Genomic DNA, 226,205 nt, shown 5'->3' on the forward strand with positions numbered 1-226,205 from the left:
CACCTATGATCCGCTGGGTCGGCTGTGGCAGGTGGTCAAGGGAACCGCCAACACCCGGTTCCTCGTCGATGGCGATGCGCTGGTTGCCGAGTATGACGCCACCGGCACGCTGACCGCACGCTATGTCCACGGCTCCAATGCCGCAGCTGACGACCCGCTCGTCTGGTACAGTGGCACGAGCACGCGCTGGCTTCACGCCAATCACCAGGGCTCGATCGTCGCGGTTACCGACGGCAGCGGGGCGGGCACCACCCTCAACGCTTACGATGAGTATGGCATCCCGGGCAGCGCCAACCAAAGTCGGTTCCAGTACACCGGGCAGGCCTGGCTCGCCGAGCTCGGCATGTACTATTACAAGGCCCGCATCTACTCGCCTACCCTCGGCCGGTTCCTCCAGACAGATCCCATCGGCTACAAGGACCAGATCAACCTGTATGCTTACGTCGCAAACGATCCGGTGAACGAGGAAGACCCGAGTGGCTTAAGCCCACGTTGGCGAGAGGTGATGCGCCAGCAAGAAGCAGCGGGAAATCTTCCGCGCGGTTCTCTTGAAAAGGCCGAGCGCACTCACACCAACATGGTCAGGAGCATCATCCTTACGGTCACTGGAGCCCCGGCGGTGGTGCGAATGGCTTGGGACGCCCTCCGCGGTAACCCTGCGGCACAAAACACAATGAAAGCCGGGACGGAAGCAGCAGACACAGTGGCTGCTGAGCGTGGACTTAAGCCGCTGGAGCCTAGTGCGACGGGAGGTGAAAGGTGGGGCGACGGGACAGGCGGAAATGCATTGCGTGTCGAGCCTGGCCGCGCAAATGCCGAGTTCCCTTCCCAACGAGGCCCATATGTGAAGGAAACTGTCGGAGGCACAGTCCGTGACGTCAACGGTAATGTGGTTCAGCCTACGAAGGAGTTTCCAAAGCCTAGCGATAACCCCTCATCTCACATACCATTGCCTGAATGGATGAAAAGAAATGGCTTTTGATGTGCAACATCCAATTCCTATGCCGGATAGTTGGAAAGCCATAAGCGCGCCATATCTGCGATACGAGTTGATGTATCGCCTCTACGAAATATACAACTCCGACGAGAGTAAATATATAGAAAGACCATGGCTTGAACAGCATATGTCGTTCTTTCTCGATGATATGATTGTGTACGATGATAATCATATCGTTGGTGCAGTCTTTTTTGACGTCGAAGAATTAGACGACTTCAATAGACTCAAAGGGCAATTGTCTAACATAGAGTATAATAGCATTGGCAGTTTATCTCGCTCGCAACTAATTGAAATCAAAAACGTGGCGGGCAGTCTATTCGCGTTGATGCAGGAACACGGAGTTCCGCAAATCTCTCTGCCCAAACACAGATAGGCCCCAGCGATTCGAGGAACTGGTCGATTTGGGCAATAGCAAGATAAAGGGACTGGCTCCCCCTGCGGGTTAACCTTTTGTCTGCACATCGTTTTTTAGGGAGACAGGTGGCACCGTGGAGGAGACTCCCGGTGCCATTTTGGTGTCGGTTCGGCATCAAGCTGTTGAATCCGCGTCCCTAATCGCGAGACATGCGGGAGACTCCGCTGGTGCATGCGGGAAGTGCCCGGAACCTGTACGCCAGATTAACGAGTCTCAAATTTAAGACAAATCCGCATGGTTATTGGCCCTGCGAAGTTGGCCAGGCCGCGATCGGCGGTGCGGTCCTCGCGCGCTGGCGCTCGCTGCGGTCCGCTCCGCCGCCCGGCCCTGCACCGATGACGGCGGCCCGCCCCATGCATAATCTGCCCGTCAACCCGCCTGCAACGCTCTCCAGCTGATGGTCCCTCGATTCAATGGACACCTTTGCTAAGCCTGTAAGGGCATGGAGGTGTTCAATGCCGAAAATGAGAAGGGAGTTTTCTCCCGAGTTCAAACGGGAGGCGGTTGCCCTGCTGGAAAGCAGCGGTCGGCCGTTGATGCAGATAGCGACCGAGGTGGGTATCTCGCCATCGATGCTCCGGAACTGGCGAACGGTGGTTCGTGGCGGGATCGCAAGATCGAGACTGACGACGCCATCGGGTCTGTCGCCGATACCGTCGCCAGCGGACCAGGCGTCGCAAATTACGCGGTTGAAGCGAGAGCTCGATCGCACGCGCATGGAGCGTGACGTGCTAAAAAAACGATCGGCATCTTCACGGATGTGCCAAGATGAGCTTCAGATTCATCCGCGATCATGCCGACCGTTGGCCTCTCCGGCTGAAGTGTCGGGTCCTCGAAGTCTCGGCGAGCGGCTATTACGCATGGCGCAGTCGTCCGGAAAGCGCTCGGTCGGCTGCGAATCGCATGCTGCTCGCTGACGTGCGTCGCCTCCATGCCGAGCATCGCGGCCGATACGGCAGTCCCAGGATGCATGCTGCGCTTCGCGCGGAAGGCAGGACAGCAAGTCGTGGCCGCATCGCGCGGCTGATGCGGCGTCACGGTATCCGCGCGCTCGCCGGTCGTCGGTTCAGGCCATGCACGACCGACAGCCGCCACTATCTGCCGATCGCCCCGAACCTGTTGAAGCAGGAGTTCGTTGCCGCGACACCCAATTGCGTCTGGCTCGCCGACATCACCTATATCGCCGCCGGCGAAGGGTGGTTGTACATCGCGGCCGTGCTCGACTAGGCGACCCGCAAGATCGTCGGCTGGGCAATGCGCGACCATATGCGTACCGAGCTGCCGCTAGCCGCATTGATGATGGCCGCGCAGCGGCAACGACCGGCCGAAGGCCTCATTTGTCATTCCGATCGCGGCAGCCAGTACGCATCCGAGGCATACGGCAAGCAAATCATCACCATGAGGGCAACGCCGTCGATGAGCCGCACGGCTTGCTGTTACGATAATGCCCCGATGGAAAGCTTCTTCCACACCCTCAAGGTCGAACTCGCGCACCAAACGCGATGGCCGACCCGCGAAGATGCCAAGCGCGATTTGTTCGCGTATATCGAGGGCTACTATAACCTGCGGCGGATCCACTCCGCAGTTGGATATAGGACCCCGGAACAGGCCGAACGACAAATGGCCTAAACCCGTGTCCACGAAATCGGAGCACCATCAACTCTCAGCGACAATCAACAGGCGCAGCGGAAAGCCGCCCCCCAGGGGGTTCGCAAATGACCCCCGCCGAACAGATCCTTGATGGCAAATGCGAACACGTGGGCGATACCAAGAATCATTTACATTGGAGCTGGACTGGCATTCTCAAAGCAAAGGAAGTTGTATCCACTGTGAGGTTCAGCGCCTAGAAAATCATGTTCGTGCCGCTATTGTTGAATAGATCCAAACGTTGGACTGGACTGGCCCCTCTTACCGAGCAATGCTATTTTTGCGGCTGGCGAATTCTCGAGCCGCGGACCCGGCCGGGCTGACTGGCGGGGATGTCGGCGGTGGAAGCGGCGCTGATGCCGGCTTCCGCCGGAGAATATTATCATGCCTAGGATCCCTAAACTCACCAACATGCAATTTGCTTTGTTGGTTGCCGCCAATCAGCGTGACGAAGGAAGCCTCTTTCCACCGACGCAAGATGTCGAAAATCAAACTGCTCGTTTCCACAAATCAATTTCGGGTCTGATCAAGCTCAATTTGGCGACTGAGATTGAGGTGACGGACGCTGCTCAAGCATGGCGCGTAGCGGACGACCGCCATATCGGCGTGATTATTGCGGATGCCGGTCGGACGGTCGTTGCGGGCGCGGACAAGACGGCGGAGTTCCTGCCGGTAAAAAGCGTCGCCGTACTAGGAGACCCAGCTCGGGCAGCGCCTCAATTCGAGCCAGATCGCGTCCAATCGGTGGTCGCGGCTACTCCGAACATTTGCCCAGGAACCAAACAGTTCTTGGTGGTTGATCTGATGCGTTCCAACGCCGGAGCCTCCCTCGATCAGCTTTCCAGCGCAACGGGATGGCTACCGCACACTACCCGGGCGGCACTGACGGGCCTGCGCAAACGAGGCTTCTCCATTGCGACCGAGAAAGCGGAAGGGGTAACTCTGTATCGCATTGCTTCAGCTGACCTGCGATGAGCTTCGAGGAGCAGATCGCAAATCAGGTTCGCGGGCTAGCTAACCTCGACCTCATTCAATTGCGCAGGGAATGGCGCCGCCGCTACGGGACGCCTCCCACCACCCGGTCGGTCGACCTGATCGCCCGGTTGCTGGCGTGGCGGATTCAGGCCGAGGCACTCGGCGGCTTGGACGAGCCGACGATTAAACTGTTGTACAGTGCTCGATCCCCACCTCCGCCTCCGGTCGCGCTTGAATTAGGGACGAGGCTGGCGCGTGATTGGCGCGGGGTGCGCCATGAAGTGGAAGTAAGCGGGGAGGGCTTTCACCATCAAGGGACCCTGTACCGAAGCCTGTCCGAAGTCGCTCGATCGATAACCGGTACGCGGTGGAACGGTCTTCGCTTCTTTGGTCTTCGCGAAGCGAACAGGCGATGAAGCCGCGCAAATCGGCAGAAAGCAGCGCTGCCACGGCACGGCGCTGCGCGATCTATACGCGCAAGTCGAGCGAAGAGGGCCTGGAACAGAATTTCAATAGCCTCCATGCTCAGCGCGAGGCGTGCGAGGCCTACGTCTGTTCCCAAGCGGGGGAGGGGTGGATGCTTCTTCCGCAAGGCTATGATGATGGCGGCTTCTCGGGCGGCAATATGGAACGGCCAGCACTGCGGCAGTTGATGGCCGACCTCGAGGCCGGCAAGATCGACGTCATCGTTGTTTACAAAGTTGACCGGTTGACCCGCTCGCTGATGGATTTCGCACGCATTGTAGAGCGCCTTGATGAGAAGGGCGTCTCGTTCGTCAGCGTGACGCAGGCGTTCAATACAACCAGCAGCATGGGCCGGCTGACGCTCAACGTGCTACTCAGCTTCGCCCAGTTTGAGCGCGAAGTAACTGGTGAACGGATCCGCGACAAGATTGCGCAATCCAAGGCGCGAGGAATGTGGATGGGCGGGAACGTACCGCTCGGCTATGACCTCCACGAGCGCAAGCTCCAAGTGAACGACGCTGAAGCCGGTCAGGTTCGCGATATTTTCGCCCGCTATCTTAGGCTGGCTTCGGTTCCTGCGCTGGCCGGTGAGCTTCACCACGATGGGATCCGCTCCAAATTGCGAACCACCCAAGGCGGACGGCAGATTGGCGGGAGACGGATGGTGTGCGGAGCCCTTTATCACATGCTTCAGAACCGGCTCTACGTCGGCGAGATTGCCCATCGCGGCGAGTTTCACATCGGCGAGCATGAAGCGATTGTTGAGCGTGACCTATTCGATCTGGTCCAAGCGAAGCTCTCGAGCAATCGCCGCAGTCATTCCGCCCGGCCCGTGCGCGCGGCGAGTTGTCCGCTAACCGGGAAAATCCAGGACGCCGAGGGAGTGCCGATGTCCCCTAGTTTCGGCTACGGCCGCGGCAAGAAAATCTACCGCTATTATGTCTCTGCGTCGCTGCTTCCGGGACGAAACCTCTCTCCGGGGCGACGCGGTGTTGTTCGCCGGCTGCCGGCACCCGCGATCGAAGCGATGATTCTCCAACGCATCGCTCAGCTCCTCCAGAGCGGCGCTGCGGTAAGTTGGAATGAGGCAGCGCCAATTCTGAAGCGTGTCGAGATCCGTGAAAGCTCGGTCCATCTATTGCTCGACGTCACAACTTTGCTCGAACCCCACGAGCCCTTGGGCGTCGCGGTCGCCAGGCTGCAAGATCGCACGGAGATTGGCGGCGCGATCGTCATAGAGTCTGCGCACACGCTCCGTCTAATCTGTGACTGGAGTGTGGTCCTCCGCAGCGGGCGATGCTGGACTCGCAAGGCGGAAGGCGGATCAGTCACGGCTACGCCCTGCAGTGATCCGGTGCTGGTGGCCAGTCTGAAGACTGCGCACCTCGTGCTCAAGAAGCATAACGCGTCGCCCTTGCATCTCGAGCAGCATCCGAATGCGCAAGCTGCAGCCGATCAGCGCGGGCGGCGGATAATGAGTTTGGGTTTGCTCGCGCCTGATCTACAGCGCGCTATCCTCGCTAATCGGGGTCCGGTGGACGTCACCGCGAACAAAGTCCTTTCGGTCGATCTTCCCCTAGCGTGGGCAGATCAGCGTCAGGTCCTGGAGTCGCTGGCCAAAAGGTAGCGTCAAATCGCATGTGATCCCGGTCGGATTTGCAGAGCTGCGTAAGCTCATCGATCTGGCCGATCTCGCTGCTAGCGACTGTAGACCGCATCTTTCCAAACCATGTTGCTAAACAAGGGCCCGGAGACCCAGGCCAAATTCGCCGGAAAAAGCGGGGGTTAGTGACCCATACGGGGTCAACACCAACACGGAAATCTCGTGCTTTAGGCGCGGAACTCCGGGATTTTTGGCGTGCTTGTGTCGAGAGACCAATATCTTCAAGACGGTCTGGAGGCCCGACCGGGAATCGAACCCGGGTGCGAGGATTTGCAGTCCTCTACGTCACCACTCCGCCATCGGGCCGCGCATGGTGGCGCCCTCTTAGCGGCTGTTGGGGCGAGCGCAAGCGAGAGGGTGGGTCGCGGCGGTGGGCAGGAGGATGGGAGGCAACAAAAAGTCCGCCCGAACCGGAGTTCGAGCGGACCCTTTGAGAAGCGGATGTACGCGGGGTCTTAGCCGCGCTCGCCCTTCGACGGCTCAGGCGCCGGCGGCGGCGGCGGAGGCGGCGGGAGCGGGCACGATGCAGCCGCGTCAATCACCGATCCGTCGGCGCAGGTCTGCGTGGCAGGCGGCGGCGGCGGCGGCGGGGGAGCTTCGACGACAGGCGGCGGCGGCGGAGCGACCGCCGGGCTGCCTAGCGAAAGGCGGAAGCCGACCGACGCACCATGGCTGGTGTAGCTCTTGCGCAAGCGTCCTTCATAACCGGCAAAGAGTGCCGCCGTCGGGCTGACGTTGAAGTTCAATCCGGCGTCAATGTCGAATTCCGACCTGCTGCTATTCAGCGATGACACTGTGAAGCCCGATGCCGAGTTTCCGTTGAAGGACGCCGAGATCGGGTTGAGGCGACGCTTGAGATCATAACGATAGGCAACACGGCCGTAAGGCGAGACCGTCGCGGTCGGCGAACTCGACAGGTCGAGCCCGACGAGGGCATCGGTCCGGCGAGTGCTGATGCGATTGACCGAAAGGTTGAGCGCGCCAGCACCGGTTTCGGTGAAGCCGTTGATATGCCCGCTGCTGTAGTCAACGCCGACGAACGGACGGAGTTTAATACCGCCCAGATCGGCGTTGTAGCCGACCGTGCCGATAACCTTGACCAGATTGCCCGAGAAGCTGGCATTGGCGACACGATTGATCGACGTGACGTTGATCGTACGCGTGTTGCGATATTTGCCGTGGGCGTAAGCTGCAGTCAGATCGACATCGAGAGCACCGGCCGCATAATCGACATAGCCGCCCGCCTGCCAGCTGTTGCCACGACCATTGCTGGTTCCGCCCTCATAATCGAACTTGTCGTGGCTGTAGCCCCCGGCAAGACCGAAGGTCAGGCCATTGTTGCGGAAGTCGACACCCAGGGCCCCGCCATAGATTTTCTGGTCGGTGCCATATTCGAACCCGCGGTTCTTGCCATTGCCACGCTGGCCATAGGCCCGACCCCAAATGCTTGGTCCGTCGACGTGCGACGGAGTGCCGTGCATTTGCAGGGCAATCTGCCGGGTGAACAGCTCACCCTGATCCAGCATTCCGTTGGCGTACGCGCCATAGGGTTCCGGGCTGGTCTGGGTGAAGAAGGACAGGGCTTGCGCCGCAGTCATATTGTCGACCGCGGTGACAACCGTGGCTGCGTCGCCGGTGGCGCCCGTGACCAGGCCCTGGAAGCCATTGGCGACCGCGATCTGGTTGGGGTTGGCCGACGCGCCGATGCCGACCGAATAAGCGGTCCGCACGACGGTCAGGCGATAGACTTGGTTGGTGCCGGTGAGGGACACGATCCCGGTCGTCGCCAGGTTGATGAACGGCGAGATGGTGTTGCCGGTCACCGTCGTGAAGCCACCCGAGATGCCGCCCGATGCCTTGACGACGTCATAGGTGGTGCCGGCGACATAGAGGCCGGTCGGCTTGGTGATCGCGAGCGTCCCGGCCAGCATCGCCGTGCCGGGGGTCCCGGTGACCAGGACCTGGTCGTAGCCGGTGCCCGCCACCCCGCTGGTGGTCAGGTCAACCGCCAGCGTGCCCGTGCCCGTCTGGACGAAGGCGCCGTTGACGTTGAGGATCCCGATCCCGGCATTGCCCGGCGACACGGTGCCGCTGTTGGTCAGCGTGCCATTGACCGTCCCCGTGCCCGACAGCGCGCCGGCGTTGGCGACGTTGCCGGTGATCGAGCCGTTTACCTTGGTCATCGAGCCCGCCGCCGCAGTGACCGCACTGGTCAGCGCGCCGGTTGTTGCGACGTTTAGCGTTGCAGCGCTGGCGACAGTGGTCGTGGCAGAAGTGAGATCACCTGTCAGCGCCAGTGTGCCGCCGTTAACGCCAAGGTTGCCGGTCAGGGTATTGCCCGTGCCGCTGAGCGTCAGCGTACCCGTGCCGATCTTATTAACATCGGCGCTCGTTTCGGCGAAGAATCCACCCGACCCGATCACTCCCGAGAACGTCGTCGGTGTGTTGTCGGCGCCGATGTTGAGCAATCCACCACCAGTCACGACCAAGCCGGATCCGGCGAGACTGCCGATGGTGTTTGACACCACCCCATTCATGCCGAGTATGCCGTTGACGATGAATGCTGAGTTAGCGCTCAACGCCGTATCCGAGAAGCTGTACAGTTCACTGCCCGCATCGATCGTGGTCGAGCCGGAGTAGGTGTTGGTTCCACTGAACCCGATGATCGAGTTGTTGATCACCTTGACGCTGCCCGTGCCCGACATGTCGTCGATGTAGGTGTCGTAGAGCCCCGTGAAATCGACTTCGGCATTGTTGACGATGTCGCCCTGTAAGCCAAGTCCGGCGTCGCCCTGAAGGACGCCGGCTGAGACCGTCGTGCCGCCCGTATAGCTGTTGATGCCGCCCAGGATGAGGCGCGCAGCCCCGGTCTTGGTGAGGGCGCCAGCACCTGAGATAGTGCCCGAGAGCGTGGTGTCGGCACCGGTGTTGACCGTGCCGCCGCCCGCGCCGAGCGTGACCAGGTTGGCCAACGTCAGTGCGCCGGTGGTCTGGAGCGTGCCGCCGTCAAAGGCGAGTGTACCCGTGCCGATGTTGCCCGCCGCGCCGATGGCAAGTGTGCCACCGTTGAGGTTGGTGGTGCCGCTGAAGCCGCTGTTGGTGCCGCTGAGCGTCAGCGTGCCTGCGCCGGCCTTGGTCATCACGCCGGTGCCAGTAAGGGCGCCTGCATAAGTGCCGGCGGTGGGCTGCGTGAACAGCAACGTGCCCGCGGCATTGATCAGGACGCCGCCCTGGATCGAGGTCGAATTGCCCTCGAGCGTGCCGGCGTTGATGGTGGTACCGCCCGAATAGCTGTTGGCGCCGGTCACGGTGAAGATGCCTGCGCCCTGCTTGACGAGGCTGCCCGCGCCCGAGATTACGCCAGCATAGGCCGTGTTGGTTGCATCACCGGTGGTCAGCGCGACCCCCGCGCCGTTGAGGACGACCGAACCGCCATTGCCGGCGAGACTGCCGATCGTCTCCGAGGTGTCGACCTGGAGCGTGCCCGAGGTGGTCCCGGTGGAGTTGACGGTGACCGCGCCGGTGTCGGCGAGAGCCGCGCCGCCCGAGATGATCAGCGTGCCGTCGGTGACGGTGGTGCCACCGGTGAAGGTGTTGGCGCCCGAGAGAGTCTGGGTGCCGACGCCGATCTTGGCGAGCCCATTGGTCCCCGAGATGACCCCGCTGAAAGTACCACTGGTCGACGCCGTCGCCGTGTTGATCGTCAAATTGCCGCCCGAGAGGGTGACAGTACCGTTGCCATCCAGAGCGCCAATTGTCTCAGCCCCCGCCACGTCAAGCGTCGCACCGTTGGAGACATCGACCAGACCAGTGTCGGCCAACGCCGCTCCGCCGGTCAAGCTGAGCGTCGTTCCTACGCCGTTGAGGTAAGTACCGCCGGTGTACGTGTTGGTGCCGGAGAAGGTCGTAACAGCGGTCCCGCCGTTGTAACCGACATACACAATCCCGTCGCCGGACATGTTGCCCGAATAAGTCCCGGTCGCGTTGTTCTGGAACCAGACATAGCCATTGAACGACGGGTCAGTGTTGTTGACGATCGTGTTTGCGCCAAGGAATGACGCATTGGTCGTCACCAGATAGGAGGCATTGTTGTTGATGCCCGTGCTGAACGAGATCGGCGCGGTGACCTGCAGGGTGCTCTGATTATTGATGTTGAGGGTATCGAAATTGGTGACCGTCGCGCCTAGCGTCGAATATCCGCCGGTGTTGACGTTGAACGTGTTGTTTCCGGCGACGGCTGCGGTCAGCGTGCCGCTCGGAAGGCTACCGGCGTTCAAGTTGAACACGTTGGTGCCGGCGCCCATGTCGATATTGCCGGTGATCGTGCCGGTGTTCGTGATGGTGTCGTTGCCGGCCGCGAGCGTCGTGTCGCCCGTGATCGTGCCGGTGTTGGTGATGGTCGTGTCGCCGGTCGACGAAATGTTGCCGGTCAGCGTGCCGTCATTGTTGACCGCGAGCGCGCCCGCCGAAACGACATTGCCGTAGACACCGCTACCGAGGGTGGGGTTCAAAAGATTGTTGAGCGTGTTGACCTGCGTGCCGGTGGTCGCGCCGAACAGGATGTTGCCGGTGATCGCGCCCGTTGCCGCTGTCGCGTTGACGACGGTGCTTCCGCCGCCCACTGAAATCGCCGTATTGCCGGCGCCGACATTGATGTCGCCCGTGTTGTTGACGACACTGCCAGTGCCCGTCGAGAGCGCGCCGCCCGAAACGGTCGCGCTGTTGAAGACGTTGATGGTCAGACCGTTGATGGCCGAGCCGTTGTATCCGTCGGTATCGCTCAGGGTGCAGTTTACGACCGTGCCGCCGACGTTAGGCAGGCAGTCGGCCATGGCCGCTGTGGGGATGAGGAACATGCCGGCGCCGACCAGAGTTGTTCCAACCAAGAAACGATGACGCGATGAAAGAGCGCTAACCATTTGTAATTACCCCCTGATTTGGGCCCGGAACGATAAAGCCGCTTTTATAATCCACATTGCATATCGCGGCTAAGTTCCGGCGGCAAGGACCATTAATGATGCACCACGCGGTTTACCATTCTCAATGTCGTTTCTTAGCTGACATCAATGTAATCGCATTTTGGAATTTGCAGAAAAGTTAGATACTTGCGAGGCGCGCGCCGCGGGAGCGACCGCCACAATATATCTTGTGTTAGGCAATCACGAGCTAACAGAAAATAAACAGCAAGCTGCGCACGTGGCTGTGCCACGCTCGGCTCGGGCCTTCGGCTAGTCCGGTCGACTTCGACGGCAAGCGGCGCGATGCCGCCTGCCATCGGAAACGGGGTCTAGTAGCGGTAGTGGTCGGGCTTGAAGGGCCCTTGCTGCGACACGCCGATGTAGCTGGCCTGCGCATCGGTCAGCGTGGTCAGCTTCACGCCGAGCTTCGCCAGATGGAGCATCGCAACCTTTTCGTCGAGATGCTTGGGCAGGACGAAGACGTCATTCTTGTAGTGGCCGGGCTTGGTCCACAATTCGATTTGCGCCAGCACCTGGTTGGTGAAGCTTGAAGACATCACGAAGCTGGGGTGACCGGTGGCGCAGCCGAGGTTGACCAGGCGGCCCTTGGCGAGGACGATGATTTTCTTGCCGTCGGCGAATTCGACGAGGTCGACCTGCGGCTTGATTTCGGTCCACTTCATGTTGCCGAGCGCGGCGATCTGGATCTCGCTGTCGAAGTGGCCGATGTTGCAGACGATGCTCATCGGCTTCATCGCGCGCATGTGGTCGACGGTAATGACGTCGGCATTGCCGGTCGCGGTGCAGAAAATGTCGGCGCGGGTGACCGCTTCCTCCATCGTCACGACCTCGAAGCCCTCCATCGCCGCCTGGAGCGCGCAGATCGGGTCGATTTCAGTGACCAGGACGCGCGCGCCGCCGTTGCGTAGCGACTGCGCCGAGCCCTTGCCGACATCGCCGAAGCCGGCGACGACCGCGACCTTGCCGGCGAGCATGACGTCGGTGGCGCGGCGGATCGCGTCGACCAGCGATTCCTTGCAACCGTAGAGATTGTCGAACTTCGACTTGGTGACGCTGTCGTTGACGTTGATCGCGGGGAAGGGGAGCTTGCCCTGCTTTGACAGTTCATAGAGGCGGTGGACGCCGGTGGTGGTCTCTTCGGACACGCCCTTGATGGCGGCGACCGTCTTGGTGAGATAGCCCGGTCGATCCTTGAGGAAACGCGTCAGCGTCGCGGCAAACACTTCCTCTTCCTCGTTGGTCGGGGTGAACAGGGCCTCCCCGGCTTCGACCCGCGCGCCCCACAACGCGAACATCGTCGCGTCGCCGCCGTCGTCAAGGATCATGTTGCAGGTGATGTCCTGCCCCCAGTCGAAGATGCGGACGACATAGTCCCAATATTCCTCGAGGGTTTCGCCCTTGATCGCGAACACGGGCACGCCCGACGCGGCGATCGCGGCGGCGGCATGGTCCTGCGTCGAGTAGATGTTGCACGACGCCCAGCGAACGGTGGCGCCCAAGGCGGTCAGCGTCTCGATCAGCACGGCCGTCTGGATCGTCATGTGGAGCGAGCCGACGATGCGCGCGCCAGTAAGTGGCTTCGTCGTGCCGAATTCTTCGCGCAGCGCCATCAGGCCGGGCATTTCGGTCTCGGCGATGTTCATCTCGGCGCGGCCGAAGTCGGCAAGCGCGATATCGGCGATGACATAGTCACGCTCGAGGGTGGTGGTGGCCATGAGGATTTCCTTTGAGTTTGATTAGGCGGCGATCGCGCTGTTCAGCGCATCAACCAGGTCGGTCTTTTCCCACGGGAAAAAGTCGCCCTCGGGCTTGCGCCCGAAGTGACCGTAGGCCGCAGTCTTCGAATAGATCGGCTTGTTGAGGCCAAGGTGGGTGCGGATGCCGCGCGGGGTCAGTCGGCCGAGCGCATCGATCTTGCCGATCGCTGCCTCGAGCACATCGTCGCCGACGGTGCCCGTGCTGTGGGTGTCGACATACAGCGACAGCGGCTCGCTGACGCCGATGGCGTACGCGAGCTGGATCGTGCAACGCGTGGCATAGCCCGCCGCGACGATATTCTTGGCGAGATAGCGCGCCATGTACGCCGCTGAGCGATCGACCTTGGTCGGATCCTTGCCCGAAAATGCGCCGCCGCCGTGGGGGGCCGCGCCGCCGTAAGTGTCGACGATGATCTTGCGCCCGGTAACCCCGGCGTCACCGTCGGGGCCGCCAATCTCGAAGCTGCCGGTCGGGTTGATGTGATAGACGGTCTCGTCCGACAGCAGGTGTGCGGGGAGGATGTCGGCGATGACTTGGCGAACATAAGCGTGAAGTTCGGCTTCGCCCGCGCCCTCGTCATATCCCTTGCCATGCTGGGTCGAGACGACGATCGCGGTCGCCGCGACGGGCTTGCTCTCTTCGTAGCGGAGCGTGACCTGGCTTTTGGCGTCGGGCTCGAGGAACGGCGCCGCGCCCGAGTGACGGTCGGCGGCCATGCGCTCGAGAATCTTGTGGCTGTAGTAAAGGGTGGCCGGGAGGAGCTCGGGGGTCTCGTCGGAGGCATAGCCGAACATGATCCCCTGGTCGCCCGCGCCCTCATCCTTGTTGCCGCTGGCATCGACGCCCTGTGCGATCTGAGGGGACTGGCCGTGAAGGTTATTTTCAAAGCGGAAGCTTTCCCAATGGAAGCCCTTTTGCTCGTAGCCGATTTTCTTCACCGTCGCGCGAACCGTGGCTTCGATTTCGGCCTTAGCGCCAGGGGCCCAGAATTCATTACTAGCCCATTCGACGCGATCTTCTTCATAGACGCCTTTGCAGCGGATCTCTCCGGCAAGCACGACCAGTTGCGTGGTGCACAGCGTTTCGCACGCGATGCGGGCTTCGGGGTCCTTGGACAGGAACAGGTCGACGATGGCGTCGCTGATCTGGTCGGCGACCTTGTCGGGATGGCCTTCGGAAACCGATTCTGACGTGAAGAGATAGCTGTTGCGCATGGGCACCCAGTGATGTTGGAGCGGGAAATTTCAAATATAACAATGTCGTTATATAGGGGTGGTGGTGAAGTCAAATTTCAGTCGAGGTTCGGCCTGAGCCAGCGCCTCGTTTCGTCGATCGACATGCCTCGCCTCGCCGCATAATCGGCGACCTGGTCCTCGCCGATCCGCGCGACGCCGAAATAAGCGGCTTGCGGATGGCCGAAGTAGAAGCCCGAGACGGCGGCGGTCGGAAGCATGGCGAAGCTTTCAGTCAGGGTTATGCCGGTCCCGTCCACCCCGCCAAGCAGGTCGAACAGGATCGGCTTCAAACTATGGTCAGGGCAGGCGGGGTAACCAGGCGCGGGGCGGATCCCGAAATATTGCTCCTTGATCAGCGCCTCGTTGGTCAACTGCTCACCGGGGGAATAGCCCCACAGGGTGGTGCGGACATGTTGATGGAGACGCTCGGCGAACGCTTCGGCGAGCCGGTCGGCCAGCGCCTTCAGCAGGATGTCGGAATAATCGTCGGTGTCCGCCTTGAACCGCGCGATATGCGGGTTGATGCCGTGGATGCCGACTGCGAAGCCGCCGATCCAGTCGCCGTCATGGCTGACGAAATCGGCCAGGCACATGTTGGCGCGCCCGGCGCGCTTGGCGATCTGCTGGCGCAGAAAGGGGAGGCGAACGTGGCTCTCGTCTTCGAGATGGAGGATGACATCGTCGCCCTCTCGGCGGCACGGCCACAGGCCGACCGTCCCTTGAGCGGTCAGCCATTTTTCGGCGATGATCGTGTCGAGCATGACGTTGGCGTCGGCGAACAGGCTGGTCGCACTTTCGCCCACCACTTCATCGGTCAGGATGGCGGGATAGTTGCCGGCCAATTCCCACGCGCGAAAGAAGGGCGTCCAGTCGATCAGCGAGCGCAGGTCGGCGAGATCCCAATCGGGGAAACGGTGGGTGCCGGGCTGGACCGGCGCTGGGGGGCGCAGGTGCATGTCGGCGGGGAAGGCGTTGGCGCGGGCGTCTTCAATCGTGGCGAGCGCATTCTGGCCCTTGCCCTCGCGAGCCTCGCGGACGTGGAGATAATCGGCCTTGATGTTGCCGACATAGTCGTCGAGCCCGGTGTCGCTGACCAGGCTGGTCGCGACCCCGACCGCGCGGCTGGCGTCGACGACGTGGATCACCGGTCCGTCATAGGCGACGTCAATGCGAAGCGCGGTGTGGACCTTGGAGGTCGTCGCCCCGCCGATGAGCAGGGGGAGCTTCATTCCCGAGCGCTTCATCTCCTCGGCGACGGTCACCATCTCGTCGAGCGAGGGCGTGATCAGCCCGGACAGGCCGATGATGTCGGCGTCCTCGGCGATCGCGGTTTCGAGAATTTTCGTCCACGGGACCATCACCCCCAGATCGACGATCTCGAACCCGTTGCACTGAAGGACGACGCCGACGATGTTCTTGCCGATGTCGTGAACGTCGCCCTTGACCGTTGCCATGATGATCTTGCCCTTGCCGCGCGCGCCGGGGTCTTTCGCGGCCTCGATAAAGGGGAGGAGGTGGGCGACCGCCTTTTTCATCACGCGCGCCGACTTCACCACCTGCGGCAGGAACATCTTGCCCGACCCGAACAGGTCGCCGACGACGTTCATGCCGTCCATCAACGGGCCCTCGATGACTTCGATCGGGCGAGGGGCGAGGAGGCGGGCTTCCTCGGTATCCTCGACGACAAACGCATCGATCCCCTTGACCAGCGCATGCTCGAGCCGCCGCGCGACGGGCCATGAGCGCCACTCCTCGGCCTGCTTTTCGGCAATTACATCGGTCCCGCGAAATCGCTCGGCGAGCGCGATCATCCGGTCGGTGGCATCGTCCCGGCGGTCCCAGATGACATCCTCGCACGCCTCGCGCAGCTCGGGGTCGATCGCGTCGTAAATGTCGAGCTGGCCGGCGTTGACGATGCCCATGTCCATCCCCGCCTGCACGGCGTGGTAGAGGAACACGCTGTGCATCGCGCGCCGTACGGGCTCGTTGCCGCGGAACGAGAAGGACAAGTTGGATACGCCGCCCGAGATATGAACGTGCGGGCAGCGCAGCTTGATCTCGCGGCACGCCTCGATGAAGTCGATCGCATAGCGGCGATGCTCGTCGATCCCCGTCGCAATGGCGAAGATGTTCGGATCGAACACGATGTCCTCGGGCGGGAAGCCGATCCCGGTGAGGAGTTTGTAGGCGCGCTCGCAGATTTCGACCTTGCGCTGGGCGGTGTCGGCCTGGCCGACCTCGTCGAACGCCATCACGACTGCCGCCGCGCCATAGGCCATGACCTTGCGCGCCTGGGCGAGGAATTGCTCTTCGCCTTCCTTCATGCTGATCGAATTGACGATCGGCTTGCCCGAGACGACTTTCAGCCCCGCCTCGATCACCGACCATTTCGACGAATCGATCATGATCGGCACGCGCGCGATGTCGGGCTCGGCGCCGATCAATTTGAGGAAGGTCGTCATGGCGAACTCGGCGTCGAGCAGCCCTTCGTCCATGTTGACGTCGACGATCTGCGCGCCATTCTCGACCTGCTGGCGAGCGACCTCGACCGCGCGTGTATAGTCGCCCGCCATGATCAGCTTCTTGAACGCGGCCGAACCGGTGACATTGGTGCGCTCGCCGATATTGACGAACTGGGCGACTTTCTGGGTCATGAGACTCTAATTCAGGCGGCGATGCGCATCGGGTCGATGCCCGCGAGCAATGTCTCGGAACGCGACGCGGCAAGCGCGCGGGGCGGGCGGCCCGCGACCGCCATCGCCATTTCGCGAATATGTGCCGGGGTCGTCCCGCAGCAGCCGCCGACGATGTTGACCAGCCCCTGGTCGGCCCATTCGCGCATGAAGCCGGCGGTGGTCACCGGCTGTTCGTCATATTCGCCAAGCTCGTTGGGCAGGCCGGCGTTGGGATAGGCCATCAGCAGCGTGTCGGCGACGCCCGAGAGGACTTGCACGTGCGGGCGCAGGTCGGGCGCGCCGAAAGAGCAGTTGACCCCGATGGTCAGTGGCCGGGCATGGCGCACCGAGGCCCAGAAACTCTCGATCGAATGGCCCGACAGGTTGCGTCCGGTGCGGTCGGTCATGGTGAAGCTGATCATCAGCGGAAGTTCGCGGCCAAGCTGCTCCTGCGCCTCGAGCGTCGCGAAAATGCCGGCCTTGGCGTTGAGCGTGTCGAAGATGGTTTCGATCAGGATGAAGTCGACCCCGCCTTCGGCAAGGGCCAGCACTTCTTCCAGGTAAACGTCCTTCAGCTCGTCGAAGGTGATCGCGCGATAGCCCGGATCATTGACGTCGGGCGACAGCGACAGCGTCTTGTTGGTCGGCCCCAATGCGCCTGCGACAAAGCGCGGTACACCGGTTGCCTTGAAAGCCGCATCCGCTGCGTCACGCGCAATCGTCGCCGAGGCGATGTTGAGGTCGCGGACAAAATGTTCCGCGCCATAGTCCGCCTGGCTGATGCGGTTGGCATTGAAGGTGTTGGTGCACACAATGTCCGACCCCGCGCCAAGATAGGCGTCGGTAATCTCGCGGACGATGTCGGGCCGGGTCAGCGAGAGCAGGTCGTTATTGCCCTTCTGGTCGTGCCCGGTGTCAATCGACCCGCGATAGGCGGCCTCGTCGAGGTTGTAGGCCTGGACCATCGTCCCGAAAGCGCCGTCGTTAATGAGAATGCGGTTGGCGGCTTCGGCGCGAAACAGCGCGGCGGCTTGCGACATGATCACGCGGCTTGCTCCTTGCTGTGGTCGGTCGGGCGGACACCCAGAAGGTGGCAGATGGCGTAGGCGAGCTCGGCGCGGTTGAGTGTGTAGAAATGGAAGTTGCGCTCGCCCCCGGCGTAGAGCTGGCGGCATAGCTCGGCCCCGATTGTCGCCGATACCAGCTGGCGCGCGGCGGGAAGTTCGTCGAGCCCTTCGAACAGGCGGTCCATCCAGCCCGGGATTTCGGCGCCGCACAGACCGGCAAACTTGCGCGTCTGCGCGACACTCGTGACTGGCAGGATCCCGGGGACGATCTCCGCCGTGATCCCGGCTGCCGCCGCCGCATCGCGGAAGCGGAAGAAACAATCGGGCGAAAAGAAGAACTGCGAAATCGCGCGGGTCGCCCCGGCGTCGATCTTGCGCCTCAGATTGTCGAGATCGGACTGGGCCGAGCCGGCCTCCGGGTGAACTTCGGGGTAGGCGGCGACGCTGATTTCGAACGGGTGCAATTTCTTGAGCCCGGTGACGAGGTCGGCGGCGCTGGCATAGCCTTGCGGATGAGGCGCGAAACGCTCGCCCATCACCGGCGGGTCCCCGCGCAGCGCGACGATGTGGCGCACGCCAGCCGCCCAATATTCCTCGGCAACGGCCTCGATCTCGGCCTTCGACGCCTCGACACAGGTCAAGTGCGCCGCGGCGGCGAGCGGGGTATCGCGCTCGATCCGCGCAACGGTGGCGTGGGTCCGCTCACGGGTCGATCCGCCCGCGCCATAGGTCACCGACACAAATCGCGGCCCGAGCGGTGCCAGGGTCTGGATCGCATCCCACAGCGCCGTCTCCATCTTCTCGGTCTTGGGCGGGAAAAATTCGAACGACACGCCAATGTCGCCGTGAAGATCGGCGAACTGGGGGTGGGTTGCGGTCATGCTGCTTTCACCTTCGAACGCTTCAGACACGGCTGGGCGAGCCATAATTTGATCGTCAGCTCGCCGCCCTCAAGGGTGCGGGTATCGACGAGGTCGAGCCCGGACGCGCCGAGCCAGCCGCGGATCTGTCCGTCCGAAAAGCCAAGCCGGGCGTGGGCATGCTCGACCCGCAATTCCTCGCGCTCATGCGGGCCGAAATCGACGATCAGCAACTGTCCGCCGTCAGCCAGCAGCCGCGCGCATTCGGCGATCGCGCTGGCTGGGGCGGGGAGGAAGTGGAGCACCTGGTGGAGGGTGATGGTGTCAGCGCTGGCGTCAGGCAATTGCAGCGCGTTGATGTCGCCCTGGCGGAGCTCGACCGGCTGCTCGCCCAGCTTCTGACCATCGAGTTTCGTCCGCGCGAGGCGGAGCATCTCGGGGCTGCGGTCGATGCCGATCGCCTGGTGGGCGGCGGGGGCGAGCAGTTCCAGGATCCGCCCGGTGCCGGTACCGATATCGACTAGCCGCCCGAGATCGCGTCCGAGCAGCTCGGCCATCACTGCCTCGACCTCGGCCTCCGGAACGTGGAGCGAGCGGATCTTGTCCCACTCAGTGGCGTGCGCTGCAAACCAGCGTTCGGCTGCGGCGGAACGGTCGGCGCGGACTGCGGCGAGCCGGGCGCGGTCAGCGCGGGTCCAGTGATCGCCCTCGGCCCCGGCGCTGGCGTCAAGCAGGTTGAACAGGGGCACCGCGAGCAGCGACGGCGCGCAGGTGAGGAAGATCGAGCTGCCTTCGCGACGTTTCAGCGCAAGGCCCGCGTCGACCAGAACCTTGATATGGCGCGACACGCGCGGCTGGCTCTGGCCGAGAACTTGCGCAATCTCGCCAACCGACAACTCCATTTCGCGCAGCAAATGCACGATACGAAGGCGCGACGGGTCGGCAAGCGCGCGGAAGACGTCCAGCAAGGCCATGTGACGATATAAGGATATCTTTATATGTAGGTCAAGAAGCGATGCGTGCGGATGGATGATCGCGCGTTGGTCGATGCGAATATTCGACCGAGGGCGGCCGCCGCGCTTGGCGCTTTCCGCCCAGCGCTTTATGGCGACACTTGAAGATCGACTGTATTACTCTTATAAAACAGCCGTGATTGAGCGAGGACGACCGATGACCAATCCCGCGACCGACTTTGCGCAGGCCCGCCGCGCGATGGTCGACAGCCAGCTCCGCCCGCAAGGCGTGACCGACGTCGCCGTGCTCGGTGCAATGGCCGCCGTGCCACGCGAAGCGTTCGTTCCCGAGGGCGCTGTAAGCTTTGCCTATTCCGACCGCTCGATTTCGATCGGCGAAAAAGGCGCGATGATGCCGCCAACTCCGCTCGCTCGATTGCTCACCGCCGCCGCGCCGATGCCTGGCGATCACGCGCTCGTGGTCGGCGCGGCCCCGGCCTATTCAGCCGAGCTCCTGCGCCACATCGGGCTGACTGTCAGCGATGATGCCGCCGCCGGGCCGTTCGACTTCATCCTGGTCGAAGGCGCGGTCGAAGTCGTGCCCGACGTGCTGATTGCTGCACTGGCCGAGGGTGGCCGCATTGCCACCGCGTTAGTCGAGGGCGGGACCACCCGCCTCGCGGTCGGCCACAAGCTTGCCGGCCTTGTCAGCTGGAACCGATTTGCCGACGCCGAGATTATTCCCCTGCCGGGCTATGGCCGCGCCCCTGTATTCACCTTCTGATCCGAGTTTTATCCCCATGACCCGCTCTATCGCCACCGCCCTTGCGCTGCTCGCGCTCGCCGCCGCGCCCGCTGCCGCCGACACGCTGCGTGAGGCCTTGCTGTCGACCTACAGCGCCAATCCGACCATCACCGCGCAGCGCCAGGCGCTGCGTTCGACCGACGCCAACGTCGCCATCGCCCGCGCCGCCGGGCGGCCGCAGGTCAGCGCTACCGCCGGGGTCAACCAGGACCTGACCCAGACCGGGGGTGGCAATGGTCGCAACCTGTCGGCCGGGATCGACGTGTCCTACCCTTTGTTCAACGGCGGCAGCGTGAGGAATAATGTCCGCGCGGCCGAAACCCGGGTGGATGCGGGGCGATATACGCTGAAGGCAGTCGAGGGGGACACGTTCGTGGACGCCGTCACCGCCTATATGGACGTCATCCGCGACCGGGCGATCGTCGCCTTGAACGCGAACAATGTCGATGTCCTCGGCACCAACCTGCGTGCCACCAGCGACCGCTTCAAGATTGGCGACCTGACCCGCACCGACGTCGCCCAGTCGCAGGCGCGGCTTGACCTTGGCCGGTCGCAGCTCGTGACCGCTCAGGGGCGGCTGACCGGGAGCGAAGAGAATTATCGGCGCGTGATCGGCCATGAGCCGGGCATGCTGTCTCCCCCGCCGCCGCTGCCGCCATTGCCCGCAACCGCCGATGAAGCGGTCCAGATCTCGTTGGTGTCGAACCCGGACTTGGTCGCGATTACCCGCTCGGCGCGTGCCGCCGGATACGATATCCGCATTGCGCGGGCCGGGCGCCTGCCAACGATCAGCGCGGTCGGATCGGGACGCTACACCAATTATCTCGGCACCGCCGACAATCAGTTCGGGCCGTTTGCTCCCAACACCCAGACATCGACCGGGGTCGGGGTCCAGGCGCGCCTCCCGCTTTACCAGGGCGGACTCCCCGCCGCGCGGATTCGCCAGGCGCAGGCGATCGAGGGCCAGATCCTGGAACAGGCAGTCGGCACCGAACGCGCGGTGGTCGCCACCACCCGCTCGTCGTTCGCGACCTATCAGGCCGCACAGCGCGCGATTTCCGCCAACCAGTCGGCAGTCGATGCCAATACACTTGCGCTGCAGGGCGCCCGGGCCGAGCGGACCGTCGGCACGCGCACCGTGCTCGACGTGCTTAATGCCGAGCAGGAGTTGCTCAATTCGCAGGTCCTGCTCGTGACCGCACGGCACGATACTTATGTGGCAGGCTTCCAGCTGCTCAACGCGATGGGGCAGGCGCAGGCCGATACGCTCGGGCTCGACGGTGGACCGCTCTACGATCCGCTCGGCAATTATCGCCGGGTCGCGGGCAACAAGAATGACTGGGCCAATGACCGCGATCCGGTTGCGGTGGCAACGCGAACGGTGCGCGCGAGCGAAATGCCGGTGAGCGGGCCACCCGCTCAAGTGCAACCGGGCGTGACAGGGCCGACGCGTTAGGCAATACAGGCCGTATGCAAGGCGCCCGCGAACCATCGATGGAAGACATCCTCGCCTCGATCAAGAAAGTGATCGCGGAGGAGAAGGAGCTTCGCGCCGCCGCGCCGCCGCCGCTCGCTGTCGGGGTGGATGACGGTGACGACGCCGACGATGTGCTTGAACTCGACGACCCAGTGGTCGCCGCGGCGCCTGAAAAAGTCCGCGTGCCGGTCGACCTTGGCCCGCCGCTGACGTCGGAAGAAGCGGTCGGCAGCAGCCGCCAGGCTCTTGCCGAATTGCAGGAAGTCGCCGCCGCCGCCCCGCCGCCGCCCCAGGTCAACGCGTTCGAAACGATGGTCCGCGAGATGATCCGGCCGATGATGAAGGAATGGCTCGACGCCCATCTGTCGGACATCGTCGACGACCATGTCCGTCGCGAAATCGGGCGGATTACGGGCACTCCGCTAAACTAGAAGCGGACGTCTTGCCGAGCGGTGGACCCCCCGCTAACCTCCCGGCCATGAACAAGATCCTGCTCGGCGCCACTGCGCTCGCCGCCTTCCTTCCCACCGCCGTCGCCGCCCGGCCGATGACCGCCGCCGACATGCACGCGATGCACCGTCTGGGCGACGCCACCGTCTCGCGCGACGGGCGCACCGCGCTCTATTCGCTCAGCACAACCGACATGGTGGCCGGCAAGCGCAGCACCGACCTCTACTCGCTTGACTTGACCCGTCCGGGCGCGATCCCGGTGCGCCTGACCACCACGCCGGGCGAAAACGAGGGCTCACCCGCCTTCGCCCCTGACGGACGGTCAATCTATTATTTGTCGAGCAAATCGGGGACGAGCCAGCTCTACCGCCTGTCGCCCGGCCGCAAGCCCGTGCAGGTGACCCATGCCAAGGTCGACTTGGGCGGCTTCATCGTCTCCCCCAACGGCGCCAAAATATTGACCTATGCCGATGTCGGCGCGGGGTGCGACCTTGCTGGCTGCCCGACGAAGGCCGCTGCCTCGGGCTCGGCACGGGTCTATGAAAATAGCGGCTTCGTCCGCCACTGGGATAGTTGGGCGACACCGGGCGAATATTCGCGCCTGTTCGCGATCGATCTCGCCACCGGCAAGACCATATCGCTGACGGCGACCCTGACCGGCCATTCCCCGGGCAAGCCATTCGGCGGCAATGAGGAATTGAGCTGGGCGGCCGACAGCCAGTCGGTGTTCTTTACGATGCGTCAGGCGGATGCGATGGAGCCACGGTCAACCAACCTCGACATCTGGCAGGTCCGGCTCGACGGATCGGCCCCGGTCAATCTGACGGCGGGCAATCTCGCCACCGATACGCTGCCCGCGGTTTCGCCCGACGGCCGGACGCTCGCCTATGTCGCGATGGACCGGCCGGGCTACGAAGCCGATCGGCAGGAGCTGCGCCTGCGCGACCTTGCCACTGGTCAGACTCGCCAGCTGGCCGACGGATGGGATCGCTCGGCGGGCGAGATCAGCTGGAGCCCCGATGGCCGCAGCCTGATCGTCGGCGCCGACGACACGCTCGAGCACCCCCTGTTCCGCGTCGAAGTCGCCAGCGGCGCGGTCACCCGCCTGACCGGCGAGGGCCACACCGGCAATGCCCGCGCACTGGCCGACGGATCGGTGGTCTACACCTCCAACTCCATCCTCGCGCCCGACGATTTGTTTCGCATCGACGCCGCCGGCCGCACGACCCAGCTGACCAACGTCAATCGCGAGCTGCTGGCCCAGCTCGACCCCGTCACCGTCGATCGCTTCAACTTCACCGGCGCCGCCAACGACCGCGTGTGGGGCATCAAGGTCAAGCCCGTCCGCAACTCCACCCTGCCAATTGCCTTTGTCGTTCATGGCGGGCCGCAGGGCAGCTTTGGCAATGGCTGGTCCTACCGCTGGAACCCACGCGTCATCGCCAGCGCTGGCTATGGCGTGGTCAGCGTCGATTTCCACGGGTCGACGGGGTACGGCCAGGCCTTCACCGATTCGATCCGCGACAATTGGGGCGGCTGGCCACTCGAGGATCTCAAGCGCGGCCTCGCCTTCGCGACCGGCAGCGATCCCCAGCTCCAGGCCGACAACGCCTGCGCGCTCGGTGCCTCTTACGGCGGCTACATGATGAACTGGATCGAGGGGAATTGGCCCGATCGCTTCCGTTGCATCGTCCAGCATGACGGCGTGTTCGACGCCCGCGCCATGGCCTATGAAACCGAGGAATTGTGGTTCGACGAGTGGGAACATGGCGGCCACGCCTATTATGAAGCCCCGCAGGCGTTCGAAAAGTGGAACCCGGTCAACTTCGTCAGCCGGTGGAGCACCCCGCAGTTGGTCATCACCGGCGAAAAGGACTTCCGCATTCCCTATACGCAAGGGATTGCCGCCTACACCGCACTCCAGCGCAAGGGCATCCCGTCGCGGCTGGTGGTCTTCCCCGACGAGAATCACTGGGTGTTGAAGCCCAAGAATTCGCAGCAATGGTATGGCGAAGTGCTCGGCTGGATGAGCCGCTGGACCAAGCCGGCACCACGCTAGGTTGAGAAAGGCGAGCGGGCCCGCTACCCGCTCGCAAATGACCGAGCTCGCCAAGACCTTCGACCCCGCCGAAATCGAATCGCGCTGGTATGCGCATTGGGAAGGGCAGGGGCTGTTTCGGCCCGCACGTGACGAGGCGGTGCCCTTCACCATCGTCATGCCGCCGCCCAACGTCACCGGCTCGCTCCACATCGGCCATGCGCTCGACGTCACGCTGCAGGATATTCTCGTTCGCCATGCGCGGTTGCAGGGCAAGGACGCGCTGTGGGTGGTCGGCACCGACCATGCCGGGATCGCGACCCAGATGGTGGTCGAACGCCGGCTCGACGCCGAGCAGAAGAAGCGCACCGACTTCACTCGGGAAGAATTCATCGAACGGGTGTGGGACTGGAAGCGCGAGAGCGGCGGGCAGATTACGCAGCAACTCCGCCGGCTGGGCGCGTCGTGTGACTGGGCCAATGAGCGCTTCACGATGGACGAAGGTTTCTCGAAAGCCGTCACCCACGTCTTCGTCGAATTGCACAAGCGCGGCCTGCTCTATCGCGACAAGCGGCTGGTCAACTGGGACCCCCATTTCCAGACTGCGATCAGCGACCTGGAGGTCGAAACGCGGGAGGTGCAGGGGAAATTCTGGACGTTGCGCTACCCGCTCGCCGATGGCGCTGCCGAGGACGGCATCACCCATATCGAGGTCGCGACCACCCGCCCCGAAACGATGCTCGCCGACATGGCGGTCGCGGTCCACCCGGACGACGAGCGTTACACCGCGCTGATCGGCCGAATGGTCGCGCTGCCGATCACCGGGCGCCAGGTCCCGATCGTCGCCGACGAACATGCCGACCCCGAACTCGGCTCGGGCGCGGTCAAGATCACGCCGGGACACGACTTCAACGATTATGAAGTCGGCAAGCGCGCCGGGTACAAGGCCGGCGAGATGCTTAACATGCTCGATGGGGCAGGGCGCATCGTCCAGTGTGGCGGCATTCCCGAGGAGTTGCTCGGCCTCGACCGCTTCGAGGCACGCAAGCGGGTGGTCGAATTGATCGAAGCTGAAGGCGCACTGGTCAAAGTCGAAGACCGCACCATCGCCACCCCCTATGGCGACCGCTCGGGCGTGGTCATCGAACCGTGGCTGACCGACCAATGGTATGTCGACGCGGCCACGCTGGCCAAACCTGCGATCGAAGCCGTCAAGTCGGGCGCGATCAGGATCGTGCCCGAGACCTGGGCCAAGACCTGGTTCAACTGGCTGGAGAATATCCAGCCATGGTGTGTGTCGAGGCAGTTATGGTGGGGCCACCGTATTCCGGCGTGGTTCGATACGGCGGGCGAAATCTATGTCGCCGAGACCGAGAAGGAAGCCAAGGCCCTTGCCCCGGGCAAGACGCTGCGCCGTGACGACGACGTCCTCGATACCTGGTTTTCCTCTGCCCTGTGGCCGTTCGCCACGCTTGGCTGGCCCGAGCAGAGCGCTGAACTCACCCGTCATTACCCCAATGACGTGCTCGTTTCGGGGTTCGACATCCTGTTCTTCTGGGACGCCCGGATGGCGATGCAGGGGATCGAGTTCATGGGCGAAGTTCCGTGGAAGACGCTCTATCTCCACGGCCTCGTCCGCGACGCCAACGGGCAGAAAATGTCCAAGTCGAAGGGCAATACGGTCGACCCGCTCGGCCTGATCGACCGCTTCGGTGCTGATGCGCTGCGCTTCACCATGGCGGCGATGGAGAGCCAGGGGCGCGACATCAAGCTCGATGAAAAGCGCGTCGAAGGATATCGCAACTTCGCCACGAAATTGTGGAACGCCGCGCGGTTCCTGCAGGGCAATGGGGTGGGGGCGAGTGGCTCGATCGCCGCTCCGCAGGCAACGCTCCCGGTCAACCGCTGGATCATCGGCGAAGTGGTCGAGACGCTGGCTAAACTCGACCGCGCGCTCGCCGACCTGCGCTTCGACGAGGCCGCCAACACCATCTACCAATTCGCCTGGGCCACCTTCTGCGACTGGTATGTCGAGCTGGTGAAGGGCGCATTCGATGATGAAACCCGCGCCGTCGCCGCCTGGGCATTCGACCAGATCCTCGTCATGCTCCACCCGCTGATGCCGTTCATCACCGAGGAATTGTGGCACGCGATGGGAGAGCGGCCGTATGATTTGATCGCCGCGCAATGGCCTGCGCCCGAAGCAGCGATCGACTCGCTCGCCAGCACCCGCGTGAAAAGCCTGATCGCAGTTGTCGATGGGGTTCGTACCCTTCGCGCGGAAATGAATATTCCTTGGACCGCTGAATTAAGTCCGCGCATTGTTCGCTCGTCGGCACCGTTGGAGCAAGTCGGGGATGTGATCGCGCTGATGGGGCTGTTCAATCCTCAACTTCAGCGGATGGCGAAACTTGGCAATCCGACAGAAGCGTCTGATGTGCCGTTAAACTCGGCGCAAATCGATGTGAATGGGGTGACCATTGCCTTCCCGCTCGGCGATGCAATCGACCTCGACGCCGAACGCTCGCGCCTCGAAAAGGCCATCTCTGCCGTCGAGAAAGACCGCGACTCCCTCGCTGCTCGTCTCGCCAACCCCGCCTTCGCCGAGCGCGCGAAACCGGAAGCCGTCGAGAAGGCCCGCGCCGACCATGACGCCCGCGCCGCCGAGGCCGAACGCCTGTCCGCTGCCCTGGCGCGGCTGGGATGAGCGCTCCTCGTCACCCCGGGCTTGACCCGGGGCCTGCCTCGCTTGTTTCGGTCCGCAGAAAAGGCGGGTCCCGGGTCAAGCCCGGGATGACGAGCTAGCAGATGGCCGACCTCGAACCCGACGGCATAACTGCCCAGACCACCGACGAAGGACTCGTCTCCGCAACCCGCCACGGCGCGCGCGACCTGACGCAGGGGCCGATCACGCGGACGCTGATCGCCTTCATGCTCCCCGCGCTCGGATCGTCGGTGCTCCAGGCGTTAAATGGGTCGATCAACACCATCTGGATCGGCCGCCTCCTCGGCGAGGATGCGCTTGCCGCGACCTCGAACGCAACGACGGTCATGTTCCTCATGCTGTCGTTCGTGTTCGGGTTCGGCATGGCCTCGACCATTCTCATCGGCCAGGCGTTCGGCCGCCGCGACATTGACGGCGCGCGGCGGACGATCGGTACCGCATTTGCCGCGTTCGGGGTGGTCGCGATTATCCTCAGCGCGATCGGCTGGTTGTTCGCGCCACAGATCCTCCACGCGCTCGCCACCCCGGCAAGCATTGTTCCGCTGGCCCTCGCCTACCTCCGCGTCATTTTCATCGGCTTGCCCGCCGCACTGATGCTGACGATGCTGATGATGGCGCTGCGCGGATCGGGGGACAGCCTGACACCGCTTTATTTCATGGCGCTGTCGGTCGTCCTCGACAGCGGACTCAACCCGTTTTTGATCAACGGCATCGGGCCCTTCCCCAGGATGGGCATCGCCGGATCGGCCACCGCCACGATGATTGCCAATTACGCCGCGCTGGCCGCGCTGATCGCGACCGTCTATCTGCGCGATCTTCCGCTGCGCTTGCGCCGGGGCGAACTCGCCTATCTTCGTCCCAGTCCTGCGATCCTGCGCACGATCGTCGGCAAGGGCCTGCCGATGGGGCTGCAGATGATCGCCGTCTCGGCCTCCGCGATGACCATGTTCAGCCTGGTCAACCGGCAGGGCGTGGCGACCACCGCCGCTTTCGGGGTCGCGTTGCAGCTGTGGACCTATGTCCAGATGCCGGCGATGGCGGTCGGCGCGGCGGTGTCGACCATGGTCGCGCAGAATATTGGTGCCAATCAATGGGACCGCGTCGGGCGGGTGACCCGCTCGGGCGTGCTGATCACGCTTTCGATCACCGGGGTGATGGTCGTCCTCCTCGCCCTCGCCGACCAAGCGGTGCTGGCGCTGTTCCTTGGCAGCGACAGTCCGGCGATGCCGATCGCCCGGCATATCCAGCTGCTCGGCACCTGGGGCTATTTGCTGTTCGGGGTAACGATGGTGCTGTTCGGCACGATGAGGGCCAATGGCGCGGTGGTCGTACCGCTGCTGATCCTCGCCTTCGGGCTGCTGCCGGTGCGGCTTGGTTTCGCTTCGATCATGCAGCATTATATCGGCGCCGACGCGTTGTGGCTCAGCCTGCCGGTGGCGTCGCTAAGCAACCTCGCGCTGGCCACGATCTACTACCTGCGCGGCACCTGGAAGCGGCAAAGCATGATCGCCTCCTGACCTATTGCTATTAGGAACCATTCGCATTAGTGGCGGGTCATGCAGATGACCTACCTTCTCGCCGTCGCCGCGCTACTCGTAACTTGGCCATCCTCTGCTCACGCCACTCCCGGACTTGGCGAAGAGGTTTACCCTGCGACGATCGAGCGGGAGGCCGAGTTCGAGGCCCGATACGGTCGCTTGTCGGGTCGCAGCGCGGAGGGCACCGATGCCCTTGTCCTTGAAGCAGCCAATGGCTTCTCGACAAAATTCCGCGCTGCGATCCTGGTGGAGCTTGAGCGCACACCGGACGGCGGTCGCCACGCTTCCGCCTTTGCCGTGGAGGCCATCCACACGCTCGGCCGGATTGGTGGGGTCGACACCGCTTTTTACGGCGAATATGCGGTTGCACGCGACGGCGCCGACAAAATCGAAACGAAGTTGCTCCTGCAAAAGTCAGCCAGCCGGTTCGACACCCGTCTCAACCTTATTGCGGAACGCGAAATGGTTGCGGGGGCCCCAGTTACCTTCGGCTATGCCATGTCGGCCGACACTGCGGTCGGTGGCGCATTCCGGCTGGGTGCGGCTGCATTCGGAGATTTGAGCGGTGACGAGGGCGGGCATCACTTTGCCGGGCCCATCGTCAAAGCCGACTTCGAACATTTCGGACCGGGCGACTTCGAGTTGGAAACCGGCTATTTGTTCGCCCTGGGGTCGGCACGGACCGAAGCGCGCGGTCAGTTCCGTCTCCTCGCCGCCTACGCCTTTCCCTTCTAGCGCTCCCGCGCTATCCAACGTGGCGATGTCCCCCTTCGCCGCCGCCGCACCCGCCTTCCCCGCCATCCGCATGCGCCGCGGCCGTTCCGCGCCGTGGATCCGCGCGATGCTTGCCGAGCATGTGCTGACCCCCGCCGATCTGATCTGGCCGCTATTTATCGCCGAAGGGCAGGGGGCTGAGGAGCCGATTGCGACGCTGCCCGGGGTCAGTCGCTGGACCGTCGCGCAACTCGCCGGCAAGGCGCGTGAGGCCCGCGATCTCGGCATCCCGTGCATCGCCCTGTTCCCCAACACGCCAGCCAATTTGCGCAGCGAACGCGGCGAGGAAGCGCTCAATCCCGACAATTTGATGTGCCGCGCGATCCGCACCATCAAGGACGCCGTGCCAGAGGTCGGCATCTTAACCGACGTGGCTCTCGATCCCTACACCGCGCACGGCCACGACGGGCTAACCGATGCGGTGGGCTATGTTCTCAACGACGAAACCAGCGAGCAACTTGTCGGCCAGGCGCTTGTCCAGGCCGAAGCCGGCGCCGACATCGTCGCCCCGTCGGACATGATGGACGGCCGCGTTGGCGCCATTCGTTCTGCACTCGAACAACATGGCCACTACAATGTCGCGATCATGGCCTACGCCGCGAAGTACGCCAGCGCCTTCTATGGCCCGTTCCGCGACGCGGTCGGCTCGCGCGGACTGCTCAAGGGCGACAAGCGCGGTTATCAGATGGATCCCGCCAATGGCGCCGAGGCCCTGCGCGAAGTGGCGCTCGACCTCGCCGAGGGTGCCGACATGGTCATGGTCAAGCCTGGCCTCGCCTATCTCGACGTGCTGGCCCGGGTGAAGGACCGCTTTGGCGTGCCGACCTTCGCCTATGCCGTGTCGGGCGAATATGCGATGATTGAGGCCGCCGCCGCCGCCGGGGCAGGGGACCGCGACGCGCTGATCCTGGAAACACTGATGGCGTTCAAGCGCGCCGGGGCGACGGGGGTGCTCACCTATCACGCCCGCGACGCTGCCCGGTTGCTCGGCGGGTGAGCATTGGAGCAATTCCGGTTCGCTGACGCCAGCGCATTTCGCCTTTGCGCCCGGTTAACCATATCAACATGATTTCTTCCTAGCTTTCCGGTCATGGCCACTATTCCTATTCAGCGTGCTGCGGACGGGACCTCTCTTCGCGCGCGCTTCATCGTCACCGTGTTCGCGGGGTCGTTCCTGCTGTTCCTGGTCCAGCCGATGGTGGCGCGAATGGCGCTTCCGCGACTTGGCGGAGCGCCCGCCGTGTGGAATTCAGCGATGCTGGTTTACCAGGCGTTGCTGCTGGCGGGCTATGCCTATGCGCATTGGCTTGCCCGCCTCGCGCCGCGGCGACAGTCGATGGTCCATCTCAGCCTGTTCGCGCTGGCCGCGCTGACCCTGCCGATCGCGCTGATATCGGCCGTGCCGGGTCCCGATGCGAACATCTTTACCTGGGTTCCGTGGTTGTTGCTGGTCAGCATCGGGCCGTTGTTCCTGGTCATTTCGGCCCAGGCGCCGCTGATGCAGCGCTGGTTCGCGCTGGCCGGCGGAGGTGATCCTTACCCGCTTTATGCCGCGTCCAATTTCGGCAGTTTTCTCGGCCTGCTCGCTTATCCGTTGCTTGTCGAACCGTTGCTGTCGATCAACGACCAAAGCCGCGGCTGGAGCGTCGCTTATGCCGCGCTCGCCCTGCTGGTGGCGGTGTGCGCGTTGCGGCTGCCCAAGACCGCGTCGGCAGGACTGGCGGCCGCCGAGACCGGGCCGCTTGCAACGATTGCCACCGCACGGCCGGGCCGTGCCACGATTGGGCGGTGGATTCTGCTGTCGGCGATCCCGTCGGGGCTGATGCTGTCGACGTCGCTCCACCTGACGACGAACATCGTGGCGATGCCCTTGCTATGGGTCTTGCCGCTCGGGCTTTACCTGCTGAGCTATTCGGTTGCCTTCGCCACCCGGCGCGGCCCCGCCGCGACCATCACTCGGCTCGCGCCCTATCTCCTGCTCGCCGCCGGTTCGAGTGTGTGTTCCGATGAGACCCCGTTTCCGCTCGTCATTGCCGCGACGGCGCTGCTATGCCTGTTCGCGGTCGCGGTCGCCCTCCACGCCCGGCTGTTCGAGCAGCGCCCCGATCCTGAACATCTCACCATCTTCTATTTGTCGACATCCGTTGGCGGTGTGATTGGCGGCTTGGTGTGCGCACTGATCGCGCCGCTTAGCTTCGACTGGACCTATGAGCATCCGCTGCTCCTTGCCGCCGCTGGAGCGGTGATCGTCGGGGTCAATCCGTTCGCCCGCTGTGCCGCCTTGTGGGACGGCGGCGACCGCGCCCGTCGCCTGACCCTTTGGCTCGCCATCACCGTGCTGCTGCTCAGCCTTGTAGGAAATGGCGCGTTCGGCACGGCCCACAGCAATGTCCTCGCCTTCGCCGCGTCGACGCTGATCATTGCGGTGGCGATCGTCTCGATCGGCAATCGCCTGCTGTTTGCCGTGGCGCTTTGCGCAATGATGCTCAGCATGGGTGGCTGGAGCAAGCTGCAGCTGTCGTGGGCGCACCAGATGACGCGCAGCTTCTTCGGGGTAGACACGGTCAGGGGACTCGACGGCAACGCCATGATGCTGGTTCACGGGAACACCGCGCACGGCGTCCAGAATCTCGGCTCGCCACAGCGTGAGCGGATGGTGACCACCTATTATGCGCCGCTGTCTGGTGTCGGGCTGGCGATGGCCGCCGTGCCGTCCATCTTTCCCGATGCGCGGGTCGCCGTGGTCGGGCTTGGCGCCGGTACGTTGAGCTGCACCAGCGTCCCCGGCCAGCACTGGCGCTTCTACGAGATTGATTCGCGGATCGCCGAGATTGCGCGACGCGATTTCACTTTCCTTGGCCGCTGCCAGCCCGACGCCGGCATCGTCATTGGCGACGCCCGCCTGACTCTGGAACGCGAAGCCGCCGCTTCTGCCGACGTCCTCGTCATCGACGCCTTCTCGTCGGACACGGTGCCGATGCACTTGCTCACGCTCGAGGCATTCGACGTCTACCGCCGTCATCTTCGTCCCGATGGGTTGCTGATGGTCCATATTTCGAACCGCTACATCGACCTGACCCCGGTCATCGCCGCTGCTGCGGCGCACGGTTGGGACGCCCGCATCCGCACCTATTGGCCGTCGCCGAGCGAGAAGCGGGACCACGCCGTCGCATCACGGTGGGTCGCGCTGTCGCCGTCAGCCGCCACCATTGCCGCCGTCGTGCGGGCAAGCGGCAAATACCAGTGGTGGCCGATGAAACCGACCGGCGCGGCGGCGTGGACCGACGACCATTCGAGCATCCTTCCGCTCATCAACTGGCGGGGTTGATCGAAGGCTCGTCGCTTGCCATTCAGGGGCGATGGAACAGATCGCTACCACTGACCGCCTGACCTTGCGCGAATGGGCGGCGGGCGACGCGCAGCACTTCGCCGGGATCATGAACACGCCGGCGGTGATGCGCTGGCTTGGCGGGGTCCAGTCCCCCGACAAATGGAACGCTGCTTATGAACGCATTATCGGCTTCCAGCGCGACTTTGGTCACACTTTCTGGATTGTCGAGCGGACGTCCGACGGCGAGATGCTCGGCTTTTGCGGGCTCAAGCGGGTCAATTCCGATGGCACAGACCTCGTCGGCCAGCACGAAATCGGCTGGCGCTTCCGCGAGAGTTCGTGGGGACAGGGCTATGCCAGCGAAGCCGCGACCGCCAGCCTTGATCTCGCGTTTGGCCGGTTCGACGCGCCGCATGTTGTCGCCTTCACTGTCGCCGGCAATGACGCCAGCTGGCGGTTGATGGAGCGGCTCGGCATGACCCGCCGCGCCGACCTGGACTATGACGACCCGCGCTATTCGGGGGAACTCAACCCGACCATCGTCTATCGCATCACTCGCGACGAATGGCTCAGCGCGCGATCCGCGCGTTAAGGCTGGCGATCGTCGCGCGCTGCTCGGCGTCGATTGCTCCTGCGTCCGTCCCGGCTGCCTGGACCGCCGCCAGGTCGGATGCACCGATTGCGCCCTTGGCGGCAACCGCTTCTCCAGCAATCGCGTCGATTGCGCTTAACGCCGCGGGGGTAGGGGACCTTGCCGCTTCGAGCGCCGAAATCGCGACCTGTGCGCTGATCCAGCTTTCGCTTCGCGCCGGACCCGCTGCGCCCACCGCGCGCTGTGCGGGGCCAAGCGCGGCGCGATAGGCCGCATCGCCACTACGCGCCTGCGCGATCAGGCTCGCCAGCCGCTCGCGCACACCACCGCTCATCGGCCGTTCGGTCAGTGCCCGCTCGACCGGCACGCGGGGATCGATCTTCTCCGCTGCGCGGGGGGCAAGCGACGGCGAGTTGGCCGTGGTATGCGAACAGGCGCCAAGCAGCAGCACGGGCAGGGCGGCGATATGGCGCAAGGTCAGGATCATTCTTTCCGTCTAGGATTGGCGGCCTCGCTTCGCAATCAGTGCATTTGGGGGCTGACCTCCCGCTTTTCCGGGATTTGCGGGTTGCACCCTCAGGAAACCCCCCCTAATAGCCAGCCCACCGCGCGCCCGTAGCTCAGCTGGATAGAGCATCAGACTACGAATCTGAGGGTCGGACGTTCGAATCGTTCCGGGCGCGCCACTTCCACCAGCATTTCCGATATGCCCCGTTCACCGGCAATCGGTTGAGCGACCGGGCAATGTGTCTGAACCCTGTCAGCGCGGATCTCGCGATCGTTCGATCAGCGCGATGGCTTCGGCTTCACCAACGACCTCGGCATATTTGGCCTGGAGATCGAACAAATTGGCGTCATGCGGGCCGGGCTGGCGATCGGCGCACGCCTCACGCACGACGAACGGGCGGAAGCCATGCTGAAGCGCGTCGAGCGCGGTCGCGCGTACGCAGCCTGAGGTCGAAAAGCCGGTAATGACGAGCGTATCGATCGATGCCGCCATCAGGGTCGACGCCAGTGAGGTGCCAAAAAACGCCGACGCATATTGTTTGGTCACAACCGTTTCGTCATCCTGGGGCTGGAGCGACGGCGGAAAGGCCCCCGCCGGGCTGCCACGATCGAACAGCTTGAGCGCGGGCACCTTGCGATAGAATAGGCCGCCATCCGCCCCGCCCGGCTGGTAGACGACGTTGGTGAAAATCACCGGGACCCCGGCGTCACGCGCCACCGCGACCAGCCGCTCATTGCTCGCGAGCGCGCTGACAAACGCCGTTCCGTAAAGCACCGATCCCGGCTCAAGATAGGCCATGACGACATCGACCAGCAGCAACGCCGGCCGGCTGCCGAACGACAGGCGCCCGTCGAACGTGCCGGCAAGATCGTTCTTGGTCATCACATCGCTCCTTCGGCCTCCAGCGCGGCAAGCTCGTCGGCCGACAAGCCGAGCGCACCATAGACTTCGGCGTTATGCTCGCCGACCGTCTGCGGGGCGATGCTGCGGATTGACCCTGGCGTGCCCGACATCTTGGGAAAGCTGTTCTGCATTTTCACTTCGCCAAAACGCGGATGGTCGATCGTCACGATCGCCTCACGCGCGGCGAAATGCGGGTCGGCCAGCATTTCGGGCGCGCGATAGATGCTCCCCGACGGCACGCTATGTTCGATCATCAACCGCTCGACCTCTGCCGTCGAGAGGGTTTTGGTCCAGGCTTCGATGATATCGTCCAGCTCCACCTGATGAGCGCCGCGCGCGACATGATCGACATAACGCGGGTCGGTGGCAAGTTCGGGCCGACCCATCGCCGCGCACAGTCGCGCAAAGACCGCGTCCTGGTTGGCGCCGATCAGAAACTCGCCATCAGCGGTCTGGTAGACATTCGACGGGGCAATCCCGGGCAGCGATGAACCCGACCGCTCGCGGATGTAGCCCGATGCGACATATTCGGGGACCAGGCTTTCGGTGACCTGGAGCACGGCTTCGTACAGTGCGCTGTCGACCACTTGGCCGACCCCGGTCCGCTCGCGCGCATGAAGCGCCGCAAGCGCCCCCATACAGCCATAGGTGGCCGCCAGCGTGTCGCCGATCGACAGTCCCATCCGGCTCGGTGCGCGATCGGCGTCACCGACGATGTACCGCCACCCGCCCATGGCCTCGCCGATCCCACCAAAACCGGCGCGCGATGCATAGGGCCCGGTCTGGCCATAGCCCGACACCCGCACGATGATCAGCCTGGGGTTGATCGCATGAAGGACATCAGGACCGAGGTTCCATTTCTCGAGCGTTCCGGGTTTGAAGTTCTCGATCAATATGTCGGCGTCGGCGGCCAGCTTTCGAACCAGATCCTGCCCGGCAGGGACGCGCAGGTTGGCTGTTACCGAACGCTTGTTGCGGGCGACCACCTCCCACCATAATTTATCGTCGCCGCGGCCCCATGCGCGCATCGGGTCGCCAGTGCCGGGGGCTTCGACCTTGATGACATCGGCCCCCATGTCGCCAAGCAGCTGGCCGCAGAATGGACCGGCGATCAGCTGGCCAAGTTCGATCACCCTGATGCCTTGCAGCGCGCCCCTGTTCTCGATCATTCCGCTTACTCCGCCGCCATCGCGGCATGGGCCCAGACCGGCTGGCGCGGTGCTGGCAGTCCAGTTTCGGCCAGGCACGTGGCGCGAAGCTGCTCGATGTCGCCGCCACGATCGAACAGCGGCAAGGGGCCAGGACGGGCGGCCCGCATGGTGGCACGCAGCGCAGCGGTCGCGGCCTCGTCGCCGACGACCACGCCATAACGGCGCGCACCCTCGGTTGACACCAGCCCTTGCGCGACTTCCTCCTGGACCAGCGTTGCATCACGCTCGAGCGGATCGCCCCAGCCGCCACCGCCCCAGGTGATAAAGTGCAGCTGGTCACCGGCCTCGACGACCAGTTCCTCCAGTTTGTTGGCGACGATCGTCTGGCTGCCGTCGGCTTTTTCCAGGATCTTGCGAGCCCGCGCCCCCGGATCCCCCCCATTAACCCCCCACGGCTTCACGAACCAGCGGTCGTCGTGGATGGCTATTACTCCGGGTTCCAGGAAGCGGTAGGTCATGTGGATCCCATTCCCTCCGCGGTGGAGACCCGGGCCGCCCGAATCCACTGCTGTTTCGTATCGTTCGATGACCAATGGAAAGTATCGTTCGAGGAATTCGTTGGGTACGTTGGTGAAGCCCGGCCACAGCGAATGGCCATCGGGGCCATCGCCCATCGGCCGGCCGGGAATCCCGCCAAAGCCGATCTGGAACAGCTGGAAATAGCGGCCGGCGCGATCGGTTCCCGAGTAGAACAAGTGCGGGCTCGACGAAAAGCCCGCGGCGCACAGGAATTCGGGCGTGCGCTGGCCCAGCAGCCCGCCCAATATGTCGAAGATGCGGCCCAACGCATGGGTCCGCCCCGACAGCGCTGCCGGAAATTCGGGCTTGAGCAGCGATCCCTTGGGGATGCGCACGTCGATCAGGTCATAGAAGCCGTCGTTGAACAGGATCATCGGATCGAAGACCATGATCATGTAAATGCCGAAGAACATCTTGAACATGTTCTCGTTGAGCAGGAAGTTGATCGAGGCGGGGCTTTGCGGATCGGTTCCGGCGAAATCCAGGATGACCCGTCCATCCTCGCGCCACATCGTGCATTTGATCTTGTACGGACCAAAACCCATGCCGTCGTCGCAGATATAATCCTCGAAATCGACCGGCTCCTCGCCGATCGAGGTTTCGATGAGCTGCTTCATCGCGCGATAGTTGCGGGCAAGCAGTTCCTCGGTCGCCGAGACATAGACGTCGTCGCCGAACCGGGTGCAAATCTCGATCACCCGCCGTGCCGCCACCCGGCACGACGCGATCAAGGCGTTGAGGTCGGCCGCGCACCAGTCGGGCTTGCGCGTCTGGTGCATGACCAGCTTGATCAGGTCCTCATTATATTCGCCCTTGCGCCAGATCTTGACCGGCGGGATGCGCACCCCCTCTTCGAAGATCGAATGGGCGTCGATCGGCATCGACCCGGCGACCTTGCCGCCAATGTCGCTCTGGTGGCCGAACATCGCGGTGTAGGCGATGATCCGCCCGCCCTTGAACACGGGCAGCAGGACGAGCCAGTCGTTCGAATGGCTGATCGCGCCCCCGACCGAATAGGGATCGGACAGGAAGATCATGTCGCCATCCTCGAGCGTGCCGTCATAACCGTCGAGGAAGCCGCCGATGAACGACCCGAACTGGCCGACGATCATCCGCCCCTTGTGATCGGCGATCAGCGGGAAGGCGTCGCCCTGTTCGCGGATACCGGGGGACATGGCGGTGCGGACAAGGGTCGCGTCCATTTCGACGCGGGCGTTGCGAAGCGCGTTTTCGATGACCTCGAGCGTGACCGGATCGATCGCCACTTTGGCAAAGGGGGTCGCGTTGGGCTGGATAATCGTTGCGGGCATGATGCGTCCCTTCAGGCGAGGGTGATGAGGATGTTGCCGACGGCATCGACGGTGCCGATGCAGTCCCGTTCGATCAGGGTCGTCGAATCCATCTCGACCACGATCGCGGGGCCGGGAATGACATCGCCCTGCTCGAGCAGCGCGCGGTCGTAGATCACTGCCGCGTGGGTGCCGCCGTCCATCCACAACTGGTGATCGCGAAGCTTGGCCTGCGCCGGGTCGCCATCGCCAACGGGCAAGGTCGCCGCAGGCAGGTCGAGTGCAATACCCAGTGCGACGGCGCGCAAATTCACCAGCTCGTGGGGACTGGTCATGTTGAAGGTGAACAGGCGCTTGTGCTCGATATCGAAGCGGCTGGTGATCCCGGCCAGCCCGTCGCGGCGAATTGTCTCGGCGTCGATCGACAGTGGGACTTCGAACGCCTGGCCTTCATAGCGAACGTCGATTTCGAACAGGCTGGTGATGTCGCCATCCGCAATCCCGTCGGCCTTCAATTCGTCGCGGGTCTGGGTTGCCATCTCGTCGAGGATCGTCATCACCTCGGCCTCATCGGTGTCGGCGAAGCGGCGCGAGAAACTGCGCGCGGTTTCGGTCCGCATCCGCGTCGTCGCATCGCCCAGCGCGCACAACACCCCGGGCGACACCGGCGACACCGCCGGCCAGCTGCCCATCAGCCGCGCGACCGAATTGACATGGAGTGGTCCCGCACCGCCAAATCCCATCAGTGCGAAATCGCGCGGATCATAACCCTGCTGGACAGAAATCATGCGCAGCGCGCCAAACATATTCTCGTTGACGATGTCGATGATTCCGCGCGCCGCCTCCATCAGGCCGATGCCGAGCGCGTCGGCGATTGTCTGGACCGCCGCCTTGGCGCCGTTGCGGTCGAGCTTGAAGGTGCCGCCGAGCAAGGATTCGGGAAGATAGCCGAGCACGACATTGGCGTCGGTCACGGTCGGCTGGGTCCCGCCCTTGCCATAGGCGACCGGGCCCGGCACTGCGCCCGCCGACTGCGGGCCGACGCGAAGTGCCCTGGTCAGTTCGGGGACGTAGGCGATCGACCCGCCCCCGGCGCCCACGGTCTTCACGTCGAGCGATGAGGCGCGGACCGACAGATGGCCGACCTCGGTGGTGCGCGCCCGACGCGGCTCCAGATTTTCGATCAGCGCGACGTCGGTCGAGGTGCCCCCGACGTCGAGCGTCAAGATGTTGCGAAGGCCGCTGTTCTTGCCGACCCACAGCGCGCCGGTCACGCCGCCGGCCGGTCCCGACATCAGCAGCGACACTGGGTGCGCCTCGGCTTTTTCGCTGCTCATCAGCCCGCCGTCGGAGCGCAGCAAGGCAAGCTTTCCGGCCATCCCCGCGCTGCGCAACTTGGTGCGCAGGTTGCGGACATAATTGCCGACGATCGGCCGGACCGCAGCGTTGGCGACGGTCGTCAGCGTGCGTTCGTATTCCTGCATTTCGGGCAGGACTTCGTGGCTGAGCGAGACGGGCAGGTCGGGGCAGACTTCGGCCGCCAGTTCGCCCACCCGCTTCTCGTGCGCGCCGTTGAGATAGGCGTTGATCAGCGAGACGGTGATCGCCTCGACGCCCTGGTCGCGAAGCTGGGCCAGCGCGGCGCGGATGCCGTCATCGTCGATCGGGCGAAGCTCGCGGCCATGGGCATCCATGCGCCCGGCCACTTCGAGCGTGTCGATCAACGCGGCGAGCGGTTCGGGCTTGGGCCAGATGATCCACCCGGCAAGGCCCCCGGGGACGAAGCTGCGCGCGATCTGCATGACTTGGCGATACCCCTGGGTGACGATCAGCCCGACCCGCGCGCCCTTGCCCTCGAGCATGGCGTTGGTCGCAACCGTCGTGCCGTGGAGGAAGACCTCGACATCGGCCGGTGTGACGTTCGCCTTGGCGCACACCGCTGCTACGCCGTCGAGGATGCCGACCGAACTGTCGGCGGGCGTCGACGGAGTCTTGTGCCGCCAGAAACGCCCCGATTCCTCCTCCAGCAGCAACAGATCGGTGAAGGTCCCGCCGACATCGACGCCCAGACGATAGCTCATGCGTATTCACCCTTTTTGACGATAGGCGGCAGGGACGGCGGAAAGCGCCCCGCCTTGGAAACCATGCCCGGCAGCGGACGCCCCATGATCGGGGTCAGCCACTTCGCCGCGTCGATCAGCGCGTCGAGGTCGAGCCCGGTAGCGATGCCCGACCGTTCGAGCAGGTAGACGACATCCTCGGTCGGGATGTTGCCCGCCGCGCCGGGAGCGAACGGGCAGCCGCCAAGCCCGCCGAGCGACGAGTCGATCGTCGCGGCGCCCGCCTCGACCGCGGCCCACATGTTGGCGAGCCCGGTGTTGCGGGTGTTGTGGAGGTGGACGCGGACCGGCAGCGGGGCGATTTCAGCACGGACGCGCGTGACGAGCGCGGTGACCTCGGCCGGGACGGCGACCCCGATGGTGTCGGCCAGCGCGACTTCGACCGCGCCGCTGGCGGCGGCCTGGCGGGCCATGGCGACGACCCGGTCGGGCGACACCACGCCTTCGAACGGACAGCCGAAGGCGGCAGCGATGGTGATCTGGCCGCGGCGACCGGCGGCGCGGGCCAGGCCGACGATGTCGCACGCGATGTCGATCGACTGGGTGCTCGTCTGGCCCTGGTTGCGCATCGCGAAGGTGTCGGTGGTGACGCACACGGCGCCCAGTTCGTGAACCTTGGTGGCGAGCGCGCGAGCGGCGCCGCGATGGTTGAGGACCAACCCAATGTATACAAGTTGCGCATCAGGCAAGCCGGCGACGACCGCCTCGGCATCGGCCATCTGCGGCACCCGGGCGGGATTGACGAAGCTAGCCACCTCGATCCGCCGGGCGCCTGCGGCAATGACCGATTTCACGAGCATGACCTTATGGTCGACCGACAGGATCTCGGTTTCGTTCTGGAGCCCGTCGCGAGGGGAAACTTCGACGATTTCGATGGTTCGCATGGTCACTCTCGAGCCGGGTGGAAGCCGCGCCTTGCCACGCACATTGCCCTACTGTACACATTTTGCAAGGCAGGACATGCCAGGGCGGCGCCATTATCTGATCCAGCTTGCGCGCTATCGGATCATCCGCAATGTCGTGCGGGATCGGTCTTGGTCAATCGAAACCGCGCGCGGGGCCAGCAAGGGAAGTGCATGTCGAGAGCAAGCGACCGCGCCTATGACGAGATCAAGGCCCGAATACTCACCGGCAAGCTGGCGCCGGGCGTCCAGCTAAAGGAGGAAGAGCTTGCCGAGATTTGCGGCGTGTCGCGAACCCCGGTGCGCGACGCGATGCACCGGCTCGAAGCCGAGATGTTCATCCAGCGCAGCGACAGCCAGCGGTCGTTCGTCAGCAACTGGTCAATCGACGATATCGAGGAGCTGTTCACGCTGCGCACGATGCTGGAGGGCCATGCCGCGGCGCAGGCGGCCGAGCGCGTCACCCCCGACATGCTCGCCGCGCTCCATCGCAACGTCGCCACGATCGACGCCGCGATCGACCGGTCGCTGCCCGACGTCGATACGTTCCTGCTCGCCAACCGCCAGTTTCACGGATTGATCATCCAGGCTGCAGCATCGGACCGACTTGGGCAGATGATCAACCGGCTGGTGCTGCAGCCGATCGTCCACCGGACCGCGCTGCGCTACGATGGCGACCAGTTGCGCCGCAGCCTGGCCGAGCATGTCGAAATCGTCGCTGCCTTGGAAGCGCGAGACCGGGAATGGGCGCGGGCCGTGATGACGTCGCACATTCGACGCGCCTTCCACGTGTTCCGCACGGAACAGCCAGGCTGATCAGCGGCGTTTGTAAGCGGCGCGCGGGTGACCAGGGCTTTAGCGCTCAGAAAACTGCGTCCAAAACAATGTATACATCTAGTCCGATTTGGTGGTTCCATCGCTCCCCGGTCGGGACAGTGTGCGCTCCGTGCACTATCGCTCAACGAAAATGTGTAGCGCCGAATATGACCTTGACGCTTCAACTTGTGTACAATAGCGTTTGGAGAACTGGGGCACGACACTTTGTTATTGACCGTAAAAGCGGGGCCAACGTGCTCGTCTGATTGCTAAAACAAGGGGGTTACCACGATGCTTGCCACCAGAATGATCCTGCTGCTTGCCGGCACGTCGATGGGCGCATTGGCGATCACGCCGGCCAAGGCGCAAACCGCCGATCGCGCGCCGGTCGCGGTCGCCCCGGTCGCCGCCGACCCGGCCGCTGACGGCAATGGTGAGATTGTGGTCACGGCGCGGCGGGTCAATGAATCGCTCAGCAAGGTGCCGGCATCGATCACCGCGTTCGACGCCAGGACGATCGCCAATGCCAATATCCAGCGCGCGCAGGATTTCGCCAAGCTGACCCCCGGGGTGACGATCGTCGCCAGCACCGCCGAGGCCGGCGACAACCAGATCAACATTCGCGGGATCAACAGCGCGCGTGATGCCGAGAGTTCGGTCGCGCTGGTGGTCGACGGAATCCTCAAGACCAACAATGCCGTGCTCAACCAATCGCAGGGCACGCTGCGCCAGATCGAAGTGCTCAAAGGGCCGCAGGGCGCGCTTTATGGCCGCAATGCCGCCGCCGGAGCGATTGTCATGCAGACGCTCAAGCCGGGCGATCACTTCGAAGGCGGCGCCACGCTGAGCTATGGCAACGTCAACACCGCGACCGCCAACGCCTATGTCGCCGGGCCGATCGGACCGGGCATCGGCTTTGTGCTGGCGGGGGATTACAGCCGCACCAATGGCTTTTACCGCAACACCTTCCTCAACGCCACAGTGGTCGACAATCGCAAGGAATGGAACATCAACGGCCGCGTCGTGGCCGCATTGGGTGATGCTACCCAGCTTGATGCCAAGCTGCGCTACGGGGAATATCACGGCGCCTCGATCAACTTCAACTCAGTGTTCCACCTGCCGGCTTTCGGCGGGGCGTTCAACGAGGACGTCAACGATCACCCATTCCATTATTATTCCAACATAAAGCCGACCAACGACCAGAGGACAATCGAAGCGTCGCTCAAGCTCGACCATGATTTTGGCGGGGTGAAGCTGACCGCCTGGGGGCTCTACAGCAACGTCAAGAACGACCTGACCGCCGATGGCACCTCGGCCGATTTCGCGCGCTATCTGTTCGCGTCGAACCCGGCGGCGCAGCCTGCGGTCAATGCCTGCTTCGCCTCGACGGCGGCGCTGACGGGATATCCGGTCAATCCGCCCGGCTTCATCGGCGCCATCCCGGTGCCGTTTATTTTCGCGCCCGCCAACGGATCGACCTTCGGCGCCTACTCGCCCACGACCTGCGACGGCACCCAATATCAGCTTCGCAATCAGAAGGATTTCAGCGGCGAAATCCGCTTGGCGTCGACCGCGCCCGGACCCGTCAGCTGGCAGCTCGGCGCCTATGCCTTGCACATTGACCGCCTCACCGGGGTCAGCCTTGGCGCCGACACCGGCAATGGCGTGACCAGGCAGCTGTACAATGCGCCCGGCAGCAGCAATCCGACGTCGCAGCTTTATGCCGACAAGTTCAAGACCGATGTCTACGCCGGGTTCGGGTCGGTCGACTGGAAGCCGAGCAACGCCTTCGATGTCAGCCTCGCGCTGCGCTATGACATAGAGCGTCGGCACGTCGACAACCAGGTGCCGCTGGCGACCGATCCGTTCGCTGGTGGCCCGATCAATCCGGGACAGACGGGCGGCGCGATCCCGTCGAAGAGCCGGACCTACAAGCAGCTCGAGCCCAAGATCAGCGCCCGGCTGGAAATTGCCCCACAGACCAATTTGTTCGCCAACTGGGGGGTCGGTTTCAAGTCGGGCGGGTTCAACAATCAAGGCTCGGCGGCGATCGTCAATCAGAACTTCAACGTGGCGCCGATCAACGCCAACGTCCTCATCAACGACGACTTTCGCAAGGAGCGGTCGAACGCCTATGAAGCCGGGATCAAGGGCCGGGTCGGGCCGGTGCGCTATAGCGTGGCGGGCTATTACACCCAGGTCCGCGACATGCAGTTCTTCGAATTCTTCGTCGGCGGCTTCGGCCTGCTCAGGGTCGTGTCAAACATCGACCGGGTCGACCTGAAGGGGGTTGAGGCCAGTGTCGATGCGCGCGTCGTCAAGGGCTGGACGCTGTCCGGCGCGTTCAACGTTACCGATTCAAAGATCAAGAAGAACAGCTCGCGGCCCGATACCGTTGGCAACAAGTCGCCTTACACGCCTGACTATACGATCAACCTGGGCAGCCAGAACGAGATCCCGGTCGCGAACGGACTGAAATTGTTATTCCGCGCTGATTATCGAATTACCGGGCCGACCTGGTTCCACACCGTGCAGGACCAGACCAAGTCGACGATCTTCAGCCAGCTGCTGCCCATCTCGGCGCTTCAACTGCCGTCGTTCGTGGGCGATGCGAATTACAAGATTGCCAGGCGCAAGGCCTTCGGCGTGGTTGACCTTCGCCTCGGCCTGGAAGGACGGCAGTGGAAGGTCACCGCTTTCGGCACCAACGTGTTCGACAAGAAATACCTCAGCGAAGTCATCCCCGCGATCGAATTTGGCGGGTCGTTCATCTCGCCCGGGGCGCGGCGCCTCTACGGGCTGGAGCTGGGGGTTAAATTCTAGGGAAGGGATTTGGGGCGGCGGCGGCGTTGCGTCGCTGCTTGCCCCAGTTCAGTGCCAACCAGGCAAGGGTCAGGCGCTCATCGCCATCGGTGTGGCGAATGGCATTGGCGTGGCGGCACCGACGGCGCGGGCGCGTTCGGCGAAGTCGCCGGCGAGTTTCAGGTGCCAGTCGCGGGCTTGCTGCGTGATCGATCGAAGCGCGGCCGTCCGTTCCTCGGAAGCACGGCGAAGATAGTAACGCTGGTTCGATTCCACGGGGGTGCTCCCTGCTGTCGGCCGGCTCGCTGTCGGCTGGTCAGGTTGAACTTGCGCCTCTTTGCCTAACGATTCGTTAAATGACGCCACTTTTCACCGCGCACCTGATCCGTTTCGGAACGGGACAGGCCTGTTGCAGCGGGGTGACAGATCGGTTCAATCGGATCATCGCTGAAACCGAACGACTCGTCGCTGGTTATACGTCCAAAGCCTGTGGAGAAACGGCCATGTCGATTGCGACCCTTCGGGAATTCGATCCCGCGAAGCGCGGCTACCACGCCGTCTATCGCGAAAATGAAGTCAATCATTGCCCCGGTTGCGGGCGGACGCACTGGTATGTCGGGCGCTCGCTTGCCGAATGCGGCTTTTGTTCGACCGCGCTGCCACTGGCCGAAAGCCATCGGCAGGGCGCGATGTTCACCTCGACGCACCGCTCGAAGCCGGTCTGGGTGTCGCGCCGCGCTGCCTGAGCGTCATTGATTGCCGGCGTTCCCCACGGAGTGTCGGCGCTCGCCTTGCCCTAAATTGAATTTTATCGCGTGAACCGTTATGCTCGCGGCATGAACCGGCTGCCCCGCTTCCTGATCGTCACCGCGCTACTGGTCGCGCCGGCGCCGCTCGTCGCGGGCAAGGGCGCTGCCGGGCTTAACCTGGTCAACGGCACCGGCCAGATGATTTCTAACCTCTACATTCGCCGCACGGGCACCAACAGTTGGCTGCCGCTGGTTGCGAGCCCGGCCCGGCCGGCCAAGGGAAGCAAGGCGACCTCGGCATTCAGCGATCCCGATTGCGCGTTCGACCTGAAGGTCACGCTTGAAGATACGACCGAAGCGACCTGGCCCGGGGTCAATCTTTGCGAAGTGAAATCGCTGACCTTGAACCGGAATGATAAGGGCGTGACCTGGGTCGATTACGACTGACGCGCCGCGCCGGGGTGAGGGCCGCGCGCCTCACTGGAAGCGGACCCGGAACCGGAACGGGCACTGGCCGCACCGAATCGAGCAGCTTGGCACCGCCCACGAAAACCACCCCGGTGGCTGCCGCCGCCAGGATCCAGCCGTTGGCCCCGTGATAGGTTTCGATGTAGACTCGTCCCCGTTCGACCGCGCCCAGCGCGATGGCGTAAATGACCAGGAACGCCTCGAAGCGAGTCTTGATTGTGAACCAGCGCTTCACGCGCGATTTCGAAGGTAAACGCATCGACATCTATTAAGCAAACGCCGTGCCAATCCCACAGTTCCGCCGTTTTAGCGTTAAGCTTCAAGGTTAAATGTCAATTAACCCGACAATGAGCCGGTGAGGTCGAGCGCATCCAGCAGTGCCGACCGGGCGCGCTCGACATCGCTGATCAGCGCCGCATCCTGCAACGCATCGACGGCAATCTCGGCCGGCCAATGGTGCCCGACCACCGCCGCCAGCCGATCGATCTTCGCCTTGTCGACCAGGAAACGCGGGTCGACCGTTGCCGGATCGCACGCCACGCGCAGGCGCAGGCAGGCCGGGCCGCCGCCATTGGCCATCGATTGGCGCACATCGACCACCTCGACCCGGCGGATCGCGCCGTTCGACGCCAGGTGCCGTTGCAGCCAGTTCCACACGCTCGGCGTCTCCTGCGCCTCGCTCGGCACAATCAGCGTCTGCTCGCCGGTCGGCAGCGTCACCAGCTGGGCGTTGAACAGATAGGAGGAGATCGCCTCGGCCAGGCTGACTTCGCCCACCGCGACCTCAAGCAGCTCAAAGCCGTTTGCCGCGCACAGCGCCGCCACCTCATCGCGCCGCGCAAACGCCTGCTCATGCGCGAACAGCAGCCGTTCGTTGGCGACCGCTACCACGTCGTTGTGAAACGCGCCCGCGGCGATTGCCGCTTCGGACTGTTCGACGAAATGGGTTCGCGCCGGATCGAGCCCGTGCAGCCGCGCCACCGCGCGCGATGCCTCGAGATGCTGGCGGGCCGGGAAGGGGCCACCCGCCACACCATAGACGAACAGTTCGTGCCCGGGCTCGCCGTGCGCGCCCGTCAGCCGCATGTGATTGGCCGCGCCCTCGTCGCCGAATGCCGGGGGGACGGGGCGGTGGACCGCAAATGCCGGGTCCGCGAAGGCGATCTTCAACTGCGCCATCGTCGCGCCCCATTCGTGGCTGCGATGCGGCATCGATCGCAAATTGGCGACGGTCAGGTGGCATTTGCCGTCGCGCGTGTCCGCCCCCGGCGAGACCGTCGCCGCATTGGCCGCCCACATCGACGAGGCCGACATGGCGTTGGCGGCGATGACCGGATCGGCATCCTCGATCGTCGTGCCAAGGCTCGCCAGCCACGCCCGCGCGGGCCGGGGCGGAGGCACGAACAGGCCCTGCACCAGCCCCAGCGCCAAATTCGCGCGCATCTTTTCCAGTCCCTGAAGCGCCGCGCTGCGCGGCTGCGACACTGCCCCGGCATTGCGCGCCGAGGCGAGGTTGCCAAGGCTCAGTCCGGCGTAATTGTGGCTGGGCCCGATGATCCCGTCGAAGTTGATCTCGCGCATCGTGCTCATCGCGCCACTGCCGCAAAGCGGTCGCCGACCCCGATCCCGAGCAGCTTCGCCGCCGCCGGATCGATCGTCGCACTGTCGTCGGCGGCCAGTTTGATATGCGCATAGCAGGCGGCAAACTGCTTCAACCGCCCGGCCGAGGCGATCACTTCATGCGTGCCGCCATCCTCGATTGCGCTGACGGTAAAGTCGCGCGCCGAGCGGATGGTGTGAATCTGATCGGTCGCCGCCGTGACCGTGGGTCCGCCGTCGAAAATGTCGATGTAGCGGTCGAACTTGAACCCTTCTCCCTCCAGCATCCGCAGCGCCGCGCGCCCGGTGGGATGCGGGTGGCCAAGCACGGCACGCGCGGTGTCGGGGAGCATCGCAGTGTAGATCGGTGTCTGCGGCATCAAATCGGCGATGAACTGGGTGCCGTTGACCGCGTTGAAGGCGTCGGCCTCGGGGAAGCTCAGGCCGAAAAAGCGCCCCGCCAGCGCATCCCAGAAAGGCGAATTGCCGCTCTCGTCCATCACCCCGCGAAGCTCGGCCAGCGTGCAGTCCCCGAACCGAGCCCGATGCTCGCGGATGAACAGGTACCGGCTCCGCGCGAGCAGCATGCCCAGCCCGCCGGCGCGCTCATTGGGATGGAGGAACAGCCCGCCGACCTCTGACGAACCCTCAAGGTCGGTCGACAGGTTGAGCGTTTCGTTGCGAAATGTCTTGCCCAATTCCTGGCTATGCTGGGTCAGCGACGAAATGCGATAGCTGTAGAATGGCCGGTCGAGCCCGACCGCGCCGAACACCTGGCAGGTGCCGCGAATAACCTCTTGGTCAGGATCCTCGAGCATGAACAAGTACAGGTCGCCGGCCTGCTCCTCACCCTCGCGCGCGAAACTGTCGTCCGACCGGCCGATCTTCTCCACCAATGTCTTCTTGTCGGCGGGCAGGTTGGTGAAGCCGCCCCCGGTCAACTTGGCCATTTCATAAACCGACGCGAAATCGTCGGGATGCGCGGGGCGGACGCGGAAATTGCGGTTCATCGCGCTTCGCCCGCCAGCCGCAATAAGGTCACCGCCGACAGCGCCGCGCGCTCGGCCAAACTTTCCACGATCAGATATTCCTCCATCGAGTGAATCTTGCCCCCGCGCACGCCCATCGTGTCGATCACCGGCACGCCGCACGCGGCTATATTATTCCCGTCGCACACCCCGCCGGTCGGCTGCCAGCCGATCGACTGGCCAAGGTCGGCGCCAGCCTGCTTGACCAGCCCGAACAATATCTCGGCCTCTGGCGTCATCGGCTTCGGCGGCCGCCCGAACCCGCCATGGGCGTGGATCGACACATCATGCTCGGCCGCGATCTGTTCGACGGCGGCATCGATCAGCGCTTGAGCCCGCGCCTGGTCTTTTAGCGTCGCCGGGCGCAAATTGACCCGCAGCACGGCATTGTCCGGAACGACATTGTTCGGCCCGCCGCCATCGACCCTGGCGACATTGACCGACAGGCTCGGCCCGCGCGCCTCGGCCAGTCGCAGCGCCAGATCGGCCGCAGCGACGACGGCATTGCGCCCATCCTCGGGATTGCGCCCGGCATGCGCCGACTTGCCGCCGATCACGAAACTGAAATTGCCGCTCCCCGGCCGCGCCCCGGCGAGCGTCCCGTCGGGCAGCGCGGCGGGTTCATAGGTCAACGCCGCGCGCTTGCCCCGCGCCGCCATCGCGATCAGCCCGGCCGACCCCGGCGATCCGACTTCCTCATCGGAATTGATGATCACTTCATAGCCCAGCCGTCCCGCACCGGCGCTCGCTTCGAACGCGCTCAGCGCCGCCAGCATGACCGCAATTCCGCCCTTCATGTCGGCCACCCCCGGCCCGCCGAGCACGCCGGGCTCGAGCCATGTCAGCGACTGGAACGGATGATCGAGCCCGAACACCGTATCCATATGCCCGGTCAGCAGAAGCTGCACCGGCGCCTGTGGCCGCACCACCAGATGCAGGTTGCGCCCATGCTGAATGTCGAACCGCTTGCCCGCCGCATCGACCGCATCGACCGGCGCCGGATCGACCATCGTCACCGCGCCGGGCAATCCTGCGAACGCATCGCTCAACAGCGCCGCCACATCCGCCAGCCCGCCAAGATTGCGCGATCCCGAATTAATCCCCGCCCACGCCTCGACCTGGGCCAGCATCGGCGCCGCCATCGCCGCCTCGACTGCAGCCTGCTCTTCACGCGTCAAATTGCCCATTGCCCGGCTCTACCGCGCCCGGCGCGCCAACGCCACACCCGCTACAGATGCATCCCGAAATGCCGCAGCAAATCGCGATACATTTCGCGCTTGAACGGCACGATCAGGTCGGGCAGCTGTGCCGGCTTGACCCATTTCCACGCGTTGAATTCGGGATGTGCGGTCGCGATGTCGACATCGCTGTCGCGCCCCAGGAAGCGGCAGAGATACCAGTCCTGGTCCTGCCCTTTCCATTTGCCCTTCCACAATTTGCCGCGAAGCTCGGGCGGCAAGTCGTACCGCAACCGCTCGGGACATTCGGCGATCCGCTCGACCAGATGGGGTGCGATCCCGGTCTCCTCCTCCAGCTCGCGCAGCGCGGTTGCCCACGGCGCCTCGCCCTTGTCGATCCCGCCCTGCGGCATCTGCCACGCTTCATCGGTATAATCGATCCGTCGACCGACCCACACCTTGCCCTCACCGTTGAGCAGCATGATCCCGACCCCGCGGCGATAGCCGTCGACTCCGCTCATGCCGCCACCATCAGCTTCAGATGTGCCAGCGTCTGCGCGACATCGGCCGCCGACGACGGCAGCAACTTGCGCAGCGTCCAGAAGGCGTGGATCGTGCCCCTGGCCTCCAGATAAACGACCTCGCATCCGACCCTGGCCAGTTCGCCCGCCAGCGACCGGCCCTGGTCGCGCAACGGGTCGAGGCTGGCGGTGATGATCACCGTCGGCGGCAATCCCGCAAGTCCCGCGACCAGCGGATTGCGCCGCGGGTCGTCGTCGGGCGCGCGATAATGGCTGTCGAACCAGTGCATCCCCGCCTGGGTCAGGAAATATCCTTCGGCAAAGTCGTGACCGCTGCCCTCGTTGCGGCAGGTTTCGGTGACCGGATAGACCAGGCATGTCGCCGCCACCGGCACCGCCGCCGGGGCATCGCGAAGCGCCACTGCGGTTACGATCGCCAGATTCGCCCCTGCGCTGTCCCCCATCAGGATCAACCGCTTGGCCTCCCGCCCGGTTGCCGCACCGTTCGCTGCGATCCACCGTGCTGCGGCCAGCGCGTCGTCGGGCGCGGCGGGGAAGGGGGCCTCGGGCGCAAGCCGGTAATCGACGGAAATCACAGGCAAATCCATCTGGCGCGAGATTTCCGCGCACACCGACGCATGACTGTCGAGATCGCCGAAGACGAACCCTCCGCCATGAGTGAACATAATCACGTCGCTCGGGCTTCGCTCAGCGCGAACGTCGAACAGTCTGAGCGCAATCGCCCCCGCCGGCCCCGGGCATGACAGGTCGCGGATCAGCCCCAGTTCTCCCAACGGCGGCTCGGTTTCGACCTTCGACGCCTTGCGCATCGCCCGCGCATCCGTCGGCGACATCGCCTCGATCGGCGGCTGGCCCGATGCTGCCATTAATTGGAGGAGGAGTTTCACATCGGGACGGATATAGGGTTCGGTCACATTCTCTCCTCTGGCGATGGAACACGCATAAATGCTGCAACTCCCGGTCCCAAGGGGCTTAACGCTGGAACACGCCGCCGCACACGCCTAAACGATATCCCAAACGAAAGATCAAAGGACGAGGACCCATGGCGTCGGCGACGCACCTGCTCACTCCCGAGGAAGCCTATGCGCACCCGGTAATGGAATCGATGGTTGTCCGCTTTGCCGGCGACAGTGGCGACGGCATGCAGCTGACCGGGGGGCAATTCACCTTGTCGACCGCGCTCGCCGGCAACGACCTTGCCACCTTCCCCGACTTCCCGGCCGAGATCCGCGCGCCGCAGGGCACGACCTTCGGCGTCTCGGCGTTTCAGATCAACTTCGGCTCGACCGCGATCGACACCGCCGGGGACCAGCCCGACGTGCTCGTCGCGATGAACCCCGCCGCGCTCAAGACCAACGTCAAGGCGCTGCGCGACGGCGGCCTGATCATCGCCGACGAAGGCGAGTTCACAGCCCGGAACCTGACCAAGGCTGGCTACACCAGCAACCCGCTCGAGGACGAAAGCCTGGCCCGGTGGCAGCTGGTCAAGTTCAACATCAGCCAGCTGACCATGGACGCGGTCAAACCCTTCGGCCTCGGCAACAAGGAGGCGCTGCGCTGCAAGAATATGTGGACACTAGGCCTCGCGCTGTGGATGTTCGATCGTGACCGGGCGCCGATCACCAATTGGCTGACGACCAAGTTCGCGAAAGCCCCGACGCTCGCCGAAGCCAATATCGCCGCGCTCAACGCTGGCCACGCCTATGGCGAAACCATCGAGATGGGCGCCAGCGTTCGCCAGCATCACATCGCCGCCGCGCCCGCCGAGCCCGGGCTTTACCGTACCGTCACCGGGGCCGAATCGCTCGCTGTCGGGCTTGTTGCGGGCGCCCAGCTTGCTGGCCTTCCGATGTTCTTCGGCTCCTACCCGATCACCCCTGCCTCGCCGCTGCTGCACCATCTCAGCCGCCTCAAGGAATATGGCATCACCACCTTCCAGGCGGAGGACGAGATTGCCGCCATCTGCTCGGCGATCGGCGCCAGCTACGCTGGCCAGCTCGGCATCACTTCCTCGTCGGGTCCGGGCATCGCGCTCAAGGGCGAAGCGATGGGGCTGGCCTTCATCACCGAACTCCCGCTCGTCATCGTCAATTCGCAGCGCGGCGGCCCCTCGACCGGCCTGCCGACCAAGACCGAGCAGTCCGATCTCTACCAGGCGGTCTATGGCCGCAATGGCGATGCCCCGATCCCGGTCATCGCCTGCCGCTCGCCGTCCGACGCGTTCGACTGCGCGATCGAGGCGTGCCGGATCGCGGTGCGCTACATGACCCCGGTGCTGCTGCTTTCGGATGGCTATATCGCCAATGCCGCCGAGCCGTGGAAGGTCCCCGACATGGCGACCTACGCGCCCTTCCCGGTGTCGTTCCACACCGATCGTCCGGCAGACGGCGAGCAGGTCATGCCCTACGCCCGCAATGACGAACTCGCCCGCCCGTGGATCAGGCCCGGCACCCCCGGCCTCGAACATCGCATCGGCGGAATCGAGAAAGCGCCGGGCTCAGGCAACATCGACTACTCGCCCGAAGCCCATGCCGAAATGACCCGCACCCGCGTGCAGAAGGTCGCCAATATCGCCGACTCGATCCCCGATCAGGACGTCATGCTCGGCACCACCTCGGGCAAGCTTGCGGTCGTCGGCTGGGGCTCGACCTATGGCCCGATCCATCAAGCCGTGCGCCGGCTTCGCGCCACGGGGATGGACGTTTCGCACATCCATATCCGCCATATCGCGCCGATGCCGAAAAATATGTCTGTCCTACTCAAGTCTTATGAGCGCATATTGGTCCCCGAGATGAATACGGGCCAGCTCAAGACGATCCTTCGCGACCTGTTCCTGGTCGACGCGCGCCCGCTCAACAAGGTCAGCGGCCAGCCGTTCACCATCGCCGAGATCGAGGCGGCGATCACCGCGGCGCTGGCATGACGGGCATGACAGCCACGACGGCCATGATACGAAAGACTAAGCCGACGATTTTCGTGTCACACTGTCTAGCTTGTCCAAAACGGGGCTGACGGCATGAAGCAGATCAACCCTGTCCCCTTGATCATGATGCTGATCCTGGTCCTTCTCCTGCTCTATTATATTACCGGAATCGCCCGATGAACGAGATGGTCAAACTCACCGCCAAGGACTGGGCATCGGACCAGGAAGTGCGCTGGTGCCCCGGCTGCGGCGACTATGCCGTGCTGAAAGCCGTGCAGCGGACCATGCCCGACCTTGACGTCGCGCGCGAAAATACCGTGTTCGTCAGCGGCATCGGCTGCTCGAGCCGCTTTCCCTACTACATGGCGAGCTACGGTTTCCACACTATCCACGGTCGCGCCCCCGCCGTCGCCACCGGGGTCAAGCTCGCCAACCCGAACCTCGATGTGTGGATCATCACCGGCGACGGCGACGCGCTTAGCATCGGCGGAAACCACACGATGCACCTGCTGCGGCGCAATCTCGACTGCCAGTTCCTGTTGTTCAACAACGAGATTTACGGGCTGACCAAGGGCCAGTATTCGCCGACCTCGCGGATTGGCACGCGTTCGCCCTCGACCCCGTTCGGATCGGTCGACCGCCCCGCCAACCCGTGCAGTTTTGCCCTTGGTGCTGGCGCGCGGTTCATCGCCCGCGCCATCGACGTCAACAAATATCTCCCCGACGTGCTCAAGGCCGCCCACGCCCACAAGGGCGCCAGCTTCGTCGAAATTTTTCAGAATTGCGTGGTCTACAACGATGACGTCTTTGCCCCCTTCACCGCCAAGGAATTCGCCGCCGACCGCCAGCTCTGGCTCAAAGCGGGCGAGAAGATGATCTTCGCCAATGGCACAAAGGGCATCGGCTTCGACCGCGAGACGATGAAGCTGACCATCGTCGACGCCGCCGACGAAAGCGTCCTCGTCCACGACCTCAAGAACCGCACCATGGCGCAACTGCTGATCGAAATGCCCGCCAGCGCCGGCTTCCCGGTCGCGCTCGGCGTCATCTACGAAGACCCCGCCCCGACCTTCGAAAGCGCCGTCGTCGAACAAAATCGCGCCGTCAGCGAAGGCAAGAAGGTCGACCTCCAGGCCCTCGTCGCCCAGGGCCAAAGCTGGCAGGTCGAAAAGGAACCGAGGGCGGAGTAGGGCGCTAGCCACCCATGACCTCCCTTTTATGGTTCCGCCAGGACCTCCGCCTCGCCGATCACCCCGCCTTGCTTGCCGCCGTCGAGCAGGGGCCGACCGCATGCCTTTATGTCCTCGATGACGATACGCCGGGCCATTGGCGCATCGGTGGCGCGCAGCGCTGGTGGCTTCACCACAGCCTCGCCAGCCTGGCGCATTCGCTCGAGGCGATCGGCGGCAATCTCATCTTGCGCCGTGGCCCGGCCGCCGCGACCGTCGCCGCGGTGGCGGACGAGCTTTGCGCCACCAGCATCCACGCCACCCGCCACGCCGAGCCGTGGTGGCGCGCCGCGGATGCCGACCTCGGCGATCGCGTCACCCTCCACGACGGCGACACGCTGGTTGCGTCGGAACGGGTCGTCACCGGCGGCGGCACCCCGTTCAAGGTCTATGGTCCATTCTACACCGCCCTGACCCACCACCTTCCGCCGCCCGAACCGCGCCCAGCGCCGCATCGGATCGAACCCCCTGCCAAGGTCATCGAGAGCGATCGTCTCGATGATTGGCATCTTTTGCCGACCCGTCCGGACTGGGCGACTGGCTTCACCGACTGGCACCCCGGTGAAAGCGGCGCCGCCGCCAACCTTGCCGATTTTGCCGACCGCGTCGTTGGCTACCAGACTGACCGAGATCGTCCTTCGGTCGAAGGTACAAGCCGCCTCTCGCCTTACCTCCACCACGGCGAGATGAGCCCGCGCCAGGTGTGGCACGCGCTTCACGGGACGGGCGGAGACAAGTTTCTGAAAGAGCTGGCGTGGCGCGACTTTTCACGCTCGGCGATTCTCGCGCAGCCCGGTCTTGGCGACGTCAACGGCCGGCCGGGAATGAATGGCCTGCAGTGGCGAACTGGCCCGCCCGCCGACGCTGATTTCGCCGCTTGGACGAAGGGCCGCACCGGCTATCCGATTGTCGATGCCGGGATGCGTCAGATGTGGACGACCGGCTGGATGCACAATCGCGTCCGCATGATTACCGCCAGCTTTCTGGTGAAACATTTGCTGATCGACTGGCGGCGCGGCGAGCGCTGGTTCTGGGACACGCTGGTCGATGCCGATTATGGCAACAACAGCCTGAACTGGCAGTGGATCGCGGGCACCGGCAGCGCAAGTCAGCCCTTCTTCCGCATCATGGCGCCGCTCGCCCAGTCGGCAAAGTTCGACGCAGCCGATTACATTCGCGAGTGGTTACCGGAACTAGCCACGCTGTCCGATCCAGACATCCACGACCCCGTCTTCCGCCCCGCCGATTATCCGCAGCCGTTGATCGGCCATCGGGAGGCACGGGACCGAGCCCTCTCAACGCTTGCCAACGCCCGCACCGGCTAGCACAGCCCCGCTATGGCTACTCGCGGACAGCATCTTCTCAGCGCCGACAAGCGCTTCGCCACCGGCGGCGGGTTGATCGCGCGGGCCATCGCCCCGCTGTTTGCCCGCCTCGTCAACCAGCTCGACGACCGCATCCGCCTCGGCGGGATCGATGGGAGCATCCCCGACGGCACCCCGCGCCGCGTCGGCTTTCATGCCCCGGGACCGGTCGCGGTGGTCAACCTCCACAACTGGATGGCGCTGGTCCGCGTCGCCACTTCGGGATCGGTCGGCTGGTACAAGGCGTGGGAGCGGGGCGAATGGAGTTCGCCCGACCCGGTCAGGATCGCCGAGCTGTTCATGGCCAATGCCCTGACGCTGGGCGACGCCGCCCGCGCCAAGGGCCCGGCGCGCTGGCTCAACGCGCTCGCCCACCGCCTGCGCGACAATGCGCCGGGCAAGGCGCGCGACAATATCGCCGCGCATTACGATCTCGGCAACGACTTCTACGCCGCCTGGCTCGACCCGAGCATGACCTATTCCGCCGCGCGCTTCGAGCCGGGGGACACGCTCGAGCAGGCGCAGCATCGCAAGATCGCGCTGCTCCTCGATCGGCTCGAGCTGAAGCCCGGCGACCGCTTGCTGGAGATTGGCTGCGGCTGGGGCGCGCTGGCCATCGCGGCGGCGCGGCGCGGGGCAAGCGTCGTCGGCCTGACGCTGAGCCAGGAGCAGAAGGACTATGCCGACGCGCGCATCGCCGAAGCTGGCCTGACCGACAAAATCGACATTCGCCTGACCGACTATCGCGACATCGACGGAAGCTTCGACGCCATCGCCTCGGTCGAGATGGTCGAGGCGGTCGGCGCGCGCTGGTGGCCAGCCTATCTCGACACCATCTCCCGCGCCCTCAAGCCCGGCGGCCGCGCGGCGCTGCAATATATCAGCATCGACCACCGCCTGTTCGACCGCTACGCCGCCAGCGCCGACTTCATCCAGGCCTATATCTTCCCCGGCGGAATGCTGCTCGACGAACCCGCTTTTCAAGCCCTCGCCAAGACACGTGGCCTGTCATGGGACGACCGAGACGGCTTCGGCCTCGACTATGCCGAGACCCTCCGCTTGTGGCGCACCGCCTACGACCGCGCCGTTGACAACCATCGCCTGACAGGCTTCGACGAACGCTTCCACCGCCTGTGGCGCTATTATCTCATGTATTGCGAAGGCGGCTTTCGCGGCCGCGGCATCGACGTCGCGCAGGTGACGATGGTGAACGGCTAGGCCTCGACCCGAAGCCGCCCGCCGGTTTCGACATCGCTCTGCAACCGCTCGATGATCGCCTTGGCCACCGTCTCGGGAGGCTTGACGCTCTGGGGCTCCTCCCCGGGGAAGGCGAGGCTCCGCATCCGCGTCCGCGTCGCACCCGGATCGATGATGTGGACCCGGATCCGCCCGCCATGCGCGGTCTCGTCGGCATAAGCACCGAGCAGCGAATCGAGCGCCGCCTTCGACGCGCCATAGGCACCCCAGAAGGCGCGCGGGCGGGCCCCGACCGAACTCGTCACTGCGACCACGTCGGCGCGTTCGGCGCGGCGCAGCAGCGGATCGAACGCGGCGATCAGCGCCTGGTTGGCGATCAGGTTGAGCTGGATCAGCTTGGCGAACTCGGCCCCGTCGATATGCTCGACCGGGGTCAGCGAGCCGAGCATTGCGGCATTGAGCACGAGGCAGTGCAGCGCATCCCATCGCCCGCCGATCGCCTCGGCCAGCTTGGCGATCGAGTCCGCCTGGGCGAGGTCGACCGGCGCAATCGTTGCGCTTCCGCCGGCGGCATGGATTCGCTCCTCGACCTCCTCAAGGGCTTTCGCAGTCCGCGCCACCAGCACGACATGCGCCCCGGCAGAAGCCAGCGCTTCTGCCGTCGCTGCGCCAATCCCGCGGCTTGCCCCGGTCACAAGCGCAAGCTTCCCCGAAAAAGGTCTTTCTTCAACCATGATCGGCGTCCTAACGGCTGGCGACGAGCGCGAGGCGCGGATGGCCTTCTTCGTTCATGTCGGTGAGGGACGTCGGATAATCCCCCGAAAAGCAGGCATCGCAGCGCTGCGGCGCGCGGGCATCGCGTTCGCTGCCAAGGGCGCGGTAAAGCCCGTCGAGCGAAATGAACGCCAGGCTGTCTGCGCCGATATGGTCACCCATTTGCGACACGTTCATCTTGAACGCGAGCAGCTTGGAGCGCTCGGGCGTATCGACCCCATAAAAGCAGCTGTGGCGAGTTGGCGGCGAGGCAATTCGCATATGCACTTCGCTGGCGCCGGCATCGCGCATCATTTGGACGATCTTGAGGCTGGTCGTCCCGCGCACGATCGAATCGTCGATCAGGACGATGCTCTTGCCGCGGATCAACGCCGAATTGGCGTTGTGCTTGAGCTTGACGCCGAGGTGGCGGACCCCGTCATTGGGCTGGATGAAGGTCCGCCCGACGTAGTGGGAGCGGATGATGCCAAGCTCGAACGGAATGCCCGAGGCCTGGCTAAAGCCGATCGCAGCGGGCACGCCCGAATCTGGTACAGGGACGACATAATCGGCCTCGACCGGGCTTTCGCGCGAAAGTTCGGCGCCGATATTCTTGCGCACTTCATAAACGGATGAGCCTTCGACGACGCTGTCGGGGCGCGAAAAATAGACATGTTCGAAGATGCATGGCCGCGGCCGCGCCGGGGCGAACGGGCGAAAGCTGCGCAGGCCGTTATCGTCGACCAACACCAGTTCCCCTGGCTCGACATCGCGAAGGTAGGTCGCGCCGATGACGTCGAGTCCGACGCTTTCCGAGGCGAACACAATCGCGTCGCCGACCTTGCCGATCACCAGCGGTCGAATGCCGAGCGGATCGCGGCAAGCGACCAGGCCGATTTCGGTCAGCACCAGCAGCGAGTAAGCGCCCTCGACCTGGCGAAGCGCGTCGATCAACCGGTCGAGCGGGGTCGTGTAGGAGGAAGTCGCGGTGAGGTGGATGATGACTTCGGTGTCGCTCGTCGACTGAAAGATCGAGCCGCGCCGGATAAGCGCGCGCTTCATCGTCATCGCATTGGAAATATTGCCATTGTGGGCGACTGCGAAGCCGCCCTCGTTGAGGTCGGCATAGAGCGGCTGAACATTGCGCAGCGCGGTCTCGCCGGTGGTCGAGTAGCGGACATGGCCGATCGCGGTGCGCCCGGCGAGCGGGCGGATGATCTCGTCCTTGTCGAAATTGCCCGCGACATGACCCATCGCGCGGTGGGTATGGAAATGCTTGCCGTCATAGCTAGTGATCCCGGCGGCTTCCTGCCCGCGATGCTGGAGCGCGTGGAGGCCAAGCGCGACGAAACTGGCGGCGCCGTCTGCCCCCCAGATGCCGAACACCCCGCACTCCTCGCGAAGTTTGTCGCCATCGAGCGAATCATCGTCGAACGGGTTGGTCGTGAGCATGGGAGCGGGCCGATCTCTGCTGTCGCGAAGCCGTCATATAGGGACGCCGCGCGGCTTTGTCGCCCCGTGCCTTAACCGGACTTGAAGAAGGGCGAATTTGCGCGGAAAGACAGAGGCATGCGGATCATCATCACCCTCGCGCTGCTGGTTTCGGCTTGCTCGGGCAAGGCGCCTGACAAGGGTCCGGCACTGGCCGTTGGCACTTACGCCGGCGGTGGCCGCGACCGCTTGTGCGTCGTTGGGGAGGCGGGCGCCCAACGCGCCGGGTTTGTCAGCTATGGCTCGGGCGAGACTAATTGTACGATGAGCGGGACGATCGAAGCCAGGGGAGCGGGGTTCGTCCTCACGCCCGCAGGCGATTCGCGTTGCTCGGTGGACGTCAGTGTCGATGACGGCCGCGCCTCGCTCGCCCTGGGCACCCCGGCGTGCAGCTATTATTGCGGCCCCGGCGCGACCTTCGCGAACAAGAGTTTCCGCCGCGACGACAAGGCCACCCAGGCAGTCGACCTCGCCGGTGACAAGCTCTGCCAGGAAAAGTAACCCGGCAAGGCGAACAAGAGAAAACGTGGTGAGCCCTGCTGGGTTCGAACCAGCGACCTACTGATTAAAAGTCAGTTGCTCTACCGACTGAGCTAAGGGCCCACGCGGGGATGCCGTTAGCGGCGCGGGCGCGGTCGGGCAAGGCGCGCGGCGAGATGGTGCGTCGTTAATGTGCCGACCAGCGGCCAGTCGGGTGCGACAAAGCCCATCGGCACCAGTACAAAATCGCGCTCCGCCAGCCGAGCATGGGGAATGGTCAAACCGCGTGAGGCGAAGCTTCCGCCGCTCCACGCCGCAATATCCAGGTCGAGTACGCGCGATCCCCAGCGCCGCCCGCCGCGGCGACCAAAGTTGCGTTCGATGGCTTTCAGCGCGGCCAGCAGGGCAGGGGGTTCGGAGTCGCTCTCGATCAGCGCTACGGCATTGGCGAAGCTCCGCCCCGCGCCTCCGGTCGCGCGGTTGAGCATGATCGGCGAGGCATCGAACAGGCCATAGTCGGCATCGAGCCGCGCAATCGCGGCCGCGACTACCCCGGTCGGTCGGCCATGGCGCCCATGCGGACGGTTCGACCCGATGGCGATCGCATAGAGATGGTTTGCCTGCCCCATGGCGCCTCGCCTACGAGGGGGCGATGCCTTTGCCCAGCCCCGCTGACTTGTCGCCAATTCCCGCCGCCGAAGCCCCGCGCGATTGCCCGCTGTGCCCGCGGCTGGCGGCGTTTCGGGAGGAATTGCGTGGTGCGCATCCCGGATGGTGGAATGCGCCGGTGCCGGCGTTCGGCGATCCCGAGGCATGGCTGGCGATCGTCGGGCTAGCGCCGGGCAAGCATGGCGCCAATCGCACGGGGCGGCCGTTCACCGGGGATTTTGCGGGGGTGTTGCTCTACGCGACCTTGGAAAAATTCGGCCTGTCCGAAGGGGTGTTCGGGGCTGAACGGGACGATGGCCTGCGGCTCACCGGCGCGGTGATCCTCAATGCGGTCAAATGCCTGCCGCCGCAGAACAAGCCCGAACCGGCCGAGATCGCCCAGTGCCGCCCCTTCCTCGAAGCCGGACTAGCCGCGTTGCCCAACGTCCGCGTGATCATCGCGCTCGGCCAGATCGCCCATGTCGCGGCGGCCCGGGCGCTGGGCCTCAAGCCCTCCGCAACCAAGTTCGCCCACGGCGCGGAGCATGTCGCGGGGGACGGGCGAGTGCTGCTGTCGAGCTACCACTGCAGCCGCTACAACCAGAACACGCGGAGGCTGGATGCCGCGATGTTTGAGAGCGTGTTTGGACGAGCTAAATCACGCACATGAAAAGCATTCTGTTCGTATGCAGCCAGAATCGCCTCCGGAGTCCTACGGCCGAACAGATTTATGCAGATAGCCCGCTGTTCGAAGTGGCCTCGGCAGGCACGAATAACGACGCAGAGAATCCGCTCACGGTCGAATTGATAGGCTGGGCCGATTTGATTTTCGTGATGGAAAAGCACCATAGGAATCGCATTCAGAAGCGATTTCGTTCAAGCCTGAATGGGAAGCGCCTGATCGTCTTGGATATTCCCGACGAATATGAGTTCATGGACGAAGGGCTCATTCGCCTGTTGAAAGCCAAGCTCGGCCGCTTTTTGCCGACCGTCGCTTAAATATCCTCAACCAACCGTCCATAAAGCTCCGGCCGCCGGTCTCGGAAGAACCCGAACGCCGCGCGGTGTTTCTTCGCTGCTGCCAGGTCCAACTCCGCCACCAACACGCCCGTCTCGTCCGCCCCGAACTCCGCAACTAAGTCCCCCCGCTCATCGCAAATGAACGAGTGGCCGTAGAAGCGCTGGCCGCCCTCCACGCCGATGCGGTTCGCCGCGACGATGGGCACGACGTTCGACACCGCGTGGCCGATCATTGCCCGGCGCCACAGTCGCGAGGTGTCGAGGTCGGGATCGTGGGGCTCGGTGCCGATCGCGGTCGGGTAGAACAGGATTTCGGCGCCCATCAGCATCATCGATCGCGCGACCTCGGGATACCATTGGTCCCAGCAGATGCCGACGCCGAGCGTGGTGCCAGCACCTTCCCACACCTTGAAGCCGGTGTTGCCTGGGCGGAAATAGAATTTCTCCTCATAGCCGGGGCCGTCAGGGATGTGGCTTTTGCGATAGGTGCCGGTGATCCTGCCGCCCGGGCCGATCATCGCCAGCGTGTTGTAATGGTGCTGGCCGTCAAGCTCGAAGAAGCTCGTCGGGATCCAAATCGAGAGTTCATCCGCGAGCTTCTGCATCGCGAGGACCGAAGGGTGTTCAGCGGTCATCCGCGCGGTTGCAAACTGCTCCTCGTCCTCGACCCGACAGAAATAAGGACCCTCGAACAGTTCGGGCGGAAGCACGACCTGCGCGCCCTTCGCGGCGCCTTCGCGGACCATCTCCGACACATTGGCGATGTTGCGTGCTGTGTCCTCGCCAAAGGCAAGCTGGAGCGCGGCGACCTTGATTTTGCTCATCTCGGCACCTGCTGGCTGATGCAGTGGAAGCTCCCACCCCCGGTGAGCAGATGATCGGCGCGAAGGCCGATCGCCTTCCGATCGGGGAAGATCGCCTGGACTACGTCGACTGCCGCCCGGTCCAATGGCGCGCCATAGATGGGCACGACCACCGCAGCATTGCCGATGGCGAAGTTCATATAGCTTGCCGGCACCGTTTCGCCGTCGCGTTCGACCAGCCCGGGTGAGGGCAGGGTGACGACGTCAAACCCGGCGGAGTCGAGCCGGCCCGCGGCATCCTCATAGACGCCGCGATTGGGGTCGCTCCGCCCAGCAGTCGGGATCGCGACCCGCCCCGCGGCGACGAACCGCGCGAGGTTGTCGACATGGCCGTCGGTATGGTCGTTGGCGAGCCCTTCGCCGAGCCACACGACGCGTGTCGCACCGAGTTGCTCGCCGAGCCGTGTCTCGATTTCCTTGCGCGACAGGCCTGGATTGCGGTTGGGGTTAAGCAGGCATTGCTCGGTAGTGATGAGCGCCCCCGACCCGTCGCCGTCGATCGCCCCGCCTTCAAGGATCCAGTCGGCCTTGGCATAGGCTAGCCCTGCTTCCCCCGCGAGCCGCTCGCCGATGCTGTCGTCGCCCAGCAAATCATATTTGCCGCCCCAGCCGTTGAAAGCGAAACCCTGTGCTCGGCGCTCCTTGCCCGATCCCACGACGATCGCGCCGGTATCGCGCAGCCACACGTCGCCGAACGGTTCGACAATGACCTTGGCGAACGGCGCCAGCGTCCGCGCGATCGACCCTGAATGTTCGTCGGCCGCAACCAGCCACACCGCCTCGCCGGCACCATCGGCATGGATCGCATGCGCAAATGCAGCAACCTCTGCCTGCGCGGGCGTCAAATCGTCAGCCCACAAGGTACGGTCCGACGGAAAGCCGATCCACATCGCATCGTGCGGCGCCCATTCGGGCAAAGTGAAAGTTGGATTTCTCATATTTTCGGGGATTAGCCGAACCTCTTCGCATTCGAAAGCACGGGAGTTGCAAATAGCGTCGAATTGTAACTAACTTGGCGCAACACGAGGGGGAGCGAGTATGCGTAGTCTGAACGTCCTGACACTGGCCTTGCTGGCATCGAGCGCCGATGCGCAGACCACCAACCTTGCGGCGGCCTTCGCTGCCCATCCGCAGGTGATGCAAGCAAGCATGAGCCCTGATGGGCGACAGGTCGCCATGATCATGCCCGGCAAGGGGCGCGCGCATGGCGTGGTAATTGTCGATCTCGCATCGGGCGCGCTGAAACCGATTTACGCGGTGGCGGGGGATGCCGGCCAAATTTCGGAATGCAGCTGGGTTGGCAACACTCGGTTGGCTTGTACCGTGTGGGGCGTGTTTCAGGGCGAGACCCAGCCCGAGGGCTATTCGATGGTCGTCGCGATGGACGACAGCGGCGCCAATACGAAGATGCTGACGCGCCGCCAAAGTATGGATGAGGAATATGCCGTCAACAATGGCGGCAATATCATCGACTTGCTGCCCGATCAGGAAGGGTCGGTCCTGATGACTCGCAACTATGCCCCGCAAACGACGACGGGGACGATCGTCAAGGCCGACCACGAAGGTCTTGGGGTGGATCGAATCGAAACGCGGACCGGCATCGCCCACGCCGTGCAGCCGCCTGATCGTGACGCGATCGAGTTCATCACCGACGGTCATGGCCAAGTGCGCGTTCGCGGCACACTCAATACCAATCAGCAGGGCTATTCCAAGGGCGCGATCATCTATTCCTACCGTCCATCGGATTCGTCGGCATGGCGCCAGCTTTCAGTCCGCGACTATTCCAAGATGACCGGGTTCAATCCCTATGCGGTCGATCCCAAGCTCAACGTCGCATATGGCCTAGAGCCGGTCGGCGGGCGCGACGCACTGGTGTCATACAAGCTTGACGGGACGCTTGCCCGTTCGATCGTGTTCCAGCACCCGTCGGTCGACGTCGGCGGGTTGGTCACCATTGGCCGGGCCAAGCGGGTGATCGGAGTCAGCTACACGACCGAGCGGACCCACACCGACTATTTTGACCCGGACATGAAGTCGCTCCAGACCAAATTGTCGAAGGCGCTTGGCGGCGAGAAGGATGTCGGCATCGTCGATACCAGCGCCGACGAGCGAAAGGCGATTGTCTGGGCTGGCAGCGATACTGACCCCGGCCGTTTCTATGTCCTCGACCGCAACAGCAACAAGCTTGCGCTGCTCAGCGAATCCAATCCCGAACTTGCCGGGGTTGCGCTCAGCCCGATCCGCGCGATTACCTACCCAGCAAAAGACGGGACGATGATCCCGGCTTACCTGACGCTTCCCAAAAACTCGACAGGCAAGAATCTGCCGGCGATTGTCCTGCCGCACGGCGGCCCCGAATCACGCGATTATTGGGGCTTCGATATCCTCTCGCAATATTTCGTGGCGCGTGGCTTTGTGGTGATCCAGCCGCAATATCGCGGATCGGCGGGGTTCGGCAGCGCCTGGTATCAGAAGAACGGGTTTCGCGGCTGGCGCACCTCGATCGGCGACGTCAATGACGCCGGCCACTATCTGATCTCCTCGGGCATCGCCGACCCTGCCAAGCTGGTCATTTTCGGCTGGTCATATGGCGGTTACGCCGCGCTTCAGGCCAATGTTCTGGAACCCGGGTTGTTCAAGGCCGCCGTCGCGGTTGCACCGGTCACCGACCTTGGCGAACTTCGCGCCAGCCGCAGCAACAGCGTCGATTTCCTGGTTGAACAGGAGCGCCTGATCAGCGGCAATAACATCGCCGAAGGCTCACCGGCACGCAACGCCGCCCGGATCAACATCCCGGTCCTGATGTTCCACGGAACCTACGACCTCAACGTGCCGGTTGCCCAGTCGAAGCTGATGAATGCCCGGCTGCACGCCGTTGGGGGGCGCAGCGAACTCGTCATCTTCGACAAGCTCGATCACCAGCTCAACGACCCGGTGGCATTGGAGACAGTCCTTCAACGCTCGGGCGATTTCCTTGCTGCAGTCGGCAAGTAGGGCACATGATAAGGGGCGCGGATCACTCCGCGCCCCTTTCACTTGACGTTGAGCAGCAAGCCTAGCGCGAATAGAATTCGACAACCAGGTTCGGCTCCATCTTCACCGGATAGGGCACTTCGTCGAGCTTGGGCACGCGCGTGAAGGTGATCTTCGACGTGCCGTCGGGAACGACATAATCGGGGATGTCGCGCTCGGCCAAGCTCTGCGCTTCCATCACCAGCGTCATTTCCTTGGCCTTGTTGCCAAGCTCGATGATGTCATTCACGTCGCAGCGACGCGAGGCGATGTTGCACTTGATGCCGTTAACGCGAATGTGGCCGTGGCTGACCATCTGGCGGGCGGACCAGATCGTCGGGGCGAACTTGGCGCGATAGACGATCATGTCGAGGCGGCGCTCGAGCAGGCCGATGAGGTTCTGGCTGGCGTCGCCCTTCATGCGTTCGGCCTGCTGGAAAGTCTGGCGGAACTGCTTCTCGGTGACGTCGCCGTAGTAGCCCTTGAGCTTCTGCTTGGCGCGCAACTGGATACCAAAGTCGGAGACCTTGGACTTGCGGCGCTGGCCGTGCTGGCCGGGGCCATATTCGCGCTTGTTGACGGGCGACTTCGGGCGACCGAAGACATTTTCGCCCATGCGGCGATCGAGTTTATACTTGGCGCTTGAACGCTTCGACATCAATAATCCAATCTGCTTGTTATCGTTCGTGCCTGGGCCGCACCACATGGGAAGACCATGCGCGACCACCGCTTCACCAGGCGTGCGGGGTCAATTGCGAAGTGGCGCGCCTAGGCGATGCGACTACCAGCGTCAAGGTTTGCGGAGAGCGTCCGGCTTTGCCAAGGGGTGGTGCATGACGACCGATCCCCATAACTGCCAGACAATGACCGAGGTGCGCGCCGGAGTCGATGACGTCGACCGCCGCATCGTAGCGCTGATCGCCCGCCGCTTTGGCTACATGGACGCGGCCGCGCGGATCAAGCCCGACCGGGCGGCGGTCCGCGACGAGGAGCGCAAGGCCGAGGTCAAGGCTCGGGTCGATGCCGAGGCAAAGCGGCTGAAGGTCGATCGTGCCCTGATGGCGCGGCTGTATGAGGATCTGGTCGAAACCTCGATCGCCCACGAACTCGCCCGGTTCGACGAGACTCGTTAGCTTAGCGCGGCCGCGGCTTGACCAGGGTCCGCACCATCCCGCGCACCGCCTTTACCTCACGGCTCGACCAGCGCGCTTTCGACATCACCGTCCGAATCATGTGCCGCGTCACAGTGATTCGCTCGGGTGGATGGAAATAGCCCGCCGCGAGCAGGTCGGCATCGAGGTGCGCGATCAGTCCTTCAATCTCTTCCTGCGGTGCCGGGGGTTCGGCGTCCTTGACCGGTGGTTGGGCCAGCGCTTCGCCCTTCGACCATTCATAGGCGAGCAGTATAACTGCCTGGGCCAGGTTGAGCGAGCCGAATTCGGGATTGATCGGTACCGTCACAATCGCCGTCGCCAACGCCACATCGTCGCTCGCCAGCCCCGACCGTTCGGGCCCGAACAGGATCGCCGTCCGCCCCGGGGTCGAGTGAATCGTGGCGGCCATTTCCTCCGGCCCTACTGCCGGCAGAATCAGGTCACGACGCCGCACGGTCGACGCGAACACGGTCGAACAATCGGCGATCGCCTCGGCCACTGTCTCGCATACAGCAGCCTGCGCCAGCACATCATCCGCACCGGCCGCCGCCGGCCCCGCTTCGGGGTTGGGCCAGCCGTCACGCGGGCTCACCAGCCGCATCTCGGTCAGTCCGAAGTTCAACATCGCCCGCGCCGCCTTGCCGATATTCTGGCCAAGTTGGGGACGGACCAGGACAATGACCGGCTTCACAGTAGCCGCCCATCCTTGTTGTCGACCACCGGGGCACTTTCAACGCTTTCGACGATCTCCGCGAAGTGCTGAGGTTCGGTGAAGTCCTTGTAGACGCTGGCGAAACGGATGTAGGCGACATGGTCGAGACCCTTTAGCCCAGCCATCACCGCTTCGCCGATCTTCTCGACTCCGACATCATCCCCTTGCGTCTCCAACTGGCGCTGGATGCCCGAGATCAGCCGGTCGATCCGCTCGGGCGCAATGTCGCGCTTACGGCAGGCAATGGCGATCGATCGTTCCAGCTTTCGCCGGTCGAAGCCTTCGCGCTTGCCGTCTTTCTTGACCACCGTGAGGTCACGCAGCTGGACCCGTTCGAAGGTCGTAAAACGCGCGCCGCAACCTTCGCACTGCCGCCGTCGCCGGATCGCTGCGCCGTCTTCAGACGAGCGGCTGTCCTTTACCTGGCTGTCGTCATGGGCGCAAAATGGGCAGCGCATTCAATAAGCGCCTGCGCGAAAGACCGACAAAGCTATCGGCCTCAGTAGATTGGGAAGCGGGCGCACAGCTCCTGCACCCGGCGCGCCACCGACTGCTCGACCTGGGCATCGCCGGTCTCGCCGTTCTTGCGAAGCCCGTCAACGACCTCGGCGATCAGGCTGCCGATCTGGCGGAATTCGGCCTCGCCGAAACCGCGCGTCGTGCCCGCGGGCGTGCCGAGGCGGATGCCCGACGTCACGAACGGCTTTTCCGGGTCGAATGGAATGCCGTTCTTGTTGCAGGTGATCGACGCGCGATCGAGCGCATGCTCGGCATGCTTGCCCTTAGCCTGCTTGGGACGGAGGTCGACCAGCAGCGAATGATTGTCAGTCCCGCCCGACACGATATCCAGCCCTTCGGCCTGAAGCGAGGCGGCGAGAGCGCGGGCGTTGGCAACGATGTTCTTCGCATAGGTCTTGAATTCGGGACGAAGGGCCTCGCCGAACGCGACCGCCTTGGCGGCGATGACGTGCATCAGCGGACCACCTTGCAGGCCGGGGAACACTGCCATGTTGAACTTTTTCGACAATGCCTCGTCGTTCCACAACATCAATCCGCCACGCGGCCCGCGCAGCGATTTGTGCGTGGTGGTCGTGACGACGTGCGCATGGGGCACCGGATTGTCGTGCGCGCCACCTGCTACCAAGCCTGCGACATGCGCCATGTCGACCATCAGCCAGGCGCCGACCTCGTCGGCGATGGCGCGGAAGGCGGCGAAATCCCAGGGGCGGGAGTAGGCCGTACCCCCGGCAATGATCAGCTTCGGCTTATGCTCGCGGGCGATCCGGGCGACCTCGTCCATGTCGATCCGCTGGTCGTCACGGCGAACGCCATAGGGGATGGGCTTGAACCATTTGCCCGACATGTTGACCGGTGAGCCGTGGGTCAAATGCCCGCCGGCATTGAGGTCGAGCCCCATGAAGCTGTCGCCCGGCTCGAGCAGCGCCAGGAACACCGCCTGGTTCATCTGGCTGCCGCTGTTAGGCTGGACGTTGGCGAAGGTGGCGCCAAACAATTCGCACGCCCGGTCGATCGCCAGCTGCTCGACGACATCGACATACTCGCAGCCGCCGTAATAGCGCTTGCCCGGATAGCCCTCGGCATATTTGTTGGTGAGGATCGAGCCTTGCGCTTCAAGCACTGCTCTAGAGACGATATTTTCCGACGCGATCAGCTCGATCTTATCGCGCTGGCGACCGAGTTCTTGGTCGATCGCGTGGGCGATCGCCGGATCGGCGTCGGCGAGGCCGCGGGTGAAGAAGCCGGCGGGCTGGACGTCGTTCAGATTGGCAGCGGTGGCCATCAGCTGGACTCCTGGGGATTGCTGAGCATGTCGACGCGGCGCTGGTGGCGACCGCCTTCGAATCGGGTGGTGAGGAACGCGGTGACACAGGCCTTGGCCATCTCGATCCCGATTAGCCGGGCCCCCAGCGCAATAGCGTTGGCGTCGTTATGGCTTCGGGCAAAGCCGGCCGAGACCGGCTCGCTGACTTGGGCACAGCGGCATCCGGGGTTGCGGTTGGCGGCGATGGCGATGCCGATCCCCGAACCGCAAATGGCAATGCCGTGGGTAGCTTTCCCGTCGGCGATCGTGGCGGCGAGCCGGGCGCCGTAGGCTGGATAATCGACCGAGGCATCGCTGTCAGGGCCAAGGTCAAGAACGTCATGCCCTGCTTCACTGAGGAAGGAGATGAGATCACCCTTAAGGGCGAATCCGGCATGGTCCGAGGCGATCGCGATGAGCATGCTCGCCCCCTAGGCCAGCCCGGAGACTTTCGCCAGATGCTGGTTCATGCCGCCCGGCGCTTTTCCAGTTCGAGCCGGCTCCAAACTTCGCTGAGCGCGGCGACCAGTTCGTCGATCATCGCCTCACTGTGGCAAGGGCCGGGGGTAAAGCGCAGGCGTTCGGTACCGCGGGGGACCGTCGGGAAATTGATAGGCTGAACGTAAAGGCCGTATTCGGCTAGCAATATGTCACTGATCCGCTTCGCCTCGACCGCCGAGCCGACCATCACCGGCACGATGTGGGTTACGCTGTCCATCACCGGCAGGCCATGCTCGCGAAACTTGGCCTTGAGCAGCGCCGCGCCGGCCTGTTGCGCCGCGCGTTCTTCGCCCGATGCCTTGAGATGGCGGACCGACGCCAGCGCGCCCGCGACCAGCACCGGCGAAAGCGAGGTGGTGAAGATGAACCCAGGCGCGTAGCTTCGGATGCAGTCGATGATCGCGCGCTCGGCGGCGATGTAGCCCCCCATCACGCCGAACGCCTTGCCCAGCGTTCCTTCGATGATCGTCACCCGCGCGGCGACCCCATCGCGCTCCGAAATGCCGCCGCCGTGGTCGCCATACATGCCGACCGCGTGAACTTCGTCGAGGTAGGTCAGCGCACCATATCGATCAGCAAGGTCACAGATCTCGGCAATTGGGGCGACGTCGCCGTCCATCGAATAGACGCTTTCGAAGGCGATCAGCTTGGGCGTTTCGGGGTCCGCATCGCGCAGCAATTGCTCGAGATGTTCGACGTCATTGTGACGGAACACACGCTTTTCGCAGCCCGAGTTGCGGATGCCCGCGATCATCGAGGCGTGATTGAGCTCGTCCGAAAAGATCACGCAGCCGGGGAGCAACTTACCGAGCGTCGCCAGCGTCGCCTCGTTCGACACATAGCCGCTGGTGAACAGCAACGCGCCTTCCTTGCCGTGAAGCTCGGCAAGTTCGCTCTCCAGGTCGACGTGATAATGGGTGTTGCCGCCGATGTTGCGGGTCCCGCCCGAGCCCGCGCCGACGTCGTGGAGAGCTTCCTCCATCGCCGCGATTACGGTCGGGTGCTGGCCCATGCCGAGATAGTCGTTCGAGCACCACACAGTGATCGGCTTGGGGCCGTTATGCCCGGCAAAGCAGCGCGCGTTGGGAAAGGCGCCCTTGTTGCGCAGGACGTCGATGAACACGCGATAGCGGCCTTCGTCGTGCAGGCGGTCGATCGCGGCCTGAAAGATGCTGCTGTAATCCACGGATTTGCCCATTAATGAGGCGCGCGCTCGAATGCCATTGCGAACGACTCGCAACAAGTTAGAGCGCGCCCACTTCCTCGATCCCGAACTGACAAAGCGACGCGATCAGCGACTCCGAAGGCAGACCGCCAGTGAAGATGGCCTTGCCCGGGGGGGCTGCGTCGGGCCACGGCTGGCCGCGAGTGAGGTGCGCGATTCGCCGGGCAATGCCGTGGCTGCCGTCGACGAAATCCATGCCCGGGAAGGCGGCGACCAGTTCGTCGAGCAGCAGCGGGAAATGGGTGCAGGCGAGCACGGTGACATCGACCGCGTCGCCGAACGGTTCGCGGTCGAAGCCGGGCTGGACGGCGGCGCGAACCTCTTGCGGCGACACCGCGCGGCCCGCCATTTTATCCTCGGCCAATTCGACCAGCCGCGACGAGCCATTGCGAATGACGACGCAATCGGCAGCGAAGCGGTGGGAGAGATCGTCGACATAGGGCTGGCGGACAGTGGCATCGGTCCCGAGCACAGCGATGACGCGGTTTTTGGACAAGGCGGCGGCAGTCTTGATCGCCGGAACAGTGCCGACCACCGATATGTCGAGCGCGGCTCGAGCGTGGTCGAGCGCGATTGTCGAGGCGGTGTTGCAGGCGATCACGACGAGGCGCGGCTTGAACCGGTCGACCAGCTGGGCGAGCAAAGCTGGGACGCGAGCGGCTATCTCAGCTTCGGAGCGAGTGCCATACGGGAAGGCAGCGCTGTCGGCGACGTAGACAATCGGGGCGCAGGGCAGCAGCGCGCGGGTCGGGCCGAGAACCGACAGCCCGCCGACACCGGAATCGAAGAACAGGATCGGGGCGTCGGGGCTCATGGCGCTCGTGTGGCGGGGAAGGGGGCGAGGCGCAAGAACTCCGCCGCCATGCTCACACGACGAGGCGAAGGGTGGGTTGCCGATCGTTCTTGCTGTGCTACCAATTGCGCGATGACGGGGGACACGCTTTTCGCTTTGGCAATCGGCTATCTGTTTGGGTCGATCCCGTTCGGGCTGATTGTCACGCGGCTGGCCGGCAAGGGCGATATTCGCGACATCGGGTCGGGCAATATCGGCGCGACCAACGTGCTTCGGACTGGGTCGCGGAAACTGGCGACGCTGACGCTATTGCTCGATGCGGCCAAGGGGACTGCCGCCGTGCTGGTGGCAGCGCGATTTTTTCCGGACGGGATCAACTATGCCGCCGCCGGGGCGCTGATCGGGCATCTTTACCCGGTGTGGCTTCGGTTTCGCGGCGGCAAGGGGGTCGCGACCTTGCTTGGAATTCTGATTGCGCTGACGTGGCAGGGCGCGCTGGTCTATGCATTGATCTGGCTCGGGCTGTTGCTGGTCGTGCGGATTTCGTCGGTCGCGGGAATGGCCGCCGCCGCCAGCGCGCCAGTGAGTGCGTTCGCCTTTCACAATGACCCCCTCTTCGCGCTGCTGCTCGGCTTCGCGTTGCTCGTGATCTGGAAACACCGCGAGAATATCGCGCGGCTGCGATCCGGAAACGAGCCGCGAGTCGGGCGGAGCGAATGAACGACCTACTCGACCGCCTTCGCCTGATTCGCAGCCCGAGCATCGGGCCAGTCAGCTATCGCCACCTGATGGCACGCTTCGGGACCGCTCGCGCGGCGCTCGATGCGTTGCCCGATCTTGCGCGGCGTGGGGGCGGTGCGGCGCCCAAGGTGATGCCTGCGGCGGAAGCCGAGCGCGAAATGATGCGGGTAGAGGCGATCGGCGGCCGCTACCTGCTGCTGGGCCAAGGACTTTACCCGCGCTTGCTGGCCGAACTCGACAATGCACCGCCGATCTTGACGATAAAGGGCAATCTGCAACTGCTCGACAAGCCCGCGGCGGCAATTGTCGGGGCGCGTAATGCCTCGGCGGCGGCGTGCCGCTTTTCGCGCGGGTTGGCGCATGACCTGGGCAATGAGGGTATCGTCACCGTGTCGGGGCTGGCGCGTGGGATCGACACGGCGGCGCATGACGGATCGATCGGGACGGGGACGATCGCGATCATCGCCGGCGGTCTCGACATTGCTTACCCGCCAGAGAATGAGGAGCGCCAGCGCGACATCGCCGAGCGCGGCCTGCTGGTCGCCGAAATGCCCCCGGGGATCGAGCCGCGCGCGCGCCATTTCCCCTATCGCAACCGGGTCATCGCCGGGATGGCGCTGGGCACGGTGGTTGTCGAGGCGGCGCCGCGATCGGGCTCGCTGATCACCGCGCGGCTGGCGACCGAGGCGGGGCGCGAGGTGATGGCGGTGCCGGGATCGCCGCTCGATCCGCGCGCGCAGGGCTGCAACGGGCTGATTCGCGACGGGGCGACGCTGGTCCAGAACGCCGCCGACGTGATCGAGGCGATCCGGCCGTTCGGGATCATCGCCCGGGTGGCGTCGCCCTTGACGTCGTTCGAAGTTCCCGCCCTCGATGCGGGCAGCGACGAGCGCGGGCTGGTCGAGCAGTTGCTCGGTCCCTCGCCGGTCCCAGTCGACGAGATTGTTCGGCTGTCGCAGCTGCCAAGCGGGATCGTCCAGCTTGTCCTGCTTGAGCTCGACCTTGCCGGGCGGCTCGACCGTCATGCCGGGGGCAGGGTCAGCCTGAGCTGAGGCAAGCGCCGCTTGACGAGGCGAAATCGCCCGTTCCACCATCGCGCGTATACGTACGTAAGGAAAACCGCCCTCGTGAAACTCGTCGTCGTCGAATCGCCTGCCAAGGCCAAGACCATCGAATCGTACCTTGGGCCCGGGCACAAGGTGCTGGCCAGCTATGGCCATATTCGCGATCTGCCGGCCAAGGACGGGTCGGTGAACCCCGATGACGGCTTTGCCATGGAATGGGATATTTATCCCGACAAGGTGAAGCAGCTCAAGGCGATCACCGACGCCGCCAAGACGGCGGACACGTTGATACTGGCGACCGATCCCGATCGCGAGGGCGAGGCGATCAGCTGGCATGTGCAGGAAGTGCTGCGCAAGAAGAAGGCGCTTCCGGTCGACGTCCAGCGTGTGACCTTCAATGCGATCACCAAAACGGCGGTGACCGCCGCGATGAAGGCGCCGCGCGCGCTCGACGAGGATCTGATCGACGCCTACCGGGCGCGCCGTGCGCTCGATTATCTGGTCGGATTTACGCTGTCGCCGATCCTGTGGCGCAAGCTGCCCGGCGCGAAATCGGCGGGCCGGGTTCAGTCGGTCGCACTGCGCATCATCGTCGACCGCGAGCGCGAGATCGAGCTGTTCCGGCACCAGGAATATTGGTCGATCAGTGCGATCTTCGAAGCCGACGGGACCCAGTTCACCGCGCGGCTGGTGGGAATGGACGGCAAGAAGATCGACCGGCTGACGATCGGTTCGAAGGGCGATGCCGACGCCGCTAAAGCGGTCGTCGAAAGCGGCCACTTCACCGTTGGGTCGGTCGAGACCAAGCCATTCACACGCAATCCGCCGCCGCCGTTCACGACCTCGACGCTGCAGCAGGAGGCGGCGCGCAAGCTTGGCTTTGCCGCGAGCCACACGATGCGCCTTGCCCAGTCCCTCTACGAGGACGGCTTGATCACCTACATGCGGACCGACGGGGTGCAGATGGACGGCGAGGCGATTTCGGCCGCGCGCCGCGCGATCGCCGACCGCTATGACGCGGGCTATGTTCCCGACAAACCGCGCATGTACACGTCCAAGGCCAAGAATGCGCAGGAAGCACATGAGGCGATCCGCCCGACCGATTTCAAGCGGCCGGCAGGCGGCAGCGGGGATCATGCCAGGCTATACGGGCTGATTTTCAATCGCGCGCTGGCGAGCCAGATGGCGTCGGCGCGGCTTGAACGGACGACGGTCGAGCTGTCCGATGGGGCCGGGCGGGCGTCGTTGCGCGCGACGGGGCAAGTGACGCTATTTCCGGGCTATCTCGCTCTTTACGAAGAAGGTCGCGACGAAAAGGCCGATGACGAAGATGGCGCGAAAATGCCGCTTCTGAAATCGGGCGATGCCCCCGCCAAGCGCTCGGTCGACGCGGTCCAGAGTTTCACCCAGCCGCCGCCGCGCTTCTCCGAGGCGAGCCTGGTCAAGCGGCTCGAGGAGCTCGGCATTGGTCGACCGTCGACCTATGCCGCGACACTGCAGACACTCAAGGACCGCGAATATGTCCGGCTCGACAAGCAGCGCTTCATCCCTGAGGAAAGTGGTCGGCTCGTCACGGCTTTCCTCGAGCGTTTCTTTGAGCGCTATGTGAACTATGATTACACCGCCCAGCTCGAGGAGGGGCTCGACGACGTGTCCGGCGGCCGCACCGGCTGGCAGGCGCTGCTTGAGGAGTTCTGGAAAGATTTCAAGCCCAAGGCGGGCGAAGTCATGGAGCAAAAGCCGTCGGAAGTGACCGCCGCGCTCGACGAATTTCTCGCCCCCTTCCTGTTCCCCGACAAGGGCGACGGATCCGACCCGCGCCTGTGCCCGCTGTGCGGCACCGGTCGGCTCGGTCTACGCGGCGGCAAGTTTGGCGCGTTCGTTGCTTGCTCCAATTACCCCGAGTGCAAATATACCCGCCAGTTTGGGCAGGGCGGCGATGCACCGGCGAGCGAGGGGCCGCAGGATATCGGTAACGGCATCACGCTCAAGAGCGGGCGCTTCGGCCCCTATCTAGAGCGCGGCGAGGGCAAGGAGGCCAAGCGCGCGTCGATCCCCAAAGACGTGCCGTTGGAGGGGCTGACTCTGGAAACCGCTGAACAGCTGATGAGCCTGCCGCGCGAAATCGGCACGCACCCCGAAACCGGCGCGATGATCTCGGCGTCGATCGGGCGCTATGGACCTTACCTCGTCCATGACGGCAAATATGCGCGGCTGTCGTCGACCGCCGAGGTATTCGAAACGGGCATGAATGCCGCCGTCGCCAAGCTGGCCGATGCGGCGGCGGGCGGGGGGCGGAGGACTGGCGGGCGCGAGCCGTTGGCGGTGCTGGGCGTCCATCCGGTAAGCGGCAAGGAGCTCAAGGTGATGGAGGCTCGCTTCGGCGCCTATGTCACCGATGGCGAAACGCATGCGACGTTGCCCAAGTCGGCCGATCCCAAGGCGGTCACACTCGACGAGGGCGTGGTGCTGATCGACGAGAAATTCGCCAAGGGTCCGGCCAAGGGGAAGAAAAAGGTCGCCAAGAAAAAGGCGCCGGCGAAGAAGGCTCCGGCCAAGAAGGTTGCTGCCAAAAAGGCTTAGCCGTTGCAAATCCGGCAGTCGGGGTCGGGGGGCAGGCGCATCGTCCGCCACTCGAGCCCGGCGCCGTCGAACAAGTATAGCTTGCCCGCTGCGTCGGGTTCGATCCCCACGATGGCCCGGATGGCGACCAATGCGGCAAATTGGCCGACCGTGCCGACCATCGCGCCCATCACGCCCTGCTCGGCGCAAGTATCGCAATCATCCGCATCGAATGCATCCCCAACGAAGCAGCGGTAGCAGGGTTTGCCGCGAAATAGTCCGACCTGCCCCTGGAATTGGGCCGCAGCGGCCGAGACCAGCGGGATGCCAAGGGCGACCGCCGTGTCGCTGACGATCAGCCGGGTCGCGAAATTGTCGGTCCCATCGATGATCAGGTCGTGCCCGGCGAGGAAGTCGGCGGCGTTAGCGGCGTCGATCCGGCACGCGATGGGAATGGTCTCGACAAAGGGATTGAGCGCATTGACGAATTGCCCCGCAAGCACTGCCTTGCCCCGGCCAATCTGGTCCGATCGATAGAGCGGCTGGCGCTGCAGGTTCGATAAGTCGACCGTGTCGCCGTCGATGATCGTCAGTCGGCCTACGCCTGCACCCGCCAGCGCTGGAATGAGTGCCGACCCGATCCCGCCGGCGCCGACCACCGCGACCCGCGCCGCCTTTAATCGCTGCTGCCCGGCGCCACCGACCTGGGGCAGGACGATGTGGCGGGCGTAGCGGTCGAGTTCCTCGTCAGTCAGCGTCATCGCCCGGTGCTGCCAAAGCCTCCGACGCCGCGTGTCGTTGAGTCGAGCTCCTCTACCACGTCGAAATCTGCCTTGGTCACCGCCGCTGGCACCAGTTGGGCAATCCGCTCGCCGCGCCGCACTGGAAATGGCTCGTCGCCATGATTGATCATCAAAATCTTGAGCTCGCCGCGATAGTCGCTGTCGATCGTGCCCGGGGTGTTGGGGACGGTGACGCCATATTTAAACGCGAGGCCCGAGCGTGGACGCACCTGGATTTCAAATCCTTCGGGAATGGCGACCTTGAACCCCGTCGCAACCGCGTGGCGTGCCCCCGGGGCGAGGTCGAGATCCTCGGCTGCAACGACGTCCATTCCGGCCGACCCGGGAGTGGCATAGGCGGGCAGGGGCAATCCCTCGCCATGGGGCAGGCGGGCAATCTGGATGCGGATCATGTCAGTGGGGTCTTTGCGTGAATGGTCTGGATAATATGGGCGATGAGGCGGGCGGCGACGGCTTCCTTGGTCGCGACCTCCCATGGATCGTCGCCGTCGGCGGTGATGAGATGGACCTGATTATGGCTGCCGCCCATGACGTCTCCGGACACATCGTTCGCGATGATCCAGTCAGCACCCTTGCGTCTGCGCTTGTCGGTGGCATTGGCGACGACGTCGTTGGTTTCGGCGGCAAAGCCGATCAGCAGGCGCGGGCGATCGGGGCTGGCGGCGAGGGTCGCGAGAATGTCGGGGTTGGGGGAGAAGGCGAGCGCGGGAGGACCGTCGCCTTTCTTAAGCTTGACCGGCGACGGCGTGACTTTCCAGTCGGCGACCGCGGCCACCAGGATGGCAACGTCGGCCGGCAGCGCCGCCTCAACTGCGGCGGCCATCTGATCGGCGGTTTCGACATCTATCCGCGCGACTCCGCCGGGGGTCGGGAGGCTGACCGGGCCCGCAATCAGTGTCACTCGCGCGCCTGCTTGAGCAGCGGCGGCGGCGATCGCGAAACCCTGTTTTCCGGACGAGCGGTTAGCAATGACCCGCACCGGGTCGATCGGCTCATGCGTGGGACCTGCAGTAACGAGGATGTGGTGGCCGATAAGCGCGTCCGCAACGGGATTTACGAGAGCAGGAGAGGGTGACGACGCACCGATCCGTAGCAGCGTCGCGGCCATTACATCAGGCGGATCCGGCAGCCTTCCGGGCCCGAATTCCCCGCACGCCATGGCGCCATCATCGGGGTCGATCACCGTAATTCCATCGGCCTTCAATTGCGCAATGTTTCGCTGCGTCGCGGGGTGCAGCCACATTCGGACGTTCATTGCCGGGGCGACGACGACTGGCTTGTCGGTCGCGAGGAGGAGGGTGGTGGCGAGGTCGTCGGCTACGCCGGCCGCCATCTTGGCAAGCAAGTCGGCGGTTGCCGGACAGACGAGCACCACATCCGCCGTGCGCGACAACTGGATATGCCCCATCTCGCGCTCGTCCTTGAGATCCCACAGGGAGGTGTAGACTGGGCTTTCGGCCAGCGCGGCGAGAGTCATCGGGGTGACGAAATGTGCGCCCCCGGCAGTCAGGACGGGCGTCACCTGATGTCCCGCCTTGCGGAACTGGCGAATAAGTTCGCTCGCCTTGTAGGCGGCAATCCCTCCGCCGATGATGAGCAATATCTTCATGTCGTCGTCACTGGCACGGCGCGGAGGGCGGCGGCAAGGTCACGGACCGCGCGGGGCACGAAGGCGAGCCCGATGAGCGACAGCGGCGCGGCCATCATCCCCCAATAGAAAGTGTCAGCGCGGGCGATCAGAGAGAGCAGCGCGACATAGCCCGCGACCATCAGCGTGGCTCGAACCCCCCAGTCGGCGCGGCTGCTGACCAGGCCGAAGATCGACGTTGTGAACAGCAGCGCCGCGGGAATTGCCGGAAGCGCGATGGCGGCGGTTGCGAGGGTTAGGCTGCGAAACGCAAAGCCGGCGCCAAGCAGTCCGCCCCAGCCGGGGGAATGGAGATCGGTCGGCAAGACAACGCCGCTGACCGCGCGGGCATGAAGGATCACGGCGATTGCGAAGATGGTGAGCGAGGTAGCCCAGCCGAGCGCACGGCAACGGTGACCCTTATCCAAAGCCAGCCCGGCGAAAGCAAGAATCATGGGCGCGCTAAGTTCGCGGACAAGAAGTGCGGCGGTGCCGACGAGGATGGCAAGGCCGGCGGTCCCGCTGCGGTCCAGCGCGATCGCCAGCGCGAGAAGGAGAGCCGCCCAGCTTTCGTGAAAGACGGCGGTGGCAGGTTGGACGAGGCCGATCAGCCCGCAACCGAGCAGGAATAGCGCGGCAGCGAGTTCGGCGGGGGCCAGACCTTCCCGCCAGCGCCATCCCCAAGCGAGCATGACTGCGCTACCGAGAACCAATTGGAGCCAATGGAGACCGGTTGTACCGATCGCCGCGCTGATCCAGGCCAGCGTCGGGAGGCGAAAGGCGACGAAGGGCACGAGCGGGTAATGCCCGTTGCGCAATTCACGCGCGGCGACCGGATAATAGTCGTGCCCGCTTTCGACCCCGGCGATGATCGAGCGGTATAATTTGGGGTCGGTCTGCTCGGCGGGTGGGCTCATTCGCGGCCTGAGGGACCCGGTCACGCTCCACGCCGCTCCGAGCAACGCGGCGACGAGGATAAGGATGACGAGCATCGCCTGGCCACGGCCAATTCCGGCGAAGCGGCTGGTCACTCTATCCGAGCAGCAGGACGGCCGCCGCACCCGCCGCCGCGGCGAGCAGGGCGACTAGCGCATAGCCAAGCAAAGGCGGGCGCCGTATCACCGCGACACTTCCCAGCGGCGGGAGCGGGGGGGCGGCGCCAGCGGGCGGGAAGGCGGTGTCGATCCGCTTGATCAAGTCGGGGATCAGCTTGGCAGTGCGGACGAAGTCGACGAGCGCGTCGGCGGCGATCGCTTCGGGCCCAAGCTCGCCGCGTATCCATTCGCGAAGGAAAGGCTCGGCGGCCTCCCACATATTGATGTCGGGATCGAGCGCGGTGGCGACCCCCTCCTCCATCACCATCGTCTTTTGGAGGAGAAGCAAATGCGGCTGGGTCTGCATGTCGAAATCGCGGGTAATCGAGAACAGGCTTTCGAGCATCCGACCGACTGAAATCGACTTGACCGGCAGCCCGCGGATCGGCTCACCGACCGCTCGGAGCGCGGTCGCGAACTCGGCAACATTATGATGGCTGGGGACATATTGCGCTTCGAAATGAATCTCGGCGACGCGCTGATAATTGCCGGTGATTAAGCCGTAGAGAATCTCGGCGAGCCATAGCCGCGCGCGGCGGTCGATACGGCCCATGATCCCGAAATCGATCGCGGCGAGGCGGCCGTCGGGCAATGCGAACAAATTGCCCTGATGAAGGTCGGCATGAAAGAAGCCGTCGACCACCGCTTGGCGAAGGAAAGCGCGGATGAGGATGGCGGCAAGCGCCTTGGGCTGGTGCCCGGCGGCAATTAGTTCGTCACGGCGCGTAAGCTTGATCCCGTCGATCCACTCGAGCGTCATCACTCGCCGGGCACTTCGGCTCCAATCGATCTCGGGGACGTAGAAGTTGGGCTCGGCGACCATTTTCTCCTTGAGTTCAGAGGCGCTCGCCGCCTCGCGCTGAAGGTCCAGCTCGCGCCGGGTCCATTGCTTGAAATGCGCAACGATCAGCCGCGGGCGCAGCCGCTCGGCCTCACCGCCCAATGTTTCAACGTGCGCTGCGGCCCATTCGTAAGTCTCGAGTGCGCGGGCGAATTCATCTTCGATCCCGGGGCGGAGTACCTTGACCGCGACGACGCGGCCCTCGGTCGTCACGGCGCGGTGAACCTGGGCGATCGAGGCGGCGCCGACGGGTTCTTCGTCGATCGACTGGAACAGCGATTCGATTGGGGCTTCGAGGCCTTTTTCAATCGCCTTGCGAATCTCGGCGAAGGCGACGGGGGGGAGAGAATCCTGCAGCTGGATGAGATTCTTCGCCGCAACTTCGCCGACCAGGTCGGGTCGCGTAGCGAGCGCCTGACCAAGCTTGATTGCGGCGGGGCCGATTGCCTGAAGCGCGGCGGCATAGTCGGGGGCGGCCGGCTGGCGAAGCCCAAAGCGGGCGACGCGGAGCAGGCGGCGTACCGCCGGCGGGGTCATCGGATCGCGCTCGATCCCTTGCAGCGCGCCATACCGGGCGAGGGTGCGGCCCCAGCTCAGCAAGCGAAAGAGATGGGTAACGGAGGTGGTCAAATCTTCCAGCCGCTATGAATCGCAACCAGCCCGCCCAGAATCGGCTCGACGCGGGTTTGCATAAAGCCGGCCGAGCCGATCATCGCTTGGAATTCTGGCATTTTGGGGAATCGGCGGATCGATTCGACCAGATAGCGATAACTGTTCTCGTCCTTGGCGACTATCTTGCCGATCTTGGGGATGAGCCGGTCACCATATTTCTCGTAAACCTCGCCGAACCCCGGCCATTCGGTGGTCGAGAATTCGAGGCAGAAGAAGCGCCCGCCAAAGCGCAGCACGCGGTGCGCTTCACGCAGAGCCTTGGGAATTTCTGTCACGTTGCGGATGCCGAAGGCGATTGTGTAGGCGTCGAAACTGGCGTCGACGAAACTCAGTGTTTCCGCATTTTCCTGCTGCCACACTAGGCCGGAGATGCCGCGTTTCGTAGCGCGGTCCATGCCGACGCTGAGCATGTCGGGATTGATATCGCTGACCGTGACCAGCGCCGCGCGCCGGGCCATGCGGAAGGCGATGTCGCCAGTGCCTCCGGCCATGTCGAGGATATGCTCGCCGGCGCGCGGCTTGACCCTGGCGACGAAGCGATCCTTCCAAAGCCGGTGCATTCCGCCCGACATCAGGTCATTCATCACGTCATAGCTTCGCGCGACCGACGTGAAGACTCCGCCAACCCGACGGGTTTTCTCTTCGGGAGTGACTAAGGTGTCGCCGAAATTGACCGTGTCGCGTGATGGTTCGTTCATGGCCTTGGCCTCTAGCGGCCTCGTCGCGGCTTCGCCATAGCGGGGCATGCCTGAATTGCCCGAAGTCGAGACCACCGTTCGCGGGCTGGCCAAGGTGCTCGAGGGGCGGCGGCTGGTCAGCGTCACGCCACGCCGCGCCGATTTGCGAAGGGCGATCCCCGAGGATTTGGGCCAGCGGCTGACAGGCGCGCGGGTGACCGGACTTTCCCGGCGCGCGAAATATGGGCTGATCGCGACCGATCGCGGTGACACACTGATCTTCCATCTCGGTATGTCGGGGCGGTGGCGGATTGACCCTGTCGACATCGGCAAACACGACCATCTGCTGTTTGAAACCGATGACGGACACCGGCTGTCACTCAACGATCCCCGGCGGTTTGGGTCACTCGACCTCGTGCCGACCGATGAGGTTGCAATGTGGCCGCCATTCGTGGCGATCGGGCTCGAGCCGCTTGGCGGCGAAGTAACGGGCAAATGGCTAAAAGATAAGTTTGCGGGGCGCAGCGCAGCGGTGAAACTGCTGCTCCTCGACCAGCGGATCGTCGCCGGGCTGGGCAATATCTATGTCTGCGAAGCGCTGTTCAGGGGGCGAATCGATCCGCGCAAGGCTGCGGGCAAGGTGTCCCGAGCAAAGCTCGATGCGCTGGCGGCGGCAATTCCTGCGGTGCTCGACGAAGCGATCGCGGCTGGCGGTTCGACCCTGCGCGATTTCGCTGCACCTGACGGGGAGCTTGGCTATTTCTCCAAGACCTTCGACGTATATGGCCGCGAAGGTGAGCCATGTGGCTGCGGGGGGACAGTGCAACGGATCGTACAAGGTGGCCGCTCGACCTTCTTCTGCCCTGCGTGCCAGAGATAGTTTGGCACTGCCGACGGTTGACGAATTGGCCCCGCCTCAGTAGGGGAGCGGCACGTCGGCGCGGCCTCACTCGGTTTTGCGCCGCCTTTTCATTTCAAACCAAGTTCGAGGACTGTCCATGGCGAATACGCCGCAAGCCAAGAAGCGCATCCGTCGCAACGCCGCCCGCGCCGAAGTCAACGGTGCCCGCGTCAGCCGCATTCGTACCTTCATCAAGGCTGTTGAAGGCGCGCTCGCTGCCGGTGACAAGGATCAGGCGTCGGCCGCGCTCAAGCAGGCCCAGCCCGAATTGATGCGCGGTGTGGCACGGGGCGTCATTCACAAGAATACCGCGTCGCGGAAGTTCTCGCGACTGACCAAGCGCGTTTCCGCGCTCGGCTAAATCATCGTTGAGGGACGATATTCGTCCCGGATCGAAACGGGCCGCCGGAGTAATCCGGCGGCCGTTTTTGTTTCTGTTCGGAAATAAGTGAATGATTCCGGCGATTCGTTTTTTGGGTTTGCTGTGAATTATCGCTAAAATATTGATACTAATCGTTTTTTGCGCCTCCTCTAACGATTACCGTGTCAAGCAGATTTATTTCACTTTCGTGAAATAACGCGCTTGAACGGATCGCCTGCTGCCCGCAAAACCATTCGACCGGGCGCGACTCTGCGCCGGGGGGCACAGAAGAATCAATCCGACCAGCGCCACGAATCACTCTCGGCGCGACGGTCGAACTGTGTCTGGACGAAAGGTGAGGGCTCGGCGGTGCAGCGTGGCGAAGACAGGTCGAATCATGTCCAGGAGACGGTGGCAGCCCCACTGGAAGCCGCCTGGGAAGCGATTCGTCAGGGCCTGCGCCGCGATCTTGGTGCGCGGACGTTCGACGGCTGGCTAAAGCCCGCCGAAGTTGGCGCGTTCGATGCCGAGTCGGGCGAACTTGCGATCCTGATGCCAAGCCAGTTCATGGCCGACTGGGTTCGCTCGCACTTTGGCGACCGCCTCAACCTGGCGTGGCGCGCGACCCTGCCGCTGGTGCGCGAAGTGCGCATCGTTGCTGCGGCGGATGCGCCCAAGCCGGCACCGCTGCTGGTGCTCGAGGAAATTCCTGAAGCGCCCGAGCCCGCCCTGACCCGCGATCCCAATGCTCCGCATTTCGATCCGCGCTATCGCTTCGAGACCTTCATCGTCGGCAAGGCCAATGAAGTGGCTGCGACGGCGGCTCGGACCTTGGCCAGTACCGACAAAGTCGCGTTCAATCCGTTGTTCCTTCACGGGGGGACGGGACGCGGCAAGACCCACTTGCTCCACGCCATCGGCCAGGCATTCCAGGCGACTCATCCCGGCGCTCGCGTCGTGTCGATGTCGGCAGAGAAGTTCATGGTCGAGTTCGTCCGCGCGATCCGTGAGAATGACACGATCGGGTTCAAGGGACGGCTCCGCTCGGCCGACCTGCTGCTGATCGACGATGTCCAGTTCATCGCCGGCAAGGATTCGACCCAGGAAGAATTCTTCCACACGATGAACGAGATCATCACTGCGGGCCGCCGCCTGGTGATCACCTCGGACCGACCGCCGCAGGACCTCGACGGGATTGCCCCGCGAATCCTTTCGCGCCTGTCGTGGGGGCTGGTCGCCGACATCAACCCGGCCGATTACGAGCTTCGTCTTAACATCATCGATGCCAAGCTGGCGGACCTTCACGGGGTCGAGATGCCGCGCCCGGTGGTCGAGTTCCTGGCGCGTCGCCTGACCGCCTCGATCCGCGAGCTGGAGGGCGCGCTCAACCGGATTGCGGCCTATGCGGTCATGACCAGCCGGACGATTGACGTTGCGTTCGTCGAGGAGGTGTTGGCCAATGTGCTTCGCGCCAATCAGCGGCGGATTTCGATTGACGAGATCCAGACCCAGGTCGCCGAGCATTACCGTATCCGCAAGGCCGAGATGACCTCGGCGCGGCGCGCGCGTGACGTTGCCCGGCCGCGCCAGGTGGCGATGTATCTGTCGAAGCAGCTGACGCCCAAGTCGCTGCCCGATATCGGTCGGCGCTTTGGCGGACGCGATCACACGACGGTGATCCATGCGGTCAAGCAGATCGAAAAATTGCGCGCCTGCGATCCCGAGATCGATGCCGCGGTCCGGCTTCTGACCCGCCAGCTAGAGGGTTAGGACAGACTTACAAAATAGGCTGAGAAGGAGAGCCCCTCGGAGACGGTGCCGAGGGGCTCTTTTCTTGTTTGTTATCAGCTTAGTAGCGCCGAGCCGCGCGGGCCGCTGAAGGTACTGTAATCATGACAGTTTCACCGTTGCGTCCGGGGAAGCCGGTGAACATCGCTTCGACCAGATTGGGGACGATCCGGTTGAGGTCGTCATTCTCCGACCGGGCCTTGGCATGGCCTTCGAACACCGACTGATTGTCGGCATGACGGCGGATGTCGACATCGAGCTTACTGCGATAGACGCGGTAGCTGGTGATGCCGGTGTCGAACGGCGAATAGAAGGGGTCGTCCCAGCCGTAATAGAAGGCGCTCCGACCGCCGAAGCGCGGGTAATAATAGGGTCGCGCGAACATCCCGCCATAGCCCATGCCGAAACCATAGCCGCCGCGACCGAACGGATCGCTCTGATATTCGGTGGTGCCGCGATCGACATTATAGCCGACGTTGACGATCAGGCTTGCGGCCGCCGGAGTGGTCGCGGGCGCATAGCCCTGCGCCTGCAGCGCCTGGGCGACATAGGCACCGAAGCGCTGGAATTCGAGGCTGCCATTGAGCCGCGTGTCCATTGGCACGACGAAGAAGGTCTGGCCGGCGGGAGCAGGCATCGCCTGGAAACGCGAAACCTGGGCAGGGAAGCCCGTTTCGCAGCCCGACAGGACAATGACGGCGGCGCCGAGCAGGGCAGCGGCAGCGAATTTCTTGATGCGCATAAATAACCCCTCGAATCGGGAAAAAACTCTCAACCTGGCAATGATGACCCTTCCAGCCTGAATAGTCGATGAAGCGAGGCGCAGAAGCGGCGAAGTGTCAGTGACTTAGGCCGACCGCCCGATAGGCCGCGGCCAGCGTCGGGGCGGCCAGCTCGCGCGCTCGCTCGGCACCGCGCGCAAGAAAGGCGTCGATCGCCGCTTCGTCGTGGCGCAATTCGTCGAGTCGCCCGCGGATCGGGGCAACGGTGGCGATCACGACATCGGCGAGCGCCGGCTTGAGCGCACCGAAACCCTGGCCGGCAAAGCGGGCAAGGACTGCCTCGATGCTTTCGCCCGACAAAGCGGCGAGAATCCCGACGAGATTTTTCGCCTCGGGGCGACCTTCGAGCAGCGCAGGGTCGTCGGGCAATGGCTCGGGATCGGTTTTTGCCTTGCGGATCTTCTGCGCGATCGTCTCATCGCTGTCGGTCAGGCCGACTCGGCTTTGCTCGGACGGATCGGATTTCGACATCTTCGCCAATCCGTCGCGAAGGCTCATTACCCGCGCCGCCGTGCCGCCGCCGATGAACGGCTCAGGAGCAACGAACAATTCGGTGTCGAAGTCATTGTTGAATTTGACAGCGATGTCGCGGGCAAGCTCGATATGCTGCTTCTGATCCTCGCCGACGGGGACGTGGGTCGCGCGATAGACAAGTACATCGGCAGCCTGGAGCACAGGATAGGTGAATAGTCCGACGCTGGAGCTTTCGCGGTTCTTGCCCGACTTGTCCTTGAACTGGGTCATGCGATTGAGCCAGCCCATCCGCGCGGTGCACTGGAGGATCCAGGCGAGCTCTGGGTGGGCGGGAACCGCCGATTGCGCAAACAGGGTCGACTTGGCGGGGTCGATCCCGCTGGCAATGAGCGCAGCGGCCATTTCGTGGACATTGGCGCGCAATTGCCTGGGATCGACGTCGACTGTGAGCGCATGGAGATCGGCGAGGAAGAACAGGCACTCGGCCTCGTCCTGCATCCGCACCCAGCGCAGGATTGCGCCGAGCAGATTGCCAAGATGAAGCCCGCCGGTCGGCTGGATTCCCGACACGACGCGCATCGGCGGTGTCACCGGATCAGCCAGCATCATCGGCCACCACGTCGCCTGCCTTGCCCTCGACGACGGTCTTGTCGCGGCGGCGGCGCAGCGATTTCAGTTCTTCCTTATCGATCCCGCCGAGGAACCAGACGAGCGGGAAATAGACCAGCATGCCGCCGCCGACGATGGCCACGACCCCGGCCATCCGGTGCGCGACATTGCCCGCGAACCATGGCTCGATCGCAACCTTGATCCCCCACAGCACGGCGGTCATGGCGGCGCCCGCGACCAGTTGGCGGGCGATGCGCGAGGCGAGCCAGCCTTCGATCCGAAAATGGCCGCGGCGGTGAAGCACGACATAGAGCATGATGCAGTTGAGCCACGAGCAGATCGCGATCGCAGCGGCGAGCCCGGCGATCCCGAACGGCGGGATCAGCACGAAATTGAGCACGACATTGGCGACCAGCACGATGATCGCGGTCTTGACCGGCGTCGCCGTGTCCTGCCGTGAATAAAAGCCGGGGGTGAGCACCTTGACCAGCACATAAGCGGGCAGGCCGAGAACGATGATTCCGAGCGTGGTGGCGGTGATGGCGGCATCGGCGGTCGAAAATTTGCCCCCGGCGAACAGCGCGAGGACGAGCGGGTAGGAGGCAATCGACAATGCCAAAGCCGCGGGCAGGCACAGGAACATGGCGAGCTCGGCGGCCTGGCCCTGAACCCGCGCAGCCTTGTCCGGCTCGCCTGCGCCGACGTGGCGGCTGACCTGGGGCAGGATTGCGGTGCCCAGCGCGGCGCCGATCACGCCGAGCGGAAGCTGGTTGAGCCGGTCGGCATAGTTGAAATAGCTCATCGACCCGGTGCCGATGCGGGTCAGGAAGAAAGTGTCGATGAACGCACTGATCTGGTAGACGCCCGCACCCAGCGTGGCGGGGATGACCACGCGGACGAACTGGCGAACGCCCGGGGTGTAGCGCGGACGGCGCAATTTCAGCGAAATGCCGGCGCGTTTGGCCGATGCCCACAGCAACGCGATCTGGATGAGGCCGCCGATGGTTACGCCGATCGCCAGCGCGGTCGCGGTCACTTCGCCGCCATCGCGAACGAAGATCAGCGCGGCCAGCATCGCCAGGTTGAGCAGGGCAGGGGCGAACGCCGCTGCGGTGAAGCGAGCGAGACTGTTGAGGATCCCCGAGAAGAGCGAGACGAGGCTGATCAGCACGAGATAGGGAAAGGTGATCCGGGTGAGGAAGGTCGCCAACGCCAGTTTCTCGCCAGAATAGCCCGAAATCGCCGCGACGAAGACGGGCATGATGATCTCGAACACCAGGGTGAACAGCACCAGTGTCGGCAGGAAAACGGCGAGCACTTGCTCGGAGAAATCCCTGGCCGCGGCCACGCCCCCCTCGCCGTGAAGGCGCTGGCTGAACAGGGGGACGAAACCGGCCGAGAAGGCACCCTCGCCGAACAGCCGACGAAAAGTATTGGGAAGGCGGAAGGCGACGAAGAAGGCATCGGCGGCGACGCTTGCCCCCATGATTCGCGACATCAGCATCTCGCGGGCGAAGCCGGCGACGCGGCTGACCAGGGTCAGACCGCCAATCGTCCCGGTCGCCTTGAGCAGGCTGCTGCCGCTCTTCTTCGTCGCTTCAACCAAAGGTCAGGCCTGGCCGAGGTCGGTCGGCTGGAAGGCCGGCGGGGCGGCATCCGGCGCGGCGTGGCCGTTGGGCGCACTATCGGCGTTGGCGGCCTCGACCTGGCTCATATAGGCTGAGCCGAAATCGATCGGGTCGAGCAGCAGCGGCGGGAAGCCGGTGTTCTGGACCGCGTCGGCGACGATCTGGCGCGCAAACGGGAACAGCAGGCGAGGCGCCTCGACCAGAAGGAACGGAGCAAGCGTTTCTTCGGCCATGTTACGAAAAGCGAAGATGCCGCCATAGGCCAGGTCGACATGAAAATGGACGCCATTGTCAGATTTCGCGGCGACTTCGATCTTCAGCACGACTTCGTGGACATCGTCGGCAACCTTGTCGACGGCGATGTTGAACTGGACGTCGAGCTGGGGCTGGACGCCCCATTGATAGACCGCCGGCGAGTTGGGGTTTTCGACCGACAAGTCTTTGATATACTGCGCGATCGTCGCCGCCTGGGGCTGGTCGTCGTCGGGCGTCGGCGGGGTCTGAGGGGTGAGGTTCTGCTCGTCGGCCATGATCGTCGCCTGGTCCTTGTGGGAGGCAGCGGGATGATCCCGCCGCGATGCATTCGGGCGACTAGCAGTCACCATAATGGGGTGCAATGAGTGGCGCACGTGGCACCGCCTTTGAAACTGGGCGTTAAGACGCTTATGTTGATCGTGACGGGGACGTCCCGTCGCTGCGCACAGGAAGCTGTTCATTGGCCACTATCGTCATCCTTGCCCTCGTCGCCCTGTTCATCGGCTTGCGGCTCTACGCGGTGCTTGGTGAGCGGACCGGGCATGAACAGCCGATCCTGAAGCCCGCCGATCCCGACGCGCGGCTCGAGCCGATGGCGCCAACCGCGCCACTCCAGCCGACGAGCTCGCTCGATCCGGCGGGCATGGCATATCTGCCGACGGCTGGTCCCGGGGTGCGCGCCCTGCTTGCGGCCGACCCCAGTTTCGACGTCGCCCGCTTTCTGGAGGGTGCCAAGGGCGCCTATCGGCTGATCCTGGAAAGCTTCTGGAAGGGCGAGCTTGATGCAATGAAGCCGCATGTCGACGGACACATATTCGACACGTTCGAAGCGGCCGTGGCCGAGCGCAAGGCGCAGGGTCTGACGCTGGCCAACCGGCTGGTGGCGATCGAGCAGGCGGTGATTGCCGAAGCATTGCTTAGCAAGAATGTTGCCGAAATGACGGTGCGGTTCGAGGCCGATATCGCCGCTGTCACGCGCGACGGCAGCGGCGCGATGGTCGCGGGGTCGATGTCCGACGCGGTCCAGACTCGCGATCTGTGGACCTTCCGTCGCGACCTGACGTCGCGCGATCCCAATTGGCTACTGGTCGAAACCGACGAGGACGAGTGAGGGCGCTCGAGTGAAGGCGCTCGCCAAGGCCGCTGCGCTGGGAGCGCTGCTTATGGCCAGCGCCTGCGTCCAGCGAACCCCGCCGCCCGTGGTGGTGCCGACGCCCGTTCCTGCGCCGGTACCGGTGCCTGTTCCGGCGCCAATCCTCAATAATGCGTTGCTGGTCGGGGTGACGATTGCTGCACCGCAATCCGTCGATCCACTCGCGGCAGATCGCGCGCTGGCGGCGTTCCGAACCAGCTGTCCGGTGCTGGTCAAGCGCACCGATGCGTCAGGATTAACCCAGGCAGGGGACTGGATCGCCCCGTGCGCGGCGGCTGAGGCGGTGGTGCCCGGTGGCGCGTCGGCCTTTTTCGCCAGCCAGTTCGAATGGGCGCGGGTCGGGGACGGCAAGGCCTTTGCGACGGGCTATTACGAGCCCGAAATCGCCGGGTCGCGGCTTCGCGTGCCGGGCTATGACACGCCAATCTATGCGCTTCCGGCCGACCTTGTGCGCTGCACCCGCGCCGATGGCACGCAGGGCCGGGGGCGGATCGATCCGCTGACTCAAGCGTGCCTGCCCTACTTTACGCGCGCTGAGATAGACGATGGCGCGCTCGCCGATCGCGGCCTCGAAATCGCGTGGGCGACAGACCCGGTCGCGCTGTTCTTCGTCGAGGTTCAGGGGTCGGGACGGCTGCGGCTCGCCGACGGATCGGTCATGCGAATCGGCTATGCTGGGCAGAACGGCAATCCCTATGTCGCGATCGGGCGGTTGCTCCGGGCCCGCGGCGAATTGCCCCCGGGCGGCGCCACCATGCAGGGAATTGTCGGGTGGATCGCGGCGCATCCGGTCGAGGGCAAGGCGCTGCTTCGCGAAAATACAAGCTATGTGTTCTTCAAGGAACTGGTCGGGGCGGGACCCTTGGGCGCGCTCAATGTGCCGGTGACCCCGCGCGGGTCGGTCGCCGCCGATCCGGCCTTTATCCCGCTCGGCTCGCCAGTGTTCGTCACGCTCGACCGGCCCGAAGCGAGCGGGCTGTGGGTGGCGCAGGACACCGGCGGGGCGATCAAGGGCGCCAACCGGGTCGATACTTTCTGGGGCGCCGGACCCGATGCCGAGCGGATCGCCGGCGGGATGGCGGCCAATGGCACGGCGCTCCTGCTCTTGCCGCGCGGGACGGTCGAGCGTGCGACGACTCGACCCTGACGAACGCTTGCTGTGGGAGCGGGTGACGGCGACCATCAGGCCGCTGTCGCGTGAGCCCCTCTCGCGCGAGTCCCTCTCCCGTGGACTGACCGCGATTCCTGCACCGACAGTGGTGAAAGCGCCACCTCCGCCAATGGCTCCGCGCGCTAAGGGTCCGCCGCCCCGACCGACAGTGAAGACCCCGCCACCACCGCGACTATCGAATACGCTCGACGGAAGCTGGGACAAGAAATTGTCGAAGGGTTCGCTCGAGCCCGACCGGATCCTCGACTTGCACGGCCATAATCTCGACACCGCATGGGGCGCGATCGACAATGGGCTGGAGGCAGCGATTGCCGGCGGCGACCGGGTGCTGTTGCTGATCACCGGTCATGCCCGGTCGGGCGAACCGCCGATTGCGCGCGGTCGGATCCGCGCGGCGGTCCACGACTGGCTCACCCATTCACGCCATGCACGCCATATCGCGGCCGTCCGCGGCGCCCATCCGCGCCATGGCGGCGGCGGCAGCCTGTATCTTGTCCTCAAGCGCCAGCGCTGACGGTTTCTTAACCCCCTTTACCTATTTGTGGTCGCTGGAAGGACGGGATCCTCAAGGACCCGTGGGCAAGGACGCATGAAAAAAGGCACCGCGCAAACGATCAGCAACGCGCTCCTCTCGGGCGCGGCTGGCGTTGCGTCGTTCGTTTTCTCGCTCGGCGTGTTCCTCTACATCACCGAATTCAACGCCAAGATCATCGCCTCGATCGTCGCCGGCGCCTTCTGCCTGCTGGTCAGCTATGTCGCCTCCGAACGCCCCAACAGCGAGAGCGCGCGGGCGCTTGCCGCTCTTGGCGAACGATTGCTGGCGGTCGAGACCGGGGACCTCGTCAGCCCCGCGCCCGACATCGTCGTGCGCAATATGCCGGCGGTCGCTGCCGCGGTCGACAGCCTGTTTGCCGAAGTGCGCTCGTCGATCGAAAACGCCCATGCGCTGGGCATGTATGACCCGGTCACCTCATTGCCCAATCGCCTCCATTTCCGTGCCGAAGCCGACAAATTATTGGGCGCACGGGCCCGCGGGCCTTCGGGGCAGTTGCCCGCTGCCATGCTGTTCGTCGACCTCGACCGGTTCAAGGCCGTCAACGACAGCCTGGGTCATGCCCGGGGCGACCAGTTGTTGATCATGGTCGCCAATCGCCTGCGCGTCGTCGTGACCGCTGAACTGATCGACGCCGAGGGGAGGCGGCCTTTGGTCGCGCGGCTGGCCGGGGACGAATTCACCCTGTTCTTCCCGTCGATCGCCTCGTCGGACGAAATCGAGCGCGTCGCGCGGCGGATTGCCGTCGCGATCGGCGAGCCGTTCGAGCTTCACGGGCATAGCGTCGACATTGGCGCATCGATCGGCATCGCGATGAGCCCTGACCATGGTACCAGCATCGAATCGCTGATGCGTGCCGCCGACATCGCCATGTATCGCGCCAAGTCGCGCGGCGGCGGGCAGCATTGCCTGTTCTCCGATGAATTGCAGCGCGAACATCAGGTGAAGGTCGAGACCGAGCAGGCGCTGACCGAAGCCGTCCATCGCGGCGAATTCCTCCTGGCGTTGCAGCCTCAGCTGAGCCTGCGCACCGGGGAGGTCACCGGGGCCGAAGCACTCCTCCGCTGGCGCCACCCGCGTGATGGGATGCGCCAGCCCAACAGTTTCATACCAGTCGCCGAACAGACCGGGATCATTTCCGAGATTGGCGAGTGGGTGATTGCCGAAGTCGCCTCGATCCTTGGCGCATGGCATCGCGAGGGCAATGTCCACCGGGTGGCGTTCAACGTGTCCCCACGCCAATTGGACCGCAGTGATTTCTTCAGCCGGATGCGCCAGGCATTCATCGACCAGCAGGTGCCCTTGTCGCTGGTCGAACTGGAATTCACCGAGTCGGCGGCAATGGAAGTCAGCGAGACCGTATTGACCGAAATCGCCGCGCTTCGCGCCGATGGCGCCAAGATCGCGATCGACGATTTCGGGACAGGCTATTCGAACCTGGCACGGCTGCGTGCAATGCCGCTCGACCGGGTCAAGCTCGACCCGTCGCTGATCGCCGATATCGAGACGAGCGAGAAAGCGCGGGTCGTCGTCCAGGCGGTGGTTCAGCTGATCCACGGCGTGGGTTGCGAAATTGTCGCCGAAGCGGTCGAGACCGTGGCGCAGGCCGACATATTGCGCGCGATGGGGGTCCAGACGGTTCAGGGCTTCGTATTCGCTCACCCGATGTTCGAAGAAGAATATCGCGAGTGGGTGCTGAACGCCGAAAATGGCGGGGTAAGGCAGCGGGCGTAGCTGTTGCACTCTTTACGAAAACGCCTTCGAAATTACCCGCCCGTATATCCGTGACAGCGCGCGAATATCCTCCACTGCCGCGCACTCATCCAGCTTGTGCATCGTCGCGTTGGGCAGGCCGAAATCGACCACCGGGCACAGCTTGATCAGGAAGCGTCCGTCCGACGTCCCGCCGCCAGTCGAAAGGGCAGGCTCGATTCCCATCTCCTCGCGGATTGCCGACACCACCAGGTCGTAGAGCAGGCCCGGCGGGGTCAGGAACGCCTCACCCGAGATGAGCGCATGCACGGTCGCGCCCGCGGCTTCGCGCGTCACAACCTCCTCGACCATCGTGACCAGGTCAGGCCCGCGCTGAAGATTGTTGTACCGTATATTCAGCCGCGCGCTGGCGCCCCCGGGGATGACGTTGGGCGCGCCGGGCTCGGTCGCGACATCGGTGAACTCCAGGTTCGACGGCGGGAAGGCGTCATTGCCATCGTCGAGGTGAATCGCGGTTAGTGCGGCGATGATCCGGCCGAGTGCGGGGATCGGATTGGCGGCCTTGTGCGGGTAAGCGACATGCCCCTGCGTGCCGGGCACGTCGATCCACATGTTGACCGATCCGCGCCGCCCGATCTTGATCGTGTCGCCAAGCTGCGTCTCCGACGTCGGCTCGCCAATCAGGATGAAATCGGGGATCCGCCCGTCCGCCTCCAGCCAGTCGATGATCGCGACCGTGCCGTGCTCACCGGGACCCTCCTCGTCGCCGGTGATCAGCAACGACAGCGTGCCCGTGCCTTGCACCGCCGGAATGGCGGCGACGAAGGCAGCGATTGCGCTCTTCATGTCGTTGGCGCCGCGCCCGGTGAGGACACCGTTTTCGATTGTCGGCACGAAAGGGTCCCCGCTCCACCCCTCGCCCGGGGGGACGACGTCGAGGTGCCCGGCAAAGCCGAAATGGGGCGCGCCTTCTCCTCGGATCGCGATCAGATTTTCGACCGGACCGCCAGGTGCCTCGCCGCGCAGAAAGCGGTGGACCTCAAACCCAAGCGGGCCAAGCGCCTCGGCCAGCACGTCGAACACCTTGGCCGTGGCGGGTGTGACGCTGGGCACGGCGATCAACGCCTTTGCAAGCTCGACGGGATCGATCGGTTGGGTCATGATCAGGCCGTAGCAAGGAGGGGGCGATGCCGAAAGTCGATCTTGAACAAATCGAGCAGGTCAGTCGCACCGGCTATCCCGCACCATACGACCAGCCGGTCGCCGGGCGCTGGTATCGGCGACTGGCGCCGGCGGGCGGACTGACCGAGATGACCGCGAGCCAGGTCACGCTGAAACCCGGCGGCTGGTCGAGCCAGCGCCACTGGCACGAAGGCGAGGACGAACTGGTGGTCATGCTGTCGGGCGAGGCCGTTCTGATCGAGGATGATGGCGAAACGATGCTTTGCGCCGGCGATATCGCGACCTTCGCCAAGGGGGTGCGCAACGGTCACCATCTGATCAATCGCAGCGACGCCGACGCGGTGTTTGTTGCGATCGGCGCGGGACGGAACGAAGGTGGAAGCTATCCCGACATCGACCTGATGTTCACCGCCGATGACCGCTATGTCCGCAAAGACGGTACGCCCTATTAGGCGGCGGTCGGCTCCAGCGCCTCGATCACCCACGGTTCGTCCTGTGCCTCGGCGATCCAGTCCATCATGTCGGGATAGCGGAAAACCGCCTCCATATAAGCCGCGGCGAACGGCGGAACGGGCACCTTGTAGGTCACGAAGCGGGTGACGACTGGCGCGAACATCATGTCGACCGCGCCCCATGTCCCGAACAGATATTCGCCAGTGCCGCCGAAGCGCGCGCGGGCCTGCGCCCACAATACCATGATGCGGTCGATTTCGGCGCGGACATCGTCGCTCAAGGGGTGATCGTCGACGATGCGGCGCAGGTTCATCGGTAGCTCGCGGCGGAGGTTGCCGAAGCCCGAATGCATCTCGGCCGCCATCGACCGCGCCATCCCGCGCGCGGCGAGGTCTTCGGGCCAGTAGCGCGTGATCTCGGTGCGGTCGGCGCAATATTCGATGATCGCCAGACTATCCCATACGACTGTGTCGTCGTCCCACAGGATCGGGACCTTGCCTTTCGACGGCCCGAACTCGTCGCCCTCCCGGCGCTTTTCCCAGGCCTCGTCGTACAGCGGCACGACCAGCTCTTCGAACTCGAGCCCCGAATGGCGAAGCGCAAGCCAGCCGCGCAGCGACCAGCTCGAATAGGCGCGATTGCCGATGATCAATTTCATGCCAACGCCTTTTTCAACTACGCGCTGCCTCGAGGATTGCCGTGCGCAATTCGGCGATGCCGGTGCCATATTCGCTCGAGGTCGAAAACAACGTCGGGTGCGCGGCGGGATGCTTGGCGGCCTCGACCTTGGTCGCCTCAAAAGTCGCGGAAAGCTCGCTTGCCTTGATCTTGTCGCCCTTGGTCAGGACGACATGATAGCTGACCGCGGCGGCGTCGAGCATGCTCATCACGTCGCGATCAACATCCTTCAGCCCGTGCCGCGCATCGACCAGCACCAGCGCACGCTTCAAAACCTGGCGCCCGCGCAAGAAATCATTGATCAGGAAACGCCACCTTTTGACCATGTCCTTGGGCGCTTCGGCGAAACCATAGCCGGGCATGTCGACCAGCCGCAGCTGGATTGGCACGCCGACGTCAAAGAAGTTCAACTCCTGCGTCCGCCCGGGGGTGTTCGACGTCCGCGCCAGCTTGTGGCGGTTGGTCAGCGCATTGAGCAAAGACGATTTGCCGACGTTCGATCGCCCGGCAAAGGCGATCTCGGGCACCGTCGCGTCGGGCAGGAACTGCAATCCCGGCGCGGACTTCAGAAACTCGATCGGGCCCGAGAACAGCTTGCGCGCAGTCTCGGCGAGGTCCTCGGGCTGCTTCTCGCTCATGGTTTCGCCGGCTTCGTGGCCACGGGTTTCGCATCGACGACTGCCGTCGCGGCATCAACCGGATGCTTGTGGTTGAACCAGCTCTGCTGGGCGAGCGTGAGGAGGTTGTTGGTCACCCAGTAAAGCTGAAGCCCCGCCGCGAACGGCGCCATCACGAACACCAGGAACCACGGCATCAGCGCCATGATCTGCTGCTGCGCCGGGTCGACCCCGGTCGCCGGGTTCATCTTGATCGTCATCCACTGGGTCGCCCCGACGAGGATCGGCAAGATCCCGATCGCGAGCAAATGCGGCGGCGTGAAATGCAGCAGCCCGAACAGATTGACCGGGGTCATCGGGTCGGGTGCTGACAGATCGTGGATCCACCCGGCAAACGGTTGGTGGCGCATTTCGACCGCGACCATCAGCACCTTGTAGAGCGCGTAGAACACCGGGATCTGGAGGAAGATGGGAAGGCAGCCGGCCGCCGGGTTGATCTTCTCCTCCTTGTACAGCTTCATCACTTCCTGCTGCTGGCGCGGCTTGTCGTCCTTGTAGCGGGCCTGCAGCGCCTTCAGCTTGGGCTGGACGCGGCGCATGCCAAGGGTCGACTGGAACTGGCGCTGGGCGATCGGGAACATGATCGCGCGGACGATGAAGGTCAGGCAGATAATCGCCACGCCAAAGTTGCCGGTGACCGCGAACAGCCAGCGCAGCAGCCCGAAGATCGGGCGCATGAAGAATTCGAACCAGCCCCAGTCGATCGATTTCGACAGCTTGGTAATGCCGGCATCCTCATAACGGTCGAGGACGGCCTTTTCCTTGGCGCCGGCGAACAGGCGGGTCTGGCTGCTCACCGTCTGGCCCGGCGCGATGGTCACGCCCGGACCGGCATAGTCCGCCTGATATCCGCCGGTCGGCGTGCGGCGGAAGCTGGGGACGATGTCGCCGCTGGTGGGCGCCAGCGCGGTAAGCCAATATTTCTCGGTGAAGCCGACCCAACCCGTTCCCGCAGTACCGGTTTCGCCAGCGGCGCCGGCCTTGTCGAGGGTTTCCCACTTGGTCGAATAATTGGCCTTGCCGTCGATGACCGAGATCGGGCCGACGTGATTGGTCCAGCTCGACGGATCGGCTGACTGGTGCGAGCGGTTGGCAAAGCCGTAGAAGCGGACCTGGACGGGCGCGCCGCCGGCATTGGTCACGCGCTGGTCGACCCAAAACAAATAGCCATCGTCGACCTTGAACGTCTGTTCGAACTTCAGTCCCGCAGGATTGGTCCAGCTCAGCGTCACCGGCTGGCCGGGAGCGAGGTGGCGACTCGATGCCTGCCACAGCGTCTCGGGGCCGGGGACCGCGACATTGTCGCCAAGCCAGCCGAAGCCCGCAAAATAGGCACCCGGCGCGCCGGCCGGGGACAGCAGGCGGACAGGGGCCGAATTGGGCGCAATCGACTCGCGCTGCCGCAGCAGGCGAAGATCGTCGATCCGCGCGCCGACCAGATTGATCGATCCGAGCAGGCTCGGCGTCTCGATCTTCACTCGCGGAGTTGAGCCAAGCACATCGGCGCGGACCTTGAGCGCGGTCGGGCCACCGGCGGCGGGGACACCGGCAGGGCTCGAATCGGGTTGGGGCAGGGCATGGGTCTTGCCGTCACGGACCTGCTGGGTCTGCGGGGCGGCGGTGGGCAGCAGCTTGGGGCCAAGGAAGGTCCAGCCGAGCAGCACGAGCGCGCTCAGGAAGATCGCGAGGACCATGTTGCGATTATCGTTCAACTCTTGATCCTTACGGTACCGGGTCGTGACCCATGCCGCCCCAAGGGGCGCAGCGGAGAATTCGTTTCAGGGCGAGCCAGCCGCCGCGAACCGCGCCATAGCGGCGAAGTGCAGTGATCGCATAGGCCGAACAGCTGGGCTGGTAGCGACACGACGGCGGCAGGACGCGCGACGGGCCGAGTTGCCAGCCGCGGGCGATCAGGATGAGCGCCTTGGCGATCACTTTGCGGCTTTCCGCAGAGCCCGCGCAAGTTCGTCCGACAGCATGGCGAAATCGCGTTCCACTCCGCCGGCGCGGCCGATCAGCACATGGTCGGCGCCAGCGATGCCGCAGCGCGCAATATGATCGCGAGCAAGCGCGCGAAGCCGCCGCTTCATCCGGTTACGGACGACGGCGTTGCCGATTTTCTTGGTAACCGTGTACCCCACGCGCACGACGCTGTCGTCATCGCCGCGTGGTCGCACCTGCAGGACAAAGCCGGGCATGGCAATGCGCTGGCCGCGATTGGCGGCCAGGAAATCCGAACGCTTCGTCAGTGTAACGATCCGAGTCCGAACCGCCATAAGCGGCTCTAGGCGCTGAGCTTCCTGCGACCGCGGCTGCGGCGAGCGGCCAGGATCTTGCGTCCGCCGACCGTCGCGCTGCGAGTGCGGAACCCGTGCCGCCGCTTGCGGACCAGATTGCTCGGCTGGAAAGTGCGCTTCATCGCTCATGCCTTAAGTTCTAATGTAAAAGGGCCACCGCTGGGGTGGCCTCCGTTGAAGGTCCGTTACTGACGGCCCCCGCCAAAGTCAATCGCCCGATAGCGAAACCGAGTCGCTTTCCTGGGCCTTGCGCAGTTCGGCACGGCGTTTGGCGCTGGCCCGGCGAAGCCCCCAGTCGGCCCATGAGCCAAGCTTGGGCTTCCACCGCTTGAACCGCACATAATTGCGCTTGGCCCACATGCTGGTCTTGAGCACCAGCGCGAGCCCGGCCGCGAACACGAAAATCCCGCCAGGGCCCGGAATGATCCCAGCGATCGGCGAGACGATAATCAGCAAGACGCCAATCACGAACAGCAGCATTTCGAACCATGGCCGGTCGAGCAGGGCTTTCCATGTTGCGCTATTCCACATGATCCCGATGTGGGGCGAGCGGCGCGCCGCTGCAAGCCTTGCGTCCCACTCCGCCCCGGCCTAGCCTCGGGTTGCCGAGCTAGGGGGATTTTTGGTCATCGATCGATGCGCGCCGACGGCGGGGGATCCCCGCTGATGGTCGCGATCGTCTCCACCGTGGCCTATCTCGGCCTCGAAGCCCGCAGCGTCGAAGTGCAGGTCCAGCTCATCCCGGGGCAGGCCAGCTTCACCGTCGTCGGGCTCGCCGACAAGGCGGTCGGCGAAAGCCGCGAGCGGGTGAGGGGAGCGTTGTCGGCGATCGGCCTGTCGATCCCGCCCAAGCGGATCGTCGCCAACCTGTCCCCCGCCGACCTGCCCAAGGAAGGATCTCACTTCGACTTGCCGATCGCGCTGGCGCTGCTCGCCGCGATCGGGGTCGCCGATGCCGAGACACTGAGCCATTATGTCATCGTCGGCGAACTCGGCCTCGACGGGCGGATCACCCCGTCGCCGGGCGTGCTGCTCGCCGCTCTTCATGCCTCGGCCACCGGCAAGGGGCTGATCTGTCCCGCCGCACAAGGCTCCGAAGCGGCGTGGGCGGGCGATGTCGAAGTGCTTGCCGCCAATAATCTGCTCGACCTGCTGGCGCATCTGCGCGGCACGTCATTGCTCCCGCCGCCGGTTGCGGGCGAGGTCGAGGAGGTCGTCCGCGGCCCAGACCTGGCGCAGGTCAAAGGCCAGGAAACCGCCAAGCGCGCGCTCGAAATCGCCGCATCGGGGGCGCATAATCTGCTCATGGTCGGGCCCCCCGGTGCGGGCAAGTCCCTGCTCGCGGCCTGCCTCCCCGGCATCCTGCCTCCGCTCGGCCCGTCCGAAGCGCTCGAGGCGTCGATGATCGCCAGCGTCGCGGGCGAGCTTCACGGCGGACGGTTGGTCCGCACCCGGCCGTTCCGCTCACCGCATCATTCGGCGTCGATGCCAGCGCTGGTCGGCGGCGGCCTCAAGGTTCGCCCGGGCGAGATCAGCCTGGCCCATCTCGGCGTGCTGTTTCTCGACGAACTGCCCGAATTCCAGCGTGCCGTGCTCGATTCGCTCCGCCAGCCGCTCGAAACCGGCACCGTCACCGTCGCCCGCGCCAACACTCACGTCACTTTTCCCGCCCGGGTGCAGCTGATCGCGGCGATGAACCCGTGCCGCTGCGGGCATCTCGGCGATCCGTCACTGGCCTGCAGCCGCGCCCCGCGTTGTGCCGCCGATTACCAGGCCCGCGTGTCCGGGCCGATGCTCGACCGGATCGACCTTCACGTCGACGTGCAGGGGGTCAGCGCCGCCGACCTTACCTTGCCGCCCCCCGCCGAAGGAAGCGCGGCAGTCGCGGCGCGGGTCGCCCGGGTGCGCGATATCCAGACCGCGCGCTACGCCGATCATGGCGTCCGCACCAATGCCGAGGCCGACGGCGCGCTGCTCGAGCAGGTCGCCACCCCCGACGAACCCGGTCGTGCCCTGCTGGCGAGCGCGGCCGCGGCGATGCGGCTGTCGGCGCGAAGCTATCACCGCGTGCTGAAAGTCGCGCGAACGATCGCCGATCTTGCGGGAGTGGAGACTGTCGGCCGGATCCACATCGCCGAAGCGCTAAGCTACCGCCGCCAGGCTCCGCGCAATTAGGAAGAAAGTAATCAGCATTGACCAACATCATTTGGTTCAAGGATTTTGGCGGGATATTTCATGACGCCAATCGGCTGGACACTCGCCCGCTGCAAACCGCTGTTGGCCGGCTTAAATTCTTGTTAGGAGTAGGCGCGTAGCGTTGCGGCACCGGGGGAGTATCGTTTCCATGAATATCGTCGACCAGATCATACAGTCGCTGAAAAAATTCGCCGATTTCTCGACCCGTGCGTCGCGCGCTGAGTTCTGGACTTTTTTCTTCTTCGTCTTTTTCATCTCGGCGATTGCCCGGTTGTTCGGCCCGCTCGCCTCGCTGATCGGGCTGCTGCTGTTCCTGCCTCAGGTCGCGGTGGCGATCCGTCGCCTGCACGACGTCAACCGCACGGGGCGCGAGCTGATCGTTCCGGTCATCATGCTGGTCTGCTCGCCGCTGGTATTCATGTTCGGCAGCTTCCTCGGCCAGATCGTCCAGCTCGGCTATGCCGGTCTTACGCTAATCATGTTCGGCCAACTGTTGCTGCTGCTCACGCGCAAGGGCAGCATTGTCCCAAATCGTTATGGCGCTTGCCCGACGGCCTTTTCCTTCGGTCGCTGACGGTTCGGCCGGGCGGGTTTAACGACTTGCCCGGCGATCCTGCCTTGCGGTAGGGGCCATCGTGCCGTGCCCCCGTGGCGGAATGGTAGACGCGCTCGACTCAAAATCGAGTTCTGCAAGGAGTGTCCGTTCGAGTCGGACCGGGGGCACCATACAACGCCGATCGTCGCGCACTTCGCCCAGCGAAGGCGGGCATTGGCTGCCGCGAAGCGAGAGGGAGCGAACGACTCGTCCGCCGGAAGCGTGCCGGATCGACCAGCGCATCCGGCGACGGGGCACCATCGTATCTTTGGTTTATGAACCAATGAACGCAATCGGAACAAAGGTCCCCCCCTTGATGTTGGTTCTCTGACGTCAATGGATATTCGCCTTTACATCCGTGCTGGGAACTTGATGTGCACATCCTCAAACAGCGCGCAGAACGGGCAAACCTCCAGCAGCTTACGGATCGGGCGAGCTTCGACCGGCCGCTGTCGGGGACCGAAGAGGCAGCGATCCACGGCCTTTGGCGATCGGCCCGGCATCATCCGTCCAACAGCAGAATCGAAGCGGGCAGTGGCCTGCGCCTGATCACGAGCGGCTGGGCCGGCTGGCTTCGCTGTGCCGACGACGGAAGGCGCCTCATTTTTCTGTTCCTGATGCCGGGAGATTATATCGTCCCGGCGTTGTTCAACGTTCATGATTGCAACCTGGTTTGCCTGACCTCGGTTCGCACCGTTGACGCGTCACCCCTCGCCGAAGCTGGATCGACCGCGACGCCTCAGTCATCGGCCATGATCCACCGCAGTGGCCAACGCTACCGGCACCTGCTGCTCGATCATCTGACCCGACTGATGATGGGGTCGACGACCAGCAGCATCGCCCTGCTTCTGATCGAATTGCACGAGCGATCCGTGCAATCCGGCGCATGTGTCAACGGCCGTTTCAGCCTGCCAATCGGGCAGCGCATGCTGGCCGCGTCGCTTGGGCGAAGCACGGTCCAGGTGAACAAGGTCCTGAGCAAATTCCAGACCGACGGGCTGATCCGGGTTGGCTATGACTGGCTTGAGGTGGTCGACCCCACCGGACTTCAATCGCTCTCCGGAATGACCCCGCGCCCGCAGCCCTGCGACATCATGATCCATGCAGTCTGAGCGCAGCGCCCCGGGGCTGCGAACGATCTCGATTCACAACCAAGAAAACATGCAGAGTGTCATGAAAGACAAACACTTGCGGTTTTGAATTTGGGACACGCGAAGGTACAAGCGGGGCACGCCAATCAGGGGAAATCGACCATGCGTTATCCAGTCCTTGCGGTTACCGTCGTTGCCATTGCGATAGGTTCGCCAGCCATTGCCCGCGACGGTGCCCCTTATGTCGGGGTCGAGGGCGGCGTCCTGTTCCCGCGGGTCACCCGATACAGCGTGAACTCGGTGCGGGTGCAATCGGTCCCCACCGGTCAGGGATTGCTCGGCCAGACCGTCACAACCAGCAACGTCAATTACGGCAGCGGCTTTGCAACCGACTATAAGCGCGGCGTCGATATCGATGCGATCGTCGGTTACGACCTGGGCTTCTTCCGGCTGGAGGGCGAGGTCGGCTACAAGCGCACGCGAGCGAAGAATTTAACCGCCAGCCCCACCCTGCTTACCGCGATCAACACTGCGCCGATCAGCGGCGTCACTTCCAACAGCTTCGGCTTTGCGAACCAGACCCGCGTGATGTCGGCGATGCTCAACGGGCTGGTCGACTTTGACATTGCCCCTGGCTTCCGGATCTACGGCGGTGGCGGCGCGGGCCGCGCGCGAGTGAAGACGTTCGGCCAGCGCGATAACGCCTGGGCCTATCAGTTCATTGCCGGCGCCTCGACCGCGATCAGCCCCAACGTCGATCTCGGGCTGAAGTACCGATATTTCCAGACTGGACGCCTGCATTTTGCCAATGGCGCTTTCTTCAGCGATCCCGTCACTGGGGCAACCTCGACCTCGACCTTCACGGAAACCGGCAAGTTCCGCTCGCACAGCCTGTTGGCAAGCCTGATCTTCAACTTCGGCGGTGCCGCCGCCGCTCCGCCGCCGATCGTCGAGGCACCTGCCCCGCCACCCCCGCCGCCGCCGCCGCCACCCACGACGCAAACCTGTGCGGACGGAACGGTGATCGACAGCAGCGCGATGTGCCCGATGCCGCCGCCGCCGCCGCCGCCCCCGCCTCCGCCGCCGTCATCGGGTGAGCGCGGCTAGCAGATGCGGAACCACTTGATCGCCACCGGCGGCCTGATTGCCTTGTCGCTCGGCGGATGTATGGCCACGCCGGCCGGACCGAATATCGATCGGACACCGCTCGCGCTCGCTTCGGTACGCCACGTCACGACGTCGAGCGGACTTGCCTATCATGTCGTGAAACGGGGGCCCAAGACCGGACGGATGCCGGTTGCGGGCGACACCGCCACCTTCGACTATGAAGGCAAGCTGCTCGACGGAACGGTATTCGACAGCAGTTTCGCGCGTGGGCAACCACTCAGCGGCGAGGTCGGCCAGTTTGTGCCCGGATTCACCGAAGCTCTAAAGCTGATGCGCCCGGGTGACGAGTGGGTGGTGTGGATTCCGCCGGCACTTGGCTATGGCGCGCGCGCGGCGGGACCGATCCCCGCCAACAGCACGCTCCGTTTCCGCATGGCGCTGCGTTCGGTGACTCCGGCGACGCCTTAGCCCGCTTGTTATTCCTTTTCGAGGAAGTCGATCGCGCTGACCAGTCTTTTGCCGTCGGACCGGCCAAGCTGGATGACGATGTCGAGCACCGATCGCATATAGGCCTTGAGCTCCTCGCGGCCGAGGTCGGTTCCGGCCTGCGCCGCGATCAGTGCCAGTTGCTCGATCGCGCCGTCGGGTGAGCTAGCGTGGATGGTCGTAATCGATCCTGGATGCCCGGTGTTGACCGCGCGCAGGAAGCTTAGCGCCTCGACCCCACGGATCTCGCCCATGATGATCCGGTCGGGGCGTAGCCGAAGCGCCGCCTCGAGCAGGTCGGCGGCACTGACCGACGCTTCGCCCAGCCGCCCGCGCACCGCGACCAGTCCGACGGCATTGGCATGGGTCAGCTGAATCTCGGGCGTGTCCTCGATCAGCACGATCCGCTCCTCGGCCGGAGCCTCCTTGAGCAGCGCATTGAGCAGGGTCGTCTTGCCCGTCGCGGTGCCGCCCGAAATCAGGATCGACTTGCGCGCCTTGACCGCCGCAGCAAGAAAGCCGCGCACGTCCCCTGACGCCAGCTGCGCACGCAAGTCCGCATCGGTGGCGGCCTGCGACAGCGCGGCCTCGCCCACGCGGTCGAACGCGCCGGCGGCAAGATAATCGTCAAGGCTGAGGTCGGGCACAACATGCTTGCGCACCGCCACGCAGACATGGCCCCGCGTCGCGGGTGGCGCACAGACCTGCACCCGCGCTCCGCTCGGCAAGGTCGCCGCTAACAGCGGATGTTCGCGGCTGATGCCCTGGTCGGTTGCGGCCGCGATCTGGCGAGAGAGCCGCCACAACGCGTCGTCGTCGAGCCGCGGATCCTCATGCCGCTCGATCCCGTGCGGGGTTTCGAGCCACAGTTCGCCGGGACGGTTGATATAAACATCGGTGACGTCGTCCCGCGCCAGCGACGACGCCAGCGGCGCCAGGAAAGCGTCGAGAAACAGAAGCGGCTGGCTGCTCATGACCCGGTCAAATGGTCGGGCCGACAGGCGAGAAGTCAAGATCGCGCGCAACGAAGATGCGAACCAGCGCGCCTTGCCTGGTCTTGATCGTCGGCGGGATGTCATTGCCCTTCGAGGCTTGCCCGGCGAGCGAGGTCGCCTCGTTAGTGCTGCTGACGATGACGGTCGATCCGCGTGACAGCGACTGGGTGAACGCCCCGATCCCGCCGGTCAGCACCGACAGCAAAATCGCCCCGCCATAGCGCTGGAGAAAGTGGCGATTGACCTTGCCGCCAAGCCCGCCGCGCCCGAGGTCGTCGACCGCAGGCGAGGCCAGCGCGACCGACACGCCGTCGGGACGGATCAGCCGGTTCCAGATGATGAAGATCCGGCTCGCGCCCTGTGCCACGCCCGAATTATATTCACCGATGACATGGCTTCCGGCCGGGATCAGTACCTGGCTGCCGTCGAACGACAGCACGTCGCGGGTAACAATCGCGCGGGCGAACCCGGGCAGGTCGCTGTCGAGCGCGGTTTCCATCACCGCGCCGATGATCGTGCCCTGCGCGACCAGCATGTCCTGGTTGGGCAGACGCTGCGCGCGGGCCACTTCGGTGTCCTTGTTGCCCGCGCGATTCGCGAAGCGTTCGTTGCCATTGAGGTCGCGCGCGCCGGGATCGGCGGGGACGATCGGCACGAGCACTTCCGGGGCCGGGGCGGGTCCGGCGGCGGCGATCGACGCGGCGGTCGGGTCCTGCATCGACGCGTTGCGAAACAGGGCGGCGGCGGGGAGGGGGCTGTCATACGACGCCGACTGGCCACGCGCGGTCTCGCCACTCGGCCGCAAGGGTGCAAGATCGACGATCAGCGCGGGCGCCGCAATCCGTGCTCGCGCCCGTTCGGCAGCACCACCGTCGGAACGCGGCGGTCGAGCCACGGGGCCGGGCGCATATAGCCGTTGCGGCTGATACGGCGCGGCGACGACCATCGGCGCGGGCTGCGCGACCGGGATCGGGATCGCGACGGGCGTCACCACTTGAGCGACCATTGCAGGCGGCGGCGGCGCCGGCGCCGTGATCGTCGTGGCCTTCAGCGGGGGCAGGGCGGAAGCCTGATCCTCACGCGCGGAACGATGGCTCGCGAGGCTCGCAAACACCGCTGTTCCAACGACGCCAAGCCCCAACGCGAACGGCGCGATCCGGGTGCGCTTGGCGGCGCGCGCGACATGAGGGATGTTGACGGGGGGAAGCTCGCTCATCGCTAGGGTGTCCTCGTGACGGTTGCGAAGTGGGTGCCCGACCGCAGGATGAAGCGCTGGCCCATCTGCTGGACGATCTGGATCCGGCCGCGGGTGGCGACGTTGACAAGCGATTCGTCATTCTTGCCCGGCCCCCAGGCGAAGATTGCCGGGATCGGGGTCTGCTCGGCAAATTCGAAATAGGTCTGGCGGCCATCGTCCCACACCCGCGTCGGCATGACCGATCCGTCGCCCTGACGGACATAGCCAAAGTTCAACTTCACTGGCGGGCGCGGCGGCGGCTCGGGCAAAATCTCGACCACCGGGGGCGGATAGTCGAAGTGGAGCACCCACGGGGTGCGGCGCTCGCGTGGTCCGGTCGACAGCGCGAAGGCATAGCGGCGGACGCTCGTGACCACGGTCATGTTGGTGCTGCCGTGCTTCAGCAGCGGCTTGAGGAACAACATCTTGGCGCGCTTGTTGGGCGTCACCTGCCACGCCAGGCTGTCGCCGATTGACACATTCTCGATCCGTTCGTCGCCGCCGAACTCGATCATGATCTGCCAGCCGAGTGCACCGCGCAGCGCGACGACCTGTTCGGGATCATACAGCGCGCGCTGGATGTGCGGATCTTCAGGACCGGGCCGCGGCGAGACTTCGGCGGTCAGCGCGAACAGCGCCAATGCGAGCAGGAGAGGGCGCTTCACTGGATCATCCCTTCGGCATCGCGGCGATAGCGCGTGACTTCGAACCCGAGCGGGTTCTCGAACCGGTCGGCGGCGCGCAGCGGCTTGTCGGAAAAGCCGAAGCTGATCGCGCTGACATAGGGCGCCGAGCTGACCCCGCGCCCGCCCGCGCCCGTCCGGTCAAGGTCGTAGCGGACCAGCGCACTGCCGCTGCCGGTCAGCGACACGCTCTTGATCCGCACCGCCACCGTGTCCCCGGGCGACAGCGCGCGCAGCGGGCTTGCCGGGTTGGTGGCGGCCATCGCGGTGATGTAGGCGCTGCGGACATCGGCGCCCGACAGCAGCTGCACGCGGCGATAATTGGCGGCGAGATCGCTGGCATCGAAGGTCTCGCGCACCCGCACATAATTGGCGAGCTGCGCCTGGATGACGGCTTCGTTCTGCGTCAGCCGACCGTTGGCGACGGTGGTCGCCACCTCGACTGCGCCGGTCTGCTTGTCGACCGTCAGGACATAGGGCTGCACCGTCTTGAGCGGCACAAGAAGCATCAGCGTCAGCGCCAGGATCAGCGCGATTCCCCCGGCCACTGCGGCTACGGTCCACGCCAGCTTGCGCGCCTTGCGCTCGGCCTCGACGCGCTCGTCGGCCCAGCCTTGCGCCGCGGCATAATATTTGTCGTGTTCGGTCATAAATCCCTGCGGGCTGCGGCGCGAGACGCGCGCGGAAGACGGGTACGCGGCGGTGGTAGATACGGTCGCGACCCCGTTTCGGACGGGCTCAAAGCGGTCGCGGCACCCGCGATCATGGTCGTCGTGCTGCTGCTCGTGTCACGCGATCCGCGCATAGCGGCGGCGACCGTACGATGCGTACCGTCCTCGGCATCGCGCCGCGCCGCGCTTTCGAGTGCGCGGGCGACGGGAGAGACGGCCTGTGGACCGGTCAGCATGAGCAGCCGTTCCTGCGCGGGCGCGGACGGCATCGCTTCGGCCGCCGGTGAATTGCCGGCATAGCCCTTGCGCGGTAGGCGGATACCTTTGGCGATAGTGGTCGCGGCGCGAGCCGAAGCGACGATCGCAATACTGAACACGATCACCACCAGCGCAACCGGGGTGACCATGTCGAGTTCGAACCGCCCGCCCGCCTGGTCGGCGAGCATCCGGTCGAGCAACGGGCTGAGGATCGCCAATTCGATTGCACACAGAATCAGCACGAACAGCGGCACCAGCGCCGCCCCGGTCAGGGCGCGCAGCCATCCCTCGAGCAACCCGCGCGTCGCATCGAACAGCAGGAACCCCGCCATCACCGGCGTGATCGCAAGCAACAGCGCCAGCAGGATTCGCGACACGACCAGCAGGCCGACGGTCGACAGGGTCAACAGGAACGAGGAGACGTTGAGCGCCATCGCCGCCGTCGGTGCGCCCCCGACCAGCGGCGAGGCGATCCCCGCCCGCATCCGCCAGCCGACATTGCCCTGTTCGATCCGGTCGAGCGCCGACTGCACCCCGTCGAGCGGGGCGGGCGCATCGATCGCGACGACCAGCTCGCTCGCGATCCGCGACGGCGCGCGGGCGAAGGCATCATAAGCCAGTTCCTGGAACGACGACCAGGACGCCGCGAGGAGCAGGACGACACCAAGCCGGATCGCAAGCCCCGTGACATCGCTCAGCGCGAGCCCTTTGCCGAGCAGCAGCCGATAGCCGTAAAACGCAACCGCGATCACCATCAGCGATGTCAAAACCGCCGCCGTGGCCGCGCCCGGCGTCGTTAGCGCGCTATAGCCGCGCTCGACCAGGCTCGACGCCTGGCAGTCGACGTTGGACAGCAGGTCGGCGACAAGCCCGGGCGGACCGGTGGGGGCGCACAGGTCCGGGTTCATGCCGCCGCCACCAGCCGGGGAAGCCAGTTCGCGGGATCGTCGCCGACCTCCTCGCGCAGGCGATCGAGCAAACGGATCGTGCTTTCGCGCCCCGACAGCACGGTCAGCAAATCGGGCTCGGACCCCAAGTTGAGCCGCACCACGACACTGTCGGTGCCATGCTTGACCAGGAACGCCCGCGCCGTCTCCGGCATCGACCGGACGATGTCATATTCGGTCTCGGTCAGCCCGAAGCCGTCGATATAATCCGACGCCTGCGCGCTCGAATTCGCCATGAACACTTGCGTCCCGGCCTGCTCGATGATCGCGCTCGCAATCCGGCTCTGCAGCGCGTCCGACGCCGATTGCGTCGCAAAACCGACAATCCCGCCGCGCTTGCGGATGGTCTTTTCCCAGTCGCGGATGCGCGCCACGAACACTTCGTCGTCGAGCGCCTTCCATCCCTCGTCGACGACGATGATCGTCGGCTTGCCGTCAAGCCGTTCCTCGACGCGGTGGAACAGGTAGAGCATCGTCGGCGCACGCAGTGCCGGCTGGTCGAGGATCGCGGTCATGTCGAACCCCAGCGTCGGGGTCGCAAGGTCGAGCCGGTCCTCCTCATTATCGAACAGCCAGGCAAATTCGCCCGCCGAATGCCACGGTGCCAGCCGCGCAGCGAGATCGCCCGCCGAAGCCCGCCCGCGACCGCGAAACAGTTCGGCGACATGACGCAGGCGGCGAAGCTCGCGCGGTCCGGCCATCGCGGTGTCGATCGCCTCGACGATCCAGCCATTTTCCTCGACGCTCAGCGCCGCGCCCTCGCCAACCGCCAGCCGCCCGAGCCATTCGGCGAGAAAGCGGCGGTTGACCGGCGTATCGGGCAACGCCAGCGGATTCATCCGCGTCGGCTCACCCGGCCGAAGCGCCTCATAAGTGCCGCCGATCGCGCGCAGGAAAATTTCGGCCCCGCGATCCTTGTCGAAAAACACGATGCGCGGGTCGAACCGCCGCGCCTGGGCCAGCAGGAAGGCGAGCACCACCGTCTTGCCCGACCCCGACGGCCCGATAACGGTGAAATTGCCAAGGTCGCCGCGGTGGAAGTTGAAGAAATAAGGACCTGCCGCCGTGGTCTCGAACAGCGTGACCGCGTCGCCCCAGTGATTGCCGTCGGGGCGCCCGACCGGGAAATTATGTGCACTCGCGAAGCCCGCGAAATTGGCGGTCGAAACCAGCGCGCGCCGCGCAATATAATCGAAATTGCCGGGGAATTGCGCCCAGAACGCCGCCTCCAGCCCCAGCTCCTCGCGCACGACGGCAAACCCGGTTTCGGCCAGCGCCGCCTGCACTTCGCCCGCCGCCTGGTCGAGGCTTTCGGGGCTGTCGGTGCTGATCTGGATCGACAAATGATGCTCGCCGAACCCGGCGCGCCCCGCCGCGACATCGTCCTTCGCCGCGCTCAGCTCGGATCGCAGCGACACCGCCGCATCGTCGGCCGATCGCATCCGCCGCAGCGCCAGGTCCATTCGCTCCTGCGCCGGCCCGCGATCGACGAAGGCGAAGCTCTGCGTCACCTGCATCGCGAACGGCAGGCGATAAATATCGTCGAGCATCCCCGCCGAGGTGATGCTGGGATAATCCTTGGCCGACAGGATCGCGGCATATTCGGGCGGCTCGCCATCGACCGTGCCCAGTTCGATCGTGTCGGCGCCAAAGCTGATCGTCCGCCGCGGCACCGCATGACCCAGGTCACCGGTGGGCAACAGCATTGGCGTCGCCGTCCCGTTGAACAGCGTTGCGAGAAATTCGAGCTGTTGCGACGCCAGCCCGCTGGGCAAATCATAAGCCGTCAGCAGGGTCGGGCCATAGGGCTCGAGTGCCGCCATCAACTGCTCGCGCGCCTGGCTCAACAGCCGCAAATCGGCCCCGCGCTCGCCCGTGTCGGACCGGCTACCCGCCACGCCCAACAATTTCTCCGCCCAGCCCGCGCGGCCCCGCAACGGCCGCACCACCAGCGTCAGGTACAGATCGTTGACGAACAATCGCCGCGTCGCCAGCCGCCCGCGCCACGCCGCGTCGAGCTGCGTACTGAACGCATCGCCAAACTGCCCCTCGAAGCGCGGTTCGACCGGCCGGCGAACGACATGATGCACGATCGCGAAGCGCGACGATCCGATCGACTGGAACATCGCGTCGCGTACCGCCAGCCGGCTGTCGAGATCGGCCCGCCCGATCGTTTCGAACGGCAGTCCGTCGAGCTTGATGATCTGCATCATCTGGCCGTTGCGGGTCAGCAGCGTGTCGTCGTCGACCTGCGCCAGATAGGGCAGGTGGACCCCCGCCGAGACTTCCTTTTTCGCGGCGCGATTACGGGCAGTAAACATTGGCGCCCCGCAGCTTGTAATTGGCGACGCGCGGCGTCCGGCGAAGTCGCGTCATCCACAGCGCCATGACGTGCGGGTCGCGCAAATGCGCGGCATAGCCCAGCGCGTGGATGACCAGCGCGGGCAGCAAAGCCAGCGGGGTCTTGAACACCAGAAACAATTCAGCCGCGACGATCCCGTTCATCACGAAGAAGGGATAAGTCACCCCCGCCACCATCTGTGGCCGGGCGAGCGCGCGGAACAATGGATCGGCCATTCAGCCCGCGACCGAGCGGATGCCGCCGACAATCGACGCCGCACCGAACAGGATGAACAGTCCGACCACCACGGTCGCGCCATATTTCCAGTTGATCCGCCCGGTCAGCATCATGAAGCCGACTGCAGCGACCGCGATCACCGCCACCGCCGTCGCGACATTGCCGAGCAGCGTGCCTTGCAACCAGTCGACCGCGCCGACGATCGGCCCTGAACCGGCCGGATCGGCGGCGGCATATTGCGCATCGGCGCGCGCCGCGGCGAACAGCGTGACGAGCGTGGCGGGAAGCAATTTCTTCATAGCGATGGCACCTCGATAAGCATGAGATCGACCCGGCGCTGGATCGGATTTGCGACGAATTTCCGAAGCGCCACGGGCGGGCGCAGGATGGCAGCAAACGGCGTGCCTTGATAGCGCGCCATGATCTGGGTCACATAGGCCTGGGTCTCGGCATAAGGCGGGATCCCGCCCCAGCGAAGCACGGCGCCCGGTCCGGCGTTATAGGCGGCCAGTGCCAGCGGCACGCTCTGGAAGCGCGACAATTGCCGCGCCAGATAGCGCGCCCCGCCATGTAGATTGGCGTCGGGATCGAGCGGGTTGACGCCAAGCTCCGCCGCCGTCCCGGGCATCAGCTGCATCACGCCCAGCGCGCCCTTGGGGCTGACCGCACCCTGCCGCCCGCGCGATTCGGTCCACGCGACCGCGCGCAGCAGGTGGACATCGAGCCCCTCGGCCTTGGCTGCCCGCTCATAGCGGTCGACCTCGACCGGGCGAAGCGACACCGTCGCCGACATCGAACCATCCCCATCGCCGCCGAGAAACCGGGTCGGCTTGCTGTAGGTCTTCGCCGCGCCATCGTCGCCGATCTCGATGACCTGGGCATGCGCGGGAACGGCAATCGCGACGCTCGCGATCATCATCCACCACGTTGGGCGCAATCGGCTCATTCCATATGATCCTGTACATAGCCCGGCGTCGGCGTGAGGGAGACCATTGTCGCCAATATTGCAACCGCCGTGAGCCAACTCGCTACCACCTTGACCCCGATGCCCCAGCCACGCACCACGATCGGGCGACCGACGAACATCAGCAGGATGCAGGGCACGGCAATCGCCAGGTCGCGGCCTTTTCCCGCCACCGACGTTACCAAACCCGCCCATAGTCCGACATTGGCGGCGGCGACGAGAAAGACAGCGGGCGGCAGCTTCGCCGGGCGATGCACCAGTCCAGCGGTTGCGATGACACTCAGCCAGCAGCCGACGAAGATCGGTTCGATCCACCGCGCTGGCGGGCCCGACCACCATGCAAGCAGGGCGACGACGACCATCAGTCCGGCTGCAATCAGCGCCCGGCGCAGGGGCAGGAACGCCAGCGCTAGCCCGAGCGCGGCGATCAAAATGGCGGGGGGAAGGAAACCACCCCTCATGGCCACGCCGCCCACAGGAAATAAAGTCCGATGCCAAGCACCACGCCGCCGAGCCCGCGAAGGAATGTCTCCCCGCGCGGCAGCACCGCCAGCGATCCGATCGCGATTCCGGCCACATGAAGCGACCCTGTCGCGAACACGAAGCCCAGGCTATACCCGATCGGATCCGCCGCCGAGGGCAATTCGATGCCATGCGCATAGCCGTGGAACAGCGCGAACAGCCCGACTACCGCGCAGGCCAGCCACACCGGCGCGCGGACCGCGCCCAAGATCAAGGCGCCAAGCACGCACACCGACAGGGCGATGCCAATCTCGACCGGGGGAAGCGCGACCCCCGCCATCCCGACCCCGGCACCAACCGCCATCATGATCGGAAACACCATCGGCAATAGATAAATCAGCGGACGGCCAAGAAAATATCCCCACAATCCAACCGATGCCATTGCCAGCATATGATCAGGGCCAGTCAACGGATGTTCAACACCCGCAACAAAGCCGCCCGGCAACCCCGTTCCTGCATGAGCATTCGCGGAACTGGTCCACATTATTAATGCGACACCGCCGAATAACCGCGCTATTACTAAATTTCGTCGGAACAAGGAACGATGTGGATGCGAAGACTTGCTACTCTCATGCTGGCCCTCTCGCTCGGCGGCACGGCCCAGGCGCATGATTTCTGGCTTCAGCCGCAAAGCTGGCAGGTCGCGCCCGGCAAGCCTTTGCCGTTCGTGGTCGAAGTCGGCCACGGCAGCTTCCGCCAGCAATGGGGCGCCGATGGCGGCCACCTGCTGGCGCTCAGCGACCTTGCGAACGGCGGGGCGGTCGATGTCCGCCCGCTGTTCAAACCGGGTGGCGAAGTCCCGCATCTGACACGCACCTTCCGCCGCGAAGGACTGCACATCATCAGCCTCGTCTCGACCAATGCGGCGAGCGACCTGCCGGCGATCCGCTTCAACGATTATATCAAGGCCGAGGGCCTGACCCCGGCAATCGACGGACGCACGCGGGAAGGCAAGATGGGCACCAACGGGCGCGAGCTTTACAGCAGGCGGGCAAAGGCTCTCGTCCAAGTCGGACGAGCAAGTCGAGGCGACAACGCGCTCGCCACGCGCCCGATTGGGCTGACGCTCGAGATCGTTCCTCTGCGCAGTCCCTATGCCTTGGCCGCCGATCATATTCTCCCCGTGCAGATCCTGTATGAGGGCCGTCCCCTGGCCGGCGCATTGGTGAAACTGACCAGCCTCGAATTCGATGCACGGCCACTTCGCACGATCCGGTCGGATGCGGCCGGTCGGGCCAGTTTCGAAGTGCCGCCGGTTGGAGACTGGCTGGTCAATGTCATCTGGACCAAGCCGATTGCCCACCCGAAAGCGGACTATCTTACTACTTTCTCAAGCCTGACGTTCGGTTACTCGGCCAAGCGCGGACGTTAAGGCGGCCCGGCGGGCGCAATTCCGCCGGGCCGCCGCTCGCTACGGCGTGATGTCGATCGGCTCGGTGGACAGCGACACTGGAACTATGTCACCATCCATCACGGGAGCCGGCTCCGAATTCATCGCCGCGCGAAAGTCCATCCCGAACGGGATTCCGAACTTGTCCTCCTGGGCGGTCGTGACCACCACTGGCGGGGTAATTACCGTATCCCCTCCTCCGCTGCTGCCGCCCCCCCCGCCGCAAGCGGCGAGGGGAAGGGCTAGTGCAGTTCCGATCAGTGCGCGTTGCACTAGTTGCTTCTTGGTCATGCTCTTGTCTCCCCTCACGGCTGGTTCTGCGGACGCGGCGAGCCGCGCAGCGGAGGCGCCAGATACGGGAAGGTCTGCTGGAGATACGGGGTCGACGGGGTCACATAACCCGCGTTTGCCCCGGTATTACCCGACGCTCCGACATAGGTACCCATGGCATTGCTGGGCGCACCATCCGTAAAGGGCACCTGGCCCGACGGAGCGTCGGCCGGCTTGCACAGGCCAAGGTCGGTCGGAACACCGGCGATCGGCACGGGATAGCAAAGCCGACCCATCGCGACCCGAAGCACGACGTCAACGACGTCATCACCCGGACGGCGACCGTTGGGGAAGCCTGCCAGATCATTGCCGGCCACGCCCAGTGAATTCTGGGAAGCAGCAGGGGTGGGCGTGACCTTCGTATTGAGGCGGATCATTTCGGACGCAGTTACCGCAGGCAACTGGTTGAGCGTCTTGATACCCGTCAGGAAGGTCGCGACCAGATCGTTACGCGGGAAGTTGGTCGGCGCCTTGATCCCGGCACTGCCGAACAGGACTTCCAGAATCGCCGGGAAGGTCGGATTGGTCACATAATCCGCCAATGCACCGTCTTGCGTCGGCTTGGCGGCGTTGAACAAATCCTTCTGCGGCAGGCCGATGACCACCTCGTTGACCAGCGGCATGCCAAGACGCGACACCTGGGTGTAGGCGCCACCCGACAGAGTCGGGTTCTTGTAGGTCGGGTTGGGCTTGTGCAGCTTGGCCTGCGGCAGGCTGGCGGTCGACCACACGCCGATCACCCCGTTGGCCGCCGTCGATGTTCCGACCAGGCAGGTCGTCGGTACTTCGATCGCCAGCGTCGTGACGTTCTTCTTGCCGATCAGCTCCTGGTTGGCGTCGCTCTGGACGATGCTGCCCTCGATCGGCACGAAATTCACCAGATCCATAACCGGGCCAAGGTTGACCGCAAACGCTTCCTGGCGCTGGCCGGCGAATACCCGCCCTTGTCCCGAACAGCCCGGGATGGCCACATTATAAATGAACTGGTTGGCGTAGGCCGGATAGTTGGGGACCGACTTGTTGCCGGCATTGTCGAACGGCTTGACGAAGGTCGACCCGCCGCCACTGGCGTTGGTCACTGCGGCCTTCGTTCCCGTGCGGCGATCACCGGTCACCAGGGTCAGCGTATATTGCTCGTCCTCGCCCAGGTTTGCGTCGAGCGGAGCCGAAATCGGCCCGATATGGCGAAGCGCAATCGGCAGCACCTTGCCGCCGACGGTTACCGTCTTGCCGGTGTCGTTCTTCAGCGAATTGGTAAATTTGAACTGAAACGTCAGATGCTCTTTCGCATCACCAGCATTGTCGACGTGGATCTCGTAGATCGCGTCGGGGTCCATCGTGTAATAGTTGGGACCGTCGCCGGGATTCTCGCCTGGCTGGAAGTTGGCGATCAGCGTCGTGTAACCGGCGCGACCTGTCTCGTAGCTCTGGAACGCATAGACGTCGGTATTATCGACCTTGGGCATCTTGGTGATACCCGGCGCCTCGCGGTGGCTCGATGCAATTGCGGTGCTGGCCATCATCATGGCCGCCAATCCCACAGCGGACTTAATCCTAAAGCTACTCGTCATTGCTGAGCCTCCCTTGGCGCACTTGTTCTCCACGCAAATACGGCTGGACAAAAAAAAGGGTTCAATTGGCGCGGAAACATTCCGGCCAATGTTAATATAATTGTGTGCTTACGGAGATTTAAGCGCAGCCGGACAGAGCGAGGGATCGCCGCCTGGGCAGAGTGCGGAGAGAGCAAGCAAGTCCGACCACCGCCACGCGCCAGAACCGATGGCCAGCAACGTTGTCCGATCGCCCTCGGGGATCGGAACGAACACCGGCCCGACCATGGCTTCGTCGCGGCATTCTGTGGGGGCGGCAATCACCATCTTCTCGATTGCGAGACGCAGGCTACTGTTTATCGAAACCGCACCGGTCGCGGTCGGTGCCGGGACAGGGATCTGCTGGTCGAACCACTTTCCGTTCCACAGCATCACTGCATCCGCGCCCGAGCGCACACCCGGCGGCAGGGCGGCAAGTTCGGCCATTGCCATCGGGTCTTGTTGAATTGCCGCTGCGGCATCGACCGACAGCTGACAAACGCGCCCACCGCCGGCGACCCCCGCATCACCCGCGTCCGCTGTATCAGCGGCCGCCGGCGAAATGCTTGGCATTGCGATCAGGGGAGGAGGCACCGGCTTGAGAACCGCCACCTTCGGACGCTGGACGGGCTTTTTCGGCTGTGCGGATGCACGATCGCCCGGCGACAATGAAATCGAGATGATCGTTTCCCGGCCCGCCGCTTGCGCCTTCTCCGGCGCCGCATGAGTCATCAGCCACGCGATGATCAGGATATGGGCAGCGATGATCGATGCCAGAAGGGCGATCCGCCGCGACGCATGGCCATCGAAAGCAGGTGTCCTGCTGGCCGAAACCGATCGCTCCTCGTCTGGTGTCGCTCGTACGTGCATGCGCGATGGTGAGCGTTGCGCAGCAAAAATTTCAACAACTTAAAACTTGGCCGGCCGCCGTCCCGCCAATTAATCAGCCGCACTGACGACGGATCGCTGCGACAGGCTGGCCCCGCGCGCTGCTGCTGCCTATGATCGACCGATGGACGTCTTGCCCCCCACTTCCGAACCCCTTCCGCCCCGGGCTCATCCCACGGCCGCCCAGCTTGCCGGGCATGAACAGGATCTCGAACATGTCGGGCTGAAGCGGGTCCGCTTGCTCGCCTCGCTGACCCTCATCGCGGGGATTGGCCTGATCCTGGCGATTCCCTTCGCGCTCAAGGGCGGGGCTGAATTCTTCCTGCCCGTCACGGCCGCCATGGTCATCGCCATCGCCCTGGTGCCCTTGCTCGAATGGTTCGAGCGGCGCGGCGTGCCGTCGACGCTCGCCGCCACCCTGTGCGTCACATTATTCCTCGGCGTCAGCATCTTCGCGCTCGCCTCGATTGTCCTTCCCGCGATGGACTGGGTCCAGCGCATTCCGCAACGCATCGGCCAGGTCCGCCACACGCTTGACCCGCTGGTCAGTCTCTACAAGTCACTCCAGCGGTGGATCGACAGCACCACCGCTCAAATCGCCACGGCGCCGGCCAAGTCGGTCCGTACCGTTCGGCTGGAAACCACCAACAGCTGGATCGACACCATCACCACCCAGGCGCCGCACCTGTTGATCCAGACCTTCTTCGCGCTGTTGGTGATCTTCTTCTTCCTCGCCGGCTGGACCGCGATGCGCAAGCGCACGATCGTCAGCCGCGGCAGCTTCGAAGGGGCGCTGACCACCGCCCGCGTCATCCAGCAGGTGGTCGAGGCAACCTCGACCTACCTCGGCACGATCACGCTGATCAACATCGGCATGGGTATCATCACCGCGACCATATTATTCTTCCTGGGGATGGATTCGCCGATGATGTGGGGCGGCATCGTCGCGGTGCTCAACTACATCCCCTATCTCGGCCCGATCGCCTGCGTCCTGCTGCTCAGTTTTGGCGGGCTAATGCAGTTTCCCGACGTCTGGTCGGCGATGCTGCCCCCGGCAATCTTTCTCGGCATGCACCTCATCGAAGCGAACGTCCTCACCCCCTCGCTGGTCGGCCGCAAGCTTGAGATCAACCCGCTCCTGATCCTCGTCTCGCTCAGTTTCTGGGCATGGGTGTGGGGCACGACCGGTGCCTTGCTGGCGGTCCCGCTGCTGATCATCATCAAGACGATTTTCTCCGCCGCCGGCACCCCCGATATCGCCGGCTTCCTGTTCGAAGACGGGGTGCTCACGCACGTCGGTGACGATGACGAGGCGAGCGACAATTAACGTGGGAAATGCGGCGCAATCCGCGCTTGCCGTTGTTGACAGGGCAGGGGGCCTACCCTAGTTGCCCGCCCACCGGAGCCGATCGAGGTCAGTTCGCGGGTGTAGCTCAGTTGGTTAGAGCGCCGGCCTGTCACGCCGGAGGTCGCGGGTTCGAGCCCCGTCACTCGCGCCATCCTCGCGGGATGGTTTCACATGAATATCTGTTGAGCAGGCGCGCGCGGCTGAGCAGGCGCGCGCGGCGTCGCGACTTTAGCTTCCGAGCGGCTTTTCGTCGGCCGCCGGAGCGCCCGCATCGGTCACGCCTTTAGTCTCGGAAGGGCGCGGCTTTGCGATCGCCGTTTCGACTGCAGCGCGCGCCTTCAGGCCGAAGTGCAGATTGACCAGCCCGTCGGCCTTCTGCGTCACTGGCAAGCCCGACGCGACCGCCTGCTCGACCGCATCGCGCGCGGTCATCGCCGCAGGAGCGACCGGATGCCCCGCCGTCGGCATCCCGGCGGCAATATAGGCAGCATGCGACGCCAGCGCCTGCGAACGAAGGGCATCGGCACTGGCCTCGCGCCCGGCATAGCGCTGCACGAACGCCGCCGGCTGGCCCCAATTGCCCGCCCAGCGATAGAATAGGTGCGCGCCGATCACGTCGCTTTTGGCCAGCGTGTGCGCCCAGGTCGGCAGGACATAATTGGCGTGATAATGGGTCGCATAGCCCACACCGCCCGCAACCGTTCCGTGCAGCGCATCACCGGCCACGCGGCGCGCGCGGTTCCATCCAGCAAGGTCGGGACGGCGATCGAGCGACCCGTCGCAGGTAAAGGTGAACTGGCATCCGGTCGGGCGGGTCGATCCCTGATAGACCACCCCGCACACACTCGCCGGGAAGGCCGGGTGGCGGACCCGGTTGAGAATGACCTGAGCGACCCCACGCTGGCCTTCCTCGCTCTCGTTGCCCGCCTCATAATAGATCGCCTGCGCCAGGCAGGTCAGCGCCGCGGTCCGCGATGCCAGGCTCGCGCCAGCTACCGCGAACGGCTGCGCAGCGGGGCCTGAGGCGGCGCTGAGCGGGATTTCATTGTTGAGCTCGACCGCCTTGTCGGGCGCAACCGTCTGGATCGTCATGTCGGGTACCATCGGCGGCGCGGCCGACGCTGGCGTCAGCATCCTTGCCGCACGCTGATCCATTGAGGTCGGCGCGGTCACCACCGTCGCCATTGCCGCGGCACTGAAAATCAGCGCCGCCAGCGCAATCCCAGCCTCGCGCGGATATGCGTGCGCAAGCCGCAAGGGCTGGTGAAAATGTCGCGAAAGCATGATCGTGCTGATGTAGGCCACTAACACGGCCATTTCAACTACTAGCGGTCAAGCCATTGGAATCAAGTCTTATTCATCCACACGAGTAGCGGCTTCAGCGGCAACAGCCAGACCAGTCCGGCGCCCAGGTAGAACAGGCTCTGCGCCCAGATCGGCCATGGCGCGATCCAATTGGCAAAGGCCGCCACGACCAGCCCGATCAGCCCGATCAACCCGATTATGCTGAACACTCCGATGATCGTCCGCGAACCTCTGGTCATCGAAAATTCCTCAATCCTTCGGGCGATGCAAAGGCATCCAGGCAAACATCCCATGGCTCGGCGGGGATCAGCGTGTCGAGCATTTGCATGGCCCAGCCGACGCCGATGATACGGGCCCCCTTCGCCCGCAATTCGACCAGCGCACGGTCGTAGTGGCCACCGCCTTGCCCCAGGCGATTACCCGTCCGGTCGACCGCCAGCAACGGCACCAGCACCAGGTCGGGCTCGACGATTTTTGCCTGATGCGGCGGCTGGACCCCGCCGACGGGGCAATCCTCGGCGCATTGACCCGAGCGAAAGCGCATCGGCGACGTCGCGTCGTCAAAGGCGGGATAGGCGCCACTGATCAGCGCATTGCCGGCGTGCCAAAGCAGCATCTGCGGGTCGATTTCGCTTCCGCGCGGGGCATAGGCCGCGACGCACTTCCGACCGTGCAGTTCGGGCAGCAAATGATCGACCAGCCGCGACTGCAGCGCAGCCCGCTCCTCGATTCCCAGACCGGCAAAATAATCGCGGCGCGCGGCGCGCGTCGTCCGGCGCAGGGACTGCTTGGCTGACGCCGAATCGAACAGGGGAGGTGACGGGACCACAATGGCCGTTTGCAGGAAATCCTCTGACGCCACAAACGTCAGGTGGGGACCAGATACACCGGACCAGGATCCGGCGAGGGCCAGCCCCCTAGGATAGATAATCGCCTCAGGGATGTCCGAAGCTCGTACCTAGCAGTTCCCGTCAGACCCTATTTAGTCCTTTGTCGGGTCTTTCTCAAGAAGATCCGCCAAACCTTCCAGCCGCTCGGCGAGCCGGTCGATTCGCGCGGCCAGTTCCGGGTCGGGCTCAGGCGCAATCGGGGGCTGGGGCTCGGCCACGAACCCCGCCTCTTTTTTCTTGTCGAGCAACTGGTCCGCCAGCAGCAGCGACGCGAACAGCAATTGCCGCGACTCGGTCATCGACCCCAGTCCGGCGAGCGCCTCGCGGCTCTTGCCGTCGACCATCGCGGCAGCGGCGCGCAGCGTGTCCTCCTCGCCAGTCCGGCACGCCACGCGATACGACCGCCCGGCGATCGTGAGTTCGACCTCGGCCATCAGCGGCCCCCCGCGCTGCGAATCATCTCGTCGAGCTCGGCGACCACCCCTTGCACCTTCTCACGCAATTCCACCTCGCGGCCACGGGCGATGTGCGCATGGCGCGCGGACTGTTCGATACGGCCGATTGCGCGCTCGGCACGGTCGAGGGCCAGGGAGAGCGGCGACGGGTTCATGAGCAGCGACTACGCCGGTTAATTCCGACCGGCAAGGCGCCCCCCGGTTGACGCTCCGCAGCCGAGCGACAATAGGCACCAACTCATCGGCCAGCCGGCAGGGGCGGGCGGCCGACACGAGGTGTCATGCAGCCGACCCAACGCCAGCTAGCCAATGCCATCCGGGCCCTCTCGATGGACGCCGTCGAGGCCGCCAATTCGGGGCATCCCGGAATGCCGATGGGCATGGCCGACGCCGCTACCGCGCTGTTCACGCGCCACCTGAAATATGATCCGGCCGATCCCCACTGGCCCGATCGCGACCGCTTCGTGCTGTCGGCGGGCCACGGCTCGATGCTGATCTACGCCGCGCTTTATCTCACCGGCTATGCCCGGCCGACGATTGACGACATCCGCAATTTCCGGAAACTGCACAGCCCCTGCGCCGGCCACCCCGAAAATTTCGAGCTTGCCGGGGTCGAGGCGACCACCGGCCCGCTCGGGCAGGGCCTCGCCATGGCGGTCGGCATGGCGATCGCCGAGCGCCACCTCAACGCCGTCTACGGCGACGACTTGGTCGACCACCGCACCTTCGTCATCGCCGGTGACGGCTGCCTGATGGAGGGCATCAACCATGAGGCCGTCGGGCTCGCCGGCCACTTGAAGCTTGGCCGGCTGATCGTGCTGTGGGACGACAACCGAATCACCATCGACGGTTCGACCGACCTCAGCCGCAACGAAGACGTCATGGCGCGATTCGCCGCCTGCTGCTGGCAGACGATCGAATGCGACGGGCTCGACGCGGGCAAGGTCGCGCAGGCGATCGAGAAAGCCAGCGCCGACGAGCGCCCGACGCTCATCCGCTGCAAGACGATCATCGGCTATGGCGCACCCAACAAGCAAGGCACATCCGGCAGCCACGGCGCGGCGCTGGGCAAGGACGAAGTCGCGCTCGCCCGCAAGGAACTCGGCCTCGCCCCGACCGAATTCACCATCCCCGACGACATTCTCGCCGCGTGGCGCAAAGCCGGCGCACGCGGCGCGACCGACCACGCCGCGTGGCAAAAGCGCCTCGCCGCCAGCGACAAGCGCGCCGATTTCGAAGCCCGCCTCGCCGGCCACTGCGACGACAGCTGGCTGAAACCTTATATCGCCGGCCTGCTCGCCAAGCCCCCCAAGGTCGCCACCCGCAAGGCGTCCGAAATGGCGCTGGAAGCGATCAACACTGCCATCCCCGCGACCATCGGCGGGTCGGCCGACCTCACCGGCTCGAACAACACCAAGACCAAGTCGCAGGTCCCGCTCGACGCCAGCAACTATGGCGGCCGCTACGTCTATTACGGCATCCGCGAATTCGGCATGGCCGCGGCGATGAACGGCATGGCGCTCCACGGCGGCATCGTCCCCTATGGCGGCACCTTCCTCGTGTTCAGCGACTATTGCCGCCCCGCGATCCGCCTTTCCGCGCTTCAGAAAGCCCGCGTGATCTACGTCATGACCCATGATTCGATCGGGCTTGGCGAGGATGGCCCGACCCACCAGCCGATCGAGCATCTGCAAAGCCTGCGAGTCATCCCCGGCCTCGCCGTCTATCGTCCGTGCGACGCGGTCGAGACCGCCGAATGCTGGGCCGCCGCGCTCGCCGACGAAGGCCCCTCGTTGCTCGCCCTCTCGCGCCAGAATCTCGAACCGATGCGCCTCGTCGAGGAAGCGGAAAACCTCTCGGCCAAGGGTGCCTACCGCCTCCGCGCCGCGACTGCCTCGCGCAAGGTCATCCTGCTGGCCACCGGCTCCGAAGTCGAAATCGCGCGGGACGTCGCCGACGCCCTTGAAGCGCGCGGCATCGGCACCGATCTCGTCTCAATGCCCTCGACCGACCGTTTCGACCTTCAGTCCGACGAATATCGCGACGATATCCTGCCCGACGTCTCGAACCGGCAGATCCTCCGCGTCTCGATCGAGGCGGGGACGACCATCGGCTGGGAACGCTACACCGGCCTTCACGGCCTGCGCATCGGCATCGACCGCTTCGGCGCTTCGGCTCCGGCGCCCGATCTCTACGAAGAATTTGGGCTCACCGCCCCCAAGATTACCGAGCGCGTCACCGCGCTCCTCAGCCAAAGGGATATGCTATGACCAAGGTTGCCATCAACGGCTTCGGACGCATCGGCCGCCTCGTCGCCCGCGCCATCCTCGAACGCACCGACCATGACCTTGAACTGGTCGCGATCAACGATCTCGCCGACGCGAAATCCAACGCCATGCTGTTCAAGCGGGACAGCGTCCACGGGCCGTTCGCGGGCACGGTCGAGGCCGACGGCAACGACATCATCGTCAACGGCAAGCGCATCCATGTTACCGCCGAGCGTGACCCCGCCAACCTGCCCCACGCCGCCAACGGCATCGACATCGCCCTGGAATGCACCGGCTTCTTCGCCGATCGCGCGGGCGGGCAGAAGCATCTCGACGCGGGCGCCAAGCGCGTCCTCATTTCGGCGCCCGGCAAGAATGTCGACCTGACGGTCGTGTTCGGCGTCAACCAGGACAAATTGTCGGCCGAACACAAGATCGTCTCCAACGCCTCGTGCACCACCAATTGCCTCGCCCCGCTGGCCAAGGTGCTCAACGACGCCATCGGCATCGAGCGCGGGCTGATGACGACCATCCACAGCTACACCAACGACCAGAAAATCCTTGACCAGATCCACCCCGACATGCGCCGCGCCCGCGCCGCCGCCATGTCGATGATCCCGACCACGACTGGTGCCGCCCGAACGGTCGGCGAGGTGCTCCCGGAACTCAAGGGCAAGCTCGACGGCTCGTCGATCCGCGTGCCGACGCCCAACGTCAGCGTGGTCGATTTCACCTTCACGCCAGGCCGCGACACCAGCGTCGCGGAGGTCAATAAGATCCTCAAGGCGGCGAGCCAAAGCGGGCCTTTGAAGGGCATCCTCGCCTACACCGACGAGCCGCTCGTCTCAATCGATCTTAACCACGACGCCGCCAGCTCGACCATCGACAGCCTCGAAACCGCCGTGCTCGAAGGCAAGTTGGTCCGCGTGCTCAGCTGGTACGACAATGAATGGGGCTTCTCGAACCGCATGGTCGACACCGCCGGAGCCATGAGCAAGCTGGGCTGACCCCCATGCCCATCGTCATTGCGAGCGCAGCGAAGCAACCCAGTTCTTCAATGATGGATTGCTTCGTCGCTCCGCTCCTCGCAACGACGAATTGAGGCCATGCTCCTCACCGTCATTGCGAGCGCAGCGAAGCAACCCAGCGGATACCGGGTTGCTTCGCCTCATTCGCAATGAAAGCCTCTTAACCGATGACCACCCGCACCCTCATCCGCCCGACCGGCTTCGTTGACTCCCCGTTCGGCCATGACGGCAAGCTCGCCCGGCTCGCTGGCGGGCTCGCCTGGTTCGCCTCGGCCGAATTGCTCACCGTCGAATATGGTCGCCGCCTGTCGAGCGAGCTTGTCCCCGTCGAGGGGATCGAGGCCCGCTTCGACGATGAAATGGCCGCGACCTGGGCCCGACTGACCACCGCCCGCGCCCCGCTCCAGCTTGGCGATCGCACCGTCCGCCTCGACCAGCCGCAGGTCATGGGGATCGTCAACATCACCCCCGACAGCTTCTCCGACGGCGGCCAGTTCGCTGCGCCCGCCGATGCCGCCGACGCCGGCTCGGCAATGGCCATCCACGGCGCGGCCATCCTCGATGTCGGCGGCGAATCGACCCGTCCCGGCGCCAAGACCGTCTGGGAAGGCGACGAGATCAAGCGCGTCGACCCCGTCGTCCGCCAGCTCGCCTCGGGCGGCGCCGCGGTCTCGATCGACACCCGCAAGGCCGCCGTCGCCGAAGCCGCACTCGCCGCCGGAGCGCGGATGATCAACGATGTCTCGGGGCTGACCTATGACGACCGTATGCCCGGCGTCGTCGCGGCAGCCGGCGTGCCCGTCGTCCTGATGCACCACCAGGGCGACCCGACCTCGATGCAAGACGCCCCGCGCTATCACGACGTGCTGGTCGAGATATATGAATGGCTTGAGGATCGCATCGATTGCGCGCTCGAAGCCGGAATAGCGCGCGCCAACATCCTCGTTGACCCCGGTTTCGGCTTCGGCAAGTCGGTCGCGCACAACCTTGAACTGATGAACGGCCTCGCCTTGCTCCACGGCCTGGGCTGCGGGATCGTGCTCGGCGCCAGTCGCAAGCGAACCATCGGCGCCCTTTCCAACGAAGCCCCGCCCGCCGAACGCCTCGGCGGAAGCCTCGCCTTCGCGCTGAAAGCCGCCGAACAAGGCGCCCAGCTCCTGCGCGTCCACGACGTCCCCGAGACCGTGCAGGCGCTCAGGGTGTGGCGCGGCATGCGGGATCAGGCCCTCACCCCAAGGGTCTGACGTCGAATTAACTGTCCTACAGCACTCCGTTTGTGAAACACACGAGTCAAGCCGAGTCGCACCGATCGCGCCCAGCTAAACGGCATCATCGTATTGTTGAACGCGGTTTTTCGATTTTCAAATAATCAATAATTCGAAAACGTCGTCATCACCGCGAACATGTGTGAACATTCGCCCCCGCCTACGGCCTTGATTCAGGCCGCGGTATCGATCCCGAGCTCACCCAGCTTGCGATACAGCGTCGACCGCCCGATCCCCAGCCGCCGCGCGACTTCGGTCATCCGGCCACGGTAATGGCCGATTGCCAGGCGGATCACGTCGGCTTCGATATCGTCCATGCTGCGGACATGGCCGTCGGGGCGGAACAGGGTGACGGGGGAGGCAGCGGCCAGCGCCGACTCCTGCGTCGAGGCGCTCAATTGGGGAGCGAAGTCATTGGCGCGACCCGAGAATCGCGACTGGATCGCGATGTGCGGGAAATGCTCGGCGGTCAGCCCAGACTCGGCGACGAGCGCGGCGCGGAACAGCACTCCGGCGAGCTGGCGGACATTGCCCGGCCAGCCATAGCGCATCAATATGGCGAGCGCGTCATTGCCGATCGAAAGGCTGCGCATCCCCGGCTGGCGGGCGTGGCGGGCAAGCAAGTGGCGGGCAAGCGCCGGGATATCGCTGCTCCGATCACGAAGCGCGGGCAGGGTCACCGTGGTCGACCCGAGCCGTGAGGCAAGCCCCGGATGGAGCTTGTCCAGCACCGGGCGCGACGAGGTGGCGATCAGCCGCACATCGACCGAGGTCGATCCGTTGCACCCGACCGGACGAACTTCGCCGGTCGCCAGCACCCGGTCGAGCGCGGCCTGCGTCTCCTCGGGCAGCGCACCGACTTCGTCGAGCAGCAGCGTGCCGCCATCGGCCGCGACCATTCGTCCGACCTTTTCGGCAAAGGCACCGGGAAAGGCGCCGGGAACATGGCCGAACAGCTCGCTGTCGACGATATTGGCCGGCACCGCCTTGCAGTCGAGCGTGACGAGGCTGGAGCGGGCGCGGAGCGATGCGGCGTGGATCGCGCGGGCAAAAGTCTCCTTGCCCGATCCCGGCTCGCCGATGATCAGGATCGGCAAGCGATTGCGCGCCGCCTTGGCCGCGACCGCAAGGGCGGCACGGAAATCAGGCGCGGCGCCGACCAGCTCTTCGAGCGGAAGTGGCTCGAGCAGCTTCTCGGACAGTGGCGCCAGCTCACCGGCCGCACGGCGACGGTCAGCATTGGCGGCGAGCGCATCGAGCAGCCGCTCGGGCGCCACCGGCTTGACCAGATAGTCCGAAGCCCCGGCGCGCATCGCCTCCAGCGCGACCGACGGATCGGCAGCGTCAGCCAGAACCAGTACCGGCAGCGTCGAGCGCCTCTGGCGAAGCGCGGCGATCAGCGCGGGTCCGTCATCGTGACGCCAGCTCGACAGCAACGCGGCCTGGACCTCGCGACCGTGCGGCCCTTGCAGCAGCCCGACTGCGGTCTCGGTATCCGCCGCGCCGACCACGCTCCACCCGGCGCGGGCGGCAATCGCCGTTACCAGCCGCCGCTCGGCAGCGTCGGCTTCGACCAGCAGGAGGGAACGATGGGTTTCGTCACGCATCGGGAGGCTGTAGCCGCGACAGGTAAAGGTCCGCTTAAGCTGCTCGTTCACCCATACGCTTAAAACCGCTTGGGGAGCGGGCATTGGCTTGATATGGCCACATCGAAATATATTTGCGCAAAGGAGCCAGCCCATGGTCGCCGACCAGACACAATCATCGGCCGAAAGTGGCATGGACCAGCCCGCCCACGTCCGCAATTATGACGGTTTCATCAAGGTGCTGAAGATGTCGACGATCGTCGTGGCGATCATCACCGCGATCGTCGTCCTGATCATCTCGAGCTAGTCGTTGAAAGTCGCGGTCCTCAAGGAAGCCTCCGGCGAGGCGCGCGTCGCCGCGATCCCCGAGACGGTCAAGAAGTTCATCGCGCTCGGCGCCAGCGTCGCGGTCGAACGCGGGGCAGGCGAGGGGGCAAGCATTTCCGACGCCGCCTTTGCCGAGGCAGGGGCGACGATCGAGGAACGTTCGGCATTGCTCGCCGACGCCGACATCATCCTGTGTATCGCGGGACCGGACGACTTGCCCGGGGCGAAACGTGGCGCCCTGATCGTCGGTGCGCTCGACCCGGTGCGGCGCGGCAAGGCGATCAAGGCCTATGCTGACGCCGGGCTTGAAGCGCTGGCGATGGAGTGGATGCCACGCATCACCCGCGCCCAGTCGATGGACATCTTGTCGTCGCAGTCCAACCTCGCCGGTTACAAGGCTGTCGTCGACGCCGCCTCGGCCTTTGGCCGTGCTTTCCCGATGATGATGACCGCAGCAGGCACGATCAGCCCGACCAAGCTGTTCGTCATGGGGGTCGGCGTCGCGGGCTTGCAGGCGATCGCCACCGGTCGCCGATTGGGCGCCCAGGTCAGTGCAACCGACGTCCGCTCTGCCACCCGCGAGCAAATCCAGTCGCTCGGTGCCAAGCCAATTTTCGTCGAGAATGTCGCCGGGATCGAAGGCGAGGGCGCAGGCGGCTATGCCGGCGAGACGTCCGACGAGTATAAGGCGGCGCAGGCCGAGCTCGTGTCGAGCCACATTGCGAAACAGGACATCGTCATCACCACCGCGCTGATCCCGGGACGCCCCGCGCCGCGACTGGTCAGTGACGCACAGCTGGCGACGATGCGCGCCGGAAGCGTGATCGTCGACCTGGCGGCGGAAGCCGGGGGCAATGTCGAAGGCTGCGTCGCAGGCGAAACGGTCATGGTCCATGGCGTCACGATTATCGGCGCGCGCAACCTGGCGGGGACACTGGCGGCGGATTCATCCGCGCTGTTCGCGCGCAACCTGTATAATTTCCTCAGTTCCTTCTGGGACAAGGAAGCGGGACGGCCGTTGCTGGCCGATGAGGACGAGATTGTTAAGGCGGTCCGGCTGACCAAGGACGGCAAGGTCGTCAGCGAGCGGCTGCTGGTCCCCGCCTGACCCTGTCGCCCGAACTGCAGGCAATAAAAAAGCCGCCTCTCGCGAGGCGGCTTTTGTTTTGCCCGAAGGCGTTATTGACAGGCTTAGCCGTTCGAACCGCCACTGCCGTTGCCTTCGCCCAGCAGCCAGCCGAGAAACGACCATTTGGTCTGAATTTTCTTCATGGCAAATCCCCTTGTTACAAGAGGCGACCCAAATCGCCCTCCCGGGGATATTAACCTTAATCGAAATGGTTAGCAAGTTGTTAAGGTTTCAGGCCACGCGGAGGCCTCGCTCCACGCTGAGGCGCTTGATAACGCTACGAAAACTAGTTGCGCGACCGATGATGAACCCTTGCGCGACGTCGCACCCCATGCTGGTCAGCAGCTCCAGCGTCTCGCGATCCTCGACTCCCTCGGCAACCACGATTCGGCCCAGCGAGTGGGCCAGTGCGATAGTCGACTGGACCATGACGCGATCGCTGCGATGATCGCGAAGCGACTTGATGAAGCTCTGGTCGATCTTGATTTCGCTCGCCGGGACTTTCTTGAGATAGTCGAGCGTCGACAGGCCGGTGCCATAATCGTCGATCGAAATCTTGATCCCCAGATCACGCAACCGGTTGAGCATTTCAATGTCCTGCCCGCTGCCGGCAAGCGCGGCGGTTTCGGTCAGTTCGAGGGTCAGCAGGCTGGGCGGAAGCCCGTGCCGCGCAAGGCATTTGCTGACGCGGCTGGGCAGATCCTGGTCGGTGAGCAGTCGCGCGGAAAGGTTGACGGCGAGCGACAGTCGCCGACCCTGGCGATAGCCCGATCCGGCGGCGGCGACCGCCTGGTCGAGGATATAGTCGGTCAGCCGCTCGATCCGGTCATGCTGCTCGGCGGCGCCGATGAACTCGGTCGGACTGATCGGTCCCTTGTCGGGGTGGGTCCAGCGAGCGAGCGCCTCGACCCCGATGATCTGTCCAGTCGCAAGCTCCAGCTTGGGCTGGTAGGCGACCCACACTTCGCCCTTGTCGATGGCATCGTCGAGCTGGCTGAGCAACGACAATTTCCATGAGGCGTCGGCATGCCGGGCGGGGTCGTGATATTTCCACTTGAGACCCTCCGTCTCGGCCTCGTCGGCGGCGACCAGTGCGCTGCCGAGGCGATTGCCCGGTGCGCGGCTGCTGCCGATATCGACCCCGAAGCTGACCATCACGTCATACTGGTTGCCCTGGACCTTGACCGGGCTGCGGAACAAGGCGTGGAGCGCCTCGAGGTGGTGTCCCAGGGGAATGCTCGGCTCGGCGAACCAGGCAAACAGCCCTTCGTCGCCGTGGAATAGCTTGCGGCCAGTAGCGCCCACGCACAGCCGGGCGGTAACCTGATCGACGAATTGACGTTCGGACTCGGTCGGCAGGGCCGATACGATCTCGGCGTAATTGTGGAGCCGGGCGACAACCAGCGGTCGGTCGCGCGCGGCCGGGTCGGCGCGAAGCGCGACGAGGTTGGGCAAGCCGCTGACTTCATTGACCGTGCTGCGCTGGCGCATCCGCGACCAGTTGAGGTGCCAGGCAATTACCGCAAGCATGATGATCGCCGGTCCGACGTCAAAATAGTATAAATTCGCTTCGAGCGGGATCGGGCCGATAACGAGAAACAGCGCGGTCGCCAGCAAGGCCAAGTTCTGGACGATCGCGCGTCGCCGCGTAATGACCAGCGCGCAGACCATTACTGCCAGCATCAGTGCCGGTATCCAGCCGAGCGCCAACGGTCGCCCGCGCATCAGCGTCTCGGCGCCGAGCGCATGGATATAGACGCCGCCAATGCGACCATATCGAGGAAGGATGAATTGATCGCCAAGCGTGTCTGTGGTCGTCCCGATCATGGCGACCTTGCCGGCGATCTGCTTGGTATCGAACCGTCCGTTGATGACATCGCCAGCCGAAACCGACGGGAAAGTGAGCGGGTCGACCGAATAGTCGAGCGGATAGCTTCCGTTCGGGTAAACCTTCCATCCGGCTGCGGCAGTCGACAGGCTGGGAAGGCGTGCCGCCCCCTCCGACTGGCCATAAAACATTTTATAGACCCGACCGTCCCAACTATAGTGCAAGGTGACATCTGCGACCTTTGCAAACTGACGAAAAACGGGAAGAATTTTCGACGCGTTCTGCTGAACATGGGGAACACCCAGCGTCACGCGCCCCGACCGCCTCAGCGCGTCGACGAAGGCGGCATCACCCTTAGGATCATTGGCGTAAGAAAAAATGACGTCGTAGACGATTTGGCGAGCGCCGGCCGCCGATAGCCGATCGACCAGCTTGGCTTGGGTGGCGCGGGACCAAGGCCAGTTGCCGACGCTGCGAAGGCTGGCATCGTCGATCTTGATGATCACGATATTATTGCTCGACGACCGCTGGTTGACCATCGCACGCATGTTATGCGCCAGCAGGTCGATTGGCTCGCCGAGTCCGATCAGTCCGCACAAGATCCCGGCGAGTGCTACCCACAGCAAAACCTTGCGCGGGGAAGCCGGTTTCTTGCGGGTCTTGCCCGAGGTGGTCCGAGGCTCTGGCACGCTTGTCCTTTTCGTCTCCCCGCGGGGTAGCGATAAAAAGGTTAGGATTTCGGAAACATTGATCCGTTTTCCCGATTAACACCGCCAATTCGAACCCCTCGACAGCGGGCCAAGCGGGCGGCACAAGGCGCCAACATTTCCGGGGAATAATCGTGGACTTCATCTCGATCCTGTCGATCTTCGTGCTGGCCTGTTTCGTCGGCTATTTCGTCGTTTGGTCGGTGACCCCGGCGCTCCACACCCCGCTGATGGCAGTGACCAACGCTATTTCGAGCGTGATCATTGTCGGCGCGCTGATCGCCAGCGCGGCGGCGGGGAGCCCGAGCGCCAAGTGGCTCGGCCTGCTCGCGGTGGTGCTGGCGAGCGTCAATATTTTCGGCGGATTCGCGGTGACGGCGCGGATGCTGGCGATGTACAAGAAGAAGGAGCGCTAGGATGGAGGCCCAGCGCCACACCGACTTCATCTACTCGATGATCCCGAATCCTGACGCCGTGACGTCAATCGTTGCCGTCGCCTACCTGGTCGCCGGGGCCTGCTTCATCCTCGCCTTGCGCGGCCTGTCGAGCCCGGTGACGAGCCAGCGCGGCAACCGGCTCGGCATGATCGGCATGGGTATTGCCGTCATCACGACCCTGCTGACCCACGGCGTCGCGTCGATCGTCGAGATTGCGATCGCCATTGCGATCGGCGCGGCGATCGGCCTTGTCACTGCGCGGCGGATCAAGATGACCGATATGCCGCAGTTGGTCGCGGCATTTCACTCGCTCGTCGGGCTTGCGGCGGTGCTGGTCGGGGTTGCCGCGTTCCTCAATCCGGATGCCTTCGGAATCCTCGGCGCGGAGGGCATCCACCATTCCAGCCGCATCGAACTCGGGCTCGGCGTCGCGATCGGTGCGATTACCTTTTCGGGGTCTGTCATCGCCTTCCTCAAGTTGAACGGCAATATGGGCGGCAAGCCAATCCTGCTGCCCGGACGCCACGTTATCAATCTCGCCACGCTGGCCGGTATCCTCGGGCTGATCGGCTACTTCACCGTCGATCAGGCGCCGTGGGTGTTCTTCACCGTCGCCGCACTCAGCTTCGCGATCGGGTTCCTGCTGATCATTCCGATCGGCGGGGCGGACATGCCGGTCGTCGTCAGCATGCTCAACAGCTATTCGGGCTGGGCGGCGGCGGCGATGGGCTTCACCCTCCACAATACGGCGATGATCATCACCGGTGCGCTAGTCGGATCGTCGGGCGCGATCCTGTCCTACATCATGTGCCGGGCAATGAATCGCAGCTTCATCTCGGTCATCGCGGGCGGTTTCGGCGCGGTCGCGGGCGGACCGGCGGGGGAAGTCATCGACCGACCCTACAAGCGCGGATCGGCCGAGGACGCCGCCTTCCTGATGAAGCAGGCCGACCAGGTCATCATCGTTCCCGGCTATGGCATGGCGGTGGCGCAGGCACAGCACACGCTTCGCGAAATGGCCGACTTGCTCAAGAAGGAGGGGGTGCGGGTGAAATACGCCATCCATCCCGTCGCCGGGCGCATGCCGGGGCATATGAACGTGCTGCTAGCCGAGGCCAACGTGCCCTATGACGAAGTGTTCGAGCTGGAGGACATCAATTCCGAGTTTGCCCAGACCGACGTCGCCTTCGTCATCGGCGCGAATGACGTCACCAACCCGGCGGCCAAGACCGACAAGACCTCGCCAATCTATGGCATGCCAGTGCTCGACGTGGAGAAAGCGCGGACGGTGCTGTTCATTAAGCGGTCGATGGGCGGGGCGGGCTATGCCGGGGTCGATAATGAGCTGTTCTACCGCGACAATACGATGATGCTGCTGTCCGACGCGAAGAAGATGGTCGACGAGATCGTGAAGGCTCTCGCCTGAAACGCGTCACGCGAATTAACGCAAATCAGATCCGTTAAGGTCTTGGATTAACGCCGCCCATCGTTACCCTTGGTCCGGAACATTGTCGGCGATGGGGATCGTTGGCGACTGGCGGGGAATGGCTGACGTGAAGAAGCTTGGTATCATCGGCGGGACTAGCTGGTCGTCGACCGCACTTTACTATGACCATATCAATCGCGGGGTGGCGGCGCGGCTCGGCGGGCTGCACAGCGCACCCCTGGCCATTGAGAGCCTCGACTTTGCCCCGCTCGCGATGATGCAGCAGGCAGGGGACTGGGCCGGGGTAGCCAGCGTCACGATCGAGGCGGCGCTCAGGCTTCGCGATGCGGGCTGCGATGCGCTGCTGCTGGCGTCGAACACGATGCACAAGGTTGCGCCCGAGGTTGCCGAGGCCACGCGCCTGCCGCTGATCGACATCGCCGAGGCCACCGCGACCCGGCTGGCCGCCGAGCATCGTACGCGGATCGCTTTGCTCGGCACGCGCTTCACCATGACCGAGCCGTTCGCGCGCACCGCCTATGAAGCGCAGGGGATCATTGTCCATTCGCTGAGCAAGGAATGGCAGGACGAGGTCCATCGCATCATCTACGAAGAGCTCGCCGCGGGCCGTGTGGTGCGCGACAGCCAGCGCAAGCTGAAGACGCTGATCACCGAACTTGGCAAGCAGAAGGTCCAGGCGATCGTGCTTGGCTGCACCGAGCTGGTGCTGGCGGTCGACGTTCGCGCCAATGTGTTGCCGGTCTACGACACGACAGCGATCCATTCGCGCGCCGCGGTCGACTTCATCCTTGACGAACAGCAGGCACTCGAGCGCCAAGCCGCCTGAGCGCTTCTCTAGCGATCAGTCCCGCGACGGCGGCGATCGATGATCCAGATCGCGACCGCAAGCACTATCCCGATCCCCGTGCCGCGCAGGATGCCGAGCATCGGTTCGCCGACGCTAAGACCCCAGAAGGCGCCGATCAGGATGGCGAGCATCAGGAACAGCCCGCCGGCGGTGGTGCTTCGATCATTCATGGGGCGGCTGTGACAGAACAGCCCGGGCCGCGCCAGAGCAGATGAGGCACGAAATGCGATGGTTGACGAGCCGCTAACGACACTTGTGCAGCAGGCGCCAAAGGTTTTGCGGCTAACAGCGCAGATATGGAAAGCAGTTACATCTCGTGCCGTGGTGCGCTGGCGGATGCCGCGGGCCTGATGGAAACCTATGGCGACGACGCCGGGTTCGAAGCCGCTGCGCGGGCCCATGCCAGCCGCGACGCGGGCAACGTCTCTCGTTTCTGTCACTGGCGCCAGATCGAGCGAGTCATCGCCACGCTGGCGAGTGATGAGGTCGTCGGCACGGTCCACTAGTCGGTTGCCCTGACGTGGGACCGCGCTAGGCTCTTCCCGGACAGGGGAGCCTTATGAAGAATTGGAACGTCCGCAAGATCGTCGTGCCGTCGCACGAGATGCCCGAGCACCACCGGCTGGCGCGGACCTTGTCGTGGCCGCACCTGGTTGCCCTCGGCGTCGGTGCGATTGTCGGCACGGGGATCCTCACCCTGATCGGGGTCGGCGCGGCCAAGGCAGGTCCATCGGTGATCCTGTCATTCGCGATTGCCGGTCTGATCTGTGCCTGTGCCGCGCTCGCTTATGCGGAAATGGCGACGATGATCCCGGCGTCGGGGTCGGCCTATACCTACAGCTATGTCGTGTTCGGCGAGCTGATCGCGTGGATCGTCGGCTGGTCGCTGATCCTTGAATATAGCCTGGTAGTGAGCGCGGTTGCGGTCGGCTGGTCGGGCTATGCGGCCGGATTTTTATCGAGCGTCGGCATGGGCTTGCCTGCCGCTTTGTCGAACGGGCCCGAGCTTGGCGGCATCGTCAACCTGCCGGCCGTGTTCATCATTGCGGTCGTCGCGGCGCTGCTGTCTGCGGGGACCCGCGAAAGCGCGACGCTCAACGCATGGCTGGTGGCGCTCAAGATGGTCGCGCTGGCGCTGTTCATCGTTGTCGCGCTCCGCGCCTTCAACGGCGCCAATCTCCACCCGTTCATGCCCAACGGATTTTCCAGCCACATGGGCGTGGGCGTCGACGGCAAGCCGGTCGAGGTCGGGGTGATGGCCGCCGCCGCGATCATCTTTTTTGCCTTCTATGGCTTCGACGCGATCGCGACGGCAGCCGAGGAGGCAAAGGATCCCGACCGCGACCTGGCCATCGGCATCGTCGGGTCGATGGTGGCGTGCGTCGCCATCTACATGGCGGTCGCGGCAGCGGCGATCGGTGCGCTGGCCTACACCCGGTTCGCTAATTCGCCCGAACCACTGGCGCTGATCCTTCGCGAGATTGGTCAGGGCTGGGCGGCGCGAATCCTGGGATTGTCAGCGGTGATTGCGTTGCCGACGGTGATCCTGGCGTTCTTCTTCGGGCAGAGTCGGATCTTCTTTACGATGGCGCGCGATGGCCTGTTGCCGCAAGGGCTCGCCCGGGTGTCGAAGCGCGGGACCCCGGTGCGGATTACCATTTTCACCGCCATCATCGTGGCAGTGATCGCAGCGATCTTCCCGCTCAACGAAATTGCCGCGCTAGCCAACGCCGGCACGCTGACCGCGTTTGTCGCCGTCTGTGCGGCAATGCTGGCGATGCGGCGGCGCGAGCCAGGTCGCAAGCGAACCTTCACCACCCCGCTGCCGTGGCTCGTCGGTACCGTCGGGATCCTGGGCTGCGCCTATCTGTTCTGGAGCCTGCCGATCAGGACCCAGACCTATTTCCTCGGCTGGAACCTCGTCGGGCTTGTGCTCTATCTCGTCTTTGGCTCGTCGCGCGCCGAGCGCGCTCGCGCCTCCTAGTGGCGGATAAAGCCTTCGAGCGAGTGCTTAAGCTCTTCGACCGATAGGCGACCCCATTGTGACGCCCATGGCGACGAGTCGGCGTCGGCATCGCGCAGATAGTCGGGCTGCGACCAGCGTGCCGAGGCGACACTGGGGGCATGCTTGGCGAGGTTTGCGATATCGAATGGCTGAGCGAAGGACAGCCCGACCTGGTCCCCGTGGACCCAGCTGACATGCGCGAACAGGCTGCCCGCATTGCCGAGGTCGAGATAGACTTCGGATTCGAGCGGAAAGCCCTTGGCGCTTTCGACCATCGCCCCTTGCGCAGAGATGTTGCGGAGGCGCACCGGGTAGCTGTCGTGGCTATAATGGATATGGCCCGACCAGATCATCGGGTGGCGGGCCGCGGTCCGGCGTGCAACGAGGTCGGCCGGGTCAGCATCGATCGCGGCGGACACGATCGGCTCTGGCGTGGGGCCTCGCGCAATCTCGGGGAAGCTGCGGCTGATGACCTCGGCCAACAGTGAATTGAGCGCATCGGTGTCGGCGAAGACTTGCGTCTCATGGGCAAATTCCAGGCCATAGCGACCGTTGCGGATCCATCGCACCGCGCAATCGATCGAGCCATGCTCGCCCAGGTTCAGCTCGACCTGGTCCCACAGCCGCGGCTGGAAATCACCTTCGATCATCGCGCCGCCACCCGAAAGGTTGATCAGCGTGACGGGGTGGAGTCGCTGCTTGAACAGGACGACCGCCTGTTCGCCGGTCAGGCGGTGGCGGTCTTCGCCCCGGTGATCGACGGTCCGGGTCGCTTCACGCGGGACAGGAACGGCGTTGAGCCCATCGCCCTTTGCCCGCGACGGACTTTTCTCGCTGAGCAGGGAGGCCGAAGGCACGGTCTTCCCCGACAGCATTGCGCGTATGTTGTTCATCGGTCTGACCTCGCACCCCATGGCAAGGCCAAGTGTAGGGTGCGAGGGTTACGAAAAAGTAACGGACCCGACACAAGCGGCCCCGGCGCAATTGCGCCGGGGCCCGCCGGTCCTGCCTACCAGCTGTAATACATGTCGAATTCGACCGGCGACGGGGTCGTTTCCCAGCGCATCACTTCTTCCCACTTCAGCTCAATATAGGCATCGATCTGGTCTTCGGTGAAGACGTCGCCCTTCAGCAGGAACTCGCGGTCGGCGACTAGGCTGGTCAGCGCTTCGCGAAGCGAACCGCACACCGTCGGCACCGCCACCAGCTCGGCCGGGGGCAAATCATACAGATTTTTGTCCATCGGCTCGCCCGGGTGGATCCGGTTCTGGATGCCGTCGAGCCCGGCCATCATGATCGCCGCATAGGCAAGATAGGGGTTGGCCATCGCGTCGGGGAAGCGGAACTCGACGCGCTTGGCCTTTTCGCCCGCACCATAGGGGATGCGGCATGAAGCCGAGCGGTTGCGGCTCGAATAGGCCAGTAGCACCGGCGCCTCGAACCCAGGGACCAGCCGCTTGTAGCTGTTGGTCGTCGGGTTGGTGAAGGCGTTGAGCGCGCGGGCGTGTTTGATGACGCCGCCGATGAAGTAGAGCGCCATTTCGCTGAGGCCGGCATAGCCATTGCCGGCGAACAGCGGCTTGCCGTCCTTCCAGATCGACATGTGGGTGTGCATGCCGCTGCCATTATCCTGCGCGATCGGCTTGGGCATGAACGTCGCGGTCTTGCCATAAGCGTGCGCCACCATGTGGACGACGTATTTGTAGACCTGCATGCGGTCAGCGGTTTCGACCAGCTTGCCATAGGTCAGGCCAAGCTCATGCTGTGCCGCGGCAACTTCGTGGTGATGCTTGTCGCACGGAAGCCCCATCTCGAGCATGGTCGAAACCATCTCGGCGCGGATGTCGACCGCGCTGTCGACCGGCGCCACGGGGAAATAGCCGCCCTTGGCGCGCGGGCGGTGGCCCATATTGCCTTCTTCATAATCGCGGTTGGTGTTGGTCGGCAGCTCGATATCGTCGAGCCGATAGCCCGACGAGCTGTAGGTGTTCTCGAACTTCACATCGTCGAACATGAAGAATTCAGCCTCGGGGCCGACGAATACCGTGTCACCGATCCCGGTTTGCTTCAGATAGGCCTCGGCGCGAGTCGCGGTCGACCGCGGATCGCGGCTGTACAGCTCGCCAGTGCCTGGCTCGACGATGTTGCAGATAAGGATCAGCATCGGCGTCGCGCTGAACGGATCGATATAGGTCGCCTCGAGATCGGGCATGAGGATCATGTCGCTCTCGTTGATCGCCTTCCAGCCGTGGATGGACGACCCGTCGAACATGAAGCCGTCATTGAGCATGTCTTCGTCGATCGCGCCCGCGACCATCGACAGATGCTGCCACTTGCCCTTGGGATCGGTAAAGCGGAGATCGACCCACTCGATTTCATTCTCTTCGATCAGCTTCAGTATCTTGCTCGATGCCGACATGGGTGCGCCCTTTATCATCCTGATTCGCCGCCCCGCGCGGCCACGCCTTGCCCTGCCCATTGCTGCAGTGCGGAATCCAGTGGAGTCGCGGCAGAGGTGAACATTTCACCACGATTTGGCCGCCGGGGAAAGGCCCCTGCGACCTCCATCAATCATGTTTCCTGACGTATCCGTCGGGGTCCTTGTTGACCGGCGCCACCCCGGTCAGATGCTCGGCTTCGAACCGCGCGAACTGCAGCGCCAGCGTGTGGCTCAGTTCCAGGTCGGCGTGGCGGCGGAAGTCGGCCAGCCCCTGTCGTTCTTCCTCGGCCAAATGGTCGCCATTATGCTCGTTGACCTTTGCGACAGCCTCGAACCACGCCGTGCTGCCCGGGCTGTGCTTGTCGACCTCGGCGCCGGCGTCGCGGATCTCGTTATGATCCTTGATCGCATCCTTGGTTTCGTCCTTCGCGTCGTCCGCGTCGGCCGCGCCGCTCCCGATCTTGAGCAGGGTGGGGTAGAAGAACTGTTCCTCGGCCTCGGCATGGGCATCAAGCAGCGCGCGCAGTCGCTGCCACAGCGCAGACAGCGTTTCGGTCTCCTTGCCGTCGATCTCGTCGATCAGCGCGAACAGGCGTCGGATTTCGGCATGGTCGTCAAGAATGAGGCGAGTGATGTCCACGCATTTGCTCCTTGTTGGTTTACCAATTCAACTAGGTGCTGGTGCGATCGTTCCGGCGGTGTAAGCTCAAAAAGCCCGGCGTTGCGCCGCGACGAGCATTCGCAGCAGCATTGCCACCGGCCGTGGCACGCCGACCTTGCCCTCGAGCCACAGGCTGACCGCCGAGCGGCTTACCCCGATCGCGGCGGCAAGCTCGGCCTGGGTCTTAAAACCCATTTTGGTCATCGCGCTTTTGAGCTCGTCAGGCGGCATCGAGGCCAGTGGGTTTTCTTCGGTCAGCAAGGGTGTCCCCAAACGCGCCATGGCGGCGGCGTTGCCCGGCTAGAGGCATATGGAGCGAAATATCAACCCTTGGTGGACAGCGGAGCATCCCAGCATTGGGCAAGCAGGGTGTAACTATGCTGCCGCGCGACGGGGTCAAAAATCTGTGCAGTGATCATCAGCTCGTCGGCTTGGGTGCGTTCGACAAAGGCCTCGACCCTGGCGCGGACGGTGGCGGGCGAACCGATCGCGGCACAGGTCAGCCGGTCGTCGAGCGAGGCGCGGAAGCGCTCGGGGATCGTTTCTCGATAATTGGCCAGCGGCGCCTTGAGCTTGCCTGGGTTCCCCGTCGCCAGCGCCACGAACGCCTGGTCGAGCGAGGTCGCGAGCAGCGCGCCTTCCTCGTCCGTGTCGGCGGCAAAGACGTTGAGCCCGAGCATCACATGCGGCTTGTCGAGCCACTGGGAGGCGCGGAAATCGCGGCGATAGACGTGCAGCGCCTCGTCCAGCATGTCAGGCGCGAAGTGCGAGGCAAAGGCGTAGGGCAGGCCAAGCTGCGCCGCGAGGCTCGCGCCATAGGTGCTCGACCCCAATATCCAAAGCGGCACTTCCAGCCCTTCGCCGGGGATGGCGCGGACGCGGGCAGGGGGATCGCTGGGAGGCGCGAAATAGCGCAGCAGCTCGACCACATCGCGCGGAAAATCATTGGCATCGCCCGACATGCTGCGGCGCATCGCAAAGGCTGCGGCTTGGTCGGTGCCCGGCGCGCGGCCGAGCCCAAGGTCGATTCGCCCCGGGTGGAGCGCGGCCAGCGTCCCGAATTGCTCGGCGACCTGCAGCGGGCTATGGTTGGGCAGCATGATCCCCCCCGCGCCAAGCCGGATGGTCGAGGTAGAATGCGCGACATGGGCCAGCGCGACCGCGGTCGCGGCACTGGCAATGCCCGGCATCGAATGATGCTCGGCCATCCAGAAGCGATGATAACCCAGCGCCTCGGCATGGGCGGCAAGCGCCGCCGACGCGCGCAGCGAGTCGCCGGCATTGCTGCCTTCGGGAACGGGCGAAAGATCGAGAACTGACAAAGGGATCATTCCCCGCATATGGGGAGCAATCGCCGCTTTTGCAGGTCCGGGCGTCACTCCATCGGGAATGACGCTTTGGCTAGATGGCGTCGGCGCCGCGGTCGCCGGTGCGGATCCTGATCGCCTGGCCCACGTCGAGCACGAAGATCTTGCCGTCGCCGATCCGCCCGGTGCGGGCGCTATTCTCGATCGCCTCAATGACCCGGTCGACGAGCCCGTCTTCAACAACGACCTCGACCTTCACCTTGGGCAGGAAGTCGACGACATATTCGGCGCCCCGGTAAAGTTCGGTATGACCCTTTTGGCGGCCGAAACCCTTTACTTCGGAGACGGTAATCCCGCTGACGCCGACTTCGTGAAGCGCGTCCTTCACATCGTCGAGTTTGAACGGCTTGATGATCGCTTCGATTTTCTTCACGCGTAGCCCCCGCTCTGGTCGTCAGCCTGTTTGTTGTAACCTCCCATCCCGCAACCGCAAAGACTTTGTGTGCACTGCACAAAAAACGGAAAAACGGGGATAATCAATCAGTAAGGCGGCCGATCGAGCCCCATCGGGCTGGCGGTGAAGATTTCGCAGCCGTCTTCGGTGATCCCGATCGAATGTTCGAACTGCGCCGACAGCGACCGATCGCGAGTCACCGCGGTCCATCCGTCATCGAGCAATTTGCAGTCGGCGCGGCCAAGGTTGATCATCGGTTCGACCGTGAAGATCATCCCCGGGCGAAGCTCGGGGCCGGTGCCTGCACGGCCGGCGTGGACCACTTCGGGGCTGTCATGGAACAGCCGCCCGACGCCATGCCCGCAAAAATCACGGACGATGCCATAGCGATGCTTTTCGGCATGTTGCTGGATCGCATTGGCAATGTCGCCCAAATGATTCCCCGGCCGCGCCTGCTCCAGCCCGAGGATCAGGCACTCATAGGTCACGTCGACCAGCTTCTTGGCCTTCAGCGGCACATCGCCGACCAGGAACATCCGGCTGGTATCGCCGTGCCAGCCGTCGAGCTGGGGCGTGACGTCGATATTGACGATATCGCCCGCCTTCAGCGCCTTGTCCCCCGGAATGCCGTGGCACACGACATGGTTGATCGAGGTGCAGCAGCTGCGCGTGAACCCGCGGTAGCCAAGTGTCGCTGGCACCCCGCCGCCCTCGACCGTCATACGATAGACGATGTCGTCGAGCTCGCCGGTGGTCACCCCGGGAACGACGTGCGGCACCAGCGCGTCGAGGATGGTCGCGGCGAGATGGCCGGCCGCACGCATCCCCGCGAACCCCTCGGCCCCGTGAAGCTTGATCACGCCCGATCGGCTTTCGGCGCGATCGTCGGCGGCAACGCTGACATATTCGGTCATGACGCCTAGATAAGGGCCGGGCGCGGCGAAGTCGAGGTTGAGTATATGAGCGAAGGCAAGATCTGGACGGCGGCGCTGGTCGTGATCGGGGACGAGATACTTTCGGGCCGGACCCAGGACAAGAATATCGCCCAGCTGGCGAGCTGGCTCAATGTCCAGGGTATCCGCCTGCGCGAAGTGCGGGTCGTCGCCGACGTTCCCGGCTCGATCGGCGATGCGGTCATCGCGATGATCGCGGACTATGACTATGTCTTCACCACTGGCGGGATCGGCCCGACCCATGACGACATTACGGTCGACTCGATCGCGGCAGCGCTCGGTGTGGGGGTTGTGATCCACCCCGATGCCCGCGCCACGCTTGAACGCTATTACGAAACACGTGGCGGGCTGACCGAGGCGCGGCTCAGGATGGCGCGGGTGCCCGAGGGTTCGGACCTGATCGTCAACAAGATGTCGGGCGCGCCTGGCATCCGCCGCGGCAACCTTTTCATTCTCGCCGGGGTGCCGCACATCACCGCTGGCATGCTCGACGCGCTGACCGGCACGCTCGAGGGCGGGCGACCGCTGGTGTCGGTCACAATTGGCGGGTTTGTTCCAGAAAGCGAAGTCGCCGACCTCCTCGGTGCGACCGAAAAAGCCCACGTCGGCGTATCGATCGGCAGCTATCCGTTCTTCAAGGAAGGCCGGGTCGGCGCGAACTTCGTCGTTCGGTCTGAAGATATCGGACAGGCCGAAGCCTGCTCGAATCAACTGACCGCCGCGCTGGAAGAAAGGGGATACGCTATTACGGCGGGCGGGATTTAGCTATCGACGATCCATCGGAACGATGGAGCGGGCGAAGGGAATCGAACCACGCTGCGCCGCTCGCGGCGAAGCCAGCAAAAAATACGAGAGTTCAGGCCGCTGAATTTTTGACAGGTTACTTTCGCGACTTTGCGCTCAATGCTCCATCGGAACGATGGAGCGGGCGAAGGGAATCGAACCCTCGTCGTAAGCTTGGGAAGCTTCTGCTCTGCCATTGAGCTACGCCCGCATTGCCGTGGCGGCCCTGCGCTGGCGCCAAGTGGCATAGGCCAAGGGGGAGCGTCAACGTCTCAGTGGCTCGCGCATCTCACGACGCCTTGTTAAGGCGGCATGATGACCGACCCCGCGACGCCAGCCAAAGCCCTTCCACCTCTTGCCGGTCGCCGAGTCCTAGACCTCTCGCGGGTCCTCGCCGGACCATGGTCGACCATGGTCCTCGCCGATCTTGGCGCCGAGGTCATCAAGGTCGAGCATCCCCGCGGCGGGGACGACACGCGCCACTGGGGCCCGCCCTATGCCGGGGGCGAATCCGCCTATTACCTCTGCGCCAACCGCAACAAGCGGAGCATCGCGATTGACCTTGCCACGGCCGACGGCCAGGCAATCGTCCGTGACCTTGCCGCCCGCGCCGATGTGCTGGTCGAAAATTACAAGCTTGGCGGGCTCGACAAATATGGCCTCGACTACGCCTCGCTTGCCGCGCTCTTTCCCCGCCTCATCTATTGCTCGGTATCGGGATATGGCCGCGTCTCGCCGATCGCCGATCGTGCCGGCTACGACTATGTCATCCAGGCCGAAGCGGGGCTGATGGCGGTGACCGGACAAGCCGACGGCGAACCGGTAAAGGTCGGAGTCGCCGTCGCCGACCTGTTCACCGGCATGGCCGCCGCGCAAGCGATCCTCGCCGCCATCATCGCGCTCGACCGGGACGGGATCGGCCAGCACATCGACATGGCGCTTTATGATTGCCAGCTGGCGATGATGGCCAATGTCGCTAGCGCCGCGCTGATGACCGGCCGCGAGCCTGCGCGCTTCGGTAACGGCCACCCGACTATCGTTCCTTACGAAAGTTTTGCGACCAGCGACGGCAAGGTTGTCATCGCTGTCGGCAACGACGGCCAGTTCGCGGCATTGTGCCGGCTACTCGACCGATCCGACCTTGCCGCGGACGACCGCTTTGCTCGCAACAGCGGGCGCGTGACCAACCGCGACGCGTTGCTCGCCATCCTCAAGCCGCTGATCGGCGCCCGCACGACCGCGACATGGCTCACCGGCCTGCGTAGCGTCGGCGTCCCAGCAGGCGAAGTGCGCGGCGTCGGCGCCGCGCTGGCAGCCCCAGAAACGACCGCTCGCGACATCGTCCGCCGCGTGCCCCATCCAACGGCGGGTGAGGTCGGCCTCGTTGCCTCGCCGCTCAGGCTTGGCCGCACACCTGTCGTCGAACTGCTCGCGCCTCCTTTGCTCGGTGCGGACAGCGAGGCGATCCTAGCCGAACTGGGTTATGATCGCGACCGCATAGCTAGCCTGCTCACCGCGGGCGTCGTCAGCGCCTAATCGCTATCGCCACTAAGCGCCGCCGCCTCGATCCGCCGCAGCAGCGCTTCCAGCGTTGCACATTCCTGCTTGCTCAGTCCGGTGAACAGTTGCGCTTCGGTCGCCAGCGCCATCGGGGCAATATCCGCATACAGAGCGCGCCCGTCTTCGGTCAGCGACAGGAAATGCGATCGCCCGTCGGCAGGATTATCCGCCGCGGTGACCAGCCCGCGCTCGATCAGCGTGGCGGCGGCGCGGCTGATCGCGATCTTGTCCATCCGCGTTGCATCGCCAAGGCTTGCCGGAGTCGCGCGGTCGGTTTCGGCCAGGATGGTGATCAATCGCCACTCGGGGATGCGCAGCCCGAACCGCTTGCGATAGCTTGACGAGATTCGCGATGACACGGCGTTCGACGCAACCGACAGGCGATAGGGCAAAAACTTGTCGAGGATCAGCGCGTTATGCGGACTCATCTTGGTCATCATTATCTCCAGCCATCGATCATGGCAGTCTCGGCGGCGCTGTCCAGTGGCATCCTCTATAGCCCCTCGGGATTGACTTGGGATCCCATCCAAGGCAAGTCGCGTCTTCCATCGAGACCGGCTGAGGGACAGGCCCGAAGAAGCCGGGGCAACCACATGGGGGCAACTCCATGCACGGTGCCAAGTCCTGCGGGGACCGTTTGAGTCCACCGGCAGATGGTCGTGAGCAGTCACCGTGCGTGACTGCGCATCCCGTCCGTCCGTGCCCCGCAAGTCCCTCGATGCAACGAAGGGCGAATGCGGACGAGATGGTGAAGCTGGCAACACTCAAGTCTGACCGAAGCGACGCCGTGCGGTGCGGTGAGCGCGGTGCCTTTTCGATGCCGCTAACTTTGGTTCATGGCGCCGACATCGAAGTTGAATGTCGGTTTGAAGCGAGCGGCCCGGTCGATGCTCCGGTAGTCATCGTCGGCGGGGGCATTTCGGCCGGCCGCCACGTCGTCTCCAACTTCGCCGATGACAGCCCTGGCTGGTGGGAAGGGCAGCAACTTGCGCTGGCCAATGCCCGGGTCCTCGCGATCGACTGGATCGGCGCCGACGGTTCGCTCGACTGCCCGATCGACCCCCTCGACCAGGCAACGATGCTCGCCCGCCTGCTCGACGAGCTAGGCATCAAGCGCGCCGCCTTCATCGGCGCTTCGTACGGAGCGATGGTCGGGCAGCAGCTCGCCGCGCATTTTCCAGACCGCTGCGCCGCCCTCCTCTCGATCAGCGCCGGGGCCAGCGCACATCCCTTTTCCAGCGCATGCCGCTCGCTCCAGCGCAAGGCGATTGCCATCGCCGAAGCCGGGGGCGACCCTGCCGCCGGCGTTGCCCTGGCCCGTGCGCTCGCCATGCTGACCTATCGCACCGCCGACGAATATCGGGTCCGCTTTGACGCCGCGCCGACCGTTACCGGCGATGTCGTGCGCGTCTCGGCCGAGGATTATCTCGACGCGCAGGGACTGCGCTATGCCCAACGCACCGGCGGCGCGGCCTATCGCCGCCTGTCCGAATCGATCGACCTTCACCGCGTCGACCCCGCTGCACTCCGCCTGCCCGCAACCTTCGTCGCGGTCGAGAGCGACTGGCTCGTTCCGATCGAAGACATAAGCGCGCTCGCCAGGGCTGTGCCAAACGCCCGTTTCGTGCTGATGCCCAGCCTTTACGGCCATGACGGTTTCCTCAAGGAGGAAGCCCAGGTTGCAACCATCATTTCCGAATTCCTCGCCTCCCTGGAGCCTGCCCGATGAGTGATGAACTGAAGCCGAGCACCCGCGCCGTCCGCGCCGGTATCGATACCGACACCAGCTTCGGCGCGGTCACCCCGCCGATCGTGCTGTCGACCAACTTCACCTTCGCCGGTTTCAACGACAAGCGGAAATACGACTATAGCCGATCGGGCAACCCGACCCGCGACCAACTGTCCGAAGCGCTCGCCGCGCTCGAGGGCGGGGCAGGGGGGGTGATCACCTCGACCGGCATGTCGGCGATCGCGCTCGTCCTCAACGCCATGCTTCGCCCTGGCGACCGCCTGCTCGCCCCGCACGACTGCTATGGCGGCAGCTGGCGCCTGTTCGGGGCGCTCGCCGCCAAGGGCGCGTTCGAGCTACGCAATACCGACTTCAGCGACCCCGCTGCCATCGACACGGCGCTCGAGTGGAAACCGACCCTGGTGTGGATTGAAACCCCGTCCAACCCGCTGATGCGCATCACCGACATCGCTGCAGTGTCCCGTGCCGCACAGGCAGCGGGCGCGCTGGTCGCGGTCGACAACACCTTCCTGTCGCCCGTGCTCCAGCGCCCGCTCGAACTCGGCGCCGACATCGTCGTCCACTCGACCACCAAATATATCAACGGGCACAGTGATGTCGTCGGCGGCGCGGTGATTGCGAAGGACCAGGCGGTCCATGACCAGCTCGCGTGGTGGGGCAACGCGCTTGGCCTGACGGGGGCACCGTTCGACAGCTTCCTGACCATGCGCGGGCTTCGCACGCTCGATGTCCGCATCCGCCAGCACCAGGAGAACACCGCCGCAATCGTCGCCCAGCTCGAAGCCCATCCGGCCGTCGCGAAGGTCCATTACCCCGGCCTCGCAAGCCACCCCGGCCATGCCGTCGCGGCTCGCCAGCAGGACGGCTTCGGCGCGATGCTGTCGTTCGAACTCGCCGGCGGCGAGGGCGCGGTCCGCCGCCTGCTCGACGGGCTTCACTTGTTCAGCCTCGCCGAATCGCTTGGCGGGGTCGAAAGCCTGATCGCCCACCCGGCGACGATGACCCATGCTGCCATGACCGACGAGGCCCGCGCGACCGCCGGCATCGGCCCGGGGCTGATCCGCGTGTCGGTCGGAATCGAACATATCGACGATCTCGCGGCCGATCTCGCCGCTGGGCTGGATCGGGCGTTGGCGGCCAGCGCGGAGCAGAAGGCCGCCTAGGAGTTCAGCATCGCCAGCACCTGGTCGACCGTCCCGTCGCGCTCGGCAAAGCGCAGCGGCTTGACCCGCTCGACCAATATCTCGGGCGGGGTTGGTAGGATCGCGAACAGCCGCATCACCTCGTCGGCAAATTCGTCGAGCGGCTGATAGCCCTCGCGAGTGGCCTGCCCCGGGGTAAGGTCGGTTTGCACCCCCGGCGGCGCCAGCTCGATCACCTCGATCTTGCCCTTCAGCGCGAACCGCAGCGACACGGTGTAACTGTGCATCGCGGCCTTGGTTGCCGAATAGGTCGGCGCTCGGGCTGTCGGCTGAAAGGCCAGGCCCGAGGTCACGTTAACGATCACCGGATCGGGCTGGCCCAGCAACTGCGGCAGCAATTTGTCGATCATCCGGATCGGCCCGAGCAGGTTTGTCTCGATCACCGCCTTGGCGTCGGCAAGGTCGCGCGGCGCCAAGGCATCCTCGAGCGGCATGATCCCGGCATTGTTGATCAGCACATTGATCTTCGACCCGGTCGCGGCGAGGTGGCGGGTGAAGTCGAGGATCGCCTCGGGGTCCTCGACATCGAGGAGATGCGCACTCATCCGCGGCCGCCCGGCAATCGCCTCGTCGAGCGCCGGCCGCCGCCGTCCGGTGATGATCACGTCATTGCCAAGGTCGCAAAAGCGATGCGCCAGCGCGCGGCCGATCCCGCTGCCGCCGCCAGTCATCAGGATCGTATTGCCGGTCATCTTCATGGGGTGGGTCCTCGTTGGTTGAGGCGCTAAACCGTCGAAGCCCCCGTCGGTGTCCCGACTAACGACAACGGCGCCGCACTCCAGTCGGGAATGCGACGCCGCCGGTCAATCTTCTGGCCGGTTTTAGAAGCCGATGTTGAGCGTCCCGATGAACGTGCGCGGTGACCCGATCGAGAAGTTCGGATTGCCCGCGGCGTTGATCTGCGTGCTGATATTGCCGAGATAGAAGCGGTTGGTGACGTTGATCACGTTGAGCTGGGCATAGGACTGGCGAAGCCCGAAACCGTTCAGCGCCAGGCGCGCATCGAAGTCGATGTTGGTATAGCCCTTGCTGACCACGTCATTGGTATCGGTCGCAAACCGCTTGGACACATGCTTGCCCTGAAGCCCGAGCGAGACCGGACCCATATCGAAGCCGACGCGCCCGCCATATTGCCATTTCGGTGTCTCGGTAACCATCTTGCCCGCAGTCGGGGCGCAGGTGTTGACGATGGTGTTGGTCGCCGTCGGGGCCGCAACGCAATAAATGGTTCCGACCGTAAGGGCCGGCTGCACCACTGCATATTTGGCCGTGCCGAGCAGGACATTGTCCTGCAGCTTGGCATTGGTGTAGCTGGCAATCGCGAGCAGCGAGAGATGGTTGACCGGCTTGAACGCGATGCTGGCGTCGATCCCCTTGCTCTTGACCCGGCCGACGTTGCGATCGAGCGAGATGCCGAGGTCGGGGTCGTAGGACGATACGATCCGGTTCTTGTAATCGATCTTCCACGCCGTGACCTGTGCCTGGATGTTGCGCGTGGTGTAGCGCGCGGTGACGTCGAACGCGTTCGTTTCCTCGGGCGTGACCACGACCACCGGGCGGCGATAGAGGTTGTCGGTGCGCGGCGACGAGAAGCCCTTGGCGTAATTGCCCGAAATGCTCACGGCATCGGTGACGTGATAGGTCGCGCCGATGTTCGGAAGCAGCTTGCCAAACTTATACTTGGCCTTGAACGGGGCATAGACCGCGTTCGAGGGGACGCTCGCGCCCGCTGCCGGGGCATAGTCGGCGGGAACGACATAATTGCCGTTCGCCGCCACAGGAATCACCGCCGTGCCCAGCGGCTGGCTGGTGCAATAGGCGAAGCCCGACCCGCTGGCGAAGGTGTAGCAATGCTGGTCGAGCTCGCGAACGAAGAAGGGGCGACGAACACCGGCTTCGATGCGCAGCTTCCGGTCGAAGAAGTTGCCGATATACTGGCCCGACACCTGGTTGAGGAGCGCGATCGAGGTGCGGTCGCGCTGCTGCAGCACATTGCCCGCGGCGTCGAGTACCGGGGTGCTGTTGCGCCCGCCGAACGGGCTGAGCGGGTTGCCCTCCAGGTCCAGGTAGCCATATTCGCCCGTCTGGCGGTGATGAGCGCGGTCATAGGTATAGGCCACGCGAACGCGATGATCGCGGCTGATGTCATAGATCAGCGAGCTGGTCAGGCCGAGGCGGTTCGTGTTGGTCGTGTTGGGCGTGTAGAGGCGGATGCGGTCAAGCAGGTCTCCATCCTTGTTGAGATCGACACCCGCAACAGTCGTCGACGAGCCGCGAAGCTGGAAGTCCTTCTCGTTGAACGCGGTCGAACCCCCGCCGTTGGCCAGCACATATTGATAGCTCGGATCGACCGTCAGGATCAGGCCTTGGCCGAGCGTGAAGCGCGACGAGCCGCGAATATTGCCGGTGTTCGACGGATTAATCCGCACCCCGTAGAAATTGGAGCAGCTCGACGAGTTCAGCGGGTTGTTGGCGGTCGAACCGTTGATCGCGGGTGCAAAGATGATGGTCGTGCTTCCCGCGACGACTCCGCCATTCGGTCCAGTGCCGCCATTGTCGTCCTGGCGCCCCGGACCCTTCACGGTGCGGTTGCAATTGCCTAGATTCTCGAATGCGAACAGTGCGTCCTGCTGTGTTTCCGAATAATCACCGACCGCAATCGGGGCTGCCGGGCTGGCAGTCAGCGGAACCGCCGTCGTCCCGAAGATGCCGCGAAGGTCGGTGATCCCCGGGTTGCGATAGAAGTTGTTACGGTTCTTGTTGTAGTGACCCGCGATCGCGATAAAATCGCCGCTGTGCGCCAGTGGCTGGTAGATCTTGCCGTTGAACTGGGTCTTCTGGTTGAGCCCCGGGCCCTTGAACTTGTCGTTCTGCGCAAAGCTGCCCGACAGCCACGCCTTGGTCCCGAACGAGGTGAACTTGCCCGTCTCGACCATCGCAAAGCCGCGATGGTAGTCGAAGTCGCCAAGCGACATCGAGAAGCGCACGCCAGCCTTGTCGCGCGGCGTCAGCGTACGATAATTGACCGTCCCGCCAGCCGCTGAAGCTGTCGGCGAATCGACATCGGTCACTCCCAAATTCACGTTGACCTGTTCGATCAGCTCGGGGTCGATCTGCTGATTGGCGAAAATCGCATAATTGCCGCTGTCGTTGAGCGGGATCCCGTCGAAGGTCAGGCTGATGCGATTGCCGTCGAAGCCACGGATACGAAGGTTGCCGCCCGCGCTGCCGAACGGATCGGAGTTGGTGAAGTTGACGCTGGGGATCAGGTTGATCGTGTTGAGCACGGTCTGGCCCGGCGACTGGCGCCCAATCAGCTCTTGCGTGATGACGCCCTTGGCCTTGGTCGAATCGGGCGAGACGATGCCGCCTACGCCATTGTTCGCGCGCGTGCCGGTGACGACGATCGTCTCTTTCTCAAAGTCGATCGAACCCGTCGATTGCGCCATGGCGGCGGCAGGCACGACAAGACAAGCTGCCGACGACAGCAAAAGCAATTTCTTCACGATGGATCCTTGATGCGCTGGTGAAACCCGAAAACTCAGTCACAGGGGCTGCTACCGGCGGAATAAGTCAGGCAAGAGACTCCGCGAAGGAGCGCGCTCGATTGACCTTAACCGTTGTGATCATGTCACAGTTTGACCGGCCGCTGCCCCCGCGACTCGCCTCGAGCGTTGAGCAGATCGTATCGGTTGCAACAAGTAATCAGGCGGCTTCAGTCGAATCCAGTTGGCGACCGATGCGAACGAGCAACAGAATCACCAGCGGCACGAAGATTGCCGACAATAGCACTTTGGCCAACATCTGGCCCAGCAACAGCTCGCCGATCGGGAACACGCCGTAAAAGGAAATGGTGATGAAGATCAGCGTGTCGATCACTTGGCTCGCCATGCTCGCAATCGCGGATCGGACATAGAGCAGCTTGCCTGCGCCCGTGCTTAGCCGGCTGAAGATGGCGACGTTGAGCAGGGTCGAACAGCCATAAGCGGTGATCCCGCCAAGCCAGATCCGCGGGGTCGATCCCATGATCATGTCGAACGCCGCCAGCCGCTCGGGCTGCATCGCCGTCGCCGCGGGCAGCGCCAGCACGACTAGGCTCAGCAACACCGACATGATCAGCGGCACAAAGCCGAACAGGACGAGCTTGTTTGCCGTCTCGCGCCCGTGAAGCTCGGCCACCGCGCTCGACGTCGCGACGAGCAACAGGAAGGCGAAGATCCCCGCCTCGACCGCCAGCGGCCCCAACGCGACCTGCTTGTTGCCCAGCACCCCGGCAATGCACACCATTCCACCATAGAAAATGGACAGGGCGAACAGCGAAGGAGAGATGGCGCGCGGCGGAGGTGGCTGGGTCATGCGCGGTGCCTAACGCCTTTGAAGCGCACGGCAAGTCCAGCGCGATTGACGGTGTTGCAACGCGGGGGCTAGGGCCCGGCTCGTGTCATCAGCAACCATCGATATTGTCGCGATCGGCGACGCGATCGTCGACGTCATCGCGACCTGCGACGAGGCGTTCCTCGACGCGCATCGCCTGCCCAAGGGCTCGATGCAATTGCTCACCCCCGCCGCCGCCGACACGCTCTACAACGCGATGGGCAGCGCGCGCGAAACCTCGGGTGGCTCGGCCGCAAACACCATGGCCGGGGTTGCCGCGATGGGCGGCGGCGCGGCCTTCATCGGCCAGACAGCCGATGATCAGCTCGGCAAGATCTTCGCCCACGACATGCGCGCCTTGGGCGTCCGCTTCGACACGCCGCCACTTCAGGACAGCCCGCTCCCCACCGGGCGCTGTCTCATCCTCGTCACCCCCGATGCCCAGCGCACGATGAACACCTGCCCCGGGGCAAGCCACGAATTGACCACCGCCCGGCTCGACGAGGATCTCGTCCGCTCGGCTGCGATCGTCTATCTTGAAGGCTATCTATGGGGCCCCGACGGTCCCCGCGCAGCGATGGAACGCGCCGTCGCCATCGCCCATGACGCCGGCCGCAAGGTTGCCCTCACTTTGTCTGAAAGCGTTTCGATCGCGGGCCGCAAGGAAAGCTTCGCCCGCATGATCGACGCCGGCGGGATCGACCTTCTCTTCGCCAACGAAGACGAACTGTTCCAGCTGGCCGGCCGCACCGACCTCGAAGGCGCGCTGGCCGACATCGCCGCGAAGGTCCCGACCCTCGTCGTCACCCGCGGCCCGGCGGGAGCAATGGCAATCGAGGACGGCCGCCGCATCGACATTCCCGCTGCCCCGCTGACCACCCTGGTCGATACCACCGGAGCTGGCGACCTGTTTGCCGCGGGCTTCCTCACCGCACGTTGCAAGGGCACCGACCTCCAGCGACAGCTGTGGACCGGCGCGATCGCCGCCGCCGAAGTCATCTCGCATTTCGGCGCCCGGCCCGAGGGTGACCTCAAGGCAATGGTCGCGCTGTGACTGCGCTCACCCGGCTCGCCGTCTATTGCGGCTCCGCCCCCGGCGGTGACCAGCTTTACGCCGACGCCGCCCGCGACACCGGCGAAGCCATGGCAATACGCGGGATCGACCTAGTCTATGGCGGCGGTAAGCTCGGTTTGATGGGCATCGTCGCCGACGCGGTCATTGCCGGCGGCGGGCGCACCTATGGCGTCATCCCCGAAGCCCTGGTCGATCTCGAAGTCGCCCACACCGGGCTGACCGAGCTCCACACGGTTGCCGGAATGCACGAGCGCAAGGCCAAGATGACCGAACTTGCCGATGGCTTCCTCGTCCTGCCCGGTGGCATCGGCACGCTCGACGAATTGTTCGAAGCCTGGTCGTGGAATGCGCTGGGTTATCACGCCAAGCCTTTCTGCCTGGTCGATATCGGTGGCTTCTGGCAGGGGCTGACTACCTTCCTCGACCATGTCTCCAGCGCAGGCTTCATCTCGCCCAATCGCCGCGCGCAACTGCTGGTGGCGCAATCGCCTGCGGAGGCGATTGAACGACTGGACGAAGCCGCGCGAAACGCGTCACAAGCGATGGTCTGGTAATAAGGGGCGTCATGAATCAACAGTTTCTCGGGGTCGTCGGCATCGCCGCGATCCTCGCCATCGCCTTCCTCTTTTCGACCGATCGCAAGGCGATCCGCCTGCGCGTTGTCGGGGCCGCTTTCGCGCTCCAGGCGCTGATCGCGGTGATCGTGCTCTACACCGACTGGGGCCGCGCCGGGATCGAGGGCATGTCGACGGGCGTCGCCGACCTGCTCGGTTACGCCGGCAAGGGCACTGAATTCCTGTTCGGGCCGAGCGCCAAAAACCCGCTCGCCAACACGTTCGCCATCGCCGCGCTGCCGGTGATCATCTTCTTCGCCGCGCTCGTTTCGATCCTCTATTATCTCGGGATCATGCAGCGGGTCGTCCGCTGGGTCGGCGGGGCGATCGGCTGGGTCACCGGGATCAGCCGCGTCGAATCCTTGAGCGCCGCCGCCAACATCTTCGTCGGCCAGTCCGAATCCCCGCTCGTCATTCGTCCCTATCTCGCCGCCCTGACCCCGCCGCAGTTGTTCACCGTGATGGTTGTCGGCATGGCTGGGGTCGCTGGCACTATCCTCGCCGCCTACGCCAGCCTGCTCGGCAGCCAATATCTCCCCTACCTCCTCGCCGCCGCCTTCATGTCCGCGCCCGGCGGCATCCTGATGGCCAAGATGATCATGCCGGATGGCGCACCGAAGGACGGCGAGCTCCCACTCGAGGGCGGGGACGCCCCTGATCGCGTGGAAGTTGCCGAAACCTTCGAGGAAGGCGAACGCCCCGCCAACATCATCATGGCCGCCGCCCAGGGTGCCCAGACCGGCGTAAAACTTGCCGTAGCGGTTGGCGCGATGGTCCTCGCCTTCGTCGCGCTGGTGGCGCTGGCCAACGGCCTGCTCGGCGGGATCGGTCACTGGTTCGGCCAAGACAATTGGAGCTTCCAGGGGCTCGTCGGCCTGATCTTCAAGCCGGTGATGTTCCTCATCGGCGTGCCATGGAGCGAGGCCGGGACCGCCGGCGGGCTGTTTGGCACCAAGATCGTGCTCAACGAGTTCGTTGCCTTCATCGACCTCGGGAACGCCCAGGGCGCCGCCGCCGCGCTGTCGGCGCGAAGCCGGGCAATCGTCACCTTCGCGCTGTGCGGCTTCGCCAATTTCAGCTCGATCGCGATCCAGATGGCGGTGACTGGCGGGCTCGCCCCCAACCAGCGCCCGGTGATCGCCCGCCTCGGGCTTCGCGCGCTGCTCGCGGGAAGCCTCGCTAATTTGATGAGCGCCGCGCTGGCGGGATTGCTGTTGCCGAGCTAGTGCTATGCGAATGAACGACAATATTGCCTCGGTCAGCCTGCGCGACGCCGACCGTGACCCCGCCGCCTTTGCCGATCGGCTCGGCGACAGCGTCGTCGACTACGGCTTTGCGATCATCGCCGACCACGGCATCCCGCAATCCCTGATCGACCGCGCCGAAGAAAAGGCCCGAGCCTTTTTCGCCCTCCCGGATGAAACCAAGCGCAAATATGCCATCGCCGGCCAAGGCGGCGCACGCGGCTACACCCCGTTTGGGATCGAGACCGCCAAGGGCGCCAGCGCGCACGACCTCAAGGAGTTCTGGCACGTCGGGCGCGAGCTCGATGACCGCCATCCGTTCCGTGCAATGATGGCCGCCAACGTATGGCCGGCCGAAGTCCCTGGCTTTCGCGAGACGTTCCTTGAATTGTACGACACGTTCGACCGCACCGGGGTCAGGATCCTCGCCGCCATCGCGCGCTTCCTCGGGCTCGACGAGGCTTTTTTCACCGGCACCGTCCGCGACGGCAATTCGGTCCTCCGCATGCTCCATTACCCGCCGCAGGCCGAGCCCACCGGCAGCCACATCCGCGCCGGGGCGCATGAAGATATCAACACCATCACCCTGCTGCTGGGGGCCGAGGAAGCCGGGCTTGAGCTTCAGACGAAGGACGGTCGCTGGATCCCGGTCAGCCCAAAGCCGGGTGAGCTTGTCGTCAACATCGGCGACATGCTTCAGCGCCTGACCAACGGTCGGCTCCGCTCGACCCCGCACCGCGTCGTCAATCCGGCGCCCGATCGCGCCGCCCATGCGCGCTACTCAATGCCCTTCTTCCTCCACTTCCGCCCCGACTATCTGATCGAAGCCTTGCCCGGCACCGTCGCACCCGGCGCGGCCCCCGAATGGCCGCCGATCACTGCCCACGACTATCTTGCCGAGCGGCTTCGTGAGATTAAGTTGAGCTGATGGCACTTGATCCCGACACCTTTGCCCAGCTGACCGACGCCATCCGCCGGTTCGTCGACGAACGCCTCCGCCCGCTCGAAGGCCAGGTCGAGGAGCAGCATGGTGTCCCCACCCATATCGTCGCCGAAATGCGCGAGATGGGCTTGTTCGGCCTCTCGATTCCCGAGGAATTTGGCGGCCTCGGCCTGACCATGTCCGAAGAAGTGCGGGTCGTGCTTGAGCTTGGCCGCACGACGCCCGCCTTCCGCTCGGTGTTCGGCACCAATGTCGGCATCGGCAGCCAGGCGCTGGTCATGGCCGGCACCCCCGAACAGAAAGCGCACTGGCTTCCGCGCATTGCCAGCGGGGAGATCATCACCAGCTTCGCCCTGACCGAGGCAGACGCCGGATCGGACAGCGCGTCGGTCCGCACGAAAGCGGTTCGCGACGGCGATGACTATCTGCTCAGCGGGACCAAGCGTTACATCACCAATGCCGACAAGGCGTCGCTGTTCACCGTCATGGCGCGCACTGGCGAATCGGGCTCGCGCGGCGTCTCGGCCTTCCTCGTCCCCGCCGACCTTCCCGGGCTCACCATCGGATCGCCCGAACGCAAGATGGGCCAGCAGGGGGCCAATGTCTGTGACGTCAACTTCGACAATGTCCGCGTCCCCGCAGCCAATCGCCTCGGCGCAGAAGGGGAGGGGTTCAAGATCGCGATGCGCGTGCTTGATCGCGGGCGACTTCACATCTCGGCGCTATGCGTCGGCATCGCTGGCCGGCTGATCCGCGATTGCACCGCCTACGCCCGCGATCGCAAGCAGTTCGGCCAGCCGATTGGCGACTTCCAGCTAGTCAAAGCGATGCTCGCCGATTCGCAGACCGAGATGATGGCCGCGAAAGCGCTGGTGCTCAGCGTCGCGGCCCTCAAGGATGAAGGCGCCGAAACCCCGGCGGACGCGGCGGCGGCGAAATATTTCGCCAGCGAAATGGTCGGGCGCGTCGCCGATCGCGCGGTGCAACTGTATGGCGGGGCTGGCTATATTTCGGACTATGGGATCGAACGCCTCTACCGCGACGTCCGCCTGTTCCGCATCTACGAAGGCACCAGTCAGGTCCAGCAACTGATCATCGCCAACGCGCTGCTAAAGGGCGACTAGGCCGAATCCTTCAGGCTGGCGGGTCCGAAGCCGTGGGGGATCAGGGCGCTGATCCGGTGCCGCTCGACCGCCATGCCGTCCCCCGACGCGCATAAGATCTCGATATCGGTGCCAGACAGCTGCGCTGCCTCGAGGATCGCCTGGCGACATCCGCCGCACGGAGTTACCGGCGAAGATCCGACCAAACTTGTGCCTGACCCGTCACCCCCCGCGACCGCGATCCGCCTGACCCCGGCCAGCCCGAATGCCGCCTGTGCTGCGGTCAGCGCGGAAAGCTCGGCGCAGACCCCCAGCCGGTAGCAACTATTCTCCATATTCGCCCCGCTGACGACCGTCCCGTCGACTCCCTCGATCGCGCAGCCGACCGAGAAATGGGAGTAGGGCGCATAGGCTTTGAGTGCCGCGTCGCGGGCGATTTTAATGAGGTCTTTATCGGTCATAAAACTGTCCCTAGACGCTGCGACAAGGCGTGCCAAAGGGAGTCGGCTATGCGATTGAAACTGCTAGGTTTTCTAGCAATGTTGTCGAGTTGCGCAGCGCCGCAGCTGACAACTCGACCACCGTCTCCAAGCGTGTCGCCTTTAGAGGTCCAGATCCTCGCCTTCAACGACTTCCACGGCAACATCGTCACGCCCCCGCCGATCGAGGTCACCGCCCCTGACGGCACCAAGTCAATGCTATCGAGCGGCGGGGTCGCCCGCCTCGCCGCCGCGCTGGCGGCCGAGCGCAAAGGCCACCCCTACACGCTGACCGTCTCCGCCGGTGACCTCATCGGCGCCTCGCCCCTCGTCTCGGGCGCCTTCCTCGACGAGCCGACGATCGAGGCGATGAACATGGTCGGGCTCGACCTCAACGCGGTCGGCAATCATGAATTCGACAAGGGCCCGCGAGAGCTTTGGCGGATGCAAGGCGGCGGCTGCGCGAAGTTCACCACGCTGACCCCGTGCCAACTCGGACGGTTCACCGGGGCCAAGTTCCGCTTCCTCGCCGCCAACGTCCGCACTGCCGAGGGGGTAACCCTATTCGCCCCGACCGCGATCCGCCAGTTTGGCCCGGTCCGCATCGGCTTTATCGGCATGACGCTCAAGGGGACGGGAAACCTTGTCAGCCCGGCAAGTTCGGCTGGCCTGATCTTCGACGATGAAGTCGCCACCGCCAACGCGCTGGTCCCCGGCCTGCGCGCGGCGGGTGCCGATACGATCGTGCTTCTGATTCACCAGGGGGGCAAGACGCCCGCATTCACGACGGGGCAGGGGTGCGACGGTCTCGACGGCGCTATCCTGCCGATCATCGACCGGCTCGACCCCTCGATTGCGACGGTCGTCTCCGGACACACACATTACGCGTACAACTGCCAGCGCGGCGGACGCCTGCTGACGAGCGCCGGCAAATATGGCTATTTCTTCAGCGACCTTCGGCTGCGATTCAATCCGGTCACTCGCCGCTTGATCGGCCAGAGCGCGACGAACTTTGTCACCGGCACGGGCGAACGTGGAGAGGATCCTGCGGTCAAGGCGCTGGTCGACCGCTATGTCGACGCCGCCGCGCCAGTTGCCAATCGCGTCATCGGCCATCTTTCCGGCGCTGCGCCGCGTGACGAAAAGGACCGCGAGAGCCCGGCCGCCGATCTAAATGCCGATGCCTTTCTTTATGCCGGGCGCGCGGCAGGGGCGAAGATTGCGCTCGTCAATGCCAGCGGAGTACGAGTCGCGCTTGTCCCGCGAAACGACGGCAGCGTCACATACGGCCAGGCCTTTTCGATGATGCCTTTCACCAATCATGTCGTGGTGAAATCGCTGTCCGGAGCGCAGTTGAAGGCGCTGCTCGAACAGCAGTTCCAAGCGGCCAACTACGCCCCCGGCGTAACCGTGCCATTGCTTGTGCCGTCTGCTGGCTTTGGCTTCGACTATGACCTGTCGCGCCCGCTCGGAAGCCGGATCATGGCGATGCGCTTCAAAGGCCACCCGGTGTCACCAAAAGCGCGCTACCGGGTTGCGACGAACAATTACCTCGCCAACGGCGGCGATGGCTATTCGGTCCTGACGCAGGGAACGAACGCGACCGACGCCGGGCTCGATATCGATGCACTGGCCGGCTGGCTCGCGAAGGGGCAGCAGGGGGTGCCGACAGTCGGGCGGATCCGCAACCTTCGGCGCTAACGCAGCGGGGGTTCGTCGAAACTGCGCAGCTTGCGGCTGTGGAGCCCATCGCCTTCTTGCCGGAGGAGATCGAGCGTCTCGATCCCGATGCGCAGATGCTGGCTGATCGCGCGCTCGTAAAAGGCATTGGCCTGCCCCGGCAGCTTCAATTCACCATGCAGCGGCTTGTCTGACACGCACAACAATGTCCCGTACGGCACGCGGAAGCGATAGCCTTGCGCCGCGACCGTTGCCGATTCCATGTCGATCGCGACTGCCCGGCTCTGGTTGAAGCGCAGTGCCGACGAAGTGTAGCGAAGCTCCCAATTGCGGTCGTCGGTGGTCACGACGGTGCCGGTGCGGAGCCGCTGCTTCAGCCGTTCCTCATTTTCCCCGGTGACGAGCGCTGCCGCGCGATACATGGCGGTCTGGACCTCGGCGATCGCCGGGATCGGGATTTCAGGCGGCAACACTTCGTCCAGGACATGATCGTCGCGCAGATAGGCATGAGCCAGGACATAGTCGCCGATCGTCTGGCTGGGCCGAAGTCCGCCACAATGGCCGATCATCAGCCACGCTTCGGGGCGAAGCACTGCAATATGATCGCAGATCGTCTTTGCGTTTGACGGGCCAACGCCGATGTTGACCAGCGTGATGCCGTTGCCGCTCGGGGTCCGCAGATGATAGGCCGGCATCTGGTGCCGCCGCCACGATCCCGCCGCGATCTGCGCCTCGGCATCGGCGAGGTCGCCATGCTCGAAAGTCCCCCCGGGCACGGTCAGGGACGTGAAGCGGCTATCGGGTTTGCGCAACTCGTCGATTGCAAATCGAACAAATTCATCGACGTAGCGGACATAGTTGGTGAACAGGACGAAGTCCTGAAAATCTTCGGTGGGAGTGCCGGTGTAATGTCTCAGCCGCGCCAGGCTGAAATCCGTGCGGGGCGCGTCGAACAGCGACAGCGGGCGGACCAAGCCCGGCTCCATTTCCCAAGCGCCGTCGGCGATCTCGTCGCCGATATGGACGAGTTCGGACGAGGGGAACCATCGCGACAGCTCCGCAGTCGAAATTGCACCGAGCGACAGGTCGCCGCCATCAAGCACGAACGGATAGGGGATCTCGCTGCCCGACCGATTGACCGTTACCGTTACTGGATAGTCGCGCACAAGATGCTCGAGTTGTTCGGTTAGGTAGGCGCGAAACAACGCCGGTCGAGCGACCGAAATCGCATAGGTGCCGGGCTGGTTGAGCCGGGCAAACGCCCGCGCCGGCGTTGGCGGAGGCACGGCAGGATCGTAATGGACGCGGAGTTCAGGATAGGCGAAGAGGCCCGCCCGGCGGTCGGCGTTGCTGGGTCTCGTACCGTCGCTGGCGTACAGGGAAAGCGCTGTGCGGAGCGCCGTAACCGATGTTTCGTAATGAAGTTCGAGACGGTCGAGGAGGACCGGAATATCGGCCACGATGGTAAGGTTGGTCATCGCAAGCGGCTTGGCGTGTTCAAGACGGCTAGACAAGTGCACCAGTAATAAAGCTTGATATAATTTCAAACGTTATTATATCGGCACCCATGACATTGGACTTCCTCCCTTGGGAATTGGCCGAAACATCCCGGCTTCTGCGTCGCGCCTATGATCGACGTGTGGCCTCGCTTGGCATCACGAGCGCTCAATGGCGCGTGCTTTTCTGGCTCAGCAGAGAGAGCAATTTGCGTCAGGTGGAACTGGCCGATCGGCTCGATCTTGAGCCGATTACCCTGTGCCGGATCATCGATCGTCTGGCTGAGGCAGGGCTGGTAGAGCGCCTATCCGATCCGTCGGATCGCCGGGCATGGCGTCTCGCGCTGACGGCAAAGGCGGCACCCGTGCTGGAACAGCTTCTCGCACTTGCAACAAAGCTGCGTGCGGAGGCGTTTGAGGGCCTGGACCAGCCAGTATTGGATCAGATCCGCGACGGTCTTGAGCGTATCCGCGACAATGTGTCGCGCATCGACCAGTCGCCGCCAAACAGGGTTTCGGCATGAACGAGATGAAGAAAATCAGCCGCGAGGACGAGACCGCCGACGCCCCGCATCACGATCGCGCGCCCGAAGCCGCCATCGCTGCTCCCGCCGATGCCATGGTCGACGAAACGGCCGTCATCACCAAGCGTAATCTCAAGCGAATCATGCTGTTGCTTGCCGTCCCGCTGCTGATCCTGCTGGTCGGCGGCTGGATTTGGATTAACAGCGGCAAGACCGTGGGCACCGACAATGCCTATGTAAAGCAGGACATCACCTCGATCAGCACGCAGGTCAACGGCCCGGTGATCGAGGTCGACGTGAAGGAAGGCCAGCGGGTCAGGCGCGGGGATATCTTGTTCCGGGTCGATCCGGCGCCGCTTCAGGTTGCGCTCGCCAATGCCCAGGCCCAACTGGCCGCAGCGCAGTTGCAGACTGTGCAGCTTAAAACACAAGCGTCGGGGACGTCGGGCGATATCGTAGGCGGCCAGGCCAATCTGTCGATTGCCCAACGCGCGCTCGATCGACAGAATCAGCTGCTCGCGCAAGGTTTTACCACGCGGTCGGCCCATGACGATGCGATCAACGAGGTGGAGAAAGCCCGCGCCCAGCTGGCCGATGCCCGCGCCCGTGCGGCCAATGCTTCTGCGGCGATCGTGCCCGGTGGCAACCAGCCCCAGGTTGCGGCTGCGCAGGCCGCGATCATGAAGGCCCAACTCGATCTCCAGCACGCCATTGTGCGCTCTCCGTCCGACGGCGTGGTTGCAAAGGCGGACCGCCTACTTGTCGGACAGACCGCGATCACCGGCCTGTCGATGCTGTCGATCGTCCGCGACAAGGCGGCGTGGGTCGAGGCGAATTTCAAGGAAGGCGACTTGGCGCGGATGCACGTCGGGCTTCCTGCGTCGGTCTCGTTCGACGCCTATCCCGGGCTCAAGGTCAAATCGCGCGTCTGCACCATTGGGTCAGGCACTGGCAGCGAATTTTCAGTTCTGCCGGCGCAAAATGCCAATGGCAACTGGGTCAAGGTTACGCAGCGCGTGCCGGTCCGCATCTGCTTCGATCAGACCCCGCCGCGTGACATGATTGCCGGCCTGTCCGCCAAGGTTGAGGTCGAGCTCGAACAGGCGCGCTGATGGACGAACCCCATGCGCTAGAACCCGGCCGGCGGATGCTGGTGACCATCGCGGTCATGCTCGCGGTGCTTATCCAGGTGCTCGACACGACCATCGCCAACGTCGCGCTGCCGCATATGCAAGCGAGCCTCGGCGCGACCCAAGACAGCATCAACTGGGTGCTGACGAGCTATATCGTCGCCTCGGCCATTGCCATCCCAATCGCGGGCTGGCTTGCCGACAAGATCGGTCGCAAGCGGCTGCTCATCATTGCCGTCATCTGCTTTACGATCGCCAGTTTCCTGTGCGCGATTGCCCAGTCGCTGACGGAAATGGTAGCATTTCGCGCGCTTCAGGGAATTAGCGGCGCCTTCCTTGTCCCGCTCAGCCAAGCAACGCTGTTCGACATCTATCCGCGCGAAAAGCATTCGCAGGCGATGGCCTTGTTCGGCGGCGGGATCATGATCGGACCAATTCTGGGGCCATTGCTCGGGGGCTGGCTGACCGACAGTTTTGACTGGCGCTGGGTGTTCTTGGTCAATCTGCCCGTCGGGGCGATCGCGACGCTGATGCTGCTTCGCTACATGCCCAAGACCGAACTTTACCCGCGCAAGTTCGACCTGTTCGGTTTTGCCCTGATCGGCGTCGGGCTCGGCGCGCTTCAGTTGATGCTCGATCGCGGGCAGCAGCTCGACTGGTTCCAGAGCAGCGAGATTTTGGTCGAGCTCGGAACCACCGTTGCCGCCTTCTGGATGTTCATCATCCACACCATCACCGGGCGCGACCCGCTGTTCGAGCGCGGCATGTTCAAGGATCGCAATTTCGCCACGGGAATGTTCTTCATGGCGGTGACCGGGGTGCTGCTGCTCGCCGGGCTCGCCCTCCTGCCGCCCTTGCTTCAGCGTCTCTATGGCTATTCGGTGCTTCAGTCCGGCGAGCTGACCATGCCGCGCGGGGTCGGCACCCTGATTTCGATGCTCACTGTGGGGCGCCTGTCGCAGAAGATCGACCTGCGCATTCTCGTCGCGTTAGGCATGGCTCTGATGGGAACGTCACTTTACATGATGACCGGCTTTTCACTGGTCCAGGGCGCGCAGCCGGTAATCATCAGCGGGATCGTCCAGGGACTTGGTCTCGGGATGTTGTTCGTGACGATCCAGGCGCTGGCGTTCACCACGCTCGAGGCGCGATTGCGCACGGCGGCGGCGAGCCTGCTCAACCTGTCGCGCAACATCGGCGGGTCGATCGGCATTTCGATCGTCACCGCGCAGCTCACGCGCAACCTGCAGGTCTCGCATGCCGACATTGGCGCGCACATCACCGACCAGAATGCGCCGTCGATGGTCGCGCCGATGATGGAGCAGTTCGGGCTTCCGGCACAGTCGGTGCTCGCAATGATCGACGCCGAAGTGAACCGTCAGGCGGCCTTCATCGCCTATCTCGACGACTTCAAGCTTATGATGTGGATTACCTTCGCCGCGATCCCGCTGGTGCTGCTGCTCAAGCCGCAGAAACCGGGCGGCAGTCGTGACGAGGATGAAATGCCGATCCACATGGATTAAGCCTTAAACGAAAAGGGCGGCCCGGAGATGATCCGGACCGCCCTTTTCGGTTTGAGATTTTGTTGCGTCTAGCGCTTCGAGAACTGGAAGCTCTTGCGGGCCTTGGCCTTGCCGTACTTCTTGCGCTCGACAACGCGGCTGTCGCGGGTCAGGAAGCCGGCCCGCTTGACCGTCGTGCGAAGCGTCGGCTCATAGCGCGACAGCGCCTGGGCGATGCCGTGAAGCACCGCACCGGCCTGGCCCGAAAGCCCGCCGCCCTTGACTGTTGCGATCACGTCGAACTGGTCGGCGCGATCAGTGATCCCGAACGGCTGGTTGATGACAAGACGAAGCGTCGGACGCGCGAAATAGACTTGCTGGTCGCGGCCGTTGACCGTGATCTTGCCCGAGCCCGGCTTGAGCCAGACGCGTGCCACGGCATCCTTGCGGCGGCCGGTGGCATAGGCGCGGCCGTACTTGTCGAGTTCCTGCTCGCGCAGGATGGCTTCGATCTGCGGACCCTGGGTTGAGACCGGCGCCTCGTCCTGAGCCGGCGCGTCGGCGTGATCGGACTCGGCAGCCGGCGCCGCAACGGCCGGAGCTTCGGGAGCCGGCGGCGGGGTCTGGCCCGTCAGCGCAGCGAGGTCCGCGAGGGACTGGCGATTATCGGACATCAGGCGCCCACCTTGTTCTTGCGGTTCATGCCCGCGACGTCGAGAGTTTCAGGAGCTTGGCCACCGTGCGGATGCTCGGTGCCAGTGTAGAGGTGAAGCGCACGCATCTGGTCGCGGCCGAGCGGTCCACGGGGGACCATGCGCTCAATTGCTTTTTCAATCACGCGCTCGGGGAAGCGTCCGTCGAGGACCTTCTCCGCGGTGATTTCCTTGATGCCACCGATATAGCCGGTGTGCTTGTAATAGGTCTTCTGCTGAAGCTTGCGACCGGTGAAGCGCACCTTGCCCGCATTGATGATGACAACATGATCACCACAATCGACATGAGGGGTGTAGCTGGGCTTATGCTTGCCACGCAGGATGTTCGCGACGATCGAGGCAAGACGCCCGACGACGAGGCCATCGGCATCGATCAGATGCCATTTTTTCTCCACCTCGGCCGGCTTGACCGACTTGGTGGTCTTCATGAGCGCCTTCATGGCGTTAAGACCTTTTATAACGATAGGGGAGGCACCCCAAGGGATGCCGCTGGACGCGCTATTGCTGGCGAAGGCCAATAAGTCAAGCAAATGCGCGGCTTTTCAATCGGGTAAAATGTTACCCGATAGTTTCGAGGCAGGCCGGGGATGATCCTGCCCAATCGCATGAGCCCCCCATACGACCGCGGCCAGAAGCAAGGCTCCGACCGCCTGGTGCGCAGCCGCCAACGGCAACGCAACGCCGCTCATCACCGTTGAAATCCCCAGCAAAACCTGTGTGCCTAGCGTGGCATTGATCGCGATCGACGCTGGCCGACATACCGGCTTTACTCGCCGCGCGAACAGGATCAGCAGCACCGCTACCCCCCACGCCCACCAGCGATGGACGAAATGGATCAGGTAGGGATCATGCGTGAGCGCGAACAATGGTCCGCTCGACCAGTCGATGCCCTCCGGAATAAGATGGTCGTTCATCAAGGGCCAGCTGCTCGCAACCTGCCCAGCGCGAAGCCCCGCAACCCAGGCGCCGAGCAGGATCTGGACCGCAAGTGCACCGACGACGGTGATGCTCAACCCCGTGAGTCGAGCGGGCGAGTGATCCCCCGTCCGTGCTTCAGCGCGAAGGTCTAGTGTGGTCCATATGCAACCCGCGAAGATCAGCAGCGCACTGATCAGGTGTGCCGACAGACGGAAATGGCTGACCTCGGTCCGATTCACCAACCCCGACTGGACCATGTACCAGCCCAGCGCTCCCTGGAATCCGCCAAGCGCGAGCAACGCCACTAGCCGCACGCCATAGCCTTTGGGAATCGCCCGCCGCACCGCGAACCACGCCAGCGGAGCCGCGAACGCGACCCCGATCAGGCGCCCGATCAATCGATGAACCCATTCCCAGAAATAGATGAACTGGAAATCGCCGAGCGTCATTCCCGCCGGTCCGCTCACCCGCTGATATTGCGGGGTCCCCTGGTAACGGCCGAACTCGGCGAGCCAGTCGGCGTGGCTCAGCGGGGGAAGCGTGCCTGAAATCGGCTTCCACTCGGTGATGCTCAGCCCGCTCTCGGTCAGGCGCGTGATCCCGCCCACGACGACCATGGCGAACACCAGCGTGGCGATGAAAAGCAGCCACGTCGCGATCGCTGCTGGGTGGGCCCGCGAGGTTGTTGGGGGCGCTTGGGTGACGGCCATATCCATGGCGGCGCATATGCTCCGGCGGACAATCCAAAACAAGCACCAGGTGGCCCGATGTGACATTGTATCGCCCCTGATGCGATGCTATATCCTCGCTATGGCATCGACCGCCCATTCGCACCCCACGTTGAAGTTCGACCGCTTGGCGATCGGATTGTCGGGCCTGTGCCTGGTTCATTGCGTTGCGACGACGGTATTCGTGGCGATGGTCGCGTCGGCGGGGAGCATGCTCGGTGCACCGATTTTCCACGAAGTTGGGCTGAGCCTGGCGATGCTGCTCGGCGCGGTCGCGCTCGGCAAGGGCGTGATCGATCATGGTTTCATGATGCCCAGCGCGGTCGGTGGCCTTGGGCTCGGCGTCATGGCCGGAGCAATGACACTGCCGCACGAGGGAGGGCAGGAAGCCATCTACACCATGGGCGGGGTGATGATCCTCGCGCTCGGTCACCGCCTCAACGCAATCGCCGCCGACTAGCCCTTCGGCTTGCCGCGCATGCCGACGCACCCTATTTCAACATCATGGGCGTTCACGATCATCATATCCACGAGGGCGAGTCGCTTACCGAGGCCGCGCGCAATCGGCTGACCGCCAAGGGCGAGCAATGGACCGGTATGCGCGCCGCGGTGTTCGAGGCGCTTGCCGCATTCGACACGCCGGCCTCAGCCTATGACATTGCCGAAGCCGTCTCGAAAGCACAGGGGCGCCGCATCGCCGCCAACAGCGTTTACCGAATTCTCGATCTGTTCGTCTCGGCGAACCTGGCGATGCGGGTGGAGAGTGCCAACGCCTATGTCGCCAACGCTCACCCGGGTTGTCTTCATGACTGCATTTTCCTGATTTGCGATACGTGTGGGCAGATTACCCACCTCGATGACGACCGGCTGACGGGTGGGGTCCGCGAAGCGGCGGTCGCCGCTGGCTTTGCCCCGTCACGTCCGGTGATCGAGGTCCGTGGCACGTGCGGCGAATGCAGCTAGTCGCTCGCTTTCAAGCAGATACAAATCCAGCTAGGACAGCGGGATGACTGATTGTCCCTCCACACCACTACTCGACACAATCGCGTCGCCTGCCGACATCCGAGCCTTGCCCAAGGGAGAGCTTCCGCAGCTAGCGGATGAGCTCCGCCAGGAAATGATCTCGGCCGTGTCGGTCACCGGCGGCCATTTAGGTGCCGGACTTGGCGTCGTCGAGCTGACCGTCGCCATCCATCACGTTTTCGAGACTCCGCGCGACACGCTGATCTGGGACGTCGGGCACCAGGCCTATCCGCACAAGATCGTCACCGGCCGCCGCGACCGCATCCGCACGCTTCGCCAGCCAGGCGGCCTGTCGGGTTTTACCAAGCGCTCCGAAAGCGAATATGACCCGTTCGGCGCGGCGCATTCGTCGACGTCGATCTCCGCCGCGATCGGATTTGCCGTCGCCAACAAGCTCGCCAATCAGCCCGGCCGCGCAATTGCGGTGATCGGCGATGGGGCAATGAGCGCGGGCATGGCCTATGAAGCGATGAACAACGCCCAGGCGGCGGGCAACCGGCTGATTGTCATCCTCAACGACAATGACATGTCGATCGCTCCGCCAGTCGGATCGCTGTCGCATTACCTTGCCCGGCTGGTCTCGTCAGGAAGCTATCTCGGCGTCCGCGACTTCGCTCGGCGGGTAGCCAAGCGGCTCAGCAGCCGGGTTCACAAGGCGGCATCGAAGGCCGAGGAATTCGCTCGCGGAATGGCCACCGGGGGAACGCTGTTCGAGGAGTTGGGCTTTTATTATGTCGGCCCGGTCGACGGGCACGACGTCGTCGGACTGGTCGAGATATTGGAGAATGTGCGCGACGCCGCCGAGGGGCCGATGCTGGTCCATGTCGTCACCAAGAAGGGCAAGGGCTATGGCCCGGCCGAGGCAGCGGCCGACAAATATCATGGCGTGGTCAAGTTCGACGTCGTCTCGGGCAAACAGGACAAGGGACCCGGCGGCGGCCCGCCGAGCTACACCGCTGTGTTCGCCAAGGCATTGTCCGACGAGGCGCGTCGCGATGACAAGATCGTCGCGATCACCGCGGCGATGCCGTCGGGCACTGGGCTCGATAAGTTTCAGGCCGAATTCCCCGACCGCACCTTCGATGTCGGCATTGCCGAACAACATGCCGTAACCTTCGCTGCCGGACTTGCCGCGCAAGGCTATCGCCCGTTCTGCGCAATCTACTCGACATTCCTCCAGCGCGCCTATGACCAACTGGTCCACGACGTCGCGATCCAGAACCTTCCCGTTCGCTTTGCGCTGGACCGCGCCGGTCTCGTCGGTGCGGATGGGGCGACCCATGCCGGGTCGTTCGATCTTGCTTATCTTTGCACCTTGCCCAACATGGTCGTGATGGCCGCCGCCGATGAGGCCGAACTGGCCAACATGGTCCACACCATGGCGCTCCACGACAGCGGCCCGAGCGCGGTTCGCTATCCGCGCGGCGAGGGGCGCGGGGTCGCGATGTCCGCCACCCCTGAGCGGCTCGAGATCGGCAAGGGCCGCATCGTCCGAGAAGGAAAGTCAGTCGCAATCCTTTCTCTTGGTACTCGCCTCGAGGAAGCCGAGAAAGCCGCCGAGCAGCTTGAGGCGATGGGGCTGTCGACAACGGTCGCCGACATGCGCTTTGCCAAGCCACTCGACGAGGCGCTCATCCGGCAACTGCTGACAACGCACGAGGTCGCGGTCACGGTCGAAGAGGCTGCAGTCGGTGGGTTTGGCGCGCATGTGCTGACGCTGGCGAGCGACGAGGGGCTGATCGATGCCGGGCTCAAGCTGCGCACGATGCGCCTCCCCGACGTCTTTCAGGACCAGAATGCCCCGATGAAGCAATATGACGAAGCCGGCCTCAACGCCCCGCATATCGTCGAGACCGTGTTAAAGGCCCTACGCCGTAACAGCGTCGGGGTTGAGCAGGGCGCAATCGCCTGAGCCGAATGGCTGCGCCCAACCGCCTCGGTCGTTGCTGTTATCGGGCGTGGTGCTCGATCACACTGCGGTGGAGCGACAATGACGTTTATGGGCACGTCAATAACGCCGTCCATTACCGCTGGTTCGACGATGCGGTGAACCGCTGGCTGATCGAGGCGGGGTTGCTGGACATTGTCGCGGGCGATCCGATCGGCCTGGTCGTCGCGACCGCCTGCGACTATTTCGCGCCGCTGGCCTTTCCCGGCGAGGTCGAGGTCGGGATTGCGGTCGAGACGCTTGGCCAGTCAAGCGTCACCTATCGCATCGGCATTTTCGCGCCGGGCGCAGCCGAGCCAGCGGCGCAGGGACACTTCACCCACGTCTATGTTGATCGGGCAGGCCGCAAGCCTGTTGCCTTGCCTGAAGAGTGGCGCTTCAAGCTTCAAACGCTCGCTTAGGCTGTCAGGGCTTTCAGCTTCTCCAGCGCTGGACCGTCGCCCTCGTCGGTCGCGATGGTCGAGGTGAAGTGGCCGTTACGATCGAACAGCAGCACCGTGGCGGTGTGATCGACGCTGTAGTCGCCGCCTGGCAGGGGCACTTTCTTCGAGTAGATGCCGTATAATTTCTTGACCCGCTCAATCTCTTCGGGGGACCCCGTCAGGCCGATAATCGGGGTCCCGAAAAGAGCGCTGTAACGGGCCATGTCGGCGGGCTTGTCACGCTCGGGATCGACACTGATGAACACACGCTCGAACACGGTATCATCGGGTCCTAACGCCTTGCTGAGACGCGCTAATCTGGCGAGGGTCGTGGGGCAGACGTCGGGGCAATGGGTGAAGCCGAAAAAGATCGCATAGGGCTTGCCCGCGAGGCGCGCCGAGGAGAAGGGCTGGCCATCGCTGCCGGTCAGGGTGAACGGCCCGCCAAGCTTAGCCATCGTAGTATTGATGCTCGATTGCGGGGCGGCAGCGGGACGCAATGCAAGGGTCAGGGCGACCAGTCCGGCAATGGCGACGGCGACCCACAGGATGATGCGGACGCGGCGCATCAGCGGACGGGGCCGCTGGCGCTGGCGGGAAGCACCGCAGCATCGACCTGGCGCATCCCGGCGCGGGCGAAGCGGAGGGTGAGGGGGAGGCGGTCACCCGCATGGAGCGGCGAGGTGAGGCCAGTCAGCATGACGTGGGTGCCGAGCGGGGCGAGGGTCACCGCCGCGGAGCCGGGGACGGGCAGGTCGGCCATCATCCGCATCGCCATAACGCCGTTGCTGTTGCTCGAGCCATGAAGCATCGCCATCGATGCCGCCGGGGTCGTGACCGAGACGAGCCTGTCGCCTTCGCTGCCAATATTGACGATCGTGAAATAGGCCGCGCCGCTGGTCTGGCCCGGCCCCGTCTCGCGCGCCCAAGCCTCGCGAACCTTGATCGTGGGAGCGGTCGGGCCGGCAGGCTTGCAAGCGGCGAGCATCAGCGCGCCGATTAGGAGCAGTCGGCGCATCAGGCGGCGATGCGCGCCCGGGCGGCGTCATATTCAGCCACCAGCCGATCGACCAGCGCCGAGGTCGGCACGACCTGGTCGACCGCGCCGATGCCTTGGCCCGATCCCCAGATATCGCGCCACGCCTTGGCCCCAGTCGAGGATTCGAAGCTCATTAGCTCGCTCTTGCCGTCGGGCAAATTGTCGGGATCGAGCCCGGCGGCGACGATCGACGGGCGCAGGTAATTGCCGTTGACGCCGGTGAACAGCGACGAGTTGACGATGTCGGCGGCGGTTCCCTCGACGATGCCCTGCTTGTAGGCATCCGATGCCTGAGCTTCGTCAGTGGCGATGAACGGCGAGCCGATATAGGCGAAATCGGCGCCCATTGCCTGCGCCGCTAAGACCGCGTCACCCGTCGCGATCGAGCCCGACAAGGCGAGCGGGCCAGTGAACCATTTGCGCACTTCATGGACCAAAGCGAACGGCGACCATTGCCCGGCGTGACCTCCAGCACCGGCGGCAACCGCGATCAGTCCGTCGGCGCCCTTTTCGACCGCCTTGCGGGCAAAGCGGTCGTTGATGATGTCGTGGAGCGTGATCCCGCCCCACGAATGAACGGCGACATTGAGGTCCTCGCGCGCGCCGAGCGAGGTGATCGTGATCGGCACCTTCCACTTGGCGCAGGTCGCAATATCCTGTTCCAGCCGATCGTTCGAGCGGTGGACGATCTGGTTGACCGCATATGGCGCAGACGGAGCGTCGGGATGGTCGCGGTCATGCACGGCGAGCGCCTCGGTAATTTCGTGGAGCCATTCGTCGAGCAGGGCCTGTGGGCGAGCATTGAGCGCGGGAAAACTGCCGACGATCCCGGCCTTGCACTGGGCGATGACCAGCGCCGGGCAGCTGACGATGAACAGCGGCGCACCGATGACAGGCAAGCGCAGGCGCGACAGGATCGGGGGTACACTCATCTGGAAATCCTCATGCCTGCGGGCGACTCACGCCTGCTGGTGAAAGTCGCGGTACCATTTCACGAAGCGGGGGACACCCTCGTCGATCGTCGTCGTCGGCAAATAGCCATGATCGCGCTCGATCGCGCTGATATCGGCGAAGGTGTCGGCAACATCACCAGGCTGCATGCCGCGATCGTCGCGAGTGGCAGTACGCCCGGTTTCGGCCTCGAGCAGCGCGACGACGCGCATCAAATCTTCCGACCGGCTGTTGCCGATATTATAGAGTGCGTGAGGCGCACGGCTGCCCCCGGCTTTCTCCAGTCCGTCGGCTTTCGGCGGGCCGTCGAGGCAAGCGACGACGCCGCTGACGATATCGTCGATGTAGGTGAAGTCTCGGCGCATCTTGCCACCGTTGAACAGCGGCAGTGGACGGCCTTCGTAGAGTGCCTTGGTAAAGATCCACATCGCCATGTCGGGGCGTCCCCACGGGCCATAGACCGTGAAGAAGCGAAGTCCGGTAAGCGGGATCTGGTAAAGATGGGCATAGCTTTCGCTGATCAGTTCGTTGGACTTCTTAGTCGCGGCATAAAGCGACATCGGGTGGTCGACCCGGTCCTCGACCCTGAACGGCAGCACCTTGTTGCCGCCATAAACCGAGGACGAGGAGGCATAGACCAGGTGACTCGATTTTCGGTGGCGGGCGATTTCAAGCATGTTGGCGTGGCCGACAAGATTGGCCTGAATATAGGCCGTCGGATTCTCCATCGAATAGCGCACTCCGGCCTGCGCGCCCAAATGGACGATGCGGTCGAAGTCGTGGCGGGCGGTGATCTCGCCAAGTGCGTGCTGGTCGGCGAAATCGCCTTTTTCAAAGGTGAAGCGATCCCCGAAATCTTCGGCCAGCCGCGCGAGGCGGGCGAGTTTCAAATTGACGTCATAATAATCGTTGAGATTGTCGATGCCGACAAGCCGGTCACCACGCTCAAGCAAGCGGCGCGCGACGGATGACCCAATGAAGCCGGCAACGCCGGTGACGAACACGTTCATGGAAACGCCCCTTAGCCATGTGCGAGCGGCTCGACAAATTAACAGTTAACGAGCTGTATCGCCGAGCCTGCAAATTAGGCGGTCTGACAAAAGATTCGTGACCCGGCGACGGAAGCGTCGAACAACGCAACCTTTTGTATTGATGCGCCGTTTTAGCCGCTATGCTTTCCCCTGCTAATGACGTTGATCATCCGCTCACCGAGCGGTTCCGCCGGTTCGTCGGCGATACCGCTTTTCCGTGCGTCGGAGCCAAGGCGGCGCTCAACCGCGACGGCATGCGGTTTGTCGTCGCTCGTGATTTTCGCTCGGCGTGGGATGATTTGCGGATACTTCCTTCGCTGCTGGCGCTGGCTGGCTCCTATCGTGCCGAACCGTTGCTGTTCCAGTCACTGGTCGTGCTGTTCGAGGAGGGGGCGCCCGACGACGAGGCCGCGTTCGAAGCGCAATTGTGGGAGCGGCTGCAGTCATTGACCGACAAGGACCAGTGGCTCGGACAGCCAGCCGATCCGCGCGTTGCGCATGACCCGGGGGACCCTCATTTCGCGATGAGCTTTGGCGGCGAAGCTTTTTTCGTCGTCGGGCTCCATCCCCTGGCCAGCCGCCCGGGCCGTCGGTTCGAGACGCCGGCGATGGTGTTCAACCTCCACAACCAGTTCGAGCAGCTTCGCATGACGGGGCGTTACGACAAGTTGCGCGAGACAATCCTTGACCGCGATGTTGCGTTAGCAGGGACCTCCAATCCGATGCTGGCCGATCATGGCAGCGTGTCGGCAGCGCGTCAGTATAGCGGGCGTGCTGTCGGTGCCGAGTGGCGCTGTCCCTTCAGCGGGCGGTCGCGAGTGAATTCCGACGATTCCCTCCGGCTTGATCTTGTCTCTAATGACTGAAGAAATCGCTCCGCGGACCGGGGTCGCCTTCACGCTCGACAAGGGCCGGACGCTGACCGTGATCGATCCCTGCGGCGAGCAGGTGGCGGATTTGCTTGCGTTTAATCGCGCAGATGTGGGTGAAGGACTTTCGGGTGGGCGGACGCTTGATTATGCCAGCAAAATCTACCTGACGACGGGTGACCCGCTTTATTCGAACCGAAGCAATGTGATGCTTGAGATCATCGCCGACGACGTCGGGCGGCATGACTTCTTGTTGACGCCTTGTTCGAAGGACACGTTCCGGATCATCTATGGCGATAAGGATCCGCACCGCGGATGCTTTGGCAACCTCGCGGCGGCGCTCGCGCCTTATGGGGTGACCGAGGACATGATCCCGACAGCGTTCAACTGTTTCATGAACGTGCCGGTCGATGGCAAGACGGGGATGCTGACGGTCGAGGCGCCGCTCAGCAAGGCGGGGGACGCGATCGTGTTTCGCGCGGGCATGGACCTCGTGATCGGATTGACGGCGTGCTCCGCGCTTCAGTCGAACAATGGCAGTTTCAAGCCGATCCATTACCGGATCGACTGATGGCCACGCTATTTTCGCCCTCGCTCCTTCGGGACGTCAGCCTTCCCCGGAGCGCGGGCCTCGCGCGGGTACGAATTTCGGTTAGCTATTGGTGGCGGCACGGGCGGCTGCCCGACCTCGATGCGCCGCGGACGTTCACCGAATGGGTCCAGTGGCGCAAGCTCAACGAGCGCAGCCTGGTGCTCGCGGCGATGACCGACAAGATCGCGTCGAAGGCGATGGTCGTGGCGCAGCTCGGGGCGGAGTGGGTCGTGCCGACGCTGTGGAGCGGGACCGAAGCGCCCGACGTGCCGCCGTGGCCGACGCCGTTCGTGATCAAGGCGAGCCATGGCTGCAATCAATATGCCATCGTGCGCGATATCGGTCGCGACTGGCCGCGAGCGCTGGCACGGAGCCGGACGTGGACCACGCAACATTATGGCAAGTGGCTCGACGAATGGCTGTATTCGAAGAGTCGCCCGGGACTGATCGTCGAACCGTTCGTCGGCGGCGGGGCGGCGCCCCCGACCGACTATAAAGTCTATGTGTTCAACGGCCGCGCCGAAGTGATTCAGGTTCACAGCGACAGGCTGACCGCGCACCGATGGGTGCAATATGACCGCGACTGGAGGCGATTGTCCGCTGGCGCCGATGCCGCGCCTCCGCAAACCCTTGGCCCGATGATTGCCGCCGCCGAGGTGCTCGGGAAGGGCCATGACTTCCTGCGGGTCGATTTTTACGACCTTCCGGAACAGCCCCTGTTCGGCGAATTTTGCCTTTATCCGGGATCGGGCCTCGACCCGTTCGATCCCGTAAACCTCGACGATGCGCTCGGCGCGAAGTGGGCGGCGGCGCGGCGCGAACTCGGCAAGCACTAGCCTCGCTTTGAGGCGCGTTTCCTGCTACGGGCGCGGCCATGCTGAATATCAACGGAATCACGGTACGCCTTGGCGGGCGCACGATCCTCGACCGCGCCACCGCGCCGATCCCGCCGGGCGCGCGCGTCGGGCTGATCGGCCGCAATGGCGCCGGCAAGTCGACCCTGATGAAGGTGATGATCGGCCAGCTCGACCCCGACGAGGGCGAGATCGAAATGCCCAAGAAGACCAAGCTTGGCTATATCGCGCAGGAAGCGCCGTCGGGCGACAGCACTCCGTTCGAGACGGTGCTGGCGGCGGATACCGAGCGCGCGTCGCTGATGGCCGAGGCCGAAAGCTGCCACGATCCCGACCGACTGGGGCATGTGTATGACCGGCTGCTGGCGATCGACGCCTACACTGCGGACAGCCGCGCGTCGCGGATCCTGGTCGGGCTAGGGTTCGACGAGGAGATGCAGGGCAGGCCGCTCGACAGCTACTCGGGCGGGTGGAAGATGCGGGTCGCGCTGGCGGCGTTGCTGTTTTCCGAGCCCGATGTGCTGCTGCTCGACGAGCCGTCGAACCATCTCGATCTCGAGGCGACGCTGTGGCTCGAGAATTTCTTGAAGTCGTACCCGGGTACGCTGGTCGTCATCAGCCATGAGCGCGACCTGCTCAACAATGTCGTCGATACCATCCTTCACCTCGAGGGCGGCAAGGTCACGCTTTACGCTGGCGGCTATGACAGTTTCGAGCGGCAGCGCGCCGAGCGGATGGCGCAGATTGCGGCGGCGCAGGCGAGCCAGGACGCGCAGCGAGCGCGGCTGCAGGATTATATCGCGCGCAATTCGGCCCGCGCCTCGACTGCCAAGCAGGCCCAGAGCCGCGCCAAAATGCTCGCGAAAATGCAGCCGATCGCATCGATGGCCGATGATCCCAGCCTGGCTTTCGATTTCCCGTCGCCGACCGAGCTGAAGCCGCCGCTGATCACGCTCGACATGGCCGCCGTCGGCTACACCGAGGGCAACCCGATCCTGCGCAAGCTGAACCTGCGGATCGATCCCGACGACAGGATCGCGCTGCTCGGGCGCAACGGCAATGGCAAGACCACGCTCGCCCGGCTGCTGGCCGCACAACTCGCCCCGATGGAGGGGGAGATGCACGCCACATCGAAAATGCGGGTCGGCTATTTTACCCAATATCAGGTCGAGGAATTGCACGGCGACGACACGCCGATCGAGCATATGACCCGGCTGATGAAGGGCATGACCCCGGGCGCGGTTCGCGGTCAGCTTGGCCGGTTCGGCTTTTCGGGGGACAAGGCGACCACCAAAGTGGCCAAGCTGTCGGGCGGCGAGCGGGCGCGGCTGGCGCTGGCGCTGATCACGCGCGAGGCGCCGCATCTGCTGATCCTCGACGAGCCGACCAACCATCTCGACGTCGACAGTCGCGAGGCGCTGGTTCAGGCGCTCAACGGCTATGACGGCGCGGTGATCCTGGTCAGCCATGACCGCCACATGGTTGAGCTGACCGCCGACCGGCTAGTCCTGGTCGAGGACGGGCGGGCGACCGATTATGCCGGGTCAATCGACGATTATATCGACTTCGTGCTCGGTCGAAACCAGCCCAGGTCGGAGGCGAAGGCCAAGCCGGTCAAGGGCGACCGGAAGGCGGCTGCCAAAGCGAAGGATGAAGCCGACGCGCTGAAGAAAGCGGCAGTCGACGCCGAGAAGATCAGCGCGCGGCTGGCGGCGGAGTGTTCGGCGCTCGATCAGGCGATGTTCGATCCGGCCAAGGCAGAGCCCAAGCTGGCAGCGCTGCCGATGAGTGAACTGTCGCGGCGCCGGGCGACGCTTGCGGCCGAACTTGAGGCAGCCGAAGCGCGCTGGATGGAAGCTGCCGAGTTGCTTGAGCGCGCAGCCGCTTAGCTCAAGGCCCTCGCGAGCGCGACGAACTCGTCGACGCTGAGCATTTCGGCGCGGCGCTGGCTGTCGATGCCGAGCCCGGCGAGCGCATCGAGTGCGCCGGGAACGCCTTTCAGGCTTTGGCGGAGCATCTTGCGGCGCTGCCCGAACGCCGCCGCCGTCAGCCGTTCGAGCAATGCGTGCTGGACGCCCTCGGGGGCGGGGGCGGGGATGATATGGACCACCGCCGACGCCACTTTGGGGGGCGGCGTGAAGGACGAGCGGTGGACCAGCAGCGCGATTTTCGGAGTTGCGCGCCACTGCGCGGCGATCGCCAGCCGGCCATAATGATCGCCGCCAACGGGGGCCACGATTCGCTCGGCGACTTCCTTCTGGAACATCAGCGTCAGGCTTGCCCACCACGGCGGCCACGGCCCGGCGAGCCAGCGGATGAGAAGGGCGGTGCCGACGTTGTAAGGGAGGTTGGCGACGATATGGGCCGCATGTCTGACCTCGACACGCTCGTCAATTTCAAGTGCGTCGCCCTCGATCACGCGCAGCTGGCCGGGGAACAGCGCCTGTAGTTCGGCCAGCGCGGGCAGGCAGCGGCGATCGCGCTCGACCGCGATAACGCTGGCGCCAGCGTCAAGCAGGGCGTGGGTCAGCCCGCCGGGGCCAGGGCCGACCTCGTAGACAGTCTGGCCGGTGAGATCGCCCGGGATCGCTGCAATCCTGGCCAGCAGCTGGCGGTCGAGGATGAAATTCTGGCCGAGCGCCTTGCTCGCCGACAGCCCGTGGCGAGCGATGACCGCGCGGAGCGGCTCGTGATTCACGCCGGGCAGCGAAACGCCACCGCGCTCGCCGCGACTTTGAGTGCCGCGGCCATCGCGCGCGGATCGGCGCGGTCCTGTCCGGCGATGTCGAAGGCGGTGCCATGATCGGGCGCGGTGCGAACGATCGGCAGCCCAAGGGTGATGTTGACGCCCTCCTCGAAATGCAGTGTTTTCAGCGGGATAAGCCCCTGGTCATGATACATGCACAAAGCCGCGTCATAATGGGCGCGGGCCGAGGCGTGGAACATGGCGTCGGCCGAATGAGGCCCGGTGACGTGCCATCCCTCGGCGCGAAGCGCGGCGATGGCGGGCTCGATCATCTCGATCTCCTCGCGCCCGATCGCTCCACCCTCGCCGGCGTGGGGATTAAGCGCGGCGACCGCAAGGCGGGGCTCGGCGATCCCGAAATTCTTTTGCAGCCCGCGCAACGCCGCCCGCCCGCGCGCCTCGATCAATGCTGCCGAAAGGGCGGCGGGGACCTGCGCGAGGGAAATGTGGGTCGTCACGAGCACCGTGCGCAAGCTTGGCCCGGCGAGCATCATCGCGACATTGCTGGCCGAGACACCGCAGCGTTCGGCAACAAACTCGGTCTGGCCGGGGTGGGTAAAGCCGATCGCGTAGAGCTGTTCCTTGCTGACCGGGCCGGTCACCACCGCGCTTGCCGTACCCGACCGGGCAAGGCCGACGGCGAGCTCGAGCGCGTCGAGTGCCAGGTGCGCGCCCGCCAGGCTGGGGCGCCCCGGGATGGCGGCCTCGAGCCCCGAAATGGCAATCAGCGGCAGACCGATGTCGAACGCGCTATCGGCCTCGCGCGGGTCGTCAATGGTCGCGATGGGGCCGTCCCACACCGCAGCGATCGATCGCGGATCTCCCACCGCGACGAATGGGGTGATCCCGAATGCGGCGCGATGGTCCCAGCATTTGGCGATGATCTCGGGCCCGATCCCCGCAGGATCCCCGAGCGACACCGCCAATGGCATATTCGCGTTGCTCGCCAATGTCCTAGCGGTAGTCGATGATCGCGTCGCGGCGCAGGTCGCGCAGATAGCGGCGGGCGCGCAAGTTGGTGCGCTCCTCGCTGAGCTGCGAATAGACCTGCTCATAGGTCGGGACCGAGGCAGTCGCCTCGTCGCGGCCGCAGATGACGAGGGTGCGGACACCTTCCTCGATCGATCCGAACGGGCGGGTGGCCTGACCAACCTGCATCGGGGTCATCATTTCCTGCAACGCCGGGGGCAGGTCGCGCAGCTTGACCCCGTCGGACTGGACCACGTCGCCGTGGAAATCTGCAGCTAGCTTGTCGGCCCCACCGCATCCGCCGACGCCGAGCACGGCCGCAGCGAATTTCTGGACGACGGGCTCGGCCGTCGCGCGGGTCATGCCCTTGGGAAAGGCGATCGACACCTGCTTGAGGTTGAGGACGGCATTGCGCGGATCGGCGGTCAGGATCTTGCGCGTGTCCTGCACCGCGATGATCGAAAATCCACCCGGCACTGCGATCGGATCCGAGATGCTTCCCGGGGCAAGCTGGCGAACGGCCGCAGCAATCGATTCGGGCAATTGTTCGGGGCGGACCCAGCCGAGGTCACCGCCGACCGGGCTAGTCGAGGCTTCGCTATACTGGCGGGCATAACCGACGAACGAGCCGCCCTGCTTGAGCGCGGCGAGGATCTTGGCGGCATTGGCCTGGACCTGAGCTTCGTTGCCCGGGGTTGCCGAGAGGAAGATTTCGCCAACGCGATATTCCTCGACGCCCTTCGACGCGTTCATCTTGTCGATGACGGCCTTGACCTCGTCCTCGGCGACATTGACGCCATTTTCGATCTTGGCGCGCTGCAGCCGCTGCCACGAGATTTCGCCTTCGATCTGGCGACGGATCGAGCGGATCGAGGAGCCATTCGACCGCAGATAGGTCGCCATCTGGTCGGGAGTCTGCTTGACGTTGGCGGCGACCCGCTCGACGGTCTTGTCGATATCGGCCGGCGTGACCTTGATCTCTTCGGCCTTGGCGGCCTGGATCTGGAGCGATTCGTCGATCAGGTTGCGGAGCACCTGCTGGCGGAGCGCCTGGATCTGGTCGGACGGGATCTTGCCCCCGTTCGAGATCGCCAAGAGCGCGAGGCGCTGGTCGATATCGGTCTGGGTAATGACGTCGCCGTTGACGATCGCAGTCGCCCGGATTTCGGTCGGAAGCGTCGTCCCGAACAGTTCGGGATTGGACGGCAGGCGGAGCCCGGTGGTGGTATTGATCGCCGGCGCCGCGGTCTCGGGCGCGTCCTGGGCATAGCCGGCACCGGCCAGCGCCAGCACCGTCGCACTTGCCGCCAACTTCAAAGTCCAGCTCATCGTCTTACCTGCTGACACGCGATATTTCCTTGCTATCCAACCCACTTGGGGGTTGCTCCTGTGTAGGCGGCCCGCTGAACAGAGGCTTAGCGGCCAAGGTTCTTGAGGCTGAAGTGAAGCGAAAAACTACTGCCCTTGCGGAAGGTCCCGACGCGCTCATAGTCGCGCCGCCACTGGACGCCAAATGTCAGGCAATCATCTTCATAATCAATCCCTATCCGATGGCGCACCGGCTCAAACCCGCTGGCCAGTGACAGCGGGTCTTCGGCAGCGTTGGTAAGGTCGATCACGGTCGCCCCGAACAGCGACCAGTAGCGTTTGAATTTCCACCGCCCGGCGAGCCGAAGCTCCTCCTTGTCGCGCAGATCCTCGATCGCCGGATCGATGTTGCGGTTGAGTTTGAGGTAACCGACCTGAAGATAAGTCTCGTCGCTGCCGACGGTCAGGTCGACCTCATTGCGGCGGATCGCGAAATTGCTCTTGTCGATGCGGTAGCGATGGCTGATGTCGAGGAAGCGACCATAGCGTATGCGGGTCCGGCCAACGATGTCGGAAAAGCGATCGGTCAGCCCGGTGCCCTCGGGGAACAGCGTCGGGCTGCGGGTCAGGCGATAGCTTTGGCCGATGACGGTATCGATCGAGAAGCGCGGCCGTTCGAGCGCATATTGCAGGCCATAGGTAACCCGGCTGCCATCTTCCCACCGGTCATAGCCCGAGAAACGATTGATCGAGAACAGGTTCGAATCGTCGAGATCGATCGACCGGCTGTCCTCGTTGGGGATGCTATTATTGGCTGTATGCGGGCTTGCGACAAACTGGATCCGCGGGGTGATCGTCTGGGTCCCGCCAAAGGCATTGCCGATCAGTGGCCAGCGCGCGTCGGCGACCAGCGCGCCGATTGCCCGGGCGTGCCAGCCATCGACGCCGCGATAGGAAGCAACGCTGGTCGCGGCCGAATCGTCGGTATGGTAGACATCGCCGCGGGCAAGCGCGGTGAAGGTCAGCTCCTGGCCCCATTGGGTCAGCTTGCGCAGGTCCCACCGTGCCTGGGCGAAGGCGCGCTGCGTATCCTGCCCCGAAATCCGCGTGATCGCCAGGCTGTTGGCCTCAAGCTCGACCCGGCCGCCAAGGATCGGATCCGCCAGCCGCAGCCGCGCATCAATCGCGGGCAGGGCAAACGGCGTGGCCCGCAGGTGATCGTCGACGCGAAGTCCCTGGAAGGCCCAGCCGGCGATCGAGATATAGCTGTTGGTGTCGATCCGCTCGAGGTCGAGAAAGCTTCTGAGCCGATCGTCGTTGGTGATGTCATAGCGTTTGGTGACCGTCTTGTCGGTTGCCGCGCGGAGCGATCCGGTCAGGCTCCAGTAGGGACCGAACTGGAAGCGGCCATTGGCATCGAAATAGCCGCGCACCGCGTTGCGCCCGATCGGCTGGAGATTGTCCGAACTGTCGACCCGGCCATAGGTCAGGAAGCCGCCGACCTGGAAGGCGCCGACCTTCGTCAGTTGGCGATAGCGGGCGCTGATCGCGGGCACGTTGCCGGTGTAGAGGTGCGGCGTGAACGTGGCGTCGCGGTTGGGTGCGATCTGCCAGTGGTAGGGCACCGAGACTTCGAGCCCGTTGGAATGGGTGTAGGCGAAGTCGGGAATGAGGAAGCCCGAATGGCCGCCCTTGCCGGTGTTGAGCGCAATGACCGCGATCAGCGGGACGGAAATGCCAAGGACATTGAGCCGGCCGCCGGTGAACTTGATCGACTTTCCGTCGGCCGAACGCGTGACCCGCGCCGCCGTGATCGTCCAGCTCGGCTTTTTTTCCTTCCCGCAATTCGTCGTCACCGGGCAGCCGGTGTAAATCGCATTGTCGAGGATGGTCGAGCCATTGACCCGCGAGCCACGCTGCGCCGCGACACGCCCGCCGGTGTCGAGCACAAGCAGGAGGTTGTCGATCGTCCCGTCCTTCAGGCTGTCGGTCAGGTCGACCTTGTCGCCGACCAGCTTGTTGCCCTGCGGATCGAGGATGACGACATTGCCCGCCGCCTGGACCTTGCCGGTTTTGCGGTCCCAGCTAACCGTGTCGGCGGCGAGGTAATTGCCGTCGCGGGCAAGGCGGACCTGGCCGTTCGCAGTGACGAGGTCCTGCTTGTTGTCATAGGTGAGGACGTCGGCGGCGAAATCGATTGCGCCGTCGGTGGCGGGCGCCGCAGCCTCGTTGGCAAGCGGCGCCGGATCGACAGCTTGAGCCATCCCTACGCCGGGAATGGCGAGAAGCAGCGGAAGCGCCGTCCAACAATATACTGATGCGCGCAACGCCTGGCACCCCGCCCGGATGGAACTAGCCCCGCCTATTGCACCTCGGCCGCAAGGCGGCAACGCCAGTCTTGCATCAGGGCCTCTTGAACCGGCTTTGCCTTACGCGGCGAGCGGCCTAAGAAGCCTTCAAATCTCGCCAACCCCAAGGATAATCCATGCAAATCAGCTTCGCTTCCGTCCGCCCTGCCGGAGACCATGCGCTTGTCGTTCCCGCCGCGGGAACTCAGCGGCCGGGCCTAGCCGGGCTCGGTGACGGGCTCGACGGCGCGCTTCGCCGCCAGCGGTTCGAAGGCGAAGCGGGGGGTGCTGCCGAGATTTTTCTGACGAATGATGGCGGGCGCCGGCTGCTGGTTGTCGGCCTGGGCGCCAATGCCAAGCCGGCCGAGGCGGCCGAAAAGCTTGGTGGTACGCTGGTGGCGCGGCTGCTGACCTCGGGAGAGACCAACGCGGTGCTCGATCTCACCGGACTGAACTTCGACGCCGATGCCGCCGCCAAGGTCGCGCTCGCAGCGCAGCTGCGCAGCTGGCGCCACGACCGCTATCGCACTACGCTGAAAGACAAGCAGAAGCCGACGCTGACTTCGCTGACGATCGTCGGGGCGCCCGCCGAAGCCGAGGCGCGCTGGGCGAATCGCTACGCGTCGCTGGCGGGCGGCGTCGAGCTGACCCGCGAGTTGGTCGCCGAGCCGGCCAACATCATCTACCCCGAAAGCTTCGTCGCGCGCTGCCGCGACCAGATGGACGGGCTGGGCATCGAGTTCGAGGTGCTCGGCGAGAAGGAAATGGCCGATCTCGGCATGGGCGCGCTGCTCGGCGTCTCACAGGGCTCGGTGCGCGACGCCCAATTGCTCGTGATGCGCTGGAATGGCGGAGAGCCCGGCGACACCCCGGTCTGTTTCATCGGCAAGGGCGTGACCTTCGACACCGGCGGCATCTCGATCAAGCCCGCCGCGGGCATGGAATCGATGAAATGGGACATGGGCGGCGCGGGCGCGGTCGCGGGCGCGATGAAGGCGATCGCCGGGCGCAAGGCCAAGGCGAATGTCGTCGGCATCTGCGGCCTGGTCGAGAATATGCCCGACGGCAATGCCCAGCGGCCGGGTGACGTCGTCACCTCGATGAACGGCCAGACGATCGAGGTGATCAACACCGACGCCGAGGGGCGGCTGGTGCTGTGCGACGCGATCACCTGGGCTCAGGCCAATATCAAGCCCAACACGATCGTCGACCTGGCGACGCTGACCGGGGCGATGGTTGTCGCGCTTGGTCACGAGATGGGTGGCATGTTCGCGAATGACGACGGCCTCGCCGGCCAGCTGTCGGCGGCGGGGGCGGCATCGGGCGACAAGCTCTGGCGGATGCCGCTGGGCGAGGCCTACGACCGGCTGATCGACTCGCCGATCGCGGACATCAAGAACGTTGGACCGCGCGAGGGCGGGTCGATCACCGCCGCGCAATTCATCCAGCGGTTCGTCGACGAGGGCGTGAAATGGGCCCACCTCGACATTGCCGGCATGGCATGGAGCGACAAGCCGTCGAACACCTATGACAAGGGCGCGACCGGGTTCGGCGTGCGCCTGCTCGACCAATATGTCGCGGACGTGTGCGAAAAGTAATCGTCATTGCGAGCGAAGCGAAGCAACCCAGCCTTTGAGCCGCTGGGTTGCTTCGTCGCTGCGCTCCTCGCAATGACGGGGCCATGCTTGTGACCGAACGATGAGAGTCGATTTCTACCAGCTTGGCGGCGCGTCGGTCGATGGCATCTTGTCGTCGATCGCGCCGCGCCTGCTGGCCGAGGGGCAGCGGCTCCTGGTGATTTCGGCCGACGAGGCGCAGTTGGCGCGCCTCGACCGCTTGCTGTGGGACGAGGGGACGGGCTTCCTGCCCCATGGCGTGGCGGGCGGGCCCGATGATGCGCGCCAGCCGATCCTGCTGTCGACCACGCCGGACGCGCCCAACACCGCGCGCAACCTGGCGATTGCCGACGGGGAGTGGCGCGAGGCGGCGCTGGGCTTCGAGCGGGCGTTCTTCATGTTTGATCACAATCACCTGGAAGCTGCGCGTCTGGCGTGGAAATTGCTGTCGGGGCGTGAAGGCGTCGAACGGCGCTATTGGGCGCAGGAGGATGGACGGTGGGTGCAGAAGGCCTAGGCCCCTGACTGGAGTCTTTGTTTAGCTCGCCTTTCGCTACCGCTCGCTCGCTTGCCCTTGCGGGCTCACCCGGCTAGGGGCGCGCCAACCCTTTTCCCACCGCATCACAGGAGTGCCCACCATGGCGCTGACACGCACCTTTTCGATCATCAAGCCCGACGCCACCCGCCGCAACCTGACCGGTGCGGTCACCAGGATGCTGGAGGAGGCAGGCCTGCGCGTCGTCGCCTCGAAGCGCATCCACATGACCCGCGACCAGGCCGAGGGCTTCTATGGCGTTCACCGCGAGCGTCCCTTCTTCAATGATTTGTGCGCGTTCATGGTCTCGGGCCCGGTCGTGGTCCAGGTGCTCGAGGGTGAAAACGCCGTCCAGCGCAACCGCGACGTGATGGGCGCGACCAACCCCGAGAATGCCGACACGGGCACGATCCGCAAGGAACTGGCGGAGTCGATCGAGGCCAATTCGGTGCATGGTAGCGACAGCGAAGAGAATGCCGCGACGGAGATTGCTTACTTTTTCAAGCCGGAAGAAATTGTCGGCTGAGAGCGTGCAACGCTGAAATCGAAGGGCCGCTGGAGTAATCCGGCGGCCCTTTTCGTATCTAAAACTCGTCCGCCGCCTTCATCAACCGCGTCAGCCTCGCCGGCGCACACACCCGCCAGCTGCGCTCAATCCACTCCCCAACATGGCCCCAATCGACTCCCGCTCGATCAAGCCTGATGCCGATCCAGTCGGACGGGCCGTAATATTGGGGGCGGAAATAGAGGTCAGGGTCGGCGTCGATCAGCTGCGCCATCTCGTCCTGCCCGCCGCATTTGACCAGCACGCCGATGCTGTCTTCGCCATGATGGCGTTGCCACAGGATGGCGAAGAACTTGTCGCTAGACGGGCTTCCGACTTTCCAGCCGGGCGACCCGTGCGACGTCTTGAAGCGCGTTTCGGGGAGGGTGAGGGCGATCTCGCCGATGCGCGCCTTGATCCACGCTGGGTCGCGCTCGCGGGTGACATAGTCGGCCAGCGTGCGGGGGAGCAGCTGGTGCTCGGCGATGCGGACCCGGTTGGAGAGGGTGTCGATCGTGTCGCCGGGGAGTATCGCGACTTCGGTTTGGCCGAGGACCGGGCCCGCGTCGAGCTCCGGCGTGACGAGGTGGACGGTGCAGCCGGCAACGCTGTCGCCTGCGTCGAGCGCCGCCTGATACGTACCGAGCCCGCGATATTTGGGGAGCAGCGAGGGGTGGATATTGATCATCCGCCCGGCCCATCCCTCGACGAACGCGTCGGGCAGGATCCGCATCAAGCCAGCAAGGACGACATAGTGCGCCCCGGAGTCGCGCAGGGCGGCGTCGAGGTCCCGGTAAAATTGGTCCCGGGTCGCTTTCGTCGGGGTGGGAAGGCGAGTGACCGGGACGCCCTCGGCCTCGGCCAGGGCCAGCCCCTCGGCGTCGGGCCTATCGCCGCTGACCAGTACAACTTCATACGGGCAATCCTCGGCGCGCGAGGCATAGACCAGCGCCGCCATATTGGTGCCGCGCCCCGAAATCAGGACGGCGACGCGGGCCTTAGGCATGGAGATAGGTCGCGGTCCATGGTTCGCGCGCGCTCCAAGTCTCGATCGATCCACTGACCGTGCAGCCCCGGTCGCCGGCTTCGACCGTGCCGATGCGGTGGACGGTCTCACCTGCTGCAGTGAGGCCCTGGGTTACGGAAGTGACATGATCGGGGTGGACGATGACCGCCATGCCGATCCCGCAATTGAAGGTCCGCGCCATTTCGCCGGGCTCAATCCGTCCGCCTGCCTGCAACTGTGCGAACAAGCGAGGCAGGCTCCAGGCGTCGGCGTCAACCATCGCGTGGGTGCCAGAGGGCAGGACCCGCGGGATATTCTCCAGCAGCCCCCCGCCAGTAATATGGGCAAGGCCCCTAATCCGCCCGGCGCGCACTTCAGGCAGCAGCGACTTCACATAGATTTTGGTCGGTTCGAGCAGCGCTTTGCCGAGCAGAACGTCGGGATCAAAGCGCGATGGCCGGTCGAGCTTCCACCCCTCTTGCGCGACGATTCGCCGAACCAGACTGAAGCCGTTCGAGTGTATTCCCGAGCTGGCCAGGCCGAGGATGACGTCACCGGGCGCTATGTTCGCGCCTGTTAATTGCTCGCCGCGTTCGACTGCGCCGACGCAGAAACCGGCTAAGTCGTAATCGCCCGCCGCATACATGCCGGGCATTTCGGCAGTTTCGCCTCCAATCAACGCGCAGCCAGCCTGCCGACACCCATCGGCGATCGACGCCACGACGGCCTCGGCAACCGCGCTGTCGAGCTTCCCGGTCGCAAAATAGTCGAGGAAGAACAGGGGCTCGGCGCCCTGCACGATGAGGTCGTTGGCGCACATCGCGACCAGGTCGATTCCGACGCCGTCGTGGCGGTTCATCTCAATCGCAAGCTTGAGCTTGGTGCCGACGCCATCATTCGCAGCGACCAGCAACGGATCCTTGAAGCCCGCCGCCCTGGGATCGAAGAATCCGCCGAATCCGCCCAGCTCGGCGTCGGCGCCCGGGCGACGGGTCGATTTTGCCAGCGGGCCAATGGCTTTGACCAGCGCATTTCCGGCGGCGATCGACACGCCCGCGTCGGCGTAGGTAAGCGGCTTTTGCGTCATGGTCGGTTCCCTAGCCACAACATGCTTGGATTTCCACGCCGTTGTCGCCAAAAGCCTCGGCAATGCTTCGACGTCGTCCCTTTGCCCTGTTTGCCGCCATGATCGCCATCACCGGCTTTGGCAGCGCGCTCGTCGCCCAGCTCGAGAGCGGGGATCGGGGGATCTTGCCGCTCGACAGTTCGGGTGTGCTCGAAGTCACCTCGATCCATGTCGATGTTGCTGGCGAGACCGCTGAGCAGGCGCGCTATGCCGGCTGGCGGCAGGCGCAGCGGATCGGTTTCAAGCTGCTGTGGGCCAAGGCTCATGGCGCGTCGCCAGACCAGGCACCGGCGGTCGACGACGCGACGCTCGACGGACTGGTCAGCTCGATCTCAGTTGAAAAGGAGCAGATCGGGCCGGGGCGCTATATTGCCGACCTCGGCGTCCTGTTCGATCGGTCGAAGACCGCCGGGCTGGTCGACATGGCGGGGGATCTTCGACGGTCGGATCCGCTGCTGCTGGTGCCGATCATGCTGACCGACGGCACGATGACCAGCGTCGAGACCCGCAATGCATGGCAGCGGGCGTGGGCCGGATTTCGCACCTCGACCAGCGCAATCGACTATGTCCGGCCTTCGGGGCTCGGCGCCGATCCGCTGCTGGTCAATGCCGCGCTGGCCGATCGGCCAGGACGGGCGTGGTGGCGCAACGTGCTCGATACCTATGGCGCGTCGGACATATTGGTCGCGCAGGTCCAGGTTCGGCGGCTTTATCCGGGTGGTCCGGCCAGCGCCCACTTCATCGCGCGGCACGGCGCCGATGGCGAAGTAATCGGCAGCTTCGATATCCATGATCGCGATGGCGGCGACCTCCAGCCGCTGATGAACAAGGGCGTCCAGCAGATGGACCAGCTGTTCAGCGCGGCGCTCAACGACGGTCGCCTGCGTCGTGATCCGTCACTCAACCCGCCGCCGCCGCCCACTCCGCCGGAGGAAATCGTCGCTGACGAAGCCGCCACGGCGATCGATTCGACGCCAGCGCAGGCCTATCAGCTGCTGGTGTCGACGCCCGATGCGGCTGCGCTGTCGGCGGCAGTGTCGAGCGTGCGCGGGGTCGCCGGGGTCGATGCGGTCAGCGAAAGCAGTGTCGCCATTGGTGGCACGAGCAGCATCGTCGCTTCCTATCATGGCGATGTCTCTGCATTGCGCGCGGCGCTGATGGCGCGCGGCTGGAGCGTGGATTATGAGGGCGGCCAGTTGCGACTGTCGCGCGCCGCCGGGCCTCGACCAGCGCCTGCACCGCTACGCGCCGATCCGCTCGCACCGGCTGCCGCGCCGCCGCCACCACGACCATGAGTCGCGGCCCCGACCAGATCGCGCTCCCGCTCGACTGGCCGCAGGCCGGCGATGCCGATCGCTTCATCCTGGGCGACGCCAACCGGGCCGCCTTCGATCATTTCCGCACCTGGTCGACGTGGCCGGTCAAGGCGACAATCCTGACTGGCCCACGCCGTTCGGGCCGGTCACTGCTGGCGCGTCACTTTGTCGAGCGGGTCAAGGGACGCTTGTTCGACGACGCCGAGCACCATCATGAGGAGGCCATCTTCCACGCCTGGAATGCGGCGCAGGAGAGCGGCCGTCCGCTGGTGCTGGTCGCCGACGCGCCACCGCCGGCATGGGCGATCACGCTGCCCGACCTGCGCACCCGGCTGGCCATCACGCCGGTGACGACGATCGCCGAACCCGATGACGAGTTGTTCGCGGGGATCGTCCAATTGCTGTTTTCCGATCGCGGGTTGTTTCTGCCGCCCGAAGCGCTTGCTTATGTCGTCGCGCGGGTCGAGCGCAGCTATTGGAGCGCCGAGCGGACGGTCGAGGCGGTCGATCGCTTCGCCATCGCCGAGCGGGCGCGATTGACCATCCCGGTGATCCGCCGGGCGCTTGGCCAGGCCGGGCTGATCGCCGACGAGCGCGCAGCATGAGCGTGCGTGAGGAGCTTGCTGCAACGCCGGTCGATCTTGGGCCCGAGCGTTTCTTCAACCGCGAGCTGAGTTGGCTGGCCTTCAATCGCCGTGTGCTGGAGGAAGCCGAGAACGCCGCGCATCCGCTGCTCGAGCGGTTGCGGTTCCTGTCGATTTCGGGCTCCAACCTCGACGAATTCTTCATGACACGGGTCGCCGGGCTGAAGGGCCAGCAATTGCTTGGCATCGAGGAAAAATCAACCGACGGGCGCACCCCGACCCAGCAGCTTGGCGCGATTGCCGATGACGCCGACGCGCTGGTCGTGGCGCAACAGAAGGAATGGATCGTCCTCCGCGAATGCCTTGCCGAGCAGGATTTCGACGTGCTTGGCGTCGAGGATCTGGTCGGCGACGAGCGAGCCTGGCTCGACAAGCATTTCCGCGAACAGATATTGCCCGTGCTGACCCCGCAGGCGATCGATCCGTCGCACCCCTTCCCGTTCATTCCCAACGGCATGTTCAGCCTGGTGTTCAGCCTGGAAACCCCGGTCGAGCGCGAGCCGGTGACCGAATTGCTGATGATCCCGGCGACGCTTCCGCGGTTCATCCGGCTGCCCGGCGCGAGCTATCGCTTTATCGCAATCGACACGCTGATTCGTGCGCAATTCGACCTGTTGTTCCCGGGGTTCAACAACCTTGGCAGCGGTGCGTTTCGAGTGCTTCGTGACAGCGATATCGAGGTCGAGGAGGAGGCCGAGGATCTGGTCCGTTACTTCCGCACCGCGATCAAGCGTCGCCGCCGGGGACGAGTCATCCGGCTGGAATTCCTTGCCGACACCCCCGATGACTTGGAGACAATGGTCCGCACCGGGCTTCACGCCGAAGTCGCGGTCGTGGCCGAAAGTGCGGGATTCATCGGCATCGCCGACCTCGCCTTACTGGTCGAAGCCGACCGTCCCGACCTCAAATTCCCGCCCTACAGCCCGCGGTTTCCCGAGCGGGTGATGGAGCATAATGGCGACTGTTTCGCGGCGATCCGGGCCAAGGATTTCGTCGTCCATCATCCTTATGAGAGCTTCGAAGTGGTGGTCGCTTTTCTTCGTCAGGCCGCGGGCGACCCTGACGTCGTCGCGATCAAGCAGACGCTCTACCGCGCGGGCAAGCAGTCGGCGATCATCGACGCGCTGGTCGCCGCGGCCGAGGCCGGCAAGTCGGTCACCGCCGTGGTCGAATTGAAAGCGCGCTTCGACGAGGAGCAGAATCTGTTGTGGGCAAGCCGGCTCGAACGCGCCGGGGTCCAGGTCATCTATGGCTTTGTCGAGTGGAAAACCCACGCCAAAGTGTCGATGGTGTTCCGCCGCGAGGCCGGGACGATGCGCACCTACTGTCACTTCGGAACGGGCAATTACCACCCGACGACGGCGCGCATCTACACCGACCTGAGTTTCTTCACCGCCAGTCGCCGGGCGGCGCGCGATGCGGCCAAGCTGTTCAACCTGATCACCGGCTATGTGCCGCCCAAGGGGCTGGAGCTGCTGACGCTGTCGCCGCGCTACATGCGGGAAAAGATCTGCGCGCTGATCGATACCGAGATCGCCAATGCGCGCGAGGGCAAGCCAGCGGCGCTCTGGGCCAAGATGAACAGCCTGGTCGACCCGGCGGTGATCGACAAGCTGTACGAGGCGAGCGAGGCGGGGGTGTCGATCGACCTGATCATTCGCGGCGTATGCTGCCTGCGGCCGGGGATCGCCGGCCTGTCGTCGCGGATCCGGGTCAAGTCGATCGTCGGGCGTTTCCTTGAGCATAGCCGGATCTGGGCCTTCGCCAACGGCCAGCGCCTGCCGAGCCCCAAGGCACGGGTATTCATTTCGTCGGCCGACTGGATGCCACGCAACTTCGACCGCCGCGTCGAGTTCATGCTTCCATTAGAGAATCCGACTGTTCACGCGCAGGTGCTCGACCAGGTCATGCTCGCCAACCTCATCGACAACGAACAAAGCTGGACGCTCGATCCGTCGGGGAACTACACTCGCGTCAAGCCGGGCAAGCGGCCGTTCAACCTTCACACTTACTTCATGACCAACCCCAGCCTGTCGGGCCGCGGCGCCGCACTTGGCGGCAAGGCCGTGCCCAAGCTGCGCCTGACCCAGCGCGGATAGGCGCAACCATCATGTCCAGACCCCCGCTTCCCCGTCCGTTCGGCCCGGTCGGGATCATCGACATCGGCTCCAACTCGGTGCGGTTCGTGGCGTTCGGCGGCAATCCGCGCGTGCCCTCGGCGCTGTTCAACGAAAAGATCATGGCCGCGCTGGGCAAGGGCATCGCGAACAATGGCGCGCTCGAGGAGAAGGCGGTCGAAGAGACGCTGGTAGCGCTTGCCCGCTTCCGCTTGCTGGGCAAGGAAATGGGGCTCAAGAAAGTACACACGGTCGCGACGGCGGCGGTGCGCGACGCCTCGAATGGCCCTGAGTTTCTCAAGCGGGTCGCGGCCCTCGGCCTGAAACCGCGCCTGCTCGCGGGATCGGAGGAAGCGGAGCTCGCGGGACTTGGAGTTATTTCCGCCATTCCACGGGCCAATGGCATTGTCGCCGATCTTGGCGGCGGCAGTCTTGAACTGATCGGGGTGGCACGCGGCGGGGCAGGATCGGGGGTCTCGCTCCCGTTGGGCGTGCTTCGTCTCGGCGCCAATCCCGACGCGACATTACTTGCCGAGCAAATTGGTGCCGCACTCGGCAAGGGCAAGCTCAAGGACGCCGCGCGTGGCAATGGTCTGTATCTGGTCGGCGGCTCGTTCCGGTCGCTGGCGATGCTCGACCTGAAGCTATCGGGCCATCCGCTCGCGATCGTCCACCAGCATCGCTTCGCGCCCGAACGGATCGGCGAGCTGCGCACGATCCTCGGCGATACGCCGATCGACGAACTCAAGCAGCGTTCGGGGGTGTCGCGCGGCCGTTTGCCGACGCTGGGACCAGCCGTCGCCTTGCTCGAAACATTGGTCGACCTGCTGGGGCCCCGCAAGATCGTCGTGTCGGCGTTCGGGCTTCGCGAAGGCCTCCTCTATCGCGATCTCGACTTGGCCACCAAGGCGCAGGATCCGCTGCTCGCGGCAGCACTTGATGTCGGCGAGCAGCTCGGCCGGTTCGGCGATCATGGCGCGGCACTCGACCAGTGGATCGCGCCGCTGTTTCCCGACGACAGCCCACGCCAGGCACGACTGCGCCTCGCTGCCTGCCTGCTCGCCGACATCGCCTGGAACGCCCATCCCGACTTTCGCGCCGAGCGCGCGGTCGACATGGCGGTGCACGGCAATTGGGTCGGGATCGATGCGCATGGCCGCGCGCTGCTCGGCCGGGCGCTGTGCGCGGCGTTTGGCGGGGACGGCGGGTTCAGCAAGAAGCTCGGCGCGCTACTTCGCGAGGGCGAGTCCGAGCGGGCAGGGGCGTGGGGAAGGGCGATCCGCCTTGCCCAGCGGCTGTCGGGCGGGACCGAGAATCTCCTCCGCAAGAGCCGGGTCGAGCTTGGCCTGCGCAAGATTACGCTGACCATCTCGCCCCGATTCCGGGCGCTCTATGCCGAAGCGATCGATCGGCGGTTGAGGCAGCTCGGCGCCGCGATGGGCCGCGAAACCGAAGTCCGTTTCGGTTAGCAGTCGTCGCTGACTGCCAAGGTGCGGGTCATCTTGAGCTTGCCATGCTCGGTGGCGAAGGCGAGCCGGCCTTCGACCAGATCGAGCGCGTCGCGGCCAAATTCCTCGAACCGCCAACCCGAGAGGATGTGGAGGTCTTTGCGAACCCCGGCGGCCAGCGCTTCAAGCTCGTCAGACCGCGCGATCAGCTTGGCCGCGACCCCGGTTTCCTTCGATCGAATCTTGAGCAGCAGCTTCAACAGGTCGCTGACCAGCGCGGCGTCCTTGGTGAGGCCGGGGCGATTGGGCTCGCGGGTCGGCATTTCGTCGGCTTCCAATGGCTTGGCATTGCCGATTGCCGCCATCAGCCGCATGCCAATGTCATTGTTGCGCCAGCCAGCCGAAAGCCCGCGGACCTTGCCCAGATCCTCCTGATTCTTGGGCGGGTGCGAGGCGAGTTCGCCCAGCGTGTCGTCCTTGATGATCCGTCCGCGCGGCAGATTCTTCGATCGCGCCTCGCTTTCACGCCAGCCGGCGATGGCCTTCAGGCGGCCGAGGACTTGCGGATTTCGACCGGGGAGCTTCAATCGCTTCCACGCCTGGTCGGGCTCGAACGCGAAACTCGACGGATCGGCGAGCCGCTCCATCTCCTCGTCGAGCCATGCCCCGCGCGAATTCTTTCTGAGCTTGGCGACCATCCGCGGAAATATCTCGGCGAGATGCGTCACGTCGGCGATGGCATAATCAATTTGGCGCTTGTCGAGCGGGCGGCGGCTCCAGTCGGTAAAGCGCGCGCCCTTGTCGAGGCTGTGCCCGAGCATCGATTCGATCAGGTTGGAATAACCAATCTGCTCGCCATGGCCGAGTGCCATCGCCGCAATCTGGGTATCGAACAGCGGCACCGGCATCTTGCCCGTCAACGTGTAGATGATCTCGAGGTCCTGCCCGCCGGCGTGGAACACCTTCAACACGTCGTGATTGTCGACCAGCAGGTGGAGCAACGGCGCCATGTCGAGCCCGCTCGCCATCGGATCGATTGCCGCGGCTTCGTCGACCGAGGCGATCTGGAGCAGGCACAGCTCGGGCCAATAGGTGTTTTCGCGCATGAACTCGGTGTCCACTGCGACAAAGTCATGCTTGGAAAGGCGCTCGCACAGCGCGGCAAGCTCGGCGCTGGTGTCGATTAGCGGATGAATCTTCATATGGACGGGGGCCATAGCCGGGCAAGCCCGCCTTGACAAAGAGCACGTTCGGGGGCGAAGCGCGCGCCTCTATTCCCTCGCCATGATACGAAGAAGTTTAGCGCCATGCACGCCTATCGCACTCACACTTGCGCTGCCCTGCGCGCCGCCGATGTCGGCACGACCGCGCGGCTGTCGGGCTGGATCCATCGCAAGCGCGACCATGGCGGGGTGCTGTTCGTCGATCTGCGCGATCATCACGGCCTGACCCAGATCGTTGCACGCGCCGGATCGGACGCGCTGGCGATTCTCGAAGGGCTACGCGTCGAATCGGTTGTGACCGTCACCGGCGACGTGGTTGCTCGCGAAGGCGGGGCGGTGAACAGCCGCCTCCCGACCGGCGACATTGAGCTCATCGCGCGGGCCGTCGAGGTCCAGTCGGCCGCCGCCGAACTGCCGATGCCAGTTGCGGGCGAGCAGGAATATCCCGAGGATATCCGCCTGAAGTATCGCTATCTCGACCTTCGCCGCGAGCGGCTTCATGCCAACATCATGCTTCGATCGGCGGTCATCGCTTCGGTCCGGGGGCGGATGATCGAGCAGGGCTTTACCGAGTTCCAGACTCCGATCCTGACCGCCTCGTCGCCCGAGGGCGCGCGCGATTATCTGGTCCCGTCGCGCGTCCACCCTGGCAAATTCTATGCTCTCCCGCAGGCGCCGCAGATGTTCAAGCAGTTGCTGATGGTCGCCGGGTTCGACCGTTATTTCCAGATCGCGCCCTGCTTCCGCGACGAGGACGCCCGCGCCGACCGCTCGCCGGGTGAGTTCTACCAGCTCGATTTCGAAATGAGCTTCGTGACGCAGGACGATGTCTTCAACGCGATCGAGCCGGTGCTGGCCGGCCTGTTCGCCGAATTCGCCAATGGCAAGGCGGTCACGCCGGCGGGCGAGTTCCCGCGCATTCCCTATCGCGAATCATTGCTGAAATATGGCAGCGACAAGCCCGACCTGCGCAACCCGATCCTGATCTCGGACGTCGGGTCGCATTTCGTCGGGTCGGGCTTCGGACTGTTCGCGGGCCTCGTCGACAAGGGCATGGTCGTCCGCGCAATTCCCGCGCCGAAAACCGCCGAGAAGAGCCGCAAATTCTTTGACGAGATGAACGACTGGGCGCGCGGCGAGGGCTTTGCGGGCTTGGGCTATGCGACCCGCAAGGCCGGCGAGTGGGGCGGGCCGATCGCCAAGAACCATGGCGCCGAGGGGATGGACAAGCTGGCCGCCGAGCTCGACCTCGGCCCCGATGACGGAATTTTCTTCGCTGCCGGTCCCGAACTGCAGGCCGCCAAGCTTGCTGGTCTTGCCCGAACCCGCGTCGGCGAGCAGCTCGGGTTGATCGAACAGGGCGCATATAAATTCTGCTGGATCGTCGACTTCCCGATGTTCGAATATGACGAGGAGGCCAAGAAGGTCGACTTCAGCCACAATCCCTTTTCGATGCCGCAGGGCGAGCTCGAAGCGCTCGAGACCAAGGACCCGCTCGATATTCTCGCGTGGCAATATGACATCGTCTGCAACGGCGTGGAGCTGTCGTCGGGTGCGATCCGCAACCATCGCCCCGACATCATGTACAAGGCGTTCGAGATTGCCGGCTATTCGCGCGACCGGGTCGACGAGAATTTCCCCGGGATGATCGGCGCCTTCAAATATGGCGCGCCGCCGCATGGTGGATCGGCACCCGGGATCGACCGGATCGTCATGCTGCTGGCCGAAGAACCCAATATCCGCGAGGTGATCCTGTTTCCAATGACGCAAAAAGCCGAGGATCTGATGATGAACGCGCCGGCGCCGGTCAGCGATCGCCAGCTCAAGGAATTGTCGATCAGGCTGGTCGTCGATGGTCCCCGGCCCGGACAAGCGGCGACTGGTCCCGGCGTGGGAAACTGATCGGGGGTAAGCGATTGCGGCGCCAAATCGGATGCGATACGCATCCGCCCCGTGGCGATCGATTTAACAAAATTTGAACGAGGCGACTCGGGCGTGACGGTCGAGGAGGGTCGGCTTGCGGCGCTCCAGCTGGCGCAGGTCGTTCATCGTCGACGCGCGATCATCCTGTTTGACGGGCTGGATAGCGCGGGTCGGCGCGGCGCGTTGCGGAGGCTGGCGGCGCAGTGGGACCCTTGCCATTTCGCGGCGCATGATTTCTCCGGGAGCGACAGCGACCGCCACTGGCTGGCACGATATTGGGCGAGCCTGCCCGGGCCCGGCGACGCGGCACTGTTCCACGGCAGCTGGTATCGCGAGGCCACCGAGGAGCGGGCGCTGGGCCGACTGACCGACAAGGCGTGGGCGCGGCGGGGCGACGAGATCAACGAGTTTGAAGCCCAGCAGCGCGACCATGGCACGCTGATCATCAAGCTGTTCTTCCATGTCCGCGCCGATGTGCAGTCCGAGCGGATCGCCGCGCGCGATGCCGATACGTGGCGCCGCTGGCTTGTGCCACAGCAGGACCGCCAACCGGCGCGGGACAAGCAGATGGCGGCGTGGACCGACTTGCTCGGCAGCAGCAACACGCGCTGGGCCCCGTGGACGGTGATCGACGCCAATGGCGATGATGCCGGGGCGTCGGCGGCGATGGCCGCGGTGGCGGCAGCACTGGCCAAGGCGATCCCGCTCGATCCGCCCGAGAGCGCCGACAAGGTCGTCCCTATCGGGCAGATCCGGGCTTAGGCTAGACTAGCTGGCACTGGGATAACGGATCGCGATCACTTCATAGCTTTTCTCGCCCGCCGGAAGCCGGACGGTGCGCTCGTCGCCGACCTTCGCGCCGATCAGGGCCCGGGCGATGGGCGCGGTCCAGTTGATCATGCCGGCGGTGGCGTCGGCTTCGTCCTCGCCGACCAGCGTCATGGTCCGTCGGGCGTCGTCCTCGTCGGCCAAGTCGACCGTCGCGCCGAAGCGGACGCGGTCACGATCGATCTGCGCGGCAGGGTCGATGATCTTGGCGTGCTTCATCACCCTTGCGAGATAGGAGATGCGCCGGTCGATCTCGCGCAGGCGCTTTCGGCCATAGATATAGTCGCCATTTTCGGAGCGGTCGCCGTTGCCCGCTGCCCAGCTGATCGTTTCGACCAGCCTGGGCCGCTCGCCGCCGAACAATTGTTCATATTCTGCGCGGATGCGGTGGATTCCGGCAGGCGTGATGAAGCGGGGGAGGCGCTTGTCGTCCTCAACCTCGATATCGACCATCAACCGGGGCGCGACTTGCCGAGATATTGCGAAAGGTGAACCGGTCCTGCGGGCTGTAGCGTGGGGTTGAGCCGGTCGTAGACCACGCTGTTTTCGAGCACCCGCTGGACATAGCCGCGGGTCTCGCTGAACGGGATGTCTTCGATCCAGCGGATGATGTCGACGCCCGGCTGGCGCGGGTCGCCATTGGCGTTGACCCACTTGCGGACGTTGCCGGCGCCGGCATTGTAGCTGGCAACGGCGAGCGGATAATTGCCGCCCCATTGATCGACCAGCCGAGCGAAATAGGCGCTGCCGAGCATCATGTTGTAGGCCGGATCGGACATCAGCCGCGACGGGTCATAGGCGACGCCCATCTTCTCGCACTGCTCGCGTGCAGTCGGCAGCATCAACTGCATCATGCCACGCGCGCCGACGCCGCTTTGGGCGCTGCGGTCGAAGCTTGATTCCTGGCGGGTGATGCCATGCGCCAGCGACCAGTTCCTGCTCGTTGCCGCTATCGAGTAAGACGGAAAGGCGGGCTTGTAATAGAAGGTCGCGCCCTGGATCCGGGCCGAGCGGGCGGTCCACACGCCGAGGTCGGGTCGTCCGATCGACAGCGCGAACTCGGCGGCGAGGACGCGATCGGTGTCGGTGGTAACGCTTTCGGACAGGGCGCGGATGAACACGGTCTGCTCCTCGCGGCGGCCGCTGGCACCGAGATAGCGGACAGCACGGACGATGCGCTTTTGCTGGAACATGCTGCGCTGACTATCGTCGGCAAGCATCGTCGGCAGGGCGAGCGGGGCCGGGACCGGTCGGCCAAGGCGTTCGAGCGCGAGCTGGCCGTAGAAGCTTTCGGGGACTGCGCCGGCGCGTTCGAAATAGCGGTTGGCGCCTTCCATCTGGCCAGCGGTGGTCGCGGCGCGGCCGGCCCAATAGGCGCCCTTGGTCATCACCTGGAGCGAGCGACCGCCGCGCGAATAGCGGTCGAATAGCGCGACGGCGTCGGCCGGTCGGCTAAGGTAAACCAGTGCGACTTCGCCACCGAGCCAAGTGAGGTTGGTATAGTCGTCGCGCACTCCGAGTGGCTGGAGCGCGACCTCGGCGCCGGTCGGGAACAGGTCGTCGACCTGGCGGGCGATGTCATAGGCGGTCTGATACTGGCGATCGGCAGCGGCGCCGCGAGCCAAGGTGGTGGCGAGTTCGAGATAGGCTTCGGGATTGGCGGGGCGCGCGGTGAAGCTGTGCTGGCGGGCCATGAGATAGCGGGCGCTGGCCTCATTGCCGGTATCACGCAGGTAGCGGGCGCGGTCGAGGAGGAGACCGCCGTCGGTCGCGACCTCGGCGGCGACGGCGCTGTAGAGCGTCTCGGCGTCGGGGGCACGGCCTTGCAGGGCGAGGCGTGCAGCGAAGGCGGGTTTGCGGGCTGGGCTGGCGTAATAGAGCATCCGCGTGGCGTCGGCGGGCTTGCGGGCGATCAGGAGCGCGTCGATCCGCTTGTCGTAATCGGCAAAGCTCAGCTTGCCGGTGAAGCGGGTCATCAGGCTGGCTTCGTCATAGGCGCCAAGGTCGGGCGCTGACAAAGCAGAACGGGCGGCGGCGAGGGCTTCGGTCGGGCGGCCGGTGGCGGCGAGGGCCTCGGCGAGGCGGGCGTAACCATTGCCGGTGACGGGTTTAGTCGACTGGAAGAAGCCGGTGACGGTCGCCGGGTTCTCGCCGGGTCGCATCGCCTTTTCGGCTGCCTTGCGCATCCCGGCCTCGCCCGGCCAGCCGGGATTGGCCATGACGAAGCGGGCATAGTCGGCAAATGCATAGCCTTCGCTGCCGCGCAGCCGGCGCCAGTCGGACAGGGCATAGTCGATGTCGCTCGAAGCGGCGTATGGCGCGGCGGTGTAAGGCGAGGGCGTCGTCGTGCTGACGGCAGGCACAAGTCCGGCCTGCATCGCGGCACCGGCGGTGGTCGCGAGGAAGATGGGGACGAGGAAAGCAAGGCGGCTCATGCTGGACATGATGACACTAGGGTCCTTATCAGCCGGTGAACGAAAACTCCGGGTTCGATCTTATGGGACAGCGGACTCCGCTGGAAGGAAATAATATATGTTTTCCGGGTCGATACCGGCGTTGGTGACGCCATTTACGGCAGGGCGTGTCGATGAAGAGGCGTATCGAGTCTTCGTCGAGTGGCAAATCACCGAAGGATCGACCGGACTGGTGCCGTGCGGCACCACTGGCGAGGTCGCGACGCTGAGCCACGAGGAACAGCACCGGCTGTTCGCGCTGACAATCGACCAGGCGAAGGGTCGCGTGCCGGTGATCGCCGGGTGCGGATCGAACAATACGGCGACCGCGATCGAGCATATGCGGGTGGCCGCCGACATGGGCGCCGACGCCGCGCTGATCGTGCTGCCTTATTACAACAAGCCGAGCCAGGCCGGGCTGCTGGCGCATTTCGAGGCGCTGGTCGAGGCGTCGCCGCTGCCGATCATCGTCTATAATGTACCGGGGCGGACGGTCGCCGATATCTCGGTCGAGACGCTGGCACAGGTGGCGAAGATGCCGTCGGTGGTGGGCATCAAGGATGCGACGGGCAGCCTTGGTCGGGTCACGGCGCAGCGGCTCCAGTGCGGGACCGATTTTTGCCAATTGTCGGGCAATGACGAAACCTCGCTTGGCTTCAACGCGATGGGCGGGGTCGGGTGCATCTCGGTCAGCGCCAACGTCGCGCCGCGGCTGTGTGCCGAGTTCCAGAAGGCGTGCCAGGAAGGGCGGTGGGACGAGGCGCTGGTGCTGCAGGATCGGCTCTATCCGTTGCACGACGCGATGTTCGCCGATGCCTCGCCGGGGCCGGCCAAATATGCGCTGAGCCGGGTGCGGCCGGGGTTCAGCACCGAGGTGCGCCTGCCGATGACCGAGCCGTCGGCTGAGGCGCGGCGAGTGGTCGATGCGGCGCTGGCGCATGCGGGGCTGGTGTAAGCGAGCGAGCGGAAGCGACCGGCGAGCAAACAAAAACCCGGTAAATTGCTATTCTCCGAACGGTAGGCTCGCGAATGTTCACACATGTTCGCGGTCGTGACGATGTTTTTTGGTGCTCTGCGCCGGGTTTTAGGGGGCGGAATGCACGGGCCAAAGATCGAAAGAGCCGGGCCGACGAATCGGGCTTAAGTGGCAATGGCAGGTCGAGGTGGCTGTAGGACAGTTTTTTCTGCTCGCTGTGGAGCCGCGCGAGTGCTGAGTTCCTTTTTCGACCGGGATCCCGGCCTCCGCCGGGAAGACGCCGGTTGTCGGCTTCCCTAACGCCTCGCTCGTCCCTATCTCCCCCCCTATGGGCAAGCCGCTTCCTACTCCGTTCGACAAGGTCAAGGTCGTCGCCGAGAACCGGCGGGCGCGCTATGACTATTATGTCGAGGAGCGGTACGAGGTTGGGATCGAGCTGAAGGGTACCGAGGTCAAGGCGCTGCGGGTCGGCGAGGGGTCGATCGCCGAGAGCTATGCGATGGTCGAGGATGCCGAGGTGTTCCTGGTCAATTCGTCGATCCCCGAATATTCGCACGGCAACCGGATGAACCACGAGCCGCGGCGCAAGCGCAAGCTGCTGCTGAACGGGCGCGAGATCGCCAAGCTGCATGGCGCGATCAATCGCCAGGGGCTGACGCTGGTGCCGCTGTCGATCTATTTCAATTCGGCCGGGCGGGCCAAGGTCGAGCTGGCGATTGCGCGCGGCAAGAAGGCCCATGACAAGCGCGAGGTCGAGAAGGAGCGCGACTGGAAACGTGAAAAGGGCCGGCTGATGCGCCGCGACGTCTGATGGCGGGATTTGCCGCGTTCGTTCGCCGCCATGTCCCGACGCGCGAGACAATCCACCATTATCGACTGCTGCGGCCGTTTTCGCGGCAATTGAGCCAACCGAACCTGTGGCACCTCAACCATCGGTCGGTGCCGCGTGCGGTGGCGCTGGGGCTGGGGATCGGGGTGATCATTCCGTTCATGCACACGGTCGTGGCGGCGTTGCTGGCGATCCCGGCGCGGGCCAATATCGCGGTCGCCGCAGCAGTGACGCTGGTGGTCAACCCTTTGACCATCCCGCCAATCTATTATGCTGCCTACAGGATCGGCAAGTGGGAGCTTCGGCGCGGATCGGACGTCGATCCGGTTGCGGCGGCCAACGTGTCGGGCGAAGTGGCGCGCTTCCTGTTCTGGATCCACCACGCATCGGGGCCGATCGCGCTGGGCATTTTGACGATCGCGGCGGGATCGGCGTTGGTGGGGTATGTGGTCAGCGCGTTTTTCTGGCGGCGCTGGATCTTCAGCAAATATCGCGCCCGGCGGACGGTGCGGCGGATCGATCGGCGGCGGTCGGCGGGCTAGTTGTTCGGGCGAAGTTTACACGCGCGCCCTTGCGCCGAGCGGGTGGGGGCGTATCGGTAGCGGGTGCTCCACCGAAGCCTTGCCCCGCTCGACGCGCGCCTGATCGAGGAACCGATCGACCGTGGGCCGCGCTGGCTGGTGCCGGCGCTGGTCGCAGCGGCGGCGGCGAGCGGGGCGATCCTGTTTTTCGCAGTCGGGGCGATGCCCTTTGCGTGGTTGTTCTTCGCGGGCTTCGTCGCGATGCTGGTCGCGGCATTCGTGATCGAAAAGCGCGCTTCGAGGGCACCCTTGGGTGAAATGGTGGCGGTGCCCGACCTGACGCTGATCGGGACAGCGCTGGGGCTTCATGCCGAACCCGCCGCCGTGACCGATGGCGAGGGGCAACTGCTCGTCGCCAACGCCGCCTATAGCGAGCGATTTGCGGGATCGCGGACGCCGCACGAGCTGGGCGGGAGCCTGCCCGAGGCGCGCGCCAAGGCATGGCGCGACGGTCATGCCTATGCCGCACTGGATGACGAGCATGGCGTCCGGATCGAGCGGGTGGGGGCGCGCGGAGACTATCTGCTGTGGCGTTTTCCGCCGCCGCCCGAGCCCGATTACCTGACCGCCGCGTCGCGCCGCATTGCCGGATCGGCAGGCGAGCGCCTGGCCGCGGCGGGGGTGCTGACGGTGCTGGTCGACGGCAATGGCAGGCTGCTGGCGGCCAACAAGCTCTTTGCCGACCGTGCGCTGAGCAACGACGAGGCCGGTGGCGGAGCGGGGGATGCGCCTTTCTATGCGAACCTGATCGAGGCGGTCGACGGCGACCGGGTGCGGCTTCGCGCCGAGGGCGAGAATGGCGGGGTGCTACGGAGCATCCACGTGCCGCTCGACCCGGTCCATGACGATGGCGGGGCGGCCACGATCCACCTGATCGATCAGGCCGAGGCGCCGTCTTCGGGGGGTGTCGCCAATATCCAGGCGTTGCTCGACGTGTTGCCGGTGGGGCTGGCGCTGGTCGACCGCGACGGGCGGTTTATCACGGCGAACAAGGCGTTCCGGACGGCGGGCAACGTCGCCGAGCTGCCGGCCTATCCGGGCGACCTGGTGGTCAAGGAGGACAAGGGCGCGGTGGCCGATGCGGTGCGGCGCAATGCGCGCGGGCCGGCGATGTCGGGCGACCTGGCGGTGCGGCTGGCGCAGCAGAAAGGCGAGCCGGTCGCGTTGACGATCGCCGGGCTGCGCGGGCTGGGCAATGCCGCGGTGCTGTTGCTGCTGAAGGACAATAGCGAGGAAGCGAAACTCAAGCGGCAGGTGGCACAGGCGACCAAGATGCAGGCGGTCGGCCAGCTGGCCGGGGGCGTGGCGCATGATTTCAACAATATCCTCACCGCGATCATCGGCCATTGCGACCTGATGCTGATGCGGCACACGCCGGGCGACAGCGATTATGACGATATCCAGCAGATCAGGTCCAATTCGAACCGCGCGGCGGGGCTGACGCGGCAGTTGCTGGCTTTTTCGAGGCAGCAGACGTTGCGACCGCAAGTGTTGCAATTGCCCGACGTGGTGTCGGAAGTATCGCATTTGTTGAAGCGGCTGCTGGGGGAGACGGTCAATCTGGTGCTGAAACATGGCCGTGACCTGGGCCCGGTTCGCGCCGACCCGGGGCAGCTGGAGCAGGTCATCGTCAATCTGGCGGTCAATGCGCGCGACGCGATGTTCGGCAATGGCGGCGGCGTGCTGACGATCCAGACCTATTCGGTACGCGCCGACCAGGTCGCCGAGCTGGGGTCGGACATTTTGCCGATCGCCGATTACAGTGCGATTTCGATCGAGGACACGGGGACGGGAATCGCGCCGGGTATCCTGGGCAAGGTGTTCGAGCCGTTCTTCACGACCAAGGAAGTGGGCAAGGGGACCGGACTGGGGCTGTCGACGGTCTATGGCATCGTCAAGCAGTCGGGCGGGTTCATCTTTGCCGACAGCAAGGTCGGCCAGGGCACGCGCTTTACCATCTATCTGCCGGTCCACGCCGCCGACAAGGCTGCGGGGACGCCCAAGCGGGTGGCCAAGCCCAAGGACAGCGAGCTGTGGGGAACGGGCACCGTGCTGCTGGTCGAGGACGAGCCGATGGTCCGGCAGGTTGCCGAGCGCGCGCTGACTCGGCACGGCTATACGGTGATTACCGCGACCAATGGCGAGGAAGCACTGGAAGTGCTGAGCCGCGGCGAGCCGATCGAACTGTTGGTAAGCGACGTGGTCATGCCGCTGATGGACGGGCCGACGATGGTCCGCGAGGCGCGGAAGACCCGGCCCAAGCTGCCGATCCTGTTCATGTCGGGTTATGCCGAAGAGCAGCTGAGGAAATCGATCGATATCGACAATGTCGCGTTTTTGCCCAAACCCTTTTCAGTGCAGGAACTTGCCGAAGCCGCGCGCAAGGTATTGCTCGCGAAATGAAACGCGCTTGCGCGGTTCGAACGCACTGCTAAGGGCATAGAGTGGGGAAAACGCATACCATCCTGATCGTCGAGGACGAGCCGCTCATTGCGATGATGCTTGAGGATTTCCTCGACTCGCTGGGCCACACGGTCAAGGGCATTTGTGAAAGCGTCGGCGAGGCGCGGATCGCGGTCGAGGAAGGCGGGTTCGACCTGGCGATCCTCGACGTCAACCTCAAGGGCGAGAATATCTGGCCGGTGGCGAGCGAAATGCGCGCGCGGGGGATCCCGTTCGTGATTGCCAGCGGTGGCCATGTCGACCCGCCCCCCGCCGAGTTCAACAATGTCCCGATGATCGACAAGCCCTACACGATCGACCGGGTCACCCCGGCGATCGACGAGGCCCTCGCCAACGCCTGACGGATTTCGAGTTGTAAAACTCCGGCCCGCCCCCCCCTCGCGCGACGTTCCAAGATGCTTATGATGCACCGTGAGTGGTCCCGGGGGGCCGCCATCGGGGAGCACATCATGAGCGGATTTCGAGACTTCATCACCAAGGGCAATGTGCTCGATCTTGCCGTCGCGGTGATCATCGGCGCGGCCTTTGCCAAGATCGTCACCAGCTTGACCGAGGACGTGATCATGCCGGTCGTCGGCGCGGTCTTCGGCGGGCTCGATTTTTCCAACTATTACATGCTGTTGAAGCCGGTTCCCGATACCTTTCATGGCCCGATGACCTATGCCGGGTTGAAGGCTGCGGGGGTTCCAGTGCTGGGCTATGGCGCGTTTGCGACGGCCATGGTCGCTTTCCTGATCCTGGCCTGGATCATCTATCTGATGGTCCGCGCTGCCGCCCGCGCGATGCCCGCTGCCGAAGTGGTCGTGGTCGCGCCCGAGGAAGTGACCCTGCTGCGCGAAATCCGCGACTCGCTGAAAGCTCGCGGTTAAACGGGATCAGCTGACGACTGGGCGGGGAGGCTCTCGAACAGTTTTCCCCGTTCGGTGGTGAATGTGATGGCGGCCGCCGCTAGCCCGCACAGCATCATGCCTGTCAGGAAGGGCAGGACGGTCAGGTCAAACAACTGGCCGATGACGAGGCCGATCAGCGCGCCGCCGATCGAACTGGTCACCCCCTGAATCGATGAGGCAGTGCCGGCGACCGATTCCATATGAGTCATCGCCAGCGTCGAGAAGTTCGACGAGCAGAAGGCGAACGACACGAAGGTGATCGCCTGGAAGACGACGAACAGCAGCAGCGTTTCATGCCCGCTCATCGCCACCGCCCAATGCGCGATGCTGGCGATGACGAAGCCGGCGAGACCGGCATGGCCGACCTGCCGAAGCCCGAAGCGACCGACGATTTTCGAATTGGCAAAGGCCGCCCCGGCCATCGGCGCGGCGCAGGCGGCGAATACCAGCGGCACGCGCTCAGGAGCGTGGAAGGCATCGGCGGTGATCTGCTGGATCGATGCAATATAGGCCGACAGCGCGCCGAACAGCGCGGTCGTCGCCAGCGTGTAACCGACCGACAGCCGGTCACCGGTCACGACCCGCGACGCCTCAAGCACCGCACTCGGCATGATCGAGCGGCGATCGCCGGGGTGAAGCGTCTCGGGCAGGCGGGCGAGGGTCCAGGCGAGGACCATCGCGGCATAGCCCGCCAGCAGGTAGAAGATCGTCGACCACGGCGCGATGGTCAGCACCGCCTGGCCGATCGACGGGGCGATGACGGGCACGACGAGGAAGGTCATGAAGACCAGGCTCATGACCTGTGCCATCGCCTCGCCCTCGAACAGGTCGCGGACGATGGCGGTGACGAGCACCCTGGTCGAGGCGGCCGCCGCGCCCATTGCCGCACGCCCGGCGAGCAGCAGGCCGAACGTCGGCGCAATTGCGCAGCCGATCGCGAGCAGGGCGTATAGCGAGAGACCGGCGACGAGCAGTGGGCGGCGGCCGAAGCGATCGGCTAATGGACCCCAAGCCATCTGACCAACGCCGAGCCCAAGCGTGTAGGCGATGATGACATATTGCTGGTCGTTGGGGCGCGTGACGCCAAGACCATGGGCGATCGCCGGGAGCGCGGGGAGCATCATGTCGATCGCAAAGGCATTGAGCGCCATCAGCGAAGCGAGGAGGACGACGCTCTCGCGCTTGCCAAGCCGTGAACGGCCGGCGTGGGGGAGGGCCGATTGAAGCATGGGCGGGCAGTGGGCCATTTTGTTCGCAAGTGCAACATTGGCGGCGGCGGGGTGATGACGGCGCGCGGAAAATCATTTCGTGCCGGGGCGATTTGCTGATAGTCAGAGCGGGCTCGGGCACCCTTTCGGGAGGCCAAGATGATGCATGATTTCCTTTCTTGCCGCGGCTGGAAAGCAAGCGCGCGGAGGGTCATCCGCTGCAGTGCGCATGGCCACGCAATCGCCGACTCCAGGAAAATCGAGGCACCCGTGTTCTTTGCTTGTTCCATACGAACAAACGGTGTACGCCACCCTTATCGGGATGCCGCATGATGCGCGCGATTGACGAAGGGACCGGGGTCATGGCAGCGAATTTGAAAGTCGTAGCGGGTGGAGACAAGGTGAGCACGGACCGGGAAAAGGCGCTTGAAGCCGCGCTGGCACAGATTGATCGCGCCTTTGGCAAGGGCTCGGCAATGAAGCTGGGCAGCCGCGAGCTGGTCGAGATCGAGACGATTTCGACGGGATCGCTGGGGCTCGACATTGCGCTGGGCGTGGGCGGCTTGCCGCGCGGGCGGGTGATCGAAGTCTATGGCCCCGAAAGCTCGGGCAAGACGACCCTCGCGCTCCATGTCATTGCCGAAGCGCAGAAGAATGGCGGGACGGCGGCGTTCGTCGACGCCGAACATGCGCTCGACCCGGCCTATGCCAAGAAACTGGGGGTCGATATCGACAATCTGATCGTGTCGCAGCCCGATACCGGCGAGCAGGCACTCGAGATTGTCGACACGCTGGTCCGGTCGAACGCGATCGATGTGCTGGTGATCGATTCGGTGGCCGCGCTGGTACCGCGGGCCGAGATCGAGGGCGAGATGGGCGACAGCCATGTCGGTTTGCAGGCGCGGCTGATGAGCCAGTCGCTGCGCAAGCTGACCGGATCGATCAGCCGGTCGAAGTGCATCGTGATCTTCATCAACCAGCTGCGCATGAAGATTGGCGTGATGTACGGCAATCCCGAGACGACGACGGGAGGCAATGCGCTGAAATTCTATGCTTCGGTCCGGCTCGACATCCGCCGCACCGGGCAGATCAAGGATCGCGACGATATCGTCGGCAACACAACCCGGGTGAAGGTCGTCAAGAACAAGGTCGCGCCGCCGTTCAAGCAGGTCGAGTTCGACATCATGTACGGCCAGGGGATTTCCAAGGTCGGCGAGATCCTCGACTTGGGCGTCAAGGCCGGGATCGTCGAGAAGTCGGGCGCCTGGTTCAGCTATGACTCGATTCGCATCGGCCAGGGCCGCGAGAATTCGAAGACCTATCTGATCGAGAATCCCGAGATTGCGGCGCGGATCGAAAACGCCGTACGCGGCAAGAAGGACGAGGTCGGCGAGGCGCTGATGGCTGGACCCGAGCCCGACGAAGACTGAACGGTCAGGCCCCGGGTTCCGCGCCCGGGGCGAGTGGCGGCGCATGGCTCGGGGCGTGAGGCGGTTCGATGTCGATCTCGCGTTCGGGGTCGAGGTCGCCCTCCCATTTGGCGACGAGCACCGAGGCGACGGCATTGCCGACGACATTGGTGGCCGAACGGCCCATGTCGAGGAAATGGTCGACCGCCAGGATCAGCAGCAGTCCGGCCTCGGGGATTTTGAACATCGACAGCGTTGCGGCGATGACGACCAGGCTGGCGCGGGGAACACCGGCCATGCCCTTCGAGGTGATCATCAGGACGAGCAGCATGGTGACCTGCTGGCCGATGCTGAGGTCGATGCCATAGGCCTGCGCAATGAAAATCGACGCAAAGGTCATGTACATCATCGAGCCGTCGAGGTTGAACGAATAGCCCAGCGGCAGGACGAAGCTGGCAATGCGCGGCGGGACGCCGAACCGCTCGAGGGCCTCCAGCGTGCGCGGGTAGGCAGCTTCGGACGAGGCGGTCGAGAAGGCGAGCACGATGGGGTCGCGAATGTAGCGGACGAGATCGCGCGCGCGGCGCCCGACCGCTAGGAAGGCGATGCCGATGAGGATTGTCCACAGCAGCGCGAGCCCGAAGTAGAAGCTGCCGACGAAGCGGCCGAGGCTCGACAGGACGCTCGGGCCATTTTCGATGATGGCGCTGGCGACCGCGGCGAACACCGCGAAGGGCGCCGCGCGCATGACGTAATCGGTCAGCTGGAGCATGACCTGAACCAGTGCCTCGATTCCGCGGACGAGCGGGCGGGCGCGCTCCCCGACGGCGGTGATCGCTACCCCGAAGAACACCGAGAAGATGACGATTGGCAGAATCTCGTTCTTGGACATGGCTTCGAAGATCGACGCCGGGACGAGATGGCTGATGAAATCCTTGAGGTTGAACGCGGCAGTCTCGACCCCGCTGGCCGCCGTCGCCGGGGGCAGGGGCAGGCCGATGCCGACCCCGGGATGGAGCAGGTTGACGAGGAGCAGGCCAAGCGTGAGCGAAATCAGGCTCGCGAAAATGAACCAGGCGAGCGAGCGCAACCCCACGCGGCCGAGTGCGGCAACGTCGCCCATATGGGCAATGCCGACGACGAGGGTGGAAAAGACCAGCGGCGCGATGATCATCTTGATGAGCCGCAGGAACAGCGCGGTGACGATCGAGAAATAGCCGGCGATGTCCTTGAGCTGCGCGGCGGCGGCGGGGGTGCCGTCGTCGATCACGGCATTGACCACCCAGCCGGTGATGACGCCCGCGAGCAGCGCGAACAAAATGAAGCGAGTCAGTTTCTTGGCCAAGTTCTCGGGTCCCCGGATCGTTGCGCCGAACGAAGCCGCTGCGCGCGGCTGCGTCAAGCTTTGCGGCGCGGGGACGCTTGGGCTAGCGCGCGGCAATGAACGAGTTTGACCTTGCCGCGATCGACGCACGCTATTCGACCCTGCTGTGTGACATCTGGGGGGTGCTCCATGACGGCGCGGCGCTGTTCGACGGGGTCGAGGCGCGGTTGCTGCAGTGGGCGGGAGAGGGGCGGTGGATCGTCCTGATTAGTAATGCGCCGCGAACGGCGGCGACGGTGCAGGGACAATTGGACGCGCTGGCGCTTTCGCGGCGGGCCTATCACGCGATCACGACCGGGGGCGAGGCGGGGATATCGGCGCTGCTCAAGCTGAGGGCGCCGGTTGGGTTGATCGGCACGCGGGGGGACCGGGATGATCTGGAGCGTGCTGGGTTGGTGATCGCCGCCGAGGGCTATCGCGACCTGGCGTGCACCGGGCTCGACGAGGCGCGCGACAGGGTGGCGGATTATGCCGGGCAATTGGAGCAGCTTGCGGCGGCGGGGGTGCGGTTGCATTGCCTTAATCCCGACCGGGTGGTGATCGTCGCGGGCCAAGCGGAAGTGTGCGCCGGGGCGCTAGCCGATGCCTATGAGGCGATGGGCGGCGAGGCATGCTGGTATGGCAAGCCTTATCCGGCGATTTACGATCATGCGCTCGAGCTGGCGGGGAACCCGGCGCGCGAGACGGTGCTAGCGATCGGCGACGGGTTGGTGACCGACGTGATCGGGGCGGCGCGGAACGGGCTCGACTGCCTCTATGTCACAGGCGGGATAAGCCGTGGCGAGGGGGTCCCGGTCGACTTTGCCGAGACGCACGGGCTCGGCGACTGGCGACCGGTTGGGGTGGTTTCGACGATCGGCTAGGCGTGTTCCGGGATTTCGCCGTTGGTGATTCTGTCTGCCAGCGGGCCGTTGAGTTCGGCGAGATGGTCATATTCAGCTTCGTAGGTCGCCAGGCCATGGCTGAGCGAGCGCAATTCGGCCTCAAGCCCGGTCAGTTCACTGGTCGGGATGAGCGCGTCGATGCGGTCCCATCCGTCCCAGCCCGAGCGCGGGGCGAGCCCGACCATCTGGCCGCGCCGACTGGCGACTGCCGAGCTGGCCTTGCTCGCCGCGCTGGCCGGCGTGACGATCGTCAGCCGGTGGACGGGTTCGAGCAAGTGCGACGCAGCCTCGGCCAGCGCCTCGTTCATTGCCAGGCGGCCGGCCATGCGGAAGGCGAGTTCGGACGAATCGACGCTGTGGTAGCTGCCGTCGGTGAGGGTCACGGCGACGTCGACCACGGGGAAGCCGAGTGGGCCGCGGGCGAGGGCTTCACGGACGCCCTGTTCGACCGCAGGGATATATTGTTTGGGCACCGCGCCGCCGCTGATCCGGTCGTCGAAACGGAAGCCTTCGCCGCGGGCGAGGGGTTTGACCTCGATCACGACATCGCCGAACTGGCCGTGCCCGCCCGACTGTTTCTTGTGGCGGCCGTGGTGGGTAACCGAGCGGCGGATCGATTCGCGATAGGGAATGGCGGGGGCGCGGGCAGTGACGTCGACCCCGTAGCGGCGTTTCAGCCGGGCGAGGACGGTGCGGAGGTGCTCGTCGTTGACCCCGCGAAGGCGCATTTCATGGCCGTCCTGTTCGAGCGCGAGGCTGGGGTCTTCCTCGAGCAGGCGCGACAGGCCGGTCGAGAGCCGGACGTCGTCCTTGCGGTCGGTGGGTTCGATGGCGAGTGCGCAGTTGCGCGGAGGCTCGTCGAGGATCAGCGGCGAAGGGATGGGACCGGTCGAGAGCCAGTCGCCGGGCTTGATCCCGTCGACCTTGGCGATGGCAATGAGGTCGCCGCAGCGAGCGTCGGCGATCTTGGCGGTCTTGTCGCCTTGGACCGAGAAGAGCGCACCGAGCCGGGCGCGGCCTCCCCAGGAGGCGTTCATCTCGGCGCCTTCGGAGATATCGCGGCCGAGCAGGCGGGCGAGGACGAGTCGGCCGACCGCGCCGCCGTGGCTGACCTTGAAGGCAAACAGCGAGGGGGCGATGACGTCGAGCCGGCGCGCGGTCTGGGCTGGGGCGGGGGCTTCGTGGCGCAGGGCCTTGAGGAGGCGGCGGATGCCCCAGCCGCTGGTGGCCGAGCCGAACAGCAACGAGACCGCGAGATTATCGCCGGTTTCGCGGGTCAGATCGGCGAAGATGGTGGCGGGCTCGGGGATCTGGTCGGACAGCAGGGCTTCGAGCAGACTGTCGTCATGGTCGGCGAGATGTTCGAGTAGCTGAGTGCGGGCTTCTGCCTCGCGCCCTGCGACCTCGGCGGGGATAGCGATCCGCGAGGAGGGTTTGCCGGGCTCATAGTGGAAGGCGCGTTCGAGCGCGACGTCGACGAAGCCGGTAACCTTGTCGACGTCCCTGATCGGGATCTGGCGGGCGATGAGCGGGGAGACGCTCATCGGCTGGAGGGCTTCGAGCAGTTCGGTGATGCGTCCGCGCGCCTGGTCGATGCGGTTAACGAAGACGAGGTGCGGGATGCCCTGCTCGTCGAGCAGGCGCAGCGCGGGGGCGGCGAGCGCGGCGCGTGCGGGATCGGGATCGACCACGACGATGGCGAGGTCGGCGACCGCGACGGCGCGAAGGGCGTCGGCGGCGAACCCGACCGATCCGGGCGAGTCGATAATTCCGAAGCGCTGGCCGAGATAGGTGAAATGCATGAGGTTGAGCTCGGTCGAGCCACCGCGAGCGCGGGCTTCGGGGCTGGCATCGCCGACGGTGGCGCCGGGCGCACCGTGGCGGTCGATGGTGCCGCTGGCGAAGAGCAACGCTTCGGCGAGGCTGGTCTTGCCTGCCCCGGCCGGACCGACCAGGGCGATCACTCGAGTGCCGTTGATGGTGTTGTTGATGTCGCGAGTTGCGCCGGGCATGCGATTCTCCTCTCGTCCGGGTGGCGGGCGTTCGGGCGCATGAAGCGTCCGTGGCGCGCTTCTTGGGAGGGAGGCTCGGCCAGTTGCGGGCGAATGGCAAGGGGCGGCGGAACGGGCTGCGGCGGGCGGGGTTGGAACGGTGACAAGGCGTTGTGGCGCAATGATTTTGGGGAATTTCAGCAATTGACCAGCATCGCCGATCACCAGCGCGCCACGGGCGGCGCCGAACGCGGACGCCAGGCCGACTCGCCGGCGCAAATGCCGGTGCTTGGGTGGAAAGAGATTTTCCTTCGGACGTTCAGGGAAAGCGGCAAGGATAATATCGCGCTGGTCGCGGCGGGAGTGGCGTTCTACGCCTTCCTGGCGATCGTGCCGCTGATGGGGGCGACGGTGCTGACCTATGGCTTCATCGCCAGCCCCGAGACAGTGATCGGCAACATGCGATCGCTGATGACGATCGCACCCCCCGATATTGCCCAGACGATCGGTGACATGCTGCTCAATGTCGTCAAAAGTTCGGGCAACAAGAAGGGGTTGGGCATTTTCGTGGCGCTGGCGGTGGCGCTGTGGGGGGCGCGCAATGCGGCCGGATCGATCATGATCGCGCTCAACATCTCGTACGAGGAGGAGGAGGCGCGGGGGTTCGTGACGCGGACGCTGGTGGCGCTGGCGATGACGCTGGGACTGGTCGTGCTGGCACTGGCCGCGATCGCGGCGATGGGGGCGCTGCGCTATCTCCAGACGCTGTGGCCAGGGAGTTCGGATACGGCGGTTATGCTGGGAAGAATCGTGTCTTATCCAACGCTTGGCATTGGCGCGGCGGCGGCGGCGGCGACCATCTATCGCTATGGCCCGTCACGCCAGCAGGCCAAGTGGAGCTGGCTGACGCCGGGGTCGATCTTTTCGGCGGTGGGGTGGCTGCTGACGACGGTCGGGTTCGGGCTGTATGTGACGCGCTTCGCCAATTACAACGCCACCTATGGGTCGATCGGGGGGATCGTCGCGCTGCTGACGTGGATTTATTTATCGAGCTATATCTTTCTGTTCGGCGCTGAACTTAATAGCGAAGTTGAACATCAGACGGCGAAGGACACGACCCGCGGCGGGGCCAAGCCTTTGGGGTCGCGCGGGGCGTGGTCGGCCGATCATGTCGCCGACGGGGCCGAGGATGAAGGGGTCGAGGCGGAAGGGCGTAAAGCCTCGCCGATGGCCGACGACAAGGGGACGGAGGGCGTGGCCGAAGGCAAATCCGTGGAGACTGTGGAGACGGTGGCGTTCAACAATGCACCGGTGCAAGTGAACGCTAAACACCCCTTTGTGACGTCCAGAATGACAAGCGTCGCATCCCAGATTGTCGGATCACCGAAGATCGGGATGATGTCGTCGATCCTGTCGACTGTGGGCCTTTCGTTGCTGCGCAAGCGAGGGAAGGCGCGGGTCGGGGCGACCTTACTGCTGACCGCCGCCGGGCTCGCGCTACTCAAACGCGTGCCCGACCCGGAGGATTAAGCGGCGGCGGGCAAGAGGCGCTGGTCGGTGGCGAGGCGGATGAGGCCGGCTTGCAGCTTCTCGAAAGCGCGGACTTCGATCTGCCGAATGCGTTCGCGGCTAACGCCGAAGACCTGACTGAGGTCCTCGAGGGTTTTGGGCTCGTCGACTAAGCGGCGTTCGGTGAGGATCGTGCGCTCGCGCTCGTTGAGGCCGTCCATTGCCTGAAGAAGGAGGTCGTGGCGGACCTGCTTTTCCTCGCTCTCGGCGAGAATCTCGTCCTGCAGCGGGTCGGCACTGACAAGAAAATCCTGCCATTGCGCCTCGCCGCCCTCGTCGCCCTTGAGCGGGGCGTTGAGCGAGGTATCGCCGCCCATCCCCATGCGGCGGTTCATCGAGATAACTTCGTCCTCGGTCACGCCGAGGTCGGTCGCGATCTTGGTGACGTGGGCGGGCTTCATGTCGCCGTCTTCGAACGCCTCGATCTGGTTCTTCATCCGGCGAAGGTTGAAGAACAGCTTTTTCTGGGCGGCGGTGGTGCCGATCTTGACGAGGCTCCACGAGCGCAGGATGAATTCCTGGATCGAGGCACGGATCCACCACATGGCATAGGTGGCGAGGCGGAATCCGCGATCGGGCTCGAACTTCTTCACGCCCTGCATCAGGCCGATATTGCCCTCCGAAATAAGTTCGGAAACGGGCAGGCCGTAGCCGCGATAGCCCATGGCGATCTTGGCAACGAGTCGCAGGTGCGAATTGACCAGTTTGGCTGCCGCATCAGTGTCGCCCTGTTCGCTCCAGCGTTTGGCAAGCATGAACTCTTCCTCGGGAGCGAGGATCGGGAACTTCTTGATTTCACTAAGATATCGGTTGAGACCGGCTTCGCCCCCCGAAGCGGGGATCGACAGTACACCCTTCGACTTAGCCATTCTTCACTCCCTGGCCAGCGCAACGCGTCTGCACCGGCGGTTGATCTTCTATACGACAAGGCGGCTGAATAGTTGCTGCATATCCGATGGAAGGGCGCTGTCGAACGACAGACGGCCTTTCGTTACGGGATGGATGAATCCAATGCGGGCGGCGTGAAGCGCTTGGCGCGCAAACTCCAGTTCAGCCAATAACGCACGATGGTGGCGTGCCGATCCGCCATAAACGGGATCGCCGAGCAAAGGGTGAGCAATTGACGCCATATGGACGCGGACCTGGTGCGTGCGACCGGTTTCGAGCCGACACTCGACCAGCGCAGCGTCGCGCAGGGGTTCGAGCCGGGTCCAGTGTGTGACCGCGCGCTTGCCGCGCCCGGGCGAGACGATCGCCATCTTCTTGCGATTGGTCGAGGAGCGAGCGAGCGGGGCGTCGACGCTTCCCTTGGGCAGGCGGGGGATGCCGTTGACGATGGCGAGGTAGCGGCGCTCGATCGAGTGGTCGGCGAATTGGCGGGCGAGACCTTCGTGGGCGACGTCGGTCTTGGCGACGACGAGCAGCCCGGACGTATCCTTGTCGATGCGGTGGACGATGCCGGGGCGCGCCACTCCGCCGATCCCCGACAGGCTGCCGTGGCAATGGTGGAGAAGCGCGTTGACCAGCGTGCCGTCGAGATTGCCCGCGGCGGGGTGAACGACGAGTCCGGCAGGCTTGTCGATGACCAGGAGATGCTCGTCCTCATAGGCGATGACGAGGGGGATATCCTGCGCCTCGTTATGCGCGGGGCGGGGGTCTGGGACGGTGAGGGTATATTGCTCGTGCCCGCGAACTTTCGTGGCCGGGTCGCGGACTAGGCCGTCAGTGCCTTCAAGAGCGCCCGAGCTGACGAGGGATTTGAGCCGTTCGCGCGAGATGGTCGGGAGGGTCGCGGCGAGGGCGCGGTCGAGGCGCCAGCCGGCATGGGCGGCGTCCAGTGAGATGGGATGGATATGTTGCCCCCCGGCCATGTTGTGAATCTGGGAAGGACGGTTGAGCATTTCAATGGCGCGCTTGCACCCTGCTGCGTGCGTTTCAGATGCCGCGCTTGCGCGAGGCAGCGCGGTGCCCCATTGAATCGCGCATGGATGCTGTTGAACTCGCCAGCCTGCTCTGCTCTCGCTTGTGCCACGATCTGCTGTCGCCGATCGGCGCGCTCAACAACGGGGTCGAGTTGCTCGCGGACGAGACCGATCCCGATATGCGCGAGCGGTGCATGGAATTGCTTGCCGACAGCGCCCGGGCAAGCGCGAACAAGCTGAAATTCTTCCGACTGGCGTTTGGAGCGGCGGGTGGTTTTGGCGAGGACATCGACACGCGCGAAGCCAAATCGGCGATCGAGGGGCTGTATGGCCCTGAGAAGCGCATCGAGCTTGGCTGGATGGTGGCGGGCGACCGGCTGCCCAAGTCGGCGGTCAAATTGCTGCTCAACCTGGCGATGCTGGCGGGCGACGCGCTGGTCCGTGGGGGAACGCTCGATATCGGCGCCGAGCAGCGCGAGGGCGAGGTTGAAGTGGTCATTCGCGCCGAAGGGCCGCGCATCCTGCTCGATCCGTCGCTGCGCGCGGCGCTGACGGGGGCCGGCACGGGGACAATCGAGGCGCGCGCGGCGGGGGCGTGGCTGGCGCACCGGCTGGCGAGCGATGCCGGGGGATCGGTGCGATTGAGCGATGCCGCCGAGCCGGTGCTGCTGATCGGGGCGACGCTGCCGACGGCGTAGGGGACCGTAGGGCTAACGCCGCGTTAACACCTCCTCCTCCATAACCCCACCTGACAACAGGTGGGTGAGCATGGACGATCTGATTGCCGACTTTACCGCCGAATGCCGCGAAATGCTCGAAGCGCTGGGCGGGGAAATCGTTGCGTGGGAAGCCCAGCCTGACGACCGCGCACGGCTGGATTCCATTTTCCGCTTCGTCCACACGGTGAAGGGCAATTGTGGATTTTTCGAATTCCCCCGGCTCGAGGCGCTGAGCCACGCCGCCGAGGATGCGCTGGCCGATGTGCGCGCCGGGCGGCGAGTGCCCGATGGGGCGCTGGTCAGCGCGGTGCTGGCAGTGATCGACCGGATCGGCGACATGGTCGCGACGATCGAGGCCGGAGAAAAAATTTCCGACGGTGATGACAGCGGGCTTATCGAGGCGCTGCAGCCCGGTGCCGAGGGACCGGCGACCCCGGTTGCGGCGGCGATGGTCGACGGCAAGGCAAGTGCTGCGCCGCGGACGATCCGCCTGTCGGTGGAATTGCTGGATCGCGTGATGAGCGGCGTGTCGGACATGGTGCTGGCGCGCAACGAATTGGCGCGGCGGTTGAGGGAGTCGAGCGGCGACGTGGTCGTCGACGGGGCGTTCGAACGCCTGTCGGGGATCATCGCCGACATGCGCGACGCGATCACGCGGACGCGAATGCAGCGGGTGGAGAATTTGTTCGTCGCTTTGCCGCGCGTGGTGCGCGACCTGTCGGCCGAACTGGGCAAGCAGATCCTCGTCGATATCGATGGCGGCGATGTCGAGCTGGATCGCGAGATGATCGAGATGATCCGCGATCCTCTGACTCATATCATCCGCAACGCGGTCGACCATGGCATCGAGACGCCGGGAGAACGTTTGAAGGCGGGCAAGCGCGAGATCGGGCTGCTGTCGGTGTCGGCGCGGCAATCGGGCAACCAGATCTTGATCGACATCGTCGACGACGGGCGCGGGATCGACGGGGCGGCACTGGTCGAGAAGGCAGTCGCATCAGGCACGCTGACGGCTGAAGCTGCCGCCGCCATGACGTCGCGGGAGCGGTTGGAGCTAATCTTCGAGGCGGGACTGTCGACGGCATCCCAAGTGACCGCGATTTCGGGGCGCGGGGTGGGGATGGATGTTGTCCGGTCGAATATCGAGCGGATCGGCGGGACGGTCGAAATCGACAGCAAGCCCGGCGGAGGGACGCGGTTGACGTTGCGCGTGCCGCTGACGCTGACGATCATCCCGGCGCTGACGGTTTCGATCGGCAACCAGCATTTCGCCATTCCCAGAAGCGCAATCGAGGAAATCGTCCGCGCCAACGGCAGTTCGGTTACGCTTGACCGGGTCGGCGGGGCCGGGGTCGCGACGATCCGCGGACGGCGTGTGCCCGAAGTGGCGCTGGCCGATATCCTGCATCTGGCGAGCGATGTCGCCGACGCCGACCGGACGCTGGTGGTGCTGAGGCCGGCAGGGGGCGATGTCTATGCGCTGGCGGTCGACAGGATTCATGATCATGAAGAACTGGTGGTCAAACCCGCCGCCCCGGCGGTGATGGCAACCGGGCTCTATGCGGGGACGACGCTGGCCGACGACGGCAGCCCGATCCTGTTGTTCGATCCGGCGGGGCTGGCGCTGCAGGGCGGTATTCGGGTCGAGGCGCAGGAGCGCGCGGCGCGGCTGGCGCAGGCGGCGCCGCAACCCAAGGTGCGCGAGATGCCGGTGCTGTTGTTCCGGTCGATGGGCGGCACGCGGCGCGCGCTGCGGCTGGGCGTAGTCGACCGGATCGAGGAAGTACCGGCCGAGACGATCCGCTTTGCCGCGGGGCAGCTGCGGGTTCAGATCGGCGAGATCATCCTGCCGCTGGCCGGGGTCGAAGACCCTGCCACGCTGGCGGGCAAGGTCAAATTGCTGCGACTGAGCGACGGCGCGAGCGAGATGGCTTATGCCGTGTCCGAAGTGATCGACCTGACCGGGCTGGTCGAGGAGGTTATTCCGGCGGCAACGAGTGGGCTAATCGCAGGCGTTGCCCTTATCGGCGGAGAGCCAGCCGAGTTGCTCGACGCGCACTGGCTGTTCGCCAATCACGCCGACGGGACCGGGCGACGCGGCGAACCGGCGGTGTGCCGCCTGGCATCGGACGATCCGTGGCTGCAGAACATGCTTCGCCCGATCGTCGAGGCGGCGGGGTATCGCGTGGTCGACGAGAGTGCCGAGGGGCACGCCGATTTGACGATTGCCTTTGCGGGGCAAGCAGCGGCGCCAAAGGACGGGCAGACGATCTGGCTGCGCAGCGAGCCTGACGCTGCGGAGACGACCGACACGATTTATCGCTATGACCGCGACGGGCTGCTCGCCGCGCTCAGCCGGGTTGCGGGAGGAAAAGCATGAACCATCTGCTGCTGCTCGTGACGATTGCGGGCAACCGCGTCGCGCTTCTGGCGTCGGAAGTCGAGGCGGTGGTCGAGCTCGACACGCTGATCCCGGTGCCGCGTGCCGCGCCGCATATCGCCGGGCTGTCGGCACTGCGCAGCCGGGTGCTGACGGTGATCGACTGCAAGCGCTCGCTCGACCTTGGCGAAACCATGCGGGGGGACGGGCCACAGGAAGCGGTCGTGGTCGACCATGACGGGCATCATTATGCGCTGGAAGTCGACACGGTCGAGGATGTGATTGATTCGATCGGCGAGCCGACGCCGATCCGCGCTGCGCTTGGACCAGGCTGGGAGCGGATCGCGCTGGGGCTGGTCGAGACCGACGCCGGGCCGCTGCTGCTGGTCGATATCGCGGGACTGATCGCAGGCCCCGAACAACGCAATGTTGCGGCGGCTGCTTAAGCACTTCGTTACCCTTCGCGGTTAGACCGACGGGACAGGATTGCAGGAAGAAGAGTCCATGAAGACTTGTTTGATTGTCGACGACTCCAAGGTGATCCGGAAAGTGGCTCGCCACATATTGGAAACGCTGGAGTTTCAGGTCGAGGAAGCGGGGGACGGGCGCGAAGCGCTGACCCGTTGCGAGGAATCAATGCCCGATGTCGTGCTGCTCGACTGGAACATGCCGGTCATGAGCGGGATGGAGTTTCTGAAACTCCTTCGCCAGCGCGGACATGAAGACCAGCCCAAAGTAGTGTTCTGCACGACCGAGAACGACATGGCGCACATTCGCGCCGCGCTCGAGGCGGGCGCCGACGAATATGTGATGAAGCCGTTCGACCGCGAAACGCTGCACATCAAGCTGCAACTCGTCGGCGTCGCGTAATCACGGTGAAGCTGGCGCTTGCCTCTTCGCCCGCGGGAAGCGGTGCTTCCCCTGTGACGCGTCCGATCCGGTTGATGGTCGTCGATGATTCGATGGTGGCACGCGCAGTGCTGTCGCGAATGATCGAGGCCGACGGGCATTTCGACATTGTCGGGGTGGCAGGCACCGCCGAGGACGCGATCGTCGCGTTGGCCCATGTCGAGGTCGATATCGTGCTGCTCGACCTGGAAATGCCGGGGGTCGGCGGACTGAAGTCGATCCCGCGGATACTGGAAGCGGCGCCGGGCGCCCGGGTGATGGTGGTGTCGTCGGTCGCAGAAGATGGCGCCGAGGAAACCGTTGCGGCGCTAGCGCTGGGTGCGGCGGATACGCTGCCCAAGCCGGGCACGGGGCGATTCAACGGGCGCTTTTCCGAAGTGCTGATCGCTCGGTTGCTGGCACTGGGCCGCGCCGAGCGGGGCGTCAGGGGACCGCGCGCGTCGTTCGCGACGGCGGCCGAAAGCCATCATAAATTGCGGACGATGTCGGCCGAGCCGCTGACGCTGCTCGCGCTGGGGGCGTCGACCGGGGGTATCCATGCGCTGGGGACGTTACTGGCCGCGCTGCCGCCAGCGATCGGGGTGCCGATCCTGGTGACGCAGCATTTGCCGCCGGCCTTCATGACCGTGTTCGCGCGCCAGCTGGGCGTGGTCGCCAAGCGGCCGGCGGTCGTCGCCGAGGACGGCATGAAACTCACCCCCGACATGCTGTTCATCGCCCCGGGAGACGCGCATCTGACGGTGTCGGAAGAGCGCGGCGAGCGGCTCGTTCGACTGGTCCACTTCCCTGCCGCAAGCGGGTGCATGCCCTCGGTCGACCCGATGCTGGCATCGGTCGGCGCGGTTGCCGGACGACGCGGGCTGGGCATCGTACTGACCGGGATGGGCCGCGACGGGGTCGAGGGCGCGGCCAAGATGGTCGCCTGTGGCGGATCGGTGCTGGCGCAGGACGAAGCCAGTTCGGCGGTGTGGGGAATGCCGCGCGCGATCGCCGAGGCCGGGCTTGCCGCCGCGGTCCTGCCGCCCGACCAGCTCGCCCGCCGGGTCATCTCGCGCATCGGCGAGCATTAGGACGTGCAGGTTAGCGACAGCTCATGCCGGATCCTTGCCGGCCTTCTTGAAGCGCGTACGGGGCAACAGCTGACCAGCAGTCGGCGGTGGCGAATCGAAACCGCGCTGGCGGGAATCCTGCGCGAGCGGGGGATCGCGACGATCGACGAGCTGATTACTCGGCTGGTGATGGGCAGCGAGCCCGGGCTGGTTTCTTGCGTGGTCGAGGCGTTGCTCAACAACGAGACGTACTTCTTTCGCGATCGCAATCCGTTCGACTTGCTGAGCGTTGAGGCGCTGCCGATGCTGGCGACGCGGCGGGCAAGCACGCGGCGCTTGCGCATCTGGTCGGCGGGATGCTCGACGGGCCAGGAAGCCTATTCATTGGCGATGCTGTTTGCCGAAGAGCCGGCGAAGTGGGCCGGCTGGTCGATCGACATATTGGCTACCGACGTGTCGACGCAGGTCATCGACCGGGCGCGGACCGGGACCTATACCCAGTTCGAGGTGCAGCGCGGGCTCGGCATCCAGCAGATGATGCGCTGGTTCAGCGAAGGCGACGATGGCTGGCGGATCGCCGAGCCACTGCGCCGCAACGTGCGCTTCCAGGTGCATAATATATTGGAGCCGGTGCCGTCGCCGGGGCAATTCGATATCGTCCTCTGCCGCAATGTCCTGCTCTACCTCAGCGCCGAGCGGCGGCGGCAGGCGTTTGACCGGCTGGCGGCGGCAATGGCGCCCGATGCATGGCTGATGCTGGGCGCGGGCGAGACGGTGATCGGGCAGACCGAGAGACTGGAGGCGGACCGCGAACGGCGCGGATTATACCAGCTAGCGAACCCCGCAGCCGAGCGGATCGCGGCACGGGTTGCCGTACGGGGGACTTGACCGCGAGCGACGGCCATGCGCGAAACCTTGCGTCATGGACATGATCGATACGCCTTCGCCCAACTTCAACGACCGGTTGTTGCCGGTGTCGATGATCGTGCTTCACTACACCGGCATGGTCGATGCCGTTGCCGCGATTGCCAGGCTGACCTCCCCCGATGCCGGCGTGTCGTGCCACTATCTGGTCGCCGAGGACGGACAGGTGGTGCGGATGGTCGACGAGGCAAAGCGCGCCTGGCACGCCGGGAACAGCTATTGGCGGGGGATCACCGACGTCAATTCGGCGAGCGTTGGGATCGAGATCGTCAACCCGGGGCATGAGTTCGGCTATCGGCCTTTTCCCGACGAGCAGATTGCGGCGCTGATCCCGCTGGTGTCGTCGATCAAGGATCGTCACGGGATCGGGCGCGGCAATGTGGTCGGCCACTCGGACGTCGCCCCGACGCGCAAGGAGGATCCGGGGGAGCTGTTCCCGTGGGAAGTGCTGGCACGACGGCGGCTGGCCCTGCCGAGCCCGACCCGCGACCTGATGGACCCGTTCTGGACCGACGCCGGATTTCTGCTGGCGCTGGAGCGGTTCGGTTATTCGGTCGCCGAGCCTCAAAAGGCGGTGATTGCCTTCCAGCGGCGCTTTCGCCCCGACCGGATCGACGGGATCATCGACGGTGAGTGCCGGGCCAAGCTGCTGTCGCTGTTGCTGCCGCGCCCGCAATAGGTCATATCACGGCCACCAGGCGGCCGGGCGACCGCGGCCTTCCGCAAGGAAGGGCGAGGAAAGTCCGGGCTCCACGAAAAAACGGTGCCGGGTAACGCCCGGCGGGCTCATTTTCGGATGGGTTCAGGGAAAGTGCCACAGAAAGCAATCCGCCGGCCTTCGGGCCGGTAAGGGCGAAAGGGTGCGGCAAGAGCGCACCGCGTCCCCGGCAACGGGGGCGGCACGGCAAACCCCACCGGGTGCAAGACCGAATAGGGGTGGCGTTTGGGCTTTTTCGGCTCGTCACCCGGGTTGGTCGCTTGAGCGGCGGAGCAATCCGTCGCCTAGAGGAATGGTCGCCCAGGTGCCCGCGAGGGCGCTGGACAGAACCCGGCTTACAGGCCGCCTGGTGTTTGAATTTTTTGTCATTGCGAGCGAAGCGAAGCAAACCACCTGTTAAACCACTGGGTTGCTTCGCTACGCTCGCAATGACGCGTTCAACGGATTAGAGTGGGTGTGATGGCCAAGGCAACACGATCAGACAATTGGGGGTTTCCCCGCTGGAGCAGCTACGGCGCGAAGAGCACCGCAGCGACGCGGATCCGGCTGTGCGATCGCGAGGGGTGCAGCTCGGCGGGCGACCGGCCCGCGCCCAAGGCGCCCAACATGCCCGACCGCTGGTATTTCTGCGAGCCGCACGCCGCCGAATATAACAAGGGCTGGAATTATTTTGCCGGGCTCAGCGCCGAGGAAGCCGCGCGCCAGCAGGCCGAGGCCGAAGGCGGCCCCGAATATCGCCGATCGGCGCATTATCAATGGGCGGGATCGGGCGACGGTTCGCGCAGCCAGGACGAAATGCGCGCGCTGGACGTCCTCGAGCTCGACCCGGATGCCGATGCGGCGACGGTCAAGGCGGCGTTCCGACGGATGGCCAAGGAAAATCATCCTGACGTCAATGCCGGGGACAAGGATGCGGCGACGCGCTTCCAGCAGATCCAGGCGTCGTACGACGTGCTGCGCAAGGCCGACGAGCGGCGCAACGCAGTCGCTAACGCGACGATCTAGAGTCTGTTTCAGTTGAACGGTACCGGCCCGCACCCCCACCCGGCCAACCCATAAGATACACTGACTGGGTTGGCCGGGTGGGGGTGCGGGCCGGTGCCGACTCAGCTTGGCTGAAACAGACTCTAGCTACGGCCCCCTAGCTACGTGTCGTCATGAAGGTCATGGCCGAGCGCGCGATTGGATCCTGGATGTCGCCGACGTGGGCGATGCCCTCGACGAAGGCGATCGAGCGGGTGATCTTGAGGCAGCGGCAGCGGACAATGACGGTCTCGCCCTTGAGCGCGGGGCGCATATAGTCGATCCTCAGGTCGAGCGTCGCCATCGGGCGGAACATGCCGCGCTTGATCCAGATCGAGACGCCGGCGGCCAGGTCGATCAGGCTGACGATCGCGCCGCTGGCGAGCAGGCCGGTGTCGGACACGCCGACCAGCTCGGGACGCCATGGCATCTCGACCTCGACCCAATCCTCGCCATGGGCGAGATAGGCGATGCCGAGTTCACCGCCATGGCCGTAGCTGGCAAGCAGGTTAAAAAAGCCGACCGGGTCGAAGCTGCCGTCGGATCGGCTGGCCCTGGCCGGGCGATCCGGATCTTCGCTCATGCCAGCCGCAGTGCGGTTTCGCGGACGAGAGCGATCATGTTGGGGAGGCCCTGGGTGCGGCTGGAGCTCAATTCGCGGGCGAGGTCGAACGGGGCGAGGGTGGCCGCGATATCGGTCTCGGCAACGTCGCGCGGGGCCCGATCCTGAACTCCGGCGAGTACCAGCGCGACGATCCCCTTGGTGATGGCGGCATTGCTGTCGGCGAGGAAGTGGAGCGAGCCGTCGCCATTCTGGGTGGGGTAGACCCACACCGAGGCGGAGCAGCCACGCACCTTGGTCGCGTCGGTCTTGAGCGCGTCGGGCATGACTTCGAGCTTGCGGCCGAGCTCGATCAGCAGCCGGTAGCGATCCTCGCTGTCGAGAAACTCATATTCCTCGGCGAGGTCGGCCAGCGGGGGGAGGGGGGACACGGTCACCGCGCCCGCCTACCGCTGCCTCAGCGGTCGCGCAATTGGTCGATCTCGCGCGCGAGGCTATTTTCCTTTTCGACGGCGATCCGCTCGAGCACCTGGATGCGGCTCTTGAGCTGCTGGACCTCGTCGCGCAGGCGGCGGTTGTCAGCGCTGTCATCGCGGTCGCCACGGTCGGGGGTGACGTCGAGGAAGCGATCGTCGCGGGCGCTACGGCGTTCGAGCATGCGTTGATTCATCATCTTGCCGACGACGGCGAGCACGACAATGATCAGGATGACTTCGACCATATTCATCGCGTGAGTGTATCCTGTTCAATACGGCTGGAATCACGCAACGCCTCGATTTGCGTCGCCGTGTCGATGCCGCGATCGGTGGCGATCTTCTCGAGAACGCGGACGCGCTGTTCGAGCCGTTCGACGTGCGACGCATATTGCGCGCTCTTCTCGGCAGTGAGGTTGGTCTGCGCCATCAACTGACGCTCCTTGACCTTTATCCACATCTTGAACGGCGCAATACCGATTGCGGCAAGCGGGATCAGGACCCAGATCCAGCTGGCGATATCATTCATGAGAAACGACTCCTGAGGCTAGTTGATGTCACCCTGCACACTCAGCCGCGGTGCGCGCAAGGCCTCGATTTGCGCAGCCGTATCGACCCCGCGATCGGTGACAATCCGCTCGATCGTCGCAAGCCGGTCCTTGACCAGACCGAGCTCGGCCCGCAGGTCGGCGTTCTCAGTCTCTAGCCGCTTAGTCAAAGGATCATCCTTTACGACCGAGCCGCCCCATTCCCCTTCGACAGGGTACCCGTGGCGGGCACGAATTGCGGTGGTGATGATCCATCCCACCGTCGACATGGCGATGATTGCCAAGACGAAAACAGGCCCTCCAAAATCCATGATTATCCCTTTGATGGTGACGATTGCGCCTAGCGCAACTGCTCGATTTCCTGGGCCAGGCTGCGGTTTTCGGTAGTGACGAAATATTCGATGTCGGCCAGGCGGCGGTCGATGTCGCGCATCGTGCTGCGGATCTCGCGCGCGCTCTGGGTCGGTGAGGCGCGGACGCCCTGCCAGAAGCGGCGCTCATCCTTACTGTCCGAGGCGATCTCGCGTGGCTCGTCGGACGCGATCCATCCGGCGACGAAATAGATTGGAATGAGCGCGCCGGCGCCGATGAAGATCGACACGATAAGACCGATCCGGACGAGGTTGACGTCAAGCCCGGTATAGTTGGCGATCCCGGCACAGACGCCCATGACTTTCTTGTTGCGCTTGTCGAGGTAGAAGCGGGTCCGGCTTGGCGGCTGGGCCATGATCAATCCTCCCCGCTGAGCAGGCGCTGGCGAGCACTGGTCTCGGGCAGGCATTGCTGTTTCCAGTTGGGGTTCTCGGCGGTCATGATGCGCTCGATCGAGCAAAGGCGATCGTCCATGCGACGAGCGGCGTCGTAAAGTTCGTCGAGCAATTTCTCGTCGCCGCCGGTGAGCTTGGCCGAGGTCTTCCATTTGGTGATGTAATGGAACACGAGCCACGGCAGCCCGAGGAACAATATGCCACAGACCACAATCGGAATGAGTACGTCGTCCACTTAATTCCCCTTTGATTTCAGTGCGGCCTTCATGGCCTCCAGTTCGGCGTCGACGCTGTCGCTGGAGCGAAGGTCGGCAATTTCTTCTTCGAGGCTCTTGGGCCCGGTCAGGCCGAGCGCATCGGCGCGGCCTTCGGCAAAGTCGGCACGCCGCTCAAGGACATCGAAGCGCGAGAAGGCGTCCTCAGTGCGATTGCCGCTGACCATTTCGCGGGCCTTGGCGCGAGTGACCGCGCTTTCGATCCGCGACGAGATGGCGTTCTGGCGAGCGCGGGCTTCGCGCAATTTGCCCTGCAGCTTGGCAATGTCGGCTTCATAGGATTTGAGCGTGTCGTCGATCAGCTTGATCTCGTCGCGCAGGCCAAGCGCCATGTCGGCCGCCTTCTGGCGCTCGCCGAGGGCGGCGCGGGCAAGGTCCTCACGATCCTTTGACAAGGCGAGTTCGGCCTTTTCGGTCCAGCTTGCCTGAAGCTCGTCGAGCCGGCTGATGGCGCGGCGCATTTCCTTGCCGTCGGCGATCGAGCGCGCCGCCGAGGCCCGGACCTCGACCAGCGTTTCCTCCATTTCAAGGATGATCATGCGAATCATGCGCGCCGGATCTTCGGCGCGGTCGAGCAGCTCGGTCATGTTGGCTGCAACGATGTCCCGCGTGCGGGAAAAAATGCCCATTCAACGCTCCGTGTCCAAAAGTTCAGGCGCCAGTACGCAAATGTCTTTGCAGCGACCGTGCCACTTTTATATAAATGGCGGCACACCGCGATAATAGCCAATTTTCGACCAACGGCGGTGTGAAAATCCTTGCTAGGTGGTGGGATTTGCCACCACATATTGGCGCATGGAGCGAAGCAATCAGTTTGTCGGGCAAAGCCTCGCCTTTCTCGATGCGGTCGAGCGCGCGAGCCGCGCCGCGCCGCTCAACCGCCCGGTGCTGGTGATCGGCGAACGCGGGACAGGCAAGGAGTTGATCGCCGAGCGGCTGCACCATCTGTCGTCGCGCTGGGCAGGGCCGCTGGTGACGATGAACTGCGCCGCGCTGCCCGAAACGCTGATCGAGGCAGAACTGTTCGGGCATGAGGCGGGGAGTTTTACCGGCGCGGCGAAGACCCGTCACGGCAGGTTCGAGGAGGCCGACGGAGGGACGCTGTTCCTCGACGAGCTGGCGACGCTGTCGTCCCCGGCGCAGGACCGGCTGCTGCGCGCGGTCGAATATGGCGAGGTCACGCGGATCGGGGCGTCGAAGCCGATCCGGGTCGACGTGCGGATCGTGGCGGCGACCAACGAGCATCTGCCGCGGATGGTTGACGAGGGGCGGTTCCGGGCGGATTTGCTCGACCGACTGTCGTTCGAGGTGATCACGCTGCCGCCGTTGCGGGTGCGCCTGGGCGATATCTCGCTGCTCGCTGATCATTTCGCCAGGCGGATGGCCGCCGAACTGGAGTGGCCGCAATGGCCGGGGTTCAGCACGCGCGCGGTGGCGGCACTGGAGGCTTATAACTGGCCGGGCAATGTGCGGGAATTACGCAACGTCGTCGAGCGCGCGGTCTATCGCGCCGAGGATCCCGAGCGCGAGGTCGATGCGATCCAGTTCGATCCATTTCATTCGCCATGGGCCCCTGCCGACAGCGCCAGTGCCGCGCCCGACGACGATCCCGAGCCGCAGCCGGGGCGGGATACGGGGTTTTCCGCGCCGGTCGCGGTTTCGGCTCCGGTGCTGCCCGCGTCGACCGATGATTTGCGAAGTGCGGTCAATGCCTATGAGCGGTCGTTGCTGGAGGAGGCACTTTCGCGCAACCGCTTCAATCAGCGCGCAACGGCGACCGCGCTTGGGCTAAGCTATGACCAGCTGCGCCACGCGATGAAGCGCCATAAATTGCATGAAGGCGAGG

Annotated in this window: 217 protein-coding genes, 6 tRNA genes, 1 other RNA gene, 1 pseudogene and 1 riboswitch (1 of these 226 running past the window's edge); of the genes and pseudogenes, 109 read left to right on the plus strand and 116 right to left on the minus strand. The window is 64.5% G+C overall.

The features are described 5' to 3' along the window. From U1700_RS06175 to U1700_RS06200, 6 genes and pseudogenes are all read left to right on the plus strand, one after another. A partial coding sequence (locus U1700_RS06175) for an RHS repeat-associated core domain-containing protein (RefSeq protein ID WP_332751167.1) occupies nt 1-982 on the plus strand: 982 nt, incomplete at its 5' end. Then, on the plus strand, nt 972-1,370 hold the full coding sequence (locus U1700_RS06180) for a hypothetical protein (protein WP_332751168.1): 399 nt from the start codon (nt 972-974) through the stop codon (nt 1,368-1,370). The genes U1700_RS06175 and U1700_RS06180, both read left to right, overlap by 11 nt. A gap of 497 nt (nt 1,371-1,867) precedes the next feature. Next, nucleotides 1,868-3,041, plus strand: a pseudogene (locus tag U1700_RS06185) (IS3 family transposase). Between the two features lie 429 nt (nt 3,042-3,470). Further along, entirely contained in the window at nt 3,471-4,034 is a 564-nt protein-coding gene (locus U1700_RS06190) for a DUF3489 domain-containing protein (protein ID WP_332751169.1), read from the plus strand. Next, entirely contained in the window at nt 4,031-4,450 is a 420-nt protein-coding gene (locus U1700_RS06195; protein ID WP_332751171.1) for a DUF2924 domain-containing protein, read from the plus strand. The genes U1700_RS06190 and U1700_RS06195 overlap by 4 nt, the downstream gene beginning before the upstream one ends. After that, nucleotides 4,447-6,126 (plus strand): recombinase family protein, encoded by a 1,680-nt coding sequence (locus U1700_RS06200; protein ID WP_332751172.1) that lies wholly within the window; start codon nt 4,447-4,449, stop codon nt 6,124-6,126. The genes U1700_RS06195 and U1700_RS06200 overlap by 4 nt, the downstream gene beginning before the upstream one ends. 268 nt (nt 6,127-6,394) lie before the next feature. Here the strand turns inward: U1700_RS06200 and U1700_RS06205 are convergent. From U1700_RS06205 to U1700_RS06240, 8 genes are all read right to left on the minus strand, one after another. Continuing rightward, a tRNA-Cys gene (locus tag U1700_RS06205) sits at nt 6,395-6,468 on the minus strand. Nucleotides 6,469-6,617: 149 nt separating this feature from the next. Then, nucleotides 6,618-11,018, minus strand: a complete 4,401-nt coding sequence (locus tag U1700_RS06210) for an autotransporter domain-containing protein (RefSeq protein WP_332751173.1) — start codon at nt 11,016-11,018, stop codon at nt 6,618-6,620. Nucleotides 11,019-11,449: 431 nt separating this feature from the next. After that, nucleotides 11,450-12,856, minus strand: a complete 1,407-nt coding sequence (gene ahcY, locus U1700_RS06215; protein WP_332751175.1) for an adenosylhomocysteinase — start codon at nt 12,854-12,856, stop codon at nt 11,450-11,452. A 21-nt stretch (nt 12,857-12,877) separates the two neighbouring features. Continuing rightward, nucleotides 12,878-14,113, minus strand: coding sequence for a methionine adenosyltransferase (gene metK / locus U1700_RS06220; RefSeq protein WP_332751176.1), 1,236 nt, complete (start codon nt 14,111-14,113; stop codon nt 12,878-12,880). 77 nt (nt 14,114-14,190) lie between these two features. Further along, entirely contained in the window at nt 14,191-16,788 is a 2,598-nt protein-coding gene (gene metH / locus U1700_RS06225) for a methionine synthase (RefSeq protein WP_332751178.1), read from the minus strand. Between the two features lie 11 nt (nt 16,789-16,799). Continuing rightward, nucleotides 16,800-17,849: a homocysteine S-methyltransferase family protein gene (locus U1700_RS06230; protein WP_332752242.1), complete on the minus strand. Its 1,050-nt coding sequence runs from the start codon at nt 17,847-17,849 to the stop codon at nt 16,800-16,802. 2 nt (nt 17,850-17,851) lie between these two features. After that, a complete protein-coding gene (gene metF / locus U1700_RS06235; protein WP_332751180.1) occupies nt 17,852-18,757 on the minus strand; it encodes a methylenetetrahydrofolate reductase [NAD(P)H] in 906 nt (301 codons plus the stop codon). Beyond that, nucleotides 18,754-19,710, minus strand: coding sequence for an ArsR/SmtB family transcription factor (locus U1700_RS06240; RefSeq protein WP_332751182.1), 957 nt, complete (start codon nt 19,708-19,710; stop codon nt 18,754-18,756). Before U1700_RS06240 ends, metF begins: the two co-directional genes overlap by 4 nt. 196 nt (nt 19,711-19,906) lie before the next feature. Here U1700_RS06240 and U1700_RS06245 point away from each other — a divergent pair, with 196 nt between their 5' ends. The 10 genes from U1700_RS06245 (at nt 19,907) to U1700_RS06290 (ending at nt 33,419) form a co-directional block, all read left to right on the plus strand. Continuing rightward, a complete protein-coding gene (locus U1700_RS06245; protein WP_332751184.1) occupies nt 19,907-20,473 on the plus strand; it encodes a protein-L-isoaspartate O-methyltransferase family protein in 567 nt (188 codons plus the stop codon). Between the two features lie 16 nt (nt 20,474-20,489). Next, a complete protein-coding gene (locus U1700_RS06250; RefSeq protein ID WP_332751187.1) occupies nt 20,490-21,950 on the plus strand; it encodes a TolC family outer membrane protein in 1,461 nt (486 codons plus the stop codon). Between the two features lie 38 nt (nt 21,951-21,988). Beyond that, the gene (locus U1700_RS06255; protein WP_332751189.1) at nt 21,989-22,402 is read left to right on the plus strand and encodes a DUF2497 domain-containing protein; all 414 of its coding nucleotides are present in this window, start codon (nt 21,989-21,991) and stop codon (nt 22,400-22,402) included. A 47-nt stretch (nt 22,403-22,449) separates the two neighbouring features. Beyond that, nucleotides 22,450-24,480, plus strand: coding sequence for a S9 family peptidase (locus U1700_RS06260; RefSeq protein ID WP_332751191.1), 2,031 nt, complete (start codon nt 22,450-22,452; stop codon nt 24,478-24,480). A 37-nt stretch (nt 24,481-24,517) separates the two neighbouring features. Then, the gene (locus U1700_RS06265) at nt 24,518-27,166 is read left to right on the plus strand and encodes a valine--tRNA ligase (RefSeq protein ID WP_332751193.1); all 2,649 of its coding nucleotides are present in this window, start codon (nt 24,518-24,520) and stop codon (nt 27,164-27,166) included. A 101-nt stretch (nt 27,167-27,267) separates the two neighbouring features. Next, the gene (locus U1700_RS06270; protein ID WP_332751195.1) at nt 27,268-28,701 is read left to right on the plus strand and encodes an MATE family efflux transporter; all 1,434 of its coding nucleotides are present in this window, start codon (nt 27,268-27,270) and stop codon (nt 28,699-28,701) included. A 39-nt stretch (nt 28,702-28,740) separates the two neighbouring features. Beyond that, nucleotides 28,741-29,457 (plus strand): hypothetical protein, encoded by a 717-nt coding sequence (locus U1700_RS06275; protein ID WP_332751197.1) that lies wholly within the window; start codon nt 28,741-28,743, stop codon nt 29,455-29,457. 25 nt (nt 29,458-29,482) lie between these two features. Then, entirely contained in the window at nt 29,483-30,493 is a 1,011-nt protein-coding gene (hemB, locus tag U1700_RS06280) for a porphobilinogen synthase (RefSeq protein ID WP_332751199.1), read from the plus strand. Between the two features lie 93 nt (nt 30,494-30,586). Further along, nucleotides 30,587-32,824 carry a fused MFS/spermidine synthase gene (locus U1700_RS06285; RefSeq protein ID WP_332751201.1) on the plus strand — a complete coding sequence of 746 codons (2,238 nt, stop codon included), beginning with the start codon at nt 30,587-30,589 and terminating at the stop codon, nt 32,822-32,824. A gap of 31 nt (nt 32,825-32,855) precedes the next feature. After that, nucleotides 32,856-33,419: a GNAT family N-acetyltransferase gene (locus U1700_RS06290; RefSeq protein WP_332751203.1), complete on the plus strand. Its 564-nt coding sequence runs from the start codon at nt 32,856-32,858 to the stop codon at nt 33,417-33,419. Here U1700_RS06290 and U1700_RS06295 read toward each other — a convergent pair. Beyond that, a complete protein-coding gene (locus tag U1700_RS06295) occupies nt 33,397-33,906 on the minus strand; it encodes a hypothetical protein (protein ID WP_332751205.1) in 510 nt (169 codons plus the stop codon). The two genes, U1700_RS06290 and U1700_RS06295, sit on opposite strands and share 23 nt — an antisense overlap. Nucleotides 33,907-34,028: 122 nt before the next feature. On the opposite strand from U1700_RS06295, the gene U1700_RS06300 reads away from it, so the two are divergent. Continuing rightward, nucleotides 34,029-34,105 (plus strand) — tRNA-Arg (locus U1700_RS06300). A gap of 74 nt (nt 34,106-34,179) precedes the next feature. Here the strand turns inward: U1700_RS06300 and U1700_RS06305 are convergent. Genes U1700_RS06305 through U1700_RS06325 form a run of 5 tightly spaced genes read right to left on the minus strand, consistent with a single transcriptional unit; the run spans nt 34,180 to nt 40,853 of the window. Beyond that, nucleotides 34,180-34,809, minus strand: coding sequence for an isochorismatase family protein (locus U1700_RS06305; RefSeq protein WP_332751207.1), 630 nt, complete (start codon nt 34,807-34,809; stop codon nt 34,180-34,182). Then, nucleotides 34,809-35,999, minus strand: a complete 1,191-nt coding sequence (locus tag U1700_RS06310) for a CaiB/BaiF CoA transferase family protein (protein ID WP_332751209.1) — start codon at nt 35,997-35,999, stop codon at nt 34,809-34,811. Before U1700_RS06310 ends, U1700_RS06305 begins: the two co-directional genes overlap by 1 nt. 5 nt (nt 36,000-36,004) lie before the next feature. Continuing rightward, the gene (locus U1700_RS06315) at nt 36,005-37,870 is read right to left on the minus strand and encodes a hydantoinase B/oxoprolinase family protein (protein WP_332751211.1); all 1,866 of its coding nucleotides are present in this window, start codon (nt 37,868-37,870) and stop codon (nt 36,005-36,007) included. An 11-nt stretch (nt 37,871-37,881) separates the two neighbouring features. After that, the gene (locus tag U1700_RS06320) at nt 37,882-39,930 is read right to left on the minus strand and encodes a hydantoinase/oxoprolinase family protein (RefSeq protein ID WP_332751213.1); all 2,049 of its coding nucleotides are present in this window, start codon (nt 39,928-39,930) and stop codon (nt 37,882-37,884) included. Continuing rightward, complete coding sequence (locus U1700_RS06325) at nt 39,927-40,853, minus strand: hydroxymethylglutaryl-CoA lyase (RefSeq protein WP_332751215.1); 927 nt, start codon at nt 40,851-40,853, stop codon at nt 39,927-39,929. Before U1700_RS06325 ends, U1700_RS06320 begins: the two co-directional genes overlap by 4 nt. Nucleotides 40,854-41,045: 192 nt before the next feature. On the opposite strand from U1700_RS06325, the gene U1700_RS06330 reads away from it, so the two are divergent. Together U1700_RS06330 and U1700_RS06335 are read left to right on the plus strand one after the other, a co-directional pair. Next, entirely contained in the window at nt 41,046-41,687 is a 642-nt protein-coding gene (locus U1700_RS06330) for a GntR family transcriptional regulator (protein WP_332751217.1), read from the plus strand. 291 nt (nt 41,688-41,978) lie between these two features. Then, nucleotides 41,979-44,510, plus strand: a complete 2,532-nt coding sequence (locus U1700_RS06335) for a TonB-dependent receptor (protein WP_332751219.1) — start codon at nt 41,979-41,981, stop codon at nt 44,508-44,510. 69 nt (nt 44,511-44,579) lie between these two features. Here U1700_RS06335 and U1700_RS06340 read toward each other — a convergent pair whose 3' ends face one another. Then, a complete protein-coding gene (locus U1700_RS06340) occupies nt 44,580-44,765 on the minus strand; it encodes a hypothetical protein (RefSeq protein ID WP_332751221.1) in 186 nt (61 codons plus the stop codon). Between the two features lie 227 nt (nt 44,766-44,992). On the opposite strand from U1700_RS06340, the gene U1700_RS06345 reads away from it, so the two are divergent. After that, nucleotides 44,993-45,235 (plus strand): hypothetical protein, encoded by a 243-nt coding sequence (locus U1700_RS06345; RefSeq protein WP_332751223.1) that lies wholly within the window; start codon nt 44,993-44,995, stop codon nt 45,233-45,235. Between the two features lie 90 nt (nt 45,236-45,325). Then, the gene (locus U1700_RS06350) at nt 45,326-45,685 is read left to right on the plus strand and encodes a hypothetical protein (protein WP_332751225.1); all 360 of its coding nucleotides are present in this window, start codon (nt 45,326-45,328) and stop codon (nt 45,683-45,685) included. Between the two features lie 357 nt (nt 45,686-46,042). Here U1700_RS06350 and U1700_RS06355 read toward each other — a convergent pair whose 3' ends face one another. The 5 genes from U1700_RS06355 to U1700_RS06375 are packed head-to-tail and all read right to left on the minus strand — an operon-like array spanning nt 46,043 to nt 50,967. Then, on the minus strand, nt 46,043-47,296 hold the full coding sequence (locus U1700_RS06355) for an N-succinylarginine dihydrolase (RefSeq protein WP_332751227.1): 1,254 nt from the start codon (nt 47,294-47,296) through the stop codon (nt 46,043-46,045). Next, nucleotides 47,293-48,315, minus strand: a complete 1,023-nt coding sequence (locus U1700_RS06360) for an arginine N-succinyltransferase (protein WP_332751229.1) — start codon at nt 48,313-48,315, stop codon at nt 47,293-47,295. The genes U1700_RS06355 and U1700_RS06360 overlap by 4 nt, the downstream gene beginning before the upstream one ends. Further along, a complete protein-coding gene (locus U1700_RS06365) occupies nt 48,312-49,520 on the minus strand; it encodes a hydrolase (protein ID WP_332751231.1) in 1,209 nt (402 codons plus the stop codon). The genes U1700_RS06360 and U1700_RS06365 overlap by 4 nt, the downstream gene beginning before the upstream one ends. A gap of 41 nt (nt 49,521-49,561) precedes the next feature. Continuing rightward, on the minus strand, nt 49,562-50,032 hold the full coding sequence (locus U1700_RS06370) for an RNA pyrophosphohydrolase (protein ID WP_332751233.1): 471 nt from the start codon (nt 50,030-50,032) through the stop codon (nt 49,562-49,564). Continuing rightward, the gene (locus U1700_RS06375; RefSeq protein WP_332751235.1) at nt 50,029-50,967 is read right to left on the minus strand and encodes an alpha/beta hydrolase; all 939 of its coding nucleotides are present in this window, start codon (nt 50,965-50,967) and stop codon (nt 50,029-50,031) included. The genes U1700_RS06370 and U1700_RS06375 overlap by 4 nt, the downstream gene beginning before the upstream one ends. Before the next feature lie 128 nt (nt 50,968-51,095). Between U1700_RS06375 and U1700_RS06380 the strand changes: the two genes are divergently transcribed. The 4 genes from U1700_RS06380 (at nt 51,096) to U1700_RS06395 (ending at nt 56,787) form a co-directional block, all read left to right on the plus strand. Next, complete coding sequence (locus tag U1700_RS06380; RefSeq protein ID WP_332751237.1) at nt 51,096-52,976, plus strand: 2-oxoacid:acceptor oxidoreductase subunit alpha; 1,881 nt, start codon at nt 51,096-51,098, stop codon at nt 52,974-52,976. Between the two features lie 176 nt (nt 52,977-53,152). Beyond that, a complete protein-coding gene (locus U1700_RS06385) occupies nt 53,153-54,166 on the plus strand; it encodes a 2-oxoacid:ferredoxin oxidoreductase subunit beta (RefSeq protein ID WP_332751239.1) in 1,014 nt (337 codons plus the stop codon). Between the two features lie 14 nt (nt 54,167-54,180). Further along, a complete protein-coding gene (locus U1700_RS06390; RefSeq protein WP_332751241.1) occupies nt 54,181-55,530 on the plus strand; it encodes a cryptochrome/photolyase family protein in 1,350 nt (449 codons plus the stop codon). 12 nt (nt 55,531-55,542) lie between these two features. Further along, nucleotides 55,543-56,787: a cyclopropane-fatty-acyl-phospholipid synthase family protein gene (locus U1700_RS06395; RefSeq protein WP_332751243.1), complete on the plus strand. Its 1,245-nt coding sequence runs from the start codon at nt 55,543-55,545 to the stop codon at nt 56,785-56,787. Here the strand turns inward: U1700_RS06395 and U1700_RS06400 are convergent. Together U1700_RS06400 and purF are read right to left on the minus strand one after the other, a co-directional pair. Further along, a complete protein-coding gene (locus tag U1700_RS06400) occupies nt 56,784-57,500 on the minus strand; it encodes an SDR family NAD(P)-dependent oxidoreductase (protein ID WP_332751245.1) in 717 nt (238 codons plus the stop codon). The genes U1700_RS06395 and U1700_RS06400 overlap by 4 nt on opposite strands. Before the next feature lie 10 nt (nt 57,501-57,510). Next, a complete protein-coding gene (purF, locus tag U1700_RS06405) occupies nt 57,511-58,971 on the minus strand; it encodes an amidophosphoribosyltransferase (protein WP_332751247.1) in 1,461 nt (486 codons plus the stop codon). Between the two features lie 117 nt (nt 58,972-59,088). Here purF and U1700_RS06410 point away from each other — a divergent pair, with 117 nt between their 5' ends. Continuing rightward, complete coding sequence (locus U1700_RS06410) at nt 59,089-59,511, plus strand: hypothetical protein (protein ID WP_332751248.1); 423 nt, start codon at nt 59,089-59,091, stop codon at nt 59,509-59,511. A 26-nt stretch (nt 59,512-59,537) separates the two neighbouring features. On the opposite strand, the gene U1700_RS06415 is transcribed toward U1700_RS06410, so the two are convergent. Next, nucleotides 59,538-59,613 (minus strand) — tRNA-Lys (locus U1700_RS06415). Nucleotides 59,614-59,627: 14 nt separating this feature from the next. Further along, a complete protein-coding gene (gene folK, locus U1700_RS06420) occupies nt 59,628-60,119 on the minus strand; it encodes a 2-amino-4-hydroxy-6-hydroxymethyldihydropteridine diphosphokinase (protein ID WP_332751249.1) in 492 nt (163 codons plus the stop codon). 23 nt (nt 60,120-60,142) lie between these two features. On the opposite strand from folK, the gene U1700_RS06425 reads away from it, so the two are divergent. After that, nucleotides 60,143-60,808, plus strand: a complete 666-nt coding sequence (locus U1700_RS06425) for a uracil-DNA glycosylase (RefSeq protein WP_332751250.1) — start codon at nt 60,143-60,145, stop codon at nt 60,806-60,808. Next, nucleotides 60,805-61,137, plus strand: coding sequence for a low molecular weight protein tyrosine phosphatase family protein (locus U1700_RS06430; RefSeq protein ID WP_332751251.1), 333 nt, complete (start codon nt 60,805-60,807; stop codon nt 61,135-61,137). The genes U1700_RS06425 and U1700_RS06430 overlap by 4 nt, the downstream gene beginning before the upstream one ends. On the opposite strand, the gene aguB is transcribed toward U1700_RS06430, so the two are convergent. Further along, nucleotides 61,134-61,982, minus strand: a complete 849-nt coding sequence (gene aguB, locus U1700_RS06435; protein WP_332751252.1) for an N-carbamoylputrescine amidase — start codon at nt 61,980-61,982, stop codon at nt 61,134-61,136. The two genes, U1700_RS06430 and aguB, sit on opposite strands and share 4 nt — an antisense overlap. Next, a complete protein-coding gene (locus tag U1700_RS06440) occupies nt 61,979-62,959 on the minus strand; it encodes an agmatine deiminase family protein (protein ID WP_332751253.1) in 981 nt (326 codons plus the stop codon). The genes aguB and U1700_RS06440 overlap by 4 nt, the downstream gene beginning before the upstream one ends. Nucleotides 62,960-63,059: 100 nt before the next feature. Here U1700_RS06440 and U1700_RS06445 point away from each other — a divergent pair, with 100 nt between their 5' ends. Next, nucleotides 63,060-65,015 (plus strand): alpha/beta hydrolase family protein, encoded by a 1,956-nt coding sequence (locus tag U1700_RS06445; RefSeq protein WP_332751254.1) that lies wholly within the window; start codon nt 63,060-63,062, stop codon nt 65,013-65,015. A 61-nt stretch (nt 65,016-65,076) separates the two neighbouring features. Here U1700_RS06445 and rpsD read toward each other — a convergent pair whose 3' ends face one another. Continuing rightward, on the minus strand, nt 65,077-65,691 hold the full coding sequence (gene rpsD / locus U1700_RS06450) for a 30S ribosomal protein S4 (RefSeq protein WP_332751255.1): 615 nt from the start codon (nt 65,689-65,691) through the stop codon (nt 65,077-65,079). Nucleotides 65,692-65,866: 175 nt separating this feature from the next. On the opposite strand from rpsD, the gene U1700_RS06455 reads away from it, so the two are divergent. Further along, the gene (locus tag U1700_RS06455) at nt 65,867-66,166 is read left to right on the plus strand and encodes a chorismate mutase (protein ID WP_332751257.1); all 300 of its coding nucleotides are present in this window, start codon (nt 65,867-65,869) and stop codon (nt 66,164-66,166) included. A gap of 1 nt (nt 66,167) precedes the next feature. On the opposite strand, the gene U1700_RS06460 is transcribed toward U1700_RS06455, so the two are convergent. The 6 genes from U1700_RS06460 to murI are packed head-to-tail and all read right to left on the minus strand — an operon-like array spanning nt 66,168 to nt 71,261. After that, complete coding sequence (locus tag U1700_RS06460) at nt 66,168-66,878, minus strand: RNA methyltransferase (RefSeq protein ID WP_332751259.1); 711 nt, start codon at nt 66,876-66,878, stop codon at nt 66,168-66,170. Beyond that, the gene (nrdR, locus tag U1700_RS06465) at nt 66,875-67,357 is read right to left on the minus strand and encodes a transcriptional regulator NrdR (RefSeq protein WP_332751260.1); all 483 of its coding nucleotides are present in this window, start codon (nt 67,355-67,357) and stop codon (nt 66,875-66,877) included. Before nrdR ends, U1700_RS06460 begins: the two co-directional genes overlap by 4 nt. Before the next feature lie 41 nt (nt 67,358-67,398). Next, nucleotides 67,399-68,700: a serine hydroxymethyltransferase gene (gene glyA, locus U1700_RS06470; RefSeq protein ID WP_332751262.1), complete on the minus strand. Its 1,302-nt coding sequence runs from the start codon at nt 68,698-68,700 to the stop codon at nt 67,399-67,401. Then, nucleotides 68,700-69,143: a ribose 5-phosphate isomerase B gene (gene rpiB / locus U1700_RS06475; protein ID WP_332751264.1), complete on the minus strand. Its 444-nt coding sequence runs from the start codon at nt 69,141-69,143 to the stop codon at nt 68,700-68,702. The genes glyA and rpiB overlap by 1 nt, the downstream gene beginning before the upstream one ends. A gap of 44 nt (nt 69,144-69,187) precedes the next feature. Then, nucleotides 69,188-70,408, minus strand: a complete 1,221-nt coding sequence (gene hemA, locus U1700_RS06480) for a 5-aminolevulinate synthase (RefSeq protein WP_332751266.1) — start codon at nt 70,406-70,408, stop codon at nt 69,188-69,190. A gap of 58 nt (nt 70,409-70,466) precedes the next feature. Next, the gene (gene murI, locus U1700_RS06485; RefSeq protein ID WP_332751268.1) at nt 70,467-71,261 is read right to left on the minus strand and encodes a glutamate racemase; all 795 of its coding nucleotides are present in this window, start codon (nt 71,259-71,261) and stop codon (nt 70,467-70,469) included. A gap of 111 nt (nt 71,262-71,372) precedes the next feature. Between murI and plsY the strand changes: the two genes are divergently transcribed. The 3 genes from plsY (at nt 71,373) to topA (ending at nt 75,628) form a co-directional block, all read left to right on the plus strand. Continuing rightward, nucleotides 71,373-71,960: a glycerol-3-phosphate 1-O-acyltransferase PlsY gene (gene plsY, locus U1700_RS06490; RefSeq protein WP_332751269.1), complete on the plus strand. Its 588-nt coding sequence runs from the start codon at nt 71,373-71,375 to the stop codon at nt 71,958-71,960. Beyond that, nucleotides 71,957-73,033: a DNA-processing protein DprA gene (dprA, locus tag U1700_RS06495; protein WP_332751271.1), complete on the plus strand. Its 1,077-nt coding sequence runs from the start codon at nt 71,957-71,959 to the stop codon at nt 73,031-73,033. Before plsY ends, dprA begins: the two co-directional genes overlap by 4 nt. A gap of 75 nt (nt 73,034-73,108) precedes the next feature. Further along, the gene (gene topA / locus U1700_RS06500) at nt 73,109-75,628 is read left to right on the plus strand and encodes a type I DNA topoisomerase (protein WP_332751272.1); all 2,520 of its coding nucleotides are present in this window, start codon (nt 73,109-73,111) and stop codon (nt 75,626-75,628) included. On the opposite strand, the gene U1700_RS06505 is transcribed toward topA, so the two are convergent. Genes U1700_RS06505 through U1700_RS06530 form a run of 6 tightly spaced genes read right to left on the minus strand, consistent with a single transcriptional unit; the run spans nt 75,625 to nt 81,342 of the window. Then, entirely contained in the window at nt 75,625-76,368 is a 744-nt protein-coding gene (locus tag U1700_RS06505; protein ID WP_332751273.1) for a HesA/MoeB/ThiF family protein, read from the minus strand. The genes topA and U1700_RS06505 overlap by 4 nt on opposite strands. Continuing rightward, entirely contained in the window at nt 76,365-76,802 is a 438-nt protein-coding gene (gene dut / locus U1700_RS06510) for a dUTP diphosphatase (protein WP_332751275.1), read from the minus strand. The genes U1700_RS06505 and dut overlap by 4 nt, the downstream gene beginning before the upstream one ends. After that, entirely contained in the window at nt 76,799-78,019 is a 1,221-nt protein-coding gene (gene coaBC, locus U1700_RS06515; protein ID WP_332751278.1) for a bifunctional phosphopantothenoylcysteine decarboxylase/phosphopantothenate--cysteine ligase CoaBC, read from the minus strand. The genes dut and coaBC overlap by 4 nt, the downstream gene beginning before the upstream one ends. After that, a complete protein-coding gene (locus U1700_RS06520) occupies nt 78,016-79,068 on the minus strand; it encodes a hypothetical protein (RefSeq protein WP_332751280.1) in 1,053 nt (350 codons plus the stop codon). The genes coaBC and U1700_RS06520 overlap by 4 nt, the downstream gene beginning before the upstream one ends. A gap of 1 nt (nt 79,069) precedes the next feature. Then, entirely contained in the window at nt 79,070-80,602 is a 1,533-nt protein-coding gene (gene ubiB / locus U1700_RS06525) for a 2-polyprenylphenol 6-hydroxylase (RefSeq protein WP_332751282.1), read from the minus strand. After that, entirely contained in the window at nt 80,599-81,342 is a 744-nt protein-coding gene (locus U1700_RS06530) for a class I SAM-dependent methyltransferase (protein ID WP_332751283.1), read from the minus strand. The genes ubiB and U1700_RS06530 overlap by 4 nt, the downstream gene beginning before the upstream one ends. Before the next feature lie 46 nt (nt 81,343-81,388). Between U1700_RS06530 and mutM the strand changes: the two genes are divergently transcribed. The 3 genes from mutM to dnaA all read left to right on the plus strand — a co-directional run bounded on the left by mutM (nt 81,389) and on the right by dnaA (nt 84,353). Then, nucleotides 81,389-82,201 (plus strand): bifunctional DNA-formamidopyrimidine glycosylase/DNA-(apurinic or apyrimidinic site) lyase, encoded by an 813-nt coding sequence (mutM, locus tag U1700_RS06535; RefSeq protein WP_332751286.1) that lies wholly within the window; start codon nt 81,389-81,391, stop codon nt 82,199-82,201. Nucleotides 82,202-82,319: 118 nt separating this feature from the next. Further along, nucleotides 82,320-82,583, plus strand: coding sequence for a 30S ribosomal protein S20 (rpsT, locus tag U1700_RS06540; protein WP_332751288.1), 264 nt, complete (start codon nt 82,320-82,322; stop codon nt 82,581-82,583). Between the two features lie 411 nt (nt 82,584-82,994). Then, the gene (dnaA, locus tag U1700_RS06545) at nt 82,995-84,353 is read left to right on the plus strand and encodes a chromosomal replication initiator protein DnaA (RefSeq protein WP_332751290.1); all 1,359 of its coding nucleotides are present in this window, start codon (nt 82,995-82,997) and stop codon (nt 84,351-84,353) included. A gap of 79 nt (nt 84,354-84,432) precedes the next feature. Here dnaA and U1700_RS06550 read toward each other — a convergent pair whose 3' ends face one another. From U1700_RS06550 to secB, 4 genes are all read right to left on the minus strand, one after another. Then, nucleotides 84,433-85,113: a DUF4136 domain-containing protein gene (locus U1700_RS06550; RefSeq protein WP_332751291.1), complete on the minus strand. Its 681-nt coding sequence runs from the start codon at nt 85,111-85,113 to the stop codon at nt 84,433-84,435. 97 nt (nt 85,114-85,210) lie between these two features. Beyond that, nucleotides 85,211-86,206, minus strand: a complete 996-nt coding sequence (gene trpS / locus U1700_RS06555) for a tryptophan--tRNA ligase (RefSeq protein ID WP_332752244.1) — start codon at nt 86,204-86,206, stop codon at nt 85,211-85,213. Nucleotides 86,207-86,222: 16 nt separating this feature from the next. After that, nucleotides 86,223-87,842 (minus strand): murein biosynthesis integral membrane protein MurJ, encoded by a 1,620-nt coding sequence (gene murJ, locus U1700_RS06560; RefSeq protein ID WP_332751292.1) that lies wholly within the window; start codon nt 87,840-87,842, stop codon nt 86,223-86,225. 3 nt (nt 87,843-87,845) lie between these two features. Continuing rightward, nucleotides 87,846-88,394, minus strand: a complete 549-nt coding sequence (secB, locus tag U1700_RS06565; protein ID WP_332751294.1) for a protein-export chaperone SecB — start codon at nt 88,392-88,394, stop codon at nt 87,846-87,848. A gap of 185 nt (nt 88,395-88,579) precedes the next feature. Between secB and U1700_RS06570 the strand changes: the two genes are divergently transcribed. From U1700_RS06570 to U1700_RS06585, 4 genes are all read left to right on the plus strand, one after another. After that, nucleotides 88,580-89,230, plus strand: a complete 651-nt coding sequence (locus U1700_RS06570; protein ID WP_332751296.1) for a Tim44/TimA family putative adaptor protein — start codon at nt 88,580-88,582, stop codon at nt 89,228-89,230. 10 nt (nt 89,231-89,240) lie between these two features. Continuing rightward, a complete protein-coding gene (gene mltA, locus U1700_RS06575; RefSeq protein ID WP_332751298.1) occupies nt 89,241-90,419 on the plus strand; it encodes a murein transglycosylase A in 1,179 nt (392 codons plus the stop codon). A 172-nt stretch (nt 90,420-90,591) separates the two neighbouring features. Continuing rightward, nucleotides 90,592-90,957: a Smr/MutS family protein gene (locus U1700_RS06580; protein WP_332751300.1), complete on the plus strand. Its 366-nt coding sequence runs from the start codon at nt 90,592-90,594 to the stop codon at nt 90,955-90,957. Between the two features lie 75 nt (nt 90,958-91,032). Next, nucleotides 91,033-92,730 (plus strand): putative bifunctional diguanylate cyclase/phosphodiesterase, encoded by a 1,698-nt coding sequence (locus U1700_RS06585; RefSeq protein WP_332751302.1) that lies wholly within the window; start codon nt 91,033-91,035, stop codon nt 92,728-92,730. A gap of 12 nt (nt 92,731-92,742) precedes the next feature. On the opposite strand, the gene dapE is transcribed toward U1700_RS06585, so the two are convergent. Beyond that, a complete protein-coding gene (dapE, locus tag U1700_RS06590) occupies nt 92,743-93,870 on the minus strand; it encodes a succinyl-diaminopimelate desuccinylase (RefSeq protein ID WP_332751304.1) in 1,128 nt (375 codons plus the stop codon). A 26-nt stretch (nt 93,871-93,896) separates the two neighbouring features. On the opposite strand from dapE, the gene U1700_RS06595 reads away from it, so the two are divergent. After that, nucleotides 93,897-94,343 (plus strand): cupin domain-containing protein, encoded by a 447-nt coding sequence (locus U1700_RS06595; protein ID WP_332751307.1) that lies wholly within the window; start codon nt 93,897-93,899, stop codon nt 94,341-94,343. On the opposite strand, the gene U1700_RS06600 is transcribed toward U1700_RS06595, so the two are convergent. The 7 genes from U1700_RS06600 to U1700_RS06630 form a co-directional block, all read right to left on the minus strand. Then, nucleotides 94,340-95,002, minus strand: coding sequence for a glutathione S-transferase family protein (locus tag U1700_RS06600; protein WP_332751309.1), 663 nt, complete (start codon nt 95,000-95,002; stop codon nt 94,340-94,342). The two genes, U1700_RS06595 and U1700_RS06600, sit on opposite strands and share 4 nt — an antisense overlap. A 13-nt stretch (nt 95,003-95,015) precedes the next feature. Next, entirely contained in the window at nt 95,016-95,660 is a 645-nt protein-coding gene (yihA, locus tag U1700_RS06605) for a ribosome biogenesis GTP-binding protein YihA/YsxC (RefSeq protein ID WP_332751311.1), read from the minus strand. Continuing rightward, on the minus strand, nt 95,657-97,411 hold the full coding sequence (gene yidC, locus U1700_RS06610) for a membrane protein insertase YidC (protein WP_332751313.1): 1,755 nt from the start codon (nt 97,409-97,411) through the stop codon (nt 95,657-95,659). Before yidC ends, yihA begins: the two co-directional genes overlap by 4 nt. 10 nt (nt 97,412-97,421) lie before the next feature. Further along, complete coding sequence (gene yidD, locus U1700_RS06615; protein WP_332751315.1) at nt 97,422-97,634, minus strand: membrane protein insertion efficiency factor YidD; 213 nt, start codon at nt 97,632-97,634, stop codon at nt 97,422-97,424. Further along, nucleotides 97,631-97,975 (minus strand): ribonuclease P protein component, encoded by a 345-nt coding sequence (gene rnpA, locus U1700_RS06620; protein WP_332751317.1) that lies wholly within the window; start codon nt 97,973-97,975, stop codon nt 97,631-97,633. Before rnpA ends, yidD begins: the two co-directional genes overlap by 4 nt. An 8-nt stretch (nt 97,976-97,983) precedes the next feature. Continuing rightward, a complete protein-coding gene (gene rpmH / locus U1700_RS06625) occupies nt 97,984-98,118 on the minus strand; it encodes a 50S ribosomal protein L34 (protein WP_332751319.1) in 135 nt (44 codons plus the stop codon). A gap of 85 nt (nt 98,119-98,203) precedes the next feature. Continuing rightward, nucleotides 98,204-98,527 (minus strand): hypothetical protein, encoded by a 324-nt coding sequence (locus U1700_RS06630; protein ID WP_332751321.1) that lies wholly within the window; start codon nt 98,525-98,527, stop codon nt 98,204-98,206. 135 nt (nt 98,528-98,662) lie between these two features. Between U1700_RS06630 and U1700_RS06635 the strand changes: the two genes are divergently transcribed. From U1700_RS06635 to U1700_RS06660, 6 genes are all read left to right on the plus strand, one after another. Continuing rightward, nucleotides 98,663-100,171, plus strand: coding sequence for a YifB family Mg chelatase-like AAA ATPase (locus U1700_RS06635; RefSeq protein WP_332752246.1), 1,509 nt, complete (start codon nt 98,663-98,665; stop codon nt 100,169-100,171). 169 nt (nt 100,172-100,340) lie between these two features. Then, nucleotides 100,341-100,766, plus strand: coding sequence for a DUF805 domain-containing protein (locus U1700_RS06640; protein ID WP_332751322.1), 426 nt, complete (start codon nt 100,341-100,343; stop codon nt 100,764-100,766). 68 nt (nt 100,767-100,834) lie between these two features. Continuing rightward, nucleotides 100,835-100,918: transfer RNA gene (locus U1700_RS06645), tRNA-Leu, on the plus strand. 243 nt (nt 100,919-101,161) lie between these two features. Then, entirely contained in the window at nt 101,162-101,899 is a 738-nt protein-coding gene (locus tag U1700_RS06650) for a Crp/Fnr family transcriptional regulator (protein WP_332751323.1), read from the plus strand. Nucleotides 101,900-102,040: 141 nt separating this feature from the next. Further along, a complete protein-coding gene (locus tag U1700_RS06655) occupies nt 102,041-102,985 on the plus strand; it encodes an outer membrane protein (RefSeq protein WP_332751325.1) in 945 nt (314 codons plus the stop codon). Nucleotides 102,986-103,045: 60 nt separating this feature from the next. Beyond that, the gene (locus tag U1700_RS06660) at nt 103,046-103,453 is read left to right on the plus strand and encodes an FKBP-type peptidyl-prolyl cis-trans isomerase (protein WP_332751327.1); all 408 of its coding nucleotides are present in this window, start codon (nt 103,046-103,048) and stop codon (nt 103,451-103,453) included. Between the two features lie 8 nt (nt 103,454-103,461). Here U1700_RS06660 and virB11 read toward each other — a convergent pair whose 3' ends face one another. From virB11 to U1700_RS06715, 11 genes are read right to left on the minus strand one after another with little or no spacing between them, the layout of a single operon-like run. Then, complete coding sequence (virB11, locus tag U1700_RS06665) at nt 103,462-104,445, minus strand: P-type DNA transfer ATPase VirB11 (RefSeq protein ID WP_332751329.1); 984 nt, start codon at nt 104,443-104,445, stop codon at nt 103,462-103,464. Between the two features lie 7 nt (nt 104,446-104,452). Beyond that, entirely contained in the window at nt 104,453-105,682 is a 1,230-nt protein-coding gene (locus tag U1700_RS06670) for a TrbI/VirB10 family protein (protein WP_332751331.1), read from the minus strand. 2 nt (nt 105,683-105,684) lie between these two features. Beyond that, on the minus strand, nt 105,685-106,368 hold the full coding sequence (locus tag U1700_RS06675; RefSeq protein WP_332751333.1) for a TrbG/VirB9 family P-type conjugative transfer protein: 684 nt from the start codon (nt 106,366-106,368) through the stop codon (nt 105,685-105,687). Then, a complete protein-coding gene (locus tag U1700_RS06680; protein ID WP_332751335.1) occupies nt 106,365-107,036 on the minus strand; it encodes a virB8 family protein in 672 nt (223 codons plus the stop codon). The genes U1700_RS06675 and U1700_RS06680 overlap by 4 nt, the downstream gene beginning before the upstream one ends. Further along, nucleotides 107,033-108,223 carry a type IV secretion system protein gene (locus U1700_RS06685; protein ID WP_332751337.1) on the minus strand — a complete coding sequence of 397 codons (1,191 nt, stop codon included), beginning with the start codon at nt 108,221-108,223 and terminating at the stop codon, nt 107,033-107,035. The genes U1700_RS06680 and U1700_RS06685 overlap by 4 nt, the downstream gene beginning before the upstream one ends. Continuing rightward, the gene (locus U1700_RS06690) at nt 108,220-110,583 is read right to left on the minus strand and encodes a VirB4 family type IV secretion/conjugal transfer ATPase (RefSeq protein WP_332751339.1); all 2,364 of its coding nucleotides are present in this window, start codon (nt 110,581-110,583) and stop codon (nt 108,220-108,222) included. The genes U1700_RS06685 and U1700_RS06690 overlap by 4 nt, the downstream gene beginning before the upstream one ends. Next, nucleotides 110,567-110,839 carry a type IV secretion system protein VirB3 gene (locus U1700_RS06695; RefSeq protein WP_332751340.1) on the minus strand — a complete coding sequence of 91 codons (273 nt, stop codon included), beginning with the start codon at nt 110,837-110,839 and terminating at the stop codon, nt 110,567-110,569. Before U1700_RS06695 ends, U1700_RS06690 begins: the two co-directional genes overlap by 17 nt. After that, complete coding sequence (locus U1700_RS06700; protein ID WP_332751342.1) at nt 110,840-111,139, minus strand: TrbC/VirB2 family protein; 300 nt, start codon at nt 111,137-111,139, stop codon at nt 110,840-110,842. Continuing rightward, on the minus strand, nt 111,136-111,786 hold the full coding sequence (locus tag U1700_RS06705) for a lytic transglycosylase domain-containing protein (RefSeq protein WP_332751345.1): 651 nt from the start codon (nt 111,784-111,786) through the stop codon (nt 111,136-111,138). Before U1700_RS06705 ends, U1700_RS06700 begins: the two co-directional genes overlap by 4 nt. Beyond that, nucleotides 111,783-112,265 (minus strand): hypothetical protein, encoded by a 483-nt coding sequence (locus U1700_RS06710; protein ID WP_332751347.1) that lies wholly within the window; start codon nt 112,263-112,265, stop codon nt 111,783-111,785. Before U1700_RS06710 ends, U1700_RS06705 begins: the two co-directional genes overlap by 4 nt. Next, nucleotides 112,262-112,936, minus strand: coding sequence for a HupE/UreJ family protein (locus U1700_RS06715; protein WP_332751349.1), 675 nt, complete (start codon nt 112,934-112,936; stop codon nt 112,262-112,264). The genes U1700_RS06710 and U1700_RS06715 overlap by 4 nt, the downstream gene beginning before the upstream one ends. On the opposite strand from U1700_RS06715, the gene U1700_RS06720 reads away from it, so the two are divergent. Further along, on the plus strand, nt 112,898-113,698 hold the full coding sequence (locus U1700_RS06720; RefSeq protein WP_332751350.1) for a DUF4198 domain-containing protein: 801 nt from the start codon (nt 112,898-112,900) through the stop codon (nt 113,696-113,698). The two genes, U1700_RS06715 and U1700_RS06720, sit on opposite strands and share 39 nt — an antisense overlap. 39 nt (nt 113,699-113,737) lie before the next feature. Here the strand turns inward: U1700_RS06720 and U1700_RS06725 are convergent, their stop codons facing one another. The 3 genes from U1700_RS06725 to U1700_RS06735 form a co-directional block, all read right to left on the minus strand. Further along, nucleotides 113,738-114,007, minus strand: a complete 270-nt coding sequence (locus tag U1700_RS06725) for a hypothetical protein (RefSeq protein WP_332751352.1) — start codon at nt 114,005-114,007, stop codon at nt 113,738-113,740. Between the two features lie 14 nt (nt 114,008-114,021). Then, on the minus strand, nt 114,022-115,572 hold the full coding sequence (locus U1700_RS06730; protein ID WP_332751354.1) for a DUF4331 domain-containing protein: 1,551 nt from the start codon (nt 115,570-115,572) through the stop codon (nt 114,022-114,024). Nucleotides 115,573-115,725: 153 nt separating this feature from the next. Further along, nucleotides 115,726-116,367 carry a hypothetical protein gene (locus U1700_RS06735; protein ID WP_332751356.1) on the minus strand — a complete coding sequence of 214 codons (642 nt, stop codon included), beginning with the start codon at nt 116,365-116,367 and terminating at the stop codon, nt 115,726-115,728. Between the two features lie 280 nt (nt 116,368-116,647). Between U1700_RS06735 and U1700_RS06740 the strand changes: the two genes are divergently transcribed. After that, nucleotides 116,648-117,850 carry an AI-2E family transporter gene (locus U1700_RS06740; RefSeq protein ID WP_332751357.1) on the plus strand — a complete coding sequence of 401 codons (1,203 nt, stop codon included), beginning with the start codon at nt 116,648-116,650 and terminating at the stop codon, nt 117,848-117,850. Between the two features lie 95 nt (nt 117,851-117,945). Further along, nucleotides 117,946-118,022 (plus strand) — tRNA-Asp (locus U1700_RS06745). Between the two features lie 77 nt (nt 118,023-118,099). Here the strand turns inward: U1700_RS06745 and U1700_RS06750 are convergent. The 5 genes from U1700_RS06750 to U1700_RS06770 form a co-directional block, all read right to left on the minus strand. Then, nucleotides 118,100-119,188 (minus strand): cell wall hydrolase, encoded by a 1,089-nt coding sequence (locus U1700_RS06750; RefSeq protein WP_332751359.1) that lies wholly within the window; start codon nt 119,186-119,188, stop codon nt 118,100-118,102. 29 nt (nt 119,189-119,217) lie between these two features. After that, entirely contained in the window at nt 119,218-119,415 is a 198-nt protein-coding gene (locus tag U1700_RS06755) for a DUF2842 domain-containing protein (RefSeq protein ID WP_332751360.1), read from the minus strand. Then, a complete protein-coding gene (locus tag U1700_RS06760; protein ID WP_332751362.1) occupies nt 119,412-120,005 on the minus strand; it encodes a 5-formyltetrahydrofolate cyclo-ligase in 594 nt (197 codons plus the stop codon). The genes U1700_RS06755 and U1700_RS06760 overlap by 4 nt, the downstream gene beginning before the upstream one ends. 153 nt (nt 120,006-120,158) lie before the next feature. Next, on the minus strand, nt 120,159-120,500 hold the full coding sequence (locus U1700_RS06765; protein ID WP_332751363.1) for a cell division protein ZapA: 342 nt from the start codon (nt 120,498-120,500) through the stop codon (nt 120,159-120,161). Next, complete coding sequence (locus tag U1700_RS06770; RefSeq protein ID WP_332751364.1) at nt 120,500-120,676, minus strand: hypothetical protein; 177 nt, start codon at nt 120,674-120,676, stop codon at nt 120,500-120,502. The genes U1700_RS06765 and U1700_RS06770 overlap by 1 nt, the downstream gene beginning before the upstream one ends. 126 nt (nt 120,677-120,802) lie before the next feature. On the opposite strand from U1700_RS06770, the gene tkt reads away from it, so the two are divergent. From tkt to folP, 3 genes are all read left to right on the plus strand, one after another. Continuing rightward, complete coding sequence (gene tkt, locus U1700_RS06775) at nt 120,803-122,791, plus strand: transketolase (protein WP_332751365.1); 1,989 nt, start codon at nt 120,803-120,805, stop codon at nt 122,789-122,791. Beyond that, complete coding sequence (gene gap, locus U1700_RS06780) at nt 122,788-123,795, plus strand: type I glyceraldehyde-3-phosphate dehydrogenase (protein ID WP_332751366.1); 1,008 nt, start codon at nt 122,788-122,790, stop codon at nt 123,793-123,795. Before tkt ends, gap begins: the two co-directional genes overlap by 4 nt. Nucleotides 123,796-123,983: 188 nt before the next feature. After that, entirely contained in the window at nt 123,984-125,060 is a 1,077-nt protein-coding gene (gene folP, locus U1700_RS06785) for a dihydropteroate synthase (protein ID WP_332751368.1), read from the plus strand. A 194-nt stretch (nt 125,061-125,254) separates the two neighbouring features. Here the strand turns inward: folP and U1700_RS06790 are convergent, their stop codons facing one another. Continuing rightward, on the minus strand, nt 125,255-126,688 hold the full coding sequence (locus U1700_RS06790) for a sigma-54-dependent transcriptional regulator (protein ID WP_332751369.1): 1,434 nt from the start codon (nt 126,686-126,688) through the stop codon (nt 125,255-125,257). A gap of 133 nt (nt 126,689-126,821) precedes the next feature. Here U1700_RS06790 and U1700_RS06795 point away from each other — a divergent pair, with 133 nt between their 5' ends. Continuing rightward, nucleotides 126,822-126,974: an aa3-type cytochrome c oxidase subunit IV gene (locus U1700_RS06795; protein WP_332751371.1), complete on the plus strand. Its 153-nt coding sequence runs from the start codon at nt 126,822-126,824 to the stop codon at nt 126,972-126,974. Between the two features lie 3 nt (nt 126,975-126,977). After that, complete coding sequence (locus tag U1700_RS06800) at nt 126,978-128,102, plus strand: NAD(P) transhydrogenase subunit alpha (RefSeq protein ID WP_332751373.1); 1,125 nt, start codon at nt 126,978-126,980, stop codon at nt 128,100-128,102. Between the two features lie 252 nt (nt 128,103-128,354). Here U1700_RS06800 and U1700_RS06805 read toward each other — a convergent pair whose 3' ends face one another. Then, nucleotides 128,355-130,640, minus strand: coding sequence for an EAL domain-containing protein (locus tag U1700_RS06805; RefSeq protein WP_332751376.1), 2,286 nt, complete (start codon nt 130,638-130,640; stop codon nt 128,355-128,357). Between the two features lie 152 nt (nt 130,641-130,792). Here U1700_RS06805 and U1700_RS06810 point away from each other — a divergent pair, with 152 nt between their 5' ends. From U1700_RS06810 to U1700_RS06820, 3 genes are all read left to right on the plus strand, one after another. Beyond that, entirely contained in the window at nt 130,793-131,074 is a 282-nt protein-coding gene (locus U1700_RS06810) for an NAD(P) transhydrogenase subunit alpha (protein ID WP_332751378.1), read from the plus strand. A 37-nt stretch (nt 131,075-131,111) separates the two neighbouring features. Beyond that, nucleotides 131,112-132,521, plus strand: a complete 1,410-nt coding sequence (locus U1700_RS06815) for an NAD(P)(+) transhydrogenase (Re/Si-specific) subunit beta (RefSeq protein ID WP_332752248.1) — start codon at nt 131,112-131,114, stop codon at nt 132,519-132,521. A gap of 127 nt (nt 132,522-132,648) precedes the next feature. Then, on the plus strand, nt 132,649-133,368 hold the full coding sequence (locus U1700_RS06820; RefSeq protein ID WP_332751380.1) for an aspartate/glutamate racemase family protein: 720 nt from the start codon (nt 132,649-132,651) through the stop codon (nt 133,366-133,368). Between the two features lie 8 nt (nt 133,369-133,376). Here U1700_RS06820 and U1700_RS06825 read toward each other — a convergent pair whose 3' ends face one another. Continuing rightward, nucleotides 133,377-133,559, minus strand: coding sequence for a hypothetical protein (locus U1700_RS06825; RefSeq protein ID WP_332751382.1), 183 nt, complete (start codon nt 133,557-133,559; stop codon nt 133,377-133,379). Between the two features lie 126 nt (nt 133,560-133,685). Between U1700_RS06825 and U1700_RS06830 the strand changes: the two genes are divergently transcribed. Both U1700_RS06830 and U1700_RS06835 read left to right on the plus strand, forming a co-directional pair. Beyond that, on the plus strand, nt 133,686-133,895 hold the full coding sequence (locus tag U1700_RS06830; RefSeq protein WP_332751383.1) for a hypothetical protein: 210 nt from the start codon (nt 133,686-133,688) through the stop codon (nt 133,893-133,895). Nucleotides 133,896-133,948: 53 nt separating this feature from the next. Further along, nucleotides 133,949-135,373 carry an amino acid permease gene (locus tag U1700_RS06835; protein ID WP_332751385.1) on the plus strand — a complete coding sequence of 475 codons (1,425 nt, stop codon included), beginning with the start codon at nt 133,949-133,951 and terminating at the stop codon, nt 135,371-135,373. Here U1700_RS06835 and U1700_RS06840 read toward each other — a convergent pair. From U1700_RS06840 to map, 7 genes are all read right to left on the minus strand, one after another. Beyond that, nucleotides 135,370-136,287, minus strand: coding sequence for a PilZ domain-containing protein (locus U1700_RS06840; RefSeq protein WP_332751387.1), 918 nt, complete (start codon nt 136,285-136,287; stop codon nt 135,370-135,372). The two genes, U1700_RS06835 and U1700_RS06840, sit on opposite strands and share 4 nt — an antisense overlap. Before the next feature lie 116 nt (nt 136,288-136,403). After that, complete coding sequence (gene glnA / locus U1700_RS06845) at nt 136,404-137,813, minus strand: type I glutamate--ammonia ligase (protein ID WP_332751389.1); 1,410 nt, start codon at nt 137,811-137,813, stop codon at nt 136,404-136,406. Nucleotides 137,814-137,961: 148 nt separating this feature from the next. After that, nucleotides 137,962-138,474, minus strand: coding sequence for a hemerythrin domain-containing protein (locus U1700_RS06850; RefSeq protein WP_332751391.1), 513 nt, complete (start codon nt 138,472-138,474; stop codon nt 137,962-137,964). A gap of 66 nt (nt 138,475-138,540) precedes the next feature. Then, complete coding sequence (locus U1700_RS06855) at nt 138,541-138,777, minus strand: helix-turn-helix domain-containing protein (RefSeq protein WP_332751393.1); 237 nt, start codon at nt 138,775-138,777, stop codon at nt 138,541-138,543. Nucleotides 138,778-138,818: 41 nt separating this feature from the next. Next, nucleotides 138,819-139,826, minus strand: a complete 1,008-nt coding sequence (locus U1700_RS06860; protein ID WP_332751396.1) for an LLM class flavin-dependent oxidoreductase — start codon at nt 139,824-139,826, stop codon at nt 138,819-138,821. Nucleotides 139,827-139,896: 70 nt separating this feature from the next. After that, on the minus strand, nt 139,897-140,235 hold the full coding sequence (locus U1700_RS06865; protein WP_332751398.1) for a P-II family nitrogen regulator: 339 nt from the start codon (nt 140,233-140,235) through the stop codon (nt 139,897-139,899). A 107-nt stretch (nt 140,236-140,342) separates the two neighbouring features. Beyond that, nucleotides 140,343-141,170: a type I methionyl aminopeptidase gene (map, locus tag U1700_RS06870; RefSeq protein ID WP_332751400.1), complete on the minus strand. Its 828-nt coding sequence runs from the start codon at nt 141,168-141,170 to the stop codon at nt 140,343-140,345. A gap of 45 nt (nt 141,171-141,215) precedes the next feature. Here map and U1700_RS06875 point away from each other — a divergent pair, with 45 nt between their 5' ends. Continuing rightward, nucleotides 141,216-141,974, plus strand: coding sequence for a competence/damage-inducible protein A (locus tag U1700_RS06875; protein WP_332751401.1), 759 nt, complete (start codon nt 141,216-141,218; stop codon nt 141,972-141,974). A gap of 155 nt (nt 141,975-142,129) precedes the next feature. Here U1700_RS06875 and U1700_RS06880 read toward each other — a convergent pair. Further along, nucleotides 142,130-142,203: transfer RNA gene (locus U1700_RS06880), tRNA-Gly, on the minus strand. Nucleotides 142,204-142,307: 104 nt separating this feature from the next. On the opposite strand from U1700_RS06880, the gene U1700_RS06885 reads away from it, so the two are divergent. Further along, the gene (locus U1700_RS06885; RefSeq protein WP_332751403.1) at nt 142,308-143,528 is read left to right on the plus strand and encodes a CaiB/BaiF CoA transferase family protein; all 1,221 of its coding nucleotides are present in this window, start codon (nt 142,308-142,310) and stop codon (nt 143,526-143,528) included. On the opposite strand, the gene U1700_RS06890 is transcribed toward U1700_RS06885, so the two are convergent. After that, on the minus strand, nt 143,525-143,989 hold the full coding sequence (locus tag U1700_RS06890) for a MarR family winged helix-turn-helix transcriptional regulator (protein WP_332751404.1): 465 nt from the start codon (nt 143,987-143,989) through the stop codon (nt 143,525-143,527). The two genes, U1700_RS06885 and U1700_RS06890, sit on opposite strands and share 4 nt — an antisense overlap. A gap of 105 nt (nt 143,990-144,094) precedes the next feature. Next, nucleotides 144,095-144,212, plus strand: a riboswitch (SAM riboswitch). 85 nt (nt 144,213-144,297) lie between these two features. On the opposite strand from U1700_RS06890, the gene metX reads away from it, so the two are divergent. Then, the gene (gene metX / locus U1700_RS06895; RefSeq protein ID WP_332751406.1) at nt 144,298-145,281 is read left to right on the plus strand and encodes a homoserine O-succinyltransferase MetX; all 984 of its coding nucleotides are present in this window, start codon (nt 144,298-144,300) and stop codon (nt 145,279-145,281) included. Continuing rightward, nucleotides 145,278-146,465 carry a cystathionine gamma-synthase gene (gene metB / locus U1700_RS06900; RefSeq protein WP_332751408.1) on the plus strand — a complete coding sequence of 396 codons (1,188 nt, stop codon included), beginning with the start codon at nt 145,278-145,280 and terminating at the stop codon, nt 146,463-146,465. Before metX ends, metB begins: the two co-directional genes overlap by 4 nt. Here the strand turns inward: metB and U1700_RS06905 are convergent. The 3 genes from U1700_RS06905 to U1700_RS06915 form a co-directional block, all read right to left on the minus strand. Next, a complete protein-coding gene (locus U1700_RS06905) occupies nt 146,462-147,202 on the minus strand; it encodes an SDR family oxidoreductase (protein ID WP_332751409.1) in 741 nt (246 codons plus the stop codon). The genes metB and U1700_RS06905 overlap by 4 nt on opposite strands. Before the next feature lie 123 nt (nt 147,203-147,325). Continuing rightward, on the minus strand, nt 147,326-150,010 hold the full coding sequence (locus U1700_RS06910; RefSeq protein ID WP_332751410.1) for a TonB-dependent receptor: 2,685 nt from the start codon (nt 150,008-150,010) through the stop codon (nt 147,326-147,328). Between the two features lie 199 nt (nt 150,011-150,209). Beyond that, the gene (locus U1700_RS06915; RefSeq protein ID WP_332751411.1) at nt 150,210-150,860 is read right to left on the minus strand and encodes a queuosine precursor transporter; all 651 of its coding nucleotides are present in this window, start codon (nt 150,858-150,860) and stop codon (nt 150,210-150,212) included. Between the two features lie 82 nt (nt 150,861-150,942). Here U1700_RS06915 and U1700_RS06920 point away from each other — a divergent pair, with 82 nt between their 5' ends. From U1700_RS06920 to U1700_RS06940, 5 genes are read left to right on the plus strand one after another with little or no spacing between them, the layout of a single operon-like run. Beyond that, complete coding sequence (locus U1700_RS06920) at nt 150,943-151,932, plus strand: adenosine kinase (protein WP_332751413.1); 990 nt, start codon at nt 150,943-150,945, stop codon at nt 151,930-151,932. Continuing rightward, nucleotides 151,929-152,507, plus strand: coding sequence for a TIGR00730 family Rossman fold protein (locus U1700_RS06925; RefSeq protein WP_332751415.1), 579 nt, complete (start codon nt 151,929-151,931; stop codon nt 152,505-152,507). The genes U1700_RS06920 and U1700_RS06925 overlap by 4 nt, the downstream gene beginning before the upstream one ends. Before the next feature lie 11 nt (nt 152,508-152,518). Further along, a complete protein-coding gene (locus tag U1700_RS06930; RefSeq protein WP_332751417.1) occupies nt 152,519-153,793 on the plus strand; it encodes a NupC/NupG family nucleoside CNT transporter in 1,275 nt (424 codons plus the stop codon). A 10-nt stretch (nt 153,794-153,803) separates the two neighbouring features. Further along, complete coding sequence (locus U1700_RS06935; RefSeq protein WP_332751419.1) at nt 153,804-154,739, plus strand: isopenicillin N synthase family dioxygenase; 936 nt, start codon at nt 153,804-153,806, stop codon at nt 154,737-154,739. Next, nucleotides 154,739-155,878: an acyl-CoA dehydrogenase family protein gene (locus U1700_RS06940; RefSeq protein ID WP_332751421.1), complete on the plus strand. Its 1,140-nt coding sequence runs from the start codon at nt 154,739-154,741 to the stop codon at nt 155,876-155,878. Before U1700_RS06935 ends, U1700_RS06940 begins: the two co-directional genes overlap by 1 nt. Here the strand turns inward: U1700_RS06940 and U1700_RS06945 are convergent. Then, nucleotides 155,875-156,318, minus strand: coding sequence for a cytidine deaminase (locus U1700_RS06945; RefSeq protein WP_443025905.1), 444 nt, complete (start codon nt 156,316-156,318; stop codon nt 155,875-155,877). The genes U1700_RS06940 and U1700_RS06945 overlap by 4 nt on opposite strands. A 132-nt stretch (nt 156,319-156,450) precedes the next feature. Here U1700_RS06945 and U1700_RS06950 point away from each other — a divergent pair, with 132 nt between their 5' ends. Next, complete coding sequence (locus U1700_RS06950; RefSeq protein ID WP_332751423.1) at nt 156,451-158,037, plus strand: bifunctional metallophosphatase/5'-nucleotidase; 1,587 nt, start codon at nt 156,451-156,453, stop codon at nt 158,035-158,037. Here U1700_RS06950 and U1700_RS06955 read toward each other — a convergent pair. After that, complete coding sequence (locus tag U1700_RS06955) at nt 158,034-159,494, minus strand: AMP nucleosidase (RefSeq protein WP_332751424.1); 1,461 nt, start codon at nt 159,492-159,494, stop codon at nt 158,034-158,036. The genes U1700_RS06950 and U1700_RS06955 overlap by 4 nt on opposite strands. A gap of 89 nt (nt 159,495-159,583) precedes the next feature. Between U1700_RS06955 and U1700_RS06960 the strand changes: the two genes are divergently transcribed. From U1700_RS06960 to U1700_RS06970, 3 genes are read left to right on the plus strand one after another with little or no spacing between them, the layout of a single operon-like run. Next, on the plus strand, nt 159,584-160,036 hold the full coding sequence (locus U1700_RS06960; protein ID WP_332751426.1) for a MarR family winged helix-turn-helix transcriptional regulator: 453 nt from the start codon (nt 159,584-159,586) through the stop codon (nt 160,034-160,036). Continuing rightward, nucleotides 160,033-161,148: an HlyD family secretion protein gene (locus tag U1700_RS06965; protein WP_332751427.1), complete on the plus strand. Its 1,116-nt coding sequence runs from the start codon at nt 160,033-160,035 to the stop codon at nt 161,146-161,148. The genes U1700_RS06960 and U1700_RS06965 overlap by 4 nt, the downstream gene beginning before the upstream one ends. Next, the gene (locus U1700_RS06970; RefSeq protein WP_332751429.1) at nt 161,148-162,689 is read left to right on the plus strand and encodes a DHA2 family efflux MFS transporter permease subunit; all 1,542 of its coding nucleotides are present in this window, start codon (nt 161,148-161,150) and stop codon (nt 162,687-162,689) included. Before U1700_RS06965 ends, U1700_RS06970 begins: the two co-directional genes overlap by 1 nt. A gap of 68 nt (nt 162,690-162,757) precedes the next feature. Here the strand turns inward: U1700_RS06970 and rpsI are convergent, their stop codons facing one another. From rpsI to U1700_RS06985, 3 genes are all read right to left on the minus strand, one after another. After that, on the minus strand, nt 162,758-163,342 hold the full coding sequence (gene rpsI / locus U1700_RS06975) for a 30S ribosomal protein S9 (RefSeq protein ID WP_332751430.1): 585 nt from the start codon (nt 163,340-163,342) through the stop codon (nt 162,758-162,760). Beyond that, nucleotides 163,342-163,821 carry a 50S ribosomal protein L13 gene (gene rplM / locus U1700_RS06980; protein WP_332752250.1) on the minus strand — a complete coding sequence of 160 codons (480 nt, stop codon included), beginning with the start codon at nt 163,819-163,821 and terminating at the stop codon, nt 163,342-163,344. Before rplM ends, rpsI begins: the two co-directional genes overlap by 1 nt. Before the next feature lie 102 nt (nt 163,822-163,923). Further along, a complete protein-coding gene (locus U1700_RS06985) occupies nt 163,924-165,009 on the minus strand; it encodes a COX15/CtaA family protein (RefSeq protein WP_332752252.1) in 1,086 nt (361 codons plus the stop codon). 100 nt (nt 165,010-165,109) lie between these two features. Between U1700_RS06985 and U1700_RS06990 the strand changes: the two genes are divergently transcribed. Genes U1700_RS06990 through U1700_RS07005 form a run of 4 tightly spaced genes read left to right on the plus strand, consistent with a single transcriptional unit; the run spans nt 165,110 to nt 168,399 of the window. Further along, nucleotides 165,110-165,487, plus strand: a complete 378-nt coding sequence (locus U1700_RS06990; protein ID WP_332751431.1) for a MerC domain-containing protein — start codon at nt 165,110-165,112, stop codon at nt 165,485-165,487. Between the two features lie 44 nt (nt 165,488-165,531). After that, nucleotides 165,532-165,990, plus strand: coding sequence for a Fur family transcriptional regulator (locus tag U1700_RS06995; protein ID WP_332751433.1), 459 nt, complete (start codon nt 165,532-165,534; stop codon nt 165,988-165,990). A 43-nt stretch (nt 165,991-166,033) separates the two neighbouring features. Beyond that, nucleotides 166,034-167,962 (plus strand): 1-deoxy-D-xylulose-5-phosphate synthase, encoded by a 1,929-nt coding sequence (gene dxs / locus U1700_RS07000; RefSeq protein WP_332751435.1) that lies wholly within the window; start codon nt 166,034-166,036, stop codon nt 167,960-167,962. A gap of 5 nt (nt 167,963-167,967) precedes the next feature. Beyond that, entirely contained in the window at nt 167,968-168,399 is a 432-nt protein-coding gene (locus U1700_RS07005; protein ID WP_332751437.1) for an acyl-CoA thioesterase, read from the plus strand. Here the strand turns inward: U1700_RS07005 and U1700_RS07010 are convergent. The 4 genes from U1700_RS07010 to U1700_RS07025 are packed head-to-tail and all read right to left on the minus strand — an operon-like array spanning nt 168,396 to nt 171,420. Further along, the gene (locus tag U1700_RS07010) at nt 168,396-168,989 is read right to left on the minus strand and encodes an SCO family protein (protein WP_332751439.1); all 594 of its coding nucleotides are present in this window, start codon (nt 168,987-168,989) and stop codon (nt 168,396-168,398) included. The genes U1700_RS07005 and U1700_RS07010 overlap by 4 nt on opposite strands. Beyond that, on the minus strand, nt 168,989-169,438 hold the full coding sequence (locus U1700_RS07015) for a copper chaperone PCu(A)C (RefSeq protein WP_332751441.1): 450 nt from the start codon (nt 169,436-169,438) through the stop codon (nt 168,989-168,991). The genes U1700_RS07010 and U1700_RS07015 overlap by 1 nt, the downstream gene beginning before the upstream one ends. Continuing rightward, the gene (locus tag U1700_RS07020; RefSeq protein ID WP_332751442.1) at nt 169,438-170,391 is read right to left on the minus strand and encodes an NAD(P)H-dependent flavin oxidoreductase; all 954 of its coding nucleotides are present in this window, start codon (nt 170,389-170,391) and stop codon (nt 169,438-169,440) included. The genes U1700_RS07015 and U1700_RS07020 overlap by 1 nt, the downstream gene beginning before the upstream one ends. A gap of 27 nt (nt 170,392-170,418) precedes the next feature. Continuing rightward, a complete protein-coding gene (locus tag U1700_RS07025) occupies nt 170,419-171,420 on the minus strand; it encodes a GDP-mannose 4,6-dehydratase (protein ID WP_332751444.1) in 1,002 nt (333 codons plus the stop codon). A gap of 161 nt (nt 171,421-171,581) precedes the next feature. Here U1700_RS07025 and gntA point away from each other — a divergent pair, with 161 nt between their 5' ends. The 4 genes from gntA to U1700_RS07045 are packed head-to-tail and all read left to right on the plus strand — an operon-like array spanning nt 171,582 to nt 175,645. After that, entirely contained in the window at nt 171,582-172,307 is a 726-nt protein-coding gene (gene gntA / locus U1700_RS07030; RefSeq protein WP_332751446.1) for a guanitoxin biosynthesis heme-dependent pre-guanitoxin N-hydroxylase GntA, read from the plus strand. Next, entirely contained in the window at nt 172,300-172,881 is a 582-nt protein-coding gene (locus U1700_RS07035) for an urea carboxylase-associated family protein (RefSeq protein WP_332751447.1), read from the plus strand. The genes gntA and U1700_RS07035 overlap by 8 nt, the downstream gene beginning before the upstream one ends. Continuing rightward, nucleotides 172,881-173,738, plus strand: coding sequence for an ATP-grasp fold amidoligase family protein (locus tag U1700_RS07040; protein ID WP_332751449.1), 858 nt, complete (start codon nt 172,881-172,883; stop codon nt 173,736-173,738). The genes U1700_RS07035 and U1700_RS07040 overlap by 1 nt, the downstream gene beginning before the upstream one ends. A 38-nt stretch (nt 173,739-173,776) precedes the next feature. Next, nucleotides 173,777-175,645: an ABC-F family ATP-binding cassette domain-containing protein gene (locus U1700_RS07045; protein ID WP_332751451.1), complete on the plus strand. Its 1,869-nt coding sequence runs from the start codon at nt 173,777-173,779 to the stop codon at nt 175,643-175,645. On the opposite strand, the gene rsmA is transcribed toward U1700_RS07045, so the two are convergent. From rsmA to U1700_RS07065, 4 genes are all read right to left on the minus strand, one after another. Further along, nucleotides 175,642-176,454, minus strand: coding sequence for a 16S rRNA (adenine(1518)-N(6)/adenine(1519)-N(6))-dimethyltransferase RsmA (rsmA, locus tag U1700_RS07050; RefSeq protein ID WP_332751453.1), 813 nt, complete (start codon nt 176,452-176,454; stop codon nt 175,642-175,644). The genes U1700_RS07045 and rsmA overlap by 4 nt on opposite strands. Further along, a complete protein-coding gene (gene pdxA / locus U1700_RS07055) occupies nt 176,451-177,434 on the minus strand; it encodes a 4-hydroxythreonine-4-phosphate dehydrogenase PdxA (protein WP_332751455.1) in 984 nt (327 codons plus the stop codon). Before pdxA ends, rsmA begins: the two co-directional genes overlap by 4 nt. Nucleotides 177,435-177,456: 22 nt before the next feature. Further along, nucleotides 177,457-178,800 carry a peptidylprolyl isomerase gene (locus U1700_RS07060; RefSeq protein WP_332751457.1) on the minus strand — a complete coding sequence of 448 codons (1,344 nt, stop codon included), beginning with the start codon at nt 178,798-178,800 and terminating at the stop codon, nt 177,457-177,459. Nucleotides 178,801-178,886: 86 nt separating this feature from the next. Next, the gene (locus tag U1700_RS07065; RefSeq protein ID WP_332751458.1) at nt 178,887-181,043 is read right to left on the minus strand and encodes an LPS-assembly protein LptD; all 2,157 of its coding nucleotides are present in this window, start codon (nt 181,041-181,043) and stop codon (nt 178,887-178,889) included. 221 nt (nt 181,044-181,264) lie between these two features. Between U1700_RS07065 and U1700_RS07070 the strand changes: the two genes are divergently transcribed. The 3 genes from U1700_RS07070 (at nt 181,265) to ndk (ending at nt 183,804) form a co-directional block, all read left to right on the plus strand. Then, nucleotides 181,265-182,725: a leucyl aminopeptidase gene (locus U1700_RS07070; protein WP_332751459.1), complete on the plus strand. Its 1,461-nt coding sequence runs from the start codon at nt 181,265-181,267 to the stop codon at nt 182,723-182,725. A 100-nt stretch (nt 182,726-182,825) separates the two neighbouring features. Then, nucleotides 182,826-183,260 (plus strand): DNA polymerase III subunit chi, encoded by a 435-nt coding sequence (locus tag U1700_RS07075; protein WP_332751461.1) that lies wholly within the window; start codon nt 182,826-182,828, stop codon nt 183,258-183,260. A gap of 121 nt (nt 183,261-183,381) precedes the next feature. Then, nucleotides 183,382-183,804, plus strand: coding sequence for a nucleoside-diphosphate kinase (ndk, locus tag U1700_RS07080; RefSeq protein WP_332751463.1), 423 nt, complete (start codon nt 183,382-183,384; stop codon nt 183,802-183,804). A gap of 58 nt (nt 183,805-183,862) precedes the next feature. On the opposite strand, the gene purN is transcribed toward ndk, so the two are convergent. Together purN and purM are read right to left on the minus strand one after the other, a co-directional pair. Next, nucleotides 183,863-184,828, minus strand: a complete 966-nt coding sequence (purN, locus tag U1700_RS07085; protein WP_332751465.1) for a phosphoribosylglycinamide formyltransferase — start codon at nt 184,826-184,828, stop codon at nt 183,863-183,865. Continuing rightward, nucleotides 184,821-185,915, minus strand: coding sequence for a phosphoribosylformylglycinamidine cyclo-ligase (gene purM, locus U1700_RS07090; RefSeq protein WP_332751467.1), 1,095 nt, complete (start codon nt 185,913-185,915; stop codon nt 184,821-184,823). The genes purN and purM overlap by 8 nt, the downstream gene beginning before the upstream one ends. Before the next feature lie 62 nt (nt 185,916-185,977). Here purM and U1700_RS07095 point away from each other — a divergent pair, with 62 nt between their 5' ends. The 4 genes from U1700_RS07095 to U1700_RS07110 are packed head-to-tail and all read left to right on the plus strand — an operon-like array spanning nt 185,978 to nt 191,500. Next, complete coding sequence (locus tag U1700_RS07095; RefSeq protein WP_332751468.1) at nt 185,978-187,249, plus strand: heavy-metal-associated domain-containing protein; 1,272 nt, start codon at nt 185,978-185,980, stop codon at nt 187,247-187,249. Beyond that, entirely contained in the window at nt 187,246-187,875 is a 630-nt protein-coding gene (locus U1700_RS07100; RefSeq protein WP_332751469.1) for an HdaA/DnaA family protein, read from the plus strand. The genes U1700_RS07095 and U1700_RS07100 overlap by 4 nt, the downstream gene beginning before the upstream one ends. Then, complete coding sequence (locus tag U1700_RS07105) at nt 187,872-190,013, plus strand: RNA degradosome polyphosphate kinase (protein WP_332751471.1); 2,142 nt, start codon at nt 187,872-187,874, stop codon at nt 190,011-190,013. Before U1700_RS07100 ends, U1700_RS07105 begins: the two co-directional genes overlap by 4 nt. Nucleotides 190,014-190,024: 11 nt before the next feature. Beyond that, on the plus strand, nt 190,025-191,500 hold the full coding sequence (locus tag U1700_RS07110) for a Ppx/GppA family phosphatase (protein WP_332751474.1): 1,476 nt from the start codon (nt 190,025-190,027) through the stop codon (nt 191,498-191,500). Here U1700_RS07110 and rnd read toward each other — a convergent pair. Beyond that, nucleotides 191,497-192,681, minus strand: coding sequence for a ribonuclease D (rnd, locus tag U1700_RS07115; RefSeq protein WP_332751476.1), 1,185 nt, complete (start codon nt 192,679-192,681; stop codon nt 191,497-191,499). The genes U1700_RS07110 and rnd overlap by 4 nt on opposite strands. Before the next feature lie 105 nt (nt 192,682-192,786). On the opposite strand from rnd, the gene aspS reads away from it, so the two are divergent. Both aspS and U1700_RS07125 read left to right on the plus strand, forming a co-directional pair. Then, complete coding sequence (gene aspS, locus U1700_RS07120; RefSeq protein ID WP_332751478.1) at nt 192,787-194,604, plus strand: aspartate--tRNA ligase; 1,818 nt, start codon at nt 192,787-192,789, stop codon at nt 194,602-194,604. A 51-nt stretch (nt 194,605-194,655) separates the two neighbouring features. Further along, nucleotides 194,656-195,387 (plus strand): polyphosphate kinase, encoded by a 732-nt coding sequence (locus U1700_RS07125; protein WP_332751480.1) that lies wholly within the window; start codon nt 194,656-194,658, stop codon nt 195,385-195,387. Between the two features lie 6 nt (nt 195,388-195,393). Here U1700_RS07125 and greB read toward each other — a convergent pair whose 3' ends face one another. Both greB and U1700_RS07135 read right to left on the minus strand, forming a co-directional pair. Next, a complete protein-coding gene (greB, locus tag U1700_RS07130) occupies nt 195,394-195,906 on the minus strand; it encodes a transcription elongation factor GreB (protein WP_332751482.1) in 513 nt (170 codons plus the stop codon). Continuing rightward, complete coding sequence (locus U1700_RS07135; RefSeq protein ID WP_332751484.1) at nt 195,906-197,897, minus strand: lytic transglycosylase domain-containing protein; 1,992 nt, start codon at nt 197,895-197,897, stop codon at nt 195,906-195,908. The genes greB and U1700_RS07135 overlap by 1 nt, the downstream gene beginning before the upstream one ends. 88 nt (nt 197,898-197,985) lie before the next feature. Here U1700_RS07135 and dapA point away from each other — a divergent pair, with 88 nt between their 5' ends. The 6 genes from dapA to mscL all read left to right on the plus strand — a co-directional run bounded on the left by dapA (nt 197,986) and on the right by mscL (nt 203,624). Continuing rightward, the gene (gene dapA, locus U1700_RS07140; RefSeq protein WP_332751486.1) at nt 197,986-198,861 is read left to right on the plus strand and encodes a 4-hydroxy-tetrahydrodipicolinate synthase; all 876 of its coding nucleotides are present in this window, start codon (nt 197,986-197,988) and stop codon (nt 198,859-198,861) included. Nucleotides 198,862-199,210: 349 nt separating this feature from the next. After that, nucleotides 199,211-199,693: an SsrA-binding protein SmpB gene (gene smpB, locus U1700_RS07145; protein WP_332751488.1), complete on the plus strand. Its 483-nt coding sequence runs from the start codon at nt 199,211-199,213 to the stop codon at nt 199,691-199,693. Beyond that, on the plus strand, nt 199,693-200,253 hold the full coding sequence (locus U1700_RS07150) for a DUF2062 domain-containing protein (RefSeq protein ID WP_332751490.1): 561 nt from the start codon (nt 199,693-199,695) through the stop codon (nt 200,251-200,253). Before smpB ends, U1700_RS07150 begins: the two co-directional genes overlap by 1 nt. A 63-nt stretch (nt 200,254-200,316) precedes the next feature. Then, nucleotides 200,317-202,695: a response regulator gene (locus tag U1700_RS07155; protein WP_443025906.1), complete on the plus strand. Its 2,379-nt coding sequence runs from the start codon at nt 200,317-200,319 to the stop codon at nt 202,693-202,695. A 41-nt stretch (nt 202,696-202,736) separates the two neighbouring features. Further along, nucleotides 202,737-203,096, plus strand: a complete 360-nt coding sequence (locus U1700_RS07160) for a response regulator (protein WP_332751491.1) — start codon at nt 202,737-202,739, stop codon at nt 203,094-203,096. Between the two features lie 105 nt (nt 203,097-203,201). Further along, a complete protein-coding gene (gene mscL, locus U1700_RS07165) occupies nt 203,202-203,624 on the plus strand; it encodes a large conductance mechanosensitive channel protein MscL (protein ID WP_332752254.1) in 423 nt (140 codons plus the stop codon). On the opposite strand, the gene U1700_RS07170 is transcribed toward mscL, so the two are convergent. After that, nucleotides 203,621-204,874, minus strand: a complete 1,254-nt coding sequence (locus tag U1700_RS07170) for a multidrug effflux MFS transporter (protein WP_332751493.1) — start codon at nt 204,872-204,874, stop codon at nt 203,621-203,623. The two genes, mscL and U1700_RS07170, sit on opposite strands and share 4 nt — an antisense overlap. Before the next feature lie 341 nt (nt 204,875-205,215). Here U1700_RS07170 and recA point away from each other — a divergent pair, with 341 nt between their 5' ends. Beyond that, on the plus strand, nt 205,216-206,283 hold the full coding sequence (recA, locus tag U1700_RS07175; RefSeq protein WP_332752255.1) for a recombinase RecA: 1,068 nt from the start codon (nt 205,216-205,218) through the stop codon (nt 206,281-206,283). 4 nt (nt 206,284-206,287) lie between these two features. On the opposite strand, the gene U1700_RS07180 is transcribed toward recA, so the two are convergent. Beyond that, the gene (locus U1700_RS07180) at nt 206,288-207,607 is read right to left on the minus strand and encodes a dicarboxylate/amino acid:cation symporter (RefSeq protein WP_332751494.1); all 1,320 of its coding nucleotides are present in this window, start codon (nt 207,605-207,607) and stop codon (nt 206,288-206,290) included. A gap of 95 nt (nt 207,608-207,702) precedes the next feature. Between U1700_RS07180 and U1700_RS07185 the strand changes: the two genes are divergently transcribed. Next, nucleotides 207,703-208,509 carry a TIGR01459 family HAD-type hydrolase gene (locus tag U1700_RS07185; RefSeq protein ID WP_332751495.1) on the plus strand — a complete coding sequence of 269 codons (807 nt, stop codon included), beginning with the start codon at nt 207,703-207,705 and terminating at the stop codon, nt 208,507-208,509. On the opposite strand, the gene U1700_RS07190 is transcribed toward U1700_RS07185, so the two are convergent. Then, nucleotides 208,506-210,542, minus strand: coding sequence for an elongation factor G (locus tag U1700_RS07190; RefSeq protein WP_332751497.1), 2,037 nt, complete (start codon nt 210,540-210,542; stop codon nt 208,506-208,508). The two genes, U1700_RS07185 and U1700_RS07190, sit on opposite strands and share 4 nt — an antisense overlap. 183 nt (nt 210,543-210,725) lie before the next feature. On the opposite strand from U1700_RS07190, the gene U1700_RS07195 reads away from it, so the two are divergent. Further along, a complete protein-coding gene (locus U1700_RS07195) occupies nt 210,726-212,051 on the plus strand; it encodes a YihY/virulence factor BrkB family protein (protein WP_332751499.1) in 1,326 nt (441 codons plus the stop codon). Here the strand turns inward: U1700_RS07195 and rpoH are convergent. Next, on the minus strand, nt 212,048-212,959 hold the full coding sequence (gene rpoH / locus U1700_RS07200; RefSeq protein ID WP_332751501.1) for an RNA polymerase sigma factor RpoH: 912 nt from the start codon (nt 212,957-212,959) through the stop codon (nt 212,048-212,050). The two genes, U1700_RS07195 and rpoH, sit on opposite strands and share 4 nt — an antisense overlap. 48 nt (nt 212,960-213,007) lie before the next feature. Continuing rightward, nucleotides 213,008-213,961 (minus strand): RluA family pseudouridine synthase, encoded by a 954-nt coding sequence (locus tag U1700_RS07205; protein ID WP_332751503.1) that lies wholly within the window; start codon nt 213,959-213,961, stop codon nt 213,008-213,010. 113 nt (nt 213,962-214,074) lie between these two features. On the opposite strand from U1700_RS07205, the gene U1700_RS07210 reads away from it, so the two are divergent. The 9 genes from U1700_RS07210 (at nt 214,075) to U1700_RS07250 (ending at nt 221,716) form a co-directional block, all read left to right on the plus strand. Then, nucleotides 214,075-214,710 (plus strand): histidine phosphotransferase family protein, encoded by a 636-nt coding sequence (locus U1700_RS07210; RefSeq protein WP_332751505.1) that lies wholly within the window; start codon nt 214,075-214,077, stop codon nt 214,708-214,710. A gap of 70 nt (nt 214,711-214,780) precedes the next feature. Continuing rightward, nucleotides 214,781-217,111 (plus strand): chemotaxis protein CheA, encoded by a 2,331-nt coding sequence (locus tag U1700_RS07215; RefSeq protein WP_332751507.1) that lies wholly within the window; start codon nt 214,781-214,783, stop codon nt 217,109-217,111. Then, nucleotides 217,108-217,557, plus strand: coding sequence for a chemotaxis protein CheW (locus tag U1700_RS07220; protein WP_332751509.1), 450 nt, complete (start codon nt 217,108-217,110; stop codon nt 217,555-217,557). Before U1700_RS07215 ends, U1700_RS07220 begins: the two co-directional genes overlap by 4 nt. 58 nt (nt 217,558-217,615) lie before the next feature. Continuing rightward, nucleotides 217,616-217,981 carry a response regulator gene (locus tag U1700_RS07225; RefSeq protein ID WP_332751511.1) on the plus strand — a complete coding sequence of 122 codons (366 nt, stop codon included), beginning with the start codon at nt 217,616-217,618 and terminating at the stop codon, nt 217,979-217,981. A gap of 53 nt (nt 217,982-218,034) precedes the next feature. Beyond that, nucleotides 218,035-219,090, plus strand: coding sequence for a chemotaxis-specific protein-glutamate methyltransferase CheB (cheB, locus tag U1700_RS07230; RefSeq protein WP_332751513.1), 1,056 nt, complete (start codon nt 218,035-218,037; stop codon nt 219,088-219,090). A 3-nt stretch (nt 219,091-219,093) separates the two neighbouring features. Then, nucleotides 219,094-219,957 (plus strand): CheR family methyltransferase, encoded by an 864-nt coding sequence (locus tag U1700_RS07235; protein WP_332751515.1) that lies wholly within the window; start codon nt 219,094-219,096, stop codon nt 219,955-219,957. 34 nt (nt 219,958-219,991) lie between these two features. Further along, nucleotides 219,992-220,672, plus strand: a complete 681-nt coding sequence (locus tag U1700_RS07240) for an N-acetylmuramoyl-L-alanine amidase (RefSeq protein WP_332751516.1) — start codon at nt 219,992-219,994, stop codon at nt 220,670-220,672. 15 nt (nt 220,673-220,687) lie between these two features. After that, an RNA gene (gene rnpB / locus U1700_RS07245) (RNase P RNA component class A) lies at nt 220,688-221,065 on the plus strand. 105 nt (nt 221,066-221,170) lie between these two features. Then, nucleotides 221,171-221,716: a J domain-containing protein gene (locus U1700_RS07250; protein WP_332751518.1), complete on the plus strand. Its 546-nt coding sequence runs from the start codon at nt 221,171-221,173 to the stop codon at nt 221,714-221,716. A 136-nt stretch (nt 221,717-221,852) separates the two neighbouring features. On the opposite strand, the gene U1700_RS07255 is transcribed toward U1700_RS07250, so the two are convergent. The 8 genes from U1700_RS07255 to pspA are packed head-to-tail and all read right to left on the minus strand — an operon-like array spanning nt 221,853 to nt 224,988. Further along, nucleotides 221,853-222,317 (minus strand): PaaI family thioesterase, encoded by a 465-nt coding sequence (locus U1700_RS07255; protein ID WP_332751519.1) that lies wholly within the window; start codon nt 222,315-222,317, stop codon nt 221,853-221,855. Then, on the minus strand, nt 222,314-222,727 hold the full coding sequence (locus U1700_RS07260) for a SufE family protein (RefSeq protein ID WP_332752257.1): 414 nt from the start codon (nt 222,725-222,727) through the stop codon (nt 222,314-222,316). The genes U1700_RS07255 and U1700_RS07260 overlap by 4 nt, the downstream gene beginning before the upstream one ends. Before the next feature lie 26 nt (nt 222,728-222,753). Beyond that, nucleotides 222,754-223,023, minus strand: coding sequence for a hypothetical protein (locus tag U1700_RS07265; protein ID WP_332751520.1), 270 nt, complete (start codon nt 223,021-223,023; stop codon nt 222,754-222,756). After that, nucleotides 223,020-223,298, minus strand: a complete 279-nt coding sequence (locus U1700_RS07270; RefSeq protein ID WP_332751522.1) for a hypothetical protein — start codon at nt 223,296-223,298, stop codon at nt 223,020-223,022. The genes U1700_RS07265 and U1700_RS07270 overlap by 4 nt, the downstream gene beginning before the upstream one ends. Nucleotides 223,299-223,316: 18 nt before the next feature. Continuing rightward, nucleotides 223,317-223,601: a hypothetical protein gene (locus tag U1700_RS07275; protein WP_332751524.1), complete on the minus strand. Its 285-nt coding sequence runs from the start codon at nt 223,599-223,601 to the stop codon at nt 223,317-223,319. A 56-nt stretch (nt 223,602-223,657) separates the two neighbouring features. Further along, a complete protein-coding gene (gene pspC, locus U1700_RS07280) occupies nt 223,658-224,044 on the minus strand; it encodes an envelope stress response membrane protein PspC (RefSeq protein ID WP_332751526.1) in 387 nt (128 codons plus the stop codon). A 2-nt stretch (nt 224,045-224,046) separates the two neighbouring features. Continuing rightward, complete coding sequence (pspB, locus tag U1700_RS07285) at nt 224,047-224,319, minus strand: envelope stress response membrane protein PspB (RefSeq protein ID WP_332751528.1); 273 nt, start codon at nt 224,317-224,319, stop codon at nt 224,047-224,049. Then, nucleotides 224,320-224,988 (minus strand): phage shock protein PspA, encoded by a 669-nt coding sequence (gene pspA, locus U1700_RS07290; protein WP_332751530.1) that lies wholly within the window; start codon nt 224,986-224,988, stop codon nt 224,320-224,322. 166 nt (nt 224,989-225,154) lie between these two features. Here pspA and pspF point away from each other — a divergent pair, with 166 nt between their 5' ends. Further along, nucleotides 225,155-226,205, plus strand: the 5' portion of a protein-coding gene (pspF, locus tag U1700_RS07295) for a phage shock protein operon transcriptional activator (protein WP_332751531.1). 11 nt of this gene lie beyond the right edge of the window; the window shows 1,051 of its 1,062 coding nt (coding positions 1-1,051); the start codon lies at nt 225,155-225,157; its stop codon lies beyond the right edge, outside the window.

Source organism: Sphingomonas sp. RB1R13, assembly GCF_036663775.1.
In the GTDB taxonomy this organism is placed as follows: domain Bacteria; phylum Pseudomonadota; class Alphaproteobacteria; order Sphingomonadales; family Sphingomonadaceae; genus Sphingomicrobium.

What these genes read in the sequence shown, in the direction of transcription:
- U1700_RS06285 (WP_332751201.1), top strand. Translation starts at nt 30,587, where the DNA reads ATGGCCACTATTCCTATTCAGCGTGCTGCGGACGGGACCTCTCTTCGC.
- U1700_RS07025 (WP_332751444.1), bottom strand. Translation starts at nt 171,420, where the DNA reads ATGAACGTGTTCGTCACCGGCGTTGCCGGCTTCATTGGGTCATCCGTC.
- metH (WP_332751178.1), bottom strand. Translation starts at nt 16,788, where the DNA reads ATGACCCAGAAAGTCGCCCAGTTCGTCAATATCGGCGAGCGCACCAAT.
- U1700_RS06955 (WP_332751424.1), bottom strand. Translation starts at nt 159,494, where the DNA reads ATGACCAACCTTACCATCGTGGCCGATATTCCGGTCCTCCTCGACCGT.
- U1700_RS06350 (WP_332751225.1), top strand. Translation starts at nt 45,326, where the DNA reads ATGAACCGGCTGCCCCGCTTCCTGATCGTCACCGCGCTACTGGTCGCG.
- U1700_RS07240 (WP_332751516.1), top strand. Translation starts at nt 219,992, where the DNA reads ATGGACATGATCGATACGCCTTCGCCCAACTTCAACGACCGGTTGTTG.
- U1700_RS06825 (WP_332751382.1), bottom strand. Translation starts at nt 133,559, where the DNA reads ATGAATGATCGAAGCACCACCGCCGGCGGGCTGTTCCTGATGCTCGCC.
- dut (WP_332751275.1), bottom strand. Translation starts at nt 76,802, where the DNA reads ATGATCCGCATCCAGATTGCCCGCCTGCCCCATGGCGAGGGATTGCCC.
- U1700_RS06815 (WP_332752248.1), top strand. Translation starts at nt 131,112, where the DNA reads ATGATCCCGAATCCTGACGCCGTGACGTCAATCGTTGCCGTCGCCTAC.
- U1700_RS06505 (WP_332751273.1), bottom strand. Translation starts at nt 76,368, where the DNA reads ATGACGCTGACTGACGAGGAACTCGACCGCTACGCCCGCCACATCGTC.
- U1700_RS06180 (WP_332751168.1), top strand. Translation starts at nt 972, where the DNA reads ATGGCTTTTGATGTGCAACATCCAATTCCTATGCCGGATAGTTGGAAA.
- ahcY (WP_332751175.1), bottom strand. Translation starts at nt 12,856, where the DNA reads ATGGCCACCACCACCCTCGAGCGTGACTATGTCATCGCCGATATCGCG.
- secB (WP_332751294.1), bottom strand. Translation starts at nt 88,394, where the DNA reads ATGGCCGACGAGCAGAACCTCACCCCTCAGACCCCGCCGACGCCCGAC.
- U1700_RS06695 (WP_332751340.1), bottom strand. Translation starts at nt 110,839, where the DNA reads ATGGCCGATCCATTGTTCCGCGCGCTCGCCCGGCCACAGATGGTGGCG.
- U1700_RS06640 (WP_332751322.1), top strand. Translation starts at nt 100,341, where the DNA reads ATGAATATCGTCGACCAGATCATACAGTCGCTGAAAAAATTCGCCGAT.
- U1700_RS06320 (WP_332751213.1), bottom strand. Translation starts at nt 39,930, where the DNA reads ATGAGCTATCGTCTGGGCGTCGATGTCGGCGGGACCTTCACCGATCTG.
- U1700_RS06250 (WP_332751187.1), top strand. Translation starts at nt 20,490, where the DNA reads ATGACCCGCTCTATCGCCACCGCCCTTGCGCTGCTCGCGCTCGCCGCC.
- U1700_RS06195 (WP_332751171.1), top strand. Translation starts at nt 4,031, where the DNA reads ATGAGCTTCGAGGAGCAGATCGCAAATCAGGTTCGCGGGCTAGCTAAC.
- U1700_RS06385 (WP_332751239.1), top strand. Translation starts at nt 53,153, where the DNA reads ATGAACGAGATGGTCAAACTCACCGCCAAGGACTGGGCATCGGACCAG.
- U1700_RS06970 (WP_332751429.1), top strand. Translation starts at nt 161,148, where the DNA reads ATGGACGAACCCCATGCGCTAGAACCCGGCCGGCGGATGCTGGTGACC.
- aspS (WP_332751478.1), top strand. Translation starts at nt 192,787, where the DNA reads ATGCACGCCTATCGCACTCACACTTGCGCTGCCCTGCGCGCCGCCGAT.
- U1700_RS06275 (WP_332751197.1), top strand. Translation starts at nt 28,741, where the DNA reads ATGCAGATGACCTACCTTCTCGCCGTCGCCGCGCTACTCGTAACTTGG.
- U1700_RS07265 (WP_332751520.1), bottom strand. Translation starts at nt 223,023, where the DNA reads ATGAATATGGTCGAAGTCATCCTGATCATTGTCGTGCTCGCCGTCGTC.
- rnd (WP_332751476.1), bottom strand. Translation starts at nt 192,681, where the DNA reads ATGAAGATTCATCCGCTAATCGACACCAGCGCCGAGCTTGCCGCGCTG.
- U1700_RS06720 (WP_332751350.1), top strand. Translation starts at nt 112,898, where the DNA reads ATGCTGGCCCTCTCGCTCGGCGGCACGGCCCAGGCGCATGATTTCTGG.
- U1700_RS06860 (WP_332751396.1), bottom strand. Translation starts at nt 139,826, where the DNA reads ATGATCCCTTTGTCAGTTCTCGATCTTTCGCCCGTTCCCGAAGGCAGC.
- glyA (WP_332751262.1), bottom strand. Translation starts at nt 68,700, where the DNA reads ATGGCCACCGCTGCCAATCTGAACGACGTCCAGCCCGCCGGCTTCTTC.
- yihA (WP_332751311.1), bottom strand. Translation starts at nt 95,660, where the DNA reads ATGAGCGAGAAGCAGCCCGAGGACCTCGCCGAGACTGCGCGCAAGCTG.
- U1700_RS06430 (WP_332751251.1), top strand. Translation starts at nt 60,805, where the DNA reads ATGAAAAGCATTCTGTTCGTATGCAGCCAGAATCGCCTCCGGAGTCCT.
- rpsI (WP_332751430.1), bottom strand. Translation starts at nt 163,342, where the DNA reads ATGTCCGATAATCGCCAGTCCCTCGCGGACCTCGCTGCGCTGACGGGC.
- U1700_RS07020 (WP_332751442.1), bottom strand. Translation starts at nt 170,391, where the DNA reads ATGAGTGTACCCCCGATCCTGTCGCGCCTGCGCTTGCCTGTCATCGGT.
- dapE (WP_332751304.1), bottom strand. Translation starts at nt 93,870, where the DNA reads ATGACCCAACCGATCGATCCCGTCGAGCTTGCAAAGGCGTTGATCGCC.
- gap (WP_332751366.1), top strand. Translation starts at nt 122,788, where the DNA reads ATGACCAAGGTTGCCATCAACGGCTTCGGACGCATCGGCCGCCTCGTC.
- purN (WP_332751465.1), bottom strand. Translation starts at nt 184,828, where the DNA reads ATGCCTAAGGCCCGCGTCGCCGTCCTGATTTCGGGGCGCGGCACCAAT.
- U1700_RS06670 (WP_332751331.1), bottom strand. Translation starts at nt 105,682, where the DNA reads ATGAGCGAGCTTCCCCCCGTCAACATCCCTCATGTCGCGCGCGCCGCC.
- U1700_RS06380 (WP_332751237.1), top strand. Translation starts at nt 51,096, where the DNA reads ATGGCGTCGGCGACGCACCTGCTCACTCCCGAGGAAGCCTATGCGCAC.
- U1700_RS06685 (WP_332751337.1), bottom strand. Translation starts at nt 108,223, where the DNA reads ATGAACCCGGACCTGTGCGCCCCCACCGGTCCGCCCGGGCTTGTCGCC.
- metX (WP_332751406.1), top strand. Translation starts at nt 144,298, where the DNA reads ATGGTGAAGCTGGCAACACTCAAGTCTGACCGAAGCGACGCCGTGCGG.
- greB (WP_332751482.1), bottom strand. Translation starts at nt 195,906, where the DNA reads ATGGTCGATATCGAGGTTGAGGACGACAAGCGCCTCCCCCGCTTCATC.
- rpsD (WP_332751255.1), bottom strand. Translation starts at nt 65,691, where the DNA reads ATGTCGAAGCGTTCAAGCGCCAAGTATAAACTCGATCGCCGCATGGGC.
- U1700_RS07135 (WP_332751484.1), bottom strand. Translation starts at nt 197,897, where the DNA reads ATGTCCAGCATGAGCCGCCTTGCTTTCCTCGTCCCCATCTTCCTCGCG.
- dapA (WP_332751486.1), top strand. Translation starts at nt 197,986, where the DNA reads ATGTTTTCCGGGTCGATACCGGCGTTGGTGACGCCATTTACGGCAGGG.
- U1700_RS06370 (WP_332751233.1), bottom strand. Translation starts at nt 50,032, where the DNA reads ATGAGCGGAGTCGACGGCTATCGCCGCGGGGTCGGGATCATGCTGCTC.
- U1700_RS07035 (WP_332751447.1), top strand. Translation starts at nt 172,300, where the DNA reads ATGACTGAAGAAATCGCTCCGCGGACCGGGGTCGCCTTCACGCTCGAC.
- U1700_RS06600 (WP_332751309.1), bottom strand. Translation starts at nt 95,002, where the DNA reads ATGAAATTGATCATCGGCAATCGCGCCTATTCGAGCTGGTCGCTGCGC.
- U1700_RS07070 (WP_332751459.1), top strand. Translation starts at nt 181,265, where the DNA reads ATGCAAATCAGCTTCGCTTCCGTCCGCCCTGCCGGAGACCATGCGCTT.
- U1700_RS06830 (WP_332751383.1), top strand. Translation starts at nt 133,686, where the DNA reads ATGGAAAGCAGTTACATCTCGTGCCGTGGTGCGCTGGCGGATGCCGCG.
- rpsT (WP_332751288.1), top strand. Translation starts at nt 82,320, where the DNA reads ATGGCGAATACGCCGCAAGCCAAGAAGCGCATCCGTCGCAACGCCGCC.
- U1700_RS07010 (WP_332751439.1), bottom strand. Translation starts at nt 168,989, where the DNA reads ATGCGCCGCGTCCGCATCATCCTGTGGGTCGCCGTCGCCATTGCCGGA.
- U1700_RS06585 (WP_332751302.1), top strand. Translation starts at nt 91,033, where the DNA reads ATGAAAAAAGGCACCGCGCAAACGATCAGCAACGCGCTCCTCTCGGGC.
- U1700_RS06310 (WP_332751209.1), bottom strand. Translation starts at nt 35,999, where the DNA reads ATGATCGAGAACAGGGGCGCGCTGCAAGGCATCAGGGTGATCGAACTT.
- rplM (WP_332752250.1), bottom strand. Translation starts at nt 163,821, where the DNA reads ATGAAGGCGCTCATGAAGACCACCAAGTCGGTCAAGCCGGCCGAGGTG.
- U1700_RS07225 (WP_332751511.1), top strand. Translation starts at nt 217,616, where the DNA reads ATGAAGACTTGTTTGATTGTCGACGACTCCAAGGTGATCCGGAAAGTG.
- U1700_RS06190 (WP_332751169.1), top strand. Translation starts at nt 3,471, where the DNA reads ATGCAATTTGCTTTGTTGGTTGCCGCCAATCAGCGTGACGAAGGAAGC.
- U1700_RS06940 (WP_332751421.1), top strand. Translation starts at nt 154,739, where the DNA reads ATGGCACTTGATCCCGACACCTTTGCCCAGCTGACCGACGCCATCCGC.
- recA (WP_332752255.1), top strand. Translation starts at nt 205,216, where the DNA reads ATGGCAGCGAATTTGAAAGTCGTAGCGGGTGGAGACAAGGTGAGCACG.
- U1700_RS06930 (WP_332751417.1), top strand. Translation starts at nt 152,519, where the DNA reads ATGAATCAACAGTTTCTCGGGGTCGTCGGCATCGCCGCGATCCTCGCC.
- U1700_RS06390 (WP_332751241.1), top strand. Translation starts at nt 54,181, where the DNA reads ATGACCTCCCTTTTATGGTTCCGCCAGGACCTCCGCCTCGCCGATCAC.
- U1700_RS06690 (WP_332751339.1), bottom strand. Translation starts at nt 110,583, where the DNA reads ATGTTTACTGCCCGTAATCGCGCCGCGAAAAAGGAAGTCTCGGCGGGG.
- U1700_RS07220 (WP_332751509.1), top strand. Translation starts at nt 217,108, where the DNA reads ATGAACCATCTGCTGCTGCTCGTGACGATTGCGGGCAACCGCGTCGCG.
- U1700_RS06765 (WP_332751363.1), bottom strand. Translation starts at nt 120,500, where the DNA reads ATGGCCGAGGTCGAACTCACGATCGCCGGGCGGTCGTATCGCGTGGCG.
- U1700_RS06715 (WP_332751349.1), bottom strand. Translation starts at nt 112,936, where the DNA reads ATGCGCCTGGGCCGTGCCGCCGAGCGAGAGGGCCAGCATGAGAGTAGC.
- glnA (WP_332751389.1), bottom strand. Translation starts at nt 137,813, where the DNA reads ATGTCGGCATCGAGCAAGATACTGAAGCTGATCGAAGAGAATGAAATC.
- U1700_RS06400 (WP_332751245.1), bottom strand. Translation starts at nt 57,500, where the DNA reads ATGGTTGAAGAAAGACCTTTTTCGGGGAAGCTTGCGCTTGTGACCGGG.
- virB11 (WP_332751329.1), bottom strand. Translation starts at nt 104,445, where the DNA reads ATGAGCAGCCAGCCGCTTCTGTTTCTCGACGCTTTCCTGGCGCCGCTG.
- U1700_RS06840 (WP_332751387.1), bottom strand. Translation starts at nt 136,287, where the DNA reads ATGAACAACATACGCGCAATGCTGTCGGGGAAGACCGTGCCTTCGGCC.
- U1700_RS06660 (WP_332751327.1), top strand. Translation starts at nt 103,046, where the DNA reads ATGGCCACGCCGGCCGGACCGAATATCGATCGGACACCGCTCGCGCTC.
- rpmH (WP_332751319.1), bottom strand. Translation starts at nt 98,118, where the DNA reads ATGAAGCGCACTTTCCAGCCGAGCAATCTGGTCCGCAAGCGGCGGCAC.
- U1700_RS06875 (WP_332751401.1), top strand. Translation starts at nt 141,216, where the DNA reads ATGAGCGAAGGCAAGATCTGGACGGCGGCGCTGGTCGTGATCGGGGAC.
- U1700_RS06265 (WP_332751193.1), top strand. Translation starts at nt 24,518, where the DNA reads ATGACCGAGCTCGCCAAGACCTTCGACCCCGCCGAAATCGAATCGCGC.
- purM (WP_332751467.1), bottom strand. Translation starts at nt 185,915, where the DNA reads ATGACGCAAAAGCCGCTTACCTACGCCGACGCGGGCGTGTCGATCGCC.
- pdxA (WP_332751455.1), bottom strand. Translation starts at nt 177,434, where the DNA reads ATGCCATTGGCGGTGTCGCTCGGGGATCCTGCGGGGATCGGGCCCGAG.
- U1700_RS06905 (WP_332751409.1), bottom strand. Translation starts at nt 147,202, where the DNA reads ATGAAGATGACCGGCAATACGATCCTGATGACTGGCGGCGGCAGCGGG.
- U1700_RS07170 (WP_332751493.1), bottom strand. Translation starts at nt 204,874, where the DNA reads ATGCTTCAATCGGCCCTCCCCCACGCCGGCCGTTCACGGCTTGGCAAG.
- U1700_RS06700 (WP_332751342.1), bottom strand. Translation starts at nt 111,139, where the DNA reads ATGAAGAAATTGCTTCCCGCCACGCTCGTCACGCTGTTCGCCGCGGCG.
- U1700_RS06550 (WP_332751291.1), bottom strand. Translation starts at nt 85,113, where the DNA reads ATGCGCATCAAGAAATTCGCTGCCGCTGCCCTGCTCGGCGCCGCCGTC.
- U1700_RS07185 (WP_332751495.1), top strand. Translation starts at nt 207,703, where the DNA reads ATGAACGAGTTTGACCTTGCCGCGATCGACGCACGCTATTCGACCCTG.
- U1700_RS06735 (WP_332751356.1), bottom strand. Translation starts at nt 116,367, where the DNA reads ATGACTCATGCGGCGCCGGAGAAGGCGCAAGCGGCGGGCCGGGAAACG.
- U1700_RS06885 (WP_332751403.1), top strand. Translation starts at nt 142,308, where the DNA reads ATGACCGACCCCGCGACGCCAGCCAAAGCCCTTCCACCTCTTGCCGGT.
- mutM (WP_332751286.1), top strand. Translation starts at nt 81,389, where the DNA reads ATGCCTGAATTGCCCGAAGTCGAGACCACCGTTCGCGGGCTGGCCAAG.
- dxs (WP_332751435.1), top strand. Translation starts at nt 166,034, where the DNA reads ATGACTGATTGTCCCTCCACACCACTACTCGACACAATCGCGTCGCCT.
- U1700_RS06995 (WP_332751433.1), top strand. Translation starts at nt 165,532, where the DNA reads ATGGGCGTTCACGATCATCATATCCACGAGGGCGAGTCGCTTACCGAG.
- U1700_RS06985 (WP_332752252.1), bottom strand. Translation starts at nt 165,009, where the DNA reads ATGGCCGTCACCCAAGCGCCCCCAACAACCTCGCGGGCCCACCCAGCA.
- U1700_RS06325 (WP_332751215.1), bottom strand. Translation starts at nt 40,853, where the DNA reads ATGCGAACCATCGAAATCGTCGAAGTTTCCCCTCGCGACGGGCTCCAG.
- murI (WP_332751268.1), bottom strand. Translation starts at nt 71,261, where the DNA reads ATGAGCCCCGACGCCCCGATCCTGTTCTTCGATTCCGGTGTCGGCGGG.
- U1700_RS06200 (WP_332751172.1), top strand. Translation starts at nt 4,447, where the DNA reads ATGAAGCCGCGCAAATCGGCAGAAAGCAGCGCTGCCACGGCACGGCGC.
- pspC (WP_332751526.1), bottom strand. Translation starts at nt 224,044, where the DNA reads ATGGCCCAGCCGCCAAGCCGGACCCGCTTCTACCTCGACAAGCGCAAC.
- U1700_RS06655 (WP_332751325.1), top strand. Translation starts at nt 102,041, where the DNA reads ATGCGTTATCCAGTCCTTGCGGTTACCGTCGTTGCCATTGCGATAGGT.
- U1700_RS06295 (WP_332751205.1), bottom strand. Translation starts at nt 33,906, where the DNA reads ATGATCCTGACCTTGCGCCATATCGCCGCCCTGCCCGTGCTGCTGCTT.
- pspA (WP_332751530.1), bottom strand. Translation starts at nt 224,988, where the DNA reads ATGGGCATTTTTTCCCGCACGCGGGACATCGTTGCAGCCAACATGACC.
- U1700_RS06270 (WP_332751195.1), top strand. Translation starts at nt 27,268, where the DNA reads ATGGCCGACCTCGAACCCGACGGCATAACTGCCCAGACCACCGACGAA.
- U1700_RS06230 (WP_332752242.1), bottom strand. Translation starts at nt 17,849, where the DNA reads ATGTCGCAAGCCGCCGCGCTGTTTCGCGCCGAAGCCGCCAACCGCATT.
- U1700_RS06455 (WP_332751257.1), top strand. Translation starts at nt 65,867, where the DNA reads ATGACGACCGATCCCCATAACTGCCAGACAATGACCGAGGTGCGCGCC.
- U1700_RS06630 (WP_332751321.1), bottom strand. Translation starts at nt 98,527, where the DNA reads ATGTGGAATAGCGCAACATGGAAAGCCCTGCTCGACCGGCCATGGTTC.
- tkt (WP_332751365.1), top strand. Translation starts at nt 120,803, where the DNA reads ATGCAGCCGACCCAACGCCAGCTAGCCAATGCCATCCGGGCCCTCTCG.
- U1700_RS07270 (WP_332751522.1), bottom strand. Translation starts at nt 223,298, where the DNA reads ATGAATGATATCGCCAGCTGGATCTGGGTCCTGATCCCGCTTGCCGCA.
- U1700_RS06890 (WP_332751404.1), bottom strand. Translation starts at nt 143,989, where the DNA reads ATGACCAAGATGAGTCCGCATAACGCGCTGATCCTCGACAAGTTTTTG.
- U1700_RS06790 (WP_332751369.1), bottom strand. Translation starts at nt 126,688, where the DNA reads ATGCGTGACGAAACCCATCGTTCCCTCCTGCTGGTCGAAGCCGACGCT.
- hemB (WP_332751199.1), top strand. Translation starts at nt 29,483, where the DNA reads ATGTCCCCCTTCGCCGCCGCCGCACCCGCCTTCCCCGCCATCCGCATG.
- U1700_RS07255 (WP_332751519.1), bottom strand. Translation starts at nt 222,317, where the DNA reads ATGAGCGAAGATCCGGATCGCCCGGCCAGGGCCAGCCGATCCGACGGC.
- U1700_RS07105 (WP_332751471.1), top strand. Translation starts at nt 187,872, where the DNA reads ATGAGCGTGCGTGAGGAGCTTGCTGCAACGCCGGTCGATCTTGGGCCC.
- U1700_RS07215 (WP_332751507.1), top strand. Translation starts at nt 214,781, where the DNA reads ATGGACGATCTGATTGCCGACTTTACCGCCGAATGCCGCGAAATGCTC.
- metF (WP_332751180.1), bottom strand. Translation starts at nt 18,757, where the DNA reads ATGACCGCAACCCACCCCCAGTTCGCCGATCTTCACGGCGACATTGGC.
- U1700_RS06725 (WP_332751352.1), bottom strand. Translation starts at nt 114,007, where the DNA reads ATGACCAAGAAGCAACTAGTGCAACGCGCACTGATCGGAACTGCACTA.
- U1700_RS06445 (WP_332751254.1), top strand. Translation starts at nt 63,060, where the DNA reads ATGCGTAGTCTGAACGTCCTGACACTGGCCTTGCTGGCATCGAGCGCC.
- U1700_RS06410 (WP_332751248.1), top strand. Translation starts at nt 59,089, where the DNA reads ATGCGGATCATCATCACCCTCGCGCTGCTGGTTTCGGCTTGCTCGGGC.
- U1700_RS06855 (WP_332751393.1), bottom strand. Translation starts at nt 138,777, where the DNA reads ATGGCGCGTTTGGGGACACCCTTGCTGACCGAAGAAAACCCACTGGCC.
- U1700_RS06330 (WP_332751217.1), top strand. Translation starts at nt 41,046, where the DNA reads ATGTCGAGAGCAAGCGACCGCGCCTATGACGAGATCAAGGCCCGAATA.
- U1700_RS06290 (WP_332751203.1), top strand. Translation starts at nt 32,856, where the DNA reads ATGGAACAGATCGCTACCACTGACCGCCTGACCTTGCGCGAATGGGCG.
- U1700_RS07150 (WP_332751490.1), top strand. Translation starts at nt 199,693, where the DNA reads ATGGCGGGATTTGCCGCGTTCGTTCGCCGCCATGTCCCGACGCGCGAG.
- nrdR (WP_332751260.1), bottom strand. Translation starts at nt 67,357, where the DNA reads ATGCGCTGCCCATTTTGCGCCCATGACGACAGCCAGGTAAAGGACAGC.
- U1700_RS07250 (WP_332751518.1), top strand. Translation starts at nt 221,171, where the DNA reads ATGGCCAAGGCAACACGATCAGACAATTGGGGGTTTCCCCGCTGGAGC.
- U1700_RS06990 (WP_332751431.1), top strand. Translation starts at nt 165,110, where the DNA reads ATGGCATCGACCGCCCATTCGCACCCCACGTTGAAGTTCGACCGCTTG.
- U1700_RS06935 (WP_332751419.1), top strand. Translation starts at nt 153,804, where the DNA reads ATGAACGACAATATTGCCTCGGTCAGCCTGCGCGACGCCGACCGTGAC.
- U1700_RS06355 (WP_332751227.1), bottom strand. Translation starts at nt 47,296, where the DNA reads ATGAGCACGATGCGCGAGATCAACTTCGACGGGATCATCGGGCCCAGC.
- U1700_RS06210 (WP_332751173.1), bottom strand. Translation starts at nt 11,018, where the DNA reads ATGTTCCTCATCCCCACAGCGGCCATGGCCGACTGCCTGCCTAACGTC.
- folK (WP_332751249.1), bottom strand. Translation starts at nt 60,119, where the DNA reads ATGGGGCAGGCAAACCATCTCTATGCGATCGCCATCGGGTCGAACCGT.
- ndk (WP_332751463.1), top strand. Translation starts at nt 183,382, where the DNA reads ATGGCGCTGACACGCACCTTTTCGATCATCAAGCCCGACGCCACCCGC.
- U1700_RS07205 (WP_332751503.1), bottom strand. Translation starts at nt 213,961, where the DNA reads ATGGCCGGGGGGCAACATATCCATCCCATCTCACTGGACGCCGCCCAT.
- smpB (WP_332751488.1), top strand. Translation starts at nt 199,211, where the DNA reads ATGGGCAAGCCGCTTCCTACTCCGTTCGACAAGGTCAAGGTCGTCGCC.
- purF (WP_332751247.1), bottom strand. Translation starts at nt 58,971, where the DNA reads ATGCTCACGACCAACCCGTTCGACGATGATTCGCTCGATGGCGACAAA.
- U1700_RS07100 (WP_332751469.1), top strand. Translation starts at nt 187,246, where the DNA reads ATGAGTCGCGGCCCCGACCAGATCGCGCTCCCGCTCGACTGGCCGCAG.
- U1700_RS07015 (WP_332751441.1), bottom strand. Translation starts at nt 169,438, where the DNA reads ATGCGCCGACTGCTCCTAATCGGCGCGCTGATGCTCGCCGCTTGCAAG.
- U1700_RS06705 (WP_332751345.1), bottom strand. Translation starts at nt 111,786, where the DNA reads ATGAGCCGATTGCGCCCAACGTGGTGGATGATGATCGCGAGCGTCGCG.
- U1700_RS06440 (WP_332751253.1), bottom strand. Translation starts at nt 62,959, where the DNA reads ATGAGAAATCCAACTTTCACTTTGCCCGAATGGGCGCCGCACGATGCG.
- U1700_RS06530 (WP_332751283.1), bottom strand. Translation starts at nt 81,342, where the DNA reads ATGAACGAACCATCACGCGACACGGTCAATTTCGGCGACACCTTAGTC.
- U1700_RS06255 (WP_332751189.1), top strand. Translation starts at nt 21,989, where the DNA reads ATGGAAGACATCCTCGCCTCGATCAAGAAAGTGATCGCGGAGGAGAAG.
- U1700_RS06730 (WP_332751354.1), bottom strand. Translation starts at nt 115,572, where the DNA reads ATGATGATGGCCAGCACCGCAATTGCATCGAGCCACCGCGAGGCGCCG.
- U1700_RS06425 (WP_332751250.1), top strand. Translation starts at nt 60,143, where the DNA reads ATGCCTTTGCCCAGCCCCGCTGACTTGTCGCCAATTCCCGCCGCCGAA.
- U1700_RS06345 (WP_332751223.1), top strand. Translation starts at nt 44,993, where the DNA reads ATGTCGATTGCGACCCTTCGGGAATTCGATCCCGCGAAGCGCGGCTAC.
- U1700_RS06835 (WP_332751385.1), top strand. Translation starts at nt 133,949, where the DNA reads ATGAAGAATTGGAACGTCCGCAAGATCGTCGTGCCGTCGCACGAGATG.
- U1700_RS07040 (WP_332751449.1), top strand. Translation starts at nt 172,881, where the DNA reads ATGGCCACGCTATTTTCGCCCTCGCTCCTTCGGGACGTCAGCCTTCCC.
- U1700_RS07065 (WP_332751458.1), bottom strand. Translation starts at nt 181,043, where the DNA reads ATGGCTCAAGCTGTCGATCCGGCGCCGCTTGCCAACGAGGCTGCGGCG.
- U1700_RS06750 (WP_332751359.1), bottom strand. Translation starts at nt 119,188, where the DNA reads ATGGCCGTGTTAGTGGCCTACATCAGCACGATCATGCTTTCGCGACAT.
- rnpA (WP_332751317.1), bottom strand. Translation starts at nt 97,975, where the DNA reads ATGGCGGTTCGGACTCGGATCGTTACACTGACGAAGCGTTCGGATTTC.
- plsY (WP_332751269.1), top strand. Translation starts at nt 71,373, where the DNA reads ATGACGGGGGACACGCTTTTCGCTTTGGCAATCGGCTATCTGTTTGGG.
- coaBC (WP_332751278.1), bottom strand. Translation starts at nt 78,019, where the DNA reads ATGAAGATATTGCTCATCATCGGCGGAGGGATTGCCGCCTACAAGGCG.
- U1700_RS06915 (WP_332751411.1), bottom strand. Translation starts at nt 150,860, where the DNA reads ATGACCCAGCCACCTCCGCCGCGCGCCATCTCTCCTTCGCTGTTCGCC.
- U1700_RS07045 (WP_332751451.1), top strand. Translation starts at nt 173,777, where the DNA reads ATGCTGAATATCAACGGAATCACGGTACGCCTTGGCGGGCGCACGATC.
- metB (WP_332751408.1), top strand. Translation starts at nt 145,278, where the DNA reads ATGAGTGATGAACTGAAGCCGAGCACCCGCGCCGTCCGCGCCGGTATC.
- U1700_RS06240 (WP_332751182.1), bottom strand. Translation starts at nt 19,710, where the DNA reads ATGGCCTTGCTGGACGTCTTCCGCGCGCTTGCCGACCCGTCGCGCCTT.
- U1700_RS06680 (WP_332751335.1), bottom strand. Translation starts at nt 107,036, where the DNA reads ATGACCGAACACGACAAATATTATGCCGCGGCGCAAGGCTGGGCCGAC.
- U1700_RS06635 (WP_332752246.1), top strand. Translation starts at nt 98,663, where the DNA reads ATGGTCGCGATCGTCTCCACCGTGGCCTATCTCGGCCTCGAAGCCCGC.
- U1700_RS06960 (WP_332751426.1), top strand. Translation starts at nt 159,584, where the DNA reads ATGACATTGGACTTCCTCCCTTGGGAATTGGCCGAAACATCCCGGCTT.
- U1700_RS06770 (WP_332751364.1), bottom strand. Translation starts at nt 120,676, where the DNA reads ATGAACCCGTCGCCGCTCTCCCTGGCCCTCGACCGTGCCGAGCGCGCA.
- U1700_RS06260 (WP_332751191.1), top strand. Translation starts at nt 22,450, where the DNA reads ATGAACAAGATCCTGCTCGGCGCCACTGCGCTCGCCGCCTTCCTTCCC.
- U1700_RS06710 (WP_332751347.1), bottom strand. Translation starts at nt 112,265, where the DNA reads ATGAGGGGTGGTTTCCTTCCCCCCGCCATTTTGATCGCCGCGCTCGGG.
- trpS (WP_332752244.1), bottom strand. Translation starts at nt 86,206, where the DNA reads ATGCGCGTCGTGTCGGGAATCCAGCCGACCGGCGGGCTTCATCTTGGC.
- U1700_RS07110 (WP_332751474.1), top strand. Translation starts at nt 190,025, where the DNA reads ATGTCCAGACCCCCGCTTCCCCGTCCGTTCGGCCCGGTCGGGATCATC.
- U1700_RS06335 (WP_332751219.1), top strand. Translation starts at nt 41,979, where the DNA reads ATGCTTGCCACCAGAATGATCCTGCTGCTTGCCGGCACGTCGATGGGC.
- U1700_RS06395 (WP_332751243.1), top strand. Translation starts at nt 55,543, where the DNA reads ATGGCTACTCGCGGACAGCATCTTCTCAGCGCCGACAAGCGCTTCGCC.
- metK (WP_332751176.1), bottom strand. Translation starts at nt 14,113, where the DNA reads ATGCGCAACAGCTATCTCTTCACGTCAGAATCGGTTTCCGAAGGCCAT.
- rpiB (WP_332751264.1), bottom strand. Translation starts at nt 69,143, where the DNA reads ATGCTCATCGCGATCGCCTCGGACCATGCCGGATTCGCCCTTAAGGGT.
- U1700_RS06365 (WP_332751231.1), bottom strand. Translation starts at nt 49,520, where the DNA reads ATGGGCAATTTGACGCGTGAAGAGCAGGCTGCAGTCGAGGCGGCGATG.
- U1700_RS07095 (WP_332751468.1), top strand. Translation starts at nt 185,978, where the DNA reads ATGCTTCGACGTCGTCCCTTTGCCCTGTTTGCCGCCATGATCGCCATC.
- U1700_RS06965 (WP_332751427.1), top strand. Translation starts at nt 160,033, where the DNA reads ATGAACGAGATGAAGAAAATCAGCCGCGAGGACGAGACCGCCGACGCC.
- U1700_RS07210 (WP_332751505.1), top strand. Translation starts at nt 214,075, where the DNA reads ATGGATGCTGTTGAACTCGCCAGCCTGCTCTGCTCTCGCTTGTGCCAC.
- U1700_RS06755 (WP_332751360.1), bottom strand. Translation starts at nt 119,415, where the DNA reads ATGACCAGAGGTTCGCGGACGATCATCGGAGTGTTCAGCATAATCGGG.
- U1700_RS06945 (WP_443025905.1), bottom strand. Translation starts at nt 156,318, where the DNA reads ATGACCGATAAAGACCTCATTAAAATCGCCCGCGACGCGGCACTCAAA.
- U1700_RS06245 (WP_332751184.1), top strand. Translation starts at nt 19,907, where the DNA reads ATGACCAATCCCGCGACCGACTTTGCGCAGGCCCGCCGCGCGATGGTC.
- U1700_RS07190 (WP_332751497.1), bottom strand. Translation starts at nt 210,542, where the DNA reads ATGCCCGGCGCAACTCGCGACATCAACAACACCATCAACGGCACTCGA.
- folP (WP_332751368.1), top strand. Translation starts at nt 123,984, where the DNA reads ATGACCACCCGCACCCTCATCCGCCCGACCGGCTTCGTTGACTCCCCG.
- U1700_RS06795 (WP_332751371.1), top strand. Translation starts at nt 126,822, where the DNA reads ATGGTCGCCGACCAGACACAATCATCGGCCGAAAGTGGCATGGACCAG.
- dprA (WP_332751271.1), top strand. Translation starts at nt 71,957, where the DNA reads ATGAACGACCTACTCGACCGCCTTCGCCTGATTCGCAGCCCGAGCATC.
- map (WP_332751400.1), bottom strand. Translation starts at nt 141,170, where the DNA reads ATGACCGAATATGTCAGCGTTGCCGCCGACGATCGCGCCGAAAGCCGA.
- U1700_RS06315 (WP_332751211.1), bottom strand. Translation starts at nt 37,870, where the DNA reads ATGCCCGCAACGATTATCCAGCCCAACGCGACCCCCTTTGCCAAAGTG.
- rpoH (WP_332751501.1), bottom strand. Translation starts at nt 212,959, where the DNA reads ATGGCTAAGTCGAAGGGTGTACTGTCGATCCCCGCTTCGGGGGGCGAA.
- aguB (WP_332751252.1), bottom strand. Translation starts at nt 61,982, where the DNA reads ATGAGCAAAATCAAGGTCGCCGCGCTCCAGCTTGCCTTTGGCGAGGAC.
- gntA (WP_332751446.1), top strand. Translation starts at nt 171,582, where the DNA reads ATGCTTTCCCCTGCTAATGACGTTGATCATCCGCTCACCGAGCGGTTC.
- U1700_RS07005 (WP_332751437.1), top strand. Translation starts at nt 167,968, where the DNA reads ATGGCTGCGCCCAACCGCCTCGGTCGTTGCTGTTATCGGGCGTGGTGC.
- U1700_RS07075 (WP_332751461.1), top strand. Translation starts at nt 182,826, where the DNA reads ATGAGAGTCGATTTCTACCAGCTTGGCGGCGCGTCGGTCGATGGCATC.
- U1700_RS06595 (WP_332751307.1), top strand. Translation starts at nt 93,897, where the DNA reads ATGCCGAAAGTCGATCTTGAACAAATCGAGCAGGTCAGTCGCACCGGC.
- U1700_RS07060 (WP_332751457.1), bottom strand. Translation starts at nt 178,800, where the DNA reads ATGAGCTGGACTTTGAAGTTGGCGGCAAGTGCGACGGTGCTGGCGCTG.
- U1700_RS06740 (WP_332751357.1), top strand. Translation starts at nt 116,648, where the DNA reads ATGGACGTCTTGCCCCCCACTTCCGAACCCCTTCCGCCCCGGGCTCAT.
- U1700_RS06360 (WP_332751229.1), bottom strand. Translation starts at nt 48,315, where the DNA reads ATGAACCGCAATTTCCGCGTCCGCCCCGCGCATCCCGACGATTTCGCG.
- U1700_RS06305 (WP_332751207.1), bottom strand. Translation starts at nt 34,809, where the DNA reads ATGACCAAGAACGATCTTGCCGGCACGTTCGACGGGCGCCTGTCGTTC.